Annotated in this window: 224 protein-coding genes, 1 tRNA gene, 2 pseudogenes and 2 other annotated features (2 of these 229 cut by a window edge); of the genes and pseudogenes, 95 read left to right on the forward strand and 132 right to left on the reverse strand. The window is 52.9% G+C overall.

Annotated features, from left to right (window positions below):
* Positions 1-142, reverse strand: the 5' portion of a protein-coding gene (locus ACWI0H_RS10820; RefSeq protein ID WP_133732477.1) for a Bax inhibitor-1/YccA family protein. It extends 539 nt beyond the left edge of the window; the window shows 142 of its 681 coding nt (coding positions 1-142); the start codon lies at positions 140-142; the stop codon falls past the left edge of the window.
* 175 nt (positions 143-317) lie between these two features.
* Between ACWI0H_RS10820 and ACWI0H_RS10825 the strand changes: the two genes are divergently transcribed.
* On the forward strand, positions 318-1,076 hold the full coding sequence (locus tag ACWI0H_RS10825) for a dienelactone hydrolase family protein (RefSeq protein WP_485873451.1): 759 nt from the start codon (positions 318-320) through the stop codon (positions 1,074-1,076).
* 95 nt (positions 1,077-1,171) lie between these two features.
* On the opposite strand, the gene ACWI0H_RS10830 is transcribed toward ACWI0H_RS10825, so the two are convergent.
* The gene (locus ACWI0H_RS10830; RefSeq protein WP_166650408.1) at positions 1,172-1,342 is read right to left on the reverse strand and encodes a hypothetical protein; all 171 of its coding nucleotides are present in this window, start codon (positions 1,340-1,342) and stop codon (positions 1,172-1,174) included.
* A gap of 142 nt (positions 1,343-1,484) precedes the next feature.
* Complete coding sequence (locus ACWI0H_RS10835) at positions 1,485-1,667, reverse strand: hypothetical protein (protein ID WP_133732475.1); 183 nt, start codon at positions 1,665-1,667, stop codon at positions 1,485-1,487.
* A 344-nt stretch (positions 1,668-2,011) separates the two neighbouring features.
* On the opposite strand from ACWI0H_RS10835, the gene ACWI0H_RS10840 reads away from it, so the two are divergent.
* The 3 genes from ACWI0H_RS10840 to ACWI0H_RS10850 all read left to right on the forward strand — a co-directional run bounded on the left by ACWI0H_RS10840 (position 2,012) and on the right by ACWI0H_RS10850 (position 3,756).
* Complete coding sequence (locus tag ACWI0H_RS10840; RefSeq protein ID WP_133732474.1) at positions 2,012-2,338, forward strand: hypothetical protein; 327 nt, start codon at positions 2,012-2,014, stop codon at positions 2,336-2,338.
* A complete protein-coding gene (locus ACWI0H_RS10845) occupies positions 2,335-2,478 on the forward strand; it encodes a hypothetical protein (RefSeq protein WP_166650407.1) in 144 nt (47 codons plus the stop codon). Before ACWI0H_RS10840 ends, ACWI0H_RS10845 begins: the two co-directional genes overlap by 4 nt.
* A gap of 216 nt (positions 2,479-2,694) precedes the next feature.
* Positions 2,695-3,756, forward strand: a complete 1,062-nt coding sequence (locus ACWI0H_RS10850) for an ion channel (protein ID WP_133732473.1) — start codon at positions 2,695-2,697, stop codon at positions 3,754-3,756.
* A 69-nt stretch (positions 3,757-3,825) separates the two neighbouring features.
* On the opposite strand, the gene ACWI0H_RS10855 is transcribed toward ACWI0H_RS10850, so the two are convergent.
* Positions 3,826-6,558 (reverse strand): HAD-IC family P-type ATPase, encoded by a 2,733-nt coding sequence (locus ACWI0H_RS10855; RefSeq protein WP_485873452.1) that lies wholly within the window; start codon positions 6,556-6,558, stop codon positions 3,826-3,828.
* Positions 6,559-6,618: 60 nt separating this feature from the next.
* Positions 6,619-9,285: a bifunctional acetate--CoA ligase family protein/GNAT family N-acetyltransferase gene (locus ACWI0H_RS10860; RefSeq protein WP_485873453.1), complete on the reverse strand. Its 2,667-nt coding sequence runs from the start codon at positions 9,283-9,285 to the stop codon at positions 6,619-6,621.
* A gap of 473 nt (positions 9,286-9,758) precedes the next feature.
* Between ACWI0H_RS10860 and ACWI0H_RS10865 the strand changes: the two genes are divergently transcribed.
* Positions 9,759-10,163 (forward strand): hypothetical protein, encoded by a 405-nt coding sequence (locus tag ACWI0H_RS10865; protein ID WP_273190551.1) that lies wholly within the window; start codon positions 9,759-9,761, stop codon positions 10,161-10,163.
* Positions 10,164-10,233: 70 nt separating this feature from the next.
* Here ACWI0H_RS10865 and ACWI0H_RS10870 read toward each other — a convergent pair whose 3' ends face one another.
* From ACWI0H_RS10870 to ACWI0H_RS10885, 4 genes are all read right to left on the reverse strand, one after another.
* Positions 10,234-11,139, reverse strand: coding sequence for an extracellular catalytic domain type 1 short-chain-length polyhydroxyalkanoate depolymerase (locus ACWI0H_RS10870; protein ID WP_133732469.1), 906 nt, complete (start codon positions 11,137-11,139; stop codon positions 10,234-10,236).
* Positions 11,140-11,441: 302 nt separating this feature from the next.
* The gene (locus ACWI0H_RS10875) at positions 11,442-13,064 is read right to left on the reverse strand and encodes a BCCT family transporter (RefSeq protein ID WP_342582640.1); all 1,623 of its coding nucleotides are present in this window, start codon (positions 13,062-13,064) and stop codon (positions 11,442-11,444) included.
* A 195-nt stretch (positions 13,065-13,259) separates the two neighbouring features.
* The gene (locus tag ACWI0H_RS10880; RefSeq protein WP_133732467.1) at positions 13,260-14,567 is read right to left on the reverse strand and encodes an ATP-grasp domain-containing protein; all 1,308 of its coding nucleotides are present in this window, start codon (positions 14,565-14,567) and stop codon (positions 13,260-13,262) included.
* A 310-nt stretch (positions 14,568-14,877) separates the two neighbouring features.
* Positions 14,878-15,999, reverse strand: a complete 1,122-nt coding sequence (locus tag ACWI0H_RS10885) for an endonuclease/exonuclease/phosphatase family protein (RefSeq protein ID WP_227405177.1) — start codon at positions 15,997-15,999, stop codon at positions 14,878-14,880.
* 369 nt (positions 16,000-16,368) lie between these two features.
* Between ACWI0H_RS10885 and ACWI0H_RS10890 the strand changes: the two genes are divergently transcribed.
* From ACWI0H_RS10890 to ACWI0H_RS10900, 3 genes are all read left to right on the forward strand, one after another.
* The gene (locus ACWI0H_RS10890) at positions 16,369-16,557 is read left to right on the forward strand and encodes a YgaP family membrane protein (RefSeq protein WP_133732465.1); all 189 of its coding nucleotides are present in this window, start codon (positions 16,369-16,371) and stop codon (positions 16,555-16,557) included.
* A 110-nt stretch (positions 16,558-16,667) separates the two neighbouring features.
* A complete protein-coding gene (locus ACWI0H_RS10895) occupies positions 16,668-17,609 on the forward strand; it encodes a cobyrinic acid a,c-diamide synthase (protein ID WP_485873454.1) in 942 nt (313 codons plus the stop codon).
* 104 nt (positions 17,610-17,713) lie between these two features.
* Positions 17,714-18,925, forward strand: coding sequence for a toxic anion resistance protein (locus ACWI0H_RS10900; protein WP_485873455.1), 1,212 nt, complete (start codon positions 17,714-17,716; stop codon positions 18,923-18,925).
* 83 nt (positions 18,926-19,008) lie between these two features.
* Here the strand turns inward: ACWI0H_RS10900 and ACWI0H_RS10905 are convergent, their stop codons facing one another.
* Both ACWI0H_RS10905 and ACWI0H_RS10910 read right to left on the reverse strand, forming a co-directional pair.
* A complete protein-coding gene (locus ACWI0H_RS10905) occupies positions 19,009-19,296 on the reverse strand; it encodes a sll1863 family stress response protein (RefSeq protein WP_027959459.1) in 288 nt (95 codons plus the stop codon).
* Positions 19,297-19,511: 215 nt separating this feature from the next.
* Positions 19,512-20,342, reverse strand: a complete 831-nt coding sequence (locus ACWI0H_RS10910; RefSeq protein ID WP_133732462.1) for a 3-oxoadipate:acetyl-CoA acetyltransferase — start codon at positions 20,340-20,342, stop codon at positions 19,512-19,514.
* A gap of 396 nt (positions 20,343-20,738) precedes the next feature.
* Between ACWI0H_RS10910 and ACWI0H_RS10915 the strand changes: the two genes are divergently transcribed.
* On the forward strand, positions 20,739-21,542 hold the full coding sequence (locus ACWI0H_RS10915; protein WP_133732461.1) for an SDR family NAD(P)-dependent oxidoreductase: 804 nt from the start codon (positions 20,739-20,741) through the stop codon (positions 21,540-21,542).
* Between the two features lie 57 nt (positions 21,543-21,599).
* Here the strand turns inward: ACWI0H_RS10915 and ACWI0H_RS10920 are convergent, their stop codons facing one another.
* Positions 21,600-23,315, reverse strand: a complete 1,716-nt coding sequence (locus ACWI0H_RS10920) for an ABC transporter substrate-binding protein (RefSeq protein WP_485873456.1) — start codon at positions 23,313-23,315, stop codon at positions 21,600-21,602.
* A 159-nt stretch (positions 23,316-23,474) separates the two neighbouring features.
* Between ACWI0H_RS10920 and ACWI0H_RS10925 the strand changes: the two genes are divergently transcribed.
* Both ACWI0H_RS10925 and ACWI0H_RS10930 read left to right on the forward strand, forming a co-directional pair.
* Positions 23,475-24,425 (forward strand): IS481 family transposase, encoded by a 951-nt coding sequence (locus tag ACWI0H_RS10925; protein WP_485873457.1) that lies wholly within the window; start codon positions 23,475-23,477, stop codon positions 24,423-24,425.
* A gap of 62 nt (positions 24,426-24,487) precedes the next feature.
* A protein-coding gene (locus ACWI0H_RS10930) for an IS5 family transposase (RefSeq protein ID WP_485873458.1) occupies positions 24,488-25,341 on the forward strand; the annotation gives its coding sequence in 2 pieces (ribosomal slippage) (positions 24,488-24,830 and positions 24,830-25,341; 855 coding nt in all).
* Between the two features lie 54 nt (positions 25,342-25,395).
* On the opposite strand, the gene ACWI0H_RS10935 is transcribed toward ACWI0H_RS10930, so the two are convergent.
* From ACWI0H_RS10935 to ACWI0H_RS10985, 11 genes are all read right to left on the reverse strand, one after another.
* Positions 25,396-26,133 (reverse strand): sulfite exporter TauE/SafE family protein, encoded by a 738-nt coding sequence (locus tag ACWI0H_RS10935; RefSeq protein ID WP_133732459.1) that lies wholly within the window; start codon positions 26,131-26,133, stop codon positions 25,396-25,398.
* A gap of 116 nt (positions 26,134-26,249) precedes the next feature.
* A complete protein-coding gene (locus tag ACWI0H_RS10940) occupies positions 26,250-26,840 on the reverse strand; it encodes a malonic semialdehyde reductase (RefSeq protein ID WP_223289214.1) in 591 nt (196 codons plus the stop codon).
* Between the two features lie 59 nt (positions 26,841-26,899).
* The gene (locus tag ACWI0H_RS10945; RefSeq protein WP_133732457.1) at positions 26,900-27,763 is read right to left on the reverse strand and encodes an intradiol ring-cleavage dioxygenase; all 864 of its coding nucleotides are present in this window, start codon (positions 27,761-27,763) and stop codon (positions 26,900-26,902) included.
* Positions 27,756-28,703, reverse strand: a complete 948-nt coding sequence (locus tag ACWI0H_RS10950) for an NAD(P)-dependent oxidoreductase (RefSeq protein WP_485873459.1) — start codon at positions 28,701-28,703, stop codon at positions 27,756-27,758. Before ACWI0H_RS10950 ends, ACWI0H_RS10945 begins: the two co-directional genes overlap by 8 nt.
* A complete protein-coding gene (locus tag ACWI0H_RS10955) occupies positions 28,700-30,085 on the reverse strand; it encodes an amidohydrolase family protein (RefSeq protein WP_223289217.1) in 1,386 nt (461 codons plus the stop codon). The genes ACWI0H_RS10950 and ACWI0H_RS10955 overlap by 4 nt, the downstream gene beginning before the upstream one ends.
* On the reverse strand, positions 30,082-31,161 hold the full coding sequence (locus ACWI0H_RS10960; RefSeq protein WP_485873460.1) for a maleylacetate reductase: 1,080 nt from the start codon (positions 31,159-31,161) through the stop codon (positions 30,082-30,084). Before ACWI0H_RS10960 ends, ACWI0H_RS10955 begins: the two co-directional genes overlap by 4 nt.
* 72 nt (positions 31,162-31,233) lie before the next feature.
* Positions 31,234-32,775 carry a sugar ABC transporter ATP-binding protein gene (locus ACWI0H_RS10965; protein WP_485873461.1) on the reverse strand — a complete coding sequence of 514 codons (1,542 nt, stop codon included), beginning with the start codon at positions 32,773-32,775 and terminating at the stop codon, positions 31,234-31,236.
* Positions 32,772-33,731, reverse strand: coding sequence for an ABC transporter permease (locus tag ACWI0H_RS10970; RefSeq protein WP_227405171.1), 960 nt, complete (start codon positions 33,729-33,731; stop codon positions 32,772-32,774). Before ACWI0H_RS10970 ends, ACWI0H_RS10965 begins: the two co-directional genes overlap by 4 nt.
* Positions 33,732-33,747: 16 nt before the next feature.
* Complete coding sequence (locus ACWI0H_RS10975) at positions 33,748-34,212, reverse strand: ABC transporter permease (protein ID WP_485876208.1); 465 nt, start codon at positions 34,210-34,212, stop codon at positions 33,748-33,750.
* A complete protein-coding gene (locus ACWI0H_RS10980; RefSeq protein ID WP_485873462.1) occupies positions 34,094-34,759 on the reverse strand; it encodes an ABC transporter permease in 666 nt (221 codons plus the stop codon). The genes ACWI0H_RS10975 and ACWI0H_RS10980 overlap by 119 nt, the downstream gene beginning before the upstream one ends.
* A 170-nt stretch (positions 34,760-34,929) precedes the next feature.
* Positions 34,930-35,868 (reverse strand): sugar ABC transporter substrate-binding protein, encoded by a 939-nt coding sequence (locus tag ACWI0H_RS10985; protein WP_280111912.1) that lies wholly within the window; start codon positions 35,866-35,868, stop codon positions 34,930-34,932.
* Positions 35,869-36,171: 303 nt separating this feature from the next.
* On the opposite strand from ACWI0H_RS10985, the gene ACWI0H_RS10990 reads away from it, so the two are divergent.
* The 6 genes from ACWI0H_RS10990 to ACWI0H_RS11015 all read left to right on the forward strand — a co-directional run bounded on the left by ACWI0H_RS10990 (position 36,172) and on the right by ACWI0H_RS11015 (position 42,308).
* On the forward strand, positions 36,172-36,342 hold the full coding sequence (locus tag ACWI0H_RS10990; RefSeq protein WP_485873463.1) for a helix-turn-helix domain-containing protein: 171 nt from the start codon (positions 36,172-36,174) through the stop codon (positions 36,340-36,342).
* 608 nt (positions 36,343-36,950) lie between these two features.
* Entirely contained in the window at positions 36,951-37,598 is a 648-nt protein-coding gene (locus tag ACWI0H_RS10995) for a peroxiredoxin (protein ID WP_273190579.1), read from the forward strand.
* Positions 37,599-37,648: 50 nt separating this feature from the next.
* Positions 37,649-38,557: an MBL fold metallo-hydrolase gene (locus tag ACWI0H_RS11000; protein WP_485873464.1), complete on the forward strand. Its 909-nt coding sequence runs from the start codon at positions 37,649-37,651 to the stop codon at positions 38,555-38,557.
* A 45-nt stretch (positions 38,558-38,602) separates the two neighbouring features.
* Positions 38,603-39,031 carry a protein tyrosine phosphatase family protein gene (locus ACWI0H_RS11005; RefSeq protein ID WP_039859863.1) on the forward strand — a complete coding sequence of 143 codons (429 nt, stop codon included), beginning with the start codon at positions 38,603-38,605 and terminating at the stop codon, positions 39,029-39,031.
* Between the two features lie 53 nt (positions 39,032-39,084).
* Complete coding sequence (locus ACWI0H_RS11010) at positions 39,085-40,866, forward strand: SulP family inorganic anion transporter (RefSeq protein WP_485873465.1); 1,782 nt, start codon at positions 39,085-39,087, stop codon at positions 40,864-40,866.
* Positions 40,842-42,308, forward strand: coding sequence for a dihydrolipoyl dehydrogenase (locus ACWI0H_RS11015; RefSeq protein ID WP_485873466.1), 1,467 nt, complete (start codon positions 40,842-40,844; stop codon positions 42,306-42,308). Before ACWI0H_RS11010 ends, ACWI0H_RS11015 begins: the two co-directional genes overlap by 25 nt.
* Before the next feature lie 105 nt (positions 42,309-42,413).
* Here ACWI0H_RS11015 and ACWI0H_RS11020 read toward each other — a convergent pair whose 3' ends face one another.
* Positions 42,414-43,025, reverse strand: a complete 612-nt coding sequence (locus ACWI0H_RS11020; protein WP_485873467.1) for a LysE family translocator — start codon at positions 43,023-43,025, stop codon at positions 42,414-42,416.
* Positions 43,026-43,167: 142 nt separating this feature from the next.
* On the opposite strand from ACWI0H_RS11020, the gene ACWI0H_RS11025 reads away from it, so the two are divergent.
* The 7 genes from ACWI0H_RS11025 to ACWI0H_RS11055 all read left to right on the forward strand — a co-directional run bounded on the left by ACWI0H_RS11025 (position 43,168) and on the right by ACWI0H_RS11055 (position 50,818).
* On the forward strand, positions 43,168-43,653 hold the full coding sequence (locus ACWI0H_RS11025; RefSeq protein WP_485873468.1) for an Lrp/AsnC family transcriptional regulator: 486 nt from the start codon (positions 43,168-43,170) through the stop codon (positions 43,651-43,653).
* Between the two features lie 435 nt (positions 43,654-44,088).
* Positions 44,089-44,679 carry a rhodanese-like domain-containing protein gene (locus tag ACWI0H_RS11030; RefSeq protein WP_485873469.1) on the forward strand — a complete coding sequence of 197 codons (591 nt, stop codon included), beginning with the start codon at positions 44,089-44,091 and terminating at the stop codon, positions 44,677-44,679.
* A gap of 73 nt (positions 44,680-44,752) precedes the next feature.
* On the forward strand, positions 44,753-45,229 hold the full coding sequence (locus ACWI0H_RS11035) for a DsrE family protein (RefSeq protein WP_485873470.1): 477 nt from the start codon (positions 44,753-44,755) through the stop codon (positions 45,227-45,229).
* Between the two features lie 29 nt (positions 45,230-45,258).
* A complete protein-coding gene (locus tag ACWI0H_RS11040) occupies positions 45,259-45,444 on the forward strand; it encodes a YgaP family membrane protein (RefSeq protein WP_008956645.1) in 186 nt (61 codons plus the stop codon).
* Positions 45,445-45,740: 296 nt separating this feature from the next.
* Entirely contained in the window at positions 45,741-46,517 is a 777-nt protein-coding gene (gene dsrO, locus ACWI0H_RS11045) for a sulfate reduction electron transfer complex DsrMKJOP subunit DsrO (RefSeq protein ID WP_485873471.1), read from the forward strand.
* Positions 46,501-47,730, forward strand: a complete 1,230-nt coding sequence (gene nrfD / locus ACWI0H_RS11050) for an NrfD/PsrC family molybdoenzyme membrane anchor subunit (RefSeq protein ID WP_485873472.1) — start codon at positions 46,501-46,503, stop codon at positions 47,728-47,730. The genes dsrO and nrfD overlap by 17 nt, the downstream gene beginning before the upstream one ends.
* Positions 47,723-50,818, forward strand: a complete 3,096-nt coding sequence (locus ACWI0H_RS11055) for a molybdopterin dinucleotide binding domain-containing protein (RefSeq protein ID WP_485873473.1) — start codon at positions 47,723-47,725, stop codon at positions 50,816-50,818. The genes nrfD and ACWI0H_RS11055 overlap by 8 nt, the downstream gene beginning before the upstream one ends.
* A 14-nt stretch (positions 50,819-50,832) precedes the next feature.
* On the opposite strand, the gene ACWI0H_RS11060 is transcribed toward ACWI0H_RS11055, so the two are convergent.
* From ACWI0H_RS11060 to ACWI0H_RS11115, 12 genes are all read right to left on the reverse strand, one after another.
* Positions 50,833-51,348 carry a nucleotidyl transferase AbiEii/AbiGii toxin family protein gene (locus ACWI0H_RS11060; protein ID WP_485873474.1) on the reverse strand — a complete coding sequence of 172 codons (516 nt, stop codon included), beginning with the start codon at positions 51,346-51,348 and terminating at the stop codon, positions 50,833-50,835.
* Positions 51,345-51,551 (reverse strand): hypothetical protein, encoded by a 207-nt coding sequence (locus ACWI0H_RS11065; protein ID WP_227405166.1) that lies wholly within the window; start codon positions 51,549-51,551, stop codon positions 51,345-51,347. Before ACWI0H_RS11065 ends, ACWI0H_RS11060 begins: the two co-directional genes overlap by 4 nt.
* Positions 51,552-51,955: 404 nt before the next feature.
* Positions 51,956-52,189 carry a hypothetical protein gene (locus ACWI0H_RS11070; RefSeq protein ID WP_485873475.1) on the reverse strand — a complete coding sequence of 78 codons (234 nt, stop codon included), beginning with the start codon at positions 52,187-52,189 and terminating at the stop codon, positions 51,956-51,958.
* A 20-nt stretch (positions 52,190-52,209) separates the two neighbouring features.
* The gene (locus ACWI0H_RS11075) at positions 52,210-52,344 is read right to left on the reverse strand and encodes a hypothetical protein (protein ID WP_485873476.1); all 135 of its coding nucleotides are present in this window, start codon (positions 52,342-52,344) and stop codon (positions 52,210-52,212) included.
* 72 nt (positions 52,345-52,416) lie between these two features.
* On the reverse strand, positions 52,417-52,656 hold the full coding sequence (locus ACWI0H_RS11080) for a hypothetical protein (protein ID WP_485873477.1): 240 nt from the start codon (positions 52,654-52,656) through the stop codon (positions 52,417-52,419).
* A gap of 132 nt (positions 52,657-52,788) precedes the next feature.
* Positions 52,789-53,232 carry a hypothetical protein gene (locus ACWI0H_RS11085; protein ID WP_485873478.1) on the reverse strand — a complete coding sequence of 148 codons (444 nt, stop codon included), beginning with the start codon at positions 53,230-53,232 and terminating at the stop codon, positions 52,789-52,791.
* Between the two features lie 295 nt (positions 53,233-53,527).
* Positions 53,528-53,935 carry a hypothetical protein gene (locus ACWI0H_RS11090; protein ID WP_485873479.1) on the reverse strand — a complete coding sequence of 136 codons (408 nt, stop codon included), beginning with the start codon at positions 53,933-53,935 and terminating at the stop codon, positions 53,528-53,530.
* A complete protein-coding gene (locus ACWI0H_RS11095; protein WP_485873480.1) occupies positions 53,922-54,401 on the reverse strand; it encodes a lysozyme in 480 nt (159 codons plus the stop codon). The genes ACWI0H_RS11090 and ACWI0H_RS11095 overlap by 14 nt, the downstream gene beginning before the upstream one ends.
* Entirely contained in the window at positions 54,391-54,669 is a 279-nt protein-coding gene (locus ACWI0H_RS11100; protein WP_485873481.1) for a hypothetical protein, read from the reverse strand. The genes ACWI0H_RS11095 and ACWI0H_RS11100 overlap by 11 nt, the downstream gene beginning before the upstream one ends.
* Before the next feature lie 107 nt (positions 54,670-54,776).
* Complete coding sequence (locus ACWI0H_RS11105) at positions 54,777-54,941, reverse strand: hypothetical protein (protein ID WP_485873482.1); 165 nt, start codon at positions 54,939-54,941, stop codon at positions 54,777-54,779.
* Positions 54,942-55,077: 136 nt separating this feature from the next.
* Positions 55,078-55,263, reverse strand: a complete 186-nt coding sequence (locus tag ACWI0H_RS11110) for a lysozyme family protein (RefSeq protein ID WP_485873483.1) — start codon at positions 55,261-55,263, stop codon at positions 55,078-55,080.
* Positions 55,264-55,272: 9 nt separating this feature from the next.
* The gene (locus ACWI0H_RS11115) at positions 55,273-55,536 is read right to left on the reverse strand and encodes a lysozyme family protein (RefSeq protein ID WP_485873484.1); all 264 of its coding nucleotides are present in this window, start codon (positions 55,534-55,536) and stop codon (positions 55,273-55,275) included.
* A 159-nt stretch (positions 55,537-55,695) separates the two neighbouring features.
* Between ACWI0H_RS11115 and ACWI0H_RS11120 the strand changes: the two genes are divergently transcribed.
* The 4 genes from ACWI0H_RS11120 to ACWI0H_RS11135 all read left to right on the forward strand — a co-directional run bounded on the left by ACWI0H_RS11120 (position 55,696) and on the right by ACWI0H_RS11135 (position 59,114).
* Positions 55,696-56,912 (forward strand): IS3 family transposase gene (locus tag ACWI0H_RS11120; RefSeq protein ID WP_230806374.1). Its coding sequence is split into 2 segments (ribosomal slippage): positions 55,696-55,981 and positions 55,981-56,912, totalling 1,218 coding nucleotides; the frame shifts between segments, so codons are not numbered across the junction.
* Positions 55,971-56,087 (forward strand) — a sequence feature (AL1L pseudoknot). (Overlaps the previous gene by 117 nt.)
* A 265-nt stretch (positions 56,913-57,177) precedes the next feature.
* Positions 57,178-57,588 carry a hypothetical protein gene (locus ACWI0H_RS11125; RefSeq protein ID WP_485873485.1) on the forward strand — a complete coding sequence of 137 codons (411 nt, stop codon included), beginning with the start codon at positions 57,178-57,180 and terminating at the stop codon, positions 57,586-57,588.
* 753 nt (positions 57,589-58,341) lie between these two features.
* Complete coding sequence (locus ACWI0H_RS11130) at positions 58,342-58,530, forward strand: helix-turn-helix transcriptional regulator (RefSeq protein WP_485873486.1); 189 nt, start codon at positions 58,342-58,344, stop codon at positions 58,528-58,530.
* Positions 58,531-58,928: 398 nt separating this feature from the next.
* Positions 58,929-59,114: a helix-turn-helix transcriptional regulator gene (locus ACWI0H_RS11135; protein WP_485873487.1), complete on the forward strand. Its 186-nt coding sequence runs from the start codon at positions 58,929-58,931 to the stop codon at positions 59,112-59,114.
* Between the two features lie 717 nt (positions 59,115-59,831).
* On the opposite strand, the gene ACWI0H_RS11140 is transcribed toward ACWI0H_RS11135, so the two are convergent.
* Both ACWI0H_RS11140 and ACWI0H_RS11145 read right to left on the reverse strand, forming a co-directional pair.
* A complete protein-coding gene (locus ACWI0H_RS11140) occupies positions 59,832-63,722 on the reverse strand; it encodes a hypothetical protein (RefSeq protein ID WP_485873488.1) in 3,891 nt (1,296 codons plus the stop codon).
* Positions 63,723-63,897: 175 nt separating this feature from the next.
* Positions 63,898-64,077, reverse strand: a complete 180-nt coding sequence (locus tag ACWI0H_RS11145) for a hypothetical protein (protein ID WP_485873489.1) — start codon at positions 64,075-64,077, stop codon at positions 63,898-63,900.
* A 104-nt stretch (positions 64,078-64,181) separates the two neighbouring features.
* Here ACWI0H_RS11145 and ACWI0H_RS11150 point away from each other — a divergent pair, with 104 nt between their 5' ends.
* The 8 genes from ACWI0H_RS11150 to ACWI0H_RS11185 all read left to right on the forward strand — a co-directional run bounded on the left by ACWI0H_RS11150 (position 64,182) and on the right by ACWI0H_RS11185 (position 70,134).
* Positions 64,182-64,583: a hypothetical protein gene (locus ACWI0H_RS11150; RefSeq protein WP_485873490.1), complete on the forward strand. Its 402-nt coding sequence runs from the start codon at positions 64,182-64,184 to the stop codon at positions 64,581-64,583.
* 65 nt (positions 64,584-64,648) lie between these two features.
* On the forward strand, positions 64,649-64,933 hold the full coding sequence (locus ACWI0H_RS11155) for a superinfection immunity protein (protein WP_485873491.1): 285 nt from the start codon (positions 64,649-64,651) through the stop codon (positions 64,931-64,933).
* Between the two features lie 168 nt (positions 64,934-65,101).
* Positions 65,102-66,646, forward strand: coding sequence for an IS21 family transposase (gene istA / locus ACWI0H_RS11160; RefSeq protein WP_289109332.1), 1,545 nt, complete (start codon positions 65,102-65,104; stop codon positions 66,644-66,646).
* Between the two features lie 14 nt (positions 66,647-66,660).
* Positions 66,661-67,416, forward strand: coding sequence for an IS21-like element helper ATPase IstB (gene istB, locus ACWI0H_RS11165; protein ID WP_022522218.1), 756 nt, complete (start codon positions 66,661-66,663; stop codon positions 67,414-67,416).
* Positions 67,417-67,878: 462 nt separating this feature from the next.
* Positions 67,879-68,088 carry a helix-turn-helix transcriptional regulator gene (locus tag ACWI0H_RS11170; protein WP_176302839.1) on the forward strand — a complete coding sequence of 70 codons (210 nt, stop codon included), beginning with the start codon at positions 67,879-67,881 and terminating at the stop codon, positions 68,086-68,088.
* 1,028 nt (positions 68,089-69,116) lie between these two features.
* Entirely contained in the window at positions 69,117-69,356 is a 240-nt protein-coding gene (locus ACWI0H_RS11175; RefSeq protein WP_485873492.1) for a phage antirepressor KilAC domain-containing protein, read from the forward strand.
* A gap of 153 nt (positions 69,357-69,509) precedes the next feature.
* The gene (locus ACWI0H_RS11180; protein ID WP_485873493.1) at positions 69,510-69,800 is read left to right on the forward strand and encodes a type II toxin-antitoxin system RelE/ParE family toxin; all 291 of its coding nucleotides are present in this window, start codon (positions 69,510-69,512) and stop codon (positions 69,798-69,800) included.
* Between the two features lie 4 nt (positions 69,801-69,804).
* Complete coding sequence (locus tag ACWI0H_RS11185; RefSeq protein WP_485873494.1) at positions 69,805-70,134, forward strand: HigA family addiction module antitoxin; 330 nt, start codon at positions 69,805-69,807, stop codon at positions 70,132-70,134.
* Between the two features lie 34 nt (positions 70,135-70,168).
* On the opposite strand, the gene ACWI0H_RS11190 is transcribed toward ACWI0H_RS11185, so the two are convergent.
* The gene (locus tag ACWI0H_RS11190; RefSeq protein ID WP_485873495.1) at positions 70,169-70,312 is read right to left on the reverse strand and encodes a hypothetical protein; all 144 of its coding nucleotides are present in this window, start codon (positions 70,310-70,312) and stop codon (positions 70,169-70,171) included.
* Positions 70,313-70,447: 135 nt separating this feature from the next.
* Here ACWI0H_RS11190 and ACWI0H_RS11195 point away from each other — a divergent pair, with 135 nt between their 5' ends.
* Complete coding sequence (locus ACWI0H_RS11195; protein ID WP_485873496.1) at positions 70,448-70,696, forward strand: hypothetical protein; 249 nt, start codon at positions 70,448-70,450, stop codon at positions 70,694-70,696.
* Positions 70,697-71,124: 428 nt separating this feature from the next.
* On the opposite strand, the gene ACWI0H_RS11200 is transcribed toward ACWI0H_RS11195, so the two are convergent.
* From ACWI0H_RS11200 to ACWI0H_RS11255, 12 genes are all read right to left on the reverse strand, one after another.
* Positions 71,125-71,451, reverse strand: coding sequence for an HGGxSTG domain-containing protein (locus ACWI0H_RS11200; RefSeq protein ID WP_485873497.1), 327 nt, complete (start codon positions 71,449-71,451; stop codon positions 71,125-71,127).
* Positions 71,452-71,529: 78 nt separating this feature from the next.
* Positions 71,530-71,706: a ribbon-helix-helix domain-containing protein gene (locus ACWI0H_RS11205; RefSeq protein WP_485873498.1), complete on the reverse strand. Its 177-nt coding sequence runs from the start codon at positions 71,704-71,706 to the stop codon at positions 71,530-71,532.
* A gap of 20 nt (positions 71,707-71,726) precedes the next feature.
* Entirely contained in the window at positions 71,727-72,197 is a 471-nt protein-coding gene (locus tag ACWI0H_RS11210) for a hypothetical protein (RefSeq protein WP_485873499.1), read from the reverse strand.
* A gap of 9 nt (positions 72,198-72,206) precedes the next feature.
* On the reverse strand, positions 72,207-72,479 hold the full coding sequence (locus ACWI0H_RS11215; RefSeq protein WP_485873500.1) for a hypothetical protein: 273 nt from the start codon (positions 72,477-72,479) through the stop codon (positions 72,207-72,209).
* Entirely contained in the window at positions 72,469-73,191 is a 723-nt protein-coding gene (locus ACWI0H_RS11220; RefSeq protein ID WP_485873501.1) for a hypothetical protein, read from the reverse strand. The genes ACWI0H_RS11215 and ACWI0H_RS11220 overlap by 11 nt, the downstream gene beginning before the upstream one ends.
* On the reverse strand, positions 73,188-75,206 hold the full coding sequence (locus ACWI0H_RS11225; RefSeq protein WP_485873502.1) for a DUF927 domain-containing protein: 2,019 nt from the start codon (positions 75,204-75,206) through the stop codon (positions 73,188-73,190). Before ACWI0H_RS11225 ends, ACWI0H_RS11220 begins: the two co-directional genes overlap by 4 nt.
* Positions 75,203-76,141 (reverse strand): toprim domain-containing protein, encoded by a 939-nt coding sequence (locus ACWI0H_RS11230; RefSeq protein WP_485873503.1) that lies wholly within the window; start codon positions 76,139-76,141, stop codon positions 75,203-75,205. The genes ACWI0H_RS11225 and ACWI0H_RS11230 overlap by 4 nt, the downstream gene beginning before the upstream one ends.
* Positions 76,126-76,353: a hypothetical protein gene (locus ACWI0H_RS11235; protein WP_485873504.1), complete on the reverse strand. Its 228-nt coding sequence runs from the start codon at positions 76,351-76,353 to the stop codon at positions 76,126-76,128. Before ACWI0H_RS11235 ends, ACWI0H_RS11230 begins: the two co-directional genes overlap by 16 nt.
* A complete protein-coding gene (locus ACWI0H_RS11240; protein ID WP_485873505.1) occupies positions 76,350-76,616 on the reverse strand; it encodes a hypothetical protein in 267 nt (88 codons plus the stop codon). Before ACWI0H_RS11240 ends, ACWI0H_RS11235 begins: the two co-directional genes overlap by 4 nt.
* On the reverse strand, positions 76,613-76,849 hold the full coding sequence (locus ACWI0H_RS11245) for a hypothetical protein (RefSeq protein ID WP_485873506.1): 237 nt from the start codon (positions 76,847-76,849) through the stop codon (positions 76,613-76,615). Before ACWI0H_RS11245 ends, ACWI0H_RS11240 begins: the two co-directional genes overlap by 4 nt.
* Positions 76,850-77,130: 281 nt before the next feature.
* Entirely contained in the window at positions 77,131-77,391 is a 261-nt protein-coding gene (locus ACWI0H_RS11250; protein WP_485873507.1) for a helix-turn-helix domain-containing protein, read from the reverse strand.
* Complete coding sequence (locus ACWI0H_RS11255) at positions 77,391-77,585, reverse strand: helix-turn-helix transcriptional regulator (protein WP_485873508.1); 195 nt, start codon at positions 77,583-77,585, stop codon at positions 77,391-77,393. The genes ACWI0H_RS11250 and ACWI0H_RS11255 overlap by 1 nt, the downstream gene beginning before the upstream one ends.
* 285 nt (positions 77,586-77,870) lie before the next feature.
* Here ACWI0H_RS11255 and ACWI0H_RS11260 point away from each other — a divergent pair.
* Positions 77,871-79,033, forward strand: a protein-coding gene (locus ACWI0H_RS11260; RefSeq protein ID WP_485873509.1) for an IS3 family transposase whose coding sequence is annotated in 2 segments (ribosomal slippage) — positions 77,871-78,126 and positions 78,126-79,033 — 1,164 coding nt in all. Because the reading frame shifts where the segments join, the coding sequence is not laid out codon by codon here.
* Here ACWI0H_RS11260 and ACWI0H_RS11265 read toward each other — a convergent pair.
* Together ACWI0H_RS11265 and ACWI0H_RS11270 are read right to left on the reverse strand one after the other, a co-directional pair.
* A complete protein-coding gene (locus tag ACWI0H_RS11265) occupies positions 78,961-79,908 on the reverse strand; it encodes a hypothetical protein (RefSeq protein ID WP_485873510.1) in 948 nt (315 codons plus the stop codon). The genes ACWI0H_RS11260 and ACWI0H_RS11265 overlap by 73 nt on opposite strands.
* Positions 79,901-81,151, reverse strand: coding sequence for a tyrosine-type recombinase/integrase (locus ACWI0H_RS11270; protein ID WP_485873511.1), 1,251 nt, complete (start codon positions 81,149-81,151; stop codon positions 79,901-79,903). The genes ACWI0H_RS11265 and ACWI0H_RS11270 overlap by 8 nt, the downstream gene beginning before the upstream one ends.
* Before the next feature lie 348 nt (positions 81,152-81,499).
* On the opposite strand from ACWI0H_RS11270, the gene ACWI0H_RS11275 reads away from it, so the two are divergent.
* On the forward strand, positions 81,500-82,702 hold the full coding sequence (locus tag ACWI0H_RS11275; RefSeq protein WP_485873512.1) for a tyrosine-type recombinase/integrase: 1,203 nt from the start codon (positions 81,500-81,502) through the stop codon (positions 82,700-82,702).
* A gap of 225 nt (positions 82,703-82,927) precedes the next feature.
* Here the strand turns inward: ACWI0H_RS11275 and ACWI0H_RS11280 are convergent.
* Positions 82,928-84,144 (reverse strand): IS3 family transposase gene (locus ACWI0H_RS11280; RefSeq protein ID WP_230806374.1). Its coding sequence is split into 2 segments (ribosomal slippage): positions 82,928-83,859 and positions 83,859-84,144, totalling 1,218 coding nucleotides; the frame shifts between segments, so codons are not numbered across the junction.
* Positions 83,753-83,869 (reverse strand) — a sequence feature (AL1L pseudoknot). It overlaps the preceding gene by 117 nt.
* A 61-nt stretch (positions 84,145-84,205) precedes the next feature.
* Between ACWI0H_RS11280 and ACWI0H_RS11285 the strand changes: the two genes are divergently transcribed.
* Together ACWI0H_RS11285 and ACWI0H_RS11290 are read left to right on the forward strand one after the other, a co-directional pair.
* Positions 84,206-84,616: a hypothetical protein gene (locus ACWI0H_RS11285; RefSeq protein WP_485873513.1), complete on the forward strand. Its 411-nt coding sequence runs from the start codon at positions 84,206-84,208 to the stop codon at positions 84,614-84,616.
* A gap of 98 nt (positions 84,617-84,714) precedes the next feature.
* On the forward strand, positions 84,715-85,152 hold the full coding sequence (locus tag ACWI0H_RS11290; protein ID WP_485873514.1) for a hypothetical protein: 438 nt from the start codon (positions 84,715-84,717) through the stop codon (positions 85,150-85,152).
* A gap of 337 nt (positions 85,153-85,489) precedes the next feature.
* Here ACWI0H_RS11290 and ACWI0H_RS11295 read toward each other — a convergent pair whose 3' ends face one another.
* The 7 genes and pseudogenes from ACWI0H_RS11295 to ACWI0H_RS11325 all read right to left on the reverse strand — a co-directional run bounded on the left by ACWI0H_RS11295 (position 85,490) and on the right by ACWI0H_RS11325 (position 91,657).
* The gene (locus tag ACWI0H_RS11295) at positions 85,490-86,731 is read right to left on the reverse strand and encodes a hypothetical protein (RefSeq protein WP_485873515.1); all 1,242 of its coding nucleotides are present in this window, start codon (positions 86,729-86,731) and stop codon (positions 85,490-85,492) included.
* 671 nt (positions 86,732-87,402) lie between these two features.
* Complete coding sequence (locus tag ACWI0H_RS11300) at positions 87,403-88,437, reverse strand: YagK/YfjJ domain-containing protein (protein WP_050713477.1); 1,035 nt, start codon at positions 88,435-88,437, stop codon at positions 87,403-87,405.
* A gap of 180 nt (positions 88,438-88,617) precedes the next feature.
* The gene (locus tag ACWI0H_RS11305; RefSeq protein WP_485876209.1) at positions 88,618-89,196 is read right to left on the reverse strand and encodes a DUF3987 domain-containing protein; all 579 of its coding nucleotides are present in this window, start codon (positions 89,194-89,196) and stop codon (positions 88,618-88,620) included.
* A 15-nt stretch (positions 89,197-89,211) separates the two neighbouring features.
* Positions 89,212-90,468 carry an ISL3 family transposase gene (locus ACWI0H_RS11310; RefSeq protein WP_289143716.1) on the reverse strand — a complete coding sequence of 419 codons (1,257 nt, stop codon included), beginning with the start codon at positions 90,466-90,468 and terminating at the stop codon, positions 89,212-89,214.
* Positions 90,469-90,550: 82 nt separating this feature from the next.
* Positions 90,551-90,805: pseudogene (locus ACWI0H_RS11315) on the reverse strand (transposase); the annotation flags it as partial.
* Positions 90,806-90,934: 129 nt separating this feature from the next.
* Positions 90,935-91,069 carry a hypothetical protein gene (locus ACWI0H_RS11320; protein ID WP_008957443.1) on the reverse strand — a complete coding sequence of 45 codons (135 nt, stop codon included), beginning with the start codon at positions 91,067-91,069 and terminating at the stop codon, positions 90,935-90,937.
* Between the two features lie 36 nt (positions 91,070-91,105).
* The gene (locus tag ACWI0H_RS11325) at positions 91,106-91,657 is read right to left on the reverse strand and encodes a hypothetical protein (RefSeq protein WP_044630687.1); all 552 of its coding nucleotides are present in this window, start codon (positions 91,655-91,657) and stop codon (positions 91,106-91,108) included.
* Between the two features lie 362 nt (positions 91,658-92,019).
* On the opposite strand from ACWI0H_RS11325, the gene ACWI0H_RS11330 reads away from it, so the two are divergent.
* Positions 92,020-92,391 carry a copper resistance CopC family protein gene (locus ACWI0H_RS11330; RefSeq protein WP_050713467.1) on the forward strand — a complete coding sequence of 124 codons (372 nt, stop codon included), beginning with the start codon at positions 92,020-92,022 and terminating at the stop codon, positions 92,389-92,391.
* Between the two features lie 3 nt (positions 92,392-92,394).
* Positions 92,395-93,300, forward strand: coding sequence for a copper resistance D family protein (locus tag ACWI0H_RS11335; RefSeq protein WP_050713466.1), 906 nt, complete (start codon positions 92,395-92,397; stop codon positions 93,298-93,300).
* A 149-nt stretch (positions 93,301-93,449) separates the two neighbouring features.
* Here ACWI0H_RS11335 and ACWI0H_RS11340 read toward each other — a convergent pair whose 3' ends face one another.
* Positions 93,450-93,791: a hypothetical protein gene (locus ACWI0H_RS11340; protein ID WP_231658664.1), complete on the reverse strand. Its 342-nt coding sequence runs from the start codon at positions 93,789-93,791 to the stop codon at positions 93,450-93,452.
* Positions 93,792-94,692: 901 nt separating this feature from the next.
* Positions 94,693-95,943 (reverse strand): ATP-grasp domain-containing protein, encoded by a 1,251-nt coding sequence (locus ACWI0H_RS11345; protein WP_008957448.1) that lies wholly within the window; start codon positions 95,941-95,943, stop codon positions 94,693-94,695.
* Between the two features lie 554 nt (positions 95,944-96,497).
* Here ACWI0H_RS11345 and ACWI0H_RS11350 point away from each other — a divergent pair.
* The 13 genes from ACWI0H_RS11350 to ACWI0H_RS11410 all read left to right on the forward strand — a co-directional run bounded on the left by ACWI0H_RS11350 (position 96,498) and on the right by ACWI0H_RS11410 (position 108,515).
* Entirely contained in the window at positions 96,498-97,004 is a 507-nt protein-coding gene (locus ACWI0H_RS11350; RefSeq protein WP_485873516.1) for a cupredoxin domain-containing protein, read from the forward strand.
* Between the two features lie 14 nt (positions 97,005-97,018).
* Positions 97,019-97,684, forward strand: a complete 666-nt coding sequence (locus ACWI0H_RS11355) for a response regulator transcription factor (RefSeq protein WP_009288249.1) — start codon at positions 97,019-97,021, stop codon at positions 97,682-97,684.
* Entirely contained in the window at positions 97,671-99,005 is a 1,335-nt protein-coding gene (locus tag ACWI0H_RS11360; RefSeq protein WP_485873517.1) for an ATP-binding protein, read from the forward strand. Before ACWI0H_RS11355 ends, ACWI0H_RS11360 begins: the two co-directional genes overlap by 14 nt.
* A 68-nt stretch (positions 99,006-99,073) precedes the next feature.
* Positions 99,074-100,930: a copper resistance system multicopper oxidase gene (locus ACWI0H_RS11365; RefSeq protein ID WP_350359678.1), complete on the forward strand. Its 1,857-nt coding sequence runs from the start codon at positions 99,074-99,076 to the stop codon at positions 100,928-100,930.
* Positions 100,931-100,939: 9 nt separating this feature from the next.
* On the forward strand, positions 100,940-101,710 hold the full coding sequence (locus tag ACWI0H_RS11370) for a copper resistance protein B (protein ID WP_176305132.1): 771 nt from the start codon (positions 100,940-100,942) through the stop codon (positions 101,708-101,710).
* Between the two features lie 130 nt (positions 101,711-101,840).
* Complete coding sequence (locus tag ACWI0H_RS11375) at positions 101,841-102,257, forward strand: hypothetical protein (RefSeq protein WP_045812317.1); 417 nt, start codon at positions 101,841-101,843, stop codon at positions 102,255-102,257.
* 166 nt (positions 102,258-102,423) lie between these two features.
* Positions 102,424-102,549, forward strand: coding sequence for a hypothetical protein (locus tag ACWI0H_RS11380; protein WP_269449295.1), 126 nt, complete (start codon positions 102,424-102,426; stop codon positions 102,547-102,549).
* A gap of 266 nt (positions 102,550-102,815) precedes the next feature.
* Positions 102,816-102,992: a DUF2933 domain-containing protein gene (locus tag ACWI0H_RS11385; RefSeq protein WP_008958470.1), complete on the forward strand. Its 177-nt coding sequence runs from the start codon at positions 102,816-102,818 to the stop codon at positions 102,990-102,992.
* 40 nt (positions 102,993-103,032) lie between these two features.
* The gene (locus ACWI0H_RS11390; protein WP_022522184.1) at positions 103,033-103,377 is read left to right on the forward strand and encodes a hypothetical protein; all 345 of its coding nucleotides are present in this window, start codon (positions 103,033-103,035) and stop codon (positions 103,375-103,377) included.
* A gap of 220 nt (positions 103,378-103,597) precedes the next feature.
* Positions 103,598-104,935 carry an APC family permease gene (locus ACWI0H_RS11395; protein ID WP_008958468.1) on the forward strand — a complete coding sequence of 446 codons (1,338 nt, stop codon included), beginning with the start codon at positions 103,598-103,600 and terminating at the stop codon, positions 104,933-104,935.
* A 27-nt stretch (positions 104,936-104,962) separates the two neighbouring features.
* Entirely contained in the window at positions 104,963-105,421 is a 459-nt protein-coding gene (locus ACWI0H_RS11400; RefSeq protein ID WP_008958467.1) for a hypothetical protein, read from the forward strand.
* The gene (locus ACWI0H_RS11405; protein ID WP_008958466.1) at positions 105,414-107,726 is read left to right on the forward strand and encodes a heavy metal translocating P-type ATPase; all 2,313 of its coding nucleotides are present in this window, start codon (positions 105,414-105,416) and stop codon (positions 107,724-107,726) included. The genes ACWI0H_RS11400 and ACWI0H_RS11405 overlap by 8 nt, the downstream gene beginning before the upstream one ends.
* Before the next feature lie 447 nt (positions 107,727-108,173).
* Positions 108,174-108,515 (forward strand): tyrosine-type recombinase/integrase, encoded by a 342-nt coding sequence (locus ACWI0H_RS11410; protein ID WP_269449327.1) that lies wholly within the window; start codon positions 108,174-108,176, stop codon positions 108,513-108,515.
* Between the two features lie 344 nt (positions 108,516-108,859).
* Here the strand turns inward: ACWI0H_RS11410 and ACWI0H_RS11415 are convergent, their stop codons facing one another.
* The 4 genes and pseudogenes from ACWI0H_RS11415 to ACWI0H_RS11430 all read right to left on the reverse strand — a co-directional run bounded on the left by ACWI0H_RS11415 (position 108,860) and on the right by ACWI0H_RS11430 (position 113,024).
* Positions 108,860-109,300, reverse strand: coding sequence for a hypothetical protein (locus tag ACWI0H_RS11415; RefSeq protein ID WP_485873518.1), 441 nt, complete (start codon positions 109,298-109,300; stop codon positions 108,860-108,862).
* A gap of 262 nt (positions 109,301-109,562) precedes the next feature.
* Positions 109,563-111,133, reverse strand: a pseudogene (locus tag ACWI0H_RS11420) (IS3 family transposase).
* An 846-nt stretch (positions 111,134-111,979) separates the two neighbouring features.
* Complete coding sequence (locus ACWI0H_RS11425) at positions 111,980-112,180, reverse strand: hypothetical protein (protein WP_092490835.1); 201 nt, start codon at positions 112,178-112,180, stop codon at positions 111,980-111,982.
* A 523-nt stretch (positions 112,181-112,703) separates the two neighbouring features.
* Positions 112,704-113,024 carry a hypothetical protein gene (locus ACWI0H_RS11430; protein WP_485873519.1) on the reverse strand — a complete coding sequence of 107 codons (321 nt, stop codon included), beginning with the start codon at positions 113,022-113,024 and terminating at the stop codon, positions 112,704-112,706.
* Between the two features lie 140 nt (positions 113,025-113,164).
* Here ACWI0H_RS11430 and ACWI0H_RS11435 point away from each other — a divergent pair, with 140 nt between their 5' ends.
* Complete coding sequence (locus ACWI0H_RS11435) at positions 113,165-114,466, forward strand: IS1380 family transposase (protein ID WP_035565795.1); 1,302 nt, start codon at positions 113,165-113,167, stop codon at positions 114,464-114,466.
* 114 nt (positions 114,467-114,580) lie between these two features.
* Here the strand turns inward: ACWI0H_RS11435 and ACWI0H_RS11440 are convergent, their stop codons facing one another.
* Entirely contained in the window at positions 114,581-115,159 is a 579-nt protein-coding gene (locus ACWI0H_RS11440; RefSeq protein WP_485873520.1) for a hypothetical protein, read from the reverse strand.
* Positions 115,160-115,755: 596 nt separating this feature from the next.
* On the opposite strand from ACWI0H_RS11440, the gene ltrA reads away from it, so the two are divergent.
* Complete coding sequence (ltrA, locus tag ACWI0H_RS11445) at positions 115,756-116,625, forward strand: group II intron reverse transcriptase/maturase (RefSeq protein WP_485873521.1); 870 nt, start codon at positions 115,756-115,758, stop codon at positions 116,623-116,625.
* Between the two features lie 5 nt (positions 116,626-116,630).
* Here ltrA and ACWI0H_RS11450 read toward each other — a convergent pair whose 3' ends face one another.
* Genes ACWI0H_RS11450 through tnpA form a run of 4 tightly spaced genes read right to left on the reverse strand, consistent with a single transcriptional unit; the run spans position 116,631 to position 119,187 of the window.
* Positions 116,631-116,900: a hypothetical protein gene (locus ACWI0H_RS11450; protein WP_062375866.1), complete on the reverse strand. Its 270-nt coding sequence runs from the start codon at positions 116,898-116,900 to the stop codon at positions 116,631-116,633.
* The gene (gene tnpC / locus ACWI0H_RS11455; protein ID WP_172416382.1) at positions 116,890-118,527 is read right to left on the reverse strand and encodes an IS66 family transposase; all 1,638 of its coding nucleotides are present in this window, start codon (positions 118,525-118,527) and stop codon (positions 116,890-116,892) included. Before tnpC ends, ACWI0H_RS11450 begins: the two co-directional genes overlap by 11 nt.
* Before the next feature lie 28 nt (positions 118,528-118,555).
* On the reverse strand, positions 118,556-118,900 hold the full coding sequence (gene tnpB, locus ACWI0H_RS11460) for an IS66 family insertion sequence element accessory protein TnpB (protein ID WP_004578760.1): 345 nt from the start codon (positions 118,898-118,900) through the stop codon (positions 118,556-118,558).
* Complete coding sequence (gene tnpA, locus ACWI0H_RS11465) at positions 118,897-119,187, reverse strand: IS66 family insertion sequence element accessory protein TnpA (RefSeq protein ID WP_172416383.1); 291 nt, start codon at positions 119,185-119,187, stop codon at positions 118,897-118,899. The genes tnpB and tnpA overlap by 4 nt, the downstream gene beginning before the upstream one ends.
* A 108-nt stretch (positions 119,188-119,295) precedes the next feature.
* On the opposite strand from tnpA, the gene ACWI0H_RS11470 reads away from it, so the two are divergent.
* Positions 119,296-119,763, forward strand: a complete 468-nt coding sequence (locus tag ACWI0H_RS11470; RefSeq protein WP_485873522.1) for a group II intron maturase-specific domain-containing protein — start codon at positions 119,296-119,298, stop codon at positions 119,761-119,763.
* A 72-nt stretch (positions 119,764-119,835) separates the two neighbouring features.
* Here the strand turns inward: ACWI0H_RS11470 and ACWI0H_RS11475 are convergent, their stop codons facing one another.
* Positions 119,836-122,634 carry a hypothetical protein gene (locus ACWI0H_RS11475; protein WP_050714167.1) on the reverse strand — a complete coding sequence of 933 codons (2,799 nt, stop codon included), beginning with the start codon at positions 122,632-122,634 and terminating at the stop codon, positions 119,836-119,838.
* A 189-nt stretch (positions 122,635-122,823) separates the two neighbouring features.
* On the opposite strand from ACWI0H_RS11475, the gene ACWI0H_RS11480 reads away from it, so the two are divergent.
* Positions 122,824-123,450: a tyrosine-type recombinase/integrase gene (locus tag ACWI0H_RS11480; RefSeq protein WP_050713459.1), complete on the forward strand. Its 627-nt coding sequence runs from the start codon at positions 122,824-122,826 to the stop codon at positions 123,448-123,450.
* A gap of 147 nt (positions 123,451-123,597) precedes the next feature.
* Here the strand turns inward: ACWI0H_RS11480 and ACWI0H_RS11485 are convergent, their stop codons facing one another.
* From ACWI0H_RS11485 to ACWI0H_RS11495, 3 genes are all read right to left on the reverse strand, one after another.
* Entirely contained in the window at positions 123,598-124,794 is a 1,197-nt protein-coding gene (locus ACWI0H_RS11485) for a DUF3800 domain-containing protein (protein ID WP_050713457.1), read from the reverse strand.
* Positions 124,795-125,295: 501 nt separating this feature from the next.
* Positions 125,296-125,386 (reverse strand) — tRNA-Ser (locus ACWI0H_RS11490).
* 49 nt (positions 125,387-125,435) lie between these two features.
* On the reverse strand, positions 125,436-127,142 hold the full coding sequence (locus tag ACWI0H_RS11495; protein WP_133732840.1) for a potassium/proton antiporter: 1,707 nt from the start codon (positions 127,140-127,142) through the stop codon (positions 125,436-125,438).
* A gap of 152 nt (positions 127,143-127,294) precedes the next feature.
* On the opposite strand from ACWI0H_RS11495, the gene ACWI0H_RS11500 reads away from it, so the two are divergent.
* Positions 127,295-128,431: an ABC transporter substrate-binding protein gene (locus tag ACWI0H_RS11500; protein ID WP_485873523.1), complete on the forward strand. Its 1,137-nt coding sequence runs from the start codon at positions 127,295-127,297 to the stop codon at positions 128,429-128,431.
* 40 nt (positions 128,432-128,471) lie between these two features.
* Positions 128,472-129,857 carry an exonuclease domain-containing protein gene (locus tag ACWI0H_RS11505; protein ID WP_485873524.1) on the forward strand — a complete coding sequence of 462 codons (1,386 nt, stop codon included), beginning with the start codon at positions 128,472-128,474 and terminating at the stop codon, positions 129,855-129,857.
* Positions 129,858-129,892: 35 nt separating this feature from the next.
* Here ACWI0H_RS11505 and ACWI0H_RS11510 read toward each other — a convergent pair whose 3' ends face one another.
* From ACWI0H_RS11510 to ACWI0H_RS11520, 3 genes are all read right to left on the reverse strand, one after another.
* Positions 129,893-130,696 (reverse strand): alpha/beta fold hydrolase, encoded by an 804-nt coding sequence (locus ACWI0H_RS11510; RefSeq protein ID WP_485873525.1) that lies wholly within the window; start codon positions 130,694-130,696, stop codon positions 129,893-129,895.
* Positions 130,697-130,737: 41 nt separating this feature from the next.
* Positions 130,738-131,406, reverse strand: coding sequence for a 7-cyano-7-deazaguanine/7-aminomethyl-7-deazaguanine transporter (locus tag ACWI0H_RS11515; RefSeq protein WP_133732844.1), 669 nt, complete (start codon positions 131,404-131,406; stop codon positions 130,738-130,740).
* Between the two features lie 347 nt (positions 131,407-131,753).
* Complete coding sequence (locus tag ACWI0H_RS11520; protein WP_485873526.1) at positions 131,754-133,727, reverse strand: propionyl-CoA synthetase; 1,974 nt, start codon at positions 133,725-133,727, stop codon at positions 131,754-131,756.
* Positions 133,728-134,018: 291 nt separating this feature from the next.
* Here ACWI0H_RS11520 and ACWI0H_RS11525 point away from each other — a divergent pair, with 291 nt between their 5' ends.
* Complete coding sequence (locus ACWI0H_RS11525) at positions 134,019-134,339, forward strand: ArsR/SmtB family transcription factor (RefSeq protein WP_022523354.1); 321 nt, start codon at positions 134,019-134,021, stop codon at positions 134,337-134,339.
* Between the two features lie 17 nt (positions 134,340-134,356).
* Here the strand turns inward: ACWI0H_RS11525 and sohB are convergent, their stop codons facing one another.
* Positions 134,357-135,400, reverse strand: coding sequence for a protease SohB (gene sohB, locus ACWI0H_RS11530; protein ID WP_485873527.1), 1,044 nt, complete (start codon positions 135,398-135,400; stop codon positions 134,357-134,359).
* Positions 135,401-135,581: 181 nt separating this feature from the next.
* Between sohB and ACWI0H_RS11535 the strand changes: the two genes are divergently transcribed.
* A complete protein-coding gene (locus ACWI0H_RS11535; RefSeq protein ID WP_088701392.1) occupies positions 135,582-135,893 on the forward strand; it encodes an SCP2 sterol-binding domain-containing protein in 312 nt (103 codons plus the stop codon).
* A gap of 25 nt (positions 135,894-135,918) precedes the next feature.
* Here the strand turns inward: ACWI0H_RS11535 and nudC are convergent, their stop codons facing one another.
* The 4 genes from nudC to ACWI0H_RS11555 are packed head-to-tail and all read right to left on the reverse strand — an operon-like array spanning position 135,919 to position 138,799.
* Positions 135,919-136,704: an NAD(+) diphosphatase gene (gene nudC / locus ACWI0H_RS11540; RefSeq protein WP_133732847.1), complete on the reverse strand. Its 786-nt coding sequence runs from the start codon at positions 136,702-136,704 to the stop codon at positions 135,919-135,921.
* Positions 136,697-137,434 (reverse strand): DNA polymerase III subunit epsilon, encoded by a 738-nt coding sequence (dnaQ, locus tag ACWI0H_RS11545; RefSeq protein WP_485876211.1) that lies wholly within the window; start codon positions 137,432-137,434, stop codon positions 136,697-136,699. Before dnaQ ends, nudC begins: the two co-directional genes overlap by 8 nt.
* Complete coding sequence (rnhA, locus tag ACWI0H_RS11550; RefSeq protein WP_485873528.1) at positions 137,434-137,904, reverse strand: ribonuclease HI; 471 nt, start codon at positions 137,902-137,904, stop codon at positions 137,434-137,436. The genes dnaQ and rnhA overlap by 1 nt, the downstream gene beginning before the upstream one ends.
* Positions 137,897-138,799 (reverse strand): class I SAM-dependent methyltransferase, encoded by a 903-nt coding sequence (locus ACWI0H_RS11555; protein WP_485873529.1) that lies wholly within the window; start codon positions 138,797-138,799, stop codon positions 137,897-137,899. Before ACWI0H_RS11555 ends, rnhA begins: the two co-directional genes overlap by 8 nt.
* Positions 138,800-138,910: 111 nt before the next feature.
* On the opposite strand from ACWI0H_RS11555, the gene gloB reads away from it, so the two are divergent.
* The 6 genes from gloB to ACWI0H_RS11585 all read left to right on the forward strand — a co-directional run bounded on the left by gloB (position 138,911) and on the right by ACWI0H_RS11585 (position 146,736).
* The gene (gene gloB / locus ACWI0H_RS11560) at positions 138,911-139,678 is read left to right on the forward strand and encodes a hydroxyacylglutathione hydrolase (RefSeq protein ID WP_133732851.1); all 768 of its coding nucleotides are present in this window, start codon (positions 138,911-138,913) and stop codon (positions 139,676-139,678) included.
* Positions 139,679-139,708: 30 nt separating this feature from the next.
* Positions 139,709-140,932 carry a transglycosylase SLT domain-containing protein gene (locus ACWI0H_RS11565; RefSeq protein WP_133732852.1) on the forward strand — a complete coding sequence of 408 codons (1,224 nt, stop codon included), beginning with the start codon at positions 139,709-139,711 and terminating at the stop codon, positions 140,930-140,932.
* Between the two features lie 42 nt (positions 140,933-140,974).
* Positions 140,975-142,930: an extracellular solute-binding protein gene (locus ACWI0H_RS11570; protein WP_485873530.1), complete on the forward strand. Its 1,956-nt coding sequence runs from the start codon at positions 140,975-140,977 to the stop codon at positions 142,928-142,930.
* Between the two features lie 77 nt (positions 142,931-143,007).
* A complete protein-coding gene (locus ACWI0H_RS11575; protein ID WP_133732854.1) occupies positions 143,008-144,081 on the forward strand; it encodes a microcin C ABC transporter permease YejB in 1,074 nt (357 codons plus the stop codon).
* A gap of 2 nt (positions 144,082-144,083) precedes the next feature.
* Positions 144,084-145,160 (forward strand): ABC transporter permease, encoded by a 1,077-nt coding sequence (locus tag ACWI0H_RS11580; protein ID WP_485873531.1) that lies wholly within the window; start codon positions 144,084-144,086, stop codon positions 145,158-145,160.
* A complete protein-coding gene (locus ACWI0H_RS11585) occupies positions 145,153-146,736 on the forward strand; it encodes an ABC transporter ATP-binding protein (protein WP_485873532.1) in 1,584 nt (527 codons plus the stop codon). Before ACWI0H_RS11580 ends, ACWI0H_RS11585 begins: the two co-directional genes overlap by 8 nt.
* A gap of 241 nt (positions 146,737-146,977) precedes the next feature.
* On the opposite strand, the gene ACWI0H_RS11590 is transcribed toward ACWI0H_RS11585, so the two are convergent.
* Both ACWI0H_RS11590 and ACWI0H_RS11595 read right to left on the reverse strand, forming a co-directional pair.
* A complete protein-coding gene (locus ACWI0H_RS11590; RefSeq protein ID WP_035586347.1) occupies positions 146,978-147,682 on the reverse strand; it encodes a pseudouridine synthase in 705 nt (234 codons plus the stop codon).
* 2 nt (positions 147,683-147,684) lie between these two features.
* Positions 147,685-148,497 carry an amidohydrolase gene (locus ACWI0H_RS11595; RefSeq protein WP_485873533.1) on the reverse strand — a complete coding sequence of 271 codons (813 nt, stop codon included), beginning with the start codon at positions 148,495-148,497 and terminating at the stop codon, positions 147,685-147,687.
* A gap of 72 nt (positions 148,498-148,569) precedes the next feature.
* On the opposite strand from ACWI0H_RS11595, the gene rarD reads away from it, so the two are divergent.
* A complete protein-coding gene (gene rarD / locus ACWI0H_RS11600; RefSeq protein ID WP_133732858.1) occupies positions 148,570-149,478 on the forward strand; it encodes an EamA family transporter RarD in 909 nt (302 codons plus the stop codon).
* On the opposite strand, the gene ACWI0H_RS11605 is transcribed toward rarD, so the two are convergent.
* Positions 149,449-151,116, reverse strand: coding sequence for a methyl-accepting chemotaxis protein (locus ACWI0H_RS11605; RefSeq protein WP_485873534.1), 1,668 nt, complete (start codon positions 151,114-151,116; stop codon positions 149,449-149,451). The two genes, rarD and ACWI0H_RS11605, sit on opposite strands and share 30 nt — an antisense overlap.
* A 234-nt stretch (positions 151,117-151,350) precedes the next feature.
* Between ACWI0H_RS11605 and ACWI0H_RS11610 the strand changes: the two genes are divergently transcribed.
* The 7 genes from ACWI0H_RS11610 to ACWI0H_RS11640 all read left to right on the forward strand — a co-directional run bounded on the left by ACWI0H_RS11610 (position 151,351) and on the right by ACWI0H_RS11640 (position 161,140).
* Positions 151,351-153,051, forward strand: coding sequence for a SulP family inorganic anion transporter (locus ACWI0H_RS11610; protein ID WP_133732860.1), 1,701 nt, complete (start codon positions 151,351-151,353; stop codon positions 153,049-153,051).
* A 238-nt stretch (positions 153,052-153,289) separates the two neighbouring features.
* Complete coding sequence (locus tag ACWI0H_RS11615) at positions 153,290-154,450, forward strand: TAXI family TRAP transporter solute-binding subunit (protein ID WP_485873535.1); 1,161 nt, start codon at positions 153,290-153,292, stop codon at positions 154,448-154,450.
* A gap of 51 nt (positions 154,451-154,501) precedes the next feature.
* Positions 154,502-156,511 carry a TRAP transporter permease gene (locus ACWI0H_RS11620; protein WP_485873536.1) on the forward strand — a complete coding sequence of 670 codons (2,010 nt, stop codon included), beginning with the start codon at positions 154,502-154,504 and terminating at the stop codon, positions 156,509-156,511.
* A 60-nt stretch (positions 156,512-156,571) separates the two neighbouring features.
* A complete protein-coding gene (locus ACWI0H_RS11625; RefSeq protein ID WP_485873537.1) occupies positions 156,572-158,002 on the forward strand; it encodes an enoyl-CoA hydratase/isomerase family protein in 1,431 nt (476 codons plus the stop codon).
* A 3-nt stretch (positions 158,003-158,005) separates the two neighbouring features.
* On the forward strand, positions 158,006-159,199 hold the full coding sequence (locus tag ACWI0H_RS11630; protein WP_485873538.1) for an acyl-CoA dehydrogenase family protein: 1,194 nt from the start codon (positions 158,006-158,008) through the stop codon (positions 159,197-159,199).
* A 7-nt stretch (positions 159,200-159,206) separates the two neighbouring features.
* Positions 159,207-160,325, forward strand: a complete 1,119-nt coding sequence (locus tag ACWI0H_RS11635) for an acyl-CoA dehydrogenase family protein (protein WP_485873539.1) — start codon at positions 159,207-159,209, stop codon at positions 160,323-160,325.
* Between the two features lie 35 nt (positions 160,326-160,360).
* Positions 160,361-161,140 carry an enoyl-CoA hydratase/isomerase family protein gene (locus ACWI0H_RS11640; RefSeq protein ID WP_485873540.1) on the forward strand — a complete coding sequence of 260 codons (780 nt, stop codon included), beginning with the start codon at positions 160,361-160,363 and terminating at the stop codon, positions 161,138-161,140.
* Here ACWI0H_RS11640 and ACWI0H_RS11645 read toward each other — a convergent pair.
* From ACWI0H_RS11645 to ACWI0H_RS11675, 7 genes are all read right to left on the reverse strand, one after another.
* A complete protein-coding gene (locus ACWI0H_RS11645) occupies positions 161,122-162,081 on the reverse strand; it encodes an NAD(P)H-dependent flavin oxidoreductase (RefSeq protein WP_485873541.1) in 960 nt (319 codons plus the stop codon). The genes ACWI0H_RS11640 and ACWI0H_RS11645 overlap by 19 nt on opposite strands.
* Positions 162,082-162,295: 214 nt before the next feature.
* Entirely contained in the window at positions 162,296-163,222 is a 927-nt protein-coding gene (locus ACWI0H_RS11650) for an electron transfer flavoprotein subunit alpha/FixB family protein (RefSeq protein WP_485762286.1), read from the reverse strand.
* Between the two features lie 70 nt (positions 163,223-163,292).
* Entirely contained in the window at positions 163,293-164,054 is a 762-nt protein-coding gene (locus ACWI0H_RS11655) for an electron transfer flavoprotein subunit beta/FixA family protein (protein WP_485873542.1), read from the reverse strand.
* Between the two features lie 145 nt (positions 164,055-164,199).
* Positions 164,200-165,588: a hypothetical protein gene (locus ACWI0H_RS11660; RefSeq protein WP_485873543.1), complete on the reverse strand. Its 1,389-nt coding sequence runs from the start codon at positions 165,586-165,588 to the stop codon at positions 164,200-164,202.
* A complete protein-coding gene (locus ACWI0H_RS11665) occupies positions 165,585-166,034 on the reverse strand; it encodes a PaaI family thioesterase (protein WP_485873544.1) in 450 nt (149 codons plus the stop codon). The genes ACWI0H_RS11660 and ACWI0H_RS11665 overlap by 4 nt, the downstream gene beginning before the upstream one ends.
* Positions 166,031-167,632, reverse strand: a complete 1,602-nt coding sequence (locus ACWI0H_RS11670) for a class I adenylate-forming enzyme family protein (RefSeq protein ID WP_485873545.1) — start codon at positions 167,630-167,632, stop codon at positions 166,031-166,033. Before ACWI0H_RS11670 ends, ACWI0H_RS11665 begins: the two co-directional genes overlap by 4 nt.
* Positions 167,632-168,783, reverse strand: coding sequence for an acyl-CoA dehydrogenase family protein (locus ACWI0H_RS11675; RefSeq protein ID WP_022523327.1), 1,152 nt, complete (start codon positions 168,781-168,783; stop codon positions 167,632-167,634). Before ACWI0H_RS11675 ends, ACWI0H_RS11670 begins: the two co-directional genes overlap by 1 nt.
* A gap of 218 nt (positions 168,784-169,001) precedes the next feature.
* On the opposite strand from ACWI0H_RS11675, the gene ACWI0H_RS11680 reads away from it, so the two are divergent.
* The 7 genes from ACWI0H_RS11680 (at position 169,002) to ACWI0H_RS11710 (ending at position 176,306) form a co-directional block, all read left to right on the forward strand.
* On the forward strand, positions 169,002-170,531 hold the full coding sequence (locus tag ACWI0H_RS11680) for a 3-hydroxyacyl-CoA dehydrogenase (protein WP_485873546.1): 1,530 nt from the start codon (positions 169,002-169,004) through the stop codon (positions 170,529-170,531).
* 29 nt (positions 170,532-170,560) lie between these two features.
* Entirely contained in the window at positions 170,561-171,769 is a 1,209-nt protein-coding gene (locus ACWI0H_RS11685) for a 3-oxoadipyl-CoA thiolase (RefSeq protein ID WP_485873547.1), read from the forward strand.
* A gap of 102 nt (positions 171,770-171,871) precedes the next feature.
* Positions 171,872-172,693, forward strand: a complete 822-nt coding sequence (locus tag ACWI0H_RS11690; protein ID WP_027959572.1) for an IclR family transcriptional regulator — start codon at positions 171,872-171,874, stop codon at positions 172,691-172,693.
* 93 nt (positions 172,694-172,786) lie between these two features.
* Positions 172,787-173,917, forward strand: coding sequence for an MlaE family ABC transporter permease (locus ACWI0H_RS11695; protein WP_101147013.1), 1,131 nt, complete (start codon positions 172,787-172,789; stop codon positions 173,915-173,917).
* Positions 173,917-174,741 (forward strand): ABC transporter ATP-binding protein, encoded by an 825-nt coding sequence (locus tag ACWI0H_RS11700; RefSeq protein WP_101147014.1) that lies wholly within the window; start codon positions 173,917-173,919, stop codon positions 174,739-174,741. The genes ACWI0H_RS11695 and ACWI0H_RS11700 overlap by 1 nt, the downstream gene beginning before the upstream one ends.
* A 6-nt stretch (positions 174,742-174,747) precedes the next feature.
* Positions 174,748-175,689 (forward strand): MlaD family protein, encoded by a 942-nt coding sequence (locus tag ACWI0H_RS11705; protein ID WP_227405147.1) that lies wholly within the window; start codon positions 174,748-174,750, stop codon positions 175,687-175,689.
* A complete protein-coding gene (locus tag ACWI0H_RS11710; protein WP_485873548.1) occupies positions 175,686-176,306 on the forward strand; it encodes an ABC-type transport auxiliary lipoprotein family protein in 621 nt (206 codons plus the stop codon). The genes ACWI0H_RS11705 and ACWI0H_RS11710 overlap by 4 nt, the downstream gene beginning before the upstream one ends.
* Before the next feature lie 25 nt (positions 176,307-176,331).
* On the opposite strand, the gene ACWI0H_RS11715 is transcribed toward ACWI0H_RS11710, so the two are convergent.
* From ACWI0H_RS11715 to ACWI0H_RS11760, 10 genes are all read right to left on the reverse strand, one after another.
* The gene (locus tag ACWI0H_RS11715; protein WP_101147017.1) at positions 176,332-178,194 is read right to left on the reverse strand and encodes a serine/threonine protein kinase; all 1,863 of its coding nucleotides are present in this window, start codon (positions 178,192-178,194) and stop codon (positions 176,332-176,334) included.
* 11 nt (positions 178,195-178,205) lie between these two features.
* Positions 178,206-179,474: a 2-oxo acid dehydrogenase subunit E2 gene (locus ACWI0H_RS11720; protein ID WP_101147018.1), complete on the reverse strand. Its 1,269-nt coding sequence runs from the start codon at positions 179,472-179,474 to the stop codon at positions 178,206-178,208.
* Between the two features lie 20 nt (positions 179,475-179,494).
* Positions 179,495-180,472, reverse strand: coding sequence for an alpha-ketoacid dehydrogenase subunit beta (locus ACWI0H_RS11725; protein ID WP_101147019.1), 978 nt, complete (start codon positions 180,470-180,472; stop codon positions 179,495-179,497).
* 1 nt (position 180,473) lies between these two features.
* Positions 180,474-181,676, reverse strand: coding sequence for a thiamine pyrophosphate-dependent dehydrogenase E1 component subunit alpha (locus ACWI0H_RS11730; RefSeq protein WP_008956881.1), 1,203 nt, complete (start codon positions 181,674-181,676; stop codon positions 180,474-180,476).
* Between the two features lie 135 nt (positions 181,677-181,811).
* Positions 181,812-182,585 carry an ABC transporter permease gene (locus ACWI0H_RS11735; protein WP_485873549.1) on the reverse strand — a complete coding sequence of 258 codons (774 nt, stop codon included), beginning with the start codon at positions 182,583-182,585 and terminating at the stop codon, positions 181,812-181,814.
* Positions 182,578-183,540, reverse strand: a complete 963-nt coding sequence (locus ACWI0H_RS11740; RefSeq protein ID WP_176302237.1) for an ABC transporter ATP-binding protein — start codon at positions 183,538-183,540, stop codon at positions 182,578-182,580. The genes ACWI0H_RS11735 and ACWI0H_RS11740 overlap by 8 nt, the downstream gene beginning before the upstream one ends.
* Positions 183,537-184,736, reverse strand: a complete 1,200-nt coding sequence (locus ACWI0H_RS11745; protein ID WP_101147021.1) for an ABC transporter permease — start codon at positions 184,734-184,736, stop codon at positions 183,537-183,539. The genes ACWI0H_RS11740 and ACWI0H_RS11745 overlap by 4 nt, the downstream gene beginning before the upstream one ends.
* Positions 184,737-184,763: 27 nt before the next feature.
* Entirely contained in the window at positions 184,764-185,690 is a 927-nt protein-coding gene (osmF, locus tag ACWI0H_RS11750; RefSeq protein WP_008956877.1) for a glycine betaine ABC transporter substrate-binding protein OsmF, read from the reverse strand.
* 66 nt (positions 185,691-185,756) lie between these two features.
* The gene (gene cysS, locus ACWI0H_RS11755; RefSeq protein WP_336273819.1) at positions 185,757-187,151 is read right to left on the reverse strand and encodes a cysteine--tRNA ligase; all 1,395 of its coding nucleotides are present in this window, start codon (positions 187,149-187,151) and stop codon (positions 185,757-185,759) included.
* A gap of 26 nt (positions 187,152-187,177) precedes the next feature.
* Positions 187,178-188,857, reverse strand: a complete 1,680-nt coding sequence (locus tag ACWI0H_RS11760; protein ID WP_336273820.1) for a glutamine--tRNA ligase/YqeY domain fusion protein — start codon at positions 188,855-188,857, stop codon at positions 187,178-187,180.
* Between the two features lie 61 nt (positions 188,858-188,918).
* Here ACWI0H_RS11760 and ACWI0H_RS11765 point away from each other — a divergent pair, with 61 nt between their 5' ends.
* Genes ACWI0H_RS11765 through ACWI0H_RS11775 form a run of 3 tightly spaced genes read left to right on the forward strand, consistent with a single transcriptional unit; the run spans position 188,919 to position 190,300 of the window.
* Positions 188,919-189,041 carry a hypothetical protein gene (locus ACWI0H_RS11765; protein WP_008956874.1) on the forward strand — a complete coding sequence of 41 codons (123 nt, stop codon included), beginning with the start codon at positions 188,919-188,921 and terminating at the stop codon, positions 189,039-189,041.
* The gene (locus tag ACWI0H_RS11770) at positions 189,013-189,513 is read left to right on the forward strand and encodes a peptidylprolyl isomerase (protein WP_336273821.1); all 501 of its coding nucleotides are present in this window, start codon (positions 189,013-189,015) and stop codon (positions 189,511-189,513) included. The genes ACWI0H_RS11765 and ACWI0H_RS11770 overlap by 29 nt, the downstream gene beginning before the upstream one ends.
* 13 nt (positions 189,514-189,526) lie before the next feature.
* Positions 189,527-190,300: a UDP-2,3-diacylglucosamine diphosphatase gene (locus tag ACWI0H_RS11775; RefSeq protein ID WP_336273822.1), complete on the forward strand. Its 774-nt coding sequence runs from the start codon at positions 189,527-189,529 to the stop codon at positions 190,298-190,300.
* An 88-nt stretch (positions 190,301-190,388) separates the two neighbouring features.
* Here ACWI0H_RS11775 and ACWI0H_RS11780 read toward each other — a convergent pair whose 3' ends face one another.
* From ACWI0H_RS11780 to ACWI0H_RS11815, 8 genes are all read right to left on the reverse strand, one after another.
* The gene (locus ACWI0H_RS11780; protein ID WP_336273823.1) at positions 190,389-192,209 is read right to left on the reverse strand and encodes a SurA N-terminal domain-containing protein; all 1,821 of its coding nucleotides are present in this window, start codon (positions 192,207-192,209) and stop codon (positions 190,389-190,391) included.
* 126 nt (positions 192,210-192,335) lie between these two features.
* Positions 192,336-192,608: an HU family DNA-binding protein gene (locus ACWI0H_RS11785; RefSeq protein WP_007114333.1), complete on the reverse strand. Its 273-nt coding sequence runs from the start codon at positions 192,606-192,608 to the stop codon at positions 192,336-192,338.
* 196 nt (positions 192,609-192,804) lie between these two features.
* Complete coding sequence (lon, locus tag ACWI0H_RS11790) at positions 192,805-195,216, reverse strand: endopeptidase La (RefSeq protein ID WP_336273824.1); 2,412 nt, start codon at positions 195,214-195,216, stop codon at positions 192,805-192,807.
* 247 nt (positions 195,217-195,463) lie between these two features.
* Positions 195,464-196,744: an ATP-dependent Clp protease ATP-binding subunit ClpX gene (gene clpX, locus ACWI0H_RS11795; RefSeq protein ID WP_336273825.1), complete on the reverse strand. Its 1,281-nt coding sequence runs from the start codon at positions 196,742-196,744 to the stop codon at positions 195,464-195,466.
* Between the two features lie 74 nt (positions 196,745-196,818).
* On the reverse strand, positions 196,819-197,436 hold the full coding sequence (gene clpP, locus ACWI0H_RS11800) for an ATP-dependent Clp endopeptidase proteolytic subunit ClpP (RefSeq protein ID WP_336273826.1): 618 nt from the start codon (positions 197,434-197,436) through the stop codon (positions 196,819-196,821).
* A gap of 68 nt (positions 197,437-197,504) precedes the next feature.
* On the reverse strand, positions 197,505-198,857 hold the full coding sequence (gene tig, locus ACWI0H_RS11805) for a trigger factor (protein WP_485873550.1): 1,353 nt from the start codon (positions 198,855-198,857) through the stop codon (positions 197,505-197,507).
* Positions 198,858-199,115: 258 nt separating this feature from the next.
* On the reverse strand, positions 199,116-199,493 hold the full coding sequence (locus ACWI0H_RS11810) for a hypothetical protein (protein ID WP_485873551.1): 378 nt from the start codon (positions 199,491-199,493) through the stop codon (positions 199,116-199,118).
* Between the two features lie 3 nt (positions 199,494-199,496).
* A complete protein-coding gene (locus ACWI0H_RS11815) occupies positions 199,497-199,961 on the reverse strand; it encodes a flavodoxin (RefSeq protein ID WP_101147032.1) in 465 nt (154 codons plus the stop codon).
* Positions 199,962-200,104: 143 nt separating this feature from the next.
* Here ACWI0H_RS11815 and ACWI0H_RS11820 point away from each other — a divergent pair, with 143 nt between their 5' ends.
* Positions 200,105-200,311 carry a DUF2788 domain-containing protein gene (locus ACWI0H_RS11820; protein WP_008956864.1) on the forward strand — a complete coding sequence of 69 codons (207 nt, stop codon included), beginning with the start codon at positions 200,105-200,107 and terminating at the stop codon, positions 200,309-200,311.
* A gap of 149 nt (positions 200,312-200,460) precedes the next feature.
* On the opposite strand, the gene ACWI0H_RS11825 is transcribed toward ACWI0H_RS11820, so the two are convergent.
* From ACWI0H_RS11825 to ACWI0H_RS11885, 13 genes are all read right to left on the reverse strand, one after another.
* Positions 200,461-200,760: an integration host factor subunit alpha gene (locus tag ACWI0H_RS11825; RefSeq protein WP_007114341.1), complete on the reverse strand. Its 300-nt coding sequence runs from the start codon at positions 200,758-200,760 to the stop codon at positions 200,461-200,463.
* A gap of 128 nt (positions 200,761-200,888) precedes the next feature.
* Positions 200,889-203,270, reverse strand: coding sequence for a phenylalanine--tRNA ligase subunit beta (gene pheT, locus ACWI0H_RS11830; RefSeq protein ID WP_485873552.1), 2,382 nt, complete (start codon positions 203,268-203,270; stop codon positions 200,889-200,891).
* A gap of 26 nt (positions 203,271-203,296) precedes the next feature.
* Entirely contained in the window at positions 203,297-204,316 is a 1,020-nt protein-coding gene (gene pheS / locus ACWI0H_RS11835; RefSeq protein ID WP_101147034.1) for a phenylalanine--tRNA ligase subunit alpha, read from the reverse strand.
* Between the two features lie 159 nt (positions 204,317-204,475).
* Complete coding sequence (gene rplT, locus ACWI0H_RS11840; RefSeq protein ID WP_007114344.1) at positions 204,476-204,829, reverse strand: 50S ribosomal protein L20; 354 nt, start codon at positions 204,827-204,829, stop codon at positions 204,476-204,478.
* A 64-nt stretch (positions 204,830-204,893) separates the two neighbouring features.
* Positions 204,894-205,088, reverse strand: a complete 195-nt coding sequence (gene rpmI / locus ACWI0H_RS11845) for a 50S ribosomal protein L35 (RefSeq protein WP_007114345.1) — start codon at positions 205,086-205,088, stop codon at positions 204,894-204,896.
* 82 nt (positions 205,089-205,170) lie between these two features.
* Positions 205,171-205,662, reverse strand: coding sequence for a translation initiation factor IF-3 (gene infC, locus ACWI0H_RS11850; protein ID WP_008957470.1), 492 nt, complete (start codon positions 205,660-205,662; stop codon positions 205,171-205,173).
* Between the two features lie 60 nt (positions 205,663-205,722).
* The gene (gene thrS / locus ACWI0H_RS11855) at positions 205,723-207,645 is read right to left on the reverse strand and encodes a threonine--tRNA ligase (protein WP_101147035.1); all 1,923 of its coding nucleotides are present in this window, start codon (positions 207,643-207,645) and stop codon (positions 205,723-205,725) included.
* A 218-nt stretch (positions 207,646-207,863) separates the two neighbouring features.
* Complete coding sequence (locus tag ACWI0H_RS11860; RefSeq protein WP_101147036.1) at positions 207,864-208,733, reverse strand: OmpA family protein; 870 nt, start codon at positions 208,731-208,733, stop codon at positions 207,864-207,866.
* 332 nt (positions 208,734-209,065) lie between these two features.
* Positions 209,066-209,533 carry a DUF2489 domain-containing protein gene (locus ACWI0H_RS11865; protein WP_101147037.1) on the reverse strand — a complete coding sequence of 156 codons (468 nt, stop codon included), beginning with the start codon at positions 209,531-209,533 and terminating at the stop codon, positions 209,066-209,068.
* A 123-nt stretch (positions 209,534-209,656) separates the two neighbouring features.
* Entirely contained in the window at positions 209,657-210,574 is a 918-nt protein-coding gene (gene cyoE, locus ACWI0H_RS11870; RefSeq protein WP_176302283.1) for a heme o synthase, read from the reverse strand.
* A gap of 16 nt (positions 210,575-210,590) precedes the next feature.
* Positions 210,591-211,640 (reverse strand): COX15/CtaA family protein, encoded by a 1,050-nt coding sequence (locus ACWI0H_RS11875; protein WP_336273832.1) that lies wholly within the window; start codon positions 211,638-211,640, stop codon positions 210,591-210,593.
* A gap of 32 nt (positions 211,641-211,672) precedes the next feature.
* Positions 211,673-212,182 carry a hypothetical protein gene (locus ACWI0H_RS11880; RefSeq protein WP_336273833.1) on the reverse strand — a complete coding sequence of 170 codons (510 nt, stop codon included), beginning with the start codon at positions 212,180-212,182 and terminating at the stop codon, positions 211,673-211,675.
* A gap of 2 nt (positions 212,183-212,184) precedes the next feature.
* Entirely contained in the window at positions 212,185-212,907 is a 723-nt protein-coding gene (locus ACWI0H_RS11885) for an SURF1 family protein (protein ID WP_336273834.1), read from the reverse strand.
* On the opposite strand from ACWI0H_RS11885, the gene ACWI0H_RS11890 reads away from it, so the two are divergent.
* Positions 212,906-213,097 carry a DUF2909 domain-containing protein gene (locus ACWI0H_RS11890; RefSeq protein ID WP_176302255.1) on the forward strand — a complete coding sequence of 64 codons (192 nt, stop codon included), beginning with the start codon at positions 212,906-212,908 and terminating at the stop codon, positions 213,095-213,097. The genes ACWI0H_RS11885 and ACWI0H_RS11890 overlap by 2 nt on opposite strands.
* Before the next feature lie 5 nt (positions 213,098-213,102).
* Here the strand turns inward: ACWI0H_RS11890 and ACWI0H_RS11895 are convergent, their stop codons facing one another.
* The 5 genes from ACWI0H_RS11895 to ACWI0H_RS11915 form a co-directional block, all read right to left on the reverse strand.
* Positions 213,103-213,963: a cytochrome c oxidase subunit 3 gene (locus tag ACWI0H_RS11895; protein WP_176302256.1), complete on the reverse strand. Its 861-nt coding sequence runs from the start codon at positions 213,961-213,963 to the stop codon at positions 213,103-213,105.
* Positions 213,960-214,595, reverse strand: coding sequence for a cytochrome c oxidase assembly protein (locus ACWI0H_RS11900; protein WP_485873553.1), 636 nt, complete (start codon positions 214,593-214,595; stop codon positions 213,960-213,962). The genes ACWI0H_RS11895 and ACWI0H_RS11900 overlap by 4 nt, the downstream gene beginning before the upstream one ends.
* A gap of 42 nt (positions 214,596-214,637) precedes the next feature.
* Positions 214,638-216,272, reverse strand: a complete 1,635-nt coding sequence (gene ctaD, locus ACWI0H_RS11905; RefSeq protein ID WP_101147041.1) for a cytochrome c oxidase subunit I — start codon at positions 216,270-216,272, stop codon at positions 214,638-214,640.
* Between the two features lie 48 nt (positions 216,273-216,320).
* On the reverse strand, positions 216,321-217,436 hold the full coding sequence (gene coxB / locus ACWI0H_RS11910) for a cytochrome c oxidase subunit II (RefSeq protein WP_101147042.1): 1,116 nt from the start codon (positions 217,434-217,436) through the stop codon (positions 216,321-216,323).
* A gap of 127 nt (positions 217,437-217,563) precedes the next feature.
* Complete coding sequence (locus ACWI0H_RS11915) at positions 217,564-217,803, reverse strand: DUF2970 domain-containing protein (protein WP_332870658.1); 240 nt, start codon at positions 217,801-217,803, stop codon at positions 217,564-217,566.
* A gap of 134 nt (positions 217,804-217,937) precedes the next feature.
* Here ACWI0H_RS11915 and ACWI0H_RS11920 point away from each other — a divergent pair, with 134 nt between their 5' ends.
* Positions 217,938-218,156, forward strand: a complete 219-nt coding sequence (locus tag ACWI0H_RS11920; RefSeq protein ID WP_008957484.1) for a hypothetical protein — start codon at positions 217,938-217,940, stop codon at positions 218,154-218,156.
* A gap of 24 nt (positions 218,157-218,180) precedes the next feature.
* Here ACWI0H_RS11920 and hrpB read toward each other — a convergent pair whose 3' ends face one another.
* Positions 218,181-220,625 carry an ATP-dependent helicase HrpB gene (hrpB, locus tag ACWI0H_RS11925; protein WP_485873554.1) on the reverse strand — a complete coding sequence of 815 codons (2,445 nt, stop codon included), beginning with the start codon at positions 220,623-220,625 and terminating at the stop codon, positions 218,181-218,183.
* Between the two features lie 7 nt (positions 220,626-220,632).
* Positions 220,633-221,295 carry a TetR family transcriptional regulator C-terminal domain-containing protein gene (locus ACWI0H_RS11930; RefSeq protein WP_485873555.1) on the reverse strand — a complete coding sequence of 221 codons (663 nt, stop codon included), beginning with the start codon at positions 221,293-221,295 and terminating at the stop codon, positions 220,633-220,635.
* Between the two features lie 189 nt (positions 221,296-221,484).
* On the opposite strand from ACWI0H_RS11930, the gene xdhA reads away from it, so the two are divergent.
* The 4 genes in view from xdhA to guaD are tightly spaced (at most 5 nt apart) and all read left to right on the forward strand, a layout consistent with a single transcriptional unit that may run on beyond the window.
* Positions 221,485-222,942, forward strand: a complete 1,458-nt coding sequence (gene xdhA / locus ACWI0H_RS11935) for a xanthine dehydrogenase small subunit (RefSeq protein WP_485873556.1) — start codon at positions 221,485-221,487, stop codon at positions 222,940-222,942.
* Positions 222,926-225,349, forward strand: a complete 2,424-nt coding sequence (gene xdhB / locus ACWI0H_RS11940; RefSeq protein ID WP_485873557.1) for a xanthine dehydrogenase molybdopterin binding subunit — start codon at positions 222,926-222,928, stop codon at positions 225,347-225,349. The genes xdhA and xdhB overlap by 17 nt, the downstream gene beginning before the upstream one ends.
* Before the next feature lie 5 nt (positions 225,350-225,354).
* The gene (gene xdhC, locus ACWI0H_RS11945) at positions 225,355-226,221 is read left to right on the forward strand and encodes a xanthine dehydrogenase accessory protein XdhC (RefSeq protein WP_485876214.1); all 867 of its coding nucleotides are present in this window, start codon (positions 225,355-225,357) and stop codon (positions 226,219-226,221) included.
* A 1-nt stretch (position 226,222) separates the two neighbouring features.
* On the forward strand, positions 226,223-226,937 hold the 5' portion of the coding sequence (gene guaD, locus ACWI0H_RS11950) for a guanine deaminase (protein WP_485873558.1). 599 nt of this gene lie beyond the right edge of the window; the window shows 715 of its 1,314 coding nt (coding positions 1-715); the start codon lies at positions 226,223-226,225; the stop codon falls past the right edge of the window.

Raw genomic sequence — 226,937 nt, forward strand, 5'->3', positions numbered from 1 at the left:
CAGCAGCACCCGCAGTGACTGCTGAGAACAGCAGCGTCATTGCCAGTAGCGCGTAGGTGTTACGCAACACCTTGTTAGTGCTAACACTGTTGGCAACGCCACTCGACTGAGGACGTGCCGTACGTAAATCGTTGTAAGCCATGTGTTCATGCTCCCTAAATGGTATTTCCAACAACTGACAAGCATGCCGTTACCGAGTTCCAGACGCAAGCCTTTGTCTATTTCACAAAGACCTATTCGTAAATGGTTATTCAACGTTGAATCAGCTCAGCGAGCATTGTCTATGCTTGTTGGACACTTCTTTGGACACCAAAAACATGAAAAAAATTCTACTCCCTGCCAGCGCATTAGCACTTTTTACGCTGGCACTGCCTGCAATGGCGTTCTCCCCTGCTGGAGAAAATATTGCCTATAGCGTGAATGACGAGGATTTTCAGGGCTATTTTATTTCTGCGGGTGACAATACAAAAGGCAGCGTACTAATCGTTCATGACTGGGACGGGCTGGATGATTATGAGCGCCAGCGTGCTGATATGTTGGCCGATGAAGGCTACGACGTATTTGCCGTGGATCTATATGGTGAAGGCAACCGCCCCCAAGCAGTCGAAGATAAGCGCGCCGCAACCAATCGACTCTACCAAGACAGAGAACGCATGCGGGCCCTGACCTTGGGTGGTTTAGCCCAGGCAAGAGAGCAAGGTGCTGCCGGGCAAACGGTCATCATGGGTTACTGCTTTGGTGGCGCCGTAGCGCTAGAGATCGCCCGCTCCGGTGAAGCCGACAATATAGCAGCGTACACCAGCTTTCACGGTGGTCTAACAACCCCCGATGGCCAGTCTTACTCAAGTGAAACCGCACCTATCTTTATCGCCCACGGCGGTGCCGACACTGCGGTTAGCTTAGAGGACGTTGCCACCCTGACTGAGGAGTTAGAAACCGCAGGTGTGACCTATGAAGTCGGTATCTATTCCGGCGCTCCCCACGCTTTCAGCGTGTTTGGCAGCGATGCGTATCACGAACGCGCCGACCAACGCTCTTGGGCAGCCTTTAATACTTGGCTGGATGAAATGCTTTAAAACAAATACCCCTAGCTTTGCCAGGCGCTGCTAGGGGTATTGAAAATTCAATTTAGCTAATGCGTACTTAAAACCTGTATTTAGTTGGCGACTAATCAGCTTTGCGCTTCTTCTTCGTCTTCTTTTTCATCTTTATGCGGCGTAACGGTGGTCAGCGCCGTTTGACGTGCATCTTGAGGAGAATTGTAGAGACGAGCGTCAACCAAATGCAGAACCGCCAATTGCGCAAACAACACCGCAAAACAGACGATCAAACCTTTCAACATGGCGGCATATCCAGAGAGGGAGGGGCTAACATCCGCATATTAGCCGATCGCTAGCCAAACACAATGTATTTTATGCGCTTGAAAATACCTTGTTCTAAAGCGTTGAATAGCACGCAGAGCAGCAGCTCAGACCATGCCGCGGCTAATCCTTAACGGATACCTTGCGCAAGTCCTCAATCGTTACCCCCTCGGGTAAATCTGATTCCTCCGCGGGCAACCATACGGGAGAAAGATCGCTATCTTCTCGGCCATCGTCATACTGATGGCCTGGAATGCGGTAAACGATCTGACTGTGGTGGTGATCCCATGCGAATACACGATCCATATGCTTATCCTAGAAAAAAGAAAGTCGTAACTATGACATGCGCGTATAGCATGATGTTCCGTCACATGTCTTATACCTATTAAGTTAAATGCCGAAAGGACTATTGCTGACAAGGGGTTGCCAATCAAAACCCTCGTTGCCCTTTTCCTGCTCACCTTTATACTTGCCGGGTGTAGCTCAGGTCCCACCTCAACAAGAATCGCTGACTGCCGCTAACTAGCTGAGTAGGCTAGCGACACCATGTGTCGATGGCAACTGCATACGCGGCACCCAGGTGAACAAAGCGGGAGGGGTAGTTTTAATACTTTTTTGTTGATTTTGCTGGAAAAATGACAGGTGATGGCTTGAAAGAACCTCATGGCGGTAAAGACCCACAGGAGGCCCTGCGCGCCAGGCTCAAGAAAAGCTTATTAGAACGTAGGGCTTCAGCCCACCGCCGTAAAATCGGCGCTCGAGCAACGCGTCAGCAGTTCTTAGAAGCTACTCGGAACGTGGGGGTTATTGTTGTTGCTACCTGCTTCACTGCTGGCTGGGTAGTCACCAACCCCAGCCTAAATACCGATAACGTTTGGCTTGGCGTGGGGCTAGGTATAATATTGATTTTTGTAGGGTCGTTCGGCTATGGTTATATAGAGCGCGATAAAACCTCAGATGAGGATGATAGGCTATGAATGAACTTATTCTTGCTGGAATGTTGATGAGCCTAGCGGTTGTGTCCGGGGGTATGGTGTGGAGTCAGCACCGCGAGCATCATGGTAAAAAATCGCTAACCGATAGCGTATTTTCCTGGCTCTCCAAACGCTTTGCTTGATGAATTCAGTTCATAAATATGAAAGGGTCGCGAATAGCGGCCCTTTTGTTTGTTCAGAGTACGTTGTCAGGCATGCCTTGTCCCCAGCTCATTTTTCATTTTAGCAAGGGTTATCCGGAGCGAAGGAAACCCACTCACCATTTAGTATGAACACCAAATCATCAACTTCCATGCCAAGTAAATAAGGCTGGTACACCACCACCGTAAGAGACCGCTATGCCTGTTATTCAGCGACTGCTCCGCGTCCTTAAAGCGTCGACGCTACAAATTTCGTGGACATTCCTTCTACTTATTGTGCTCGCACATATGGGCACCGCCTGGGTACTTTTTTCTCTGGTCGGCGAAGCGATGGCCGACTCCCTTACCGATTGGGTTTATTTTTACGTGGTCGTCTCCAGCACCGTAGGTTTCGGTGATTTCAGCCCGACAACCATAGCTGGCGAGTGGATCGCCTCGCTCTACCTCATTCCAGGCGGCATTTCTCTATTTGCCGCTTTAATCGGTAAAGCCACTGTCACCCTTTCAAATTTTTGGAGACTACAGATGCAAGGTAAAGGCGATTTTAGCCACCTATCCGGCCACACCCTCGTCATTGGCTGGCACGGCGAAACCACAGAACGCATTTTGGACATTCTCAAAGCTGATAAAGGCCTACCTGATGAAGTCGTGCTCTGCGTAACCAAAGAGATGAGTAACCCACGCCCGGCGGATTTGAAATTTATCAAAGGGGAGAGTTTCTCCAATGCCGAGCTTCTCAAGCGAGCCGGGGTTGAGAGCGCCAGCCGCATCATCATCTACGACACGAGTGATGACCGAGTTGCTACCGTCGCGCTGAGTGCCTACAGCCTTAAAGCAAAAAACGCCCATATCGTCGCCCACTGCGCCAATCCCGACACCGCAGCAATGTTGCGGCGCACCTTGCCAGGCATCGAATGTACCCAGGCCTTAGCGTTGGAAATGCTGGTAAGGTCAGCCTCTGATGCAGGAATTTCACGGGTCGTCAACGAACTACTCGCGGTTGATCGTGGCGCTACCCAATACCAAACCAGGTTAAACCAGCCGCCTGCCGGAGCCACCTTCGGCGACTTATTTATGCAAGCGAAAAAGGTATGCAATGCCACCGTGCTTGGTCTTGCCAACAGCAGCGATGACAGCGAAGGCAGCATGTTGAATCCAGACACCCAGCGTCCACTGCAGGATGGTGACATTATTTACTACATGGCCAATACACGCCTTTCACAGCAACAGTTGAGTGAGCTACTCACCGCAGAAAGTTAAAAAAGTGAGGTGAGCCGTTTTTCATGAATTAAACGGGCCTGCCCTCTTGGAGGGCAGGCCTTTGCTTGCTCACTGCCCCAGCCAACCCGTCCTACGCACCAGAGTCTTCTCAACTTCCAGCACTATCATCATGGCGATACCGATAGCGATGATTAACACCCCGTCCGCAATACCTAGCGGCCGAGTATCGAACAGGCGATGCATAACCGGCAGAAACGTGAATGCTAGCTGAGCAAAGACGACCATAGAGACCGCTATTAACACGGCGGGGGTTCCAAGCACTCCTCGCCAGTTAAAGGAGGTCATGTGCAGATAGCGCACGTTGAAAAGATAGAACACTTGCAGCACCACGATGGTATTAACTACCAAGGTGCGGCTCATGGCTAGCTCATCCCCTCGGCCAAGCGAATAGAAGAAAATACCCAGTACTGCCATCAGGAACAAGAATGACACCAACCCGATGCGCCAGACCAGAAAGGGCGTCAGCAAGCCCTGCCCTGCAGGCCTCGGCCGACGCTGCATAACATTCGGTTCGGCTCCCTCAAACGCCAGCGACAACCCTAGTGTGACGCCAGTGATAAGGTTGATCCACAGGATCTGAACGGCTGACATCGGCATAGCGAAATTAAACAGAATCGCGGCAATGACCGCTAATACTTGGCCCCCATTGGTCGGCAACGTCCAAGCCGTCACTTTACGAATATTGTCGTAGACCACTCGGCCTTCATTCACGGCGGCCACAATGGAGGCAAAGTTATCGTCGAGCAGAACCATCTGCGACGCCTCTTTTGCCGCATCGGTGCCTTTATGCCCCATACCAACACCGACGTTCGCCTGCTTTAACGAAGGTGCATCATTAACGCCATCGCCGGTCATCGCCACTATGGCGCCGGTCGATTGCAGCGCTCGAACAATTCGCAGTTTGTGTTCAGGGTTGGTTCGGGCAAAAACACTGGTCTCGGTAACGATGTCAGGCAGATCGCTATCGGCAATGTCATCGAGTTCACGCCCCGTTAGTACGTGCGGGTCGTCATCGAGCCCCAACTGACGAGCAATAGCCGCTGCCGTCGCGGCGTGATCGCCGGTAATCATTTTCACCATAATGCCGGCGGAGTGGCACTCTTTAATGGCGGCCATTGCCTCCTCCCGCGGCGGGTCGATAAAACCTATTAAGCCAACAAAAACCAACTTGTCATCAAGGTCAGCAAACGTTAGCTTGTGGGTACCGGACGGCAGCCGCTTAGTCGCTAAGCCGAGCACCCGTTCCCCCTGAGCAGCCGCCTCTGCGATGCGTGCCGTCCAGGCATCCCGTTCCAGCGACCTACTTCCCTCTCCATCCGCCTGAAGGGAGCATAGTTGCAACAGTTCGTCTGGGGCACCTTTGACGAAAATACGCGCCCCCTCCGATGCATGGCCGTTGAGCGTGGCCATAAAGCGATGTTTGGCATCGAAAGGAATCTCATCAAGGCGGTGCCACTCATGCCGAGTAGACTCGGGTTCCAGGCCAGCCTTAATAGCCAACGCCACCAGCGCCCCTTCCATGGGGTCGCCAATCACATGCCACTCTCCGTCGGTATTGCTCAACTGGGCATCGTTACACAGCAATCCGGCCAGGATCAGGCTGTCGATATCCGTTGGCCGTGTATCCTCCACGTTAGCCGCTGTCTCCGCTGTCAGTCGCCCTTCCGGTACATAGCCAGACCCGGATACCATCATTCGGCCGCTGGAGGCTTCCAGCCGACGCACGGTCATCTCGTTGCGCGTTAGGGTGCCGGTCTTGTCGGAGCAGATAACCGATGTAGCCCCCAGCGTCTCCACCGCAGGAAGCTGCCGAATAGCGGCGTTGCGCTGTGCCATACGCTGCACGCCGATAGCGAGCGTGATGGTAATAACGGCGGGCAGGCCTTCGGGGATCGCCGCAACGGCCAAGGCCACAACGGCAATGAGCGCCTCCGACCAGACATGGCCGCGTACCAGCACCGCAAAGGCAAACAGAACAACCGTCACGGCCAACGTGACCCAGGTAAACTGCGTTCCGAAGCGATTGATCTGCTGTAGTAGTGGCGTGGTCAGTGGTTGAACATCACGCAGCATGGTACTGATTCGTCCGATTTCAGTATCGCTACCGGTGGCCACCACCACCCCTTTCGCCTGTCCAGTGGCCACCAACGTGCCAGAGTACGCCATGGAGTGACAATCGCCCAGCGCAGCCTCTTTTGGGGCCGGTGAAACCCGCTTTTCTGCAGCCACCGACTCGCCGGTCAGGATAGCCTCCTCAATTCGCAGTGAGCTGGCACGGATAAGACGCAAATCTGCAGGTACTCGATCTCCTGCCTCCAAGGATACGATGTCGCCCAGAACGATCTCATCGACGGGCACTTCGACGTGCTTCCCTTCTCTGACTAGATGAGCGTGCGGAGCGATAAGGTTACGGATTGCATTCAGCGCTTTTTCCGCCTTGCCTTCCTGTACAAAACCGACCACTGCATTAACCAAGACCACCGCAACAATGACCGACGCATCGACAAAATGCCCTAGCAACAAGGCTGCGATGGCCGCCGCCAAAAGAAAATAGATCAGTGCATTATGAAAATGAGCGAGAAAGCGAAGCAGCGGGTGTCGGCCAGCTACTGCCGGTAACTGGTTACGCCCATACTGCTCCAAGCGCTTGGCAGCTTCATCTACTGTCAGCCCCGATAGCGAAGTCTCCAAGTCCGCAAGGACATCATCGGCATGCCTTGCGTGAACCTGCAAAGACGGGCTTTCTGATGATAAATCGGTATCGGCAGTAGGTGTGTCCATACTGTCTCCCTAGCAAGCGAAAATAGAGTTAATGAGGTACTGTCGTTGCAGGCACTGGCGTTACAGCTTGAGCACCAGCGTTACGGTATCGGTCTCATCTTTGACTGACTGAGTAACGAAGCCAAACTCGTCCGCCATTTGCCGCATAGCATGATTCTCTCGCAGAATATCGGCGTAGAGCTGCAGGATGCCACTATCACGAGCATAGTTGAGCAGTTCCTGCATAAGACGATAGCCAAGTCCCGTTCCCTTCATATCGCGACGCACCATAATCGCAAACTCAGCTTTTTCCTTGTCAGGGTCAGCAGACAGGCGAACAACTCCGACGATTTCGTGCTTACCTGGTGCCATAGCGACGAAGGCCATTTCTCGGTCGTAGTCGATCTGGGTGAGGCGAGCCGCGAAAGCATCATCAGCCCCCTGGATGGCCGCAAAGAAGCGTGGCCTCATGTCATCGGACGAAGAGTGACGGAACATTTCGACCAGCGCGTTATCATCTTCCGGGCGTATGGGGCGTAAGTCATAACGCTGGCCAGTTCGGGTTTCGATAACTTTTTCGAGCTGCTGCGGGTAGGGGCGAATAGCAAGCGGTCGACGTTGGCCGTGGACGGCCCTGACCACAATACGCGCATCCAGGGCGATCACCCCGGAAGAATCGGCCAATAAAGGATTAATATCGAGCTCGGCGACGCGATCCAGATCGCAGACCATTTGCGACAGTTTGATCAGGGTGAGCGTAATGGCTTCCACATCGGCGGCAGGCCGATCTCGATAGCCCTGCAGCAAGCGAGAGATACGCGTCGTTTGGATCATCTCCTTCGCCAGGAGGGGGTTGAGTGGCGGGAGGCCAATGACGCGGTCACCGATGACTTCAGCCGCCGTGCCGCCCTGGCCAAACAGAATGATCGGCCCAAAAACGCTGTCTTCAGCAACGCCCATAATCAACTCATGCGCACCAGGGCGGCGAATCATCGGCTGCACGTTGAATCCATCCACCCGTGCCTCCGGCGCAACACGTTGAACGCTAGCGAGCATATCCGTCGCCGCCTGAGCCACCGCCACGGGTGAGGCAAGGTTCAACTGCACTCCCCCCACATCCGACTTGTGCGAGATATCCCGCGACAATATCTTCAGCACCACCGGGAAACCCAACTTTTTGGCCGCCTCGCAGGCTTCCTCCGGCGTCTTCACTGCGATGGCCGATACGGTTGGAATGCCATAAGCCGACAGTACTGCCGCTGCCTCCGGCTCGGTCAGTACGCTACGACCATCCTTGAGTACACTGTCGATGATGGCTTCCGCGTTGACCTTGTCGATGATGATATCGTCAGCAACCGCTGACGGTGTCTCCATCAACGCTTGCTGATTACGCCAGTAGTTCGACAAGTGTGAAAAGGCCCTAATGGCCTGCTCTGGCGTTTGATACGTAGGGATGCGCTTCGCGGAAAACAGCTGGCGGGCCTCGGCAGGCGCCCCTTCACCCAGCCAGCAGGTCAACACCGCTGGACGCCGTTCGCCCAAGGTCGCAACCACGGACTGGGCAGCGTCAAGGCTATCGGCTACCGCCGCAGGGCAGTTCATGACCAAAACCGCATCCGCTCCACGCTCATCGAGTAACGCTTCGAGTGCGCCTGCATAGCGTTGACCAGGCGCGTCGCCGAGGATGTCAACCGGATTGGCATGGGACCATGCTTTGGGTAGCAAGGCATCCAAGCGCGCCAGCGTCGACTCGGAAAGTTCGGCCAGGTGACCTTGTCGATCAGCTAGCTCATCAACCGCCAGTACACCGGCTCCCCCACCGTTGGTAAGGATGGCCAGCCGGTCGCCTTTTACGCGGATGCCGGTCGCCAGCGTGCCTGCGGCTTGGAACAATTCATCGAGGGTATTGACCCGTAGCATTCCCGCACGCCGGAACGCCGCGTCGTAGACAGCATCAGAGCCGGCTAGCGCCCCGGTATGTGACAGCGCGGCTTTGGCGCCCGCATCACTGCGACCTGCCTTGACGACCACCACAGGCTTGTTACGGGAGGCCATACGGGCCGCCGACAGGAACTTGCGTGCCTCGGTCACGGCCTCCATATAGATAAGGATGGAGCGGGTATTAGGATCAAGCGCCAGATAGTCGAGCATATCCCCGAAATCAATATCGCTCATTGAGCCAAGAGAGATCACATGCGAAAAGCCGATGCCACGCGCAGATGCCCAGTCTAGAATCGAGGTCGCTACCGCACCGGACTGGGTCACGAAGGCAACGTCTCCCTTTTGCGGCATGATATGAGCAAAGCTAGCGTTGATCCCCCTGTGCGGCAGCAGAATACCCAGGCAATTAGGCCCGACAATACGCATCAAGTAAGGCTTAGCGGCCTCCAGCATTGCATGTTTGAGCGCTTTTCCATCGGCACTCTCTCCCTCACCGAAGCCCGCGGTGATCACCACGGCCGCTCGACACCCCCGTTCCCCAAGTTCACGAATAAGACCCGGCACGCTGTCAGGTGGCGTGGCGATAATGGCCAGATCTGGAGCCAACGGTAATTCACTGATGGAGTGGTAGTTGAGCGCTGAGCGGATGGCCCGCTCGTTTGGATTCACAGTCAGGATAGGCCCTGAAAAACCGGCCTCAAAAAGGTTTCGCGCCAGCACGGCACCCACTGAACCAGCGCGGTTGCTTGCACCGATCAGCGCTATCGTGTCAGGCGAAAACAGCGCGTTTAGATTGCGTATCGACATGGTAGCGGTACCTAGTGATGAAGTTTACTAGAGCTGCCCATGTATAACTTAGCATTCGTGACAGCTGCTTCACGCGCATGGATTGTTATAGCGTGAGTTCATCTATAGAAAAGCTTAGTCATATAAATAACATGGTTTGATTTGTTAAGTTATTGATGTGGCGCAACTATTCCTGGCCCCACTTGTTGTCATGCTAAAAAACACACGCCAACTTCTTATCCTATTGATATTTCATGCTAAATCAGTAAATAAGATTTCGAAAACAATGTTCACCTTACCGTAACGTAAAATGAGCACTTATTTCAGGTGGGTAAAAATTACTATCACAGCACACATGTCATTTTATTAACCATCTAATTATTAACGACTTTACACATTAAAATATTGATGTCGGTCAAAACATGAGCTATTAAATTCTTCAGCAAAGGCGATGAGTACTATACTTTTTCTACTTCACTTGAGGAGCTATGACAATGACAACATCAGCGTTTCCAAAAGCTTCCACTAATGCCGCCAATAATAGCGTAGAGAGTAGCAGTGTAGACAATAACAACGTAATTAATAACAAATACTTGCTAGCTTTTTGGTATCAGCCTTGGGCTGAAACGTCCAATTCGGCGGCCAAGCTACAATGCATTTGGCTAGAAACACTTAACGACGCATTTCGCCACGAGGTCGATTTCCTGGCGACTATGGCGCCGGTCTATAGCAAGCTCACACACTGCATGCTGGGCTTCAACGGGCCACTGACGCCGGAGTTGATAGCATCCTGTTACCGTCAGATCGCCGGAGACATGACTGAGGCCACTTTTAACCGCATGCGCAACGTATCCGAACTCAACGAAGACTTTAAAGAGCGGATTTGGTGTGAACTATAGGAGGTAACGCTCAAACACAGTGGGAATCTTATAAAGCGGTGGTAGTGGTACATGCACGACCACCGCTTCTTTACTCTGTTAGGCCCCAAAATTGCGCTATATGCCGGGTCGAAGAAATACCTACTTCCAGCATATATTTATCTGCTTCCCCGAGACCTTCTTCTCCGCCGGCCATGATTGGCGTGCCGTGCCCCATTCCTTCGATGATGTACTCCTCAATCACCTCCTGACCACCCGCGTTGCACCAGATCTGGCGGGGAAAACCATCAAGCTCCTCTACACGTGTCGGTGGCCCTTCAACCTTATGGATCTGCTGCCACTGCCGAACAATGGAATCGGCGTTGGCATTATCGACGGTCGAATCGCTACCGCCATGCCAAACCGATATTGTTGGCCAAGGACCGTCAAAGGTTGAGGCTTCGCGTACAAGTTTGTTGAGCCTGTGATCCGATGGGCCACCATATCCCTTCATACGAACCATCGCCTCTATCAGGTTGTCGGCGCTGCGATAGGGTAATCCAGCGATGATCGCCCCGCCTGCAAACACCTCAGGATAGGTGGCCAGCATCACAGATGTCATGGCGCCCCCCGAAGACATCCCAGTGACGAAGATGCGTGAGGGGTCGATGTCATGATCATCAACGACCTGCTCGATCATCTGACGAATAGAGAGTGGTTCACCATCGCCTCGGCGGCTGTCGCCCGACTTGAACCAGTTGAAGCTACTAAGCGGGTTATTGGTTTTTCTCTGCTCCGGATATAGGAGTGCTATCCCACATTCGTCAGCTAGGGAAGACCAGCCTGATCCGCGGTTATAGCCTTCCGCCGATTGGGTGCTGCCGTGTAGCACAACGACTAGCGGCCCGTTCTTTGGGAAATTCTTCGGTATATAGGTGTCCGCATGCAACGACCCAGGGTCAGTACCGAATTGTTGCATATCGGTCAGACGATCGTGGCTGACTGAAGATGTCGGCATAGGTCCTCCTTTGCCAGTTTACTTCTGCCCAACCGAGGATAGAAACCACTCGTTGAGAACAGCGCCAGGTAACGATCCCTGATGCCAAGGACAAAGCGCGGTACGAAGAATGAGATACTATCGAACAATCGGTTTACTATGAGAAAGGGCGCTGCGTCCCCTGCAGCGCATAGCGCAACGTCCTTGTTTAGGCATATCCTTTGCCTCGCTCACCTGTAGGATGGCCCTTAAAGCAAACACTCACCGTGCGCTATCGAACATAGCAAAGGAAATTTTCAAGTATTCAGGCTAGAAGCACTCACCTATTCATCTGGCGCTAACTCCTCCCGTGTGGGCGGGCGCCCCACCTGCACTTCGCTAAGGTCTTCTTGAGACAGACCGCGGTATAGCGCGAACATCATTGCAAACACCAAAATGAACATCGGAAGGCCAACAACGGTAATCACCTCCTGCAAGGCGGTAAGCCCGGCATCACCAGCAAGCACAATGAGCATCGCTGCCAGCATACCCTCAGAGACGCCCCAGAAAACCCGTTGATGCCATGGGCCAGGGTCTGCGCTGCCGGTACACAGCATATCGACTACCAAGGACGCAGAGTCCGATGATGTGGCAAAAAAGATAGCGACAATCACAACGGCCAAGCCCTGGATTAATGTGGCAGCCGGGAAGTTCTCGAAGAAGGCGAACATGGCGAGGGGAATGCTTTCACCTACAGCGGCGGATAAAAGACCGGCCTGCTCCCCCAGCGCTTCTCGAGCATCGGGCCCAATCCCGTCAATCTCCATTGCCGACCAGCCAAAGATTGCAAACCAGACCAGCGTAAAAATGGAGGGGGCAAAAAGCACACCAAGGACGAACTCGCGGATGGTGCGCCCGCGCGAAATTCGCGCTACAAAGATCCCGATAAAGGGCGACCACGTGACTGTCCAGGCCCAATAAAATACCGTCCAGCTACCCTGCCAGCCCCATGTACCGCCATCTCTGGAATAGCTTGCCAGCGTGTCATTCCAGAAAGCCATGGGCAGCAGATTCGTTATGTAGAGGCCAAAGGTTTCGACCACCGCGCGTAAAAGGAAAACGGTCGATCCGGTAAAGAGTACAAATAGCAACAGGCCGACGGCCATGGCGATATTGATATTGGAAAGCCGTTTAACGCCGGAATCCAGCCCCGCCACGATCGACCCTACGGCGACAGCCGTCAGTATGGCAATGATGAACACCTTGGTGATGACCGAATCCGGAACACCAAACAGTTCCGTAAGACCCGCGTTGATCTGCTGAGTGCCCAAGCCGATAGAGACGGCTACACCAAACAGGGTGCCAAGTATCGCGAAGACATCAAGCGATTTACCGAGGGGGCCATAAATGCGGTCGCCTAACAGCGGATAGAATACTGAACTAAAGCGCATCGGCAGATTGTAGCGGTAGATAAAGTACGCAAAAGCCAGCCCGGGCATAGCGAAAATCGCCCAGGTGTGTAGACCCAGATGATAGATTGAAAAACTCATAGCATCGTCGGCGGCTTCCACAGAGAAAGGGACGACATCAGGCCTGGGTGGATTAGAAAAGTGGGAAATAGGCTCAGCAACGCCCCAGAACATCAATACCGTGCCGATGCCGCCTGCGAACAGCATGGTGAACCAGGAGATATTATCGTAGGCAGGCTTTGCATTATTGCCGCCCAAGCGAATCGCCCCGTAACGGCTAATTGCCAGCCAGAGCAGAAATGCTACCCAACTTGTTACCCCTAAAATAAAGAACCAGCCAAGGTTGGTAACGATCCATTCCCTACCGGCACCAAAAGCTGCCCCTATGGGTTCTGGCGCAATCAGCAGCACCACAAGAAAAAGGATCATAATCCCTGCGGACGTGAAAAAAATAATCGGATCCGTCTTGAGGCCCAATTTTCTCGCTAGTGCATCCATTATTATTCCTCCCGTGTCGTTCCAACAACATAGGAGTCATTGATCGATAACGCCAAGGCGCTATCGAACCTTGAAGTTTTCCCAGGAGAAAGCCGCACAGGCAAAAACAAAGGGCGCCTGTACCAGCTTCAGGTTTTGGAGTACTCCTGATACTGATACAAGCGCCCAAAGAACCGCTTACTGCATTAACAAACGCTAGACGTAGAAATCCAGATCCTCTTGAGCTTTGAGCAGATCGCGCATCTTGATGGGATCGTCACCAAAGAAGAAAACTAGCCCCCAATGAGTCCCGAAGGCTGATCGGTCGGGCACGGTCTCTTCTGCCGGTGCGACCAGTTCGTGTGACTCGAAATACGGGTGATTAATCGTCTCTTCGGGCATTTCCAGCTTGCTGACAACACGACGGCGTGGATAGACACCGAAACAGCCTGCATAGCCTTTCGCATCGACCACTTCACGGGGGAAGAATGCCGCCACTTCCTCTTTCGTGCTTTTCGGGTCGAATACCAACATTGACGCTTGATAGGCGTTGAAACCGTAGGCTTTTTCGATCAGTTCGAATGCTTTAAAGCCGGGTGGGCGATAAGCAACTTCGCCAAAGTACATCTCGCCGTCCGCCGTGACGAAGTACTCGGGGTGAATCAGGCCGAACTGGATATCGAAGGTTTTTATCAACAGCTCAATCTGCTTGGTGATCGCATTGCGCCAGCTCTCAAGCTCCTGAGTAGCAGGCACGAATACCGAATAGCCCAATGTCACGTATTCCGAAATATTCAGAAACTGAATTTTGCCATCATGTATCCAGGCTTCAACGGCAAACTCCCAACCGCTCAAGTGACTTTCCATCAGCAGCGGATATTCTTCATCCGGGATGTTGTCAATTTCTTCTATCGTGCGGATCATGCGGTGGCCGAGACAACCGGCTTTATCGAAGGCCTTGACGTGAATCGGGTCATCTGGATCGCCGTCAAGTTTCAGCAGCGTCTGGTTGACGCGCTTCATAAAGCGAACAATGTCTTCTTTCTCGTGCGCCTCTTCAAAAATCCCGACACGAATGCCACCAAGCTGAGCACGGCGTTTCATGAGCGCCTTGTCACGGAACAGAATGGACTGACCGTACATGCGCGGGCTGTCGAGAAGAACGGAGTTGATGGCACCAGACCACTCAACGGTTTCTTCGAACAGGGGGATAGCGACGTCTACACCTTCTTCCTTGAGCTTTACGGCTATCTCCATGGAGCGATCATTCAAGCGAATAAAGTCCCATGGGATAAAAGGTATATTGTTCGCGGTACAGAAATCGGCGGCCCACTCTGGAGCGACGACGATATAGCGGCGGTCGAATTTCTGCGCAGCCTTGATCGCGTTGACACTCCAGCCAAGTAGAGCGATATAACCTTTGTTCGGATCTTTAGGGGTCTCGGTGCCTTTAACCGAGTCCATTTCCGGATCACGCCAGGCCGCTACTGCTTCGGGCATTTGCTTTTCTGATGATATCGACATTCGATGTCCTCCTTGCTGGTTGACCCAAATTGACTGGGCTTAGATTGGAGCGCACCAAGTGAGCTGAGCCGCAGTCATTTGTGTTCAGGAGCGATTGAGCAAGCCAGCATTAGGAAAGTTTTTAGCGCACCCGTGTAACTAAGTTAGTCGATCCAGTTACATATGGCAATTAATCTGTAGAGTTTCTGTTGAATAACTGTAGAAGTTATCTCACTGATAGATGGGCATAATTTCTAAAGCGCTGTTGAACAACAGAACCACACACATCGAAGAAATTCAGAAGATCGAGCCTTTATTACCGCGTCTTCGACTAACCGCCATCATGCTCAGCGGCGTCTTCAGCCCCCTCCTCGACCATCTCTTCGGCCTCCTGCTCTTCTTCTGCGGAAGCCTCCGGCTTGCCATGATCTTTGCGGCCAACGGTTAGCGTGGTAGCGAGGCCGAAGTGGTCAGAACCTTGCACCTTCACTCTGTCGATATCAATAAGATGGAAACCGTCAGAAACGAACAGATGGTCTATCGGGTATCGCCACCATGGGTACTCCGCATGGTAGGTACTCAGCAATCGCCGGCCACGGCGAGGATCTTTGAGATCACTCAAGTCAGCGAAAAGCTTGGTGGTGTCAGACCACGCAACGTCGTTAAAATCACCGGTGACGATCCAGCGGTTGTCCGGGTCTTCTTCCACATGCCGAGCAATGAGCATCAGCTCTGCATCGCGTTCTCGACTGTCTCGTCGTTCATCCTCGTTGCTAACGGTTCGTTCCTGCAGCCCTGGCGGAACCGGATGGGCGCCAACGAAGCGCACTGGCCCGATGCCTGGTACGTCAATCGTTGCAAAAATGGAGGGTCTACGGTCTGAGACTAAATATTCTACTCCCTGCTCCAGCAGCGGAATCCGCGACCAAAGCACTATTCCAAGCCCCTCATCGCGAACCTCCCCTACTCGGTGGGCGTACTCCTCGTCAAGTGGCGCCAAGCCTTCGGCCCAGGCGTTATTGACTTCGATTAGCAGCAGTAAATCAGGCTCCTCCTGCTGAACCATTGCCACTACCTCAGCATACCGATCATTTTTGTAATCAACATTTGCCGTCAGCACTTTTAACGTTATCTGGCCTTCTTTTGGCTCTACCTCAGCGGTGGGCACCTCAGTCGACCAAACGGATGTAAACGGCAGGATGTGTGTTAAGTGCCATCCTGCTATCACAAGAATGACCACTCCCCATACGGCGTGCTCTTTTCGTGGGCGCTTAAGCCAAGCGTGAACGCCCAGAAGGAGCGCTGGCAAGACCAACGCGCTCGTTAGCTGCAGGCGTGGAAAATCCCACAGCCTGATCCACCACTGACCGCTGGGTATTAATGGCAGCAAGGCCACCACTACCATCAAGAGCACCAATAACCGGATAAACCAGAGAAGGAGTTTTAACAACATGAAACCTCTCAAATGCGGCAACGGTAACCAGGAGGATCCCGGTTATGCCGGCCTAGATTGCCGCAGATATTGTGACGATTTAAGCATACCCCTCTCTGGATAGCTGCATGCCCATTTATCTGAGAGACACCGTCATAGCACTGACCCACTAAATCGACGTAATCCAGCTCTCTCCCGCTGTAAATCAGTTCGCAACCACTAACACCCTATTGGCTTGATATGGATCAAGCTACGACCACTTGCGTCGTGCTCTTAGCCAAAATGACGGCTATGCTCGTCAAGCGAATAATAGGTTATTACGTTATTCCAAATGGTTAATACAAAGGCTTTATTACAATTGCACACCAAACTGAGTTCGAGGAGTCCGTTATGAACAGTAATGTCGGTGGTATCGATAAAATTTTACGCATCCTGGTGGGGATTGTACTGATTGTACTGGCCCTGACAGGCACTATCGGGCTTTGGGGGTGGATTGGCGTGCTGCCGCTTGCCACAGGGCTATTTAACTTCTGCCCAGCCTACAAGCTACTAGGTGTTAATACCTGCAAGGTTAAATAGTAGCTTTCAGCCAGCCAATGGCCTGTAGCTGCCCAACTGGTGCTTAGCGACCTATCTCAGTTATTCTACGCGCAGTGTTTGCGCTCCATGACTGAAGGATAGCCATATCTATGTTGGGATTCCTGCAGGGTTTTTCCTATGGCCTGTTTATGACCTGCCTGCCCTGGCTACTGGTCGGCCTGTTCAATCCTGGTTTGGCGGTTCCGCTGGCGACGCCCAGTCGACTACAGGTGATCGCCCGCTATTGCTTGGTAGTTCCTACCATCAGCATGCTGCTGTGGCTGACCTCCCTATGGGGTGGTTTCAGCCCCAGCCTGTTTGGCTGGCTGACGGGCCTCGTCGCCATTCCAGTGGCACTCCCTGTCGAGCGAACGCTACGCGGCTGGCTGGCCCGCCGCCGCTTGCGTCGCCTCGAGGTTCAAAGAGAGGCCGAAGCACAGCGACGGCGGGCTGAAGAGGAGCGCAACGCCTATGAAGCAGGTGTCTCGGTGCTCGATCCCGCAAGCCCCCCCGTGGGAGCCAACGACCTCGTACTAGCCATGTGTCGGGCCAAGCAGAACCTGCTCGACGTGCACCGTCCCGATCTGGCTATCCTCACAGACCGCCTCTATAGCCGCTACCACCATGTAATGGACGTGCTGGGCGACCGATTCCACACTGGCGAACTGGCCTTCGAGCGCTCAAAAGGCTTGGTCACTCAAGTTTGTTTTGGGGCGGTGGATACGTTGACGACCATGGCCTCCCAGGCAAGGGGTGTGGTTAGCGTGGATGGTAATTACGTCCGAGGTCGATTGGAACGGGAGGGCAAACGATTAAGCGATGAAGAGCGCACGGCCCTGGTGCGTCGCCTCGATCTGCTAGTGGAAACCGAACATCGACTGAACAAGCTCTCTGCCCGTATCGAATCCGCCTTGACCGTACTCGACGATACCGCCGTTGCCATGGCGCGCATCGAGACGGCTCGCCCACAGGCGTCGGTTACCACCGAAAAAGCACTGGAGGATCTACGCCTCTTTGTCGAAGGTGCAGATCGTTATGCCCGCAAAGATTAAGATTGCATTCAGTGCTACCGTGCAGTTTTTACTATGTTTTTATAAACGGTTTTATTTAACCGATTTATCTAATCGAGCTTTTTTTAACAGCTCAGGAGATGTCTATGGCTCAGCAATCCGATGACAAACGTCGCCTCTCCCTGCCCCCGGTGGACGAGATCGCTGACCAGTTGGGAGCTAGTCGATTGGGGGCAAGTCAGGCTGAGTCGGTAACCCCCGATGAGCGTGATATCGATCCTGAGCTTGAGGCGATGGCCGACCGCTTTGTCGAAGACATTCTTGCCGAAGGGGACGAAGAATCCGTGGTTCGCCAGCGCCGTGCCGTGGACGAGATGGGCCTTGAACTGCAGCAGCAGGCTGCCCATCGCAGTGCCATGCTGCAAACACCGCTGCGCAAGCTGGCCCACCAGGGCGACGAAGGCGGGCCGGTCGCCAAGGCACTGACCGATCTGCGCGGGCGTATGGAGGGGCTCGACCCTGCACGCCATCGCCTGGCACCAACTACATTGGATCGCGTTCTAGCGGTCATTCCTGGCCTGGATAGCCGCCTGCAGCGCTACTTTCGCAAGTTTGAGAATACCCAGCAGGCCTTGGATGCGATCATCGAGGATCTGGAAAGCGGTCGCGACATGCTGCATCGTGACAACCTCACGCTGAACGATGACCAGCAGGCGTTAACTAAAATTCTTGGCGAGTTGAACCGCCAAATTGCGCTGGGGCGCATGATCGATCGGCGCCTGCAGGAGGAGATCGCCGCTCGCGATGGCGATGATCCGCGGCGCCAATTTCTTGAGGAAGAACTACTCTTCCCCCTCCGTCAGCGCATTGTCGACCTCCAGCAACAACTGGCGGTGAGTCAGCAGGGCGTGCTGGCACTAGAGGTGATTATCCGCAACAACCGTGAATTAATGCGCGGCGTGGACAGAGCCATTAACGTCACCGTCTCGGCGCTCACCGTCGCGGTCACGGTGGCCATGGCGATGGCTAATCAGCGCCTGGTGCTGGATCGCATCGAAGCCCTCAATACGACCACCTCGCAGATGATTGGTGGCACTGCCAAGGCGCTGCGGCAGCAAGGCGTGAACATTCAAAAGCGGGCCTCCTCCGCAATGCTCGACATGCAAGTGCTTGAGGAGGCTTTCAGCGAGGTGATGGGCGCCATCGACGATCTATCCAGCTATCGGCAAGAGGCCCTGCCCCGGCTGGATGAGCAAATCAACAGATTAGCGACTTTGGCTAAACAGGGAAATGCGTCCATCGAACGCCTTCAAGAAGGCAGCGAATCGCAACCAAAAGATGGTCGCGACCCCAGCTGATTGTTCAGGCTTTTCAAAGTGAAGCGCACTGTTAGTAGAATAAGCTAGTTGAATAAGCTGGCTGTTTAGGTTCGCTGAATCAACTACTTGAAACGGGAAGAGGCGTCCCGGAAGGCTTTGCGCATCAGCTCCCAAGAGTCTTCCATACCTTGGCGGACAGTCTCCCAGGCAGCTTCGCTGGCATGCTGAAGCTCATCGAGCCTTTGCTGAGTCTCTGCTTGACGCTTCTTTAGTCGCTCGATGTCCTCTTGGTACTTGACCCTCGCCTCGTCGCTCGCCTGACGCGCCTTGGCAGTCAGCTTATCGATATCAGCATTCCACTCATCGAGCCTGGCTTTCATTTCTTCAACGAATTCATCGCGCTGTCTCATGGTGATACCTCCCCTTGCGGTAACGGGTATGACGGATTCGATGTGAATCTCTGTCTACCAGATTAGCTGGAAATCTCAACTTGTTAATCCGAGGCTTGCACTTGAAAGGCTGACAGCTACAACGCGAACACATGCTAAAAGTATCGTTGAAGGCGTTTCTTTTTCTAGTTTAATGGCAATGACGAGTGCCTTGCTTGGTATCCCGGTGACAACCTTTAAGTAATTTTAAGCCCCAATATTTCACGCGCTTTCTTCCAAGTCGCCACTGGACGCTGATATTTACTACATAATGCAACAGTTCGCGCTACCAACTCAGCATTGGAAGAAGCCAGTGTATTTCGATCAAGACGCACGTTATCTTCAAGACCAGTGCGTGTATGGCCGCCCGCAGCGATCGACCACTCGTTAAGCAAATACTGATTTGCTCCAATACCTGCACCGCACCATTGGGCGTCCGGCGCCAGTCGCTTGAGCGTCTCAATATAAAAATCAAACGTTGGCTTGTCTGCTGGCATTGAATTTTTTACGCCCATTACGAACTGGACGTAAAGCGGTGATTTGAGTTTTCCTTGGTTAGAAAGCGAGACCGCCTGATGAATGTGCGATAGATCAAATGCCTCAATTTCGGGTTTAATATCGTACTTGAGCATCTCAGCGGCAAGCCATTCCACCAACTGAGGTGGGTTTTCATAAACGCGGTTTGGAAAGTTATTAGAGCCTACCGAAAGGCTGGCCATATCGGGTTTAAGCGACAACATACCACCGCGAGCCTCACCTGCACCAGAGCGCCCGCCGGTGGAAAACTGAATAATCATGCCTGGGCAATGCTTCTTAAGACCTTCCATAAGACGTTCAAACTTCTCTGGATCGGACGAGGGCGTTTGATCATCGTTACGCACATGACAATGGGCAATACTGGCACCGGCTTCAAACGCCGCTTGAGTGCTTTCAACCTGTTCATCAATAGTGATGGGTACTGCAGCGTTATTCTCTTTGCGTGGCAGACTGCCAGTGATGGCTACACAGATAATACAGGGCTTAGACATGGACGCCTCTCCTTGTTTTTATTGAGTATAAATAGGTTAAACCGTTTAGCATCGGATCCATTTATAGGAACTTGCTACGAGCCTGCATCATTTAGCAATCCAAAACGTTATTGTTTGAACTACAACTAAGAAGACATTAAATCCCAAAAAACCTCCCTTCTCATAACGCAGCGCCATTAGAAAAGTCCAATCTGGTCATATTAACGACTGACCAAACTTTCATTGCCGGTATCACATCCCGAGAATATGCCCACACAAGGTAACAAAATCTGCCAATCGCGATACCTAGTAAATGACAGATTTCCTTGTTAACGCGGACTTCAGCCACCCCACAAGGATGACTATTTATCTAGGGTGACGTGGAGATACTCACAACAAGACTTCCAAGGTAACCTCATGGACAACACTCGACTCAAAGGTAAAAATTGCTTAATCACAGGTGCCGCACGTGGCATGGGCGCCGCCGTTGCCGAACATTATGCTGCTCAAGGGGCGAAGGTTTGCGTGGCGGATATCAATATTGAAGGGTGCGAAGAAGTCGCTTCGCGTATCAAAGCAAACGGAGGCGATGCTATTGCAGTCAAACTTAACGTTACCGATCGTGCTGAAGTGCAGGCTGCAGTTAAAGCAACGGTTGATGCCTTTGGTAGCCTGAACGTAATGGTCAATAATGCGGGCATCAATAAGCCACTGATGTTCCTTGATATCACTGAGGAAAACTGGCATCAGATAATGGATGTTAACGCGCTGGGCTGCCTGCTCGGCATGCAGGAAGCAGCCAAGCAAATGATTGACCAGGGCAAAGAAAACGGCCCTTATAAAATCATTAACGTTGGCTCAATTCTGTCTCGACAGGCCTTTGATGACGTTGTGCCCTACTCATGCAGCAAACACGCTGTGCTGGCGATGATTAACGGCGGCGCCAAAGCACTGGTCGACCACAATATTACGGTCAATGGTTATGGCCCCGGCGTAGTGCGCACTGAACTGTGGGAGCAGCTCGATAAAGACTTAGTCAGTATCGGCAAATTCGATAAGCAAGGCCAGTCTATGGACGAGCTTGCTGAGAAAATGATCTTAATGAAGCGCTACTCCTACCCGGAAGATGTGGTCGGCACCGCCTCATTCCTGGCCAGCGCTGAATCTGATTACATGACCGGTCAGCTGTTGATGATTGATGGCGGTATGATTATGCAGTAAGTGAGCACAACGCCCCCATGCCTGTCTCTTAGGCATGGGGCTAAGCCTCACTCCTGACTAATAATGTCCCTTTTCGCGCATCACCTTATCGGCACGCTCTTGAGCAATAGAGAGTGCTTTTTTGATAGAGCGCCGTCCATCCAGCACTTCAAATATCTCGTTTCCTGCAATGCTGATGACCTCCGTAACCCCAGGCACGGGCGGGCGTGGCCATGCCTGTAAAATATCCTTTTTTGCCATATCATCGACAATCTTAATTAGCGGCGATAATGCGGACACTTCTGGATCCTTACTAACACTGAAACGAGGCGTTACCAGGCTACCGTTCATAATGTAAAGTTTGGACATATTGGCTGAGGTCAGGTGTCTAAGTGCTGTCCATACTGCCTCAACACGCTCTGGTGCTAAGTTAGCGGGAATAGCGAGGGCATAACCACCGATCGGAGTTATGGCGCGACCATGATTTCCAACTGGATGGGGAAGATAGCCAGTATTGCCATATGCAGGAGAGTGCCGATCCAACTCAAACAGCGGTGCGAGCAGTGTATAGCAGTAGGCCATACAGGCCTCTCCTGATGCGTACGACTGGGCACGTTCATACCAGGACATACTGAGAATATTCGGCGGCGAATATTTCAAAATATCCAGCATATATTCGCAGGCCCTATAAGCGGCATCTGACTGAAACATCGGGCGCAACTGCTCGCCCGCGGCTAGCTGAAAATCATAACCGCCCTGGCCGCTAGGTAGATTAAGCAGCGGTTGACCGAACTTTGCCATTAAAAAACTAAAGGTATGCCCAAGGGGCGTGCCTCTTGCCGCATTCCAGGCAATGCCGTAGCGTCCTTTGGCTGGGTCATGCAACTGCCTAGCGACTTTAACCAGTGCTTCCGTGGTGGTGGGCGGCGTTAACTGCGCCGCATCGAAAACATCCTGACGATAACAGAGTAATTCCGGTGTGGTTTGAACAGGTATACCGTACTGACTACCTGCATACCCTGAACTCTGAATAGCCATGGGATGGAAATCAGAAAGATCGTAATTATCGCGTTTAATTAGCGTATCGAGAGGCATGAGAATACCGCTGGCCGCTAATTCACCAAACCAGGGCAGATCACAGGCCACCACGTCATAGCGCGACTTCGCCAAACGGGCATTATCGAGGATCTCATCTAGAAGATTATCGATTGACCTTGCTTTATTGCGTATTTCTAGACCGAAGATCGACTCTAATTGTCGTTTAAGATTATGCATGGCCATAAACGTTGGGTCAGCATGCGCTAACACACGTAATCCACCCTTCAATTGAAGCCGTGCCGACAGCACTGCTGGCGTCGATATCACCCGATCTGTTGACGACATTCCCAAAAAGATTTTACTGGCAGTGTCTGAACCTGGGGCTATACCGAACAACGGCCCGAGAAGTCCTTTAATTCGCTCAGCGTAGCTCTCCCACTCTTGAATCATTTGAGGGGAAGGATGCAACGAAACCGTCTTACCCGACTTAGTTCGTGGGCGTGAGATAAGTAAGCCACGCTGCATAATACTATCGATACCGCGTTTTGCCGTACCGTAAGTCAAACCAGACGCATCTGCCAGCGACGTTGGAGTGGTTAATCTACCCGCAAGATGGTTGCGCATGACGTGCAGCAGCATGCGCATTTCACGATAGCCGAGGGCCATGGAGAGCGTGCCTTCAGTTTCATCTTCGAATTTTTCAATGAAATCGATAAAACGAGCAAACTCTGTATTAGAAATTTTTGAAGGGGGCATTTGCGACAGCTTATCGTACGGTCCTTCTGGCTTAGCTTCATTTATCTCAGCGTGACCGTCTCTCATGACAACCCCCTAGACATCATAAAGCCATAAGACTAGGTGTTTGGTCCCGAAGAGTAATGGTCTATCTTACGAACCATTATCGGAGTATGACCCATGGCTCAGATTCTTCATAAACGCGCCACGACCACGCACGCCATCCGAGCAGAAATACAGCGATCGACGGATTCGATCGCGACGCTGAGCCGCCGCTACGGCATCAACCCCAAGACGGTGCGCAAGTGGCGCAACCGGGATACTGTCGAAGATACCCGGATGGGGCCCAGCGCCCCACGTTCCGCGTCATTGACGCCTCTAGAGGAGGCAGCTGCCGTCACCTTCCGGCAGAAGACCCTGTTACCACTCGATGACTGCCTTCATGCGCTTCAGCGAGAGATCCCTTCGCTCACCCGGTCAAGTCTGCACCGGCTTTACCAGCGACATGGCATCAATCGGTTACCCAGGGCTGGCGACCAGAAGCGCGAGAAGAAGCCGTTCAAGCGTTACCCAATCGGCTACCTGCACATCGATATTAGCGAAGTCCGCACCGGTGAGGGCAAGGCCTACCTGTTCGTCGCTGTAGATCGCACATCCAAGTTCGTCCATGCACAGCTATACCGGAAGATGACGAGGCAGATCGCCGCTGATTTCCTCGAAGAGACGCTGAAAATGCTACCTTACCGTGCCCACACTGTGCTGACAGATAACGGGGTGCAGTTTACGAAGAAGGCTGGGACAGAGGCCTATAAGCCGCATATCTTCGATGTGGTCTGCTACCGACACGGAATAGAGCACCGGCTGACGAAGCCCTTCCATCCTTGGACAAACGGGCAGGTGGAGCGGATGAATCGCACCATCAAGGAGGCGACGACTCGGGCGTTCCATTACACCTCGCTGGAGCAGTTGCAGTCCCATCTAAAAGACTATCTATGGGCTTATAACAGTGCCCGACCACTCAGAGCGCTCAAGGGCAAGACACCGATTGGATTTATCCTTGAGCAATGGCAAAAAGAGCCTGAGAGATTTTATAATGACCCGAACCACTTCTTTACGGGACCAAACAACTAGGCTTTGTACGAAAAGTCTTATCTGCTAACTTTTCCTATGCAATAGCAGCATAGGGGAAAACGATGGTCGGACGTTACGAGATATCTGATGACGGTTGGGCACAGATTGAAGATATCGTCTCGCCTCCTCAAACCATGGGCAGGCCCAGACGCGATGACCGGCAAGTGCTCAATGGTATTTTCTGGATATTATGCTCGGGTGCCAAGTGGCGCGATTTACCTGAACGATATGGCCCCTGGTCTACCGCCTATGAACGTTTTCGCCAGTGGCGCGATGATGGCACTTTCGAGGCCATCTTGGCCCGCCTGCAGCTTCGGTTGCGTGAAGATGGGCTTATGGACTTGGATACATGGATGATTGATGCCACCTCAGTTCGAGCGACACGTGCTGCCGCGGGTGGCACTAAAAAGGGGGCTCGAAAGAACCGGTAGATCATGCGCTTGGCCGTAGCCGCGGCGGCTTTACCACCAAAATTCACTTGGTATGTGACCGGCACGGCTGGCCTTTGAGCTTCACTTTGTCACCCGGCCAACAAGCAGATTCTCGACACTTCATCTCTACCTTAGAAAGGATTCATCTGCCAGGTAGAACGGGGCGGCCCCGTAAGCGTAGTCGCTACATCGTGGCGGATAAAGGCTATGACAGCGATGAGCTACGCCACTATTGTGACAGGCACGGTATGAAGCCCGTGATAGCTCAACGTGATATGCATCGAAGAGCCCGTCCTGGATTACCAAGACGGTTTGATAAACATAAATATCGGCAACGCAATGCAGTAGAGCGCTGCTTTGGTTGGCTGAAAGAGTTACGCCGAATCGCCACACGATATGAAAAGTTAGCCAGTAGCTTTAGAGCGATGGTATGCGTCGCGTGCATCGACCGTTGCTTGCGAGCCAACTTTTCGTACAAAACCTAACAAAATAGTGATAAGCGCTTTTAACGATCGGCCGCTATTTAATGTATTCAAGCGTCAGATGATACCGTCCATGATTAACCGGATACCTAGCAAGATCAGTAGGCAAAGGATCACCCTGAAAAATAGCTCACCATCGATGCGTTTCTGAATAACCAATCCCAACTTAACCCCCAACCACGCAACCGGCATCAGTAGTAGCGCTGTCGTCAGGTTATCGATATTCACCAAGCCCAGCAGGGTATAGGGAACCAGCTTGACCAAATTTGTAATCGCCAGAAACACCACTGCTGTACCCAGAAACTGCTGTTTCGTCAGTTGGCATTGCAACAAGTAAAAGTTAAGCGGCGGACCACCCGCGTGGGCAATAAAGCTGGTAAACCCTGCCATCCCACCACTCAGGCGACCAACCCAAGCAGGCAGCCGCTTTCCACGTAGCGGTTTAAATAGCCCCCATAGACCAAACAGCACTGAAAAAATACCCAACAGTAGCTTCAGGAGTGCTTCGTCAAACCAGCCATAGGTGAAATAACCTACTCCAACACCCAATATCGCAGGTGGAAACATCAACCACAATAAACGATCAACCCGCTGTCGCCACCACGCTTTTAGGCTAAAGATATCCATCACAATTAGCAGGGGTAGCATCACCGCCACCGCAAATGTTGGGCTCGCTTTTAACGAGATCAACGGCACGGCTACAACACCCACCCCACCAGCAAATCCTGACTTGGAAATACCGGTGAGCAGCACTGCAATAATCATTAGCGCCACAAATACCCAGTCGACAACCATTCGAAAGCCTCAGTAATAGTGAGCCGCGGCTCCTCTCGTAAAGAGCGAAAAAGGGGGCCATGACAGTCACGGCCCCCTTTCGTTGGGTCAGCAAGAAAGCGTTCGCTATGTGTTTTTTATATGACGTTGCACACTTCATCGAAGGAGAAGCGATCACCACGGGGAAACAATGCGCTGGCATCGCCATAGCCTAAGTTACACAGGAAGTTGCTCTTCACTTTACCGTCAGGGAAGAACTCTTCATCCACGGCCGCATTGTTGAATCCAGACATGGGGCCTGCATCCAGGCCAAGTGCACGCGCCGCTAAAATGAGATAGCCGCCCTGAATGGAGCTATTGCGGAACGCTGTGGAGTGAATAAAGTCCGGCTTACCTTCGAATAATGACTTGGCATCCTTGTTATGGGCAAACATACGCGGCAAGTGCTCATAAAACTCGGTATCAAAACCAATCACAGCCACCACCGGGGCTTTCATGGTCTTCTCCTGGTTGCCCGGTAACAGCGCTGGCTTCAGGCGCTCTTTTGCAGCATCGGTGGTCAGAAAAATAATCCGCGACGGCTGGCAATTCATGGACGTGGGGCCGAAATGCATTAGGTTATACAGTTCGCGCAGGGTGTCTTCACTTACCTCACGATCCTGCCAAACGTTATGAGTACGTGCTTCAGTAAACAGAGTTGCAATAGCTTTTTGATCAATCGTCGTCATGTCATTTCCTCTTTCGGTTTAACCAGCTCAGTTCGAGCCGGACGTTCAGGGTAAGACGCTCAGGCCGTCTTTAAGCCGAAGTCGTAATGAAAGTAGCGGTAAGGTGTTTCCATCTGCCGGCCATCGGGTGCCTGCCCCGTTGGCTGCTGAGTAAACTCCTTGACCAGTGAATCTTTCACGCCAAATACCGCATCGGAATCGAGATAAGGGTCATCCTCAGCGAAGATTTGAGTGACCAAGGTTTCGTACCCCGGTGCCATCAACATGAAATGCACATGGGCGGGTCGATAAGGATGACGCCCAGTAATTTCGAGCATTTTGCCGACCGGCCCGTCAGTCGGAATTGGATAAGGCGAAGGCGTCACCGTCCAGAAGGCGTAATGCCCCTGGCTGTCCGTGTGAAAACGAGCGCGTAGCGAGGCACTTTCAAGCTCAGGCTTTTGGACGTCATAAAAACCTTCACTGTCTGACTGCCAGACATCAATAGTGACATTCGCCAAGGGCTTGCCCAGGGCATCGTGCACGTTACCCTCGATGAATAACGGCTCACCTTCCACGCCCCAGTTAATGGCGTCGCCTTGGTTGGCTTGGGGAGGGTTTTCAACATAAAAAGGGCCCAACACCGTGCTTTCGGTAATCTTGGGATCACTGCTTGCGTGGTTGATCGCATCCACGAGCATGGTCACCCCAAGGGTGTCAGACAACAGGATGAACTCCTGGCGTTCGTCGTCACACATTTGCCCCGCTCGGGTGAGAAACTCAATCGCCTGGATCCACTCTTTCTCGGTGGGCTTCACCTCGCGCAAATAGGCATGCAGGTGTTTTACCAGGCCATTAAGCAGCGTTTTAAGCCGTTCATCTTCACAGCTGGAAAATTCATCAATTACCGCCGCGGTAATGTTGTCGGTGGTTAAGTTACGCATGCGTTTGCCCTCCCTGCTGTGCTGACACAGGTTCACCTAGTCCTGAAAGGCGCTCGGTATGATGTACAGTGGCGATGTAGTCATCATCGCCATGCCCCGTGGCGATGAGCGCGGTATAGGCTTCGCGCATTTGCGCTGCCAGCGGCGTAGACACCCCAGAGCCGTGGGCACAATCGAGTATCAAATCAAGATCTTTGGCCATCTGGGCAGCCGAAAACGTCGAGGTAAAATCGCGCTCTAAAAGTGGTGGTACCTTGTACTTCACCATCGGCGAACCCACCGCGCTGTCAGAGATAAGCTCTAACATGGCGTCCCATTCAATGTTGCCTTTGCGCGCCAGGGTCAGGGCTTCACTCATCATCCCGGCACTTACGGCAATCATCAGGTTGATCGCCAGTTTAGCCACTCGGGCCTGCTCTTCATCACCCAGCCAGTACTGCGCCTTGGTAAAGGCGTCAAACACAGGCTTAGCCGTAGCCAACGCATCCCGCGGGCCAGACACCATCGCAGACAGCGTGCCAGCCTCTGCTGCCACCGGATTACCTGAGACGGGGCTGCGTAGATATTCAATACCCCGGGCCTTTGCCGCTTCAGCGACGCGGGTCGAGGCTTCAACACTCACCGTACTCGTCTCAATCAAGATACTGCCAGGTATCATGTGGCGAACTAGTTCGCCGGATTCTAGACACAGATTGATCAACGCACGGTCATCAGGGATAGAGACAAACACCATGCCGCAGTCAGCCACCGCACTGGCAAGCTGTTGATGGGGCGTAACCCCTATTTTTTCAGCGAGGGCGAGGCGTTCAGCCGAAAGGTCAAACCCATGAACGGCAGTTCCTGATTGAATAATCCTGGCGGCCATAGGTAAGCCCAACTTACCCAAACCTACCCAAGCCACTTTTGAGGGCGAATGGTTCGTCGTAGAAATGGTTGTCATGAGGTTGCCTCCTGTGTCGATTGCGTTTCACGCGCCAGCAACTCGGCGTGAATTCGGTGGCCAGACTTGGCAAGCTCAGCAATTCCCTTTTCGGTCTCTATCAACAGACGGCCGCCACGTTTTTTGAACTGCCCCGCCACCATGACGCTGTCGACGTTAGCAAGGCTCGTTTGCATAACGACCGTCGAAACGGGGTCGTTAACCGGCTGCATATTGAGCTGGTTGCTATCCAGCAGCACCAAGTCAGCCTGTTTGCCTGGGGTCAAGCTGCCAATGCGGTCGTCAAGCCCGAGGGCTTTTGCCCCATCCAGTGTGATCCAGCCCAGCGCTTCACGGGTGGTAATGGTCGAAGTGTCAGGGATCTTGCCCTGCTCACGGCGCGAGGCATCGTTATCCAGGGCACGCTGCATCCCCAGGGCGGCACGGGCTACGCTGAACATGTCACCAGAAAGCACGGACTCAAGGTCTACCCCGAGTGAGACCAGGCCGCCGTGTTGACGCACCAGCCCGGTCACTGGAAAGCCATGGCCTTGGGTCATCTCATTTTCCGGTGCCACTGAAAACGTCACGCCACTGGCGCAGAACCGAGACATCTGGCCCTCATCCAGGCTCTGGCCATGAACAATGTTAATGTCGGGGCCCAGCAGACCGCGTGCTTCCACCTCGTCCCAAGCGCCGGGTGCCACGGCTTCGCCGCCGCCCTGATGCATCGAGGCAACCAGGCCAAACTCTTTGGCCAGGGCGAAGTCTTGCAGAGTGACGTCCAGGGTTGAGTAATGAGGCCCCAGAATCGCCATCCCCAGGGTGACCAAACCATCAGGATCAGACAGCTCGCCACCCAGCAGCCGCTCAATCTCATGGCGCGGATGTGGGATTTCACTAAAGTGCGGCTGTCCTGGCTTGGGGTCGGGCTTGGGCGAGCCGTGCATAAACAGCGCGCGAATGCCTGACTCCTTTAATCCCCAAATGGCAGCGTCTGTATGTTCGGGGGTGGGGTTGTTATGGCACCAGTCGCCCAGCGTGGTGGTACCGCAGTTAAGCTGATTAATCGCCCCCATGCGGGTGGCAATGTAAATATCATTTGGCGTGAATAGTGCTGCCAATCCACGGTGTACATGACGAAAATACTCAAGCAGCGTCCAGTTAGCGGCAACGCCACGTAGGCCTGTCTGCCAGGTATGCATATGGGCATTCACCAGCCCAGGAATAAGGATGCCGCCGCCACAGTCAATGACCTCGGCCCCCTGCGCGTTGGGGTCTGTTTTCAGCTCATGACCCACTGCAACAATCCTGTCATCCTCGATCAGTATCTGCCCGTTGCTTAACTCGCCCAGCTGCGGATCCATGGTTACCACGGAAGCATTGATAAACAGGGTCTTCATTGAGCCTCCCCACTATCAGCGTTAGGCCGACGACCTGCCTGGGCATTGCTCAGTAACTGGTGAATTCCCGTGGCTTCTATCTCGCGTGGGTTCCAGTATGGGTTCTGGATGGCAATATCAGTGGCACGTTCAACATCTGCTTCCGTAAAACCAAGCTCAGCAAGCCCACTAGGGGCTCCTACCGCGCGGCCTAAATCAAACAAGCCAGCCGCCGCATCGTCGCAGCCCAGTGCACGACGAATACGAGCCATCGCACCGGGCACCGCAGGCGCGTTATAAGCCAGCGCATGAGGCAGCACAATGGTGTGCGTCTCTGCATGGGGCAAGTTGAAGGAGCCACCCAAGGTATGGCAAAGCTTGTGGTGCAACGACATGCCCACTGACCCAAGGCAAGTGCCACACAGCCAAGCGCCATACAGCGCATCAGAACGAGCCTCAGCATGGGTAGGGTCGCTGGCAATCACGGGTAAACTTCTCGCTAACGCTGCGATGCCTTCCTCTGCCATTAGCGCGATCACCGGGTTGCAGTCGCGGGCATAAAGCGCTTCTACCGCATGGGCAATCGCGTTAATGCCACTAGTCCCCGACATCACAGCGGGAAGTGTTAAGGTAAGATCAACGTCGTAAATCACCGTTTCCGGCAATACTTCAAGGGTGCGCTGAGTGGCCTTGATACCATCGCGGGTCTCCCCCAGGATCGGCGTCATTTCGGAGCCGGCATAGGTGGTGGGAATAGCGATCTGAGGTAAGCCAGTGCGCAATGCAATGGCTTTACCCAACCCAATGGTCGAGCCTCCGCCAATGGCAACCGTGCAATCCACGTTAAGCTCTTTCACCACCTGCAAGGCGTGCTCGGTCACCTCGACCGGCGTATGCATGACGGCGTCAGCGTAAAGGCCAGCCCCCTTCTTACCCAACTGCTCTAGTACGCGGCTTGCCTGCTCGTGCTGCTGGGGCGTTGCCAACACCAGAGCGCGCGAGCAGCCGAGATGCTCAATCTCTTCACTTAGTTGCGAGAGAGTGCCCCGCCCAAACACCACGCGAGATGGACGGCCATCATAAACAAAAGGTTGCATGGAACATTCCTTATACGTTTGAAGTGGTCTGTATGCGCACTTTGCAGAGCGCACCAGTCGCTACGCGGCGAACTAGCTCGCCTGCGCCGGCTTACCCATCCCAGTAATCGCTTGCACTAGCTCGTCCTCGCTAACGTTGTCACCATCAAACTCAGCGGTAACGCGGCCGTCATACATAGCGATAATCCGGTTACTCAGGCCAAGCACTTCAGGCATCTCCGAAGAAATCACCAACACGGCGTAGCCAGATTTGGCTAAGTCTTTAACCAAGGTGTGAATTTCCGATTTGGATCCAACATCAATACCCCGGGTAGGCTCATCCAGAATGAGTAATTTAGGATGCGTATGCAGCCACTTGCCGATGACGATCTTCTGCTGATTCCCGCCACTTAAATTGCCTACCTTCTGGCGCCAGCTGGGCGTTTTTATTTTCATTGCTTGGTGATATTTGTCGTAAACTTCGCGCTCTTTCGAACTCGTCATAAAACCCAGTGACGACACGCTAGACAGACTTGCCAGCGTCATGTTGTCACGACAGTTCATCCCCAAAATCAGCCCTTGATCCTTGCGATCTTCTGGAACTAGAGCAACACCATTGACGACTGCATCATGGGAATTACGAAAACGCACCACCTCGCCATGCAGCACGACCTCGCCAGCAGAAGGCGTTCGTAATCCGAAGATTGTTTCTGCCACTTCAGAGCGTCCCGCGCCTACCAGGCCATACATGCCGACGATCTCACCCTTGCGAACGTTAAAGCTGACATTCTCAAATACTCGCTTCACTGAGAGGTTGCGCACTTCCAGCAGGTTGTCGCCGAAATCACTGGGTTTACTGGCATGATCAAGCTCCAAACTGCGGCCGATCATCATGCGGGTAATCTCGTCTTCGTTAGTATCCGCTGTATTGACGGTGCCCGTGTACTCGCCGTCTCGTAGTACGGAAATACGATGAGAGAGGTGGAAAATCTCATCCATGCGGTGGGAGATATAAACAATCCCCACGCCTTGCTCGCAAAGCGAATTAATCACGTCGTAAAGCACTGGTTTTTCGTGGTCAGTGAGCGATGCCGTAGGCTCATCAAACACCACAACTCGCGGGGTAAACGCTAGCGCACGACCAATCTCCACCATCTGTTTTTTAGCAATCGACAGCGATCCCACTATGTCATCGTGTTGAAAACCGCACTTGAGCGTCTCAAGAATCTTATTGGTATCCTCGCGCAGCTTGCGCCAGTCCACACGGTTGAACGGCTTTCTTGGCAGACTGCCCAGAAAGATGTTTTCGGCCACCGTCATTTCAGATACCAACGACTGCTCCTGATGGATAAGAACTACCCCTGCACGCTTGGCATGTTTAGGATTTTCGAAGGCCATCTCTTCACCACCGAGGGTGATCTTGCCCTCACTCGCTTGGTGCTTACCGGCCAGTACTTTCATCAAGGTCGATTTACCCGCGCCGTTCTCCCCCAGCAAGGCATGCACCTCGCCGGGGCGAACGTCGAAATCCACGTTGTTGAGTGCCACCACACCGGGGAATCGCTTGGTAATGCCTGTGAGCTCAAGTATCGGCTCGGCATCAACCGGACGACGTGACTGAATGGGAGAATTCATATCCGCACCTCCTTGGTTGAGGGCGCATTGAGTTTCTTGTCGATAATCAATACCGATATGAGAATCGCGCCTAGAATCACCAGCACATAAAAAGCGGGCACCTGCATTAAGTTCATACCGTTACGCAGGATGCCGATGGCAAGTACACCGCCTAGGGTGCCGACAATGCTGCCGTAGCCACCGGTCAGCTTGGTTCCACCTAAAACAACAGCGGTAATCACCCAAAGCTCGTAGTCACGTCCCAAATTCGGTGTCGCGGCCCCCATTTGACTGGCTAGCATCACGCCCGCCAGGGCAGCAAAGAAGCCAACAATAATGAAATTGATCATCATATGGCGCCCCAACCGAATACCTGCATCAATCGAGGCTTCTGGGTTTCCGCCTACTGCAAAGGTGTTACGTCCATGACCGGTTCGCGTTAGCACTAGATGCATGATCAAAGTGCAAGTCAGGAAGATGACTGCCAATACTGGAAAAGGCCCGATAGTGCTGGTACCAAAATCTGAGAAGGCAAAATTCAGCGCATAAAACGACTGCTCACCGGTGTATAGGAAGATCAGCCCCCTTATGCCCAGCATGGCCCCTAGCGTCACGATGAAAGCATTTACACCAGTTTTCCATACAATTAGGCCATTGATCGCGCCCAGCAATATCCCCGACCCAAGTGCCGCGAGAATCGCCAGTGTCATACTGATCTCTTGCAAACCTACCGCAAGCGAAGCGGCGAGCCCCAATATCGCTCCCACCGATAAATCGATGTTGCCGTTGATCATCACTAGCGTCATGCCCAATGCGATCAAGCCGATGGTGGAGGTCTGTACCAAAATGTTGGTGACGTTGCCGAACGAGAGGAAGTACTCCGACATCAAGCTGAAGAAAATAAAGAGAGCGATGACAAACACCCAGATTGGCTGGATACTTGTTCTGCCACGGAAGAACCCTTTAATTGAAGTCATGTTGCATTCCTCCGCGTTATGAGTGGGTCGTGAACAAGCTCTTACGCTTGTTAGCGAGATCCAGCCATACGGCCAGAATGATAATTACCCAGGTCACGATCCACTGGATGTAATAGGGGTAGCCCATCAACAGCAGCCCATTCTGGATAAAGCCCAAGATCAGCACGCCCACCACGGTTTTCCAGATACTGCCAGCGCCGCCCAGTAAGCTAGTGCCACCGAGGATGATGCCGGCCAGTACCAGCAGCTCATAACCTTGGCCAACATTGTTTTGCGAGCCCATCACCCGGGAACCAAGTACAAGTGCCGCACATGCCACACAGAACGCTGAAATGAGATAGGTACTGAACACGCACCAGTTCTTACGAATACCGGAGTAAACAGCGGCCATCGGATTGCCACCTACAGCGAAGATGCGTCGTCCGTATCCGGTATAGCTCATCACCACTTGCACCAAAATGGCCAGCAAACCAAACAGCAGGATAGGAACTGCAATCCCCCCCCAAATAGCCGCGTCCAAAGAAGGCGAACCACGTTCCCTCTTGGTCGGCGATGTCCACGTTTTGACCACCGCTATAAATCAGCACAAACCCCTGAATCGCTGACAACATAGCCAACGTCACAATGAGCGAATTAAGACGTAGAAAGCCGATCAAAATGCCATTCACAGCACCGATCATCAGCGTTAATGCAAACATCATGAGAATCGCATTGGTGGGGCCAATCTTGTCGTGTAAATCCACCACCAGCACTGTAGAGAACGACAGCATCGACCCCACGGAAAGATCCAGATTGCCGCCAATGATCACCACCGTGACACCGACTGCGATGATGCCAATAATCGAAGCTTGGCGAACCACGGTCATAATGTTCGACTGGGAGAGGAACTGCTCAGAAAATAACGAAAAAACGAACATACCGAGCAGGAAAAAAATGAGAATTCCCTGAGCCGATAGAAAACTCATTACACCTGCCTTGCTAAGCTTTCCTTTCGGCAGACTGGATTTGGATTGTTCTGCGGAAGCCATGCTAATCACCTGTATAAAATCACTTGGAAAGACCGGTTAGCGCAATGGGCAAACAAATTGCCATTGACGCTTTCCGCGCACTCCATGCGCAGGAACCCCTGCTTTCAGGCGCATGCTGTATCCCGGAAACTGCACACTAAAGGCAGTAATTCCGGGCAGCATGCCTTACCTCAGAAAACGGGGCGGTCGAACTCGCTGAGATTTTCAGCAGTGATTTTGGGGGTATCGAAGAAATTCATCTTCGGCAGGTCTTCTCCCGCCAGAACATCCAGTGCTGTCTGCAGAGCAGCTTCAGCATCATCTACGGGAGACTGATAAATAGAACCGTAATACTCACCACGCTCAATCGCATCGTAGCCAACGGCGAAGTTAGTGGCGCCGATAAAAATAATTTCATCAGCTCGGTCAGCGCCTTTAGCCGCATTCAGAGCGCCAACACCCATGTTGTCGTCGCCAGAATAAACGCCGTCAATGCGGTCATATTTGGTCAAAAAATCTTCCATAACCCGCTGGGCACGTTCACGGTTCCAGTTGCCTGGTTGCGTTTCCATCAGCTCAACACCGGGGCACGCTTCGGCTAGACGATCTTCAAATCCCTTTGCACGCTCCATAGCAGTGGTATAGCCAGGCTGGCCAGCAATTTGCACGATCTGCCCTTCTCCACCTAGGGCGTCGCACATCATCTCGGCAGAGGAAATGCCTTGCTGTACGTTATCAGGCCCAGAGAAGGCAGCGATGTACTCTAGCCCCGCTTCAGCAATTTTAGAGTTAGTGACGACCACCGGAATGCCGGCATTATGTGCTTGGCGTATAGCGGGAATAACCGCCTGTCCGTTGGTCGGCCAAATAATGATGGCATCAACTCGTTGCTGAATGAGATCCTGCATCTGCCCGATCTGACGAGCGACATCACCACCGGCATCTAGCACCACGATATCGACGTTGCCTGCCTCTTCAGCGGCAGCTTCAAACGCGCTTTCATAGGTTGTTTGATAGCTATCAACCCCCACATTGTTCTGAGTAATACCAATGCGATAAGTATCTTCGGCCTGGGCCGTAGTGATCGACGTCATAATGACCGAAGCGGCAATAGCGGTTTTCTTGAACATTGCGTTTCTCCTAACGTTTTTTAGTAATTGTTCTTCAGCCTGCGGGCTATGCAAGCCTGGATTTGGAGCTTACTGCTACGCTTAGATTCGGCACAACGCGGCCGAAGTAGAGAAATGACCAAATTGGTTTTTTTATGTGTTTCGTTCATAACAAAGATGGAGATTGTATGGTCAGTAATCTCTTCAGAAATCCTGAATGGCTATGAGTACAAAGCTCCAATAAGTTGATTACATGAAGTTTTTATACGTGTAAATCATGTATCCCCTATCACACTCTCAAACAGATTAAAGAGGAGATTGAAAATGCAGAGTGATGACTTTATGACCGGTGAAGAGCTTGGCAATACGCTGCTGGGTGTAAGCCCTGGTACGCTTCACGGCTGGGAACAAGGCCGTCATATGCCTACCGGCACTGGACGTACACTCCTACGAGTAGCTGAAAAACATCCTGAAGCGCTGACTGACCTCTCTTGATGAAGCAGAAAAGCCTTACACCTAAGCCTGATTTATCTATATAAACAGTTGAAATTTAGCTGCTGTTAAAATATCCAAAAAATCACCCTCACGCCCAATGAGGCTCGCCCTAATTGTTGCTTAGTTACTGGCAGATGGCCTCTGTTAACGTCTGATGATTTATCCCCTCCATGCCGACGCCTATCCGATTCCTGTTCAGCTAGGCCCTCGTTGAGTCAGCGTTTTGCCTCAGGCTGACTTTAGATATCCCTCGCGAGAGACTCCGCGCAATACTGAATTTCGCCACCTAGGGGCAGGAATATAATCGTAAAATCCATACCAAAGCGTTTATCAAACTAGTAGCGCCCTTTCAGGCGGATCAAATCCAGCGGCTCATTAGTCAACGACCCACCACGGCCCAGGAATGGTTCAGCGGTAAATGCGGTTCTGCCATGCAAGTACCCCCAAGCTGACTTCGACAATCGGCGCGACTCACTTTCTCAGCGGCGATTAACGTAAATATGAGTATCACTCACCCTATCAACGCCATAATGCTGTACTATTACCCATTAATAACAAAATAATCTATCCTTATTCCTGAAATAAAATTCATTTCTCAGGCGCTCGACATGTACAACGAAACTTCCCAACCAGTAATGCCACAAATTAACCGTCCAGCACCGGCTTTTACCGCCAAAACCACTCATGGTGAAAAGTCGCTCACTGACTATTTAGGTAAATGGTTGGTTTTATTCGCCCACCCGTCGGACTTTACCCCAGTATGCACCACGGAATTTTCGGCATTTGCGAATTACGCAGAGCAGTTCAAAGAGGTCAACACGGAGTTGCTGGGCCTTTCCATCGATAGCATCCACTCACACATCGCCTGGACACGCAGCATTAAAGATAACTTCGGGGTTGAAATTACCTTCCCGATTATTGCTGATCTCAACATGAAAGTGGCAAATGCCTACGGAATGATTCAGCCAGGTGCCAGCGACACCGCTGCGGTTCGCGCTACTTTTGTGATTGACCCAGAGGGTGTACTGCGTGCCATGTTGTACTACCCGATGACCAACGGCCGCTCGGTGGAAGAAGTGCTTCGCCTGGTTAAGTCCTTACAAACAAGCGATGAGCATGGGGTGGCGACACCAGAAGCTTGGTTGCCCGGCCAGCCGGTCATCGTTCCACCGCCCCACACCTCGCAAGATGCGGAAGCTCGTCAATCAGAAGGCTATGAATACACCGACTGGTACTTCTGCAAAAAGACACTTTAATGCTGAAAGCTCCTCATCCTGATATCCCTCAATTCTTAGGAGGACTACGCATGAATACCTTTAAGCTTTCAAAGCACACTGGAACAGGCACGCCCGATGTCGCCGGTTTTTTTGACCCACGTACCTTTAGCATCCAGTACGTGGTGAGCGACCCCGATACCAAGCAATGTGCGATTATCGACCCCGTATTGGATTTTGACGAAAAGTCCGGCGCAACCGCGACCCACTGCGCCGATGAACTGCTGACCTATATCGAAAAAGAGGGGCTGTCAGTGGTGTGGATACTCGATACCCACCCCCATGCCGACCACTTCTCTGCAGCACACTATTTGAAAGAAAAAACAGGTGCTCCCACGGCTATTGGGCAGCATGTCACCAAAGTGCAGACACTTTGGAAGGAGATCTATCACTGGCCAGAAATGCCTACCGATGGTCGCCAGTGGGACACACTGTTTAGTGAAGGCGCCACCTTTAACATCGGTGAACTTAATGCTCGCGTACTTTACTCGCCCGGCCATACGCTGGCCTCGATTACCTATGTGATTGGCGATACGGCCTTCGTGCACGACACTCTATTCCAGCCAGACTTTGGTACCGCACGGGCGGATTTCCCCGGTGGAGATGCCAAAGAACTGTGGCACTCCATTCAACAGATTCTATCGCTGCCCGCTAACACCCGGCTGTTTACCGGCCACGACTATATGCCCGATGACCGTGAGCCCCAGTGGGAAAGCTCGGTCGCTGAGCAGCGTAAACATAACCCACACTTAGTCAACATGAGTGAAACGGATTACCTCTCTCTACGCCACAAGCGCGATAGTGAATTGCCCATGCCCAAACTGATTTTGCACGCCCTACAGGTCAACACGCGTGGTGGAAGACTGCCGGAGCCTGAAGCTAATGGTAAGCGCTACCTCAAAATTCCGCTGGATGCCCTGGAAGGCGCCGCTTGGGATTAATAAGCCACTAATTTTCAGAACCTCTACGATAGAAGGAGCATGACCATGCAAACGCAGCCTTTAGAGACCGATGTCGAGATTACCTCGGCGCTCACGGTAGAAGAGCTTGAGCAAGTAAAAGCAAAAGGCTTCAAGACGGTTATTTGTAACTGCAAGCCTGGAGAAAGCGCTGAGTTTACGGGTGAAGACGCCTACCGTCGAAAAGCAGCAGACATTGGCCTTCAGTGGGTGCACATTCCTGTCACACCCGGTGACTATAGCCAAGCGGATATTGCCGCCTTTGCTGAGGCGTTACAGCAACTTCCCCGGCCTATTTTGGCTTTCTGCCGCACCGGTAAGCGGGCTACCCATCTATGGGCCTACGCTAAGCGTCAAACGGAGCAGTGCGACCTGGCTGAACTATTTGACGCTGCAAAAGCAGCAGGCTTCGATTTGGAAGAGCACCGACAAGGGCTCGAAGATCAACAAACCTAACAGTGCGACGACATTAGTCGTGATTACGCTATATCAGCAGGCGAGTACGTCACATGAGCATTGAGCGTTGGGTGCCACTGTTCGGCTGGCTACGCAGCTATAACCGTAAGCTACTCTCTCGGGATGCTCTGGCTGCGATAATTGTTACGCTAATGCTGGTGCCGCAGGCGCTGGCCTACGCTCTTTTGGCGGGGCTACCGCCGGAAATGGGCCTCTATGCCAGCATGGTGCCACTGGTTCTGTATGCCATTTTTGGTACCAGCGCTAGCTTAGCGGTGGGGCCTGTCGCCGTAGCGGCACTAATGACCGCTTCGGCGCTGAGTAATTTTGCTTCCCCTGGCAGCCCGGAATACATTGGGGCAGCGTTGGTGTTGGCGGCGCTTTCAGGTCTGATATTGATCGCCATGGGTGTGCTGCGGCTGGGGTTTTTAGTTAATTTCTTGAGCCATCCGGTAATTTCGGGATTTATAACGGCTTCGGGCATACTGATTGCGATTAGCCAGCTTAGACATATACTCGGCGTAGAAGCATCTGGCCATAACGTCATTGACCTTATAGGGGCGCTACTGAGCCAGTGGCAGCAGGTCAATATAACGACACTGCTGATCGGACTAGGAGTGTGGAGCTTTCTGCTAATGTGCCGCAAGCGGTTAAATACGTGGCTGACGGCTATCGGCGTTTCTGCCAGCATTGCCGGGCTCATCGTGAAAGCCGCTCCGATCTCGGCGGTGATTGTCACCACATTTCTGGCCTGGGGGCTAAACCTAGAGCAGCGTGGAGTAGCACTAGTTGGTGCGGTTCCCAGCGGTCTACCTGCCCTTGCACTGCCCAACCTGGATCAATCGCTGTGGCTTAGCCTATTACCCGCAGCACTGCTGATTAGCCTGGTGGGCTTTGTGGAATCGGTATCGGTGGCGCAAACACTGGCTGCCAAGCGCCGCCAGCGTATAGATCCTAATCAAGAGTTAATGGCACTAGGCATGGCTAATCTGGGCGCTGGTATCAGCGGCGGTTCGCCGGTGTCTGGCGGTTTTTCCCGCTCGGTAGTCAACTTTGAAGCAGGCGCGGCAACACCGCTGGCCGGAGCATTCACGGCGCTGGGCATTATGCTTTCCACACTAATGCTAACCGACCTACTGGCATTCTTACCCACAGCGACCCTGGCAGCGACTATTATTGTGGCGGTCGGCACGCTGATTGACCTACCGGCGGTGAAACGTACTTGGCAATACTCCCGTAGCGATGGCTTGGCCATGGTGGCCACCCTACTGCTCACTCTGCTGCACAGCGTGGAGCTAGGCATTATAAGCGGCGTAGTGCTCTCGCTTGGGCTGCATCTATACCGTACCAGCCAGCCCCACAGCGCGGTGATTGGCCGCGTGCCGGGCACCGAGCACTTTCGTAACGTCAAGCGCCATCAGGTCGAAACCGATGAGTACGTTGCGATGCTACGCATCGATGAAAGTCTATACTTCGCCAATGCCCGTTATTTGGAAGACACCGTCATGGCGTTGGCCGCCCGTTCACCTTCGCTTAAGCACATTGTGCTGACTTGCCAGGCAGTTAACGTGATTGATGCGTCTGCGCTCGAAAGCTTAGAGGCGATCAACGCGCGACTAAACGATTCAGGCGCCAAGCTGCACCTAGCGGAAGTAAAAGGGCCAGTGATGGATCGGTTACAACACACTGACTTCTGCCGCGAGCTAACCGGACAGGTGTTTTTTACGACTTTTGATGCTTGGCAGACACTGGCCCATCCCGCCGAAGCCAACTCACCACTCTTGCCAACACAACGAGAGGAGACAACGTCATGCAACAGCGACACGCCAAGATAGCCATTATTGGTGCAGGTAGCGCTGGCCTTAGCGCGTGGCACGCCGCACGCAAGCATACCGACGAGGTAGTATTAATAGAAGCAGGAACCTATGGCACGACCTGCGCCCGAGTGGGTTGCATGCCCTCTAAGCTACTCATCGCCGCTGCCAATGCAGCACACAACGCGCGCAAAGCGGAGATGTTTGGTGTCACTGCCAATCAGGTAGTAATTGATGGCGAAGCTGTTATGGCAAGAGTCAAACATGAGCGCGATCGCTTCGTCAGTAATGTACTGAAATCGATGAAAACGATTCCTGAATCCAACCTGCTGAGTGGCCATGCGCGTTTTATTGACCCACATACACTGGTCATAGATGAGCATACCCGGCTCACTGCTGATGCCATAATCATTGCCACGGGTTCGCGGCCCACATGGCCAAAGCTGCTGGAAGGCGCTGGCGACCGGTTAATCATTAATGATGACGTGTTCAACTGGGAAACGTTGCCGGCATCAGTTGCTGTGATCGGACCTGGCGTTATTGGCATGGAGCTTGGTCAAGCGCTTAGCCGATTAGGTGTGAGAACTCGTACGTTTGGCGTGGGGGGTGCGGTTGGACCTTTTCAATCTAAAAAACTCCGCCAACTGGCGGACGAAACATTCAATCGCGAGCTGTATCTGGATCCTGATGCCCATCTCGACAAGATTGAACATACCGATAACGCCGTTGCCATTACGTTTTTCGAACGTGACCGGGGGCAAAAACTCACCGAAACATTCGAGTATGTCCTGGCCGCAACAGGGCGTCGGCCCAACGTGGATCAGCTAGCCATCGAGCAGGCCGGACTCAAGCTGAATAAACACGGCGTACCTGAATTTAATCGCTTTACTTTGCAATGCCTAAGTACACAAAACACACCAAGTCATATTTTTATCGCAGGTGATGCAAATCAGTCGGTACCGCTACTGCACGAAGCCATCACAGAAGGCAAAATCGCAGGACGAAATGCCGCTCATTTGGATGATGTACAAGTGGGTCAGCGTAACGTCCCCCTGGCGATTGTATTTACCGAACCCCAGATGGCAATTGTGGGTGAGAGTCGCACTACGTTAGACACTCGTTATGGCGGCTGTGGCTGCATAGCTGAAGGCGGAGTTTCCTTTGCTGATCAAGGCCGTGCACTGGTCATGGGGGAACATAAAGGTTATTTCGAGCTATATGCGGAGCACGGCAGCGGACAGTTTTTAGGCGCGGAGCTATTCGGGCCCCAGGTTGAGCACATAGCCCATTTGCTTGCCTGGGCACTGGAGCAAAAGCTAACCGTCAGCCAGATGCTCGCTATGCCCTTTTACCATCCGGTACTTGAAGAGGGTTTAAGGTCTGGGTTGCGCGATTTACAGGCAAATCTTCAACAAGGGCCTGCCATTACTGAGCACTGTATGGAGTGTGGCCCAGGCGATTAAGGTAATGACTAAAATAACTAACCTCCCTCCCTAATCAGCCTCATTCATCTTGGCGGCCAAGTCCTGCGTCTGCTTGCGGGGCTTTATTACACTAGGATAGCAATTTTAAGCGGCTAACCGCAGCGCAAAGCCAATAAGCAGCGTTCCAAACACCCATCGCTGAAATATTTGCCGTTTCTGCTGGCTGGCAAACCAGCGTTGCATCTGCGCTCCCAGGCAAGCATATAGCACATCATAGAGCAGCCCCACCCCCACTAGCACCGCCCCCAGTAAAGTGAACTGAAGTGCGACGGCACCTTGCTGGGTATGTATAAATTGGGGCAGTAACACCGAACAAAAAAGCAGCGATTTCGGGTTCAGCAAATTAGTTAGAAGCCCTCGACGCCAAGCTAGATAATAGCTGCCTTTGAGTGATACTTGGTAATGATTACTATCAGAGCTATGCCGACTACGGATAAGTTGCACACCTACCCAAACCAGGTAAGCTGCGCCCAAGTAACGAACCACATCAAATAGCCAAGGGGCTGCGGTAAATAGCGCCGCTAGACCCAACCCTGCTAATGCCACATGCAGCCCTCGGGCTATGCCTAGCCCTAGCGCTGTGGCTAGCCCATGACCACGCCCCTGAGAGCTACTGGTATGCAACACAAGTAACATATCGGGACCAGGAATAAGGTAAACAATGGCTAATGCACTAATAAAAAGACCAATTTCCATCGCTGCTTCCTTAAGATCACAAATAGTGTCTTCGCAAGCGCTATGGTACCTTTAAAGAGATGAGCGTTTTCTTGCCATTTTGACTTTAAAAATGATATTTATTGGTATTTTGTGTCAATTTTTAATAGGAAAATAATCACTCATGCCAATTGGTCAGTTAGACGCTATCGACCGCCGCATTCTTGCATTGCTCCAAGGTGATGCCCGTTTAACGAATGTGGAGCTCGCGGAGAAAGTAAACTTGTCGCCATCTCCCTGTTTACGCCGAGTGCGACGCTTGGAAGCTAGCGGTATTATCCGTGGTTACCATGCTGAGCTTGATCGGCGAGGGGTCGGGCTTGAGCTAACGGTGTTTGTGGGTATCAAGGTTGAACGTCACCATGAAGAGCAGGCTAATGCCTTCCGTGAGGCAGTAGTCAATCTGTCAGAAGTCGTCACTGCGCACTTAGTCTCTGGGGAGTCTGATTTTTTACTGCAGGTGGTGGTACCTAGTTTGGCGGCTTATGAGGCGTTTCTAACGGGGACACTGCTTCGCCTACCTGGGGTGAGTGATATTCGCAGTAACTTTGCTATCCAGCCCGTGAAAGAGTATGGCACCTTACCATTAGCTAACAACAATAAGACCTAGTTGTGAAACTTATTGATAGTGGCGCGCTCGTTTGATGCAATTTAACGCTAAACCCACGAATACCTATATGAAAAAGGTGATTAGCCAAAGCCTGGCTATTCCCCACCAGTAGCCGCATAAAGTCAGCCTACAGCGGCGCTTGATTTGGGTACTGTGAGCCCACCTTAAGATATCCAAGCTGTCTTTCTCTCTTTTTGTTTTAAGCCTCTTCCTACTGAATCAACCAGGCCTAATTGTTTCCTCTAGACAATGGGGCAATGCTGATGCTGGGCGTTGAGAAAAAAGACTCCCTCATCGTTACGTCATTTCACGGCCACGAAAATTCATATGGGCTTGATATGGATCAAGCTGCGGCCATATGCCTCGTGTTTTTAAGCAGAAAGAGGGCTATTCTCGAACGATGATATTTAAGTTATTACGTTAGAGGAAATAGTTATGAAAAGTTCTTTAGTGCCAATGGTTACCGTCATCGGAATCACGATGGCCTTAGGAGCCACACCCTCTATTGCAGACGAAGTCGAGGCCTACCGGGAAACAACATTAGGTCTCTATGTCACGGCCATTGAGGCTCATGACCTCATGCAAGATAACGATCGTGCTGTACTCATCGACGTACGCGACTCCATTGAGATCAAGTTTACTGGCTTCGCCGAGCCCACCGATATCCATGTGCCCTGGGTGCTAGCCGAGCGCGATAACTTCGATGAAGAAACGAAGACTTGGCCAATGGTCAAAAACGCTGACTTCGAAGAGCAATTAAGAGCAAAAATAGACGCTCTAGGCGTAAACGAAGAAGATCCGATCATTGTCATGTGTCGCTCCGGAGCCACCCGCAGCGCTCCCGCTGCCGATGTGATCGCCGAGATGGGATACAGCGAAGTCTATTCCATGACCGACGGTTTCGAGGGTGAAAAACTCAAGGAGGGTAATTCCCAGGGCGTAAGAGCGCAGAATGGTTGGCGCAATTCGGGCCTTCCATGGAGCTATGACATTAACCCTGATGTGGCATGGCGCCCTGCCCACTAAGATTCAGATAAATGGGCCACTGCTTGATAACCAGCAGGGCCAAGATATTGATCAAACCCAACGAGGTGGCCGCATGACTACAACACATAAGACCAGCAATACGATCTTGGCACTGGCAGTTGCTACTGCTGCTATCGGTTTCTCTAGTTTCTCAATGGCTGACAACAGAGCTGAAGATCAGGCCTTAGTTATCCTTACTAGCGATTCACTGCAGACCCAAGGCATGGCCATGATTCTATCCAACGCCATGCAGCAGCAAGGTACCCACCTTCATATACTGCTTTGTGATGCTGCTGGTGATTTGGCCGTCGGGGGATACGCAAGTGCGGAAGCTATCAACACGCCACCGAGCAACCCGGCGGGCCAAGTCAAACCGGAAGGCATGCTTAATATGCTATTAGAGAATGGCGCAACGGTGGATGTATGTGCCATTTACCTGCCCAACAGCAAAAACGAAGAAGACGACCTTCTTGAAGGCGTGGGGGTGGCGGCACCTGGCCCCATAGCGGAAATGATGCGCGATCCGTCCATTCCTGTTTACAGTTTTTGAGCACCCAAACTGAGCTTAAGGAGTCAATTATGAGTCGCAACGTCGGTGGTATCGATAAAATCTTACGCATCCTGATTGGGATTGCACTGATCGTACTGGCCCTGACAGGTACTATCGGGGTGTGGGGCTGGGTCGGCGTATTGCCGCTAGCCACCGGGCTATTTAACTTCTGCCCAGCTTATAAATTAATAGGCATTAATACATGTAAAATTTAATAGTGCCTATATAAGCAAACAAAACCATAGAAAAAGCGCTTGCCATGTTTATTAGGGCAAGCGCTTTTTTACATATGCGCGCTAAAAAATTTCCCGTGTAGCAAGCCAATTAATTAATACCAAATAAAATTCCATATACAGAACAGCCACTTAGTCATTTAACATTAAGAGAGCATTAAGCGATATATCCTAACACATTGACACGAATCAATTTTTTCCTTTAACAAAAGGCGTAACCTAAGCGTATTCCGACCATTCGCCCATGCGAATGCCGTTTAATTCGCCAAGGAGGCGCTATGGACGCAATACGCCGTTCGCTCTTGGGTCAAATGGCACGTTTAAGCGCCGGCGCTGCGCTGATACCGTTTTCAAGCCTTGCCCAAGCTGGCATCAATCAGCAACCTGCCCGCCGTGAAGGCGATCCCACTAAACGCTACGGCATGCTTGTCGATTTACGCCAGTGCATCGGCTGCCAAGCCTGTACGGTGTCGTGTCATATCGAAAACGCTGCACCGCTGGGCCAATTCCGCACCACGGTTTCCCAATATGAAGTACAGCACCAGGAAAGCGGCGAATTAGCAACCTTTATGCTGCCCCGGCTGTGTAACCACTGTGAAAACCCGCCCTGCGTCCCGGTGTGCCCCGTAGAAGCCACTTACCAGCAGCAGGATGGCATCGTGGTGGTCGATAGTGACCGCTGCGTGGGATGTGCCTATTGTGTTAACGCCTGCCCCTACGATGCTCGCTTTATTAACCAACGCACTCAAACCGCCGACAAGTGCACATTCTGTGCCCATCGTCTAGAAGCCGGACTATTGCCCGCTTGCGTTGAGAGCTGCGTAGGCGGTGCCCGCGTGATTGGAGATATGCGCGATCCTCAAAGCCAAATCAGCCGCATGATTCACGAACATCGCGATGCATTGATGGTGCTACAACCAGAAAAAAATACCCTTCCTCAGGTGTTCTACCTAGGCATGGATGAGCGCTTCACCACGCGTCCTAAGGCCGAGCCCGTTGCGCTCGAAGTACTCGACCCCCAAGGTCAGGAGATGGGCTATGAATTCCACCATTGAGCTACTGGCACCGCGCTATGATATCGCCTGGTACCCGTGGGCGGTTCAGTACTTTTTTATGATTGCGGTTTCCTACGCCAGCCTGTGGCTAGCCGCCCCAGCACTGGTATTCGGCAAAAAAAACTGGCTGCCTACCGCGCGTCTGGCGCTAATCGCCTGCGTTAGCACTACGCTGGTAGCGCCCGTTGCGCTACTCGCTGATTTGCACCAGCCGCTGCGGTTTTGGCACTTCTACGCTTACGCTAATAGCCACTCGTGGATGTCGATTGGCAGCGTTGTTCTGCCGCTTTATTTGGTTAGCGTACTTGGCCTTGCTTGGCTGGCATGGCGACCCGCGCTGCAGGCACAGCGCAGCACACCAGGACTCAGCGGCATGCTAGCTACCTGGCTTTCAATGGGCACTGGCGCAACGCCCAGAGCGCTGATCACCGTGGTAGGTTTGGCTGCGCTGGGGCTTTCCAGCGGCATTATGCTTTACACCGGTGCGGAGCTTGCAATCGTAAAAGCCCGCCCGCTTTGGAACACCGCATGGCTGCCGCCTATGCTGGCGACTACTGGGTTTATCGCTGCCTCCGGGCTGGTATTAGTGCTGAACCGGGTTAGTGGGCTTTGTTCGCAAACCGCTATACGACAGATGCTGTATGCGCTGCTAGTGACCTGTGCGCTAGCAGGCTTGATTGCGATTAGCTGGCTTTTGGATGGCGTGAATGCACACGTAGGCTCAGTTGCCGCCGCATTGGAATCCGTGCGCCATAGCGACTCGTGGCGCAATACCGCCCTATGGGGAGGGATTACCGGCTTAGCGCTATTTGCCGCCGTGTTGTTGTTATTGACTCGCCCTACCCTGCGCCAGCCAGGGGTACGCGGCGCCCCAACCTCTAGCCAGCCAGCACTGTTTGCCTGGACATGGCTGCTAGGCCTCGTGGCCATACACATGGGCTGGATGTTTCGCTGGGTGGTGCTGATGGATGTTCAGCATGTGGCCCGCAACAGCGCAGGCTTTCACCACTACGGCATTCCCGCAGGCTCTTCCGGTATTTTAGGCATTGTTGGCATCTTCGGCCTCTGGCTCGCCGCTATTCTACTGATTGAACTTTTTATTCCCTGGAGGCAGGCCCAGCAGGGCGGCCTTATAGCAACGCCAACTCACGCTGCCCAAGATGCTTCTATTCATTCTCTCACCGCGAAAAAAGGAGCGTCTAGTCATGTCTAAGTCTGCTCAAGACCCGTCACGCCGCCGTTTTCTAAAAGGCGCTGCCGTCGCCGGTGGTGCAGCCACTTTTGCTGTGGGCTATGCCGACCCACTGGCAAAAATGGCCAAGGGTATTACCGGTAGCGCGGGTGAAAAACCCAGGCACAATATTCATGGCAACTCGCTGACCCCAGAATACCGAGTCGATTTAGATACTGGCGAGCTTACGCTCACCCCCGACCAGCGAGTCGCCTTCACTATTTGCTACGGCTGCACCACACAGTGCGGCGTGCGAGTCAGGGTCGATGACACCCACGGAGAAGTACTACGGGTATCAGGCAATCCCTACCATCCGCTGTCCGCTGACAACCATTTACCTATGCGTACACCGGTGGCGGATGCGCTACGCGGTGTTAGCGCCTATGGCGAACAGGGTCAGATAAACCGCTCCACCGCCTGCGCCCGTGGCAACGCCATGATGAGCCAAATCACCAACCCCTTCCGTGTCGACCACTGTTTAAAACGAGTAGGCGAACGTGGCAGCCGTGAATGGCAGAAAATCTCCTTTGAGCAGTTAATTGAAGAAATCTGTGAAGGCGGCGACTTGTTTAGCGAAGGCCATGTTGATGGACTGCGCGATATTCGTGACCACGAGACCCTTATCGATCCCGACAATCCAGAATATGGCCCCAAGGCTAACCAACTAATGGTGATGGAAGCCACTGACTACGGACGTTCAGACCTACTCAAGCGCTTTACCCTCAACGCCTTTGCTACCCGCAATTATGGTCACCATGGCGCTTACTGCGGGTTGGCTTTCCGCATGGGTTCTGGGGCGGTGATGAACAATATTGTCACCAACGCCCACGTTAAACCGGATATCCAAAACGCGCGTTTTATCATGTATATCGGCTGTGCGCCCAGCCAAGCAGGCAACCCGTTTAAACGCCAAGGCCGCTTGATTGCCCAAGCCCGTGCAGCCGGTACGCTTGAGTACGTGGTGGTCGACCCAGCACTCAACGCCGCCACCTCCCACGCTGCCGATAACAACCACTGGGTGCCTATTCGCCCTGGGACAGACAGCGCTTTTGCCATGGCCATCATCCAGTGGTTACTCGACAACCAGGGCTATGCCAGCGACTTCCTGGCCTTGCCCGGCCAAGCCGCCGCCGATGCAGCGGGCGAAACCACCCACTCCAACGCCACTCATTTGGTGATTGACACCTATGAACACCCGCGCAGAGGTTATTTTCTTCGCGCCAGCGACCTGGGTCTAGTGGAAGCGGGTAGCGATGCTGACTCGCCGATGGTAGTAGCCAATGACGAACTCGCGCTAAGCGAAGAGGTGATGACCGCCGAGCTCTTTGCCGAACGTCCGGTTGAGCTTGCCGATGGCACCACCGTGACCGTCAAAAGCAGCCTGACGTTGCTAAGCGAATCTGCCCACGAGTACGACCTAGACACCTACGCAGAACATTGTGGCATTCCCAAGGCGACGATTATTGAATTGGCCAGCCGCTATGCCAGCCATGGCAGAAAAGCCGCTGTTAACTGTCACGGCGGCATGATGTCGGGCAACGGTTTCTACGCAGCGTTCAGCGTGCAAATGCTGAACCTACTGGCGGGCAACTACAACATGAAGGGTGGCAGCGCCGTGGGCGGCGGCACTTACAGCGGTACCGGCGAGGGCCCACGCTACGATTTAGCCAACTTTCCTGGTAAGCGCGCGCCGCAGGGGGTATTTCTATCCCGCTCGCGCTTCCCCTACGAAAAGTCTTCCGAGTATCGGCGCAAAGTCGCCGCAGGCGAAAACCCTTACCCGGCTAGAGCGCCGTGGCGCTCGTTGGCGCCGCCGACGCTCACAGAGCACCTACCCTCGGCACTAGATGGCTATCCTTACCCCATCAAAGCGGTGATTGGCTGTATGGCTAACCCGATTTATGGTCAGGCTGGCCTAAAAGGCGTCATTGTCGATAAGCTGAAAGACCCCAAACGGCTGGGACTCTTTGTTGCCGTGGATGGCTTTATCAATGAAACCAACCGCTACGCCGACTACATCGTCCCTGATTCTGTGATGTATGAGGTGTGGGGCTTTACGGGCGCGTGGAAAGGCACCCTGGGCAAGCTGACCACCGCCTGCTGGCCCGTGGTGGAGCCGCGCCAGCAAAAAACCGCTGAGGGCGAACCGGTGTCTATGGACAGCTTTTTTATCGCTGTGGCCAAACGGCTTGGCCTGCCCGGCTTTGGCGACAACGCAATTCCCGATGCCCAGGGCAATCTGCACCCGCTCAATCGCGCAGAGGATTATTATCTGCGGGCCGCGGCTAATATCGCTTTTCAAGAAGAACCCTTGCCAGAAGCCGACGATGCTGATGTTGCCCATGGAGGCATTGCCCCACTGGTGCCTAAAATCGCACGAACGCTAAAAACTGATGAACGCGCTCGAGTAGCCTATCTGTATGCCCGGGGTGGACGCTTTGAAGATGCCAGCGAGCACTTCATAGGTGAAAAATTGAAATACCAGTGGAAGCAAACGCTATGTGTTTACAACGAATCAGTCGGCACCAGCATTGATACCACTAATGGCCTGCCCAATAGCGGCGTCCCCTGCCATAAGCTGCCTCAGATGGCGAACAAGCAACCCATGCGCGAGGTGTTTTCGGAGCAAGAGTGGCCGCTGTTGGCGTTCTCGTTCAAATCCAACCTGATGAACTCTTACGCTATCGGCAGTGAGCGGCTGCGTATGATCAAGCCTTACAACCCGATACAGATGCACCGCCAAGACGCAGAGCGCTTTGGTATCCAGCACGGCGATACCATTCGCATAGAAAGCCCTGGCGGAAGCGTGGTCGGGTTGGCGCTAGTCAGTGAAAGCGTAATACCTGGTGCCTTGGGCATTGAGCATGGCTATGGCCACCGGGATTTAGGCGCAACGCCACATATTATCGACGGTGAATCTCAACCGGATATGCCTTGGATGCGCGCGGGTATCAATATCAACGATCTAGGCTTTAAAGACCCCACGAGGAGTGTGGATGGCACTTGGCTTGAGCCCATCAGCGGGGCCAGCGTGCGCCAGGGCTTGCCGGTAAGGGTTAGTCGAATTTAGCTGATAATCGTTTTTCAGAGCTGATGGATCAACTCTCTACGCATCATACAAAGGTTTAAAATATCTTTGATATGGTCGTTGTATCTATCGGCATTGGCAGTCAGCTTGGTAGCAAAACACCCAACTCTACTCACACAGGCGATAGGAAAAAGAGTATTCACTTCTCCAGGTAGCAGGTGTTGATTGCTAAAATTCACGATTTCAAGCTTGATGGGCTGATCGGAACCAACAAGTAACGTCCTTATTGCGTCTCGATCAGCACGAATTTCTCGTCCTGCAAATCTCTCGATTTCGCAGCCCTCTTTTACCAGCTCACCAAAACTAACATTGGTAATGGTGGAGCGGGCGGCACGGTAAGCATCTGTCCCTATACAAAATAAATCTATGTCTACTGATTCGCGGAATTCATTAAGCTCAAGCGCTATACGCGTGCCTCCACCAAAAAGGATATTATTTTGGTAGAGGAAGTCGGGGTTAAATTGCGAAAGCAGGTGATTGATTCTTTGATGGTGAGGACGTGTAAATGTCATGCTACAAGCATTTGCCCGTGGCCATACTCATGTGCTAACGCTTTAATTAGAGCGCACTCATTGGCGTTCAGCCTACGCTGATCAACGAAACGCCACCTTTGCTCATAAATACGAAAGGCAAATTTAGGATCAACCAAGCGCTCGGCTCGATCCCATAAGATGAGATCCAGTTCTGGATAGTCTTTTCTATTAAGCTTTTTCATTCAAGAAACCCTCCTTATCGGAGAAGTTTGTATGAGGCCTGTTGGCCTATTTCAATGCTTTCACATTGGGTATCATTATTACTCACTCATTATCATAAGCGATCAATTTTGATCACACAAGGCTAGTAAGGCCACCGTCATACCACACCTTGGTGACCAGCAGCAATGCCAGTTGAGCCAACCATACTATTTATTCTTCCGCTGCTCGAAATACATACCCCAAAGATCACACTCCAGCTCTGTCAGCATCGCCAGGGGGAACAGGTCGGGCCGCACTCGGAATAGAAATTCGCCCTTCAGGTCGCAGAGCTGGAGGGCGATTTGGATATCGGGCTGCCTGAAGAGCGCTTCGGCTTTCCCGGCTCGCTGCCCAGGCCGGTAAGCTGAGTAATTTTGGTGGTCAGCTACCAAAACTCGATGGGAAAGGCTTCCGCCAGCTTCACCGCTAGCTGGTTGCTGCACTCAGGTGCCACGCTGCCAATAACCAGCATTTCAATCCTCCGCGCCAGGTCATCCGGCACGCTGTCGCCGGAGCCAATCAGTTCACGCGCAGCATAGGTCACCTTGGCGTCTTTCTGGGATAGCAGCCCTTCCGCGATGGCATTGCGATTTCGGTTGCGGGTCCGGGCTTCTTTCACGCTGGCCAATTCCGCGCCGCTCAGGCCGCGCACGCGCCAAGTAGGCGTCTCACCTTCTTAACGCCTTTGAACCAATCCCGCAGGTCGGGTATTGGCACATCTTCTTCACGGCGCTTAAAGCTGGCCCCGGTGAAGCGGCTTACATCAAATTCCATGGCATCACCTTAAAGAAGTGCAGTTTTGAAAAGCTATGAAAGCCCGCCGTGGCAGGCTTAATGGCAAAAAAATCAGCCTTCAAAATCGACGGTGGCTTGTTCAGCCGATACGGTGCAGCTGATATTCACATGGTCACCCGCCGGATACGTGCGCCCGATGCCGAGAATGCCTTGAGTCAGCGAGAACGGTGCCCGGTAGCGGTTCTGGTACCAGCTAAACCGCAGCCGATTGTTTTTAAATCGAACCAGCGGATCTGTGGCATCCTCTCCGCCGTAGTAGGTGAAGCTCGCCTGCACAAGCGTTTGTGACACGTTGCCCAGCGTGCCGTTGTAGATCTGCGTCGAGTTGGTGGAATGGGAGGTTTCGCGGGGACCGAGTTACTCGCCCGGGGAATTTCGGCAAAGATCGGCGTATAGCCCCGCACACTGACCCGCTTGGGCAAGCTACCCGTATGGGTCTTGGGCAGTTCCGCCGCAAAGTGAACTTCCCCACTGGCGGGATCGGTTTGCCATACCGGGCCGTCGTAACGCTCCTGGTGGTTGCCGACGACCTGATAAATATCCGTATCGTTCACGGGGGCAGCGCTGCTGCTGGCCAATACGGCGCTCCTTGGTCAGCAGGTACTCCTCCTGTTCGCGCTTATGCTCGAGCATTGGGTTAAAGCCCATATCGTCATCGCCAGGTTGCGATGATTGTTGTTTCGTCTCTAGCTCAGCCAGCTTCAAATCCAGCACCGAACGGCAGTCGAAATAGACGCTTCTACCGATCTTCGCCACCGGTTTAACGCCCCATTTATCAAAGGCTTGCACGCTGATACCCAGACTTGCCGCCATCTGGCTTTTGTTCAGCCAGTAAGGCTCCGGAGATTGCTGTCTTTTGTTCGACATCGAAACAACAACCTCGCCTTAGAAAATTCTCATAAATAGCGCGAAATCGAGGCTCTGCGCCCCCGTACAGCAGAGGCACCCACTCAGGAGGAACCGTGGTTTTTTTGTACAGAGATGCAGCTAGTTAACCGCATGGTTGGCGCGCCAATGGCCTCACTCAGCACCTAAATCATTCTCCAAAATCTCCACCACTGCCGCCCGGTCTGCATTGAACCGGCGGCGTAGCGCCTCATATTCAGCGAGCAATAACAGCAGCCCCTTATTGCTCTGCAAGATCCGAGTAGGCGCTGGCAGCTCATTGGTTAGATGTGCCGGTACCAGGGGGCTGTTGCACTGCATTGGCAGCGCCTGATCGCTGAAGCTCGCGCACCCAGTCAACAACCCCATCAGGCAGATCGCTATCAAGCCAGTCACCTGCTTTCGCATCTTGTTCTCCCAATGGTTCGAGGGCCCCAGTGCTGGCGCCTATATCGTCATCAATGGTTTCTAACGTGCGTTCACGCGCAGCCAGTACGTTGCTCAGTGTCTCGATGCGCTGGCGCTGAAACTGTTGGTGCTCGATCAATATCTCGGCGCGTTCACGCTGGTGCTCAGCCTGTGCTTGGTAAGCGTCCCGTTGGGTGATGATGTGCTGCAAGTAGAGATAAGCGCTGACCAGAGCTAGACAGCCAATGAACAGTCCAGCCAGTTTACTTTTCAGCATTGCTAACTCCCTCTAAACACACTTCTCTCTCATGAGCGCGGCGGTTAACTAGCCCTCGCAGGCGTTGACCTCCTGCGTATACCCATCTGGAAAGCTCTTCGCATGCGCCTACCAGATCACCCGCGTTTGCTAACCGGGCAAGCGTTGAACTCTTCAAATTGCCCTCACCCACGTTGTAGGTAAACGACACAAATGCGGCCCGAGTCTTGTTTGAAAGCGGCGTGGTAATGATACTGTCAACCGCCTGCAGCGCCGTTAGCATGTCGCGCTCTAGCAGCTCATCGCACTCTTCAGGTGTCCGCTTCTGGTCTGGGCCTGCAGAGGAAGTGTGTCCAGTGCATACCGTCCAGGTGCCCACTGCATCGCGGTAGCTTTCCAGCTTGGTGCCTTCCCACGGCACAATCATCCCCGCCGCAATAGTCAACACCGCAGCGCTAACGGCGCCAATAAGTCGTTTATTTGCCATTGCGCCCACCCCGCCGATTATCGAAATATTTCCAAATATCGAATGCCAAGCGCAGTCCCACGAAAACTAGCCCGCCAATGCTCACCAAGTCAGCGGTCACCACGTGAACGCCTCCAATCTCAATCAGTGGCATATTCAGCAGTGACACCACATCATTCGGAGTGGGCGAAATATCTAGGTCAGCCGGGCTAGCCTTCGATGCCAGAGACGTAACGGAAACGCTGCTGCCACCGCCGTAAGCGATTACACGGCCAGCATCAAATTTCATAAGCAGCTCTGAATTTTGGTATAGGGATGAATGTGATTGGCAAAAAAAAACCTCACTGCATATGCAGCGAGGTCTATTTTTACCAAGTGTGATTTAGGTGTTGGACGTTACCCTTTTGTACCTACGATGCGGGTTATGGGTTCAGGCGCGTACATTACAAACGCCACGAATAAAAACCACCCCCATCCTTCAGTACCATTAAAAGCCAGCACCCCTGAAATAATTAATGCAACGATGCTTGCCATTTGGACAAGAAGTAATTTGGTTAGCATATCTGCACTCCCTTTTGAAAACCCGATAATATCGCATATGTTGTATCTATGCGAATATAAACCACCATATATGGATTTTTATGCATACCGGCTACGCTTCCTTTTCCGCAACGTCCGCAGGTAGGAAACTGGCTTATTAGCACCATCTCAAGCCGCTCGCCCAAATTGTGCGGCAAGCATGGATGGCATCACGAATACGGCCGTCATGGATCAATGCAAGCGCCTTGCACTGACGGATAAGGTGAATGGCACCTAAGTCTTGGCTGGCAGGCGTGAAGTCAGGAAGATGGAACCGCTCGACCAGGTCATCCCACGTACGCATCAGGAACTACTAGCGCCCTGCGGCGCTGGAGTTGATTTGATAAGCAGGCAGCAATACAAGCTGGCGCGGGTGATCGTCGTAACTGCTGAACGTCTTGCCGCCGACAATCACATTGAAACCGTCCTGATCGCCAAAGCGAGGCGTGCCCTCGGCAAAGGCAAATGTATCGAGGAAAGCGGCCACGTTGCCAGCGCGTGTAACTCTTGGCGGTGCTGGCTCAACGCGCAGCAGTTCCGCCTCCTCAAGCCAATGAGCAGGAGAATGAGCGGACATGGCCCAACCTCGAGATTAGAAATTCAGAAAAGCAAAAGCCCCACCGGGCAACCGGCAGGGCTTCAAGAAGTGGTGGCTAATCGCACAACTATCGCAGCCTATATATAATTGAACCGCCCCGTCTTTACCGGAGACTCCATATCTTGAGAGGATGGAGTTATGAACTCACCAAAACGATATTCCCCAGAAGTCCGGGAGCGAGCTGTTCGATTAGTCCTTGAACAGCAAGGCGAATACCCGTCCAAGTGGGCGGCGATCTGCTCCATTGCCAGCAAGTTCGGCTGTACACCAGAGACTTTGAGAGCCTGGTGCAAACGCACAGAACTCACGCAGGAAAACAGCTCGGTTAACCTGTCTGAACATGAACGGCTCAAGCAGCTAGAGCGTGAAAACACCGAATTGAAGCGTGCCAATGAAATTCTCCGTAAGGCGGCTGCTTTTTTCGCCCAGGCGGAGCTCGACCGCAAACCCAATTGATGGTGTCATTTATCGACGAGCATCGTGCTCAGTTCGGGGTCGAGTCGATTTGTAGTCAACTGCCAATCGCCCCATCGACGTATTACCACCACAAGGCACTTGAAGCTGATCCTGAACGGCGGGCAGACCGGTATCGGCAGGATGCGTTTCTTACCGCTGAGATTCAGCGCGTGTGGGAAGAAAACTTCTGCGTCTACGGTGCCCGTAAGGTCTGGCGGCAACTCCGCCGTGAAGGCGTTAATGTTGCTCGTTGCACTGTAGAACGGCTCATGCGCCGCCTAGGAATTCGCGGCGTGGTGCGAGGCCAACGCCCCTTCACGACCATCAGTGATCCCGGCCAGAAACGGGCACCTGATTTAGTGAAACGTGACTTTACGGCCATGCGTCCTAATCAGCTTTGGGTGGCCGATTTTACCTATGTCGCTACCTGGTCTGGCTTCGTTTACGTTGCGTTCGTTATCGATGTTTATGCACGCTGTATCGTGGGTTGGCGTGTAGCGACGTCGATGAGAACGGCGCTGGTGCTGGACGCTCTGGAGCAAGCTCTGTGGGCACGAAAACACAGACAAGGGTTGATCCATCATAGTGATAGGGGAAGCCAATATCTCTCGATCCGCTACACCGAGCGTATGGCTGACGAGGGTATCAATGCCTCAGTCGGCACCACCGGCGACTCCTACGACAATGCGCTGGCTGAAACCATCATCGGCTTGTTCAAAACGGAGGTGATCCATCATCGTGGCCCATGGAGGGGACTGGATGCCGTTGAGTATGCCACGCTGGAGTGGGTTGACTGGTTCAACAACCGCCGACTGCTGGAACCCATCGGAAACGTTCCACCAGCAGAACGAGAAAGGACGTATTATCGTCAATTGGAGGAGTCGGGTGAAGCTGCCTGACTCAAACAAACCGGTCTCCGGAATAACCGGGGCGGTTCAACGCTTATTGAAGCTGATCACTTAGGGATTGATTTAAAAAGAACATTACCCTCCATCTCTTGGGGAGCATTGCATTACTTCCCAGGTGATATTGGTGAATAGGCGGAGCCTTTTTCATAGCAATTCCCTGAAATAGAAAGCCCAGTCTCACGCCAAAGAAGAATTGAGCGAAGCCACCCAACATCGTTATATTGGTGGCTTCTAAACTAGGGATAAGGGGAAAGCGTTGGACAAGGCCGCCTACCACAAGCGTTGGGATCAGCTCGAGCAAATGCAGCGGGAATACAGCAACCTGCCAGAGTCGGGCGTCAAAAACGTCGAAGCACTGCACAAAATGCTGATTAACACCTTCCGGGAGTTTGTCGTTGCTTGTTATTGCGACCACTGGCGTGACGCCTACCGAGGTGCTGCGTTCCCCCTCGACGCTGATCGAGACGTACTGGTAGCCCGCGCCATCAAAGCCCACCACTGGACAGCGGGCATTGCCACCAGCCTCTCCAGTCACGACCTTGCCTTTTCGCTCATTGACGAGCTGGCGACATTTACGCTGTCAGAAATGGCCGTTCACGTTTCGTATATGAACCTGCAGGCACTGCCCAAGGCAGATTATCAAGCAATCATTCAACCCCATGAATGACGGTTGATTTGCCTCAGGTAATCGGCTGCAAGTACGGGAATAGAAAGCCACGCCGAATCCCGCTGAGGTGGTAGCTGCCCCCCAGACGAAGAAGGAAAGCGAATGGTTGTTCGCGAAGGCTTATGGTGAACGACTTGGAAATCTGCGGGAAGGATTTAAGAGCTCGTGCACCAGTGCGCACATTACGAACTTCCGGATACACGACTTGCGCCACACGTGCGCTAGTTGGATGGTCAGCTAAGGCGTACCGCTACTGGACGTGAAAGAAGTGCTCGGGCACTCCACTGTACAGATGACAGAGAAGTACGCGCACCTAGCGCCGCACCGCGCAAGAGATGCAATGAACCAGCTAGGAAATCGCACATTAGGCAGTACACCAGCGGAGACTGTGCAGGAACCTCCAACACAATCCCAGCACAATGAAAGACCGATGCATTCAATAGAAAGCATGCTAGGCAGAAAACGCAGAGCCTAGAAACGGAAAAACCCCTGACGAATCAGGGGCTTTAGTATCGAAGTGGCGGAGGGACAGTCCGCTTTATAAGTATAACAATCAATAACTTAATTAAATTAAATAATGATACCCAACAATATAGTCCACATAAATAAAATTATTGGGTGATATACCTTGATACTAAATAACGCACCGTTTAAGCCCTAATTTTTGTAATTTGGCATAGCTTTGCTTCTACCCTGCTATCGGAAAGTAGTCTACCTTTTTAGAGCGACTTTTTAGTGTAGGGAGCCTCCTCTATGCAAGAGCTATATGTAAGCACCAGTGAGCTATGTAAGCGCTATGGCCGTTCATCGCGCACTATCTACCAGTGGCAAAAAACAATGGGGTTTCCAAACCCTCTTATTCCTGGAGGCAATGGCTCTGAGTCGCGTTGGCGTGAGAGTGATATCCGAGCATGGGAGGATAAGCGGATGGGTGATAAATAGCGGTATTCCACTGTCGGTGTATGACCTATAACGCCACGACCATCAAGGCGGTTTATAGTCTGCTTTACGCTCAACACAATGACTTGTTAAAGGAGCAAGCATGGCGAGCCTACTTACTGCCAAAGATCTAGCTGAAAAGCTATCAATAAGCCAGCGTAAAGCTTACTCACTGAAGAGAGTTATTGGCTATGTCCAAATCGAGGGCAATATCCGTTTCGAAGTTGAAGCTGTTGACGCATATATTGCAAGTTGTAAAAGGAGCCCACTACCAGACCAGCACAGCAAGTGGGAAGCACGAGTAGGGGCTTCAGCGGGCTCAACATCCCGTAAGCGTGTCACTGCGGCAGATATCAAAGCGCTCCTAGACCAAAAGAGGAAAGAGAAACAGGAGTCAGGGCATGCAAGAACGTTACGTGTCGTCTAGTGAGCTTTGCAAGCGTTACGGGCGCAGCCGGGATACGTTGCTACGCTGGCAGAAAACCAAGAGTTTTCCACGGCCGGTTATCCAGGGTGGCCACGGCGTTGAATCCCGCTGGCGCGAAAGTGACCTCAAAGCTTGGGAAGATAAGCAGGTATATGGTTAGCCAAATATTATAGGGCTTCTGGCTAGCTGCGTTGCGTCTAATGTCCTAGAACTCTAGGAGATTAAACCGAGCAACCCCCTCCGCTCATTCAATCGGCTTGGAGCCTATCCCATTACATTCCGCGTTTGAATCGCGGAATTCAAGCGCGTACCCGCTTAGGTACCCTTTCCGGCTTTTGGAACAGCTCCGAATTGGCCATGTGTGTTTTGAAAACGCGGATGGTAAGCGTAAAAAGGGTGGCGTTTGAAACGCGACCATGACCATCTAGCCAATATCACGGTTGGAGTGGCCAGGCTAACCACTGCTAGAAGTGACTCAGGCTCACAAATAAAATATGAGGATTCCCACATTTTCCGGTTTCAAGCCTACAAACTCCCGCGCTTTAGGCTCTAGCCACAAGAGGAGCCCTTGAAACCAAGGAAACGTGCCCCGGCCCCATCACGCTTAAAGGGGCCAATATTACTTTCCTGGCTTTCAAGGAGAGTACTACGAAACTTTCGTAATACCCGGAATCAGGGGGAAATTCACTGCTAACATTTAATGGAAGAAGCCCCAGCGTAAGCCGGGACTGTATGGCTTTTCGGTCAGTGTGACCGTGCAGGGGTACCCAGACCGGGTACGCCTTAAAGCGACTTAATCTCACAGTTCAAAGGTTCAGATCCACCACTTTTGGCCCTCCGCGTTTGAAACATAAATCTGCTCATTACCTTTTGCGGTTTACCATAACCCCTCTCCTTCTTGACGTAGCTCTTCGCGCTCCAGTATTCGGGCTGACTGGCGTGTGTACTCGGCAATCGACCGCTGCGAGTCGCGTAGCTCGCTTCGTAGCTGCGACACCTCGCGCACCAACGCCTGGATACCGGGTACGTTAAGCGGCACATTGCCGCCCTTGAGCGGAATGATCGCCTCTGGACCGTGCAGCTCTACCGGGTACCCAGACATAGGCCCGGAGGCAATGCCGCCATTTTTAAACCCAGGCATGCCAGTCTCGGCGTAGCGCTTAGCCTCTGGCGAATCTGCTAGACGTTTGCGGATTTCCTCGGCGCTAAAGCCCGAGCTGCTGTAGTAATCCAGTCCACTGTCATCAGGATCGCGCCCCAAGATGTCGCGGTATGCGTCTGCTACTGAACCGCTAGCATCGCTGACCAACGGGTCGCCTTCGCGATCTCGCCCCTGGGCGACATTGATAGCCCCCTGTGATCCACCGGCTGCCGCAACTTGAATACCCGCAATGGCTTGCGCCATGCTTAGCACCGAGTCGTTTACCGTCGATAGCCAATCCTGCGTCCCAAATTCAGCCTCTAGAATGTCGGTCTGACGCTCTAGCTGACTATCAAGCGCGGACATTGCGCGGTCAAACTGCCTGTCGGCTTGGTCAATCTGCCGCTCCAGCGCACGAAGGCTGCGATCCTCAGTTGTTAGCTGCTCGTCGGCGCGGTCATTTAGCTGATCAATGATGTTGGCGGTTGATAGAAAGTCGCGCTGGTAATCTTGCAGCGTTGTGTACATGCCCTCGGATGGCTGCGAAACCACCGACAGTGCGCGCTCTAGCTGATCAGGATCATCCAGCCCGCCGCTTGCTAGTGTCTGACGCAGATATCCACTAGCCGCATCAAAGCGCCCGCGCTGGTCGATAACTCTATTGCCCATCATCTGATCGAGCGTTGATTGCAGGCTGCCAGCGACGCGTTCAGTCGTGCGCATGGCATCCTGCACCCGGCCCATGTTGTCGCGGATGCTGGCCGTAGTCTGATCGTGCGCACTGCGCAGAATGTCTTGCTCTGAGCTGATAGCCTCCTGCAAGCTTTCGTAAGCAGAACGCACCGGGGAGAGGTCTACCTCTTGGACTGCCTCGTCAAGCGAGCCTACCTCTTGCCGCAGTTGATCGAAGCCGCCTGAAAGCTCAAGCAGCGCTAGGTAGTTATCGCGCCCTGCTGCCGTGGCAATGTCTTGCGCTTCCACAAGGTCGCGGAAACCGGACCTCGTCTTAGGCATTGCCATGTTCAGAGCTGCAAACTGGTCGGTAAGCTGCTGCTGAAGATGTAGCTGGCGCTCTTCCTCGCTGAAGAAGTTCTGGTAGTAACTTGAATGCAGCGCCTGGAGGTTTTCCATGCCGCCAGCAGCGTCGTGGAGCGCATTGGTTACGCCTACAGCACCGTTAGCCAGGCGGTCAAAGGTCGGTGCAAGTTGTTCAAGCGCGCCGCCCAGCTGCTCCCACTGCTGGATTTGGATCATTAGCGAGCTGGCAGCATCGCCTACAGCCGCATCAGTCGATGCCATCCATCCATCAACGTGCGCAATGACGTTTTCAGGCACGCTGGTTAGCGCCGACTCAAGTGCCGCGATGTTAAGCGCCGCTTCATAGCGCTGCGAGGCATCCGCTCCCTGTAGCTCGTCGCGCATGCGGTCGTAGAGCTCGCCTTGCATGCCGGCAGCATTCAGCAGCACATCAAGCCGATCGGCTAGAAGGTCAGCGTTAGAAAGCCCGGAATACGTGAAGGCATCCAGTGCGGCGCTAGCGTCGCGTATTTGCCCATCGGTCATGTACTGAGCAAGGGCGTTATCCGCTGCTTGTAGCGAGCTGGAAAACGCATCCAGGGAGGCGCGGCCCTCTTCGCCTAAGCGCTGCTGTTCGAAACCAAAGGTGCCGAATGCCGATTCACGACCGCCGAAGTCGTAAGTGGCCGGGTCACGGCCGTCTTGCTGGTAGGTGAATTCTGGCCGCGTTCCGCTGCTGCCGAAAAACGAATCAAGCGCACCGCCGATAGCGCCCCCAATAGCCGCACCAACCGGCCCGCCAAAGTAGGTGCCCGCTAGGGCGCCGCCGGTTGCACCGATAGAGCTATTGGCCTCCTTTCCAAACAGAGAGCTACCCAGCTCGGTGCCGACATAGCCGCCAGCCATTCCCGCGCCTGCACCGGCCAAGCCTTGCATGCCTGAGAAGTTGGCAGTTGATCCACCAAGGAAACCTGTAGCGCCTGTGCCTTGGGTAGCAGCATTCGCCCAGTCGGTGCCGCTGTATGAGCTGCCTGCACCGGTCCATGCGATGTTGCCTACGCCGTTTTGCACCGCGCCCCAGGCGTTTTTGGCACTACCCATGGAGCCGAGGTTGAAGCCGCCGCCTGCCTGTTGCTCTCCGCCACCCATGCCCATCATGCCCTGCATTTGCACAACAATCGGGCGGGTGATGGCCATGTGGGCCATTTCAGCGAGCGTCTGATCCAGCGCCCGCTTCATGATGTCGGTAGCGTTTAGGCTGCCGTCGATAGCGCCTTGCCATAGGTCGGCAAAGCCATCATCCAGGCGGCGTAGGCCATTAAGGCGCAGCTCGTCAAAAGACTCCTCCATTGAGAAAGCGGCGTCTTGGGTTTTGTCGGCAAGATCTTCAGTATCCCGCTGCGCCGCCTGAAACGACTCTTGCAGCAGCCCCATGGCCTGCATGTACTGCGTGGTGGTCATGCGGCCAGAGGCTAGGGCGAGGTTCAGTACGCCCAAGTCTTGCGCATACTGGCGGGCTTCTCTCCTGTTCGGCGTGATGCGGTCTAGGAGGGATTCGTGGGCGTCGGCTAGGTCGGTTACCTCTTTCGCCGAGCCCTTAGCGGCTTCAGCTTGCTTGTCTATTTCAGTGGAAGCCCTATCTAACTGCACTATTTCAGGCTCGGTTACTGGCAAGCCGGCTTGTTGAAGCTCTTTTTTGCGGTCGATCAGGGCCGTGTATTCACCCCTTAACTCGCCGAGGGCTGCAATGGTGTCTTGCGCCTGGGGTGAGTCTGCTCCAAACATATCAATGCGCTGTTCAAGCCGCGCCTTGGTATCAAAAAGGGCGTTTAGCTCAGCGTCGATACCTGCAATGGAGCGTTTAGCCTCTCCGTCGCGGAACGAATCCATAAAGACATTGAAGCCCCGAGCCACGTTGTTAATGCCGTAGCTAATACCTTCTAGAGACGATTTCATAAGGTCATCGAATTGCGAGACGGCGCGCATTGTTTCTGTACTTAGCTGCTGCCCTAGCTGGCCGAACTCGCCGCGAATATCCTTAAGGCGCTGGATCTCCATCTGGCTAAGTATTGCATTCAGGTCGTCTGCCTCTTGCCCAAGCCGGTCCATCTCGGCGCCGCCATCACGTAACAGCGGGATCAGGGCTGTTGCTTCATCGGCAACGCTTTCCATGTAGAACGTCATTTCTGCTTGGCTGAGGTTCGCCGCCTGCAAGCCGTCATAATATTTTTGCAGCGCCTGGGGCCCGGAAAGGTTGCGGAATTCCTCAGCGGTCACGCCTATCTGAGGCGCGATCTGTTCGAAAAAGTCCTTCATCTCACCGCCGCCGGTGCTCAGGAAGTCACCAACACGATCATTGGTATCCTTAAGGATGTCGGCTAGCTTGTCTTGCTCCACTCCGTAGGCACGCGAGGCGAAGGATAGGCGCTGAAAATCCTCGACGTTGGTGTTAGCCAGGCGTGATAAGTTGTCGATCTCTGCGGCTGATTGTGACGCCGATCTCGCGATAGCGGTGAACACACCGGCCCCGGCACTCAGACCAAGGAACGCACCACTTGCTGACCTGGCGAACCTCTCTACCCCCGCCAGTCGACGCTCAACCGTAGTCATTGATTTAGAGATGCTTTCACCGGCGCGGTCGGCGCTGTTCAGCCTCCCTTCTAGCCGTCTAAGGCTTCGCTCCGCCTCGCTAGTGCTAATTATAAGTTCAAGCCTTGAGCTGCTTGTCATAGGTAAGCCCTCAGTTAGCCCAGCGGGAGCGCCGTAGAGTCGATAGCCCGCTCAATCATGCGCGCATCTCCTGACGTCCATGGCTGGCGCTAAGCATGTAGTCCAGCTCAATCAGCTTGGCAGCGGCAATCACGTCACCGCTGTCAGCAGCCTTGCGTAGTATGAGCCAACATTGATCAATAGCGCCTTTGCCTGGGCGTCGATTCAGCCCCCTCTTACCCTTTATTCTTTCCATTTGAATAACCTCGCAATTAAATTCAACAAATTAACGCTTATAAGCAATATAATAGCGCATATACTGGTTTTATATCAGGGTGCATTTAAATACAGGTGATAAACATGGCGTTTAATGTTGATAGGTATGAGCATGAGAAATTCGCTACTGGGAAGTGGGTATCTATTGAGGGCGATAGCCACTTGAAGGTGGCGTACATGCGTAACTGTGAATATCTCGACCAGCAGCGCAGTGTGGAAAAGAGATACCGCTATAAATACGGAGATGAGATGACAGCGGACCAGCGGCTGAGCATGCATTGCGAGGCAATTGCTCTAGGGTTGCTCAAAGATTGGGATAACGTTGGAGTGAACGGTGAGACTCCAGCCTATACGCCGGAGATCGGGACAGAGGCGCTCAAGCAAAACCCAATGCTGTTGGATTTTGTGCAGATGCAAGCTAATAACTTAGAACGATTTGGACGCGAGATTATGGACAGCAAAAGCTCTGCTAATAAGCATGATTAGCTGATACGCTAACCCGCTGATCTGGAGAACCTAGGGGCTTATATCATGAAATCAAGGGTAATCTAATGGATATGAACATGGCTTATGACCTGCCCATCCATCCTATGCTTCTGCTGGCCATCATGATCGGGCTATATTTCTTGCCAATCATTATTGCGGCCATCCGAAATATGCGTCACGCCGCAGCTATCAGTGTTTTGACCGTAGTAGCCGGTTGGACATTCGTAGGCTGGGTAGTTGCTTTGGTTTGGGCGTGCTTGGACAAACCTGAACCCAAGAAGGAAGAGTTGCGTATTCCGCCCTATCGTGACCGCCCATTCCGTTTGAACGTGACCGTCTGTTCTGGATGATGGTGACCGCGCATTCCGTTTTATCGTGACCGATTTTGGGCAGTTTTCCGGAATCGCCGGTCACGTTGCCGGAATCATCGGTCACGTTCCCCCGGAATCACATCCAACACGCTGGAATTCTTCAACTTTATTCGGCATACCCTTCTTTTTCATCACGAGGAAGTGCGGATGCCGGCTGCGAGGATTTCCATGCGACAGATCATCGAGGTCTTGCGCCTCAAGCACGAAGTAGGCCTGAGCCACGACCGCATTGCCCGCGCCTGTGGTCTCTCCAAAGGCGTGGTCGGCAAGTACGTCAGCCAGGCCCAGGCGAAGGGCATCACTTGGCCGTTGCCCGAGGATGCTGATGAGGCCTGGCTGGAAGTACGGCTGTTCCCCGTCAAGGCACCGCCCTCACGCTTTGCCGAGCCGGATTACTTCCAGGTCCACCAGGAACTCAAGACCAAGGGCGTTACCTTGCAACTGCTCTGGGCCGAGTACACGGAACGCCACGGCGACAAGGCCTACCGCTACAGCCAATTCTGCCACCACTACCGGCTCTGGCGGGGGCGGCAACGGCGCAGCATGCGCCAGGTTCACCGGGCCGGCGAGAAGGTCTTTATCGATTACTGCGGACCGACCGTGCCGGTGGTGGACCGGAGCACCGGAGAGATGCGTCAGGCCCAGGTCTTTGTCGCCGTGCTTGGCGCCTCCAGCTACACCTTCGCCGAGGCCACCGGGAGCCAGAGCCTGCCGGACTGGATCGCCTCCCACCAACGGATGCTGACGTTCTTCGGCGGGGTGCCGGCACTGCTGGTTCCGGACAACCTCAAGGCAGCGGTCACCAAGGCGGACCGTTACACCCCGAAGATCAACGAGACTTACGCTGAACTGGCTGCTCACTATCAGACGGCGGTGCTGCCCGCGCGTCCCTACAAGCCCAAGGACAAGGCAAAGGCTGAAGCCGCCGTGCTGTTGGTCGAGCGCTGGATCCTGGCCCGGTTACGGCACCAGACGTTCTTCTCTCTGGCCGAGTTGAACGCCGCCATCGCCGCGTTGTTACCAGCGCTGAACCAACGCCCGTTCCAAGGACGGACAGAGAGTCGTCAAAGCCTGTTCGATGCCCTCGACCGACCGGCACTACGACCACTCCCCGCCACGCCCTACACCTACGCCGAGTGGCGTAAGGCACGGCCGGGTATCGACTATCACATCGAGATCGAGAAGCGGCTATACAGCGTGCCCCACGCCCTGGTGGGGGTGAAGCTGGACGTTCGGGTGACCGACACCTCCGTGGAGGTCATGCACAAAGGGCAGCGAGTGGCGCTACATCCTCGTCATGGTAAGGGCCGCTTCGCCACCCTGACTGAACACATGCCTAAATCGCACCAGGCCCATCAGAACTGGTCACCGGGACGGTTCCTGAACTGGGCCAATGACATCGGCCCCGGCACGCTGGGCGTGGTGCAGAAGCAGCTCAAGGATCGGCCTCATCCGGAACATGGTTACCGCGCCTGCCTGGGACTTCTGAACCTTAGTCGGCGCTACAGTCGTGATCGCCTGGAGCAGGCCTGTGCCCGGGCGCTGGCCATCCACTCCGCCAGTTACCAGAGCATCACCTCGATCCTGAAGCAGGGGCTGGATCAGTTACCGCTGCCGTTGGTCGAGGAGCCACCGGAACTGACCGAGCTGCCGGTTCACACCAACGTTCGCGGCCCCCACTACTACCACTGATCCCGGAGAAACGTATGCTAACGCACAACACCCTCGATACCTTGCGCCACCTCAAGCTGACGGGCATGGGCGATGCCCTGGAACAACAACGCGCCCAACCGGAAACCCACGACCTGGCGTTCGAGGAACGCCTTGCCCTGTTAGTGGATCGGGAGGTGCTGCACCGGGAAAACCGTCGGCTGGACCGGCTGCTCAAGGCCGCCCGCCTGCGCGTGCCGGCGTGCATCGAAGACATCGATTACCGTCATCCCCGGGGACTGGAACGCTCGCGTATGGCGGCCCTGGCGAGCAGCGACTGGATCCGCCAGTCCCTGAACCTGTGCATCACCGGGCCTACCGGTTGCGGCAAGACCTGGCTGGCCTGTGCCCTGGGCAATCAGGCCTGCCGGCAAGGCCTCTCGGTGCGCTACCTGCGAGTGCCGCGCCTGTTCGAGCAGGTGCGCATCGCGCACGGTGATGGTAGCTACGGTCGGCTGATGAACCAGTTGCTGAAGACCAACCTGCTGATCCTGGATGACTGGGGCATGCAGAAGATCACGGCGCAGCAGCGGCAGGACCTGATGGAAGTAATCGAAGACCGACACGGGCGGGGCTCCACCCTCATCGCCAGCCAGTTACCCACGGAGCACTGGCATGACTACATCGGCTCCGCCACGCTGGCAGACGCCATCATGGATCGGCTCCTGCACGGCGCTCACCGACTCAATCTGAAAGGGGAATCACTGAGAAAAACCAACGCACAAAAAACGGAATCGGTTGACCCATCGTGACCGCTCAGCGTACAAAACTCTCTCCAGCGTGAAGGCCGTGTGCAAATCGGTCACGATCACCGGAATGACCGGTCACGTTCGCCGGAATACGCAAGAGTGAAGCATTCATATCCATCCATGTCTCAAGCGCGAAAGATGGGGCCGGAATTCCGGCCTTTCTTTATGCATTACCTTAGCCGTCCTTAGCCCCTCATGGGGTTTAAGAGTTATGCCACAGCAGCCTTTAGTTTTAACCTGCATGACCGCACAAGACCTTGATAAAGCCGCGTGCTGGCGCCAGCCGCCCCAAGGCTAGCAAATACTCCCGCCATCCCCCTTTCATAATCGCCACCAGAGCATTCTTTAAGCCGTTTCTCGGTCTTATCAGGTCCTGGCCTAGCGCTGTCTATAACTGCCCTATACGCTCTAAACAATAATATCAGCCTGACTCATTCCTATCTCAACCAAGAAATGAGGCCTGCCATGCAAGACAATATTCTGAGCGTAGGTGAAGCCGCCAAGATGCTAGGCGTAGACCGCACAACGCTTTGGCGGATGCACGCTAAATACAAGATGATTGCGCCGCCCGCACGGTTCAGCATTGGCCGCACAGGCTACTTGCGGTCATACCTTGAAAACTGGATGCAGGAGCGCATGAATGAAGCCATTGAAGAGCTTAACCAATCAAAGTGATGCTAAGGAGATAGCATCGCCACGGGCGCAGCTTTTCGACGATTACTGTTTTAGACGCTTAGCGCAGAGTGTGAACCTCAGAGCAGCGCCTTACCAGCGCCTATTGATTTTGACCGGGAACATCGGGAACAGTGGGAACAATGTTGATTGATATGATGTTTTCTGTTCCCACTACATATTATTCACCGGGAACAGGCGGGAACAAACTGGAGGGCGCAGCTTCGCGTCTATCAGGTTCAGAGATTTTAAACCGCATAACCACTTTTGAGATAGAACTAGCTGGCGCTTTCATGCGCTCTTGAACCACAGCCTAAACCTGAGCATTCCTGAGCAAACGCGCTGCGTGAAGACAGTGCGTGAAAAGCTGCGTGATGCGCTTTCCATACGTAAGGCTCAAATTGGACATAATGCGCATTATCTTCAATTTAAATATGGCTTCAAATGCTCGCCTTGAGTTGGATCATACTGACGAATGCGAACTTTTGCTGCGAACCACGATGCGAACTTACCACCAGTGCGCGCTTCTGACTGCGCACCTATCGTGCGTACCAACTACGTACCGATTCGTACCAATCGCTCGTACCGTCATTCGTACTTTCATTTGGTCACCATCTTAAAGAGGTTACCTTTGCTGGTTACTAAACTGGTTACCACGGCTGGCTGTTCACCTTTTATGTGAACTAGCCATTTGGTGGATACCGTTCTGGATACCAGCAAGTGGATACTAGCGATCTGATGGAAACCTAGGTGGAAACCATTGCTTGGAAACCAGCACCTGTGCAGCCGAGAACGCCAGGTTGGTAGTTTAACAAACTCTAACAGCCGCTCATCAGGGGTATTGCTTAAAACCGCCATAATGCCGCGGTTATACCTTGCGCCAGCTATTGCGTTTTGTTGCCTTTGCTACTGCGCTGCCAGGGTACTGAGCCGAGAACCCGGCTGCTTGAAAAACATTGATAAAAAATCAAAGAAGCACCCATATAGATGCGGTGATTGGCACGTGAGAATAGCGTTTTAAATGTCGACATTTGTCAACAGGTGGCGCGCCAGCTAATGAGCGCGAACTGCACGCCTTCCTGGCTGACCACAAAGTCATGTACCGCCTGGGCGGTGAATGGATGCGCTATCAACCTCACATCGACGCTGGCCGTTCTGTTGTGAATGCTGGAGTAGCCAACGAACACGCTTTTAATACCGCTAAATTCACACCCAAGGGCTTTAACTGGCTCGCTAATCTATGGAACGGCAGTCAGGAGATTGCCGCATGAAATTCTCAATCTTATATGCATCACCTATCTGCTCAACTTCTACTTCAACCGCCGCTTCAGCGGTTTTTTTTGCGTTCTTCATAAATCAAAAATCATATAAAGGCTTGCGCTTATACCACTAGGCGGTATAATGGGTTGGTAAGGGGAGCGCATATGATCAAATCATTCAGAGACCAATGGCTAGAAACGTTTTACCAGACTGAACAAATAACCGGGCCGATTCCAGCAACAATAGCCAGCGCATTGAAGCGCAAACTGGACTTAATTGATGCGTCTGTATCGGAGGCTGACTTAAGAGTACCGCCCGGCAACCGTTTCAAGCATTTGGACGGGAAACTCTCCCATTTATGCGCGATTCGAGTAAACAAGCAATATCGCCTGATCTTCGAGTGGTCCAACGGTCAGGCTAGTGATATCTATCTAGACCCGCACACCTATAGGTGACGTCATGATGATGACAGAGCGTAAGCCCACCACGGTTGGTGAGATGCTAACACATGAATTCCTTGAGCCCCTGGAACTAAGCCAGTCTGCCCTTGCGCGCCAGATGGGCACGGTTCCTCGCTTGGTCAATGAAATCTGTAATAACAAGCGAGCATTGACGGCTGAGACAGCAATCATGCTAGCGACAGTCTTCGGCAATACACCTGACTTCTGGCTCAACTTGCAGCAAAAAAACGACCTTTGGAAGGCTTACCACAGCAAGAAGAGTCAAGAAAGAATCCGGAAAGCGCATCCGATCGAAATCGAGGAAGATGCTGATCTCGCCTTAGCCTGAAACGCTACAGCCCCACTAAAGTGGGGCTTTTCATTCAGTTGTCTTCTAAACAGTCCTCGCATATGGCTTGCCCACCTACGTATTGCACAGGCGGGTATTCTCCGCAGTAATCGCATTTGTTCTCTTCGGGCGCCTCAAGCTCATCGTTCGGCAAGCTGTTGTCTTCGTGTTTGCGCATAATACTTTCCCCTTAGTTTCCCTAATCGTAGCGCAGCGGTAGGCTAAGGGGTAGGGCTGTATGTATGCCCAGATGCACGTAGATCAAAAAAGGCTTAGCCTTTCGGTTTCACTCATAGTTACGGAGAAAAGCGACATGAGCAGAGACGTACCTGACAATGATATCGGCGTTCGCACCACGGCTTGCGAGTTTGCCATCATGGCGCTGGTTGACGCCCTGAACCGCAACGGGCAATCGGATATTGCAAATGCAGCGCTTAAGTCAGCCACGAGTTATTCAATACAGCTCGCTGATATGGAGGGTGGCGATTCTGAGCAGAGAGTCGCCGGCCATATGCAATATCTGTTTCGGAGCCTAGACCCAGATATTCCTCGTCACAATTAAGCTATGCTTGCAGCGGGGCGAGGGACGACCATTTTGCCTCGCTGCATATTGCCTGACCGGATTGCCCCTTCGGCTAGGCTTGCCAACTCCTGGCTCCGCTAGCTTTCAATCTGCACCTGCAGAAGCTCACGAATCTGCTTCATCTCTTGCTCTACTTCACTCATAAATCCTCCTGGCCGCTCTTAGGCGGCTTGGTTTTTCACGCGCGCGTACTGGTCCGAAAATCATCAGACTTGGTGCTGCTTTGCTCGTTCAACAGTCCTAGAGCAGAGCCTCATTAAGAGAGTCTGTTGGCTGATATTCCATACTCCACACGCATCATCAGCCTTAATGACCCTGCTCGCGTAGTGACGTCAGAAAAATCTTCATCGTCACTCCAGAAATCACGCTCAAAAACCAACTTTTATCACCCTCTCAAGGGGTTTAACTCAATTTATCCTAATTCCTACCCGTTTTAGGTGCCTATTCATGACCTCTCTCATCTCGGAATCTTTGGCAGGATCATAAGGCTCCTCTGGTACTACCGGCTCTGGTTTCTTTGCCCTTGGCCCTGACTTGGGGCCGGTAGACATGCCTCCATGTAGCTTGCAGCGCCCGCTATCCCACAAATCACGACGCTTGCAGGGCGTGCCAGTCCGCGTCTTAGCGCCACAGCGCAAGTCTTGGAATTCTGGGTCGATCGGTGGCCGCTTGCCCTCCCTTTGTGCCTTGCTCCAAGCTTTGTAGCGCTTTCTTAACTCTGTCTGCTCGTCCACCGCTTCACCTATAAAAAAAGAGGCCTCTTTTGAGACCCCGGAATTATCAACGCCCCTTTTTAGGGGCTGTAGAAATCATCATTGTTGGCACCTCGCCAGCTCTCGTTCGATAGCCTGGCGCACAAACTCGGCTCGGTTGCGGTGCTGGTGGTGCTGGCGCCCTTCCATCAAGTCGTCGATCCGCCTCACCGTCTCCTGCTCTACGCTAACGATTAACCGCACCGGCTGTGTGAATAGACGAGGATTCTTGCTCATGATCGTTCTCCACGAGTGGGTCAGTGCAGGGTATGAATCGGCTTGGTTTGAATCTGGCTCTCCATGCCCTTCTCTTTAGCCAGCGTTAGCAGCTCTTCCTCGCTAGCCCCTAGTGCCTTGGCAATATGATCCAGCCGGTATACCGAGCGACCCTCATCATCCACCGCCGTTGCTTTGAGGTCAGGAAAGAATTTTTCCATGCCTTCCTGTAGCGTTTCGAGGATGGGCCCGCGCAGGAACATAGGGTGCTGATCGTCATAAGCACGATAAATCATCTCATCTGTGTCACCGTGCTCTACGCCACCAAAGAATGCCTGCCGTGCTTTCTGCTCCACGCTCGCCAGTAGCAATATCATGGAGTGCCGCATCGGCTGTCGCAGGTGTTTGGGCTTAACGCTGGCCTCATAAGCTGCCCACACTTGCCCGGGCGTGAGGTGATCCAGGCCAGTGCCACGTTCAGCGGCTTGTTTAATCGTATCGTGGTTAATCATCGTGTTCTCCTAGGCCGCTGGCGGGGTGGTATCGGTATCGATCAGCGCATTCACTATCCCTTGTAGGCGGGCCAGACGAATGCGTATAAGCCCGGCCAGTGTTCCAGCAGGGAGTGAGTCGCTTATAGCTTCCAGGGTGGCAGCACAGGCCAGCAATGCGTTGTCATCAGGCGATGATTGCAGCGTATCTCGTACCGCCTCAGCGCTGTGGCTGCCGCTCTGATCTATTGAGCGCAAACTGGATGCTAGACGTGTGGCTTCCTGAATGGCGTTATCCAGCATGACGACCTCCCCTTAACTGCTGGTTAGCGGCACGGCGGCCAGCGTTATCTCGCTTGTGGCTTACAGGCTCCTGCTCAGCAGCGTGACGCCAAGTATTAACGTACCCGGTGGCTGCTTTCATTGCCTCTGTTGATGTCATGCGGCCAATCACCTGACTTAAAAGCCGTTCGTCTTCGGGTAGCACTGGGCAATTCTCACGGACAGTGCGTAGCCAACGCGGTGCATGCTCAACGACTGGAGCACTCTGAGGCTCCTCTAGGGGTGGCGCATGGGCTAGGTTAGGCCATACATCTTTAGCGGCTGATAACGCCTCAGAATCGCTCATCAGACGACGACATTGCTTTAGGGCTGTGTAGGTATCTGGCGCCACTTCAAAGGCGTCATCTAGCACAACAGCTAGCTCAGCAGCCGCTTGCCGTGTGAGTGTTGCCATTGCCCCACGCACATCAGCTTCAATAAGCGCCAGCGGCCTACCGACGGCGTACAGGTTGCCAATGATGGTGTTAATGTCGTGAGTAGTGGCCTGTGTTGATTCCTCTTGCACCGTCTCTTGTTTCACCGCGTCACTAGTATTGGCGCGGGAACAGTGGGAACGGTGGGAACTCCTTTGTTCTTCAAGATTTTTTTCTGTTCCCACAGGCTGCTTATCCGCGGGAACAGCGGGAACACTCGCCGCTAAGCGTCGTTGCCGTAGAAGATCGCGATAACTCATTGGTCACCCTCCTTTGGTAAGACGGCATAAAGGCGTTGAAGTCCGTTTGGCGTGCGCTTGTTGACCGCGAATCTTCCCGACTCCTTTTCATAGAGCCAGCCAGCCTTATCCAGTACGCTGGCAATCATTTTGGGATCGTATCCGCTGGCCGCTTCTTCTAGTGCAGCCCGATGGAAGTAAAAGACACGCCCTTCCGCCATGTCTGCCCAATAGCCAGCGCGGTCTCTGACTCCGGGCTTGCTCTCCCCATATGGAGCGCCCATCTCGCTAAATCGGCTATCACCGTGGCGCTGAATGAAGTTTGCTATGCCTTCCATGATGGCTTGGTCTTCCGGCGGCAGATTCCCCCTTTCGGACTGCCATAGCTGAAAGCAAGTGCCTATCGCCTCGATAGACGAGCCGGGTGCCCATCCTGTTAAACCGGCATCGGTAGCCAGCTCTCCAGCCATTGCCAACAATCCGAAAGCGCCAGCCGCACGACTGGAAACGCCATCCTGTGCGACTGTAAAGACAGGATCTTCCATGGTGTCGCGGTAGAGAGCAGGTAAGTCAGTTTGCTTTATCAAATGCTGGATAAAGGCGCTCCCGGCATGACCGTAATGCTCCGCTGTTGCCGTCTTGATAGCGTTGGCAAAATCGCTGGGGGTCATATCCTGGATGTCGTCGAACGCGCCATAACGGCGGCCTGTGGCAGGTATATCCAACAGGCGGGCATCTTGCCCGGCCTTGGCCTTCTTACCGGCTTCACTCATATGCGAGGCTAGGCTGCGCTCACCACTAGACAGCAGCATTAGGCGCCAGCGCTGAGCTTCACGTATACCGCCGGTTCTAGACGCTCGCTGCTTGCCTACACCATTGGCCACCAGATAGACCATATTTCCCGCTTCATACGGGCTCGCCTGACTGATCTCATCCAGCACCATGCAGGTATCGTTCTGGGATGCGGCTAAGGCTTCGATGCCATTGCCGGTACCAGACCATTGGCGCATGAATTGAGGGCTGCCCCAGACGCTGCTAGCCATTTGCAAGCAAGTGGTTTTGCCCTTACTGGAGCCACCCCGCAAGTTGAAGCCCAATCCCCCAGATGGCTGCTGTTTGGCTGGCCATATCAAAGGGCCTGCTAAAGCAATACAGATACCCAGCATTAAGATAGGGTTGTTAACCGCGCGCCCGGCAACCTGCTGGCGCCACCCATCAAGAGTGCCGCGAGCATTAAAGTAGCTGGATCGTGCAGAATCGGCGCTAAAGCAGTAGTCCTGATTGCCTATGGTGCGCTCAGGAAGAACAAAGGCTCGTGAGTTGTCGTGCCAGCCGGTCGTAGTGGCCGCAACCAGCCGGGCCTCTGGCCGACTTTCCATAATGTAGTCAGCAAGGCGGTGGCGCTGCTTGATAACGTGCGTGTGCCCCATATCCAGTAATTCACGGCGCAACTCTGAACCACCTTCATTGAGCAAGCGCATTGGCAATACTCGACGGCACCACTTGCCCTCGCTATTCATAAAGCGAACCTGACGACCGAAGTTACCGCCATGTTCGTCGCAGCTAATGGCAATCACTTCAATGGGGTCAGCAATGTACACATCCTCATTGGTGGAGCCGTTCTGGCCGTTACGTATACCGTGCCACCACAATCCAGGAGGACGCCGCTTATCACCGATATGGAACCAATTCGCATGGCTAGTGAAGCCCGGACGCTTAATGCTGCCGTCTAGCGGTTCACTCTCCCCGGGCGATACTTCTTGACCCAAAGGAGCTGCATCAGCAAGCGCCGCTAACTCCTCCGCACCTAAGGTCGCCCGTTTGCCCTGATCATTCGCGCCTGTTCCCACTGTTCCCGCACTGTTCCCACTGGCGGGAACGCCGCTTTCATTCCCTAAGCGACTGTTTTCCGGCTCTTTATCACCTCCTGCTCCCACTGTTCCCGCTGTTCCCACTGCTTTTGTAGTCAGGCGGGCTTGATCCTCGTCTGCCGGATTATCAAAGAGGCTCAGATTATCGTCTGCCTTCCAACTCATACGCCCCCCTTGCGGCACAGCGCCACGTCCGCAAAGTCGGTGCATGACTCGCAGCGATCACAAAAGGTGGGTGTGAGCAATTTGCCCCCAATGGCCAACGCTGCAATACGCGCCTTGGACATGCCAGGGTTGCCATCAGTAAAGCGATCATCATCCGCAGCCATAGTGATCGTCACTTCTTCGGGCAATCGCTGGCGCAGGCGTCGAGCAACCGGTTCAAGGTTGGCGGCGTTACGCGCAATCACTACAGGGCAGCCAGTAGACGCATAGAGCGCAGCACCCGTTGCCCAGCCTTCGGCTACCAGTACCCGTTTGGCACCAGCGATACGGCCAATGAGGCTGGCGGCACCTTTAACCCGCCCACCGGGCAGCGGACGTTTAGCGCCATCGGGAAAGATGCGCTCCAGATTGATCAGTTCCCCTTCGACATACAGCGGTACCAGCAGGGCATTACCCCGCTGACGCAATCCATAAGGGCGAAGCTGCTTTTTAATCAGGTAGGGGTGAGAGGTATCGGCAGGTGTAGCAGATGCCCACCATTGGCGGCCCTGTTGAGCTGTCTCAGCCTGTTTGGCAAGGCGTTCAGCTTCCCATCTGTCACGCTGACGCTGAGCTTCCATGCGCGCCTGTTGGCGCTTCCCTGAGCGAGTAATGTCGTCATCGTCACTATCGACTAGCACAACAAGGCGCTGTGTCTCGCGCCAATCACCGACTACAGCAGTAGAATCGCCCAGCAGGCCAATATAACCACTCTGACTACTGGCGCCTTCTGGCGTGAATCGCCGCCACTGGCCTTTACCGGTGTAGCGAGAGGCGCCATACAACTCGCGTGCAGCCTGTTCAGCAGCCGCCTCTATGCTAAAGTGGCTTGGCATCTCGATAATGCTTTCGTACTCCGCCTGGCTTCGGTTGGGTGTATTTATTGTGCTGTGCATAGCCCCTCCTGACTCAACCAAGCGGCGCGTTCATCCAATACCTCAGCGGTTAGGCGTAGGGTTTCAATCAGTGCTTCACGGCGGATGCCGTCAATAGATGGATCTATTAAAAGCTCGGCCACGCCATCAAGGATGGTCGCGCACCGGGTCATCTGGCGGGCATCACCAGACAGTGCAGCGCGGGCAAGGTAGTTTTGATCGGTAGGAGTCATGACCGCTTACCTCCTTTTACCTCAGAGGTTTCGTAAGCGTGCTTAGCTAGCTCGGTGACAATATGAAGCTGAGTCTCAACGTTCCACAAAACACCAGCCAATATGCCTGGATTGAAGTCTGTTCCTTCCCCATTGGCGGCTTCGCAGAGAGCGATCTCTACCATCTTCACGGCGTCTTTGGCCTTTTCGAGCGCTGCATCAATGTCGTCAATCAGAACGCCGTGGGGAGCCTCAGGGGATAGTTTGAAATGTTCCATGCTCATTTGCTCACCTCCGCGTTTTCAGCGCGCAGGGTGTCGTAAGCCTTCATAAGGCGGCTACGACGAATATGGGCTTGCTCGGCCTCTAGGGCTCGGGCTTTCTCAATATGGTGGTTGTAACGCTTAAGGCGGGCGCTGGCGCTGGCATTAGCAAACAAGGCAGCTTTAGCCATTGCTCGATGGGCAGCAGCACGTTTAGAAGGGATTAGGGTAAGGAATAGGCGTGACTTAGCCATGGGTCTGACTCCGCGTATTGAAGATGGAGCCGTCAACCACTGTCGCCAAACAGATTGGAGGACGGACTGAGCAGGGTTGGCGAACCGGCATACACGGAAACCGGCAGACACGAAGGTCTCCCCACACAGCCCGTCCATAACATACCGTAAGGACGCAAAAAAAGCGCCTATTCGGTATCGGAGGGCGCCTGTGCGCCGCGTATTATTCAGGTCGCCAAACCTGGCTGGCGATTTTGCGCCAGCAAGATCAGCATAGTCGTTAGTCATCAGAGTGGTCAACATCAAACACCACCCTTAGCGACATTGCCGCCAGTAGGCAGGTAATAGAGCGCCACACGGCTATGCTTGCGGCCCCATGGGTCAATCACATCCTGGAGGTGGGTTCGTATATCATGCCCCTTCTCACGGAGTTCACAGATACGGGCCCCGGGACGTAGGATGTTATCGTCTTGTATTAGCTCAAGGGTGGTAACTGGGCCCTGCTTTAAGCGGGCCAGAATGCGATTGCGCTGACTAGTGGAGTCGTTGGCTTGATTGGACATTAAGCCACCTCCTTGCAGCGAGCCTCGAACGCTTCAATATCTTCTATGCGCCAGCGCGTGCAGTTAGGACCTAGCTTAACGGGCTGCGGGAACGGATGTTTGGGGTTAGCTGCCCAGCGCCAGATAGTGGCCGGGCCAACGTCATAGCGCTTTGCCAGGGTGGCAACGGTAGCGTATTCACTGGATTGACTCATCCTGTAGTACCTCATGCTTGTTAGTGGCATGAGGTATCGTGGAGAATCGGTTTAAATCAGTGGTGCAAATGCAAAATGAAAAATGCAAATTATGAGCGTTTCTTTCTCTCCCATTCTTTATGTGCGCTACTCAGCACACCTTGTATTTTTCTATCCCTAAAACCATAAACATCCTCGTCAACGTAGCTCCCTAGATATTCAGCTAAAGCGGAAAAGTTTGTAGTGGTTCAATAAAACCGGACACCAACGTAGGTGGTAATATTGCCACCATAAGCGAGGTGTCTGATGACCAAGAAACGACGTACTTTTTCGCCTGAATTTAAGCAAGAAGCTGCCAGCCTAGTACTAGACCAAGGGTACAGCTATCCCCAAGCTTGTACCTCGTTGGGTGTCGGTGAAAGCGCCCTCCGGCGCTGGGTTCACCAGCTTGCGGACGAGCGTCAGGGAGTAACGCCTAAGGGCAAAGCGTTAACCCCAGAACAGCAGCGTATTCAGGAGCTTGAGGCTCGCTGCAAACGCCTTGAGATGGAAAAAACCATCCTAAAAAAGGCTACTGCTCTCTTGATGTCGGACGACATGAATCGTACGCGCTGATAGACCAGTTGAGTGAGCAAATGCCTGTTGAAATGGTCTGTAACGCGTTTGATATTAGCCGCTCCAGTTACTACGAGTACCGGCAGCGGCGGCACCGCGTGGATGTTGAGCGTCTGGCCTTAAAAGCTCAGGTAAACCGCCTTTTCAAAAAGAGTCGCAGCTCAGCTGGCAGCCGCTCGATCAAAGGTTTGCTCAGCGAAGAAGGCGTCACCATTGGTCGTTTCAAGGTTCGGCGTTTGATGAGCGAAATGGGGTTGATCTGTAAGCAGCCGGGCCCTCATGCTTACAAGCAGGCGACCGTTGAGCGACCTGATATTGCGAACCATCTTGACCGCAAATTTACACCAGACCTGCCCGATCAGGTCTGGTGTGGTGACATCACTTATATCTGGAGTGGCCAGCGTTGGAACTATCTGGCCGTTGTGTTGGATCTTTATGCTCGTCGTGTCGTTGGCTGGGCCATGTCGTCCAGCCCGGATGCAGATCTTGTTGTGAAAGCGCTGGATCACGCCTGGGAACAACGTGGTCAGCCAAAGAGCGTCATGTTCCATTCCGATCAGGGTAGTCAGTATGCAAGCCGCAAGTTCCGCCAAAGACTTTGGCGCTATCGAATTAAACAAAGCATGAGCCGACGTGGCAACTGCTGGGACAACTCGCCGATGGAAAGACTGTTCCGGAGCCTGAAATCGGAGTGGATACCGGCTTTGGGATATCGAAATCTACCTGAGGCCAAGAAAGACGTTAGTGGCTATCTGATGGGTTACTACAACCAGCAGCGCCCTCACTCGTTTAACGATGGCATGCCTCCCGTTGTCGCTGAGGAAAATCTTAAATTACTGTCCGGGATTAGTTGACCACTACAGTTGGGGCTTTCACCGCTCCTGAAGCGGCCTCCCTTTTCTTTCGAGAAAGCTTCCATAAAGAGCCCAAGCACTTCTAACGCCTTTGTTTCACTGCTTTGTTCAACCTCGACTTTTTCCTTGATGTGCAAAACGTTACGCAGGAAGTGGCTAAAGTCTTCGTTCATAAATGCAATTTGCAGACTGCTTGCTTTCATATACGATTTTCTGTAGTGAAAGCCGCCTTTGCTCCCCCAGTCAGCGCTAAGCCTGATGGAAAGTTGGTTCTGCCCCCTCTCCTCAACAGGACAAAGTACCCTCCCTTTGTCAACCAGGATCATAAGGCTAAAAAGCTTATCCTGATCCTCGCGATCCTTGTCGCACAAGGCCTTCCATAAATATTTTAGCCAACTTCGACCATCTAAATCGTCAAATAGACGACTTGGTACCGGGTTTAACTCAATAGGTCGAGAATCCCTGATGCCTCGCTTAGACTCCCCTAGCTCCTCATTCCATACCGGCCTTGTCTTGTAAGCACCTTCTTCTATGGCTGCATGTAAGTTTGGATTTTCATCGGCTATTTGCAATAGAGTCTTTACCCCACTTACGAGCTTTGCCTGATCATCCAGAGCATCCCAAGAAGGATTATCATGAAAAAAATGCGTTCCTGGTTTGCTGATCTCAACAGGAACGTCCTTTTCATCTACTTCTCTTAATAAAACACCCTTCACTCTGCCTGTAAATTTCACACTTGCCGTTAGTTTTCCATTCAAGCAAAAACCTAGGATCTCAGGCTCTTCAACAGTTACTCCCAAAGCCTTTGAGACGATCTCAACGGCCTCATCAAGATACAAGTAACCTCGAATAGGGAGATGAATTTTATCAGCCATTACTTAGCCTCTCTTTGTTACCTTGGCCTCTGATACTTGCTACTCGTGAGTTAACTTGTGCTTGATCAATGAAGTCAGCCCACTGCTCCATTAGACGTGCACGCTTCGCCAACAGGTCACCACGGCGGTAAGCGCCCTCTACGCCTTTGACGGTGTGGGCTAGCGCCATTTCTGCTATCTGGTTAGGTGTTGATGTGCGCTCAGCCGTCCAATCCCTGAAAGTCGAGCGGAAGCCATGAACGGTGGCCTTGACGCCCATACGCTTTAGAAGTGCACTCATAGCCGCATCTGATAGCTTCCCACCCCTTGGGGCTGGGAAGACTAGCTTTTTGTCTCGGGGCTGAGCTTCTAGCAGCTGGATAGCTTGATCAGATAGCGGTACCCGGTGCTCTTGCCCAGCCTTCATGCGCGTAGCCGGTATAATCCAAACTCTGGCAGCCAGGTCGATTTCATCCCACGTTGCGCCTCTCGACTCTCCAGACCGCGCGGCTGTAAGGATCGTAAACTCTAGGCAGCGAGCTGCGTTGCCAGTCCTATCTCGCAGGCTAAGCATGAAGGCGTGCATACCATCAATTGCCAGCGCGGTGTGGTGTTCTACTTTTGCGATCTTTGCTGGCGCAGGCAGAACGGTGTCCAAGTTACCCTTCCAAACCGCTACATTGGCCGTATCACGATAGCCATGGGTAATCGCATAGGCTAAGACAGCTTCAATGCGCTGGCGCACACGGGTCATGGTTTCTGTCTTGGTTGCCCAGTGAGGCTCAAGCACTTCGATAATATGTGCCAACTCAATGTCGCCAATAGCCATCTTTCCAATCGTGGGATAAGCATATCGCTCAAGTGTCGACTCCCACTGTTTGGCATGTTTGATATTGCCTGCTTCAGCCTGTTTCTTAGTGATTACACGACGAGCGCAGTCTTCAAAGGTAACAGCCTTGGCCTGAGCAGCAATTAGTGAGGCTCGTTTGCGCTTCTTCTCAAGAACAGGATCGATACCTTCCTGCTTGATACGCTGCTTAAGCTCAATCGCTCGCTCTCGAGCTTCTTTAAGCGATACCTCAGCAGCACCTCCAAGCCCAATATCTCGGCGTTTGCTACCTACTAATGTGCGGAGAATCCAAGATCGACCACCTTCGCTGGTAACCTGGAGGTGTAGACCAGAAACACCACCCACTGCATAGAAGCCTTTATCAGTAAGTCGCTTTATCTCGAGGGGGGTTAGTTCTTTAGCTACTTTTGGCATGGCTCGATCCTGTCAACAACCTACCCAACATAAAAAAGCACTATTGCATGATAGGTGGTGATACAGGGTGATTCAAGGAAATGTAGCAACGGCGGGGGTTAGAAACGAAAAAGCCGCCTCAAGGGCGGCTTTTTCAGGGTGTTGTGGCGGAGGGACAGTCCGCATACAGCACATCCAATAGCTTCCATTTCAATATTTAAATTATTGTTTTTAAACAAATTAATAACCTTACATATCCATACTCTTCCATAGCCATCCCATCAAAGACAGAACAAAGGTGTGGGTCAAAATGTGGGTCAGCTATGCTATCCTCTGTTTGACCAATCGCTTTACCAAGGACGAATCACCATGGGTAAGCTCACTAGCAAGGCCGTTCAGAAGCTCGCAAAAGAAGGACAAAAAGGCTCCACTGGCGACGGCCAAGGTTTATATCTTCAAATAACCGCCGGTGGGTCAGTAAGTTGGATCTATCGCTTTAAGCTAAATGGCAAGCAACGCTATATGGGCTTGGGAGCATACCCAAACGTAGCGCTATCAGAAGCTCGGGAAATAGCCGCCGATCATCGAAAACTCGTCAAGCAAGGCATCGATCCGTTAGCAGCTCGTGAACAGAAGAATGAAAAAAAAGCGGAGCCTGTAACATTTACCAACTGCGCGGCGCGATATATCCAATCACACCGCCGCAGCTGGAGAAATGCTAAGCATGCACGTCAATGGGTAAGCACGCTTAAAACCTATGTGCGGCCGGTTATTGGCAATCAGTCGATTGAAGATGTAACTACCCAAGATATTTTGAAAATATTAACGCCGATCTGGAGTGTCAAAAACGAGACAGCTAAGCGAGTGCAGGGGCGTATCGAAAACATATTGGACTATGCAGCGGCGCATGAGTATCGCGACCCGGTTAACCCCGCCCGCTGGCGAGGTCATCTCGATAAACTACTAGCTAAGCCATCGCGTATACAAAAGGTGAATCACCACCCTGCTATGCCTTACGATCAAGTAGCGGCATTTATAAGCTCGATTCAGCTTTACGGCAGCATGTCCTCAAAAGCACTACAGTTTCTAATACTGACTGCTACGCGTACATCAGAGGTGCTCAACGCTGAATGGCATGAAATCGACATTGGAAAAGCTACATGGCAAATTCCAGCAGAGCGCATGAAAGCTAATCGTGAACATCGAGTGCCACTTTCCAAGCAGGCAATGGATCTGTTGCTGTGCCTACCCCGCATCAAAGGCAATAGCTTTATTTTTCCGGGGATGAAACCCGCCCGGCCGTTATCAAATATGTCGCTTCTTCAGTTTATGCGTGGGCTTGGCTATGGGCCTAGTGGTGAAAAAGGCAATTATGTACCTCATGGCTTTCGCTCAAGCTTTCGAGATTGGACGGGAGAAGTGACTAGCTATCCACGGGATGTCGCAGAAATGGCTTTAGCTCATGCCATTGAGAATAAGGTGGAAGCAGCCTACCGTCGCGGTGATCTTTTTGATAAACGCAGACGCATGATGCAGGATTGGTCTGACTATATTTGTACTGATTTAAATTGAAAACTAAAGCAGCTAGGTTCGATATGACTTCAGAAGAGTTTTTCCTTTTTAGAGATGCAGCTGATGTGGCTGATGTCAGTATTAAGCAGTTGCTTAGCAAAGCTGTGATACACAACACACCCTTATTCTACAAACCTAGCAACAAGCTTCACCTCTATTGTTTGTCTATTGATCACACTTTCACCCTGAACCGCCCCGGTTATTCCGGAGACCGGTTTGTTTGAGTCAGGCAGCTTCACCCGACTCCTCCAATTGACGATAATACGTCCTTTCTCGTTCTGCTGGTGGAACGTTTCCGATGGGTTCCAGCAGTCGGCGGTTGTTGAACCAGTCAACCCACTCCAGCGTGGCATACTCAACGGCATCCAGTCCCCTCCATGGGCCACGATGATGGATCACCTCCGTTTTGAACAAGCCGATGATGGTTTCAGCCAGCGCATTGTCGTAGGAGTCGCCGGTGGTGCCGACTGAGGCATTGATACCCTCGTCAGCCATACGCTCGGTGTAGCGGATCGAGAGATATTGGCTTCCCCTATCACTATGATGGATCAACCCTTGTCTGTGTTTTCGTGCCCACAGAGCTTGCTCCAGAGCGTCCAGCACCAGCGCCGTTCTCATCGACGTCGCTACACGCCAACCCACGATACAGCGTGCATAAACATCGATAACGAACGCAACGTAAACGAAGCCAGACCAGGTAGCGACATAGGTAAAATCGGCCACCCAAAGCTGATTAGGACGCATGGCCGTAAAGTCACGTTTCACTAAATCAGGTGCCCGTTTCTGGCCGGGATCACTGATGGTCGTGAAGGGGCGTTGGCCTCGCACCACGCCGCGAATTCCTAGGCGGCGCATGAGCCGTTCTACAGTGCAACGAGCAACATTAACGCCTTCACGGCGGAGTTGCCGCCAGACCTTACGGGCACCGTAGACGCAGAAGTTTTCTTCCCACACGCGCTGAATCTCAGCGGTAAGAAACGCATCCTGCCGATACCGGTCTGCCCGCCGTTCAGGATCAGCTTCAAGTGCCTTGTGGTGGTAATACGTCGATGGGGCGATTGGCAGTTGACTACAAATCGACTCGACCCCGAACTGAGCACGATGCTCGTCGATAAATGACACCATCAATTGGGTTTGCGGTCGAGCTCCGCCTGGGCGAAAAAAGCAGCCGCCTTACGGAGAATTTCATTGGCACGCTTCAATTCGGTGTTTTCACGCTCTAGCTGCTTGAGCCGTTCATGTTCAGACAGGTTAACCGAGCTGTTTTCCTGCGTGAGTTCTGTGCGTTTGCACCAGGCTCTCAAAGTCTCTGGTGTACAGCCGAACTTGCTGGCAATGGAGCAGATCGCCGCCCACTTGGACGGGTATTCGCCTTGCTGTTCAAGGACTAATCGAACAGCTCGCTCCCGGACTTCTGGGGAATATCGTTTTGGTGAGTTCATAACTCCATCCTCTCAAGATATGGAGTCTCCGGTAAAGACGGGGCGGTTCACCCCGCCATTTATGGCGCATTCTGACATTCTCAATAACAACGCTACTTCATATAAAGAAGTACAAGATTATGACTATATAGTTATAGATAGCATGGCCTATCAGCACATATTAGTCACAAAAATCTGTCACTTAGAAAATTTTGATAAATTTGCAAAACTAAATACCGATGGTTCTATCCGCTTGGTTAGCGCAAAATATTTTATCATCAATAATGACGATAAAAAGAAATTATCTGCTATCAAACAATTGAATTTAAAAGCAAGTTTCTATTTTTTCAGACAAAAAGTTCAATACCAAGTCAGAAAATTAGAGGGAAAACAATTCAGTTCCCTCCTACAGAACAAAGCAATATCTCTTTCACGATTGATGAGTTATGGATTAGCTCATCTAACCTTTGTACACTTTATCCAGATGCTTTAATTAAAAAAGATAAAGCTGAAAAAGAAGAAAAATTAAAAGCATTTGAAAAAGAAGAAAAAATCGAGTCTCTCAGAAGTGTAAATATTACATACGAATGGATGGGAGAGGATCTAAAATTACTTAATCGTGCTTGCTTGGAGAGATATATTTTACTTAAAAAAGGTCGTGCTGCCAATACCACTGAATTTAACAATATAATTAAGAAATATATCTTTGAAGAATATATAAAAATTCACAACAAAGAGATTGCAAAGACACCTTTACAATTTTGCTTAAAGGCTGTCCTTGAAACTTCAGCATTTCAGAATATGCGGCTCCCCTCCCCCAATATCCAACAAAATTATCATGAATCACTATCACCATCTATTATAAATATCAATGAACTGGCCTACAATCTCTACACAAATCACCTAAAAGAATCTAAAAAAACATTAAAACCAAGCAAAACCTTTATAAAAGAGAAAGCAATCCAAGCGCAGGTCATGCCAAAGGGTATGATCAATCACTTGGTTCCATTTATGCTACCGAATTTCTAAAAAGTAACGTTAAATGGTGCCGCTAAATAATCCGCCCTATCTGACCGCTTTTATGCTGCTATTAATCAAAATCGCATTAAGCGATCCATGAAGAAGGTGTGCATCTGTCTGCATAAGTTGTAATCGCAGGACCAAATCAAATCTATCATTAGCCGCTGAATTCGTTACTAAAACTAAGAACGGTAACATCAGTTCCTTGGCTACGTGGTACACAAGCACACATTGCATTTCCTGTGTAAAGTGCACACAAACCAAAGGACCATTATATCCAGTCTGAGCCAGCGTGGAACAAGTGGGATAAGAGCGTGTTAAAGAAGATTAGGAACCACCTGCTTTCCTATTCTGGCCATCGGTACAGTGCTGGCTCCAGTGCCTCGTCTTCCCAGTCATCGCTCCACAGGCTGTTGCGGTACGTAAGGCCGCCGAGCAGAATCAAGCTGAGATCGCTGAGGATTTGCTGGTCAGGCTGCCAGACGGCGCTCGTGGTGGCGTTGGCTTCCAGGTAAGGACCGCCTCTACCGTATAGAATCAGTTCCAGACGTGGTTTGAAGGCGAAGCTTGCATTGAGCCTGGTATCCAGCTCCAGTGAGGGCAGCTGAGGGTCTTGATGTTGAGATGGGCGCTGCTGTAGTTGCCACTCGCCGTTTTGAAGCAGCAAGCCACCAGCACTGTCATGGTGTAGGTGAATCGGGTCGCTTATCGTAAGGCGTCCACTAGTGGTCAGTATTGCATTGAGCCGGGCATTCACGGAGAACATAATAGGTATCCAGCCCACCATGCGGTAGAAGGGCCCTTGGTGGCGTGTCCAGACCGGTTCGTCTATCTGGAGTTGCTGTTCGAAACGTGGGGTGATTTCAGTGCCCTGACACAGGCGGCCTTCCAGTTGAGCTTCTTTCAAACGACCGCCTTGAAACGTCATCTGCCGTTTCAAGGCGAGCGTGGCCTGTAAGCGAATCGTGGCGCTAGCTTGGGGCGTGAAGTACAGCGTTGTCTCATGCTCGAAGGCGGTGCTTTCGGGTGGACACGGCTCCCAGCCATGCTCATGAAAGGTGGCCGGCAGCCAGCGACCTTTAGCAAGGGGAGCATTACCAAGTAAGCTTTCTACCGGAAAATCATCCGCTTCGGAGGTGACCCGCTCCACGACGATGATGGTCAGTGTGCCGTCTTCAACCACGTCCTCCAGTTCGGCGGGTTCAAGCGATAGCCTCAAGGTGCCCTTTTCATCGGTATCAAGCGCTGTCAGATGCCCGAGCAGGCCTGAGTTCACAAGCTGCTGTTCTGCTCGTCCCAGAGGATAAATCGGCGCGTCGGTAGCGGCAACTAGCCGCCAGCCGGCTGCTAGAGGCTCGAGAAAACTCGGCGGCGATTCGATGACCAGCTCGAAGGCATCGTCGCCCAGTGAGTCGATGTTGACGACTGCATCGAACAGCTTGGCCGAATCATGGGTATCGAGAGCGAGCACTCGGGATTGGTGGGTTAAGTTACCGTCAACGAATATCTCGCTGGCCAGGCCAGGGATGGCCAGCCCAACCATTACCGGCGCTGTCAGCCAGCGCATGCTTGAACGGAAGGTAGACATGATGAGGGCTCGGTTGTGGGGTGACTTCATCAAAGTATAGATGATGGTATCGCGTTTGGTACCCTTCTCTCCCGTTTGGTAAGCAAGCGTATCTCTCAACTACTGATTCAAGTCGGTAGAGTTTATTTCAAGCGTCAGAACAGCAGCGCCGTCTGTAGCAGCCCCTGCTCTTCGACATAATCACTCAACGCCAATTGCAGAAACGAGATAAGAAATAGATGATCCAATCGTTAGCCCTGCGTCGATGCCAGTTCGTTCATGGCATTTCCCAATGATCAGAAGTCATTAGAGTGGCTAGTGCCAGTCACTCCAAAAGATGAAATTGTGGACGCTTACAGACATATCTCATCTGCAGCAGGCGGGTCGCTTAGTCGCTGTAGCCCCCCCTACATCGACAATTTTGGAAGCTGTTAACTTACACCTAAGCTGTACGATGTTAAAGGGGCGGCTTTTCCATATCACTTACGCTTCTATATACCTTTTACGGCGGTACTAACGAGTACATTCCTTCGTTCATCACACTACCATTAAGGTGTGAGGAATGAAAAGAGCACACTACTGAATATATTTACAGAGCTAATAATAAAATAGATAGAGTCCTTTTTAGCTCATCCAGACGCTTAATAATGAGCATCATGACACTGCCATGTATAGAAAAAAAAGAACGTTTATTACAGTTTCTTTCTTGGCCTTCCTTTTGCTAAAAGCCTGGGCTTTTTCGTTACACCTTTAAAGAAAACTCTTTCATTAGGTGTTATAAAACTCATAACATCATCGGGTTTCACTAAGTAGTCTACAACAATGTTTTTTAATACATCATATTTTTCATCTTCGTAATAATTTATCGTACCAACCCCCAGTTTTCGATACCTGTTTTTTGAGCCATTACAATTAAAGTATCTTCCATCACCGTTGGGAACGATACTATTAACCCAGTGTTCTCCTAACATCTTTCCTATTACGATGTCCTGCTGCCGCAGCGAGCCGTTATAAATTATCAACGCATGGTAATGAAAACCTTTTAGAAAGCTATACTCAAGTCTTAATATATACCCAACCATATCCGGGACTAAGATCCCTTGAGTAAGGGCAGTACGCATTTGCTTCCACTGCGACTTAACATTTTCCACATGACTATTAAATCTATCGCTTTCTAAAAACATACCTTTGCGATAAGAAAAATCTATTCTAATACACATAATTCTTGAGTAACTTGCTCGTATCAAATCAATATACTCATGCGCACTATTAACTCGATATTGCTGTGCCTTCCTTTGTTTGTATTTAAACAAACGATATTCTAAAGAATTTATTGCATTCTGCATAAATTCGGAGCATCTGTTAACTAGATCCAACTTACTTTCTAACTCTTGACATTGACTTATATTTTTATTGGCAACTATCCTTATGAATTCAGAAAAGCACTTTAAGTAGGGATGCGTGCTCATTATGTGTTGTTCATCAATTCTAGCTTTCATGCCTAGAGTAATTAATCCGCTAAACTCTTTTGCGGTCAGACTAGTCCAACACGAACTTCTTTTAGATTCTGCTCTATTGAACTTAGGCCACTCTAGATCCTCCAGTCTTTTTATTATCGCAACAACTTGTATGCAATATCCATGTATTTCTTCTTTGCTAATTTCAAGGGAATGGCTTTTATTTAAATCAAATCTTTTCAATGCATTACCTGAGCTAAATGTATTCATTTAATAACCTCCTATCAATAATTAATACGCACCTATATAAGTTGATAAAGCCAGAACAAATCCATTACCAAGAACCAGTAGAAGGTAATAACATATATACCAAATTACTAAATCGAAATAACCTCAGCGCGTTCCCACAGCCTTCACTTCAACAGTGACAATAACCATTTAAAGTTATTATCAATACTTCTGGTTAAAAATTGATTTTGTACCAAAAATCTCACGGTTTGCAGCAATTGGATCATATGCGTACAAAGGCTCTGTATCTACACACTGAACATTCCCAAGTAATATTGTGCAAAGCACACCTTTAGACTCCAATCGCTGAATGCTAGGCTCTAACCTTTCGTTGCTTCTTAAGCTAGGGTTAACATGCCGTCTAATATAGTTCTTTTTAAAGTAACGATAGCCGAGCTTCTTTTTTGAATTTAGCCAATTAGTCAAGGTATTATCGTCTATTTCTTCTTTGGTCGGCACATAAAAAACACGTATAAAATCGTCTGCGCAATTCATCACTATTTGAATGGCACGGTTTATAGAATTTACTGAAATTGGCTGTTTTATGCCCTCATCAAACGCACTCATGATGGCTGCCAACCTAATAATATTTTCGGGCATCTTGGAAGCTAAATCAGCAAAACTTGAATACCTCATTCCCAGAACGGAATTCGACTCTATATATACACATATACGTTCAAACACCGGCTTGGCTTCATTAGAAAGGCTCATGACATAACGTTCGCTTTCTCCCTTAAGAATTGGTTCTTCGTCACTTCACGTGGATTTGGCCTGATCGAATAGGCGGCCCACCGGGCTCCCAATCAGGTAGATCATGGCGATAAAGTTGGCCTCGTTCCGGTAGCCACGTGCCCGTGACCGAGCCGCTTGGAACAGACCATTCATTCCTTCCAGTCTTGCGTTCGTCAGTCCCGAGAGCCAGCGTCTGACCACCGCGTCGGCGTGCCGCTCAAGCGTCGCCAGGGCTTTCCCCATCGGCTCCAGCAGTGACTTTTCAGACACCGCCGCCTGCATGACCTTGAGGTAGTTCGTGATGCGCCACCGAGCCGCTCTGGGCGTTGGAGCCTTCTGGATCCAGCGTAGCTTCTCCTTGATCACCCAGGCATCGGCCGTGGCGCTCTGATCGGCTACCAACTCCTGGAGCGCCGAAAGCTGTTTGGGTGTCAGGTTCTTGTTATCCAGGTTCTTCAGCAGGGCCCAGCGCAGCGACTTGGGGTGCCCCTGCTCCCGGCGCTCTTTCTTGCGTACCTCGTCCAGCCGCTTGGTGAAGGTCTGTACGATATGGAACCAGTCGACCGTTACCTCGGCCTTGGGAAGGTGCTCGGTCACGCCACTAAGGAAGGCTGGCGACATATCGCAGACGACCTCGACCACATTATTCGGGTCGCCGCCATGGGCCGCCAGGAAGGCGCTGAAAGCCTGGATGGCATCCTTGCCGCAGCCTGGGACGGCAAAGATAACCGGTTCCCGCTTGCGCTGCATGTCGAGGAACACCGTGACATAGCGATGACCGCGCCGGGAGGCGGTTTCGTCCACGCCGACCGTCACCACCTTGGACAGATCCAGTTCCCCCAACATGCGGCCAACGTAGTGGTGCACGATGCGCCATAGTCGTTTGTCGGAAATCTCCAACTGGCGGGAGACGGCCAGTACCGGCATCTCCTTGACCAGTGACATGGCCGCTTGCTCGAACAGCAGGGTAAAGTCGCTGCCCGGCCGGGCCCAGGGCACCTCTATGCGCTTGACGCCATGGTCAGGACACTTCGTGCGCGGCACGCGAGCATGCAGGTAACAGTGATGCTGAAAGAAGTTCAGATGCCGCCAGGTTTTGTCGGCAAAGTCATGAGCTTGGCAGGCCTTACCACATTCTGGGCAGGGATAGAGACTGCCTCGCTCCGCCTCGACATAGAGGTCCAGGCGGTGGGGCGACACGGCGGTATCCAGGTACTGGTTCTTGAGGATCCAGGGCGCTTCCAAGCCCAGGCCGAGTGTTAGAATCTGGGTGCCGTCCATGTCATACCTCCTGCCGCTGTGGAGGTCATATTCTGGCCCAGCTCAGGGGGCGAATTCCACACCCAACGTCGAAGAGCCCCATCAGTTGATCAGTGACCCATCGAATTAGGCTGGGCAGTCGCTTCGTCACTTTCCAGGCGCTGCGTCGACGCTGATCACTTCTCAATTGAGCCTGCTCAGGCGCATAGCCAGCAGTAAGCCCATTGCGCTTTATCTCCCGGCTAATGGTGCTGCTGTGAACCCCAATAGCCTTGGCTATCTGTCGCTGGCTGATGCCAGTCTCAAGGTAAGCGAAAATTTGGTATCGTTGGGCCTGGGTCAGTTGTCGGTATCCCATTCTCTGCTTCACTTTGGTCGGTAAAGTCGAGAGGGTACCGGCGCTGGCCCTCCTTCCTCTACTGTGTGATCCAAAGTGCTGCGGTTATTCTATGAATCCAGACTCATATGTTGCATTATTTTCAACTCCTTAGCGTGAACGACTGAAGAGGTACTTGGCCAGCGAAGCGATCGCCAAGCCAATTAATAACAGCATGGCCAGGGGCATCAACCAGCCTAGCCACCCCATTGACCCCATAAAAGCAAAACATTCCGCGTTCATCATGCCATCACTCCTAAAAAAAGAGGCAATCGCCAAGGCTTATTGCGGGCCATGGTGGCTGGGCATGCTTCCTCTCATCTGTTCACGCTGCTCATCGGTCAGTAAGTCCTGCATCTGATTATGCATGCGCACGTTATCAGCCATCATATCGCCATGAAGGTTGGCCATTTGAGCATGCAGCGCCTTTATTTCCTCTGGTTCAGGGCGTTCAGTCTGCATGGTTTGCATCATGTCGTCGCGCAGGTTCATCAATTCGCCCATCCGCTCAAGCTGGGCCGCGCGGTGTTCTTGGCGCATCTCACGCATGGTACTCATCTGCTGCTCGTCGAGCATACCGCCAATGCCGGACATACTCCCCATGCCTTCCATCATTGGACAAGGCATCATCCCGCTTTGCCCTCCCATCATCATTCCTGGGTACATGCCTTCTTGACTGCCCATCATCATGCCCGAACCCATACCGACTTGGCCGTCCATCATATTGCCCTGACCTTGGGCGCCTTGGCTCATACCTTGAGCGAAGATGGCGCTGCTGGGGACACTGAGGCTTGCAGCCAGACCAATGACAAAGATCATCTTGTGTTTAACCATGATATTTCCTCTTATCATGTTGCTGGTCGAGACATCGCCTTATCCATTAAAAATGGAAGAAGGCGGAGTTAGCTTTCGTTATAAGCCTACAACCTATAGGTGGCCCAAAGGTAAAGGAGAAACCGATCCCAATACCTAAGTGTTGTCACAGATCATTTTTTCCGCCATTTTCAGCCCTGTTTCAGGTAGGTTGGCACGTTATAACACCGACTCATTTCCATGAAGAAAAGCACGACGCCATGCGCCTTGTTCGCCAAACAGGGCAGATGAACGATGTAAGAAGGCTCAGCCGAATCAGTTTTAGCGCCTCCGCGATGAAGTAACGGCATCCATTCAACCCTAAAAATATATAAGGATACGGTATGCAAAAGAAGACGAGTTCGCTCCCTATCATTCACGCTACCTTAGCAACGCTGTTGCTGTCGCTAGCAATCCCAGTGCTGGCCCATGAAGGGGGCGCAAGCACTTCGCCTAAGGATGGCGTCACCATTCAGGATTCCCCAGCAGAGATTGGCATCGAGTTTGGTGGCATGATGCGCATCACCCAGTTTGAAGTGACAGGCCCAAACGGCCCCGTTCCTCTTGATGGTCAGCCAGGCAGTGAACAGGTCGAACGCTACGTCGTGAAGCCCGGTGAAATTCTTTCGGCTGGGGACTACCAGGTGCACTGGCGCGGCCTATTGGATGACGGACACATGATGTCCGACGGTTTTAACTTCTCGGTCGAGCCCTGACCCGTGGCTTGGTGGTTCTCCGAAAATAGCCTCGATGTCTGGACCGTCGCGATGATTCTCGTGGCGGCCGGGATTTACCTTAGCGCCCTAGTCGCGACGGGGGCCGTGTTGTTTCGTCTAGCGTTTCCCCGGCTCCCTGATCACGACCGGAGGCGCGTCGCCCGCATGGGTGTCCTTTCTGCCTGGGCGGGGGTCATCCTGATTCTGTTCCAGTGGTCTTTAGAAGCTGGTTACCTTGGAGGCGGCAATATAGCGGCTGCAACCAACCCAATGTTGCTCGGGATCGTGTTCGATGGCGCGTCCGGGGGTCGACTAATACTGGTGGTAGCTGGTTTGCTGCTGGTCCAGGCGATTCAGCTTAATAACTTAGCGTTCTCGAAAACAGCCAACAGCTTGAGCCTAGTAGGCGTTTTATTGGTGATGCTGGCATTCGTGCAGGTGGGGCATACAGTAAACACCCCACGCCTCGTTCTGGCTGTCTTGCTGATCGTTCACCTGATGGCGGCAGCATTCTGGGTAGCCTCGCTGTGGCCGCTGTTCCACTTAGTGGGGCAACATTACAACCACGGCAATACCGCCCGCATTCTGACCCGTTTCGGGCAACTCGCCATGGGCGGAGTTGGCGTGTTGGTACTGGCGGGCGTCACTTTGGCCACGCTGCTAACAGGCGGTCTCACACCCCTGCTCACCACGGCATATGGACAGTTCTTGATCGGCAAAGTATTGATTGTCGCGGTGCTGCTGTTATTTGCTGCCGCGAACAAGTGGCGGCTTGTACCTGCCTTTGAGAGCGGCGATGCAACAGCCCCACGACGTTTGCAGCGCAGTATTGCGCTGGAGGTGGTGCTGGTCGTGGTTATCCTGCTGATCACGGCGGTGCTGACAAGGGTGACATCACCGAATGGGTGACCGTCAGGACAACCACCTTAGGTAGTTAAGAACCTAGCTTAATAGCTATAAGCAACGCTATCCGGAAGGCAAGGCCGATGCCATCCGCGCGCGACAAGAGATGCACACCCGCCACGTGGCCGTGGTGGTTCGTGGCATCTTGATGTGGTTCAGAAATTGTAGCCCAGACCAATCGTATAAGCCCAGATACCGTCCTCCTGAAACGCATCGGTGGCATCGTCGGTATCGCTGAACAGGAACTGATACTCAGCGCGAGCGAGGAAATAGGCCTTGGGCAGAACATAGTATTTCATACCCGTTTCCCGTCCCGCGAAGGCGCTGTCTTTGACGCCGTCTCCATAGATACCACCGAGGCTAGCACCGACGAAGGGCCGCGCACGACCATCAAGGAACTGATGGGTTAGGTAACCACGGGTTGAGCCGTTCCAGAAACCATCTGTGACGCCCGCCTTCGCCTTCGACATCGGCGTAATTGACGCTTTGCCGAACACCGGCAACCATGTTATCCCTCAGATACCAACCAAGATCAACAGTCTCACGCCGAAGTTTCCGCTATTAAAATTCCGATCGTTACTGCCAGTTCCAGAGATCGAAAACTCACGGACACCCCCTTGTGGGCCGTACTCTGAGTTTTGGGCGGATGCTGCCCTAGGCAGAACAGCGAGAAGACAAAAAGCCATTGCTGCAGTGTTGACTCTATTCATGAGGAGACCCTTCCTGACATTATTAGGATTGTATTTCCATAATGCACTATTCGTTATCTAGCGCGGATAGTAACGCGACCGATACCTTGGCGATCAAACGACACGGACCCGCACCATCATGTTCAGGGTCTGACATCACACGATCTGTGCGTTAGCACACACGTATATGATGGAATCTGAAAAACTGGCTACCGGATTGAGGATATGTGCTTCACCACAGCCGATCGACTCACCATCGGCATTATGCTCGGCTACATCGTATCCGGACTGATCATTCTTAGGCATCAGTTCCCGGCTGCCTTGCTAGCAACGGTTCTTTACTGATCATTTATTAGTTCTGGTCGACCGGTCGATTCCACCGCCTCGACTGGGTCAGCGACGCGACATGGTTTCTATATGAAGGCCATCGCTCGGCTAGGTGGCTATCTATATCGCTCCAGAGATACCCCTTTAAGGGCAGCCTTCATTGACGAGGTTTCATCCGCGTAGCTGATAATATTGTAAGTTTCCAGGCTTTAAATCCAAATGCAGGAAAAACTTGCGCGCAATTGAAAGGTTGCTGGGAGCAATTTCCGAATAACTAATCGCGGGCCGAAGTGAGGCGATCGCCTTGCAAGATGAGTTCCACGCCCTATCACGATAATCGCATAAGTTGTGGGACAAACTCTTTAGATCATATTTTTGATAACTAATCTTTCATGAGAAGCACAGGTGCGAATCCCCCACCTGGCGTACGGAAATTGGTCGTCTGTCCTCGATAAAGTCTCGCTGCGGCCATTAACAGTGTGCCGCGATAGGTATACAGTCTAACGTCGACCTTGAGATTTTTACGCTGTCCATCGACCAGAACGAGGCGTTCGGAGGGAGGCACATGGGCCTGGGCAATATAGTCGCTTTCCAAGATTTGGCTGAATGTTTTTTTGGTGAGTTTACTTCCCCGGTACACTCCCTTACTTCCGTGGCCTGCGACAGGTTTGAAGAACCACTGCCGTCGCTGTTGCCAAAGGGTATCAGCATTATCAGCGCTGACCTGTAAGGTACGGGGAATACAAGAGCGAAGTAATTCGGCATTTTGAGCGCTCAACCCCCAAGCCATAAGCGTCGCGGGATCTGATAACACAGCCAAGTTGCGTTTGTCCGCGAACAATGCGTGTGCATGGGGATTTGGGGTTATGACTGCGCCTCCGTCCAACCAGGCAGAGTGTAAGGCGGAGTTTCCGGGTGCTTCGAGCCCAAAATCCACTAAGCGATTGTAAACCATATCTACTCGCTTACCGCCGCTGTATAGCATGCCTGACTCATACCGAAGGTCGCCAGGCGAGAGGATGAGAGCATCAATGCCATGACGCCGTAATAACTGCTGGGCAAGTTTGAATTCAGGATAGAGGTATTGCCCCATAGGCTGATCATCAACGATAGCTATCCTCTCCAGACGTCCATTGCCACGCTGGGCACGCCATTCGCTCTCGAACTGGGCTATCACTTTAGCCTCGAAGTCGGCAGACCCGGCCGCACTTTTAGCATCACCACAACACTGCAGTTGGGCCCGTACCAGGATCGCGTTAAGAAATGCACCTCCGGCATTGGTATTGATTTCGATGAGGCGAGGCCCGTCCTCGCCGAGATGGAAATCATAGCCCATGAAGACACCTACTGGGCCGGGGTTTAACTGTGCACTTTGCGGGGCCCAAGACAGTACTTGTCGCTGATAGTCGGGAAGAGCGGCGGCGTTTTCTATGGCCTGAACAGTGGCCCTCATCTGCTCCAGAACCTGAGATGGGACAAAGACAGCGACATTCGAGAAAAGTTGATGCCAGGTCGAACGGATAAAGGCCTCATCGGCATCGTCGCCCAACTGGTCGATAAGACTTTGGGTGGCTGCTCGTCGGTCTAGAGTGATACAGGTGCAGTGCTGGTTCAGCCTTTCTGCTTCTGTCATCCCTGGGGAGCCACTGGTCTTTTGCAAGAGCTGTCCTCTGGTTTTTTCACGCTGATCTAGATCAAACTGGCCAGCATCGGCTGGTCATTGAGTTCATGAGGGCGATATTTAACGAGCTACACCTTCTGCTGATAGATCAACGTCGATGATGAGCGCTCATGGTGCTTGTACGCTCGCATTAACATCTTGTGGCAAAACTTTCAGGAAATGTAGACACAAGGGTTAATATAGATGAAGTGGAAAGCCGACGTCCGGTCATAGCGATAAAAGTAACTAGCGCTACCATCATCATCAACAAGGGGCAACTATTTTCTGCCGACAATGATGCGCAGTGATGACCAAGAGCATCCCTGCTGCCGACATCGGCAACTGAACAAATTTCACTATTAAGCGGAAGATGCTGTATTGAATTAAAAAAGGTCCCGAAATAAGGCCTTGCGCTTGCAAGTTTTCGTGATAGCTACTTATCCGGCAAGTCATATTTTTACTGTAGGTTCAGGCTCGTTTCAGGTTAACACCGTATAAAGAACGGGTGACAATAACCTCTGAGGTAAATGACCATGCGCTACACTCTTTTAACAACGTCTTTGTTTGCCCTTTCATTAAGTCTGATCACGGGCGCGGCGCTGGCTGCACCCGGCCACGGCGGTGGTGGCAATAACCTAACCGAGGCTGACGTTGACCGCACGATCACTCTTGATGCTGGCGATATGTGGTTCGACCCTGAAACGCTAGAAATGGCGGCGGGTGAAATTGTTAAATTTGAAATCACCAACACCGGCAATTTAGAACATGAGTTTGTGATTGGTAGCAAAGAAGCCCAAGAAGAACATCGTCAAATGATGCTAAACATGGCCAACAGCGGAGGCCACGATATGTCGAATATGTCACACGGCGGCGGTCACGATATGGCCAGCATGGACATGGCAGGTGTCACCATTGCGCCTGGTGAAACCGGGACTTTATTATGGAGTGTCCCTGACAATGTTAACGAGCTAGAGTATGCCTGTAACATTCCTGGTCATTATGAATCCGGCATGTACGGTAATTTTTCTCTCTAATCTGACGCAGACCCATGAAACTGTTGCTACTCGAAGATGATGATTTGTTAGCAGAAAGCTTGGCAGAGAGTCTCAAGGACAACGGTTACCTGGTTGATTTGGCCGCTTCATTGAAAGCGGCCAAGTCGCTGATGGCAACCGAGGATTATGAGCTGGCTATTTTAGATGTCGGTTTGCCCGATGGGTCGGGGTTAGATCTTCTCGCTCATTGGCGCAAGCAGAAGCGCAGTACGCCTATTTTGATTTTGACGGCGCGCGATACCTGGGAAGATAAAGTTATCGGACTTGAAACCGGAGCCGATGACTATCTCACCAAGCCTTTCCACGAAGCCGAACTTATGGCTCGCCTGAAGGCCTTGTTGCGTAGGCAGTCTGGCCAGTTATCTCATGTGATTACGCTTAACGGTGTCTCGTTGGATGAGGCGGGTCAACGCGTGTGCTTAGAAGGAGAAACGTGGCGTTCGCTAACAGCAACGGAGTTTCGATTACTGCGCTACTTAATGCTTCATCCAGACCGTATTCACTCGAAAGATCAGCTACTAGAGCAGCTCTACGCCTTGGATCAGGACGCTGCCGCACCTAACTTGGTGGAAGTCTACATCGCTCGTCTGCGCCGTTATCTCGGTAAATCAGTCATTCAAACGCGACGTGGTCAGGGGTATTTCTTTGCTTCACATTGATAGACGCAGTTTACGCATTCGGCTACTCGCATGGTTAGGCGGCGTCGCGCTACTGGTGGTGGTCACCACGTGGCTATTGCACGGGATCTTTTTACAGAGCCTGGCAAGGGATTTTTTAGGTGAACGCTTACAACGTGAAGCAAACCACGCGGTCGCGCAGCTAGAGCAAGACCAAACGGCTGTACCGACTGCGCTCGACTCGGTTAGCCAAGGCTATCAAGTCTTTCATCATCTCTACGTACTCCGTTTCAATGGCTCGGTCAGCGCTTCTGACCCGCAATGGCAGCAACAGCTGGCTCCGTTGCTAGATGAGAGCGGCGATGCCCTAATAGATGTGAATCGCGGAACACAGCACATGCTCGTCTATCGCCGCCATTTTGAGTGGCAGGGCACGCAGGGTGTGCTATTGGTGGGCGAGGATTTTTCCCAAGTAGAATCAGGGCTTGCAACTTTACACTGGTGGGTCGGTGGGATCGCCGCCGTGCTTTTAGGGATGCTCATCATACTCAACATGCTAGCGGTTAACCGTGGACTCATACCACTCTGGCAACTGCGCCAACAACTTGAAGCATTGCGATCAGGCAAACGTGATCGCTTGTCATTAGTAGCCCCTTCGGAGCTAGATGAATTAGTCGACCAGTTGAACTGGTTCATGGACGACATTGATCTTCGTCTGAAGCGCTCGCGAGAATCGGTCGCCAACCTATCACACGCATTAAAAACACCGCTGGCAGCCGTTACTCAAGTACTGCGTGGCAACCGGCCTATTGATGACAACCGGCGCCATAAACTACTCAGCCGTATTGAAGACATTAACGCCCAGTTGGATGCGGAGCTGCGTCGTTCACGTATTGCAGGCCCTAATGCGGGACGAATGGCCAACGTTACTCGTGATAGCTTACGGCTGATTGAGATGTTCCGTAGCCTCTATCCTGAGCGTATGTTCGACCTGACTCACTCAGCACGTGAGGAAGAACAAGTTCCCATTGAATCTCACGATTTTTCAGAAATATTAGGCATCGTGCTTGATAACGCAGGAAAATGGTCGAGCAGGCGCGTTCTTTGCGATATTGCAGTCACTGTAACTGCACTTACGCTAACTATTGATGATGATGGTCAGGGCGTTGCAGAAGAGGAACTTTCACGCCTGGGAGAGCGTGGTACACGACTGGATGAGCGCCGTCCCGGCTACGGTTTAGGCCTGTCGATTCTTGCGCAGTTAGTTGAACGTTACTTGGGGCACTCACATTTTGAGCGTAGTCCACTGGGGGGCTTGCGCGTTACGATTACCCTGCCTCTAGCGGGTGAAGTAGCTAATTAATCATTATTCAGCTTTGTTTCAGGTTCTTCCATCAAGATGGTGCCATTCATCATTGATGGGAGTTACACATGGCACGCTCAAGCATTATTTCTCACCCGCTTTCTCGCCGGCAAGTCCTAAAAGGCGGTGCTGCCTTAGGGTTAGGTTCCGCTGCCGCAATGGGACTAACTCCCGCCTGGGCAAGCCCCTGGGGCCGTACGAATGTCTATGCACAGGGCGTCGAAGAAGGGCCCGAGATATCACTCGCTATCCGCCGTGAATCCATTCCGATTGACGGACAAGAAGCCCACCCAATTACCATTAACGGTACCAGTCCTGGCCCGCTGATTCGTTTGAAAGAAGGTCAAGACGCCGTACTGCGTGTCACCAACCTGCTGGACGAGTCCACCTCCATCCACTGGCATGGTCTTATTCTACCGCCGGAAATGGATGGTGTGCCTGGTGTCAGTTTTGCCGGTATCGCCCCTGGTGAAACTTTTACCTATCGTTTCCCTGTCAGGCAGAACGGCACCTACTGGTACCACAGCCACTCAGGTCTGCAGGAACAGCTAGGCCATGCGGGGCCGCTGATTATCGACGCCGCCGAGCGCGAGCCTATCCGTTACGACCGTGAGCATGTGTTACTGCTCACCGACTGGACCTTTGAAGAACCGATGTCGGTGTTCCGTAATCTGAAAACCATGGAAGGCTATTACAACTTCCAAGAGCGCACGATTGCTGATTTTTTCGCCGATGTACGCGAAAAGGGTTTCTCACAAACCGCCGAGATGCGCGGTATGTGGGCCCAAATGCGTATGAGCTCGCGGGATATCGCCGATGTCACCGGCAGCACTTATACCTACCTGCTCAACGGCCACTCCCCCCAGGAAAACTGGAACGCGCTGTTCAAGGCCGGTGAGCGGGTACGGCTACGCGTGATTAACGGTTCGGCCATGTCATACTTCGATGTCCGTATACCTGGCCTGAAGATGACCGTGGTGGCCGCCGATGGCCAGCCAGTGCAACCCGTGCCTGTTGATGAGTTCCGTATTGGCGTGGCGGAAACGTACGATGTGCTTGTTTCACCAGAAGATGATCGAGCCTATACCATCTTCGCCGAAGCCATGGATCGGAGTGGCTACGCTCGCGCCACGCTAGCCCCGCGTGAAGGCATGCAGGCGGAGATTCCCAAGCGCCGCCAAATTGCCGACCGCGGCATGGAAGCCATGGGTGCCCACGGTATGGGCGGTATGGATCACTCCAACATGGCGGGGATGGATCACTCTGGCATGTCCAACATGTCGGGGATGGATCACTCTGGCATGTCCAACATGTCGGGGATGGATCATTCCAGCATGGCTGGGATGGATCACTCCGGTATGTCCAACATGCAAGGCATGGATCACTCTACTATGGGGGGGATGGCAGCCGAGCAGGCCAAAATAGGCGCAAATGGTTTGCTTCTCGCCGGTGAAGCTCAGCCGGGCTCTCGCTATAACCAGGCGGGAATCGGCATTGATCCTGACGAACGACGCGTATTGGTTTACCGGGATCTCAAAGCGTTCACACCATGGCCTGATCGCCGTGAGCCAGGCCGTGAGCTTGAGCTGCACCTGACCGGCAATATGGAGCGTTATATGTGGTCGTTCGACGGTAAGAAGTTTAGCGAAGTGACCGGCCCTATTCATTTTGAGAAAGATGAGCGGCTGCGCCTAATTCTGATTAACGACACCATGATGGAGCATCCTATCCACCTCCACGGCATGTGGATGGAGCTGGAAAACGGCCAGGGTGAATTGATTCCGCGCAAACACACCTTGAACGTGAAGCCCGGCGAGCGCGTGTCTGCGCTGATCACTGCAGACGCCGAGGGCAGTTGGGCGTTCCACTGCCACCTTCTCTATCACATGGATGCCGGCATGTTCCGCGTTGTTCAGGTTTCTTAAGGAGGCAGTATGAAAACCAAGCACTACTTAACCCTCGCCAGCGCCGCCCTCGGCATGGCCGCCGCCACGACTGCTCAAGCCGAAGACGGCTATGACGCCCCGGCCGGCTGGCCGTCACCGGTCGTGGAGCACCCGATGACCACGGTACGGGTCGATCGCTTGGAATATGCTTCGCCCGACAAGGGGGGGGATGCCTTGGTCTGGGATTTCCAGGCCTGGTATGGCGGTGATTTCAATCGCCTATACGTGGAAGGCGAAGGCGAAAACGTCCAGGGCGATGGCGAAGATGCAGAATTCGAGTCCCTCAACCTGCTTTATAGTCGTTTGATTGCCGACTTCTGGGAACTTCAGGGCGGCATCGGTTATCAGGGCGGTATCGCTACGAATGACTATCCCGAACGCTATTTCGGCGTCATCAGCCTATTGGGGCTCGCCCCCTATCGCTTCGAGACCGATCTCGACTTGATGATAAGCGATGAAGGCGATATCTCCGCCAGCCTGGAAAGCGAGTACGATCTGCGCCTGACTCAGCGGCTCTACCTACAGCCGCGTACCGAAATTGCCGTAGCTGCCAGCGAAGTTAAGGAGTTTGGTGTGGGTGAGGGCCTTAACTCAGTGCGTGTCGGCATGCGCCTGGGCTACGAAGTGACCAGACGCTTTGCGCCTTACGTGGGCGCTTACTGGGTAAAAGAGTATGGCGATACCGCTGACCTTTCTCGTGCTGGCGGGAATAATACCGAAGATACCGGCGTGGTGGCAGGTGTCAGGTTAATATTTTAAATCGTTAAGCACTCTATAACTTGCGCCACCGGAAGGTGGCGTTTTTTTTGCTAAAAAACCACTAAATTCAGCTTCAATTCATACTCTAAGGTTATTATTAAATTGTAAATAACCAACGGAGTAAACCACCATGAAATTTAAAGCAATTATTTTTGGCGCAACGGTAGCAACTATACTATCTACACCTGTCTTGGCTAGCTTAGGTAACACCTCTCAAGGCGCTCCGACGCTTGAAAGAGGCGTATCTTCTACGCTGATTCTTGCACAAGGGCACTCGAAGCGTTTCAATATTAATATTGAACAAGCGACTACCCTCCAAGTGACAAGTGAACATTTTCCGGGCATTACAAGCACTGGCAACCGCATTTCAGCTGTTCTTTATAATGAGGCGGGACAGCAGGTAGCAGAAGCTTCCAGCCCACGGGGGCACTTCGAACTTATTCGTCAGCTGCAACCTGGAAATTATCAGCTTGAGGTGAGTGGTAGCTCATTGGGAGGTAATAACCAAAGTGACAGTAACCGTTATGAACTACATGTCGCCTATTGATATCCTTTAGTCTTGACATGAATTAAGAAGGTCAGCCATGAGCTGACCTTTTTTATGAAAAACTAGTATCTCGGCAAACAAATTCAGCTTTAATTCAGGAATTTTCGCTAACCTTATAGTGCCGCAATCGGCGTAAAAACAAACCAATTCATAAAAAGGTGTCATCATGTGGAATAACAAGAAGATTCCCTTGGTCAGCATGACGGTTATGGCCTTGGCAATCGGCTCGACGTATGTTTCGGCCCTGGAAACCCAAGTGGGAGAGACCACCGTGGGGCTTTATACCCATTAAGCTTTGTATCGCTCACCGAAAACCTAATGATGATGGGAATGAGGCTATGGATACCGCTTGGGTAATTATCGCCTACTTTTTGCGAGGCGCTTGATCAGGATCATATTTCCCTCCGATGCTGTTCAGGTTGCGTTCAGACAAATCATCCATGCTGTTATTGGGGTTATTTATTTGATTTTTCCCAAACCAACGGCCTTAACTGCTGTTGGCTCTTTGGGCGAGTTACTGAGGTGATTATGAGTAACAGTACAAGTAGTCGTTTGCTGATGTTGTGGGTGCCACTTGCTGGGTTTGTCATTTGGGCGGGATACCTGATTGGAACCGAGCACCGTCTCCACCTATTTCAGTTCTTACCTTTCCTCTTTTTGGCAGCATGCCCACTGATGCATATTTTCATGCATAAACACCACGGCGGTCATAAGGACAAAATAGACAAGGACTGAACCACTCTATATATACATGTACGCGCCTGGGAGAAAGACCATGAAAACGACACAACAAGAGCACCGCTTGGGTGTTTCCAAAAACACACTGGTGACTCGGAATTTAAAAATCAAGCCTAGTAAATCCAAACGCATTGAAGAAGCGCTGTCAGATATCGACCGACTCTATGGAATGGATAAGGTGGTCTACAACGAGAAAAACCGAAATATCAGCCTTGCTTACGATGCGCTGAGGCTCTGCATCGATGACGTTGAAAAAATTCTCAAGCTCCATGACATACAGGTCAGCGCTGATCGGTGGAACCGCTTTAAGAAGGAGTATTACCGTTTCGTCGATCAGAACGTTAAAGACAACGCTAAACAGGAACCTTGGAGCTGTCATTAATAGTCATAACGGCTACATGACACAACCAGGAGCAAGACTAGCTAGTTTAGGGTAAGAGCTGCTTGCCTGTGGCCTCGCAAAATCAGACATTCCGTTAGTCATTTGCCATGTGGCTGCACATAGGTTCTATTTTTAATTTATATAGCATCAAAAAACACCGCACAGGAGTCCTCGGCAGTTATTGCTGCTGTGGTTGCCGTTAATACAAGGAGTCGCTTTCATGGTTGGGCAGGATAGAACGCCACAATATAAAGAAAACAGTCTTTCGTTGGTCGGTGCCGTTGCATTAGGCACCGGCGTGATGATTGGGGCCGGTATTTTTGCGCTAACCGGCCAAATGGCCGAAATGACTGGTCGGCTATTTCCTCTAGCCTTTCTGGCCGCTGCCGTCATTGTCTCTTTCAGCGCTTATTCTTACGTTAAAATGTCCAATACCTTCCCATCAGCAGGTGGGATTGGCATGTATTTACAGAAAGCGTATGGCCCGACGCTTCCCACCGCCTTTCATGCCCTCCTGATGTATTTTTCCATGGTGATCGCACAGAGTTTTTTGGCGAGAACGTTTGGTTCCTACACGCTTGAGTTGTTTGACCTGGGGGATCGTTCACTATTTGTGCCCCTACTCGGGGTTGGTTTACTGCTAATAGCCTTTTTGATCAATTTATCCGCCAACCGCTTGATCGAGACCGTCGCCTCGGTGCTCGGATTTATCAAAATAGGTGGCATTATAGTGTTTGGTATTGTCGGCGTGTTTATTGCCGACTCCATCGAAATGGGTGCTGGCAACGATGCACCTACGCCTACGATAACGGGCTTTTTAGGTGCTACGGCGCTCGGCATACTGGCATTTAAAGGCTTCACGACGATTACCAATAGTGGTTCGGAGCTTAAAGATCCTAAGCGGAATCTTGGCAAAGCTATCACGATCTCGATTGCGCTATGCGTGGTGATCTATGCCCTTGTCGGTTTTGCCGTTGCCAGCAACCTATCTTTGCCTGAAATTATCGAAACCCAAGACTACTCCCTGGCCGCCGCTGCCCGTCCCGCACTGGGTGAAGCGGCAGTTGCGTTTACCGTCATTCTCGCCATGTTGGCAACGGCGGGCGGTATCATCGCCAGCGTCTTTGCCGTTTCACGCATGCTCGCCATGCTGACAGAAATGAAGCTGGTTCCTCACCGCCATTTCCACATGCCCGGCAGTGTACAAAAGCATACACTGGTGTACACTATCGTATTTGGCTTAGTGCTCACCGCTTTTTTTGACCTGAGCCGCATCGCAGCATTAGGCATCATTTTCTACCTGATCATGGATATGGCCATCCACTGGGGTGTGCTTCGTCATCTCAAGGACAGAGTGGGGGCTAATCCTGTTATTCCTAGCATTGCCATACTACTAGATGCTGTCGTGTTAATCGGCTTTTTATGGGTAAAAGCCATCTCGGACCCCATGGTGCTCATCGTTGCTGGCGTAGTAATGGCTACTCTTTTACTCGGCGAATGGATTTTCCTATCCAAACGCGACGCTTCAAACGATAGCGAGCACTCTCACACTCATTAACGTTAATAGCGTTATAGGAGGTACCAAATGGACGTTAGAACCTTTGGTGAATTGATCGATTGGACCCGTCAGTTACACGAGCATCTTGCAGCTTGCCTTGCTCATTGCGCCGATATACACGAAGAAGAGCGCGCTCGCATGTTGCTCAATTACTTAGCTGCACAGGAAGCGGAAATGCAGCGCGTTGTGGCGCGCTTTGAACAGACTGCTGACGCGAAAGCATTAAAAACCTACGTTTATGACTATTTGGAGCATAAACCTATCCGTACGCATCGTACCTGCGATGCGCCCTATTCCACGCTAAGTGTTGACGACATTTGCCGAGAGGTTTTTGATTTCCATGAACAAACGATAAACCTTTATCGAACCCTCGTTGGCAAAGCGGAAATTCCTGAGGCTAAAGAGCTCTTAGATTCCCTTTTAGCACTTGAAGAGCACGAAGCCATGCGCCTTGTTCGCCAAACGGGGAGAATGAACGATGTCTGAAGACCATAACGAGACAAAGGTGAAAGACCCTGTTTGTGGCATGGACGTTGATCCCCATACCTCCCGCCACCGTGCCGATCACGCGGGTAAGACTTGGTACTTCTGCTCAGAAAAGTGTCAGGAAAAGTTTATTGCCAAGCCTGATGCGTATCTTGAGCCAAGCAAACAGTCACAAGCGTCAGTACCCTCGGGGTCTATTTATACTTGCCCGATGCACCCAGAAGTTCGACGAGAAGGCCCAGGCGACTGTCCAATCTGTGGCATGGCGCTGGAACCTGAGACCGTCTCTGCTGACACCGGCCCTTCGGACGAACTCAAGGACATGACCAGGCGTTTCTGGATCGGCCTAGTACTGACCCTCCCCGTGTTTGCCCTAGAAATGGGTGGCCACGTGTTTGGCCTTATGCATTTTATTTCCCAGCAAACCTCTAACTGGATTCAACTGCTGCTGGCAACGCCGGTAGTCGTCTGGGCAGGTTGGCCATTCTTTGTACGCGGATGGCGTTCGCTAGTGCATCGCAGCCTTAATATGTTCACGCTAATCGCGATCGGTACCGGCACCGCGTTGCTCTACAGTTTGCTGGCCACCCTCACACCGGGCATCTTTCCCGACGCCTTCCGTCAAGCCGATGGTTCGGTGGCCGTTTATTTCGAAGCAGCGGCAGTGATTGTCGTTTTAGTTTTACTGGGACAAGTATTAGAGCTACGCGCTCGTGAAAAAACCTCTGGCGCTATTCGTGCTCTGCTCGACTTGGCGCCTGCTACCGCTCGACGCCTTGATGATCAGGGCAATGAGGAAGATATCTCTCTTGACCAGGTTCAGGTAGGGGATCGTCTCCGGGTGCGCCCCGGCGATAAGGTGCCATTAGATGGCGAAGTGATGGAAGGTCGCTCCAACGTTGACGAATCCATGGTTACCGGCGAACCACTAGCGGTGAAAAAGGAAGTCGGCGATGGCGTCATTGGCGGCAGCATCAATGGTCAAGGATCCTTTGTCATGCGCGCTGACAAGGTGGGCCAGGACACGATGCTGTCGCAGATTGTGCAAATGGTCGCCAGCGCCCAGCGCAGCCGCGCACCCATTCAAGGGCTTGCCGACAAAGTCGCCAGCATCTTTGTACCCGTCGTTATTCTCATTGCTGTTGTGGCTTTCATCGCCTGGTCATTGTGGGGCCCTACCCCGCCGATGGCGTTTGGCCTTATTGCGGCGGTTAGTGTTCTGATCATTGCCTGCCCGTGCGCGCTAGGTCTTGCTACCCCCATGTCAATTATGGTCGGTGTAGGGCGCGGTGCCCAGTTAGGCGTGTTGATTCGCGATGCCGAAGCTCTTGAACGTCTAGAGAAGGTCGACACCGTCGTCGTCGACAAAACCGGCACGCTTACCGAAGGCAAACCACGAGTGACCGAGTTGATTCTCACTGAAGGCATTGCTGAATCGGAGCTTTTGCGCTTGGCAGCTAGTCTTGAGCGAGGCAGCGAGCACCCCTTGGCCCATGCAATAGTCGAAAAGGCTAAAGAGGCAGAGGTAAAATTAACAGAAGCGTTGGACTTCGAGGCTCCCAATGGCATGGGCGTTATAGGCCAGATAGATGGCAAGCGTATTGCCCTGGGCAACCGGCTATTGATGGAAAGCGAGGGCGTTAACACCCAGTCTCAAGACACACATGCCGATCAATTGCGCAGCGACGGTGCTACTGTCATCTTTGCGAGCATCGACGGGAATTTAGCTGGGCTGCTCGCCATTGCCGATCCGGTCAAGGAAACCACCGAAGAAGCCATTCGTTCACTCCAGGCTGACGGCATTCGAGTGGTGATGCTGACAGGCGATAATCGCACCTCCGCCAACGCTGTGGCACGTCGGCTAGGCATTGATGAGGTCGAAGCTGAAGTGCTTCCAGAGGATAAAGGCCGAGTGATTCAGCGTCTCCGTGATGAAGGGCGCATTGTTGTCATGGCCGGCGACGGCGTGAACGATGCACCTGCGCTGGCTACAGCGGATGTCGGCATTGCCATGGGAACCGGCACCGATGTGGCGATAGAAAGCGCTGGGGTTACTCTACTGCGAGGAGATCTTACCGGTATTGCCACGGCGCATAAGCTCTCAAAAGCCACCATGCGTAATATTCGCCAAAATCTCTTTTTTGCCTTTGCTTACAACGCGGCAGGCATCCCCATTGCCGCAGGGATTTTGTACCCCTTCACAGGTATGCTGTTATCACCGATTATCGCGGCGGCGGCGATGTCACTCTCTTCAGTGAGCGTGATTGGCAATGCTTTACGACTTAGGATGATTGCTATTAAGTAACAATATCTACTCGAAGATAAATCACTCAGTTGTTCATGTTCACTATGGATATTATCCTCACGTGCATTAGCCCGAACATTTTGATCTCAACTTTTTCCTTTATGGGTTGTTTGCCATGACATCTGAGGCAACCCATTCTTTGACCTCCACCCGATGGAGGATCATGCCATGAACGTTCCAACTGAAATCTCATTTACACCTTGGAATAAAGGCAAGTTGGTTGGGCAGAAGGCGCCTCTGCGCCTTCGAGATATCTGGGACATACGTGTGCGCCTACAGCTTGCCAAAAAGACGAGAGACCTTGCCCTCTTCAATTTAGCCATCGATAGCAAATTACGAGGCTGCGACCTTGTCAATTTACGAGTATGAGATATAGCCCATGGTACGTCCATATCACCACGAGCCATGGTGATGCAGCAAAAAACGCATTGACCTGTCCAGTTCGAAATAACCGAGCAAACCCGCATTGCTATTATGGATTGGATACAGCTTGCTCAACTCAGAAACGAAGATTTCTTGTTTCCCAGCCGCATCAATAGCGCAAAGCATCTTTCAACACGCCAGTATGTCCGTATCGTGAAAGCATGGGTCACTGAAATAGGTCTGGAGGCGTCAGTATGTGGTACGCATACGATGCGACGCACCAAAGCGTCGCTGATATACCGTCGAACGAAAAATTTAAGGGCAGTGCAACTGCTCCTGGGTCACACAAAGCTGGAAAGCACCGTCAGGTATCTAGGGATAGAGGTCGATGATGCGTTGGAAATGGCAGAACAGACTGAAGTTTAATAAGGACAAACGACGACCTATCCTGGGCCGTCGTTGTTCGGCCAAAAGCAGAACCTGTCAGCAACATATAGCTCTTTGCAGTATCGGCTAAGCTCAGCAAGCTTGGCCAGTTTATCCATGTACGATCTCTTCGACCTCTTTGCGGGCCGCAAATATGACACTTTGAGCATCGTTCGCTAATAAATTTTGTGGCTTAAGGCCGCCTAACCAACTGTTACTAGATTGGAACCAAAAGGCCATTTCCCAGCTACCTTTTGTACTTTTGAAAATATCGATAATTTCCTTCACTGCTTTTAATGGTCGGTAGCCTGCAGTCGAGTCGAGTGCAAAGCCTGGATAGTAATTTACACCATTATGCTTGATGGCAAAGATCTGACCTTTTTTTTCCACCTGTTGGGCTGTGCACTGGGGTCACTAGCACTAGGGTCAGCTAACTCCGTTATCTGTGCTGCAGAGAGCCATTCCCCACTGTTAATAACCGCTTTGCGAGCGCTGATGCTCATACTGACCTCCTGAAGCAGGTGTGGCTTTGCTACCGGTACATTTGTAAGGATTTCCACTATTTGAAATAGTGCTTTTTGTTCGATTTTTTCAGCAAAAACACCTCGCATGGCCAAAACGATTTTGCTGATATTATCCCCGAATTGCTTAAATTCACTGGCTTTAAAATGGTCTGCCTGAATGGCCAAGAGTTTTTCAGAGTGAATTTTTTGAAGCTCATGAAGAACGTAGCTCCGACTGCCATGAAGTATTTTGACTTCGCTTTTTTTCGTTTGAGTGCTCATGATACTCGCCCATATGATAGCCATTATGTAATGCTAGCTTAGCATCATCAAAATCATGGAATTTTTAATCTATTAATTATTAAGTTATTTTTTAGATTTTTTGTGTTACTGGAACCATGTTGCAGCGTTTCGCTGCGCTCCTCACTGACGCTGTCTCTCTCTAATGAACATGGTAGTAGCCTGCTCTACGCTGCCGCTCACATGCCATCTTGTTTAGCCATCAAGGCGGTAATTTTCAACCCAGTTGTCCAAATGGCTGCCTCTAAGCAGCCCGTTTATTACGCTCAACTTCCTGCAGCTTGCCAGGGTTGAGCGCTACCGAACCAGGTACTTCCCAGTTTCGGGTGTTGCCTGACCAGCGCTGTGGATGTCGGCGCTTGGCGCTTTCATACACCGCTTTGCGATGTTCAAGGCGTTCTCGGTCGACACCTCGATGCCGATCAGCGGGCGTCACGTAGCGAAGGCCACTGTGCAGGTGCTTTTCGTTGTAAGCACGTTCGAACGTCAGCATCCAGTCACGTACCGCGTTTAGCGATGCAAAGCCCTTTGTAGGCCATGCGGGGCAATATTTGACGGTGCGGAACAACGCTTCTGAGTAAGGGTTGTCATTGCTCACTCTCGGTCGGCTGTAAGACATCAACATCCCAAGCTCTGTTAACCTCGCTTTCAGCGTATAAGACGTCATCGGCGCACCGTTATCCGAGTGCAGCACTGGAGGCTGGTGCCAGCAACCTTCGCGCAATAAGGCGCGTTCCAGCAGGTGTTTCGCTAACTCGCCTGATTCCGCATCGTGGACTTCCCAGGCGATGATTTTGCGACTGTAGATATCCATGATCAGGTAAAGATACCAGTGCTGGCCACGCACAACGGAAGAGCAGTAGCTGATGTCCCAGCACCAGACTTGGTTAGGCCCAGTGGCCGTAAAGCTCGTCGGCTCAGGCACTGGGCGACGTGGCTTCATGCGCCCGCGGTGGTGCTGCTGTTGGTGCTTTTTCAGTACCCGATAGAACGACGACTCGGAGGCCAAGTAGACCCCTTGATCAGCCAGTGACGGCACGATCTGAGACGGCGGTAGGCTTCGATACTCGGGGCGATTGCAGGCGTTTAAAATGGCCTGTTCCTCCTCATGAGTCAGCTGATGCGGCTGACTGCCTTGTACCGCGTGTAGACGCTGATCCTCAGCCACAGCGCCCTCCCCAGAACGCCAGCGTTTCAGCGTGCGCTCACTCACGTCGATAATCGCCGCTGCTTGATAACGGGAAGCGCCCCCGGTGACCGCTTCATCAAACAACGCAATGAGCCTTGCACGTTCCTCAAGCGGTGTCAGTCGTCCCCGCCGCTGTTCGGGTCTTCGCCGTACAAGGCGTCGAGCTTTTTTGAGAGCACCAGTAACGAGGTGGTTTCCGCTAAGGCTCTATCTTTGCGGCGCACTTCCGCTTTGAGCTGTTTGATCGTCTTACGGTCTTCTTTACGCTGCTTTTGTGCCGTTTTTTGCTGATCGTCTTGTTGACCAGCGCCCTGGAGACAAGCGGCTTTCCACTGCTGGATCTGCTCGGGATAAAGACCTTTTTCGCGGCAGTAAGCCCCAAGCTCTGTTTCTGACAGGGTGGCAGTTTCGATGACCACCGCGAGCTTGGCGTCTGGCGACCATTCGCTGTCGCTTTGGGTGTAACCCGGCACAGGTACTCCTTTTTCTCGACACTGTTTTAACCAACTATACAGCGTCGCGTCAGAGATGCCTTCTTCAGTGGCAACTGACACCACACTACGATTGTGGGGCGGCAGTAACTTTTTCAAGACAGCCGCTTTACGCTCTTTAGAATAACGTGGCACACGTGCTCCATGCCGCTCCCTCTGGATGTGATTTAGGCGATATTGCCAACTGGACAACTAGGCTGACAGAGGGGGAAGGTCATAGAACCACATTAGAGAGATACCGGAGCTTCGCAGCAATGCCTCATCACTATGGCTCAAGCAATGGGAAGCGTCAGGCCTTGATTAATTGATTGACAAGCTTTGCCTTGGTCTCACGCCTGTCTTGGACGATCGTGATCATCAGCAACTGCAGGACAACATAGCCTCATCAGACTCGATCCCGGCAGACTTGTTTTGAAGAAGAAGCCGCCAGCAGGATGAACCTTCGCCGAGCGTTGAAAAAATGACTTAGTCGATACCCTGCGCGTGGAGTCTCACCGGGCATACAATGTAACCGCTTACTTATGTAGCCGCAGGCTGAACGTATTGAGGGGCTCAGAGCTGCTAGAAAATGATCTGCCATACCACAACGAGGTCAGTGACAGCTAAGACGGTGATCAAAGCGTTTGACGAGTTTTAAGTGCGCAAAAAACTGTATTCTCACTTTGTAGTGCTCGATAACGCCAGGATACACCTTTCAGGCAAAAAGTCGTTGAGTGAATGCACACCGTTTGCATATGTTCGACCTACTCGCCAGAGTTGAATCCTGAGTGAGATATTGAGTCGTCAGATGAGGTATGTAAAGCCACTGTTAAGCGCTTTCCTCTCATGTGATCGCATCTGTGATGAGATACACCGGCCATTGAGTAGCTATGGAACTGATCATGCAATTAACGTTGAATGAGCGCTTGCTAGGACAGTATTTATTTTGGGGGCAAGCGATTCAAAAGCCAGTGAAACGCCAAGGAATGAAGTGGCGGTTTATCAAGGTCCTCTCGAAACTGGTTCCAGATCATGACTAACGAAACAATTATTAAACTCATTAGCATAGCTATAAGCCCCCATTTGTTCATCACTTATTTCTCCGTCTTGCGCTGCCTTTATATAATTTCGAGAAACCTGCAGGCCATTTTTTTCGGCAGCGCTCATATCAAGCGCCTCGATATCGTCATCCCATTCGTGCATGCTTAAGACCTCTCAGGTAATTTAACAAACTTTTTCATGCGCATGCGAGTTTTATCTGGGAAGCCCTACCTTGCCAAAAATCATCTAATCCACTGATATAAATGGGGTAAATACCATTTCCTGCTAGTAAGGCTCGTTAGAAAAATGCGCATGCACTTCAACATTATCACCCGTCTCTGAAAATTGCGCATAAGCATAAAAACTCTGATCATAAGCAATTTTTTATATGTATTTGCAAGATTATCCTCTGGCAATACAAGCCTTCACGTTACAGCCCTCCCCTCTGCTTTACCGATCAAGTGAAGCAGAGGGAGTTTTTCTTCACGAAAATAGACCTTTACTCAGCTCTGAAAGGGATGGCTTGATCAGCCAGCAAACTTCCCTTTAGAAGGCAAGAATCGGCCAGGAGCTGCCTTTTAGTCGTCTCTGATATAACGCGAAGCTTTGCGGCAGTTTATGAGCTGCAAAGCAGAGGAAAAACTGTCCGGCAACAGCGACTGGTTAGGTTTCGATCTCATTAACTTCAGTTGATATCTAAAGCGAAAGAGAGCTCTTCCTGTATATTTTCATTCTGACCAGACGTACCAACACGGGGGTTCACTCCCCACTGAGTTGTATGAACCAGCAAGTTGCGCTCTTCTGATACAGACATAAACGCAAAACGCGCGATTGTTCCAATTACTTTACGATCCCGTCTCTCATAAACCTTTTGCCAAACTGGAGAAAAGCGTTCAATTAGATCGTTCATTAAGCGGTCGACAGATTGAAGCAAATGCGCGTCGCTTTCACGGACGAAGATGCGATCCCCCGGGTTAAAGATTTTCGATACATCAAGGGCGACCATTCCTCTGTTCCTCGCCCCCATCTTCTTATGTAACACCTCTTCTAACCCGGATTTCTCACAGGGTATAAAAGAAAGCGGCTGAAAGTGCTATGATTTCAAGAACCTAACCAATCCATCAAGCACCAACAGCCGCTTCCAAAATGGTACCTGAAAAGCTGACCTTCTCGCCACTCTCACGCCGCCAAATTGAAGCCGACTTCTCCGGGGGCCACATTACGTCGGACGCCGGATTACTCCTGCTTCGTGAAGTCGATAAACAGCATCGCCTGACACGCCGCTTGGCCGCCGTGCTTCATGATCCCCGCGCACCGGAACAGGTTCGTCATAAGCTCGACACTTTGGTTCGTCAGCGGGTGTTCGGTGTCGCCGCTGGCTATGAAGATTTCAACGACCATGAGGCCCTGCGCTATGATCAGGCCCTTCAGACAGCGCTCGGTGAAGAGGATACGCTGGCAGGCAAGTCGACGCTGTGCCGGGTGGAGCAGAACGCCGATCGGCAAGCAATAGTGAAGGCCCATGAGTTGCTGTGGCATCACTTCATTGAACAGCATGACGAACCACCAAAGGAGATCGTGCTGGACTTTGATGGCACCGACATCCCCGTGCATGGCGAGCAACCCGGCAAGTTCTTTAACCGTTATTACGATCACCACTGCTACTTCCCACTGTATGTCTTCTGTGGGCGCCACTTACTGGTGAGCTATCTGCGCACCAGTGACCGCAGCGACAGCCGCCATAGCTGGGCGATCCTCGCCTTACTGGTACGCTTTATCCGTCAATACTGGCCCGATACGCGCATCGTGTTACGAGGTGATAGCCACTTTTGTCGTCCCCGGATGCTGAACTGGTGTGATCGGCATCACGTCGACTACATCGTGGGAATCGCCAAGAACAGCCGGCTGCTCAAGGAAGTGGACGTCCCCATGATGCTGGTGCGCAAGACCCAATGGCAGGTGGGAGGGAAAGTAGCGGGGACGTTCCGCTTCCAGTATCAAGCCCACTCCTGGAAATACTCACGCTGGGTGGTGGCCCGCCTAGAAGAAGGCGAGTTAGGCTCTAATCCCCGGTTTATCATCAGTTCCCGTTACGATGATGGCTTCAAGCTTTACTACGAGCAGTACTGTGCCCGGGGTGACATGGAGAACCGGATCAAGGATCAACAACTGAGCCTGTTTGCTGACCGGACCTCCAGCACGCACTGGTGGGCCAATCAGTGGCGGCTGATCTTGTCGGGCTTCGCTTATACGCTGTTCGAGCGGTTACGGACTTATCTGAAGCACACGCCCTTCGCGCGCATGAGTCCGAGCAACCTGAGGCTCAAGCTCATCAAAGTAGGCGCGGTCATCATCCGCAATACGCGTCGAATCCGAGTACTCATGAGTGACAGCTACCCCTATAAAACGGCGCTATCCGATCTCGTCAGGCGGTTGGTTCCTAACTGACTGCTCGGGCGCCCCCGGCCCGAAGCAATGGGGGAAAGGGGGAAGTGTGTCTGAACGCCGGAAAGTGGTTAAAAAGTAGCCGATGTAAGTCGAGCCAGTAGGTGTTTAGCGGTGTTACAGCCTGAGTGCGGTACTGGCTGAGGTACTATGAGAAATCCAGGCTAACTGGCGTGAGGCTTTTCTGACGTTCTTCTCAATCTTTCTCTCAGATGTTACACGCTTGCATTCGACCCAAATTTTGTTGCCGCCAAATAGCACCCCGGTATCTGACGGCGCATCGAGAATTGCAGATGCGCCTCGAACTGGAGCATGGAGTCTTGCCGCAACCAACGCCTCAAACAGAAAGTTCCTAGCTGTTGTGGAAGCTGGAGTTTCCTCCTCTAAAGTTATTGGCCCATTCACTGCTTTATTGAGCTTTGCGCCAATGCCTCCAAGCTTTGCGGCAGGAATATCTTTAAAGGCTTTGTAGACGCTCACAAAATCGTGAATTTCCAGCATCGAATTCACAAAGCTCGGAAAGATCCTTTTTCCCTCTTCAATCGAAGCTGTTCTATATGATTCAGCCCAATAGCTGACAAGGCTCTCGTAATGCGATGTCCGTCCAGCACCAAGATTGACACCAATTTTCTGCATCCATTCGAGGGCAGATTCATAGCTTTTTAATGTATCTTCATATGACTCGGAGTCGATCATAATATCGAAAACCTAACGCCGCGCTCTGCGGCAAGTTTGGAGCGCAGCGGAAAACTTGTCCGACAGCAGCGCTTTGTGTACGCCCAGCATGGGCATGAACTAATGAGGTGGAAGTCCTCTGTAGGAAGATCACCGCCTCACCCTGATATTCAGGATAGTAGGCGACAACTACTAGCGAATGGCAAGGGCAAGACCGCGAGGTCTTGTCTGGAGGAAGCCGGACGCAAAACTGCGAGCTGATGAACAAGAACATCATACGAGGCGTAGGCTGGAGGCGAGTTGGCACAAGACAACGAAGCCAGGTGATCTAACGGCCACCGTAAATGATGCAGCAGTGCAGTGAAAGTTCATGCGCTTATCTGGGGAGATCTGCTTAACCAGCGATCGGTCAGCTAACCAGTCAGGCTCTGGTCTATAAGTGCCTGGGCTTTTCAGCCTCATCAACTGAAAAGAGCAAACCGATGAAAACCGATAGCGCGAACTGGGGCAACCCTGTGCGTGATTAAGCAGAGGTCAGCAGAAGGCATAGTAGCCAAATGCCTGCCGTAATGGGCAGGACAGGGTGAAGGCCTGAACATTCAGTAAAAGGAGGAGCCTTGTCACACTTGAATACGCGAATGCCGAACGGCAATGACACGACTCAGCGTGCTGACTCGAAGCCAGCCTTTAGCAGCGATCTGTTCGAGCAATTTCTTTCGCCTGCCAATTTACAGCAGGCATGGAAACAGGTTCGAGCCAACAAAGGGGCCGCCGGGGTGGATGGGATGACGATTGAGGCCTTCCCAGCCTGGGTGAAATCCGGTGAGTGGGACGAGGTAAAAGACCTGCTTCTTAGTGGTCGCTACTACCCACAACCGGTTAGGCGTGTGGAGATCGACAAACCCGATGGCGGCAAGCGATTGCTGGGTATTCCAACGGTGATTGATCGAGTTATACAACAAGCCATTGCTCAGGTGCTCACCCCGATCTTCGACCCGACCTTCTCACCCAATAGCTTTGGGTTCAGGCCGGGTAGAAATGGACACCAAGCGGTCGAGCAGGTGCAACAGATCATCAAGCAGAAACGGCGTATTGCTGTAGATGTCGATCTGTCCAAGTTCTTTGACCGAGTGAATCACGACCTGCTGATGTCGCTACTGAGCCGACGGGTTCATGATAAGCGATTGAAGCAGCTGATCGCTCGGTATCTACGAGCTGGGTTTATCGATAACCAGCTCTTCCAGGAGACGCGAGAAGGTGTTCCGCAAGGGGGGCCTCTGTCCCCTCTGCTGGCCAACATCATGCTCGACCCTCTGGATAAAGAACTGGAAAAGCGTGGCCACCTCTTTGCACGCTATGCCGACGACTTCATCATTCTGGTCAAAAGCCAGCGTGCCGGAGAAAGGGTGCTGAAAAGCATCACCCGCTTTATAGAAGACCGCTTGTCACTGGTGATCAGCACCGTAAGCGTTCATCCTACGACGTAGTTGACCTACTTCACGTCACGCAGAGGCCTAAGTAACTCCGGCGAGACCTTGTACTGTTTCCTGCCTTCCTCGCCCAGCACGATCACACTCTTGCGGTTGATCTTGGTGACGATCCCCAACACCGGTCCTTCTCGGCCTTCGAAGGTCACTTTCAGACCAACCCGCAACCGACTCAAGGCTTGCAGGGTTTCCTGTTCTTGCAGTTCATCAATGCGCTGGCAGATGTACTGGTTCAGTTCCAGCAACTCGTCGATGCTCATGTCCTCAATGCGCATGGACGACCTCCACCGGTGTGAGTTGCGTGGCTTGTCGGTCCGGATGACGGGGATCGATCAGAGCCCGTAGCGGATTCTCGGCGAACCGGATTTTCCAGCGCCGTGGAGTCAGGTTCGCCACTTCACTGGCGGGATGCTGACTGACGCGTTGCAGCACGTCCACCAGGTAAGTGTAGGGGTTAATATCGTGCAGCTTGCAGGTGCTGATCAGGCTCTGGATGATGCCCAGGTGTTCCGCGCCCAGTTCGGTCCAGCAGAACATCCAGTTTTTCTTGCCCATTGGAATGGGGCGTAGCGCCCGTTCCAGGTGGTTGGTGTCTGGCTGCACGTCCGGGTTTTCCAGGAACACGGTCAGGCTCGCTTCGCGACCGAGCACGTAGTTCAGGGCCTTGGTCAGCGGGTCGCTGGGCACGAGGCCGCCTTGTGCCAACTGATCCCGGCACCACTGGAAGAAGTCGCTGACCACCGGTTTCGAGTGATCCAACCGGTACTGGCGTTTCTTCTCGCCAGTCAGCCCCTGGGTTTTGATGGCCTCTTCATTCCGGTACACCTTGGCGATCTGTTGCAGCGCGTTGGTGACTGTCTCCGGGTGATCTTTCTGTGCCTCGATAAAATAACGGCGACCATGCACCCAACATTGGGCATGGGTGACGCTCTCCTGAGCGGCAGCGTAGCGGGCATAGGCCGCGTAGCCGTCACTGATCAGGGTGCCGCTGAACGATTCGCTGAGTACTTCTTCGATATGGGCACGCCCACGGCTGTTCGAGTAGGTGAACACCACCTCGTCGGCATCGCCGTATAACGGCCAGAACCAGCCGGTTTTCATCTTGCCCTTTTGCGGGCCGGCCCGGCCCTGATGACCGGCTTTGATGGGCGTTTCATCCATGGCCAGCACCCGACTGCGCAGCACATTGTCGGTCTGGGCATCCACGATGGGTCGCAACAGGTCGATGGCACGCTTGACCAGGTTCGTCAGGGTGCTGCGACTGACGGTGATACCGGCCTGCTGGATGCGCTGGTGTTGACGATACAGCGGCAGGTGGAACTGGAACTTGTCCACCAGCAGCCCGGCCAGCAGGCTGACGTCGGCCAGGCTGTTGTCCAGCACGTTGAACGGAGCCAGAGTCGTCACCGGCTTCTCGGCCCCCTTTCGCCGGAACACCGGGCGTTCGCACTTAAGCACCACATAACTGGAGGCACGCTGGGCCAGCCGGTAGGTGGTCTTGCTACCGATCACTTCGTACTGGTCAGCCTCCGGCCCGGTCAGTTCCGGTGGCAGGTGCTCAATGACCTCCATCGGCACATCGGCGGTAAAGCGCAGACCGGAGTCATTCAAGCAGTCGTCGTCCCGCTGCTTTTTGCCGGTGCCGCGCTGATAGGCCTTGATGGTGCGTTTTTCTTCGCCAGCAGGCTGCTCCGGCAGCGGTGCTTCATCGGGCTGGAACAGGCTGTTCTGGCCCGGCAGATCAAACACCTGCTTCTCGGACTTGGGGCCGAACAGCTGCTTCTTGAACCAGTCCAGCTGGCGCTGCAGGATCTGGACCTGCTCACGCAGCAGTGCATTCTCATCGGCCAGAGCCGAGGAGGACGATGCATTGGGACAAGGATCAGAAGCCGTTGAATTCATGACCGATATTATACCGGAAGTCCGTCTTCTATACCCCTCGAAAACGCTTGAACTGGCGGTATTTCTGCACCTCAATGCCATCGATCAGCAGTTGCAGATCCGTCAGGGTCAGGGCTCGCTGCCCCGAGGCAGATAATGGCACCCGGAACTGCCCCTGCTCCAGGCGCTTGGCCCACAGGCAGTAACCGGTGGTCGTAAAATACAGCATCTTCATCTGAGTCTTGCGGCGATTGACGAAGACGAAATACTGGCCGCTGAGAGGGTCGTGCTTCAACTGATTCCGGACCAGGGCACTCAGGCCCCGGAACGATTTGCGCATATCGGTGGGCTCGGTGCACAGCCAGATCCGGGCCTGACTATCGAGCCCGATCACCCGTTCTGGCTCAGCCGCAGTTCAACGCCATTGCCCAGGCTGAGCACAATGTTCCAGCCTGGGCCGGAGGATTGCGATGTGTCCATCAGTGACGACAAATCCAGAAAGCTGGCTTCACCGGATCCAGCCGAATCATCGGCCGACGGATCAGACAGGCGCTTGCGCCAGTTGCAGAAACTCGCGTAACCAATGTTCTCTTGTTCGCAGAACTGCCGAGCTGACAGACCACTGTCACGCTGCTGATTGACCAAAGCCTGCCACTGGTCGGGTGTGCGGTGCTTTCTCATGGCGATAACCTCGTGTTGGAAACTGTGAGGTTACTTTAGGGCGAATTTTAGCGGGGTGGCAGAACGTCGCGGAATGGACGCTTACTCAGCACCGACAAAAGTCAGGTAGTGAGTGTCAATGAAAGCAAGTTCTTGGGCTTTACCTTCAAGAACGGGCGAATCAAATGGCACCCGAAAGCCCTGCTGAAATTCAAGCAGAGAATTCGGCAGCTCACTAACCGAAACTGGGGCGTCAGCATGAGATACCAGCTCTTTAAGACCAGCCAGTACATTGCGGGCTGGATCAATTACTTTGGCATCGCCAACTGTTATCAAGAGTGTTACGAGCTTGATCACTGGATACGCCGACGAATCCGTATGGCCTATTGGCGGCAATGGCGGAAACCCCGCACCAAGGTAAGAAACTTAATCAGGCTGGGTGTTCGAGTGCAGGCTGCCGTTGCCTGTGGCATCACCAGCAAAGGCCCGTGGCGCAGCTCCAAAACGCCGGGTATTAACCAAGCATTATCGGATGAATACCTGAAGAAAGCCGGTTTGGTATCACTGCGCGATGGATGGATCAAGCTTCACTACTGAGTGAAACGCCCTGTGCGGTTCCGCATGCAGGGTGTTGTGGGGGCTGGGGGCTAGACACCCCCGGCTACCCGATTAGCATTCGGAGAGTTCTTTCAACCGAAGCTCCAGGTCGGCCCTATATTTTTCATTGGAGCAATTTTCAATTGCTTCCCGAAGTTCTCGAGTTGCATTTTTATGATCATCGAGTTTTATATAGCAACTACTAAGCAGGTCATGATAGATAGATATTCTTGCAGATGCTTTATCATCGCTTTTTGCTGAAGAAAAACACTCTTTAGCACTGGATAACGCTTCTTCATAGTTACCTTCCCCTAGCTCTAAGTGTGCTTTTGCTTTCTCATATAATAACCAATGATTTACTTCTTCCTCGGGAACTTTCATTATTGCTATTATTGATTTTTCTGGTTCCAAACCTATGTTATATGTTTTTGCCACGCATCTTCCATCATATGAGCGGAGCTGTTCACTGCCGCTAATTTCATTTGCAAATGATAAAGCCGAATCAATCAATAACTTGGCAAGCCTCACGTTATTTTCTCTTCCGGCTGCCACTGATGAATTGGTAAGTGCTTCACATGCGCTTACCCATTGCCTTTTTTCAACTTGATTTGGCGGGATAGCTATTAACTCCGGTATGGATTCTGCGATTCTGACGCACGCAATGCTATGCTTATATCCAAACATTGATGTAAAAGAGACGAATGCCTCATAAAATTGACCTAGGCCTTCTAAGGCCGACAGAGATATCACATCAGCCAGCTTCTTTACTAAATCTTTTTTTTCATTAATCTCTCGAACAATTTTTCCATATGATCTTAATCTAGCAAGAGCAGCTAATGAGACACGGAGGGGGACTGAAAACAGTTCATCTTGGATAAATCCTAGTAGAGTTCGCATAGCTTTTTCACCAGCGTCCTTTACATCTTTCTCTACTCCATTTTGAGTTCCTAAGTGAGCAATCTGTCCATAAGTTGCATGCCATTCAGGCTTTAACACTAGCAGTTGGTTGAATGATTCTAAGGCTTCAGTATACATTCCTGAACGTCTAAGAGACTTACCTTTATGATGAAGGAGCTCCAGTTGTATCTCTTCAGATATATTTTTATTTAGGAGATCGTCATATAAATTGGCGCAGTCACTATAATAGCTTTTCCTCTCCTCGTTATCATCAATCGTATACGAATGAATTTCCTTAGCGTCTATAACGCTCTTAATCTTTTGTAAACTATCGTTCTCGGTAAGAGCGATTTCATGTATCTCACTATGAAGCTCTACTTTTATATCTCCTTCTAACTGCAGTAGGGAGTAATGTAGCCAGTCAATATCTCTAGATCCACGTCGCTGATGCTCTTTGAGTATAATATCGGAACACAAATGTATCTGTCGAAGAAAACTTGGAGTCATATCACCGGCATTTGATGATATATAATCCTCAACCGAAGAAACTAAAAGTGAGCTATTTAATTCGTCTTGAACAGCAATAGATATAAGCTCATGAACTCGAAGAACTCCAGGTGTATTCTCGGGAACAAGAATTGACAACTTTTGCAGAGAATTGCATCTTAGAACACCAATGTATTTCCTCAAAAATTCAATATCATGAGAATTTATTCCTGAATTAGCTATTTTTTTTAGCGCATCAAGAGAACTTTGAGGCAAGCTAGAAAGAATTTTCCTTACAATTGATGCGCCACTAGAGTCATCGACCAACTCTGGTTCGTCTAGAATTTCCCTATAGATAGTTTCTTTATCGATTCCCTGTTCATCGCCTAGCTTTTTGGTCATCGAGAGAATTAGTGGTGAAAAACGGCATCTTGATATGAATTCTCTGCATAACTCAGAGGCTGAAGAACCTGTTTCCCCTAGTAGTTCGAGGGCACTATTTATCGAGAATTGTGGAATAGAGAGGTATATTGAACTTTGCGGCACAGAAACTTGAGAAGTAACTAGAACAACCCCTCCTTTTTCAAACCCCGACCTCAATTCTTCAAAATCACTTTCTTCAAGGCCGGATCCAAAATTATCGATAACAAGGATAGATTTTTCAGAATTAAATAGCCCAGCGACATTAACTGGCGCCCCACCTCTACTTCTATGCACAGAACTAAGTGAAGTATCTCGATTCCAATCCTCACCTCCAATCCAAATATAATTAGGCAAATTTAATTCATTTCTTCTGACGAAATCGATAGCCGACTGGGTCTTCCCTGACCCGCTGATTCCATGTAGTACGCAAACACTGTTTCCAGTATTAAAGTGATTGCTAATGGCATCGTTAATCTCATCAGTGTATACATATTCATCACAAGCGTTTGGTAATTTCCCAAAGTACTCATAATTATCCATATTTTGAGAGAACGTTGGAAAATATTGTTTGTAAAAATCGGCAGCGGCCGGATTGTTTATTGACTGCTCATATACGCCTTTAGCAAGCTCTCTTGCATCGATTATTATGAGCCGTTCCGCGTGTTGCTGACCAATCTGTGTAGCATTAAACTTTGCGCGAAAAGATGAATTCTCTTCTTGATTACTAATAAGGTATATCTTTTCTGGAGCGGAGTTGCCTTTATGGCCCAAAGCATGACGTATATCTTTATTTATTTTTGAATAAACAGGTGAATCTTTTTTCCCCGAATAATCGAAGTAGCCTTTCTCGGCACTATATTCTCCGACAATCGAAGAGTCATCAGAAAATGTGTCTACTGTGTAACCCGAAGGCATGTAATCCTTATTTAGACCATGGTGAATTAGAGTCTGTTTTTCACGCTGAGAAATATAGTTATGACCAACCAGTTCAATTCCTGTTGCGTCTAAGCAGGATATCTCTTCGATTAGTCCTTTAATTATTCTCTTCTTGATATGCTCAAACAATTTTCTATAGTCCCTATTTTGGATTGGCTCAAAGTACCGCTTACATTGAGGTGCTAACACTGATGAACCAGCATGCCGCGTTGGCTGGATGGGTCGCTTTGGGTCGGGCCCAGACCGCAAATTAACCTTAGCATATAACAAGCGTGAATTGAGCCATTCTTTGACCTCCACCTGATGGAGGAACATGCTATGAACGTTGTGACTGAAATCTCCCGTACACCTACACCCTGGAATAAAGGCAAGTTAGTTGGGCAGAAGGCGCCTCTGCGACTTCGAGATATCTGGGCCATACGTGTGCGCCTACAGCTTGCCAAAAAGACGAGAGACCTTGCCCTCTTCAATTTAGCCATCGATAGCAAGTTACGAGGCTGCGACCTCGTCAATTTACGATTACGAGATATAGCCCATGGTGCGTGCATATCTCCACGAGCCATCGTGATGCAGCAAAAAACGCATCGACCTGTCCAGTTCGAAATAACCGAGCAAACCCGTATCGCTATTGTGGACTGGATAAAGCTTGCTCAACTCAGAAGCGAAGACTTCTTGTTTCCCAGCCGCATTAATAGCACAAAGCATCTGTCCACGCGCCAATATGCCCGTATCGTGAAAGCCTGGGTCACCGAAATAGGTTTAGATCCTTCAAGCTATGGCACGCACACAATGCGCCGCACCAAAGCGTCTCTGATATACCGACGTACGAAAAACTTAAGGGCAGTACAGCTGCTCTTGGGTCACACGAAGCTGGAAAGCACCCTCAGATATCTAGGGATAGAGGTAGATGACGCGCTGGAAATGGCAGAACAGACAGAGGTTTGATGAGGATAAACGACGGCCTGTTGGGCCGTCTTTGTCCGGCTATTAGCGGCCAAAAGCGGCCTTTTAGTAGGCGCTGATATAACGCCTCAATAACCGGCGCAGCTTTGCTGCGTCCGGCGCCTGAAAGGCGCGTAGTTAATTGACTTGTTAAGTGTTCGCAACATCTGGATTCGGGATGGCTTTTTCTAAAAAGAACGGCGTATAGTTTGCAGCATTCAGACCACCATCATGTACTGTGCCTAAATCCTCTGGCGTTACATCCATTGTTGGCCATATTTTATTGTGGCCGATAAATCGATCTAAATTGAGCTTGTTAAGCTCTAAAAATAAGTAATCCTCGGTCTCGCCGCGACTAACTCCTGCAGCCCAGTATGAAAATGAGCTAGCTATGATGTCTGCTACCTGAATTTGTGAATAATCTTTGGAGCTAGCGAACTTTAAAGACTTTCCTTTAAGAGGGAGGTTATATTTCCTTCGATCGTAACCAAGCTCCACCTCGTCCTGAGTCCAGTCCATAAATTGTGCAAACAAGAGTCTTTGCTTTTCTATGCTATGAGAATCATCATGAATGATATGAAAACCTTTCGGATATGCGTCTCCCCATTGAGCGCAGTGACTAAACAATGCTGGTATTGATGGATCTAAGGAAAATTTGTCAATTCCGTTAAGAGCATCGTGGATACAATTTTTCGTAGCTATAATAAAGTCAATGTCTTCTTTAAAATCCTCGCTAGACGAAGACTCTTTTACCTTTTCAAGACTGCTGTAAAAGTTGTCAATATCGTCCTGCTTTTGGTCTCGAATCATTACCACAAAGGATTTGTACATAGATTGAACCATATCCTTGTCACAAAATGATGGCAAACAGTAATAAAGCATGTTTGAAAGAGCGATATTCCTTCCGTTTAAATAGAGGTCTTCGCCCATCAGGTGTAACATGTGCTCGACAAGAAGATCGACGATCTTAGTTGTTACCATGAACTCCTTTAAAAATATGTTTATTTTCACATTTTTTGTATTTAGTAACTGGCTACTCATTAACCTAATGATGCCATCCTGACCAGATTTTCTCCGTTTCAGATTTTTGAAATGTGCTTCATGTGGAGAATTGGAATCTACAAGAGCTAGCAGTTTCTCAGATTCCTTTTCAGAAAATACACAGCTAGATAGAGTGAAAACAGGCTGGTCTGGATCAAGTAGATTCGAGCCTGTATTTCCTGATTCATCAAGAAAGATCGTTGGGATTTTTTGCTTTTCGCGCATGGCTAAATCTTGCTTTTTGTTCTGCAGATGCTTTTTCGCCTTTTTTTTGGCATCTCTCTTAGATTTACTATTCTTGCTCATAAGATCCTTGATACTTAACAGTGATTATAAACCCGTCCACATAACCTCAATAAACCCGACGGCGCGTTTATTGAGATAATACAGCCCTTTATTAACAATCTTTCTCATTGATATTAAAAAAATTGATTATAAATAGGCTGCATAGAATAGATTATCGTACCAGCCGCATAACACAGCAGAAGCAGCATGCCGCTTCTGACGGGATGTCCGCTCAGGGTCGAAATCTGTCTATGGCAAATACTCATAATTCTTAAGACTACAATAAAGATGTCTGCAGTCTGTGTCATCTTTGGAATAGCAGATTAGGACTGTCATGTGGGTGAAGCTTTGGGAAAGGATGCTCAGTGGTATGCCTGTAGACGCCTTCATGGATAGAAGAACTGTCCATAGGCGTCCCAGTCGTTTCGAAGAGAGCCAATTGCAAGGTGTGGGTCAAAGTGTGGGTCAAAAACCTTCAGGCAACAAAAAAGCCGCTGAAATCAGCGGCTTAGTCGTAATACTTGGCGGAGGGACAGGGATTCGAACCCTGGATAGGCTATTAACCTATGCCGGTTTTCAAGACCGGTGCATTCAACCGCTCTGCCATCCCTCCGGCTTATGGGTGCGTATAATAACAGCTTTCCCTTGGAAGTCAATGCCTTTTAGTACAAACGTAAACCGACGCGGGTAATCTTTCCGCCTTCCATATCGCTGACCACCCAGTGAATGCCATGCCAATCGACGTCGTCCCCGATTACCGGGTGGCCACCCACGCGCAGGGCAATAAACTCCGCCAGTGTCATCTCCTGCTCACCGGGGCTGAGCGTTAGGCCATAGGCTTGGGCGATATCCTGCATTTGTGCGGTGCCATCCAGGGTAAAGGTACCGAAGAAGGCGCGCTCCTGCTTGAGCTTGGCATCGCCATTGAATAATCGGTTGAGCGCGTACAAGTCCTCTGAGCGGCCGATCACGCAAATCACATCACCCAGCTTCAAGCGCGTGCTGCCCTTCGGGTGCAGCATGGCGTGGTCGCGGAACAGCGCTGAAATCAAAGCACCTGATGGAAAACGCAGCAGCCGAATAGGCACGTCCTCTAAATCCTGGTTCTCGACCCCGTACACAAACAGCTCAAAGTCGTTTTCCGGCAGGATGCCCAGCGGGCCGCGTCGGTTAGGCACGGTGCCTACCGGCACTTCCACCTTCAACCACTTGGCCATCAGCGTCAGCGAGCCGCCCTGAATCAGCAGCGACATCAACACCACGGCGAAGGCCACGTTAAAGTAGAGCGAGGCGTTTTCGACCCCACCGATGACCGGGAATATCGCCAGCACGATAGGCACCGCCCCTCTCAAGCCCACCCAGGCAATAAAGAAGGTTTCCCGCCAGCGAAATTTAAAGAACGGTTTGATGGTGATCAGCACCGCCAGCGGGCGGGCGATAAAGATAAGCGCCAGGGCCACCAAACCCGCGGGCAACGCCACGTCCCATAGCTCACTGGGCGTCACCAGCAGGCCAAGCACCAGGAACAGACCGATTTGACTTAACCACGCCAAGCCGTCGTGCACCGGCAGAATAAAGTTAAGGTGGCGTCCGGGCTGGTTACCAATCATCAAACCAGCAAGGTAGATCGCCAAAAAGCCGCTACCGCCAAGCACGCTGGTTAAACCAAACACGCTGAACCCCAGCGCCAGCGCCAACATGGCGTAAAGGCCCGGGGCTAAATCGAGCCAGCGCAGCAGCTTGGCACTCAGCCAGCCGCCCCCGAGCCCGACAATCAAACCAATACCAAACTGGGAAATGAAAAACAGCAGGGTTTCAGTGGGGCCGCCAATATCACCCACTAGCAGCTCAACCAGCATCAAGGTGAGGAAAATTGCCATCGGGTCGTTGGTACCCGACTCAATCTCCAGCGTCGCCCCTACCCGCTCGTTGAGATTAACACCGCGACCGCTGAGCATGGAGAAAACCGCGGCGGCATCGGTTGAACCTACGATGGCGCCCACCAGCAGGCCCTGCACTATTGTTAGGTCAAAAATCCACATCGCGATAACGCCAACAATGGCGCTGGTGATAAAGACACCGAAGGTCGCGAGGGAAAGCGCGGGTTTAAAACCCACCCGGAAGGTTTTGAGGCGGGTACGTAAGCCACCGTCTAACAAAATCATGGCCAGTGCTAGATGGCCGATGGCAAAGGCCATGGAGTAGTCATCAAACTCAACGCCCAACACGCCCTCTTCACCGGCTAGCATGCCTAGCCCAAGGAAGATCAGCAGCAGCGGCACACCCATCATCGACGATAGACGGCTGGCCAGAATGCTGAGCGCCATTAGCGAACCGCCTACCAAAAAGAACGTATAAATTGCGTCCATGACTCTCCGTCTCTACATCAATACAGCGCTATTATTGCATGTAACCGTTGAATTTACTGTCTCTTCTCAGCGTCCCCTTATACTCAAGGGGCTGGTCAGGAGCTTTCCCAGGCGGCTACACTTCGCCGTTACAACCCCTGGAGTTTCTGACTATGTTGCGTTGCCTCTCACGCTGTTGGCACCCTATTCTGTTGAGTCTCATCGTTACCTTATTGTTTTCTAATTCAGTTATTTACGCAAATGAAGAGAGTGAAGAAAGCCCTCAAGAAACGCCCCCACTGACGCTAGATACAGACGTGGAGGTGCCGGAAGCATTTTTGCGAACCGATGACAGCGAAAGCGTCGAGGAAGTGCCCACCATGGCGCAGACCCCGGCACCGCCGCTCGAACCACCGCCGGTTAAACACATTACGCTAATGCTGGATTGGTACTTGAGCCCGCAGCACGCTGCCTTGGTGATTGCTAAAGAGCGGGGTCTATACGCTGCCCAGGGCCTTGAGGTGGAGATTCAGTCACCGGCCGACCCTTCCATCGCTATCAAGCTGCTAACCGTAGGTGAAGTCGATTTGGCGCTGACCCGCCAGCCACTGCTCCATCTACATGTCCATAACGGTGCGCCGATCACCCGGATCGCGACATTGATCGAAACCTCACTAACGGCGGTCATCGTGACGGGCGAAGAGCAGGCGGAAACTGAAAATACCTTGGCAGGGTTACACTACGGTTATACCACCGGTGAAGGCCGCGACCTGAGTATTCCGCGCTTACTTCCCCGCTCGGTACAGCAAACCGATGATTTTAACCCGCCTATCAACCTGCACTTCGATCCCATTCGAGCCATGCGGGAAGGTCAGATTGATGCGGTCGCCGATGGCTTTTACCACTACCTTCCCCAGCAGTTGGCGACTGAAGGCATTAACACCCACGTCATTCGCTTCGATGAGCTAGACATTCCTCGAAATGACGGCCTGGTGGTGTTGGCTAATAGCGATACGCTTGCCCGCCGCGCTGATACTTGGTCTCGCTTCGTGCTTGCCCTTGAGCAAGCCAGCCACTGGATTATCGACAACCCTGACGCCGCCTGGAAGCTGCTGATTAGCGCGCACCCTGTGCTCGAAAATGACATTAACGCCAACGCCTGGGAAGATATCCTGCGTCGTATGGCGCTGAGCCCCGCGGCACTAGATAGCCGCCGCTACGCTGGTTTTGAAACCTTTCTAAATAAAATGGGCCTTACTGACGCAACGCTACCCGTATCGCGTTTAGCCGTAGATCCCCACGCTTTATAACCACGTATTGATCGCTTTCCATCCACTACCATGGCGGCCCATGAGCGAAACAGCTTTAATTTTTGTAGACGTTGAAACCACCGGCACCCGGGCGACGCGGGATCGAATTACCGAGATAGCCGCTCTCAAAGTCGTTAACGGTGAGCTGGTGGATCGTTGGACGAGCTTAATTTACCCAGAATGCAAAGTGCCCGGGCAAATCACTCAGTTGACCGGAATTAGCGACGACATGCTGGTTGATGCGCCACGCTTTGTACACATAGCCGAATCATTCCGGGAGTGGTTGGGCGACGGGCAGTTAGTAGCCCACAATGCGCGCTTTGACTACAGCTTTTTGCGCAACGAATTTAAGCGCGCCGGCCAGGATTACCGTGCATCTCTGATATGCACGCTGCGTTTATCAAGGCGGATAGCGCCCCAAGAGCGCCAGCACAATCTAAAAGCGCTGCTTAACCGCTACGGTATTACACCCACCCGCCATCACCGTGCCGAAGACGATGTCGATGCGCTGTGGTCGCTCTGGCAAGCGTGGCAGGTTGAGCATAGTGATGAAGCGTGGCAGCGCCTGCTGGGCGATGAGCGTCGCCACCGCACGCTGCCTGCCCACCTGGATAGCGCGCAGCTGGAAGGGTTGCCCGCCTGCCCTGGGGTTTACCTGTTTTACGGCCACAATCGGCTGCCCCTGTATGTGGGCAAAAGCATCAACCTACGTAGCCGCGTGCTGGGGCACTTTCAGCGCGACCACCAAGACGACAAAGAAATGCGCCTCGCCCAGCAGGTGCAGCATATCGAGTGGGAAGAGACCGCTGGCGATTTAGGCGCCCAGTTGCGTGAAGCGCAGCTGGTTAAAACGTTGATGCCGATTATGAACCGGCAACTGCGCAAGCAGCGCAAGTTAACTACCTGGCACTGGGCAGAAGGAGCCGACCACCCTGAGCTGCTCAGCGGTAACGCTCTAACCCAGCCTCTAGGCGGCACACTGTATGGTTTGTTTAGGAATGCGCGGGAGGCCAAGAACGCCTTGCGCGCTATTGCCGAAGAGCAGCAGCTCTGCCCTCGGGTGCTGGGGCTTGAAAAAGGTAAGGGGCGCTGTTTTGCCAATCAGGTGGGCAAGTGCCGTGGAGCGTGCAATGGTCAGGAGTCGATAGCAGCGCATACCCAGCGGGCACAGGAAGCACTCACCCAGCTTCAGGTCAACGTGTGGCCCTGGCCGGGCAGCATTGCTATTGAGGAGAAGTCGGCGGGCGCGACAGCGTCTGCATGGCATGTCGTTCGCCAATGGTGCTATCTGGGCAGCGCGACTAGTTTTAACAACGCGCAAACGCTTGCGGACACGCCCGCAAGCTTCGATGTGGATAGCTACCGAATTTTGAACCGTTTCTTGCGTTATCCAGAGCAGCACGGCTTAACGGTCACTCCGCTCTGATTAGGCTGCGCTTGTTTGTATGATTGCGCGTGCATCTACTGGGCGTCGACGAACGCCTCGACCGCCTGCTGAAAGGCTTCCGGCTGGTCGGCGTGTAGCCAGTGACCGGCATTTTTAAGCGTTACCACACGAGCGCGGGGCAACACCTCACGCAGCGCGGGGATCATATCGTCAGCCACGTAGTGGGAATCGCCACCGCGCAGCACCAGCGCCGGGCCCTCATAGGGTTGCTCGCCGTCAGGCACGCCGATGATATCGCTATAACCGCGTTTGATCTGATCTAAGCCTACCCGAAGCGCCATGACGTTATCGTCATTGCGCACCAGGTTGGTGGCCAAGAACAGCCGCGTAGGCCGGAAATCCACATGCTCGGCCAGCAGGTCATCGGCTTCACGACGATTTTTGGGCTGCCCTTCTCGTACGCTGTCCAGCGCGGCGAACACATCATCGTGACCATGCTTATAAGCCACCGGAGCAATATCTGCCACGATTAACGACGCCACCCGCTCCGGCGCCAGGCGCGCCAAGCTGATCGCGACTTTGCCACCCATGGAGTGCCCCAGCACGTGAGCGCGCTCGATCGAGAGCTTATCAAGTAGCGCGACAACGTCATCTGCCATGGTGGCGTAGCGCATTCCCTCTGCATGGGGCGAGCGGCCATGGTTACGCAGATCCAGCGCGATCACCCGGCGGCTGCGCTGCCACACTTTCAAGTGCGAACGCCAATTATCGGCACTTCCCAGCAAGCCATGAATCACCACCAGCGGGGTGGTATCTGCGGCGGCTTCTTCGGCGGGCATATCGATAAAATGGAGATCTACGGTGGCAACGTCAGTCATGCTAGCTCCTAAGCCTTGCGGTCTCTGTGATGTTTACGCGATTACGCCGTGCGGGGCTCGGCGTCCACCTGGCCGGTCCAAACCACCAAGCGGCGGGTTAGCCAGGCAAGCAGCAAGCCATACAGCGGCAGGAAAAACAGCAGGCTGATAGCGAGCTTGATCGCGTAGTCGACGGCGGCGATTTCTACCCAATTGGCGGCCATAAACGGGTCTGGGCTGTTATAGAACGCCGCTGAGAAGAATGCAAAGGTGTCGGCCAGGTTACCCAACACCGTTGAGCAAACGGGCGCCACCCACCATGCCCACTGGCGCAAGCGGTCAAACACTTGAACATCCAGCAGTTGGCCAATCACATAGGCCAGGAAGCTGGCGAGGGCGATACGGGCGACAAACAGATTCCACTCCGAAAGAGCCTCAATCCCGGCAAAGCTGCCGCGGGGAAATACCACGGATACCACATAGGAGACCAACAGCGCGGGAAGCATAACGCGCAGAATAATCGATCGAGCCGGCCCTTTACCAAACAGACGCACCGTGAGGTCGGTGGCTAGAAAGATAAACGGGAAGCTAAACGCGCCCCAGGTGGTATGAAAGCCAAAGAGCGTAAACGGTAGCTGAACGAGATAGTTACTGGCGGCAATAATGCCGATATGGAAAGCCACCATCACCATTAGGCAACGGCGGTGCTGAGTCTCACTCAATGCAAACATGCGGGTAGACCTTTTTTTAATAGAGAAGAGGGGTTAGGGAACCCTCGGGGTAGTCAGCGCATTCGGTCAGCTTGTAACAAAACCCTACGCCATTCTGGGGAGCGCATTATACGGCTTCTGCATAATATTAAAAGCTAAGCTATGCAAGCTGCCACCCCCTGGCAATCTGCATGCAATCGTGGCGAGGGCAGGTTTCCGCGAGGGCGCTGTGAACCCATCCTTGGGCGCTACTTTCGCCATCTGACCGCCATGGATGGCGGAAATGCCGGAATTGTCGGGAACACTTTCCGGCCATGGCTAAAGACCCTCGCTTCAATCTGCCCTCGCACTTGGCTAATTTAGTCGCATCAATCCAGCGGTGTGGCTTTGTCCGCAGCGCCTACCGAGCGTTCGCGCATGGCGGCGTGAACATCGGCAAGGCTGGTGGGGTCATCAATGGTCGAGGGAATACCAAACTCTTTGCCGTCGGCAATCGTACGCAGCAGTTTGCGCAGAATTTTACCCGAGCGGGTTTTGGGTAAGCGGTCAACCACTAACACCTGTTTGAAGCAGGCAATCGGGCCAATATGCTCGCGAACCCGCGCAATCAGTTCGGCCTCCAATGTGGCTTCATCACCATCAAAGCCATCTTTCGGGATCACCAAGCCGATCGGCAGCTGCCCTTTTAGATCGTCATGAATCCCAATGACCGCGCACTCAGCCACCGCAGGATGAGCACCGACCACCTCTTCCATTTCACCGGTTGAGAGTCTGTGCCCTGCCACGTTAATGACGTCATCGGTGCGGCCCATGATGAACAGATAGCCTTGCTCATCAAAATAACCGCCATCGCCGGTTAGGTAGTAGCCGGGGAATGCCGCCATATAGGCACTATGAAAGCGCTTTTCGTCGCGCCATACGCCGGTCAAGCAACCAGGTGGCATGGGCTGTTTGATCACCACACTACCCTGCTCCATGGGTTTGGCCTGCTCGCCGTCGCGGTTGAGCACTTGCACATTGAAGCCAGGAACGGGGAACGTTGCGGATCCCGCCTTGGTGGGCACAGGCTCTATACCGGGCAAGTTAGCGGCGATGGGCCAGCCGGTTTCAGTTTGCCACCAGTGATCAATCACCGGCACGTCCAAAACGTCATCCAGCCAGTGAAACGTGGGTGGATCGAGGCGTTCACCGGCCACGTAAAGATGCTTTAGGCTGCTGATATCGTAGTTCTGTAGCAGCTTGGCATCGGGATCCTCTTTCTTAATCGCGCGAAACGCCGTGGGCGCGGTGAAGAAGCTCTTCACCCGGTACTCCTCGATTAACCGCCAGAAGCTGCCCGCGTCGGGGGTTTTTACCGGCTTGCCCTCGTATACCACCGTGGTGCAACCCACTAGCAAGGGGGCGTAAACAATGTAGGAGTGCCCGACGACCCAGCCCACATCCGAAGCGGTAAAGAACACTTCACCGGGCTCCATTGCATAGATCGCCTGCATCGAATAGGCCAGCGCCACCGCGTAGCCACCCGTATCGCGCATAACGCCTTTGGGTTTTCCGGTGGTACCTGAGGTATAGAGGATATACAGCGGGTCGGTTCCCTTTACCGGCACGCACTCAGCAAATGGCGCCTTGGCAACCAACTCTTCCCAGTCGTAATCGCCCTCCTCCAATTCAGCCCGGTGCGCTTCACGCTGATAAACGACACAGGCATCCGGCTTATGGGCGCTTAATTCAACGGCTTGGTCTACCATTGGCTTATAGGGCAATACCTTGCCCAACTCGATACCACAGGAAGCGGCAACCACCACTTTAGGCTCGGCGTCTTCAATCCGCGCCGCCAGTTCGTGGGGGGCGAAGCCACCAAATACCACCGAGTGTATGGCACCAAGCCGGGCACAGGCGTACATGGCCACCATGGCTTCGGGGATCATCGGCATGTAGATCACCACACGATCGCCTTTGTTAACGCCCAACTGCGCCAGCGCCCCTGCAAAATGCGCCACTTTATCGCGCATTTCGCGGTAGCTAATGGTCTGCTTAGCCTTTGCGGCAGGCGAATCCCAGAAAATCGCCGCCTGATCACCACGCCCATTTTCGACATGATAATCCAGTGCCGCGTAGCTAAGATTCATTTCACCGTCGCTAAACCAACGGGCATGCGCTGTCCCAGCGCTCTGCTCATCGTAGCTGAGGATGGTTTGAGGCGGCGTGTACCAGGGAATACGTTTGGCCTGTTCGGCCCAGAACGATTCAGGGTGTTCGATGGAGCGTTGGAAGGTGTGTTGGTAGTGGCTCATGGTGTCCCTATCTTTTTTGTAGTAACGCTTAAGGAAGATTGTTGACACTGTATAAAGGAAACCGACACTTCGCCCTCATACTATGGGCTAAATAGCGACCAAAGCGGTAGACAGGCACCGACATTGTCGACAAGATGACGAATTACTACCATTGATTAATCGTTAAACAGCAGCTTGGACAAAACTCACTAAATTACTGATCATTGAATAAATAATCTTCGCGACGCGACGATGCCGTGACAACGAATAACACTGTTTATAAAAACATACTTATAAAACAATGTTTATAAATAATGCTTATAAAAACGCTGAAGTAACAGTGTAGGCAAGGAGATCATTATGTCTGCTTCTACAAGCGCCGCTACACGCCTGCTTGAACATAACTGTCGCGCTATTGAGGCGGGAACCAACCTGCTAAAAGCGTTGGCTAATGAAAAACGGCTGCAAATCCTCTGCCTGCTTGCCGAGAAAGAGCTGTCAGTGACGCAAATTAATCAACAACTCGCGTTAAGCCAGTCGGCACTTTCGCAACATCTGGCTATTTTGCGGCGTGATGAGCTCGTCGATACCCGACGGGAGTCACAAACCATCTATTACTCGTTAAGCAGCGAAAGTGCCAAGGCCGTGATTGATACCTTGGCACACCATTACGCCGCATAACGCTCCAAGATTTAACCTCAGCGCCGCTGCCACCCAGCGGCGTCGATTAGGCCAAGCGCTTTCAGCGCAGCTTTTTCAACGCCTTCTGAAATGGCCAATCCCAGTTTACGACTGACGGTTTTAGGGGCTTCTAGCTTCACTGTGAATACTTGCGCCTCGCTCATACGTTCAACCAGATAGGCTTCGCTGGTTCCTACGCTGTCGACAAGCTGAAGCGATAATGCCTCGCTGCCGTACCAAATTTCGCCTGTGGCGAGGGTATCGATATCCATGGCGGGACGCCGTTCTGCCACATAGCCTTTAAACAAGCGGTGCGTATTCTCTAAGTCCTCCAAGAACTTTGCTTTGCCCTCTTCGGTATTTTCACCCAGCACGGTTAAGGTACGCTTGTATTTACCGGCGGTCAGCAGTTCTACGTCAACATCGTGGCGCTTTAGCAGACGATGAATATTGGGCACTTGCGCCACCACGCCGATAGAGCCAATCACTGCAAAGGGCGCGGCCTTAATGTGCTGCGCGGTACAGGCCATCAGGTAACCACCGCTTGCCGCCACCTTGTCGATACACACGGTTGTGTTTAGCCCCGCCGTGCGCAGCCGGTCTAACTGCGCCGCCGCCAACCCATAGGCATGCACCAGTCCACCCGCGGATTCAAGCCGCACCACTACCTCGTCTTCCTTAGCAGCGACACCGATGATGGCCGACACCTCTTGAGCAAAATGCTCGGTTTGCGAGGCTTTCAGATCGCCGTAAAAGTCGAGCACCCAAACCCGCGCCGCTGAGGCGGCATCCTGCTCCGTTTTGTGCTCTTTGTGACGTTTTTTATCTTCACTACGAAATAGTTTCAGCAGTTTTTTGCGTGCACCAGGAAGCGTGGCAGCCAGCCGCAAACGCCGAACACGGCGGCGGCGTTGATCGTTAAGTGGCTCGATCGTGAGTTTCAGCTCGCTCTCTTTGTCCTGCTTGGTTCGTGCAATCAGCAGCAGGCCAAAGCCTATTAGCGCCATCACGATGGTGGTTTGCACAACAAAGGTGCCTATCTCTGCTACCCATTCACTCATTGACGTTCTCCATTAGAGGATTAATTCCTTTATAGCTCGTGCGATGTATATGCGTTTGTTGATAGTGACTAGCGCGCTTGATTGGAACGCCCGTATGAAATAACCTCGCTTGCCTTTACGATTGTTTCTTTTGGCTATGGTCGCTAGCCTTAGCCTGATCTACTTAACCGAGAGATATGTTATGTCAAACAACACCCTTGAGAAGCTAAAAGCGCGTTTTAATCCTGCAGCAGCAAAGGGCATGGATGAAGTTTTCCAGTTTCACTTTACCGATGCAGGCAGCTACTACTTAAATATCCAGGATGGCACGCTGGACGTACAAGAGGGTGAGCATGACGATCCTTCTGTCAGCTTGAGCCTTACCACTGACACGCTAAAAGGGATTATGAGCGGTGAGATCAATGGCATGACGGCCTTTATGACCGGTAAGCTAAAAGCGACCGGTAATGTCATGCTGGCCACTAAGCTGACTAGCTTATTCCCTAGCGAGTAGTCATCATATCGGCACGCGGCGCCGCTTACTCTTCGCGCCAGCGTGCCAAATGGGTTTCTATCAGCTCCCGGGATATCGAGTAAGGCGGCGGCAGAGAGGGCAACTGACGAGGCGAAAACCACGCCGCATCGCTAATCTCCACCCCATCGATGCGAATGCGCCGGGTAGTGGCTTCGGCGAAGTAACCAAACATCAGCGAGTGCGGGAATGGCCACGCCTGACTTTGGTGATAACGCAGTTGATCGATATGCACGCCCACTTCCTCAAACACCTCCCGGTGCACCGCCTCTTCCGCTGACTCTCCCGGCTCGATAAAACCCGCCAAGGTGGAGTAGCGCCCGGGTGGAAAGCGCGGACTACGGGCCAACAGCATCGCCTCCCCGCTGGTCACCAGCGTGATAATACACGGTGAGATACGCGGATAGTTGCGGTGCCCACAGGCGTGGCAGTGCATAGCGAATTCCGCAGTCAGCTTGGTGGCCGGTGCCCCACAGCGGCCGCAGAATCGGTGATTCTCTAACCATGCACCTACCTGCAGCGCCGTGGAGAGCAGGCTAAACCAAGCGGTTGAAAGCTCGCTCATCCATTGCCGACCATCAATCCAATCGTTGCCAGCCTGGGACTCCACAAGCAGCGCCACCGGCTCATCATCCCAGTAACATAGCGGCTGCATCTGCTCTGTCCAGGGTTGATAGGGCTGCAACGGGGTTAACTCTTCGCTGCCGTTTAACGGTGCGGGCGCCAATAAACTACGCGAAAGCCGAATCACCCGCCCTGCTTGTTCGTGATGGGGAATTTCTCGCCTAAGCATCGCTGGCCGCACCCTCAAACCAGTTCAATTGATGCGCCTTGCACTTGGCCTGGTGGGCCGCTCGCTCTTCGTCGGTGGGCCGCACCACGCGCAGTTGGCCCTGCGTTAAAGAAAGCCGCTGAATCGACATCCCCTCATTGGAGGTATCCGCCTGCTCCTGTTCCGCTGCGGAGGCCGCGTCTAACGTTAACGCGGTCTGCCCACCGGTCATCGCCAGATACACTTCGGCGAGGATTTCAGAGTCTAACAGTGCGCCGTGCAGCACCCGGTGGCCGTTGTCGATATCGTAGCGTTTGCACAATGCATCAAGACTGTTGCGCTGGCCGGGGTGCATCTTCCTAGCCATGGTCAGCGTATCTAATACGCCGCAATGATCCCTTACCGGCCCCAGCACAGGAGATTTACGCTGCCGATTCAACATGCCCAGCTCGTGGTCAATAAAGCCCACATCGAACGGAGCGTTATGAATCACCAGCTCTGCGCCTTCGATAAAGGCCCAAAACTCATCGGCAATGGCCGCGAATACCGGCTCGTTAGCAACTCTGGCGTCATCAATCCCGTGAACTTCGACGACTTCAGCGTCGATATGCCGCTCAGGGTTGATGTATTGATGATAAGTGCGGCCAGTGAAGCGTCGATTGACCATCTCAATGGCACCAATTTCGACTAGGCGATGGCCATCTTTGGGGTCGATACCCGTGGTTTCAGTATCCAAGATCACCTGACGCATCATGCTCTCCTTTTTTGGTGCTCATCAATCGCTTCATTGGCCAGCGCATCGGCGCGCTCGTTGCCTGGGTGCCCGCTGTGCCCTTTTACCCAGTGCCACTCGACCTGGTGACGCTTGGTCTCTTCGTGCAGGGTCTTCCACAGCTCGGCATTTTTGACCGGCTGCTTGGCAGCGGTTTTCCAGCCGCGCTTGATCCAATTATGAATCCACTGGGTGATCCCCTGGCGAACATATTGGGAGTCAGTCCAGAGCGCCACTTCACAAGGGGTATTAAGCGTACGTAGCGCCATTATCGCGGCCATTAACTCCATGCGATTATTAGTGGTATCTGCTTCATAGCCTTTCAAGGTTTTCTCATGCTCGCCACTCGCCAGCACGACACCCCATCCGCCAGGCCCTGGGTTACCCCTACAAGCCCCATCGGTATACACCGTTACCCGAGGTAGATCTCCCGCCGCCTCTTTAGTCAATCTCTTGATCCCCCGGTCTATGTAAAACAGATTTATGTAAAACAGGCTTCTGTGGGTCAACTTTATTTGAATCAGCTGTGTGCCTATCCGTTTGCCGCGTTTTGGCTTGCGATGTTCCAGCGGGAGGCGTTTGATAAGCTTGATAGTGGGCGGATGAGCCTGAGCGGGTAACACCCAGCGACGCCGGGGACGCTGGCGCCTTCAAACCAAATCTCAAACGCTGCACCGGCGCTTGGCGCTGCTGTCGGCGTGCTTGAATCATATAACTTTCGCCCAGTGGCAGGTTATGCCGCCGCCCTAACGACTCCCAATACTCACCGCACTTGGCATTCATCCGCCCCCGAAAACAGCAATAGTCTACCCGCTCAACCTCAAAGTCGACAAACGCCAACCAGTCCCGCAGGCGGCTAGCCGAGCGCCAGGTACCGCTCCAGGGAAAGCTCTGTTGGCGCTTTCGCAACTGCCGGGTAAGGCCGCTCACGCCGATAGGGTTAAAGCCAAACAGCACCAGAATGCCGTTGTCAGCAGTGACACGCGCGGCCTCCTGGAGCGTGAAGTGGGCATCGGTTAACTGCTCAAGCCAGTGGTGAATGACCATCACATCTAAACAGCGATCCGGCAGCGCAAGCTGATCCGGTGGGCATACCAAGGTGCTATCGTTTTCGGCTAACTGATGCGTAGGCGACCAGCGTATGGGGTGCGCAATGGCCGACATGGTCATCAATGCCGGCCCCATGCTCATTTCCAAGCTGTGGCCGCCCACACGGGATTCCACCACGGGCCCTAAGCAGGCACGCTGGGTTTCCCACAGCGAACGCCCCGCCTCTGTTTGCCAATAAGGCTGGCTACTTTGTAAGCGCTTAGCCAGTGTCGTGGCCGTCGTCGAATTTGACATGAACAGCGCTTCCCTCCACAGTAACGGCTTTTTAACGCCTTTTACGCACCGATTCAGCGCTAATAAGCGCAATGTTTGATGTGTTTTTTCGTAACTTAAAGGATCTCGCCGATGATGAGCGTGACACCGATCCCCGCCCTTAGCGACAACTATATTTGGCTATTAAGACAAGATACCAGCCAAAGCGTTTGTGTGGTGGATCCCGGTGAAGCTGCCCCGGTGATCGAGTTTCTTGAACGTGAGTCGCTTACCCTCAAATGCATTCTGATTACCCACCATCATCATGATCATACGGGTGGTTTAGCAGAGTTAATTAAACGCTACTCTCCACACGTTATCGGCCCCGACAATCCCAAGATTGAAGGCATCGATGAAACCGTGGGTGACGGCGACGAAGTCCGCATCATGGGGCGTTTATTTGACGTCATGGCGACCCCCGGCCATACGCTGGATCATATCAGCTACTTCACAGCCGGTATCCCTGCACTACTGTTCTGCGGTGACACCCTTTTTTGCGCGGGCTGCGGTCGTCTATTCGAAGGCACCCCTGAGCAAATGTACACCGCGCTGAAAAAATTTGCGGAACTCCCTGAAGATACACTGGTCTTTGCAGCCCATGAGTACACTCAGGCAAACCTGACGTTTGCCCGTGCTGCGGATCCTGAAAACGAAGACGTTAAACACGCCTTGCAGGAGTGTGAAAAGGCGCGGGCATTGGATCGCCCCACCTTACCCAGCACGATAGGACGCGAGCTGAAAATTAATCCCTACCTTCGCGTGGGCACTGATAGCGTGCGCCAAGCGGCAGGCACCCAGGGTGTTAATAATGATGATCTCGCTACGTTCACCACTCTGCGTGAGTGGAAGAACCGTTTTTAAGAACGCTATCGAAACCAAACGAATGCAACTATGACCTATCGAACGATTCGCCAGCGCTTGATGCTGAGCGCGGGCAGTACCGTAATAATGGGCCTAATGTTAGCCGCTGCGGCAAGCTCACAAGCCTCTGCGACAGCCTATGAAGGATCTACTGCATCAACCAGTAAATCAGTAGATGCTACAAAACCACACCCCACGCCGTTCCAAATCCATTTTTGGGAGGCGCTGGAACTGAAACCCCAAGACGCCTGGACAACGCTGCGGAAAAGCTTTCAGTGGCAAGAGAAGTCACTGCCTGCCGAGGCCCAAGCGCGGGTAGACGAATGGATTGAGTACTACCGTTCCAGCCCCGAAAACATTGCCACTATTACCGAACGAGCCACCCCCTGGCTTGCCTGGATTACCCAGCAGGTTAGCGAGCGCGGTCTACCCGGCGAAGTCGCTTTAATCCCCTTTGTCGAGAGTTCCTTTGACCCCGGCGCGCGAAGTCATCGCGGTGCTGCAGGGCTATGGCAGTTTATGCCCGGCACCGGTGATGCATTGGGCTTGGTACGTAACGGAAACTACGATGGCCGGTTAGATGTTTTGACCTCCACCGAGGCAGCGCTGGACTACTTGGAAATGCAGGCCGACCAGTGGTATGAAGGCGATCTAATGCTTTCATTAGCGGCTTATAATGCCGGCGCTGGCACCGTTAATCGCGCTCAACGTCAGGCCCAAAGCCAGGGCCTAAACGGTGAGTACTGGGATCTTTCGCTGCCCTACGAAACCATGCAGTATGTGCCCAAGCTGAAAGCCATCGCGACGATTATTAACGACCCAGAGCAGTACGGTGTCAGCTTGCCGGAAATACACGTTGATCCGGCCTTCGCTAAAGTTAAGCTAGACCACGCTGTGACGCTCTCAGAAGCTTCTCAACTGTTGGATGTTAGCCAAACTGCGTTAGCCGAATTAAATCCCGGTCTGCTCAATGGCAGCATTGACCCCCGCAGTGCACAAACGCTGCTGGTACCTGAAGAAGTGGATACCCAGGTTCTTGCGCAACTTGCGCAGGACGGCAATCAAACACAAGACAGCAACCAAGCATTTGCGCAAAACAGTAGTGGCAATACCCACCGCGTTGAAAGAGGCGACAGCCTCTCTGCGATCGCGGCCAGATATAATATTGACCAGCAAGACCTTATACGCTGGAATTCGATTGACCGCCCCGGCGCTCTGCAACCAGGCCAGCTGCTGACACTATCAGGGCGTTAAACCGGGTTAACTAGTTGGCTTTGTTCACATGGGATGTCTCCAATGCCGCGTGGTTTGTTTTTTGCGAAAACGCTTCTACTCATCAGTGGCCTGCTGTTCAACGTATCAATACTGGCTTCAGACGCCGACACGATAGCGTCAGAGTCGGCGTCTAACAGCGATTCGTCTATCACCGCGCCCAACTCCAATGTGGTGGGTGATTTGAATACAGACGCAAACAACGTGGTGCCGGTTGAAACAGTTCATGGGCTATCGCTTTACGATAGCCCCGAGCTACCAGCCGATTTCCCCTACTTCCCGCATGTAAACCCACAGGCCCCTAAAGGCGGCACCATTACCCATACCGCCGTGGGGAGCAGCTTTGACTCAACCAATCCGTTTATTATTCGCGGTACGCCGGTCACTGGCATTTCACAAATTTACGACACCCTTATGGCCAGCAACCCGAACGAGCCCTTTAGCCTCTACGGCTTGCTGGCCGAAGGCGTGCGCCTTGACCCTGAAAGGGAGTGGATTGAGTTCGACCTGCGCCCTGAAGCGCGTTTTCAAGACGGAGAGCCTGTCACCGCCTACGATGTGGTGTTCTCGCTTAACCTGCTCCGCGAAGAGGGAAATCCGTTTTACGCCAGTTACTACGCGGGGGTGGAAGAAGCCATCGCCCTCAATGAGCATCAGGTACGGTTCACCTTCAACGACACTCAATCCCGAGAGCTGCCGTTAATCGTCGCCCAACTGCCCATACTCCCCCGCCACTACTGGGAGCCCCGCGAATTCTCCTCCCCTACCCTTGCGGCACACCCAGGCTCCGGGCCCTACCGCATTAGCGAAGTAGACCCAGGTAGGCGCATTGTTTATCAGCGTGATGATGATTATTGGGGTAAAGATTTACCGGTCAACGTTGGCCGATACAACATTGATCGCATCATTTACGACTACTACCGTGATAGGGATATTGCCTGGGAAGCGTTTAAAGCGGGTCTCACCGACTTTCGTATCGATGCACGCGCCGCCACTTGGGCAATTGGCTACGACTTTCCAGCTTATGAAGAGGGCTTGGTAAAGCGGCTAACGGTACCGGACGTTAACCCTTCGATGATGCAGGCGTTTGTCTTCAACCTGCGTAAAGAAAAGTTCCAAGACCCCAGAGTGCGGGAAGCGTTGAGCCTGACCTTCGATTTCCCGTGGCTCAACACCAATATTTTTTACGGCACCTATCAGCGTACTGAGAGCTTTTTCCAAAATTCAGAGATGGAAGCCACCGGCTTACCCTCTGAGGAGGAACTGGCGCTGTTGGAGCCCTTCCGGGAGGAGTTGATGGCCTCTCATGGCTCTGACCGTCTCTTTACTCAGCCACTGCCTATCGATGAGCCCATCGAGCTGCGCGAGCGGCTTCGCAGAGCGCTCGACTTACTCCGCGAAGCGGGCTATCGCGTTGAAGACGGCGTACTGGTTAACCAGCAAACCGGGCGACCCTTAAGTCTGGAAGTGCTGCTCTACGACTCAGGGCTTGAACGGGTGGTGCAGCCCATGCTCCGTAACATGGCCCGCCTGGGTGTGCAGACGTCGCTGCGTATCGTTGATATTAATCAGTATTTAAACCGACAGCGTAATTATGACTATGACATAGTGATCAGTCATTTCCCTCAGTCGAACAACCCGGGCAATGAACAGCGCGACTTCTGGACCAGCGCCGCCGCCGAGGCACCGCAAAGCCGTAACCGGATGGCGCTGGCACATCCGGCGGTCGATGCGCTGGTGGAGGAAATCATTAGTGCCAATGGCCGTGAAGAGTTGGATACTGCCACGCGCGCGCTGGACCGGGTGCTGCGCTGGGGATTTTATGTGATTCCCCACTACCACTCTGGGGAGACCCGCATCGCCATTTGGGATAAGTTCGGCTACCCCGAGCCCTTCCCCAAATACGCCATGGATCTGGATGCGTGGTGGGTAGACACCGACCGTGAAGCAGAACTGCAGCGCCGCCAGCGCGGCCGTTAACTTTGGCCCAATTACAACTGCTTAATCGCAACGGCTTGTCTTCAACGGTTTCATCGTCATAAACCTCGGAGTGCTCTGTGGCCCGTTATACCCTACGCCGACTGCTGCTAATGATTCCGACCCTTTTCGGGATCATGCTACTCAATTTTATTATTGTTCAGGCGGCGCCGGGTGGGCCAATTGATCAGATGCTGGCGCGTTTTGAAGGCGCCGACGCCATGGCCAGCACTCGCTTGGATATGGGTGGCGCCGATGTCCAGGTCAGCGATGACTCCCGGGGCGCCCGAGGTATCGACCCACGCTTTATCGAACAGCTAGAGCAGCAGTTTGGTTTTGACAAACCCGCCCACGAACGCTTTATCGGCATGATGGCGGATTACCTCACCCTCGATTTTGGCACCAGTTTCTTCCGCGACCGCCCGGTAACAGATCTGATGATCGAGCGACTGCCGGTTTCCATATCGCTAGGGCTCTGGACGACGCTGCTGGTCTATTTAATCTCTATCCCATTAGGCATTAAAAAAGCGCTACGCCACGGCTCCCGGTTTGACGTTTGGTCGTCGGGGTTAGTGATTGTCGGCTATGCCATTCCGGGCTTCCTGTTTGCCATCCTGCTCATTGTTCTGTTTGCCGGGGGGACCTACTGGGACTTATTCCCTTTACGCGGTTTGACCTCACCCGACTTCGACCAGCTTTCAGCCTGGGGCAAAGTCAAAGACTACTTTTGGCATATCACGCTGCCGGTGATCGCCGCCTCAATTGGCAGCTTTGCCACGCTGACGATGCTAACTAAAAACAGCTTTCTCGATGAGATTCACAAGCAGTATGTGATTACCGCCCGCGCCAAGGGCGCCGACGAGCGGCGCGTGCTTTACGGTCATGTATTTCGCAATGCCATGCTGATTATTATCGCGGGCCTACCCGCCGCCATGATCGGTATTTTCTTCACCGGCGCACTGTTGATCGAAGTTATCTTCTCCCTGGATGGTCTGGGTCTGCTCGGTTTCGAAGCGGTCATGCAGCGGGATTACCCGGTGATATTCGGCACCCTGTTCCTGTATACCGTGATCGGCTTAATCCTCAAGCTGATTTCCGATTTGACCTACGTGTGGGTAGATCCGCGTATCGACTTTTCGACTCGGGAGTCGTGATAATGGCCTCTTTATCGTCACGTTTATCGCCTATTACTCGCCGTCGACTGGCCGCTTTTAAAGCCAATCGCCGTGCACGGGTGTCACTCTGGTTATTTACCACGCTGTTTATCCTCAGCCTGTTTGCCGAGCTCATTGCTAACGACAAACCGATCATCATGCAGTACGACGGCCAGTGGTACTTTCCCATGCTGGTGGACTACCCAGAAACCGAGTTTGACGGCTTTCTACCGACCCGAACGGACTATCTGGATCCCTTTGTTCAGCAACAAATTGATGATCACGGCTGGGCGCTGTGGCCCATCATTCCATTTTCATACCAGACCCTGGACATGAATATGACCCGCCCTTCTCCGGCACCGCCGGATAGCCGCCACTGGCTGGGCACCGATGACCAGGGCCGGGATGTGACCGCAAGGGTGATTTATGGTTTTCGACTCTCGGTAGCCTTCGCGCTGGTACTTACCGCAGGATCGTTAGTTGTCGGTGTCGTGGTTGGGGGTGTACAGGGCTACTTTGGCGGCAAAGTTGATTTGATCGGTCAGCGATTCACCGAAATTTGGTCCGGCTTGCCGGTGCTCTTCCTGCTGATTATTTTAGCCAGCTTTGTTCAGCCGGGGTTTTGGTGGCTGCTGGGGATTATGCTGCTCTTCTCGTGGTTGGGTCTGGTGGATATCGTACGCGCCGAGTTCCTGCGGGCGCGTAATTTGGAGTATGTACGCGCAGCCAAAGCCATGGGCTTGCCATCACGCTTGATCATGTGGCGCCACGTGCTACCCAATGCCATGGTCGCCACGCTAACGTTTATTCCATTTCTGTTTACCGGCGCTATTGGCACCTTGACCGCTCTGGATTTTCTCGGCTTCGGCCTGCCTCCAGGCGCTCCCTCGCTAGGTGAACTGGCGGCCCAGGGCAAAAACAATCTGCACGCCCCTTGGCTGGGCATCACGGCATTTATGACCCTGGCGATCATGCTTTCGCTGTTGGTATTTATCGGCGAAGGCTTGCGCGATGCCTTTGATCCCCGCCACGTACAACAGCGCCAAGCAGGCCCTGCCCAGGAGACTCAGCATGTCTAACCCCCTGCTGCGCATTGAACACCTTGATGTCGCTTTCGATAACACCCCGGTGGTGCACTCCCTCTCGCTAACCCTCAACGCGGGTGAAACCCTGGCGATTGTCGGTGAGTCCGGCTCGGGTAAATCGGTATCGGCGCTGGGCATGGTGAATCTGCTGCCCAGTAATGCCACCGTTCAAGGCGAACGCTGGCTGGGCGATACCAATCTGGCCACGTTAACGGAAACTGATTGGAACACCGTGCGCGGTAATCGCGTCGGTTTTATCTTCCAGGAGCCGATGACCTCGCTCAATCCCCTGCATCGGGTGGGTAAGCAGATCGGCGAAGCATTGCGGTTGCATCAAGGGCTGCGCGGCCAAGCGGCCCGTGAGCGCAGCAAAGAACTGCTGGAACAAGTGAAACTGCCGCGCCCAGAAGAGCTGTTAGATGCCTGGCCCCACCAACTCTCGGGTGGGCAGCGCCAGCGGGTGATGATTGCCATGGCGATTGCCAACAATCCCTCACTGCTGATTGCCGATGAGCCCACCACCGCCCTGGACGTGACGGTGCAGCAGGAGATACTTGCCCTGCTGCGTGAACTGCGCGACCACCACGCCATGGGCATGCTGTTTATCAGTCATGACTTGAACCTGGTGCGCCGTCACGCGGATCGCATCTGCGTCATGCATCAGGGGCGGATACAGGAAATCGGACCGGTTGAGCAGGTCTTTCAACACCCGCAAAGTGATTACACCAAAGCGCTGCTCGCCGCCGAGCCAGAAGGTAGACCCCAGGCCATTAAGCAAGCGCCACCGCTGTTAACGGCTCGTCAGTTGAGCGTAAGCTTTAAGCGCACCAAAACCGGCTTGTTCAAGCGCCAGCCGCCTGCGTTTGTGGCAGTTCAGCCCACCGATTTTCAGATCACGCCGGGCGAGACCCTGGGCATTGTAGGGGAGTCAGGGTCGGGCAAAACCACGCTGGCGTCGGCCGTCATGCGGCTGGTCACTAGCCAAGGCGATGTTACCCTTGGCAACGACAAACTAAGCTCCCTGTCCGGTGATGATTTGCGACGCCAGCGCCACCGTTTTCAGATGGTGTTTCAGGATCCCTATGGCGCCCTTTCGCCGCGCATGCCGGTCTTCGATATTGTCAGTGAGGGGCTGCGCTTTCATTACCCCCACCTGACTGACAAAGAAGTCACCCAGCGGGTTAACCAAACCCTTCAAGAAGTGGGTTTGCCCGAGAGTTGTGCTGCGCGCTACCCCCATGAGTTTTCCGGTGGTCAACGCCAGCGCATTGCCGTGGCCCGAGCGATCATCCTGGAGCCAGAACTGCTGGTGCTTGATGAACCCACTTCTGCATTAGACCGCACGGTACAGAAGCAGCTTGTTACCCTGCTGCGCGACCTTCAGGCCCGCAGGCAGTTGAGTTATCTGTTCATTAGTCACGATCTCGCCGTTATTCGCGCCATGGCCCATCGCATTATGGTGCTCAAAGATGGCGAAGTGGTCGAACAAGGCCCCTGTCTGGACGTGCTTTCTGCGCCACAGCATGCCTACACTCGAGCACTGATTGCGGCTGCTCACTTAGCCCCTTAAAATTCAGCTCCTTAGTACTTATCACATTAGTACTTATCACATTAGTACTTATCACCTTAGTAGTTAGCAACGGCTAACCGCTATTGGCAAGAGGTCGTTCTAGCTTGCGACCTCACTTTCTGATTGGCAAAAAAATCTGGGAATTACTGAAGCTGAATTTACAAGATAACGGTATAAATATTCAATTAAAATAAAGCCGCTCACCCTTCCAGGCAGCGGCTAAAGAATACTTACTAAGTATTCAGAACAGCGCAATTTCGTCGTCAGTCAACTCACGCCACTCGCCGGGCGCAAGGTTAGCATCCAAGGCTAAATCACCGATGGAGCTGCGGTGCAGAGAGTTCACATGATTCCCTAAGGCGGCAAACATACGCTTTACCTGGTGATAGCGCCCTTCGGTAATCGTCAGCTCCGCCTGGGTGGGCGATAGCAGCCGCAGCGTCGCGGGCTGAGTCAGCGTCTCTTCGCCATCTAGCATCAGGCCATCCGCCACCTGGCCAATCGCCCACTCTGCCGCCGCACCCTCCATGGGTTCAGCAAGCTCTGCGATATAGACCTTGGCGCAGCGATGGCGCGGCGAGGTCACACGGTGCGACCACTGGCCGTCATCGGTTAACAACAGCAGGCCCGTCGTGTCCACATCCAAGCGCCCCACCGGCTGTAAGCGTTCGGCTTTGGGCAGATCAATCAGGTCGATTGCGCGCTGGTAAAGGCCGCGGCGGGCATTACATTCAACGTCCACCGGCTTGTGCAGCATAATATAGCGTACGCCTACCAGCGCCAGCCGCTCGCCATTAAGAACAACCACATCGTTATCGGTATCGATTTGAGTAGCCGATTGCTTGATCGGCTCACCATTGAGGGTGACTTCGCCGTTCTTAAGTGCTCGCTTGGCGAGGCTACGGGTTAACGGTGAGGTTTCACTTAAAAAGCGATCAAGGCGCATCATTAACCCACTCCTGGCAGCAGCTTAAAATGGTCGGCATCTTGCCAAGCAGGAAATTTTTCACGAAAAGCATCAAGGGTAGTTTTATCCAGCGTGCCCGTCTCTATAAACGGGGTATGGGCAGGTTTATCAATTAGCGGTTCGCCTTTGAAGTCGACCAACAGGGAGTCGCCGCTGTAGGCAAGCCCTTTGGCATCTTCTCCAACGCGATTAACGCCAATTACATAGCTTAGGTTCTCTACCGCGCGGGCCTGGAGCAGCGTACGCCATGGATGACGACGCGGTGCTGGCCAGTTGGCGATACACAGCAGCGCATCATACTCGAAATGCTCACCTTCTGCTGGCTGCTGGCGCATCCACACCGGAAAACGCAGGTCGTAGCAAACGCTCAGCAGCAGCTTAAAGCCATTAAGCTCTACCACTTTACGCTCACTGCCCATACCGTAGCGCTCATGCTCCCCGGCCATACGGAATAGGTGGCGCTTGTCGTAGTGGGTTAACTCCCCCTCCGGCGTTGCCCAGATCAAGCGATTATAAAACTCACCGTTCTCTTCAATCGCCACGCTGCCAGTCATAACACAGTTACGCGCCTTCGCCTGGGCCTGTAGCCAGGCAACGCTTTGGCTCTCTGCCATCGGCTGGGCCATTTCGCGGGAGTTCATGGTAAAGCCAGTGGCAAACATTTCCGGCAATACAATAAGATCCGTATCGCGGCTATCCAACTCGCCCAGCAACTTCTCAAGATGGGTGTGGTTGGCCTGGGGGTCTTCCCAGCGCAGATCGCACTGCACTAGCGTGTTCCTAAGTTGACTCACTTAACACCTCCAATTCGTCAGTCTCAAGGCAACGTTTATGCTAGATTAGCATCTTTAAATAATGAGGCTGCTATGCTTCCTACTCCAACACGCGATCCAGCTGCCGTCAAAGGCGTCATGTTTGGGCTAACCGCCTACACCATGTGGGGCTGCTTTCCGCTATTTTTTGCCCTGTTTGACGGCGTTCCCGCCTTTGAAATTTTGATTCATCGGATCATTTGGGCGTGTCTGTTTTTGGTCGGTTTGATTACCCTATTACGCCGCTGGCCGCCCGTTGTCACTGCATTAGGCGAACCCAAGCGGCTTGGCCGGGTGTTAGCCTGCGCGCTATTGATTGGGTTTAACTGGGGTATCTATATTTATGCGGTGGAGTCAAAGCAGGTATTGCAAGCGAGCCTGGGCTACTTCTTAACGCCTTTAGTGAACGTCGCGCTCGGCATGCTGGTACTGCGGGAAGTGATGGCCAAGCTGCAGCTGGTCGCCTTGGGCTTGGCCAGCGTCGCCATTGCAGTGCAGTTCGTGATGCTTGGCGAGCTGCCCTGGATTAGTTTACTACTGGCGTTAAGCTTCGGCAGTTATGGCCTGTTTCGTAAGCAGGTACCGCTGGACGGCTTATCAGGACTGTTTGTAGAAACCCTGCTGCTATTCCCCCTCGCCCTGATCGCCTTGACCTGGTTAAGCTGGAACGGCAGTTCGCACTTTTTGCAAAATACAGCTACCACTAATCTGCTAATCGCCAGCGGTGTCTTGACCGCATTGCCGCTTATGGCTTTTGCTGGCGCGGCTCGTCGGCTACGCTTAGCGACCATTGGCTTTCTTATGTACATCAATCCCAGTATCCAATTTCTCATCGCGCTAACGGTTTTCGGCGAGCCCCTGGGCGTTATCCAGTTGGCAACGTTCGTGCTTATTTGGATCGGGCTCGCGCTTTATTCCTGGTCGGCGTGGCAGTCACGCCCGCGCTACGCTGCGGCTAGTTAGCGCCAGCGGCGATGATGCACTAGCATCGGCAGCAGCTTCAAGCATAGGCGTCGATGCAGTGTCCCGTTCAGGCTGGTAGCCAACCCGGAAGCCGCCCCAGTGCTTACCCTGCACATACACCGGCACTGAGAGGTCGTGCATGATTTCGCCGGTATCGCGCTTGTAGGTTTGTAGCAGCAGCGGCTTTTCATGAGCGCCACAGCGGCTGCCGGTTGGGTCATCGAAAATGCGCTTGTTGCGGCAGAATTTTAAATCGTGGGCGTAGTCACCGGTTGGCGCAAGGCTGACCGCTTTGTTATGGGTCGGCACATAGCCTTTACGGTCACAGGCAATGGCATAGCTTAAGCCTAACCGAGTGAGCAAAGGCTCCTGCAGATCAGGCAGATACCTATCGGTGAAACTATCAAAGCCGGTTTTATATTGCGGCGGCTGCGTACCCGGAATCTGTTCATAGTGGGGCTGGAACAGCTGGGTGCCTGAAAGCTCCCCACTGGCAATCGCCTTCTCCAGCAGCTTACCCAACTTATCGGCGGTTAATCGTGCGGCGTGAAACACCTGTTGGTGGCGGCCCTCTAAATGCTGCTGGGCCAGTTCACCATCGACCCCTTCCGCAGCCTCCATCAATGCGCGGGCCTGTTCAGCCAAATCGTGCATATTTCGGTTGCCTTCATCCACATCATCTTCCAGCTGGCTCAGGCTGTCCGCCACGGTTTGACTATGTTGACGGGTGTTTTCCATGGCATCGGCAACACGGGTGATTTCGCTCTGCACCTGGTCGAATTCCTGCGTCATCGTACCCAGACTGGTGCCGACCACTTGCAGCCCCTTGGAGCGTTCGCTGATACGGGCCATCAAGTCACCAATGGTGTCGACTACCGACTGGCCGCTCTGATGCATATCCTTAACCAGCTCATCGACACTTTGCGTCGCGGTAGAGGTCTTGAGCGCCAGGTTGCGCACTTCGCCAGCAACGACGGCAAACCCTCGACCGTGTTCGCCCGCTCGGGCCGCTTCAATTGACGCATTGAGCGACAGCAGATGGGTCTGTTCGGCGATACCCTCAATCATGGAGGTAACGTTGCGAACGCGCTCTATTTTATCGTTCAGCGCGGTCAGCATTTCCAGCGCTTGGTTGGAGCGGTCGGCGACGTCGCTCATGTCCTGGATAATATCGTCCAGCTCGGCATGGTTGTGATGACTGGCTTCCCGGGCGCTCTCTGCCAGCGCCGCCACTTGGCTGGCGCTGGCACTCACCTGCATAATGGCTGCATTAATGGCCGTCATACTCGATGAAGCTTCACGGGCCATGGTCTCTTGTTTGGTTAGACGCTGATCCATCAGGTCGGCGTAGTGCGACACTTCAGCCGAGGCAATCGCGGTACTACTAGCGCGGTTCATTAATCGGTAGGCCATGGCACGCAGCGACCGGTAATCACGCAGCGGTTTAAAGCCAAACCGACTCTGCTCCAGGTGACGTTGGTCGGCTCGGTAAACGCCTTCCAGCGCACTGAGCAGCATAGCACCACCGCCCATCGCGGCGAACAGGAGCGCCAGGTAACGCCAGTGGCCGCCCTGAGCGGCAAGCCCTATGGAAAGCGCCACGAACAGCACCGGAACTAACAATCGCAGTAAGCGCATGAGCAGTACTCTTTTTATTAACGTTATCAAGTATCGAAAATACCACTTCTGAGGAATTAACTCCCCTTCGCGGCTAAGCTTAGCGTGTAACGCTTATGAAAGAAGTAGCACTTTGGGGGAAGGAAGCGCTTGGTCATCATTGGGTTACCGCAGTGAAAATGAATATAAGCACTGCAATGAAATGGAATATCCCTTACTCTTTTGGTTCTGCCACTTCTACAACACCTGGAACCCATGCTAAAGCGCTACTTGCCAATCCTGACATGGCTCCCCCACTACCATAAACGCCTATTGGGGGCCGATCTTTTGGCGGGCTTGATCGTCACCGTGATGGTCATTCCCCAATCGCTGGCCTATGCGCTGCTGGCCGGGTTACCCGCGGTGGTGGGCCTCTACGCCAGTATACTGCCTCAACTGTTCTATACCCTGTTTGGTACCAGCAAAACCCTCGCGGTCGGGCCGGTGGCAATTATCGCGCTGATGACCGGTGCCGCGCTCTCCTCAGTAGCAGCCACGGGCACGGAGACCTATTTACAGGCAGCGCTAATCCTGTCACTACTTTCCGGTGGCATGCTGGTCGTGATGGGGCTGCTGAAAATGGGCTTTTTCAGCAATTTTCTAAGCCACCCGGTTATCTCCGGCTTCTTAACGGCGTCGGGCATTTTGATCGCGGCCAGCCAACTGGGCAGCTTACTGGGGGTAGAGAGTAGTGGCTTTACCCTGGTGGAACGTCTTATCACCCTGGTGCCCAATTTAGCCACCTTTAACTTACCCACTTTGCTGATCGGCAGTGGAACCCTGCTGTTTTTGATAGCTATGCGACGCAAAGGTAAAGCCACCCTGCACAAGATGGGCCTGCCAAACACCCTGGCGGACTTGATCGCCAAAGCGGGGCCGGTCTTTGCAGTCGTAATCACCACCCTGGTGACCTGGCACTGGCAGTTGGCCGATAGAGGCGTTGACGTAGTGGGATCCATTCCCGGTGGTTTACCCGCGTTGAGCTTTCCCTGGGCAGACTACTCGCTATGGCGGGCACTGCTAATCCCAGCGCTGCTGATTAGCCTGGTCGGCTTTGTGGAGTCGGTCTCCATGGGCCAGATGTTGGCCGCTAAACGGCGCCAGCGCATATCCCCCAATCAGGAGTTAGTAGGCCTGGGCGCCAGCAATTTAGCCGCCGGACTTTCCAGCGGCATGCCGGTAACCGGGGGGTTGTCCCGCACCGTTATTAACTACGATGCAGGGGCGCAAACACCTGCCGCCGGTGCCTTTGCGGCACTAGGTATTGCGCTGGTCACCCTGTCATTTACCGGTTGGCTCTACTATCTGCCCATCGCGACCCTGGCCGCGACGATTACCGTTTCGATTTTGACGCTGGTGGACATCCCCATGCTGCGCCAAACCTGGCGCTACTCCCGCAGCGACTTTGCCGCCATGGCGGTGACGATTCTGCTAACGCTGTGCGAAGGCGTTGAAGCTGGCATTATCAGCGGTGTGACACTCTCTATTGCGCTTTTTTTGTACCGCACCAGCCGCCCGCACAGCGCCCTGGTGGGTCGCGTGCCCGGCACCGAACACTTTAGAAACACCACCCGCCACGATGTCGAAACGGTCAATACCGTTGCCCTGCTGCGCATCGATGAGAGCCTCTATTTTGCCAATGCCCGCTATTTGGAAGACACCGTTTATAACCTAGTGGCGAGTCACCCCGAACTTGAGCACGTGGTGCTGATCTGTTCAGCGGTTAACCTGATCGATGCCTCAGCCCTAGAGAGTCTGGATGCGATCAACGCCCGTTTAAAAGACTCCGATGTAAAACTGCATTTATCCGAGGTCAAAGGCCCAGTAATGGATCAGCTAAAGAAGAGTGACTTTCTGGACGCACTGACCGGACGGGTATTTCTAAGCACCTACGCCGCTTGGCGTGAGTTTTCTTAACTGTATTGCTCTCGCTACCGCTCTGAAAAACCAGGCTTTTGCCTGGTTTTTTTATGCCTGTTGTTTACTAACGGACACCACTGATGACAACGGCATTGACAGCCACCCAGCGGCTTCTCTACTATCACTCGACCATTTAGCAAAATACAATACCGCATAGCAAAACACATTCGATCAAATAACCAGTAACTGAACGTCACCATCAACGTCACTACAACCACAATAAAGGAGCATCCCAATGCGCCCCTTCGCTCAACGCCTACTTATTGCCGCCTTACCTCTATCGCTACTCGGCGCAGCAGTCAGCCACGCCAGTGAAATTGAACTGCCCGGCACCATGGCCTGGACGGCTTATGGCACCAACTCAAGCGGCTATGCCCAAGCCGTCGCCATCGGCAATATGCTGCAGAACAAATACGATTCGTCTGTACGTATTCTGCCGGGTGATAACGATGTATCACGCATGACGCCGCTCAAGCAGGGCCGCGTTGACCTTTGCGCCTGCGGGATCGCCAGCTACTACGGCGCGGAAGGTGTAATGATGTTTGCCGACCGTGACTGGGGCCCTCAGCCACTTCGCGTGATTACCACTTCTACCGCCTCTTTTGGCCTCTCCCTTGCGGTTGCGGGCGACCTGGACGTTGAAACACCCGCTGACCTGGCGGGCAAACGCATCGCCTATATCCGCGGCGACGATGCACTCAATAAAGGCACAGAGGCGTACCTCGCCTTCGGCGGTTTAACCTGGGATGACGTAGAGCGGGTTGATTACCCCGGCTATGGCCGCTCGTTCGACGGCATTATCGCTGGCGATGTGGACGCCTCCTTTACCACAACGGTGACTCCGCCCGCCCAGCAGTTGGCCAGTAGCCCCCGCGGCATTAGCTGGCCGGTGTTAGACCCCAACGACGAAGCCGGCTGGGAGCGTATGGCGGCGGTGGCGCCTTATTTCCGCCCTCACGAAGTCACTTCTGGGGCAGGCGGCATCAGCGCCGAAAATCCGGTGCTTAGCGCTAGCTACCCTTACCCCATCGTAGTGGCCAACCAAGACCTGGACGACAATGTGGCTTATGGCCTGATCAAGGCCATGCAGGAAAATTTCGACGACTATAAAGATAACGCCCCAGGGGCGCTTGGCTACGCCTTGGAACAGCAAGACCTTCAGTGGGTAGTGCCGTTCCACGATGCGGTCGTGGAGTACTACAAAGAGATCGACGTATGGACCGATGAAATGCAGGCTCATCAGGACAAGCTCGTTGAGCGTCAGAACGTGCTGCTAACCGCCTGGGAAAGCTTTATGCAGGACGCACCCAGTGAGGACGAGGCATTTACTACCGGCTGGATGGAAGCCCGTGCCACCGCGCTGAGCGATGCCGGTTTCGAACCGATCTTCGAGTGATACACCACGGGGCGGCACTTGCCGCCCCCTGCTGATTGACGGAAGCCCCCCATGACCACAGATACCTCGCCTGCCAATAATCAGCAGGTTAAAGAAAAGATCAGCCAATTTCGTCAGCTTCCTCCTGCGCTGCGCTGGATTCCCGCCACGGTCACCGTCATTTTGATGGCGATGACCCTGGATTATCTGTTTAACGTTGGCTTACTGACTTTCGTTACGGGTCTGGAGACGCAGTTCTACTACGCCGTTGTGGCGCTGCTGCTACCGCTGGTGTTTTTGCTTTGGCCCATGCGCAGTCGCCAACAAGAGCAGCCCATTCCCTGGTATGACTACACGCTGAGCGCCATCACACTTATCGTTGGCGGCTATTTTGTTTACAACGCAGTGCCCATTTTGGAGCGCGGCTGGGCCTTTTCTGCACCCGAAATCGCCATTTATGCAAGCTACGCCTACTGGCTGCTGATTATAGAAGCAGCACGCCGGGCGGGTGGTTTACCCATTGCGATTATTGCCGGGGTATTCTCGCTCTATCCGCTGGTGGCCGATATCGTCCCCGGCCCTATCCAGGCGTTTCCTTCAACTCTTGAACAAACCGCCATGTACCACACCATGAGTACCGAAAGCATCATGGGGGTGCCGCTGCAGGCATTCGCGGGCCTGGTGATTGGCTTTTTGGTGTTTGGTGTCGTGCTGCAGAAAAGCGGCGGCGGTAAGTTTTTTATTAATTTGGCCTTTGCGCTGCTGGGCCATGTACGGGGCGGCCCTGCTAAGGTGTCGATTTTCTCCAGTGGCCTGATGGGCTCCATGAGCGGCAGCGTGATCAGTAACGTACTCACCACCGGCGTGCTGTCGATTCCCGCCATGCGTCGTATCGGCATGAGCCGCTCCTTTGCCGGCGGTGTAGAAGCCTGCGCCTCAACCGGCGGTGTATTGATGCCCCCTGTTATGGGTGCTACTGCTTTTGTCATGGCGATGTTTCTGGACATCCCCTACTCCGCTGTGGCGCTGGCCGCCGTCATTCCTTCGATTCTGTATTTCCTGGGTCTGTTTATTCAGATTGATGCCTACGCTGCGCGCCACGATATTAAAGGCCTACCCGCCGTTGAGCTGCCTTCGCTTTGGCAAACCCTAAAAGAGGGTTGGTACTTTATTTTTGTCTTCGCGTTATTAGTCTGGATGCTGCTGATTATGCAGCGCGAGGCCGTAGCGCCTTTTTACGCCACCGCGCTGCTGTTAGTGCTGAATCAGCTTTCCAAGCATAACCGCTGGGGCTGGAAAGACGTGGCCGATACGCTGTCGTCTGCCGCCAAGCTATTTGCCGAGCTGATCGCTATTTTGGCCGGCGTGGGCATGCTGGTCGGTGCGCTTTCGATGACCGGTCTTTCTGGCACCATCGCTAACGACTTTATCAATATTGCCGGCGGCAGCGTGCCGCTACTGCTGATTATGGGCGCCGTGACCAGTTTCGTGCTCGGCATTGGCATGACCGTGACTGCCGCCTATATTTTCCTCGCCGTTGCGCTAGCCCCCGCGCTGATTCAAGGCGGAGGGCTGGATCCCATGGCGGTGCATATGTTCATCCTTTACTGGGGCATGCTGAGTTTCATTACTCCGCCGGTGGCCCTGGGTGCCTTTGCCGCCGCCACCGTGGCCGGTGCCCGGCCCATGGAAACGGGTCTGCAGGCCATGCGCCTGGGTAGCGTGATCTACTTTATCCCCTTCCTATTTGTGCTTAATCCGGCGTTGATTATGCAGGGCGCACCACTGGTGATCGTGGCCGTGTTTATCCAGGCAGTGCTCGGCATCATTCTGTTTGCCTCCGCCATGCAAGGCTACTTGATGGGCGTTGGGCGACTGGGCTATGGCGCGCTGCAGGAGATCATTATTCGCGCCCTGGTACTGGTCGCGGGACTATTACTGGCACTGCCTGGCGGTGGAATGATCCCCCTTAGCCAGTGGGAACTGATCGGCCTTGCGCTTGCTGCACTAGTGCCCGGCGTGTTGATGGCACGCTTAAGCCAGCGCCACCATCGGCGTACGCAAAGCGCCTCTGCTGCGTAATAGATAGAACGCCAGGGTTATTTTTTAATTCATTATCATGCGAAATACGAGAGCCTAACTATGTCCGTTCACTACCAGCGCCACGGTGATATAGGCGTTATCCAAATTGCTAATCCGCCGGTTAATGCCCTGGGTCAGGCCGTGCGCAGCGGCTTAGTCAACGCGCTCAAAGAGGGTATTGCCGACACAGATGCGAAAGCGCTGGTCGTGCTGGCCGATGGCCGCACGTTTATTGCCGGGGCGGATATCCGTGAGTTTGGCAAGCCGCCCCAAGCTCCCCTCCTGCCCGATGTGATTACCCACCTGGAAGCCTGCCCAAAACCGCTGATCGCTGCCCTGCACGGCACGGCCCTGGGCGGCGGTTTGGAAGTAGCACTCGGTTGCCACTACCGAATCGCGCTGGCAGGAACCCGCGTAGGGCTACCAGAGGTAAAGCTTGGCCTACTGCCTGGCGCCGGTGGCACACAACGTTTGCCACGCTTAGTTGGCGTTGAGCGGGCGTTAGAGATGATTACCAGCGGTCGCTTTGTGGAGGCTGATGAAGCGCTTGAGGCGGGCATCATCGACGCCATTAGCGACGCCAAAACGCCTCTTGAAGCGGGTTTAGCCGCCGCCCAGGAAGTGCTGGCAGGCACTCAAACACCCCGCATCACCGGCCAGCTTCCTGCCCCGGCGGCGGATTCCCAGGCCATCACTAAAACGTTGGAACATCTTAACCAGCAATCTCCCGAGTTGTTTTCGCCGTTTCGCATTGTCGAAGCGATTCAGGCCTGCGGGGATGCCGAGTCACTTGAGGCCGGATTGCGCCGCGAGCGGGAGCTGTTTCTAGACTGTATGGACTCCCCCCAGCGCGCCGGGCTTATTCATCTCTTTTTTGCCGCACGTAGCCCGCACCTGGTGCCCGACGTTGAGAAAGCCAGTGCTTTTAAACACGTTGCACTGATTGGTGAGCATCCGCTCTTTGTACGCCTTCAAAAAGCCGCGCAAAAGGCGGGTATTAGCTTAACCAGCGCTCCCGACGAGGCCACCGAACTTTGCCTCCTGGCGCCCAATGCCACCAGAAATTCGGGCAAGGCGTGCCCGGTTATCGCACTGGAAGAGATTGGCGCCGGCAGCGACAGCGCCTGTTCCAAAGATAGTGCGCTAAGCCTGATCATTGCTGAAAACGGCCATATCGCTGAGATAATCAACGTAAGCGCAGAACCACTAATTCAGCAGCGAGCCGCACTGACGCTTAAAGCGTTGCGTCTAAACATCGTGGTCAGCCACCAAAAAAGCATGCTTCGTGCGATGCATGCTGCCATTCAGCAAGCCCCGACCAGTGAAGGTCAGTCAGCGCTTGAACAGCTGAGTGTCAATATGGCGAAACAGGGCTTCTGCTACCGGGAAAGTGACCTCGATTTGCTCGCGGTGGAAGCGTTTGGCTATCCACGTCACCTAGGAGGGCCACACCGCCAGGCCACGCTCTCAACTGCAGCTCAGGATGTATAGCCCATGAACCTCACCTTTAGCCCCGAAGAGCAGGCATTTCGCGAACAGGTTCGCCGCTTTCTAGCCGATGCACTGCCCAGCGATATTAGCCAGCGCGTACGCCAAGGACGCCACCTGCGTGCAGATGATCACCTGCGCTGGCAGAACATCCTCAGCGAACAGGGCTGGCTAGCCTCTAACTGGCCAAAAGAGTTTGGTGGCCCAGGCTGGGGGCCGGTACAGCGGCATATTTTCGACGAAGAGTGCGCCGCAGCCCATGCGCCTACGGTCGTTCCCTTCGGCGTTAATATGGTGGCCCCCGTCATCATGAAATTCGGCAGTGTCGAGCAGCAACAGCACTACCTGCCTCGCATTTTGAGCAATCAGGATTGGTGGTGCCAAGGCTACTCAGAGCCCGGCGCTGGGTCTGATTTAGCGGGTCTAAATACCCGCGCCGTTCGCGATGGCGACCACTATATCGTCAATGGTCAGAAAACCTGGACCACCCTGGGCCAGCACGCCAACATGCTGTTCTGTCTGGTACGCACCGACCCAGACGCCAAGAAGCAGGCGGGCATCAGCTTTCTGCTGATTGATATGCAGACACCGGGTATCACCGTACGGCCAATTATTACCCTGGATGGTGCCCACGAAGTTAACGAAATCTTTTTAGATAACGTGCGCGTCCCCGTAGAGAACCGGGTCGGTGAAGAGGGCCAGGGCTGGACATGCGCTAAGTTTCTACTCACCCATGAACGTACCGGGATTGCGGGGCTTGGTCACGCCAAGCAGGCGCTGCGCCACTTGAAGTCCCTGGCGAGCCGGATTCAACATCGCGACAAACCGCTGCTGGAGCTACCCAGCTTCCGTCAGCGGGTGGTAAAAGCGGAACTCGAACTAATGGCGCTGGAAGTCACTAACCTGCGCGTGATTGCCGCTGCCCGAGATGGCGGTGTACCCGGCGCAGAGAGCTCGCTGCTAAAAGTACGCGGCTCGGAGCTTCGCCAGGAGCTAAGCGAGCTTACCCGGCGCGCCCTGGGCCCTGCTGCGCTGCCGTTCTTCCCCGACTTCCTGCATGGCGACGACAGCCTGAATGAAGAACGCGCCCAAAACGCTTCCGCCAGCGCTCAGTACTTCAATCGTCGCAAGCTATCGATTTATGGCGGCACCAATGAAATACAAAAAAGTATCGTCGCCAAAACCATTCTAAATATGTGAGGTCACCATGGATTTTGCTTTAACCGACGAGCAGCGCATGCTCGAAGAGACGCTCACCCGTTTGGTGGCCGACCAGGTTTCCGCCGAGCAGCGCCGCGCTATGCTGGCCGCTGCTCCAAACCGCGCTTCTGCACTATGGCGCACCTTTGCCGAGCTGGGTTTGCTGCATATGCCCTTCAGCGAAGACGTGGGCGGGCTAGGGGGCGATGGCACCGACCTGATGATTATTATGCAGGCATTGGGACGAGGCTTAGTGCCCGAGCCCTATCTGGCTGGCCTAGTGCTGCCCGGCCAACTGCTGGCCGTTACCGCCAACAGCGAACAGCAAACCCGATGGCTAGAACCACTACTTGAAGGTGAGCATCAATTAGCGCTTGCCTGGCAGGAGATTGGCGCCCGTTACGACGCCTTTACGGTAGCTACCCAGGCTACCCAGCAAGACGGCCAATGGCAGCTAACCGGTAGGAAAGATGTAGTACTCAACCTTGAAGCCGCTGCGGCTACGTTGGTCAGCGCTAAATTAGATAACGGCAGGCTAGGGCTGTTCATTGTGCCTGCTAATGCACCGGGCACAGCTACCCACCTCTACCGCACTATCGACGATCAGCCCGCCGGCGATCTGACCCTGGACAGCGTCACGCTGCCATTAACCAGCTGCCTGAGTGAAGATGTTAGCGATGTACTCGCGGAGGTGCTGGCCGTTGGCCGGGCAGCGCTCTGCGCCCAAGCCATCGGCGCAATGGAGGAGGCCTGCGACCAAACGCTCGCTTATTTAAAAGAGCGCAAGCAGTTTGGCGTACCGCTTTCGACCTTTCAGGCCTTGCAGCACCGTATGGTGGATATGCACCTGCACCTGGAGCAGTCCCGCTCCATGGCGATTTTAGCCGCCACTAGTATCGCGCTACCTGCCAGTGAACGGGATTACAAAATTGCCGCGGCCAAAGCCTACTGTGGCGAGTCGGCTCGCTTTATTGCCGAGCAGGCGATCCAGCTGCATGGGGCGATGGGTATGACCGAAGAGTGCTATGTCGCGAACTACGCCAAGCATCTGGTAATGTTCGATCACTACCTGGGCGACAGCGACTATCATCTCGAAACGGTCAGCGAGCTGTTAAAGGTTGCCTGAGAACGTTGCCAGAAAAGCTAATTAGGGAGCGATACATGCCAGATTACGTCGGCGAGTTAGTGACTGTCAGCGCTATTGAAAACGGCATCGTAGAAGTGGCCATTGCACGCCCCGAAGTACGCAATGCGCTGAATGAAGCCACCGCCCTAGCACTCAATGAGGCGCTGGCGGTGGTGGCAGACAATGAGCAAGTTCGCTGTGTGATTCTGCGCGGTGAAGGTAGTGCGTTTTGCGCCGGCGCTGACCTGGCAGAGTTTGAGGAGACAACGTCTCAGCCTGCGAGCGAACGGCTGGAAACGCTCTTTCTGCCTGCCCTGCGTAGCCTAATGGCAATGAATAAGCCGGTGATTGCAGCGATTAGCGGTGCGGCTGCGGGCATCGGTGTTTCCTATGTGCTCTCCAGCGATATGGTGGTGATGGGCCACTCCGCCTACCTGAAGCTTGCCTTTATCAATATTGGGCTCATCCCTGACGGCGGTGCCTGCTGGCATCTGGTGCGCCAGCTTGGCCATGCTCAGGCGTTTGAAATGGCCGCCTTGGCAACCCCCATTTCGGGTGAGCGCTGCGTCGAACTCGGCTTGGCTAACCGCGTAGTCGAAGATAACCAAGTGCTAGTCGAAGCTTGGTCGTTGGCGCAAGCACTGGTGAGTCAATCGCCCCTGGCGTTAAGCGCTACCAAACGCGCCTTACGGGAAGCTGCCCAGCGCCCGCTAAATGACACGATGCAATTAGAGGGCGAGCTTCAAGATCAGTGCAAGGCGTCGGAAGATTTTCACACGCGGGTGGCAGCGTTTCGTCAAAGCCGCCGTAAATGATCCAACGTTTTCTGGTAATCCTGGCGCAGCGTGGCCACTTCTTCGTCCACGCTGTGCATAGAGGCAATAGCGCCTACGCCCTGCCCCGCGCCCCAGATATCCCGCCACGCTTTTGCCTTACTGCTACCCCCTGAGCCATAGCGCATAGAGGTTTTATCACCTTCAGGCAGCGCATCAGGATCTAATCCCGCCTGCTCGATACTTTGCCGTAGGTAGTTACCGTGCACACCGGTAAACAGGTTGGTATAGACAATGTCGCCTGCCGCTGCGTCCAGCACCATCTGTTTATAGTCCGCTTGGGCGTTTGCCTCTTGGGTAGCGATAAAGCGCGTGCCCATATACACCAAGTCCACACCTAGCGCCTGGGCGGCAACGATCTGTTCGCCTTTGCTAATCGCCCCTGCCAGTACTAACGGGCCGTCGTAAAAGCGGCGCACTTCGGCCACAAACGCAAAGGGATTTAACCGCCCGGCATGCCCGCCTGCGCCGTGGCAGACCAGTATCAGCCCATCAACCCCCGCATCAATCGCTTTCTTGGCGTGCCGCAACGTGGTCACATCATGAAAAACCAGCCCGCCATAGGCGTGCACCTTTTCCACCACTTGATTAGGCGCGTGCAGACTGGTAATCACCAGCGGCACCTTGAACTCGGCGCATAGCGCGACATCGTGTTCTAGGCGATCATTGGTGGGGTGCACGATTTGGTTGACCGCAAAGGGTGCTGAGGGTTGTTCGGGGTGCTGCGCATCATAGTCGGCCAGGGTTTGAGTGATCTGCTGTAACCACTCACGTAATACGTTGGCAGGTCGGGCGTTGAGCGCGGGGAAAGCACCCAGAATGCCCGCTTGGCACTGGGCAATCACCAGCTCAGGCCCGGAGACGATAAACATGGGTGAACCGATCACCGGCAGGGTTAATGAAGCGGTTAGGCGCGTTAGCATGGGAAACTCGCTGGTTGTTATTATCGAAGAGTCATACCGGATCGGGCACAACCCGCCGCGGGGGCGCTGTAAATCCCTCCCTGGACGCTAAATTCGCCATCTGACCGCCATGGATGGCGGGAATGCCGGAATTGTAAGGAATGATTTCCGGCCATGGCGAATAACCCCCGCTTTGGGCTGCACCCGACCCTCTTACTGAGCCTCTAAAACTCTCTTACAACTTGCTCTCAAGCTCCGGCAGGATCTCAAACAGATCTCCCACCAGGCCGTAATCCGCCACCTGGAAAATCGGTGCTTCGTCGTCTTTGTTGATCGCGACGATCACCTTGGAATCCTTCATGCCCGCCAGGTGCTGGATGGCACCGGAAATGCCCACGGCGATATACAGATCCGGCGCGACGATCTTGCCGGTTTGGCCGACCTGCATGTCGTTGGGCACAAAGCCTGCGTCTACCGCGGCCCGGGAAGCACCGATGGCAGCCCCCAGCTTGTCGGCAATGCCGTCGAGCAGCTTGAAGTTTTCGCCGTTGCCCATACCGCGGCCGCCGGAGATCACCACCTTGGCGCCGCCCAATTCAGGACGATCCGACTGCGCCAGCTCCTCTTTCACAAAGCTGGACTGGCTGTTGTCGACCACTACGTCGACGGCTTCAATCGTCGCGCTGCCGCTGGTGCCGACCGCATCAAAACCGGTGGAACGCACGGTGATGACCTTGAGCGCATCGTCGCTTTTGACGGTAGCGATGGCGTTACCGGCGTAGATCGGACGCTTAAAGGTATCGGCGCTGTCCACGGCGATAACGTCCGACAGCTGGCTGACGTCTTTTAGCGCCGCTAGGCGCGGCAGTACGTTTTTGCCGGTGGTGGAGGCGCTGGCCAGCACATGGGTATAGCCATCGGCCAGTTCGACCAGCAGCGCGCCCATGGGCTCGGCCAGCTGGTGGGCGTAAACGGCGTTATCGGCGACACGGACTTTGCTCACGCCGTCGAGTTTGGCGGCGGCTTCGGCAGCGGCTTGCACGCCTTCACCGGCCACCAGAACGTCAATATCGCCACCGATGGCTTGGGCGGCCGCCACGACGTGGGCGGTGGCGCCGGCCAGTTGGCCTTCGTGTAGATCCGCAAGTACCAGAATGCTCATGGCATCAACTCCTTTCAAAGCTCTTTTCTTAAAGTACGGTTTTCAAAGCACTTATCTTAAAGAGCTTATCTCAAAGAACTTTGGCTTCGTTTTTCAGCTTGTCGATCAGCTCGTCTACCGAGGCGACTTTGACGCCACCTTTGCGCTCGGCGGGCGACTCGACTTTGAGCAGGCTGACCTTGGAGGCAACCTCAACGCCGTAGTCGGCGGGGGTTTTCACATCCAGCGGCTTTTTCTTGGCCTTCATGATGTCGGGGAGCTTGGCGTAGCGCGGCTCATTCAAACGCAGGTCGGTGGTGACAATCGCCGGTAGCGTCAAGGCGATGGTTTGCAGGCCGCCGTCGATTTCACGGGTGACGTTCAGCTTTCTATCACTTCCGTCGCCGCTAATTTCCACTTCCGAGGCAAAGGTGCCCTGGGGCAGGCCGGTGAGCGCGGCGAGCATTTGGCCGGTCTGGTTGTTGTCGGTGTCGATGGCCTGTTTACCCAACACCACCAACCCCGGCTGCTCTTCTTCAACCACTTTGGCCAGCAGCTTGGCCACGGCCAGGGATTCGGCGCGCTCGTCGGTTTCGATATGGATGGCGCGATCCGCCCCCAGCGCCAGCGCGGTACGTAGCTGCTCTTGGGCGGCTTTGGGCCCTACCGTGACGGCGACGACTTCTGTCGCCACGCCCTTCTCTTTCAGGCGTACCGCCTCTTCCACGGCAATTTCGCAGAAGGGGTTCATGGCCATTTTGACGTTGGTAAGATCAACGTCAGAGTGATCCGCTTTAACGCGGATTTTGACGTTATAGTCGATGACGCGTTTCACCGCGACGAGTACTTTCATAAGGCGTGCTCCTGGCGATTAAGAATATTTAATCTTGTTTCAACCATTCTTTAATTCTGCATAGCAGAATACTATTTTACTTTATGACAAGAACATTAAAAAAACACCGCACAAAGGTCAAGCGCTTCCGCATTCTTACCCCCCTTTAAAAGGGTGCCCATACAAACCACGCTGCCAATAGCGGAATCGAGGAGACCAGAAATCTGCCGTTCCAGCGGTAGCCGATACGCGTGGCGGGTACACCGGTAAATCGGGACAAAATCAGCATTGATGCGGTCATCGGCGACGACATTAGCGCCAGCGCCCAGCCTACCATCAGCGATGCACCTATCAGCGCAGGCGTTAGCCCCTCAATGGCTAACTGCGGTAGCAGCCCCACCAGCAGCGTTACCGTCACGATAGGATTAACGCCTACCTGGGCCAGCCCCACTACCATCAGCATCGCCAGCACGGCATTGAAGGCGCCCCACGGGTTCAACACCGTTAGTAGCGGCGCCAACTGCTGAGTGTCCACCAGCCCAACGCATAAATGCCCCAAATAGCCCGCCGCCCCTAGCACCACGATCTCATTGGCACTAGGCGAAAGCAGCCACGGCAACTGACGATGCACCGCGCTAACCGCGGCAGGCAGCCCGCCGAAGCCAAGCCTGCGCCGCTGCCAGGCAAGCCAAATCAGCGCCCCCGTGGGCGCACCTAACAGCGCGGCAATGGGTAAGCGCAGTGTTAATAGCCAGGCAAGGCTAAACACCAGCGCCACAATTCCCAGCAGCAACACACTGAACTGGGCCAACGGACGTAACGAAGGAGCAGCTACCGGGGCTTTATTGGCAGGGGGATGTGGGCCGGTCAGAAAATCTACCGCCCAGCCGGCCAGAAAAATTAGCACAGCGGCACCCAAAATATACGGCGCAAGCTCCAGCCAAGTGACCTGGGGAAGGCTCGACAGCACTACCGCCACCCCAATGCCCATAGGGGAGATCAACGGCGCCAGGGAAAACCCGCGCAGCAGCGCCAACATCATGCGCCGCTGGCGAGCCTCTCGTACCCAGGCGCGCCCTTGGGCCGCGACTAGGGTGTTACTCTTTTCAATCATGGCGGCAAACAGGTTAAGCACGCCGATATTGAGAATAATGCCAAACAGCGCAGAACCAAGCGATAAAATCGGGTAGCGGCGGCTAGGCGGTTGAAGCAGCATGCTTTGCCCACAGCGGCGCACCAGGCGCGAACGGTAGGCAGGCAAACGTAGCATACTCAACGCCACCACAAAGGTAGCAAAAAACGCAAAACGCCCACTGGCTTCAAACAGCAGTTGGCCTGGGTTCGACGAGTGCCAGAGCGCTAGCAGCGACACTATCCACGCGGCTAGCAGCAACCCTTTGGCCATCCGCGTTAGCTTGCCAACAAGCGTTAATAGATAGAGCGCCAGCGCGGCAATGCCAACGGCTTGCCAAAACAGGCTTCCAACCACCAGATGAAACAGCGTTGCCAAGGTGACCAGCAGTAACAGAGAAACCCGCAGGCGGGCTGGGCTCACTCAGTTGGCTCCCGGGGTTTGCTTTCTGGAAATCCCTCTGTGGATTCACTGCCACTGCGACGCCGAAAGGAGCCTTCTCCCATGGCCACTAAGCTGCCCTGCTCATCGACTATCTCACCGCTGCTCATATAGGTTTTCTGTCCGCCGCCGCGAACCGTGCCTATTGCCTTCAACACACCTTGCCGGGCAGGGCCCACAAAGGTCGTGGTTAATGAGAGTGTCATTCCTCGGCGAATATTGCCCGGTATATCGCAGTGCAAACCGGCAAGGCTTAAAGCGCTATCCAGCATTGAAGCCAATACACCACCATGAACGTTGCCGCTGCGGTTTAGGTGTTTTGTCTCAATGGTCAGTTCAACGACTACTCGGCCCTCTTCCCACTCAACGACGTGCATGCCCAGCAGTTCGTGGTAGCCCATTAACGCTTGCTGAGGTGAATGACTCATGAGCCGCTCTCCTGCTGGGCTAAATCGCGCAATCGTCCTTTAAGAATTTTGCCGCTGGCGGTGGAAGGTAGCGTATCCATCAATACAATTTGAGTAGGCCGTTTGTAAGGCGCCAACCGCTCGGCGATAAACGCCTTGAGCTCCGCCAGATCAACGTCAACGCCCGGCTCGCACTGCACAAACGCCACGACTTCTTCGTTTCCGGCGATTTGACGCCCCACTACGGCGGTAAGCGTGACCGCCGGATGTTCGTTAATCACCGCTTCCACATCCGGCGGGTAGATATTGAAGCCGGAGCGGATAATCAGCTCTTTGCTACGCCCAACAATATAGAGTTGATCCTGGTGATCGAGCTTGGCGATATCGCCGGTATTGAGCCAACCATCGTCAGTTAGAGTGGCCCGAGTGGCTTCCGGCTGACGAAAGTAGCCTTTCATAATGTTTGGCCCGCGCACCCATAGCTCACCTACTTCATCTCCAGGCTGCTCGGTAGTTCCGCTGTCGCTAAGCGGTTCCAGGCGGTACTCAAGCAAAGGCAATACCCGGCCAACGGTGCTAGTTGCATGGCGGTCATCGATGCGGGTCTGGCTGATGGTAGGGCTCGCCTCGGTTAAGCCGTAGCCATTATGCAGCGTCAGCCCAAAGGCGGACTCTACCCGCACTTTGGTGTCGCTATCTAACGGCGAACCTCCTGCTGACATATAAATTAGCTCAGGTGCTTCCAACGGGCGCTGCTCACGTTTTAAAAACTCTAACGCCCGGGCATACATCGCCGGCACGCCCTGGAGAACGGTAATGCGCTCCTGCTTCAGCGTTGCCAGCATATGGGCGGCATCGAAGCGCGGCACGGTATACAGGCAGGCGCCGTTATAGAGCGACCCCATACATACCGAAGATAGGCCAAACACATGGGACATGGGCAGCACGCCGTAGACCCGCTGTCCTTCGCTTAAATGACGCATGCCGCCTGAAATCGAGGCGATATAGAGAATACCACGATGGGTCAGCATGACGCCTTTAGGTGTGCCAGTGGTGCCCGAGGTGTAGATCATCGCCGCCACCTGCTCGGCGCCGCTCGCGCAGACCGGCTCGGGCTCGCTGTCATACAGCGGCGAAATGGCCAGCCCACCCAACTGAGGGTGCTGGTAGCGGTCAGCCCCGTGGCGCTCGGCGTGCTGGCACGCCTCTTGGGATGCTTCACAGGTATAGAAGACTCGCCGAGGTAGGCAGTTGCCCTGAATGAGGTCAACTTCCTGTGCTGAGAGGCGCGAATTAACGATAGCCACCCAGACATCCAGCTCGCTGGCAGCCAGTAGCAGCACGACCAGAGCGCGGCAGTTTTCACTCACCGTCATAATCCGGTCGCCAGGGCGAATGCCCAATACGCTTAACCACTCACAGGCGGCGTGTATTTCTTGACCAAGCTCCGCATAACTCCAGCGCACATTGCCATCCACGATAGCCGGGTGCTCGCCAAGCAGCTTGGCATTTTCAAGCACGCGGGTACTGAGGCGTTCGGGAAGCTCGGCCACCAGCTCGCTGGCAAGGCGCCCAAAGATAGCCTCGTCCGGCGCTTGGTAGGAAACCGATAAAGCCATTAGGACGCCTCCCGCACCATGTTGCGAGCAATGACGATTTGTTGAATCTGGGTAGTCCCTTCGTAGATACGAAATAGCCGCACATCGCGGTAGAAACGCTCAACCGCGTATTCCGACATGTAGCCCGCCCCCCCGTGAACCTGCACCGCGCGGTCTGCTACCCGGCCCACCATTTCGGCGCAGAACAGTTTGCAGCAGGAAGCCAGTGTCGAAACATTTTCACCATTGTCTTTACGCCGTGCAGCGTCCATCACCATGGTTTTGCCTGCATAGGCTTCGGTTTTGCTATCCGCCAACATGGCTTGGATCAGCTGATGCTCGGCAAGCGCCGCGCCAAACTGCTTACGCTCCATGGTGTAGCGCAGCGACTCTTCCACTAAGCGCTCGGCCACACCTACACAGACCGCCGAAATATGCAGCCGCCCGCGATCTAGCACCTTCATCGCCGTTTTAAAGCCTTGCCCCTCTTTTCCACCAATAATATTTTCAGCGGGCACTCGGCAGTTATCGAAAATAATATCGCAGGTATGGGCGCCCTTCTGGCCCATCTTGTTATCCGCAGGGCCGCGAACCAGCCCTGGAGTATTACCTTCGACGATAAAGGCTGAAATACCGCCTGCGCCTTTATTCTCTGGGTCAGTACGCGCCATTACGGTAAACAGATCGGCTTCTGGGCCGTTGGTGATATAACGCTTGGTGCCGTTCAAGATATAGTCATCGCCATCACGCACCGCCGTCGTGCGCAGACTGGCGGCGTCGGAGCCGGAATCGGGCTCGGTGAGACAGAACGAGCTAAGAATCTCGCCCGTGGCCAAGCGTGGCACATACTTGGCTTTCTGCTCATCAGTACCATCAATCAAAATACCCTGGGCGCCGATGCCATTATTGGTGCCAAACACCGAGCGAAAGGCAGGCGAGGTTTTACCAATTTCCATCGCCACCAGCGCCTCCTCCTCCATGGTCAGGCCCAGGCCGCCGTACTCTTCAGGGATCGATAGCCCGAACAGGCCCATCTCTTTCATTTCCGCAAGAATTTCTGGGGGCACCGCATCCTCCTCGGCTAGGCGTGCCTCATTAGGAATTAGGCGCTCACGGACAAAACGGGCGATGGTATCAACAAGCTGGTTAATCAATTCGGGATCGCGAATCATGACGGCTCCTGGTGGCAACGGGTTTTATAGTTAGAGTTATCATTCGAAGTAGCGCTGGACGTGGACAACACACGTATTTTGCATAGCAAAACTATTGTCCACTATTCTTGTCAGGCACTTTTGCATAGCCTAGGATGGCAGTCAATAATTGGAACACTATTTTGCAATGCAGAATTACAATGATAAATATGCATTCATTTGCAGAGAGGAATTAGCGTATGGCTAGCGAATCAACATCAACACCTCCCCCCTTTACCACACTTGGCATCGTCGGCACCGGCGCCATGGGACGTGGCATCGCGCAGTTGGCTGCCCAGGCCGGTCTAGACGTTATGCTTTTCGACGTTAAAGAGGGCGCCGTACAAGAAGCGAAAGCCTTTATTAACGGCTTATGGCAGAGAAGTGTCGAAAAGCAGCGCATTAGTGCAGAACAGGCGCAGCACTATAGTGAACGGTTGATTGAAGCCAGCGAGCTTGCCGCGCTCGCCCCCTGCGATATTGTGGTGGAAGCCATTGTCGAGAAGCTGGAGGCCAAGCAGGGGCTGTTTAGCGATTTAGAAGCGATCGTCAGCCAACAGGCGGTATTGGCGACCAATACCTCTTCACTCTCTGTCACGGCCATTGCCGCCGCCTGCCAGCACCCTGAGCGGGTTATTGGCTTTCACTTCTTTAATCCCGTGCCGCTGATGAAGATTGCCGAGGTCATCCCTGGCCTGCGTACCACCGATGAGGTGACTCAGCGGGTCAATGCTCTAGGACAAGCCATGGGCCACTTTACGGCCCAAACCACCGATACACCTGGGTTTCTGGTTAACCATGCCGGTCGTGCCTTCGGTACTGAAGCGCTGCGACTGCTAGGCGAAAGCGTCGCTGACCCGGCCACCATTGATCGCATTATGGTTGACCAGGGGGGATTCCGGATGGGGCCCTTTACCCTGCTTGACCTTACCGGTCTGGACGTTTCCCACGCCGTGATGGAGTCGGTGTATCACCAGTACTATGAAGAAGCGCGTTTTCGCCCGTCACCTCTGACCCGGCAACGCTTGGCCGCAGGCTTGCTGGGGCGTAAAACCGGCGAAGGCTTTTACCGCTACGAGGAAGGCAAGCAGCAAATGCCGGATGAGCCTGCCATCGCTACTGTGTCTCCATGCCCGGTATGGATTAGCCAGGAAGACCCCGAGAGCGCCAAAGCGCTCACCGCGCTGGTGAATGCGGCGGGTTGGCCGTTAGAAACCGGCACGCAGCCCACTGAACAAGCGCTCTGCCTGCTTACCCCTTTCGGCGAAGATGCCACCAGCTGTTCGCTGCGCCAGGGGCTAGATGCCAAGCAGTGTGTGGCGGTGGATATGCTCGCAGGACTCGATAAACGCCGTAGCCTGATGGCTACGCCTATTACCCACTCCACTTTCATTCAAGCAGCGCAAAACCTGCTCAATCATGACGGTACGCCGGTAAGCACTCTGCAGGACAGCAACGGCTTCGTTCTTCAGCGCATTATTGCCTGCATCGTCAACGTCGGTGCCGATATTGCCCAGCAAGGCGTGGCAGAACCCACGACGATCGACCGAGCGGTTGAGCTGGGCTTGGGCTACCCCTTCGGCCCATTGCGCATGGGCGACCATTACGGCGCCACGCGCATCATGACGATATTGACCAACCTGCTTGAGGCCACCGGCGACCCACGCTATCGGCCAAGCCCCTGGTTGCGCCGCCGCGCTGCGCTTCAAATGTCGCTAACCGTCGCTTAATGACCCTACCAACAACAAGGAGCACCACCATGCAAGACGCCTATATTTACGACGGTTTACGCACCCCTTTTGGTCGCCACGGCGGCAGCTTAGCGGCTATTCGCCCAGATGAGCTGTTGGGGCTGACGCTTAAAACACTGGTAGCCCGCAACCCGTTCGCACTTGAAAGCTATGAAGAGGTGCTGGCAGGCTGCACCAACCAGGCGGGGGAAGACTCCCGCAATGTGGCCCGTCACGGCGCATTGTTGGCAGGCCTGCCCATCGAAGTAGCAGGACAAACCATTAACCGACTTTGCGGCAGCGGCCTGGCAGCGATGATGGATGCCGCCCGGGCGGCACGGCTAGGTGAAGGCGAGCTGTTTTTAGCGGGCGGCGTTGAGTCCATGTCTCGGGCGCCCTATGTATTGGGTAAAGCGGACTCCCCCTATGCGCGCAACCAGCCGATGTACGATACGGTGATTGGCTCTCGCTTTCCCAACCCCTGGATTGCTAAAGAGTACGGCAGCCACAGCATGCCGGAAACTGCTGACAACATTGCCCACGACCTGAATATTGGTCGCGCTGAAAGCGACGCCTTTGCCGCTCGCTCTCAGGCCCGCTACGCCCAAGCGCTGGCCTCAGGCTTTTACGACGGCGAGATGTTTGGCGTAGAGGTGCCACAAGGACGTAAACAGCCGCCACTGATGGTAGATAAAGACGAACACCCCCGCCCACAAAGCACCGAAGACAAACTGGCCCAACTGGGCGCGCTGTTTGAGGGTGGCGTTGTCACCGCCGGCAATGCCTCGGGTTTGAATGACGGCGCCGCTGCCATGATTGTGGGTACCATGGTCGCCGGTGAACGTGTGGGCCTAGCACCACGCGCGCGCATTGTCGCCAGCGCCGTTGCCGGTGTTGCACCGCGGGTTATGGGGTTGGGGCCAGTACCCGCTTCGCAAAAGGCGTTGGCGCGTGCCGGGCTTACCCTTGAGCAGATGGATGTAATTGAAATCAACGAGGCGTTTGCCGTTCAGGTGCTTGGCTGCGTGCAGCAGTTAGGGCTCTCCGTTGATGATCCACGCTTGAACGCCAACGGCGGCGCCATCGCCATTGGTCATCCTCTGGGGGCTTCAGGAGCACGCTTGGCGCTTACGGCTCTCCGACAGCTTGAGGCGACCGGTGGGCGCTACGCGTTGGTCACCATGTGCATCGGCGTCGGTCAGGGCATTGCCACAATTATCGAGCGTCTGGACGGCTGATTTAGTGTCAAACAGCCGCTATTTCGTTGATAGGCATGAACGCTGCGTCTAAGTAGATATGCGATACTGGGCGCCATAAGCCACCGAATGTTGGGATATTGAATGCACCCCACCGACACTGATGCTGACGACCCGCAGTTGCCCGGAAAAGATCGTAACTTTGTGACTGCGCTCGCGCGCGGTTTAGAGTTGCTGCGCGCCTTTGGCGCAGGTGAAGAGTATTTAGGCAATGCTGAGCTTTCCAACCGTACGAGTATCCCTCGACCGACGGTGTCACGGTTAACCTATACCCTGACCCAGTTGGGCTATCTCCAGCACAATACCCACCTGGAAAAGTACCGCCTTGGGCCAGGTGTCTTAGCCTTGGGGTATCGCTTTCTCGCTAATATGGGCATTCGCGAGATTGCTCGCCCGCATCTGCAGAAATTTGCTGATGCCACCGACTGTAATGTTAGCCTGGGCGGGGCTGACCGCAGTGATATGGTTTATTTGGAAACCTGCCACGGCCATGGCCCGCTAATCATTCGCCTGGACACGGGCTCCCGCCTGCCCATTGCTACTTCTGCGATTGGTCGTGCATGGCTATGCGGCTTGTCTGACGAACGACGCCAGCAGGTACTGCAAGAGTTGGCCAGCGAGTATGGCAGCGACTGGCCGCGTTATGAAGCGGGCATACAACAGAGCTTCAAAGACTATGCGCAGTACGGTTTTTGCCTCTCTGAGCAGGATTGGCAGCGCGATATTAGCGCGGTGGCGATGCCGCTGATTTTGGAAGATGGCGCCGAGGTCATGGCGATTAACTGCGGCGGCTCCAGCCTGCGCTTGGATCACGATCGCTTGGTTAATAACTTAGGCCCCCGTCTCAAAGAAGTCGCTAATCAGATTAAGCAGGAGCTAGCGCCAAGAAACCGCTCGGCAAGGTAAATTCAAGCTAGGGAGACTTTAACTAACGCTCGTTTGAATGCATCATAGACTTCTAAACAAGCGCATCGATACCAAGAGCGCCAAGGAGTGGGGATGCCAAGCGAGTGGATAGCGCGTCATGATCAAACAGTAACCCTTAAAGGCGAGTGGACACTTGCCAATTATCGCCATATCAAAGCGGCGCTTCAGCAAAGTGACACTCGAACTGAGCCTGGCAAGCCAACGGATGCGACGATTTCACTAGACGCAATAACCCGCCTTGATACCGCTGGTGCCATACTCATTGTGGAGCTGATTGGCGTTGAGAAAGCGCAGGCGGTAGCGGATTGGGCAGCAGAACTGCCGAAAGAGCAGCAGGCGCTGCTGGTGCGTATTGCCGAAGCCATGGAAACCCCGCTTGACGTTGATCCTCTTTCCTATTCGCGTATTAGCCAAGCGCTTGCCAGCGTGGGTCAACATATGGTGGGGCTTTGGTCTCAGCAGCGCCAGCTGCTGGCCTTTATTGGTCTCGTCGTGGCCACCCTCTTCCAGCTGGTATTGCGGCCACGCCACTGGCGCTTAACGGCCACCGTGGCCCATATCCAGCAGAGCGGTCTTAATGCCGTACCCATCGTCGCGCTACTCACCTTTATGGTGGGCGCCGTCGTGGCTTTCCTTGGCGCTACCGTTTTGCAGGATTTTGGCGCCACGATTTATACCATCGATCTTGTTGCGTTCTCATTCTTGCGAGAGTTCGGAGTTCTACTTGCTGCGATCCTACTCGCGGGACGAACCGCCAGTGCCTTTACCGCCCAAATTGGCGCCATGAAATCCAATGAAGAGATAGATGCCCTGCAGGCTCAGGGGCTTGATCCTATCGAGCTTTTGGTGCTCCCGCGGGTAATGGCGATGTTAATTAGCCTGCCCATGCTCGCCTTTGTAGGTATGCTCAGCGGCTTAGCGGGGGGCGCCATGGTCACCTCCCTATCACTGGATATTTCACTAACCCAGTTTTTGACCACGCTGCAAAAAGACGTATCGGTGACACACTTTTTGGTAGGGCTAAGCAAAGCCCCGGTGTTTGCCTTTGTGATCGCCGTTATCGGCTGCCTGGAAGGCTTTAAGGTCAGCGGCAGTGCACAGTCGGTGGGAGAACACACCACGTCAAGCGTCGTTCAATCGATTTTTATGGTGATTCTGATTGATGCCGTCGCCGCGCTATTCTTTATGGAGATGGGCTGGTGATGGATTCAGATAAACCGACAGAGCAAAACGACCAACCGGTCATTAAGGTTAGAGGCTTGGTGAACCGCTTTGGCGCTCATGTGGTTCACGAAAATTTAGATCTGACCCTTGAACGCGGAGAAATCCTCGGCGTTGTAGGCGGTTCTGGTACCGGTAAATCAGTGCTATTACGCAGCATCGTCGGTTTGAAGCGCCCCAATGACGGCACGGTTGAAGTCCTAGGCACAACCCTTAACGAGCTTAACGAGGCACAGCGCAGTCAAATAGAGCGGCGCTTTGGCGTACTGTTTCAGCGCGGTGCGCTGTTCAGCTCGCTGAACTTGCAAGAGAATATTGCCCTACCGCTAATTGAACACGCCAGGCTACCCCGTGAAGACGCCGAGCATCTTGCCAGGGTCAAGCTAGCGTTGGTCGGGCTTCCGCCACAGGCCGCGCTGCAGTTTCCTGAGTCGCTGTCTGGCGGCATGGTCAAGCGCGCCGCCCTTGCCCGTGCCTTAGCCCTTGATCCTGACATCCTGTTTCTGGATGAGCCAACCGCCGGGCTTGATCCTATTGGCGCGGCAGCCTTCGATCAGTTGCTGGTCACCCTTCGCGATGCGCTGGGGTTCAGCGTATTTCTGGTCACCCATGACCTGGATACGCTCTACGCCGCCTGCGATCGGGTCGCCGTGCTCTCGCAGAAACGCGTGTTGGTGGTGGATACCATCGACAAGGTCGCGGAGACCGACGATGAATGGATTCAAGACTACTTTCACGGGCCGCGTGGTCGAGCCGCGCAAAGTGCTCATACTGCCTCTTCAACGAATGCTTACACACAGGAGTGAGGGTAGATGGAAACCCGCGCGCATCACGTGTTAATCGGTTTATTCACGCTGGGCACCGCCGCAGCGGCGCTGCTGTTTGCGCTATGGATGAGCTATGCAGCAGGCGAACGTAGCTACCAGCCTTACCGCATTCTATTTGAGCGCAGCGTTAGCGGCTTATCGGTCGGCAGCCGAGTACAATATAACGGTATTGAGGTGGGGGACGTCACCGAGCTTAACCTCAATCCCGATGACCCTCGGCAAGTGATTGCCCATATCCGCGTTTACGATGACGCACCGGTCAAGACAGACACTCGGGCAAAACTTGCCTTTGCCAGCATCACCGGCAGCATGTCCGTGCAACTCCACGGCGGCACCCCTGAAGCCCCGCTGCTGATTGATCAAACCGATATCGAAGCGCCGTTTATACGCGCAGACCCTTCGCCCATCGCCACGCTGTTCGATGAAGGCGAAGATATGATCGAGAACATCAACTCAATCCTGAAAAACGTTAACGAGCTGTTTGACGATAACAACCGCGCTCAGGCAGGCAATATTTTAACCAACATTGCTCAGATTACCGAAATGATTGCCGCCCAGCAGGACGCCCTGGATCAGAATATGGCGCTTTTCGGCGAAGCCACTCGCCAAGCGACGACCACACTCAGCAGCATCGACGCACTTAGCCAGGAAGCGACACAGCTGCTGCGTCAAGATGGTCGTCTGGTAATGGAGAGCGCCGCTGATGCGAGTCGCGATGTGGCCCGGGCGGCTCAACGCATTGAGCAGTTAGTGGAAACTAACGCTGGTGCCATCGAAGGCAGCCTGCAGGGCGCGCAAGATATTGCCCCGGCGCTCTCTTCGCTACGCTCCACCCTTGATACACTCGATCGTATTACCCGCCAGCTAGAGGAGAGCCCAACAGACTTTTTCCTGGGCCGTGATCAGGTAGAGGAGTTCCGCCCATGACATTACGCCCCACTGCTATCGTTTTAGTTAGCGCTGCGCTGCTACTCAGCAGTGGCTGCTCAATATTTCCCGAAAGTGAGCCAGCGACCCTGTATCGTCTGCCCAGTAGCGATATACAGCCCGTCACATCAGATTCCATGGCCACCCGCCAACGCCTGGCGGTGGCTGCTCCACAAGCGGGGCATTTACTGAGTAGCAACCGCATTGTGGTTTACCCAGAGGGTAATGTGGTTAATGTGTACGAAGCTGCCCGCTGGCAGGAGAATGCCCCTGCATTACTCCAATCGCGCTTGATCACTGGGTTACAGCAGAGCCGCCTATTCGCCAGCGTGGGTAGCGATAGCCTGCCTTCTGAGCGATTGCTGCTGAGTGAGCTACGTCACTTTCAGAGCGACTACGCTACCCGTCCGCCCACGGTGAAGGTTCAGCTCGATGTTCAGCTCGTCAGCACTCAAAACCGCGCTTCAATCGCTACTCAGGGCTTTACCACCAGCGCGCAAGCTATAAGCACCGATATTCCTGATGTGGTTGATGCATTTGGTGCTGCTAGTGACGACCTTACTGAGCAGCTGGTCAACTGGCTAGCCAATCAGCAGGTAGCTAATACCCTTGATTAAGCTAGCATTAACTAAGCCAGCGTGATTAGGACGTTGTTGCCCTGCGGGCATACTCCCGCGGGTCGCGGGGGTAGTAGCGTTCCGGCTGACTTTCAAGATGAGTGAAGTATCGAGTGTCCTTGTAGGGCATTTTCATGTAGCCCGAGACGCCTAGGCCCTCGATTTGGTCTACCGAGGCGAGAATGCGCGCCAGCAGCGTACGGAACTCGCCCTCTCGAGCCGGATCCAGCAGACGATAGTAGCTATGTATTTTGAGGTGCTGTGGCAGCGCTTCAAAAATGATCATGCCGGTATGGTGAATATCATTGAGCTGCTGCAGCACATGCATAATCGTCTCGGGCAGAGCTAACAGCTCTTCTGGGTCGGGGCCATCTTCGAAATAGCTGTGCTGACGGGTGCGATCTTCAAGCTCCGGTACTGCGCTCAACTCATAACCTATCGACATGCTGGGTTCGCTGACAAATGCCTCATCGACAGAAGCACGTTCTAAATGAAGCGTCTGGCGGGCATTAAACAGGCAGCTTTTAAATACCCCTTGGCGATGAATTGCCCGCGCCAGATGCACCATATTATTAACCGCTTCAATAAAGGCAGGCTTCAGCGTCGGATCATGTAAATTTAACGACGAATCGATATACACACCTTCACGCTCCCAGCGAACCGCCAAGCCCCCCACCACCGGATATTTGCCCAGGCGGCTCACCGACACCAAAAAGGCCTTTTCGGTTTCCCCCATCCCCTGCATAAACTGTTTGTAGTAGCGATCTAACTGCACATCATTGACATCATTCAGGGTTTCTTGAGCGTGCTCTTCCTGTGAAAAGGCTTCGCGCAGGAAGGCTTTGCGAGAGCTGTAGACCACGGTATCGATCTCCTGATGCGCGGGGCGCGCCCATACCGGCACCAGCGGTACATGGAGCGATGTAGGCAGATCGATCATTACGACTCTGGCCATTCGCGGCATATGGGTTAAAAAGTAGTCGCCCGCTTTACGCCGCACCTGCGGGTCAGGGTCGAGCATGCCATCCAGGGTGCGGGCAAACTCCATCGGTAACCCCAGCGAACTGGCGGGAATCGCCCGATGGCCAAATCGACACGACTGCGCCGACGCCAGCGCATACAGGGTGCCCGCTGCACCCTGCTCATCGAACCGCGGCGATGACAGTGCGCCGTTTAACTGCTCTTCGCCAATAAAGTAGACATCGCCCAGGCGGGCATTGGTCTGCTGCAGATTATCCGACATCAGCTCCATGACATTGGCGCCCACAAACTGCAGTTGGGCGTCCAGCTGGGCAAAGACCGATGAGCCCCAGTCAATCAGGGCAATCACCTCTTGTTCAGGGTCAAAGACCAAATTGGAGGGCTTGATATCTCCGTGTACGACGGGACGCGCCTGGCGGCCAGACTCCCGGCGCAGCGCAATGAGGATATCCGCCAGCTGCGACGCGATACGCACGATTAAGCGTGGAGGGAGTCGCCCTTGCCGCAGCGACACCTGCTCGAGATTCCAGCCGGAGGCACGCCCCATCACAAGGATCGACTGCCCTCGTGAGCGCTGGTAGGCAATCAAGCCGGGGATTCGCGGGTGCGACACCTGGCCGAGCATGAACGCCTCCTCCTCAAGGCGCTCCTGCAGATGCGTCGGTAGGGTAATACGCGAGAACTTGAAGACATAATGAGCGTTAGCCCCCTGGTGGGGTGCACTACCGCCGAATACAAAGCCATAGGCCCCCTTGCCGATCAGTTCGATACCCTGGTAACCCAGCTGGGTGAGCTGCGCCTGGCACAGCGCCACCCAGTCCTTGAGCTTGCGGGCATCATGATGGCTCAACAGATAAACCGACTGCTCTTCGGGGATATAAAACTGCTGAAGCGGTGCCTGGGACATAAGTCGCCTTGCTAACCCAAGTGAAGCAACATGGTCTCGGGATCTTCCAGAAAGCCCTTCCAGCTATTACAGAAGCGCGCAATGGTGCCGCCATCGATGAAGCGATGATCCCCTGCCCAGGTAATGGTCATGATGGCACGTCGCTGAACCTCGCCCTTCGCATCGAACCTGGGCAGCCACTGTGTTTTACCTATAGCAACGATAGCGGCTTCCGGTGCGTTGATGATAGGAGCCGCGTAGGTGCCACCGAGCGCACCAATATTGGAAATACTGATGGTTCCGCCTTTAAGATCCGCTTGATCAACGCGTCCTTCCCGTGCCGCCGTAGTTAGCCGCGCCACTTCCCGGGCAATCTCAAGCAAGGATAAGCGTTCGACGCGTTTGACATTGGGCACCATGAGGCCTGCCTTGCTATCCACTGCCATGCCGATATTACACTGGGAGAAGTAGTGCAGCGCGTCACCCGCCGCATTTAACTGTGCGTTTACAATGGGTTCTTCTGAGATCGCTAACGCCATGGCTTTCATAAAGAACGGCATTAGCGTTAGCCGCTCGCCTTTTGACTCTGCCACTGGTTTCAAACGCTCACGCATTGCCAACAGCGCTGTTACGTCAATCTCTTCACCATAATGAAAATGAGGAATCGTGCTGGCCGACTCCACCATTCGTTTGGCCATTACCGCCCGCACGCCGCGTAACGGCTCCACCCTGGGCGCTTCCTCTACACTACTAGATGGAACAGCCTGCGACGATGTCATGGCTGCGCCAGCAGGCTGTTCAAGGTGCGCCAATACGTCTTCCTTAAGCACACGACCATCTTTACCACTGCCTGCGATATCGGTCAGATTGAGCTGATGCTCTCGCACCAATCTTCGCACCGCGGGGCTGGCGGGTACTTTCCCGTGGGTGGCCAACGTTGGCGCGGTTGGCGCTACGGCTGTGTGCGCTGCAGCTCTATCCGTTGCCGCATCGGTACTAGTGATTGGCGTAGACGGTAAGGCATCCGGCGTAACTTCCGGTTTGCTGGGCTCGGCTTGTACTTCTCCTTCGGCCTGATAGGCGTATAAGGGAGCATGCACCTTGGCAATCTGACCCTGAGCCACATACAGCTTGGTAACGACACCGGCTTCGTGGGCGGTAATTTCCACCAGCGCTTTGTCGGTCATGACTTCAACGATGGGCTGGTCTTCTTCAATTTGATCGCCTTCAGCGACGCGCCATTCGACGACTTCGCACTCGACAATGCCTTCGCCAATATCGGGCAGTAAAAAATCGCTCATTGTTGTTCTCCTCCTCAGCGCTAAAAGTTGACGCTTTCGCGAATCGCTTCAAAAATCTTCAGGTGATCGGGCAGATACTCTTTCTCCAGCACCAAAGGAAAAGGCGTATCCAGCCCTGTGACCCGGGCAATGGGCGATTCAAGGTAGAGGAAACAACGTTCCTGAATGGTAGCGGCAATTTCACCGGCAAAACCGCCGGTTAAGGGTGCTTCATGGCTAACAACTAGGCGACCGGTCTTGAGCACCGATTCCGCCACCGTATCCGCATCCCAGGGCAGTAGTGAACGCAGGTCGATCACTTCACAGGCGATACCCTGCTCCTCGGCCATTTCAACCGCCTTGCCGATGACTTCCATCTGTGCGCCCCAACCGACCACGGTAATATCGGTGCCCTCCTTGGTGATCTCGGCCTCACCAATTGGCAGTTGATAATCCTCTTCGGGCACTTCGCCTACCGATGCGCGGTAAAGCCGCTTGGGCTCCAGAAACAATACCGGGTCCGGATCCCGAATGGCGGCAAGCAGCAGTCCCTTGGCTTGATAGGGGTTACGCGGTACGACCACTTTCAAACCGGGGGTATGGGTGAAATAGGCTTCCGGGGATTGAGAGTGGTAGAGCCCGCCGGCGATGCCGCCGCCGTATGGGGTACGAATGGTCAGCCCACCCACATTAAACAGATCCCCCGAGCGATAGCGGAACTTGGCCGTTTCGTTAACGATTTGGTCGAACGCGGGAAAGATATAGTCAGCAAACTGGATTTCCGCGACTGGTACCGAGCCTTGGGCCGCCAAACCATTGGCAAAGCCGATAATGCCCTGTTCGACCAGCGGTGTGTTGAAGCAGCGAGCCTTGCCGTACTTCTCCTGCAAATGGCTTGTCGCTCGGAAGACGCCGCCGAAAATCCCCACGTCTTCACCAAAGCAAATGACTTTTTCATCCTCTGCCATGGCGATATCCAGGGCGTTATTGATCGCCTGAAGCATATTCATAGTGGCCATGTTACGCCTCTCCCTGCGGATCAGTGTCGGTGCCAACGTCTAAGTCCAACGACTGCGCACCTCGTGGATAAGCTTCTGGATAGCGGCGAATATGGCGCTTCAACTGGTCAAACTGACGCTGCAGCGCAGGTGTAATGTCGGCATAGACATCGCTGATCAAGCTCTCAAGCGGGGGCGATGCGCGCTTCTCGGCACGCTTTAATGTCTCGAGCACTTCCCGGCGCAGGGCTTCTTGCTGGCTACTCTCCTCTTCCTCACTCCACCACTGCTTTTTTAACAGCCATTTTTTTAGCCGCAGCACGGGGTCTTTGGCGCGCCATATCTCTTCTTCATCCTTTGAACGATAGCCGGAGGGGTCATCCGAAGAGGAGTGAGCAGCCAGACGATAACTCATGGCCTCGATCAAGACAGGCTGGTTACGCTCAACGGCAATCTTGCGCGCCTGACGAGTGGCCTCATAGACCGCCAACACGTCATTGCCGTCCACGCGTATCACGTGCATATGGTAACCAAATGCTCGTGGGGCAATACCATCAGCGGCGAACTGCTCTACGGCAGGCGTGGAAATGGCATAGCCGTTGTTACGGCAGAAGAAAATCACTGGCACCTGATGTACTGAGGCCATATTGAGTGCGGCGTGGAAATCGCCTTCGGAAGCAGCACCTTCGCCAAAGAAGGTCAGCGTACAGTGACCATCACCAGCAAGTTTTTGCCCATAGGCGTAGCCCGTGGCCTGTGGAATTTGCGTAGCCAGGGGGGAAGAGATGGTCATGTAGTGCAGCTTGCGGGATCCATAGTGGATCGGCATTTGGCGGCCTTTGCCGTAGTCCAACTCGTTGCCAAACAGCTGGTTCATAAATTCATCGATTGAGAAGCCGCGATACATCAGAGCGCCCTGCTCGCGGTACTGGGCCATGATCATGTCGGCATCATCAAGCGCGGCAGTTGCGCCCACTACGGCGGCCTCTTCCCCCGTACACTGCATATAGAAACTAAGCCGCCCCTGACGCTGGGCTGCCATCATTCGTTCGTCGAGAATACGCGTGGCCAGCATTGCCTGGTAAATGCGCCGGGCATGATCACGCTCAAGCGCCGGTTCAATGGCGCCGTCATGTAGCTCGCCTTCCGGACAAAGCAGGCTAAAGGTGGGAATCGAAAATTCGTCGCCGGTCATGAAGTCCGGCTGGTGCACGTACTCAGTCATCATTATTGTCCTTGTTTTACCCCTTTTGAGGGCAGTGTTGTTGGTATTGACCATTTTTGCCAGTGGATTTATCTGGCATGAGTCAAATACAACTACTGCGACAGTAACGCAGCACAAGAACTTTAGGGATACAACTTAAGCCGCAGAGAGACGAGAACGCAGTGGTTGTTGCAGCACTTCAAATAGGCTGTCGACCGTCAATGCCAATAGTGCAATGGTCAACGCCCCCTGAACGACATAGGCCATATTGCCGTTAACGATGCCGGAGATAATCGGGTCGCCAAGGTTACTGGCCCCAACAGTCGCCCCCAGAGCAGCCGTGGCGATATTAATGGTGACGGAGGTGCGAATGCCCGCCAGGATGACCGGGGCCGCCAGCGGCAGCTCGACATACCGCAATTCCTGAGTCGGCGTCATGCCCATGGCGTGTGCGGCGGTCTTTATGTCGATATCAACCTCCTGCAGTCCGGCAAGCGTATTACGCACGATGGGCAGCATGCCATACAGCATCAAGGCGACAATGATGGGCAAAGTACCAAATCCGAGCACAGGTACCGCCAGCGCCAGCACGGCCACCGGCGGAAAGGTTTGTCCCAGCGAGGCCAACTGGCCGACCAGCGGCAAAAAATCGCTGCCACGCTCGCGAGTCACCACAATGCCAGCTGAGACGCCTACGACAACGGTCACAAGCGCCGCTATGCCCACCACAAGGAGATGGCGGCCCAGCAGCACATAGAAATCAGCCCGGTCATAAATCACCTGCCTGGCATCAGGTTCTATCCAGCGAAACAGTGGCTCGGCAGCAGACATGGCCACAACGCTGAGCAGCAGCAGTGTTCCCCACATCAGTGGCCAAAGCCACAGCAGGGCTCTTTTACGTGGCTGCGCGATACTCAGCGAATTACTCACGCGCACTTCCTTTATCCAGTTGTGCTTCCTTGATGATCCTGCGCAGCGATAGCTCGCCAATGGGGACATCGTGCTGATCGACAACCGTAAGCCTATCGCTATGGTCGCGCAGCATCATGGAAAGCGCTTGACGCAGTGAGAAATCTGCGGGTATGCGCGACTGGGCGGGTAGAGTCGGTCCCATGGAGGTCATGTGGTCTTTAACGCGGGTTAAAGCAGCCTGTTTGAGCCCCCGTTCAAGCCCTCCCAACAGTGACTCGACAAACGAGTCGGCTGGCTGTTGCAGCAGCGCCAGCGGAGAGCCCTGCTGCACGATTCGTCCTTCGCGCATCACTACCAGGTGATCCGCGAGTTTGAGGGCTTCATCCATGTCATGGGTCACGAAGACCACCGTTTTGTGCAGCCGCGCCTGTATTTTGGCCAGCTCATCCTGCAGCTTTTCACGGGTAATCGGATCAAGGGCGCCGAAAGGTTCGTCCATCAGCAAAATATCAGGGTCGGCGGCCAATGCCCTTGCCACCCCAACTCGCTGCGCCTGCCCACCTGAAAGCTGGTGAGGATATTTATGCGCAAACTCCCCGACAGGCAAGCCTAGCAAGTCCATCAACTCTTCGACCCGTCCCTGGACATCGGCGGCTGACCACTTCAATAAACGCGGTACCAAACCAATATTGCGCGCCACGTTCCAGTGAGGGAACAAACCGGTGTGCTGAATGACATAACCAATCCGGCGACGTAGTTTTACCGGGTCATACACCTCAATGGCTTGGCCATCCAGAATAATGTCACCCTCGCTATGCTCGATTAAGCGATTGATCATGCGCAGGGTGGTGGATTTACCGCAGCCGGAGGTGCCGACCAGCGCACAAAACTTGCCCTTCGGCACACGCAGTGAAATATCATCCACCGCGGTTTCTTCACCAAATCGCTTTGAGACATGGGAAAGCTCAATCATCGTGTTCCTCCGGGGCGCAGTACTTCTGCCAGGGCGCCCAAGCCCGCATCCACGACCAGAGCCAGCATTAAAATAGGCAATGCGCCGAGCAGAACCATGTCCATGGCTGCTTGACCCAGGCCCTGAAAAATAAAGGTGCCAAGCCCACCCGCCCCGATCAAAGCGGCTACGGCAGTGAGACCAATGGCCTGAACCGTGGTAATACGCACCCCTTCAAGTAGCACCGGCAGCGCCAGCGGTAGCCGCACCTGCCAAAAACGCTGGCCAGCACGCATTCCCATCCCCTTGGCGGCTTCCAGGGTATCGGGGCTTACTTCTTCAAGAGCGATATAGGTGTTACGCACCATGGGGAGCAGGCTATAGGCAATCAGTGCGATCAAGGCAGGCGTCGTACCGATCCCGCTGACGCCAAGCCGGCCTAGCAATGGTACGTTGGCAGCAAGCCAAGCAAGCGGCGCCAGTAGCAGGCCAAACAAGGCGAGACTGGGAATGGTTTGTAGAAAATTGAGTACTGCGAAAGCGCCTTTCTGCAGCCGTGCATAGCGGCGCATCAGCATCGCTAGTACTAAGCCAACCACCACGCTAATACTGACGGCAGCCCCAACCAGCGTCACGTGCTGACCAATAGCTCTCAGAAACTGCCGATCACGCGCCTTAAACTCCTGCACCAGGGCAAGGCTATCCAGCCACAAAGTTGCACACAGCCACCACACCAACGCCACGCCACATAACAGCAGCGTAGGCCAGAGACGTGTGAGCTTTAAGCGTAAGCGTATTTCAATTAAGCACAGTAGTAATACAAACAGCACTACCCAATACGCTGCCCCCAGGCCCAAACGCGCCTGGGGCAGTTCAGGATCAATCAGTAAATAGCTGCTGGCAATTAACCCCACGGGCATGAGTGCCATCAAGGTCATTACTGCCGCTAACAGAGCGCGATAGTGCCAGTGATTCGGTTGCCACGCTAATATGCCAATGAAACTGAGCAGTAATGTGGCTAATAGCGCGCCGGGCCAGCCTAAGGCCTCAAGCGCGCCGTAGCTCGTTCCCTGAACAATCCGATTGGGAGCCATGCTAACCACGTCCAAACCCCAGAATGCGGCCAGCATGATAAGACTGAGGCTAACAAGCACAGTGTTAGGGTGCCGCCCATCCCAGCGAAGCCGAGGGGTGGGCAATGCATCCAATAACGACATTAATTAGTTATCCCAGGCATAAACACATTAATCAGCTAGCGCATCCAGATAGTCGCTGGCCACTTGGGTCGGTGACAGCCCGTTAACGGCGACATCTGCATTTAGCGTTTGGAGAGTGACCAGATCAAGGGTGGCAAAGACCTCGTTGAGCAGCGCTTCCATTTCGGGATACGTTTCCAGCACGCTTTCACGCACCACGGGGGCAGGCTGGTATACGGGCTGCACACCTTTAGTATCTTCCAGTACGACCAGACCCAGTGCACTTAAGCCACCGTCGGTGCCATAAGTCATGGCGGCGTTAACGCCACTGGTTTGCTGGGCGGCGGCACGCATGGTGGCAGCAGTATTGCCACCCGACAGCACTAGCAGTTGCTCATCGCTCAATTCAAAACCGTAGGCTTCCTGAAACGCAGGTAACGCCTGTGCGGATTCCACAAATTCAGCGCTGGCGGCGAATTTGAACTCCCCCCCTTCCGCCAGATAGGCCGCGAGGTCTTCTAAACTGACCAATTCATTTTCAGTGGCTACGTCTTCGCGGACACTCATTGCCCAGGTGTTGTTAGCGCTAGCTGGCTGCAGCCAGACCAAGTCTTGTTCCGCGTCACGCTCTTTAACGGTTTCAAACGCTTGATCCGCATCGTTCCACACTGGACTGTCGGCCATATCAAAAAAGAAGGCACCATTGCCCGTGTACTCAGGGTACACATCAATTTCGCCAGCTTCTAATGCCGACCGCACAACACTAGTACCACCAAGCTGCAAGCGGTTTTCGGTAGCAATATCGTTGCGTTCCAAGGTCTGAATGATCAGCTCACCCAACACCGACCCTTCCGTGTCGATCTTGGAGGACACCACTACCGGCTCATTGGCGCTGGCCTGGGAAAGGGAAATAACGGATACGGCGCAAGCAACGATTAGGGGCTTAGCAATGATAGGATTAGCTGAAAAGCGCATCTTGGAATTCCTTTTGAAGTGGGCTTTTTTACTGAGGCTCTTATGAAGTATAAGAGCCATCAGCGTTTAAGGTGCTTCTAACACCCAAGAAGTACCTTCGCGTGAGTCTTTAAGAATAATCCCCAGGGCTGCGAGCTCATCGCGAACCGCATCCGCCTGAGCGAAGTCCTTATTCGCTTTCGCCTCAATACGTTGAGCAATTTTCGCTTCAATCTCGCTTTCACTAAGCGGCATACCCTGTTGCTGCGTGCCTTTCAGGAAAATTTGCGGCGCCTGCTGAAGCAGCCCCAAAATAGCCCCTAGCTGCTTGAGCTCGCCCCCAAGCCTAGCGGCCTCGTCGGGCTGCTCCTGCTTGGCGCGATTGACTTCACGCGCCAGCTCAAACATGACTGCCAACGCTTCAGGCGTGTTGAAGTCATCGTCCATGACCTGAGTAAAACGCTCTCGGTAAGGGGATGCTTCACTGCTGGCAATAGCGTCAGTGTCGACGCTTTCTAGCGCTGTGTATAAACGTGTCAGCGATTTGCGTGCTTCGGTCAGTGAGTCCACCGAATAGTTGATCGGGCTACGGTAGTGACTGGCCACCAGCAGAAAGCGCACCACTTCAGGGTCGTGTTCGGCCAGTACATCGCGAATGGTGAAGAAGTTGCCCAGAGATTTGGACATCTTCTCCTTGTTCACCCGCACTGCCCCAGCGTGCATCCAGGTTTTGACGTAGGTCTTGCCGGTGGCCGCTTCGCTTTGCGCAATCTCATTTTCATGATGCGGAAAGGTTAGATCCGGCCCGCCACCGTGAATATCGAAGGTATCACCCAAGCAGCAGGTCGACATCGCCGAGCACTCGATGTGCCAGCCGGGACGCCCATTACCCCACGGCGACGACCAGTGGGCCTCACCCGGTTTTGCAGCCTTCCAAAGTACAAAGTCGAGTGGATCTTCTTTATGAACATCAACATCCACCCGAGCACCAGAGCGCATATCGTCTAGCTGGCGATTATTGAGCTTGCCGTAATTGGCAAACTTGCGTACACGGTAGTAAACATCGCCGTTATCGGCCGCATAGGCAAAGCCTTTTGCAATCAGCGTTTCAATCATTGCCACGATATCGTCGATATGACCGGTGGCGCGGGGCTCATGAGTCGGTGGCAAAACAAACAGACGCGCTTCATCTTCGTGCATGGCGGCAATCATGCGCTCGGTTAGCGCGGTGATGCTTTCACCATTTTCGTCAGCACGCTTCAGTATCTTGTCATCAATATCGGTAATGTTGCGCACATAGTTAACATCGTAGCCACGCTCACGCAGGTAGCGGGTGATGACGTCAAAGGCGACCATGACGCGGGCATGACCAAGATGGCAATAGTCATACACCGTCATGCCGCAGACATACATACTGACTTTTCCCGCTTCAAGCGGGGTGAAAAGTTCTTTGCGACGCGTCAGCGTATTGTAAATATGCATATGGCTATCCATGTTTTTCCTGGCCTTTAGCCCTTCTGCTTGATTTTTGCCCAGCTATCTTTTAATCCCACGGTGCGGTTAAACACTAAATGCTCTGGTGTGGAATCATGACGATCTGCACAGAAGTAACCAACGCGCTCGAACTGGAAGCGTGACTCGGGCGTGGCCTCCGCAAGGCTTGGCTCGCCAATTGCCTGACAAACGACCAGCGATTCCGGATTTAAGTGCTCTAGGAAGTCGACATCTTTGTCACGATCTGGCTGCTCAACGGTGAACAGGTTGTCATACAGGCGCACTTCCACCGGCACGCCGTGGGCAGCGCTTACCCAATGAATAACCCCTTTCACCTTGCGACCTTCAGGATTTTTGCCCAGCGTATCGAAATCCACTGAACAATGCAGCTCTCTGATGTCACCGGCCGCGTCCTTAATTACCTCGTCACAGCGAATCACATAGCTATTGCGTAGACGTACTTCTTTACCTGGCGCGAGGCGGAAGAACTTCTTAGGAGCATCTTCCATAAAGTCGTCTTGATCGATGTAAAGCTCCCGAGAAAAGGGCACCTTGCGCATCGTCATATCTTCACGTGCAGGATGCCCCGGCACTTCATACATCTCTTCGTGATCTTCCGGCACATTGGTGAGCACGACTTTCAGCGGCTTTAACACACACATGGCGCGCGGCGCATTGTCTTCAAGATCCGAGCGAATCGCGTGGGTCAACATGGCGATATCGACCAAGCCACCGTCGGCACGGGTGACGCCGATCATCTCGCAGAATTTGCGGATAGAGGCTGGTGTGTAGCCGCGGCGACGCATACCGGAGATCGTCGGCATCCGCGGATCATCCCATCCATCGACAATCTTTTCGTCTACCAACAGCTTCAACTTGCGCTTGGAGGTTAACGTGTAATCAAGATTGAGACGGGCAAATTCAATTTGGCGCGGCTTGGCGGGTACAGGAAGGTTGTTTAAAAACCACTCATACAGTGGGCGGTGATCTTCAAACTCCAGAGTACAGATCGAGTGGGTAACACCTTCAATGGCATCCGACTGACCATGGGTGAAGTCATACGAGGGGTAGATTTTCCACTTATCCCCCGTTTGGTGATGGCTGGCGTGGCGGATGCGGTAAAGGATAGGGTCGCGCAAGTTGATATTAGGCGACGCCATGTCAATTTTAGCGCGCACGACCTTTTCACTTTCGCCAAACTCGCCTTCGCGCATTCGCGCCAGCAGATCAAGGTTTTCTTCGGGGCTGCGCTCACGGTAAGGGCTGGGGGTACCCGGCGCCGTCAGTGTGCCGCGGTACTCGCGAATTTCATCCGGCGAAAGGTCGTCCACGTAGGCTTTTCCTTCTCGCATCAAGTGCTGCGCCCAGGCATAGAGTTGGTCGAAGTAGTCGGAAGCAAAACGCACAGGACCTGCCCATTCAAAGCCTAGCCAAGTGACATCCTCTTTGATGGCATCGATGTATGCCTGTTCTTCTTTCGCCGGATTGGTATCATCAAAACGTAGATGACATTCGCCACCCATTTGCTCCGCCAGCCCGAAATTGAGACAGATCGACTTTGCATGGCCGATGTGCAAAAAGCCGTTGGGCTCGGGGGGAAAGCGTGTCACGATTTTAGTGACCTGGCCGCCCTCGATTTCGTCGCGTACTTGGTTGCGAATGAAGTTCGGCGCTGGGGTGGTCTCGTTGGTCATGGTGGTGTTGATAACCTCGTGGTGGATGGCGTACTGAGCCGTGAGAACATAGGATACTCCTATGGCACTTCGCGGTGCAGGGCAAAACCGTTATTATAACGTGACGCCGATGCACAGCGCCAAGGCGAACGCCTTTATTGAACAGGAATTTATCAATGATCGTATTACAGACGAACCACGGTGACATCACCATCGCGCTTAACCATGAAAAAGCGCCGATTAGCGCGGCGAATTTTGAGCAGTACGTTCGCGACGGATTTTATGACGGCACCCTATTTCATCGGGTGATTGACGGATTCATGGTCCAAGGCGGCGGTTTTGATAAAGACTTCGAGCAGAAGCCAACCCGTGACCCTATCGACAACGAAGCTGACAACGGCTTAAAAAACACTCTTGGTACGCTAGCCATGGCTCGCACTCAAGACCCGCATTCTGCCACTGCGCAGTTTTTCATTAATGTGGGCGACAATAGCTTTCTGGATCACAGCGGTAAAAGTCTTCAAGGCTGGGGCTATGCGGTGTTTGGCGAAGTCGTTGGCGGTATGGAGGTGGTCAACGAGATTAAAAACGTGGCCACTACACGCCGTGGCATGCATGCCGATGTACCCGCTGAAGACGTGATCATCGAACGCGCTTACGTGAAGGAAGCGGAATGACACTGGGAGCTTTATGCGCACATTGCTTATTGCCGACCTGCATCTAAGTAGCGACACCCCTGAGATTAATCAGGGGTTTTACCGCTACCTAGAGCATACTGCCCCAGGAGCCGATGCTCTCTATATTCTGGGCGACCTTTTTGATGCTTGGATGGGTGATGACCTTCTTGATGCCACTGACCATCCGCTCAGCATTGTGGCTCAAGAGGTTATTAAGCGGTTGCACAAGCTTAGCAGTGACGGCACCACTGTTTATTTGATGCATGGCAACCGTGATTTTTTACTCGGCGAGCGCTTTGTTAACGCTTGTCAGGCGATGCTGCTATCTGACATTGAGGAAGTCGAGATTCAGGGGGTACCTGTGGTACTTCTTCATGGCGATAGCTTATGCACCCAAGATGAAGCCTACATGGCTTTCCGTCAGCAGTCGCGCAATCCAGAGTGGCAAACTCAGATATTGTCTCTACCGCTGGAACAACGTCTAGAGCTGGCCAAAAGCCTACGCATGCAGTCGGGCGAGGCTAACGCCAATAAAGCTGAGGCAATCATGGATGTGACACAGCAGGAAGTAATTTTGCTGATGGAACGGTTTGGTGTAGCCACTATGATTCATGGCCACACTCACCGTCCCCACGTACATGACCTGACAGTTGAAGAAGTACCCGCCAAACGTTATGTGTTAGGCGATTGGGATAGTCAGCGTGGCTGGGATATCGTGGTTGAGCGCTCAGATCAAACGGCACCAAAGTTGCGTCAGTTCTCTTTCACCGAATTACCTGACGCCTGACCTGAGACCGCTATTTACGGATATAAAAAAGCCGATCGTGAGATCGGCTTTTTTGCTCTTGCTGTTTTTAACTCAGGCTTAAGCGATTCTATTGCTCTATCTCTGCGTCACTGCGCAAGTCATCAATCAAACCCTGCAGGACCGATTGAGCACGCAGTTGCTCCGCCATTTGTGAGACAAACGTTTCCATCTGCTCATCAATTTCGCCGTCAGTAACGCTATCCACCGCTACCACGGCAACGCCTTGGGACAGTTCAACGGCACGATAAACGCTCTCACCTTCATCAGGCCGTGGCATGCGGAAGGCTTCTTGAACAATCGTTTGAGGTACGGTGGTATCGGCTTGACGACTAACATTATTAGCTTCGAGCCAATTGATATCCACCTGCTCACCTGCTTGCAGTTCTGAAATCAGTGATTGCGCCTCTTCACGCAATGCTTGCTGTTGCTGCTCAGCGGCTACGGATACTTCGACCTCCTCGCGGACCTCATCCAGAGGCAGTAACGTCGCATCGCGCTGTTCAGCAATACGCAGCACCATCCGACGATCTTGGTCTAACTCGATAACTTCACTGTTATAACCCTCTTCCAGCACGTCGTTACTGAACGCCGCTGACATCACACCAGGCTCGGATAAAACGCCTTCAACTTCGTCATCACGGGCAAGCCAATCGCTCTCATTAAGGGTAAGACCAATGCTTTCAGCAACGCTTTGCAGGTCATCAGCAGCGAAGCTTTCATCAATTAGCTGCTGAACTCGCTGATTAAATTCATCATCAACATCGTTCAGCGCCACTTCCCGCGCCAACTCACCGCGCTGTTCTTCAAATGTTGGGCCTTGAATATCCGTCACCTGAATAATGTGAAAAGCATTATCCAGTTCAACCGGCTGGGATACATCACCCTCTTCTAAAGAGAATGCTGCTTCATCAAAGCTATCCCCAAAGAAGCCACGGCTGATTACCCCAAGGTCTCCACCCTCTTCGGCACTGGCCGTATCATCAGAGTAGCGCAGAGCGGTATCGGCAAACGATTCACCGCTATTCAGCGCTTGCCTGGCTGTTTCAGCCCTTTCCTGAGCTTCATCACGAGTACGTTCGTCACCAAAGGTGATCATGATATGGGAGACTTGGCGGTCAGCGTCACGATTCTGTTCGCGCCATGCATCGCGTAGCGCCTCTTCATCAACATCGCGGCCTTCTGCCATTGCCTGACGATCAACTATCACATACTCAAGACGCACCTGCTCTGGACGCTCGTAGCGCTCTTGGTGGGCATCATAATAGGCTTTTAGGTCGTCTTCACTGATATGGACATCAGCCTCGACGTCGTCACCATCTAGCACCACATAGCGCAAGCTCCGCTCCTGGCGCTGCAACTCTGCCAGACGCTCTTGCTCATTGGGCAAGCTAAAATCGCTGAAGGCGAGGCCCTGCTGTAAATGCTGTCGCTGGATATCGACGCGCAATTCTTCACGAAAAGATAATGGCGTATAGCCTGCGCCCGCTAAGCGGTTACGAAAAACTTCAGCAGAAAAACGACCATCCTGATCATGGAACTCAGGCAGACTGACAATCAGTTGATCAAGTTGCTCTTCTGAAACAGCGAAACCACCCTCTTCTGCGTACTGGGATAACAGTTCCTGAGTGATGAGCTGGTCAAGCATGTCGCTGCGTAGGGCTCGCTCTTGTTCAGGCGGCACCTGTCCTGAGCGTAAAGCGCGCTGCACCCCGAGCTCAACCTGCTGACGCATGATTGGCTGCCCGTTGACACTGGCTACTTCGTCTGGATCGCTGCCAAAAAGCCCAAACAGTGATTCAATCCCGAAAAGCGCCATGGCCGCGACCATAACACCGATAATAATTTTGGCACCCCAGCTCCTGGAGCCATCTCTAATACTTTGCAGCATGCTAGCCTCAGATAGTCACAGCCAAATACATCGACCCACTAAATCCTAACAAATAGGGGGCCAGAAAATAACATGGGCGCATCGCCTATGCGATGCGCCCATTAGGTTACAGCAAACGCGGTCAAATTAGTTGACGGCGTCTTTCAGCGCTTTACCTGCTTTGAAGCTGGGTACTTTGGCAGCACTGATCTGGATTGGCTGTCCCGTTTGCGGGTTGCGGCCAGTGCGTGCAGCACGTTCTTTGATGGCGAAGGTACCAAAGCCTACTAGTGATACGCTTTCGCCCTTCTTAAGGCTATCGGTGACAGACTCCACCATGGCATCCAATGCGCGGGTTGCCGCTGCTTTCGGGATATCTGCAGACGCGGCAATGGCTTCAATCAGCTCGGACTTATTCACTCTTCACCCCTTGACTGTTTCAAAAAATGGCTCTGAACGGCATAGTCACCGATAGGTACAACGATCAAAGCATAGCTGCGTTTTATAGCAACGCCTTGAAACACCTGTCAAGCAACCATGCTGTAAGATACCCGCCACACAAAGCAGCGGGCACAAATATTAAGTAAAATTAAAGACCAAAGTGGGCTTTAACAGCTTAATGAGTACTAGCAACTACGGTATTACTATACGATGCGTCGGTGCTTTTCAACGGTGCACCTTCTTCTACCTTATCAGCTAGCGCTACGGCTAAGACATCATCTATCCAACGTACCGGACGAATATCAAGTGCACCTTTGATATTGTCAGGTACTTCCTTGAGATCACGACGGTTTTCTTCAGGAATTAGCACTGTCTTTATACCACCGCGGCGAGCTGCCAGCAATTTCTCCTTCAGACCGCCAATGGGCAACACTTCACCGCGCAGATTGACCTCACCGGTCATTGCCACGTCACAACGTACCGCCCGCTGCGTGTAAGCAGAAACGATAGCGGTCACCATGGCAATACCCGCACTGGGGCCATCCTTAGGCGTAGCTCCTTCGGGTACGTGGATATGCAGATCCTCTTTTTCGAACCGCTCAGGATCAATTCCATACGCTTGTGCTCTGGCTCTAACCACGGTATGTGCAGCGCTTACTGACTCTTTCATGACATCGCCGAGCGAGCCAGTTTTGTTAATTCGCCCCTTACCCGGCGTAACCACTGACTCAATATTAAGCAATTCGCCACCGACCGATGTCCAGGCAAGCCCAGTGACTCGACCAATTTGATCTTCTTGCTCAGCCAGACCGTAACTATAGCGACGCACCCCTGCATAGTGCTCAATCTGTTCGGCCGTTAAGCTCTGACCATCTTGATCAGAGGTAGGGTCACGCTCATTTTCAAGGCGTTCACGTAGCACTTTACGCGACACTTTGGCGATCTGACGCTCAAGCTCACGCACACCTGCTTCACGAGTGTAATAGCGAATAAGCTCTAAAAGCGCGCTATCTTCCAGCGTTAACTCATCACCCTTCAAACCGTTTGCTGCTAACTGCTTAGGCAATAAGTAGCGCTTAGCGATGGCCAGTTTTTCATCTTCGGTGTAACCCGGCAGACGAATAATCTCCATACGATCTAGAAGCGCACTAGGAATATTCATCGAATTAGCCGTACAGATGAATAGTGTTTCTGAAAGATCGTAATCGAGCTCCAGATAGTGATCGCTAAAGCTGTTATTTTGTTCAGGATCAAGCACTTCAAGCAATGCAGAGGCAGGATCGCCGCGATGATCCATGCCAAGCTTGTCGACCTCATCCAGCAAGAACAGGGGATTTTTAACCCCAGCACGGCTCATCCGCTGCATCAATTTACCCGGCAGCGACCCGATATAGGTGCGGCGATGGCCGCGAATTTCTGACTCATCGCGAACGCCACCCAGCGCCAAACGCACATACTTACGATTGGTGGCACGGGCGATAGATTGGCCGAGAGAGGTTTTACCCACTCCAGGCGGGCCCACCAAACACAATACAGGCCCTTTCATCTTGCGCACCCGCTTCTGCACGGCAAGATACTCTAGGATGCGCGCTTTTACCTCTTCGAGGCCGTAATGATCTTCATCCAGCACTTGCTGAGCTTTGACGAGATCATGCTTCACACGTGTGCGCTTCTTCCAGGGCACCGCGACTAGCCAATCCAGATAAGATCGCACAACGGTTGCTTCAGCGGAATTTGAAGCCATCATTTTGAGCTTGTTAAGCTCTTGCGTGGCTTTCTCAGATGCCTCTTTGGGCATACCGGACTCTTTAATCGCCAGCTCGTACTTTTCAGCCTCGTTGGGCACATTATCCAGCTCACCCATTTCCTTCTGGATGGCTTTCATCTGCTCATTGAGATAGTACTCGCGCTGCGTCTTCTCCATCTGCTCTTTAACCCGCGAGCGGATGCGCTTCTCCACTTGCAACAGATCGATTTCAGACTCAATCAGCGCCATCAGGTGCTCAATACGATCGCGCACACGATCCATCTCAAGCAATTCCTGCTTATCACCAATCTTCAGCGACAGATGAGCACAAATGGTGTCCACCAAGCGGCTTGGGTCTTCAATCCCTGATAACGAGTTAAGTACCTCGTTAGGGACTTTCTTAGACAGCTTGACGTACTGCTCAAACTGATTGAGTAATACGCGCACAAGCGCTTCTTGCTCACGACTAGTAAGCGGCTCACTCTCTCGTGGTGTTAAGTGTGCCTGCGTATAGCCAGCTTCATTCTCATCGACACTTAGTACATCCGCTCGAAAATTACCCTCAATGAGTACTTTAACCGTGCCATCAGGAAGCTTGAGCAGCTGCATAATGTCAGCCACGGTACCCATAGAATAAAGATCAGCGTTATCCGGCTCATCCTGAGACGCTTCACGTTGAGCCACCAGCAATACACGCTTATCAGCTTCCATCGCTGCTTCAAGCGCCTGGATAGATTTTTCACGACCAACAAAAAGGGGTATTACCATTTGCGGATAAACGACCACATCGCGCAACGGTAAAAGGGGTAGACATTGTGTCTGTTCGGCGTTCTGCTGCATCGCAGACGTTCCTCGGCAAATCGGATGAGTACTTAAAAAAGAGTACTTGGAAAAGTACTGCGCAGTCGTCAGTAAGCGATTTTTAACCACATTAGCATTGAGCTGACTAGGCAGTAACACTTCACAACAAAGCTTTTCAACGGCAAAGCTCTTCAGCGGCAGGGCTCTTCAACAACAAGGGGTCGCCTAAGCGACCCCTTGATTTTAGCGCAAGCGGTTAAAGCTGGGCCGACTGGTCAACTAGCCACTAACCATCAGTGCCGTCGACTAGCGCTTCTTCTTGCTGAGAATAGATCAAAAGAGGCTCGCTCTCACCGGCAATCACTGAACCGTCAATAACTACTTTACTGACACCTTCAAGTGATGGAATTTCGTACATGGTGTCAAGCAGCACTGACTCTAGAATAGAGCGCAGACCACGCGCGCCAGTCTTACGCTCCATCGCTTTCTCAGCCACAGCACGTAACGCTTCATCTCTGAACTCAAGCGTCACATCTTCCATTTCAAACAGCTTAGCGTACTGCTTAACCAGCGAATTCTTGGGCTCGGTCAGAATCTGCACCAGTGCATCTTCGGTGAGCTCAGTGAGTGTCGCGATGATCGGCAAACGCCCTACAAACTCAGGAATCAAGCCAAATTTCACTAGATCATCAGGCTCTACGTCAGCCAGCAGTTCACCCACCCCACGGGAGGACTCCTTGCTTTTCACCGCTGCATTGAAGCCGATACCGCCCTTCTCAGCACGGTCACGAATAACTTTCTCCAGCCCCGCAAACGCACCGCCTACGATAAAAAGAATATTGCCCGTATTAACTTGGACAAATTCCTGCTGGGGATGTTTGCGTCCACCTTGAGGTGGCACAGAAGCCGTTGTACCTTCAATCAGCTTCAGCAATGCTTGCTGGACGCCTTCACCCGAGACATCACGCGTAATTGAAGGGTTATCCGATTTGCGTGAAATCTTGTCGATTTCATCAATATAAACAATCCCGCGCTCGGCTTTCTCAACGTCGTAATCGCACTTCTGCAACAACTTCTGGATGATGTTTTCGACATCTTCACCGACATAGCCGGCTTCCGTCAGCGTGGTTGCATCCGCAATGGTAAAAGGTACATTCAGTAACCGTGCCATCGTCTCCGCTAACAGCGTTTTACCGCTACCAGTGGGACCAATCAGCAGAATGTTTGATTTACCTAATTCTACATCGCCGTCGCGCACATCTGTCTTCAGACGCTTGTAGTGGTTATACACCGCTACAGAAAGCACCATTTTGGCGCGATCTTGTCCGATGACGTAGTCATCAAGCGTATGACGTATTTCGCGAGGCGTAGGTAAACGATCCTCATCGCTCTCGGCATCGGCTTCGAGAACTTCCTCGCGAATAATGTCATTACATAAGTCGACACACTCATCGCAGATATAAACGGACGGGCCCGCAATCAGCTTACGTACTTCGTTTTGATTCTTTCCACAAAACGAGCAGTAGAGCAGTTTGCCACCTTCGTCCTTGCCTTTGCCGTCGGCCATTCGCATACCTCTATCACTGCGGCGGCTTACGCCGCCGGAAAAGCTCGTTAGAAAAGCAGAATCCTATTACGCTATCAGGATGTAGGCCGCTTATCCAGCACTGCGTCAATCAAACCATACTCTTTGGCTTGATTGGCGCTCATGAAATTATCCCGATCTGTATCACGCGAGACAGTTTCGATATCTTGACCCGTATGGTGGGCAAGGATTTGATTCAGCTTATCGCGAATACCCAGAATTTCACGGGTATGAATTTCAATGTCAGATGCCTGACCTTGGTAACCACCCAGCGGCTGATGAATCATAACCCGTGAATTAGGCAGGCAGTAACGTTTACCAGCAGCACCTGCTGTCAATAGCAGCGCACCCATGCTGGCCGCCTGACCAATACATACCGTAGACACGTCCGGCTTCACAAACTGCATAGTGTCGTAAATCGACATCCCCGCGGTGACCGAACCACCTGGCGAGTTAATATACAGGTGAATATCTTTATCTGGATTTTCTGACTCCAGAAACAGTAACTGAGCGACAACCAGATTAGCCATGTAGTCTTCTACAGGGCCTACCAAAAAGATCACACGCTCTTTCAAAAGGCGTGAGTAGATGTCGTAGGCTCTTTCCCCTTTGGCGCTCTGCTCAACCACCATGGGCACTAAACCGCCGGCGTTTTGAATATCAAACTCACTCATTCAGGTGATTCCTTGCGTCCGGGAAGGGAAAGGCGCACCGACATAAAGGTGCGCCACGTTCCAGGGTGTTAGGCGCTTGCTTGCTCGCCTTCTTCAGCACCCTCATCTTGCTCAGCCTGCTGTTGCGCAGCGGCAAGGGCTTGCTGATAAGACATTTCAACGTCTTTAATGTTCGTTTGCTCAAGTAACTTAGCCACCGCCTTCTCTTCGAGAATGGCAGATTTCACCTGGGTTTTCAGCTGTTCGTTACCCATGTAGTAGCTAACCACTTCATCAGGATCTTGATACTGCTCAGCCAGCTCGGCTACTTTTGCCTTGATAGCATCATCGTCGGCATCAAGTTCGTTTGCCTTGATGACTTCTGCCAGTAACAAACCAACCTGAACTCGGCCTTTAGCCTGCTCTTCGAAAAGTTCATTGGGCAGCTGGCTAACATCAAAATCTTCGCCTAAACCAAACTGTTGAGCCGCCTGACGCTTCATGCCATCTGTTTCTTGCTGAACCAGTGCGCTCGGCACAGGAATTTCATTCACCTTTTTAAGCGCATCAAGTACTTGCTGCTTAACCCGGTTATCAACGGCTTGTGATGCTTCACGGGTCATGTTCTTCTTGATTTCGGCGCGGAATTTTTCCTGATCGCCGCCTTCAACGCCAAAACGCTCGATAAACTCAGCGTCAACTTCGGGCAGTTTCTGGCTGCTGACTTTGTGAACCGTTACCTTGAAAGTGGCTTCTTTGCCAGCCAAGTGCTCAGCCTGGTAGTCATCAGGGAACGTGACGTTAAGGGTCTTATCTTCGCCCGCTTTAGCACCAATTAACTGCTCTTCAAAACCTGGAATAAAGCTATTGGAGCCAATGACCAGTGTGTGACCTTCGGCACTACCGCCTTCGAACGGTTCATCACCAATATAGCCCTGGAAGTCGATAGTGACTTGGTCACCATCAGCGGCGGCAGCATCAACTTCTTCCCATGCGGCATTTTGCTTACGCAGTGTATCGATCATCTCATCGACATCTGCATCGCTAACGGACACCACCGGGCGCTCTATATCAGTACCTTCAATTGAAGCCAGCTCTACCTGCGGGTAGATTTCCATTACTGCCACGAACTCAAGGTCTTTGCCTGATTCGTTAACGGAAGGTTCAATTTGCGGGAAGCCCGCCGGATTGAGGCCTTCATCAGTAATAGCGCGTACGTAACGCTCACGCATTACTTCGCTAACTACCTCGTTACGTACGTCTTGGCCGTAGCGCTGCTGAACTACTGCCATTGGCACCCGGCCCTGGCGAAAACCATTCAAGCGAACATTCTTCGCGGTGTCTTTCAAGCGAGCACTAACGGCCTCGTCAATTTCGGCAGCCGGCACTTGAATAGTAATGCGGCGTTCGATCTGGGAGGTCGTCTCGACAGAAACTTGCATGAATTGTCCTCTAACGGCTGGGCGTTGTGTTGATTGCATGTAATAAGTTCAAGGGGGTAATTTTAAGAACCCCAACGCATAGTGGCAAGCGCCATGCTCGCAACATGGGGGCAGTGATGTTAAAAACAAGGGAATAAGCGAGCAATTAACCGCTTTAAGGCGTGTTTAGCTTCATTATTAGCCCCATGCTGCGTAATTTATACCATTCTACTGCTTTGTACGTCTTGCGGCGACTTTTTCAATCGCTATACCAAAACACTAGCTAGCTTGGCGCTCGCCAGCCCACCATAGACCTACTGCGTGCATCAGTACGCCAAGCGTTGCACCATGGGAAATGAACACCTGCCAACTAATCCACTCCGTAAACAGCGCGTGCCAACCCCCCATTACGACCATTCCTAGCAGTAACATAACGGCTAACCGTTTGCATAGTTGTGGCAAGCGGCGACGCGCCTCCACCGCCAATAAGCGCCACTGAATAATAACCGCAAAAGCCACCAGTGCTAAGGCGAAGAAAATCAGCGTCTGGCGGGTTTCATGCCCGCCTGCCATGTAGCGTGGCAGGGTTGCCAGCATAACGACACATAAGCCCAGCGCAACGCTGATGCGCTCAGGCGAGGAGGGCGTTCGCTGCATCGCTCAAGCCACCTTTAACTGCTGGTTAACGATCCACTCTTCCACCCAGGGCACAGCAGCATCGTCGGCCATAAAGGTCTCCATGGCGTCGATTTCTAGGCGCTCCCCTAAGCGAGTCGCGCCATAATCCGCCAGCAACTCGTCTAGCGCGCGGCCTGCGCCGCAAAAAGTATCGCCATACGAGCTATCACCGAGTGCAATGAGCCCGTAGCGAAGCGTGGTAAGCGCGGGACTTTGATCACGCAACTGCCGGACAAAGGGCACAAAACTGCCGGGAAAATCTCCACTGCCAGTGGTCGAGACACAAAACAGCGCCAAATCGGCGTCACCACTGACAATATCATCGACAGATGGCTGCTCAACAACCTCCACAGCGTAACCGGCCTGTTCAAATAGGGGCTTCACTTGCTCTGCCACATCAAGGGCACCGCCGTACATGGTACCCACCAAAATATTAAGCTTCGGCATCGTCACTCCCCTGTCAAAGTGTCACAGTGCCAACCCGCAAGTCGACAAATACCCGATGAATTTGCTCAAATATTAACATGGCTGGTTAGAATGAAACACATTACCCGTAATGCTTGGCCCATACATAACCCCTAGGAGTAACTATGCAGCAAACCTTTGAGACGTGGATCACTCCGATAATGATCGGGGGTTTAATTATATTTATGTGTTTTATTATCTGGGACCTGGCTAAAAAATCCAACGCTGGCAAATTTGGCACCATCATGCTGTTTGTCGTGTTGGGAGCAGGTATGCTGGGGTACGTTATCAAGGTGGTGATTACGTGGTTAATAGAAGGTGGCGGCATGTAGTTGCAAGAAAACCCTCATGACTTGAGACCCGGCGCTATAACAAGAAAAGGAGCGCCCATAGGCACTCCTTTGTAAAGGACATGAGATTATCTAGTGTTATGAACCTTAAGCTTATGAATCAGATGCTCATGCGCCTATAGTCCAAAATGCTACTCATCGCCCACGTAATGCTCTACCTGCTGCTTAAGCTTCTGCCCTGGGCGAAACGTGACCACCCGCCTGGCAGAAATTGGAATTTCTTCACCGGTTTTCGGGTTTCGTCCTGGCCGCTCGCGCTTATCACGCAGGTCAAAGTTACCAAACCCCGATAACTTCACCTGTTCGTTCTCACGAAGACAGGCTCGAATCTCTTCAAAAAAAGCTTCGACCATGGCCTTCGCTTCTCGCTTGGACAGGGCTAGCTCAGCATGCAAATGCTCAGCCAGTTCTGCTTTGGTCAACGCACCCATAAGGCTTCTCCTTATCCTTGAAGCAGATACAGCAACAATCACACTGTATCAACCGTACAGTAGCAAAACGCATTGCCAAGAACGTGATAAGCATCGTGGCGAGGCCTAATTAATCTCTTCGATTTTTATTAGCCGCGCAGCTCCGCATCCAGCTTGACACGCACTTGTGTCACAATTGAATCGACCAACTGGTTGATTTCTTCGTCGTTTAGCGTGCGCGATGGATGCTGCCAGGTCAAGCCCAACGCAATACTCTTATGCCCTTCGGCTACACCTTTACCTGAATAGACATCGAATAGCTTGATATCCTGCAGATACTCCCCCGCTTGCTGCTTGGCGCAATCGAGCAATGCCTGCACAGGTGTCGACTCATTGAGTATAAACGCCAAATCACGGCGCACCTCAGGAAAGCGTGACAGCGGCTCAAACGCAGGAACTCGGCCTTGGCTAAGTGCATCTAAGCGCACCTCAAACAACACGGCATCCATTTTTAAGCCCAGCGTTGCTCGTACTTGTGGGTGCAGAGTACCAATCCAGCCTGCAGGCTCACCGTTATGCAATAGCTGGGCACTTTGACCAGGATGGAGCGCTGGGTGCTCAGCGGGCTCAAACCGCCAAGCATCGGCTTCGCCACCCAAGGCGATGACGCTTTCTAGATCACCTTTAAGATCATAAAAATCGACGCGATCCTTAGCACCACTCCACCCTTCCGCTTCACGCGGGCCACACACTAACGCACCCAGCATCGGCACCTGTGACAAAGCATCCAGCTCACCGTTAAATACTAGCCCGGTTTCAAATAAACGCACGCGGGCTTGCTGACGATTGAGGTTGTACTCCATGGCACGAACCAGGCCAGGAAACAAGCTGGCCCGCATCACCGACAAATCAGCCGAGATAGGGTTAGCAAGCACAGGCGTTATGGCGTCTGGTAACAGCGTCGCTTGCAGCTCAGGTGCTACAAAGCTGTAGGTGATCGCCTCTTGAAAGCCACGTGCGACCATCTGACGACGCAACTGCGACTGAGTCAGCGTCGCCTCGTCCGAAGAGCGAAGCGCCAAGCGTGCTGCAGGACGACGTACCGGCAAATTATTATAGCCATGGATACGTGCCACCTCTTCGATCAGATCCTCTTCAATGGCCAAATCAAAGCGCCAAGTAGGCGCGGTGACGGCCCAATCGGCACCCTGGATGCTGACATCAAGCCCCAGACGCTGAAGAATATCGGTCACATCATCGCTATCTAGCGTCTTGGATAGCGCCTGCTCTAAACGGGCACTGCGCAATAAGATTGAGCGCTCTTCGGGCATATGCTTAACGCTTAGCGCTTCAACAACAGGCCCAGCTTTGCCACCGCAAATCTCAATTAGTAGCTGTGTAGCCCGCTCGACTGCAATGGGCGTTAACTGTGGATCAACTCCACGCTCAAAACGGTGCGATGCATCAGTATGCAGACCGTAAGAGCGCGCTTGGCCAGCAATAGCAAGCGGCGTAAAGAACGCAGATTCAAGGAAAATAGTCTGAGTGTTTTCGTTAACGCCTGAGTTTTCACCACCCATGACGCCTGCCATCGCTAGCGGGCCAGAATGGTCGGCAATGACCAGCGTTTCAGGGCGTAGCGACACCTCATGACCATCAAGCAGCGTTAAACGCTCACCCGGCGTGGCCATGCGAATAACCATGCCACCCTGAAGATTATCGCGGTCAAAAGCATGTAGCGGCTGGCCCAACTCAAGCATCACGTAGTTAGTGACATCTACGACAGGATCAATAGAACGTACGCCGCTACGACGCAGCCGCTCAACCATCCATAGAGGCGTCTCAGCCTTAACATTGACACCTTTAATAATCCGGCCCATATAGCGAGGGCATTGCTCTGGCGCCTCGACACTAATCGCAAAGCTATCGTCAACCTCAGTGGACACCGACGCTATTACAGGGCCGATCACCGCCAGCCGATTAAGCACTCCCACTTCACGCGACAACCCTTTAATGCTTAAGCAATCACCACGATTGGGCGTCAGGTCGACCTCAATGGTCATGTCATTCAGGTGCATGAATTCTCTAAAATCAGCACCCACTGGAGCACTTGCTGACAACACCAGAATGCCTGGTGACGTCTCTTCTGCAAGCCCCAATTCAGATGCCGAACAAATCATACCCCGTGACTCAACGCCACGCAGTTTGGCTTTTTTGATTTTAAAGTCGCCCGGCAAGACACCGCCCACCTGGGCAAAGGGCACTTTCTGGCCAACATCGACATTAGGCGCCCCGCAGACAACCTGGACAGGCTCACCACTGCCATCATCAACGGTACACACACTGAGCTTATCTGCGTCAGGGTGCTTCTCTTTACTCAGCACCTCTGCCACCACCACTCCACTGAATTCGGCAGCAACTGCCTCAACAGCGTCAACTTCCAAGCCCGCCATGGTGATTTGGTCGGCCATGGCCTGTGTATCAAGCTGCGGCGAAACCCATTCACGCAACCACTGTTCTGAAAATTTCATCGTTGATCCTGTATTCGGCGGCGGTCTTAAGCGAATTGACGTAAAAAACGCAGATCGTTTTCAAAGAACAGGCGTAAATCGTTCACGCCGTAGCGCAGCATTGCCAAACGCTCAGCCCCCATTCCGAAGGCAAACCCGGTATAGCGCTCGGTATCAATACCCGAGTGGCGGAAGACTTCAGGATGTACCATGCCGCAACCCATCACTTCCAACCAGCCACTATGGGAACATACACGACACCCCGCACCACTACACATCACACACTGAATATCGACTTCGGCTGATGGCTCTGTGAATGGAAAGTAGGAAGGACGGAAACGGACGGATAGGTCGTCACGTTCAAAAAATGCCTGCAAAAAGTCTTCGATCGTCCCTTTTAGATCAGCAAAGCTAATACCCTCATCAACCAACAGCCCTTCCACTTGATGGAACATTGGCGTGTGGGTTAAATCCGAGTCGCTGCGATAAACACGCCCTGGACAAACAATACGGATGGGTGGCTCACTGCTTTTCATGGTGCGCACCTGCACGGGTGAGGTGTGAGTCCTCAAAAGGCGGGTGGCATCAAAATAGAAGGTATCCGCCATGCCACGGGCAGGGTGGTGGGCAGGAATATTGAGCGCTTCAAAATTGTGATAATCGTCTTCAATTTCAGGCCCTACTGCCACATCATAACCAATACGCGTGAACAGCCCCTCTATACGCTCAAGCGTACGCGTCACCGGATGTAGACCACCCTCGACCTGGCCACGCCCTGGCAACGTGACATCGATACTTTCAGCGGCCAAACGGGCATTGAGCGCAACACTTTCAAGTTGCGCTCGCTTAGTATCAATTTCGTCGGCTAGCGTTTGCTTGGCCTGATTAATACGTTCACCCGCCGCAGGGCGCTCTTCTGCTGACAGCCTCCCCAGGCCTTTCAGCAAGGCAGTTACCTCACCTTTCTTACCTAAGTAGCGTACTCGTAATTCGTCTAGTGCAGCGACACTCTGCGCAGCCTGAATGGCGTCGCGAGCCTCAGATACCAGAGTAGGAAGGTGATCCATCCGTTTCACTCCGAATTAAGCGGTGTCCACCCCTAAGGATGGCGTGGCACGTTGAAGGTGGCAAAAAAACAGGGGAAGAGCGGCTGCTCTTCCCCTGGATGGGTCACTCTGAAATGACCTCAGGCACATTGCATGGGCAATCACCCAATGCAAACTACCTTATTGGGCAGCCTTGGCTTTTTCCACGATGGCAGCAAATGCGGCCTTCTCGTGTACTGCCAAATCGGCCAATACTTTACGGTCGATTTCGATACCGGCTTTCTTGAGGCCACCAACAAAACGGCTGTAAGACATGCCGTTGACGCGTGCACCAGCGTTGATACGCTGGATCCATAGCGCACGGAACTGACGCTTACGGTTGCGACGGTCACGGTAAGCATACTGACCAGCTTTGATAACGGCTTGCTTGGCAACGCGGAAAACGCGTGAACGGGCACCGTAGTAACCTTTAGCAAGCTTTAATACTTTTTTATGGCGACGACGCGCTACTACGCCACGTTTAACTCGAGTCATAACACACTCCTGACTTTAAGGCTGAGGCGAAAAAATTTTGCACTCAGAAAAACGAAAACCCGACTTATAGATTCGGCAGCATACGCTGGATAAGCGCTTTATCAGACGCATGGATTTGCTTCATTCCACGCAGTTGACGCTTACGCTTGGTCGTTTTCTTGGTCAAGATGTGGCTACGGTGAGACTGCTTGTGCTTAAAGCCATTAGCAGTCTTTTTGAAGCGCTTGGCAGCGCCGCTGTTGCTTTTGATTTTCGGCATGAGGAAAACTCCGCTCGATATTTTTTAGAAAACCCAGGGCCGACCACCTGTTTAACGGTGGCCCGTTGACATCGCCGTTGGATCACTTCTTTTTCGGGGCAATAATCATGATCATCTGGCGCCCTTCCATTTTCGGGAAAGACTCTACCGCTCCGATCTCTTCCAGGTCTGCCGCAATCCTTTCCATCAGCTTACGACCGATGTCCTGGTGCGCCATTTCACGACCACGGAAGCGCAGTGTGACTTTGCCCTTGTCACCACCTTCCAAAAAGCGCGTCAGGTTTTTAAGCTTGACCTGATAATCGCCTTCGTCGGTGCCAGGACGGAATTTAACTTCCTTAACCTGGATTTGCTTCTGCTTCTTCTTTTGAGCCGCTTTCTGCTTCTTGGTCTCAAAAACGAACTTGCCGTAATCCATAATCTTACAGACGATGGGATCGGCATTCGAAATTTGCACGAGATCTAAGCTTTCAGATTCTGCACGCTCTAGCGCTTCGGTGGTGGGCACAACACCCAACTGCTCACCGTCGCTACCAATAAGACGTACTTCTTCTTCGACAATTCGCTCGTTCATTGGTGGGCGTTTATCTGCTGGACGCCCTCGCTGGTTGCTTCTCTTGATCGTTCCGTCTCCTTAGGCAATTGACGATGTCGCCAGGGCTGCTCTCTCGGCAGTATGGCGTTCAATAAATTCATCGACCGTCATTGTACCGAGGTTTTCGCCGCTGCGTGTTCGCACGGCCACTGAGTCAGCTTCGACTTCCTTATCTCCTACCACAAGGAGATAGGGAACTTTCTGTAACGTATGCTCACGGATTTTAAAGCCGATCTTCTCGTTCCTCAAGTCCGCTTTAACACGTAAGCCACTTTTTTGCAGACGGCTCTCCAAATCAAGCGCATATTCACGCTGTGAATCGGTGATAGTCATGACGACTGCCTGCTGTGGCGCAAGCCATAATGGCATAGCGCCTGCATAATGTTCAATCAAGATGCCAATGAAACGCTCCATAGAGCCAACGATAGCACGATGCAACATTACTGGCGGCTTCCGATGCCCCTCTTCTGTCACATATTGAGCACCAAGTCGCTCTGGCATCATAAAGTCTACCTGCATAGTACCCACTTGCCACTCGCGTCCCAGGCAATCTTTCATATGGTATTCAATCTTGGGGCCATAGAACGCGCCTTCGCCAGGAAGTTCCTGCCATTCTACATCGCAAGTTTTTAACGCACTACGCAGTGCATCTTCTGCCCGATCCCAAACCTCATCACTACCAATGCGTTTTTCGGGGCGAAGAGCAATTTTAATAGCAATATCTTCAAAGCCGAAGTCGCTATACACCTTCAACGCTTGACGATGAAAGTCAGTTACTTCTGGCTCAACTTGAGCTTCGGTACAAAAAACATGACCATCGTCTTGAGTAAATGCACGAACGCGCATGATACCGTGTAAAGCGCCTGAAGGCTCGTTCCGGTGGCAACCGCCAAACTCACCAAAACGAACGGGGAGCTCGCGATAGCTACGTAAGCCAGAATTAAATACCTGAACATGACCAGGGCAATTCATAGGCTTGAGGGCATACTCACGCTTTTCTGACTCGGTAAAGAACATGCCGTCTGCGTAGTTGTCCCAGTGCCCTGACTTTTTCCAAAGCGATACATCCATTATCTGGGGGCAGCGAATTTCTTGGTAGCCACCCTCTTTATAAACGCCTCGCATATATTGTTCGATCTGCTGCCATAGCGCCCAGCCGTTAGGGTGCCAAAATATCATTCCCGGCGCTTCTTCCTGCATGTGAAAAAGGTCCAGTCGGCGCGCCAATTTACGGTGATCGCGCTTCTCTGCCTCTTCAAGCCGTTTTACGTAAGCCTTAAGCTGTTTTTTATCGCCCCATGCGGTGCCGTAGATACGCGTCAGCATGGTGTTTGCAGCATCGCCACGCCAATAGGCCCCTGCCAACTTAGTGAGCTTGAAAGCTTTTAAGTGGCGGGTGTTAGGCACGTGCGGGCCGCGGCACATGTCGGTGTACTCTTCGTGATGATAAAGCCTGATGGTCGCATCATCAGGGATATCGCGAACAATTTCCTGCTTGTAAGGCTCATCACGATGCAAAAAGGTCAACATTGCCTTGTCGCGATCAACGTATTCGCGAACCACATCGTACTCGCGCTCAATCAATGATTGCATGCGCGTCTCTATCGCCTCCAGGTCTTCCGGCGTGACCGACTGACCGAATTCAATATCGTAATAAAAGCCATCTTCAATGACTGGCCCAATCGCCATCTTGGCATCGGGATACATTTGCTTAACCGCATGACCAATTAGGTGAGCGCAGGAGTGACGAATTATTTCCAACCCCTCAGCGTCACGCGCTGTGATAATAGCAACGCTCGCATCTTGCTCGATTAAATCAGCGGCATCTACCAGCAAACCATCAATCTTCCCAGCGATACAGGCCTTAGCCAAACCAGGGCCAATGGATTCTGCGAGCTGCATAATGGTCAGCGGTGCTTCAAATGTTTTTTGACTGCCGTCAGGCAGAGTAACAATAGGCATTCATGTTCCTTGAGCGCAGTGGTGATCCATACCAAGGATCACATTTCGCTATCAATGGTCTTGGAGGGTGCAAAAGCCCCACTAAAAACAGCGACAAGATTAGCAGAGTTACCTACCGCTTAAAATAAAAACGGGAGGCATATGCCTCCCGTTTCTGTACCTGTGGATTGCAGTTAACCGTTTATAAGTCGTCTACAAACCTCAGAAGATAAGTGAACTTAGTTCCACTCATCCAATTCAACGCGACGGTTCTGGAAGCGACCTTCTTCAGTCTCGTTAGACGCGATCGGCTGCTCTTCACCGTAACCTACTGCACGCATACGGTTAGCTTCTACGCCACGGCTTGCCAAGTAGTTAGCAACTGATTGAGCACGCTCTTGTGACAAGTTTTTGTTGTACTCGTCAGAACCGCGTGAATCAGTGTGGCCTTCGATGCTTACGCGAACATCAGGGTTACTGACCAAACGCTCAGCAACACCGTTAAGTACATTCTGAGCGTTGGAAGTTAACTGAGCAGAATCAAACTCGAAGTTAACATCTTGCAGAACGACGCTATCCGGGCAACCCAGTGCGTTAACTTCTACGCCTGCAGGGGTGTTCGGGCACTGATCACGGTAATCTGGAACACCGTCATTATCGGAATCAAGCGGGCAACCGTTAGCGTTAACTTCTACGCCAGCAGGAGTACCTGGGCACTGATCACGGTAGTCAGGCACGCCGTCACCGTCAGAATCTAGCGGGCAACCTTCGGCATCAACAGCAACACCAGCCGGCACTTCGCCATAGCTTGGGCACTGCGGTGCAACCGGCTCAGGCGTGCGGTCAGCGCATAGCAAACCGCCGATAGCAGCACCAGCAGTGGCACCTATAGCGGCACCGTTTTCTTCGTCAGAATTACTGCTGGTAGCATAGCCAATACTGCCACCGATAACGCTCCCAGCCAGACCACATACTGCCGGGTGCTGATACCAGTTGCTGTCGCTGCTAGCGCTTGATTGGCCGGAAGACTGTGAGGCCGAGCTGGCACAGCCAGAAAGACCGACTACCAGTGCGGAACCGATTAGCAATCCAGTCGTTGATTTTTTCATGCAAGACTCCTTCTTGATCCAATGCTGAAATGGTCATAAGTGACCAAATCTATCCAATGCTTCTTATTGCGAGAGCATCCATTTTTCGCCTGTTCTGTATTAAGCTGAATAACCAAGCCCTCAGTATTTATGACGACATACCCATAACTCAGTACCCAGCCACTACAGAACATTGTGCCTATCATTAACGCTTAAGCGCTAGAAGGCAACAATGCCAAGATATCAACTTCTTGCCAATACCGACATCATTTAGCATAGCAAAATTGCCACGATGGGCACTAAAAATTAGCTTGCTATGCATTTTGGCGGTTAATACCGCTCAAAATTAATAGTTAATGCAACGCACTTTTGCCTTTGGCACGCCATTTTAATACTGCTTGAGCAGCTTTCAATACGGCTTCCCGCATGTCATTTTCTGCCATCAACCGTTCTTTGTCTTCCTGCATACGCTCTCGAGCAGTCAACTGCTGCCGGGCGGAATGCGTATTCAAATGTTGAGTGCGACGATAGTGCTCGGCAAAAGCCTTAAATTCAGTTCGTTCCGTTAAACTAGGATCGATAATCTCAAGTAGAACCTTACAACGCCAAGCCCCCTCCGTGATATCGACCTGCTCCTGAACCAAAGCACTCGCGACATAATCGAGGTTTTCTAAACTGTTTTGTTGGGCACGAGCATCTTCATCGCGCCGATAAGCTTCTCGACGACTTACCTCTTTGCGCAGCGACCATGCGTAGAAACACAGCCCCACAATGACTGCAATCGCCAAGGCGAGTAATACCAGCGCTACTGTTGAGTTCATGACCCCCCTCATTAAGCGAATAAATTGCTTGACGAAAATTGTACACCCTTATACCACTACTCTGCCAATAGCATCTAGGCTTGCTTCTCCACTTACTGCATACCTGTCCAGTTCGTCTTCGAATCACCAAGCAAGCGCCGCAGCGTAGTGATCAAGTAATAGCGCACCGAAAACGCCTAATAAGTAGCGAATTGAGAACCAGAAAGCGCCGATAGGTGCGGTAGCATCATGACCGCGCCAAACCCGCCAGTTCCAAAACATAAAGCGTGCATTCAGACCTAACACAATGACTAAATAAAGCACTCCACTCATCCCGATCATTACCGGTAATAGAGTAGTTAATACCGTTAGCCAGCCATACAACCAAATTTGCAGCCGTGTAAAAGGAAGACCATGGGTAACAGGCAACATTGGGATGCCTGCCCGTGCATAATCATCACATTTGTGAATCGCCAGTGCCCAAAAGTGCGGCGGCGTCCAAGCAAAAATAATCAGCATCAGTAACAACGGCTCAGGAGATACTTGCCCCGTAATAGCAACCCAACCTAGCAATGGCGGTGCCGCGCCAGCCACGCCTCCAATAACAATATTCTGGGGCGTAGCCCGCTTTAAAAAAGCAGTATAAATCAAAGCATAACCGATCAAAGAAGCAAAGGTCAGCGCAGCCGCTAAAACGTTAACCTGCCAAGCTAATAGCGTAACACCTGCAACAGAAAGCAAGCACGCCCAAGCCAACGCGATTGTCACGGGTAGCCGTTTACTCGCCACTGGACGACGAGAAGTTCGCGTCATTACCGCATCCAAATGGCGGTCAATTACATGATTAAAAGCAGCCGCACCACAAGAGGCTAAGCCGATACCGGCCAAACCAATAATTACTTTTGTCAGTGGTGGTAGGCCTTGGGTTGCCAATGCCATCCCCACGGCAGCACATACCAACATAACAACCACTACTTTAATTTTGCAGAGCCCAAGTAATTCTCTCCACCCCCACACCATAGAAGGCAGGGCCGAAGGTAGTGTCATTGTTATATTTCGCATGCGCTCCCCTTCTTTTTTAGTCAGCAATAACATTGCAATACAACGGGTTAGAGCCCTTTAAACAAGTGCCAGCCTCGTTGTAACGCCAGCACCACCAAGCCCATACCAAACCAACAGATAGTGCAATGGCACCTGCCGTATGTAGCAACGCAAGCCATAAAGGCAGCCATAACAATACGTTAGCGATACCCAGAATAGCCTGCAGCATGTATAGAGAAACCACAATTGCTAGTGGTTTAGCGACATTCTGCCAATGCCGATATCGTAACCAAAGCGCAATCAACCCGACTCCTAACATGAGTGCGCCTAAGCGATGAACAACATGGATAGCAGTGCGTGCATCAGCATGTAGCTGCCCATGTAAATAATTAGGGCCAACAGTTTGGGTAAAATGAAAACCCTCGCTTACATCCAACTCAGGCCACCACTGAGCATTACAGGTAGGGAATCCTTGGCAAGCGATGCCCGCATAGTTGCTAGTCACCCACCCACCCAACGCTAACTGCACCACCAGCAAGCATGCCGCAATACCCCACCAGGCATTGGTTCGGCGCGGCTCAGTTATGGTTTTTTTACGAGCACGACGTAAGCGTAGGTGTACCCAAAAGAACAGTAGCAATACACTCAGCCCACCCAAAAGGTGGAGAGTGACGACTTGCGGCCAGAGTTGTAGCGTCACCGTGAAAGCACCGAAGGCACCCTGCAATATAATAACTACTAAGAGCGTCAAACTGAGCCGCCATGGGTAACCTGAGCGTTGACGCAATGGCCAACCCAGCGCGACAACACTTATTACCACCAGTCCAAGCAGGCTAGCAATGTAGCGATGGGCCATTTCCACCCACGCTTTAAACGGTTCTAACGGAGCATCAGGATGGCGCAGGGTGGCATGATCGCTATCGGGGACCAGCAGCTTTCCATAGCAACCTGGCCAATCAGGGCAGCCTAATCCAGCATCGACTAACCGTGTCCATGCACCAACCAGCATTACCACTGCAGTAAACAGGGTACCTATTAACGTTAATCGCACTAACCAGCGTAAGCGGCGCTCATAGGAATTGGACATGATGCTTCCTTAACAACAGAGATTAGTGCGCTTCATAGAGGGTTTACTTTAAAAAGATGCTGTATATCTTCAAGCACGTATTTGGTCGCGATGTTTTCATCGAATGCTAGCGCCGGACGCCCTGAAGGATCGAACAACCACACTGAGTTTTCTTTTCGCCATGAAGGAAAACGCTGCCACTCACTAGTCACTTCGCCCGGCAATGGTTCAAGCCCCCCGCCGATGCGCAAACGCGTTAATCTTGGCGCCTCGCGTCCTAAAGCACGATGTAGCCGCCACAATTCATCCTGGCGAGTTTCACACTGCAGAGTGCAGTCAAATGCCAGAATCCATTTGTCTTCTTCACTCACGGCAGACGCTGTTAATGGCCATTCATGAAGAGCGGGTAATGCCAGGTCTACATCACCATGTGCCGTATGGTGATCGGGGATGCCAATACGGAACTCGACCATTCCCCAGGCAGCAACCACGGGAGCCGCGAATATCGCAAAGATCAGCATTAATTTGAGCCGCTGGCGCCGGATATATTTAGCTTCCTGCATAGTTATTCACCCTGCTTATTTTTACTCAGTAACGACTCTTCTTGAGTTGCATCGCAACGCAATTTTCGCCCCCCAAAAAACATTACCACCAGGGCCGCCAGGGCCAGCCCCCACCACTGAAACGCATACCCTATATGCCGGCTGGGCGGCATAACACTGGCTTCCCACCAAGGAATCAGAACGCCATCGCCCTCACTAGCATGCACCCAGCCCGCATAGCTAAACGACCCTAACGAAGCGCGCCAAGGTTCAAGACTTAACTGCTGCAACCTGATACCTTCTCTGTTTTCTCCATATAGTGGCCCGCCCGCTTGTACTTCCTGCCACTCACCGGTCAACTCAACACTGCCACTTGGAGTAGTGGCTTGGGGTGGGCCACGATGAGGCCCCGTTGCTAAAAAGCCTCGCTGCACCAACCAAAGCTGACCGAAGCTATCACGCAGTGGTGTGAGTACTGCTACCCCTAACCTTCCCTCTACAATCCGATTATCTAAATAGAGAGTATGCTCTGCCAAGTACTCACCCCGTAGGGTTACCTCTGCGCCTTGGGCTGGCTGCGCGGTAGGTTGTACCAATGCAGGTGCCGTTTCGCGAACGGCCAATGCTAATCGCTTGTCATCTGCCCGCTCCCACTGCCATAGTCCTAAATAGGCGCCTAAGGCCACCACCAGACTCCAGAAAAAACACCAGCTATAAAAACGCCATTGTCGAGAGGTTTTCATCATGTGGTTACAACTACTCATTGCCGCTGTATTCGTTGCGATGGTTATAAGTCTAGCCATGGGAGCTGGCTTTTTGCTGCGTGATAACTCCTCGTCTCGCCGCTTGCTTGTGTCTCTTAAATGGCGCATCGGACTAGCTTGTTTATTAATGGTCCTCATCATATTTGGCTTTTGGTCCGGCCAGCTAGGCTAGGCAATTTATAAAACGTAAACGAAAATAAAGAGCCCAACCCATACCACATCGACGAAATGCCAATACCAACATGAGGCTTCAAAACCAAAATGATTTTCATCGCCAAAATGGCCTTTCACTATTCGTACTAACATGGTGGCAAGAATTATTGTGCCGATAATCACGTGCAACCCATGAAAGCCGGTCAATATAAAGAATGTTGCGCCAAAAATACCGGCTTCCAATGTAATACCGTAATGCGAATAAGCCTCATAATATTCAATGCCTTGAATCATTATAAAGCAGCACCCTAATAGCACGGTACCGGTTAGCCAGTTACGACATGTCCGCCGGTAACCGACTTTTAAAGCCTCATGGGCAACTGTTAGCGTGATACTTGAGGTGATCAAAATTAGCGTATTAACGAGAGGAAGTTGCCAGGGGCTAAAAACTTGTTGAGGGCCAGCAATGGAAGCATCGGGTGGGTTCAGCAGGGGCCATGTAGCAACAAAATCTGGCCAAAGTAACGCCGAAACCCCTTTCGCGCCCTCCCCGCCCAACCAAGGAATAGTGAACATCCTTACGTAAAACAGCGCCCCAAAAAAAGCGGCGAAAAACATGACTTCTGAAAAAATAAACCAGCCCATGCCCCAGCGAAACGAACGATCCATTTGAGCATCGTACAGCCCACCACGAGACTCACTGATCACATCCCGAAACCATAGCCCCATCACAGACACTATGCCCAACACGCCTATTAAAACCAGCGGCAGCCCAGTGTCGTAAACAAGCTTAATGCCGATTCCGGCCATCATTGCACCGAGTGCCACCGAACCGAGAACAGGCCACCGACTACTCGCTGGAACATAATAGCTACCACTGCTCATATCGTTTCTCCCGCCGCGTTATTGTTCTTTGCTTCGTTTTTGGGATCGTTCTTAACACCGTGATTGATTGTGTTGTTCAGTGAGGCGTTCTGTATCACACGCTCAATTGGATATAGGGTATATACCAGCGTGATGGTATTAATATCTGCTGGAAGATCTCGCGCCAACTGAAACACTAGCGGGATCGTCAAGCGTTCATTACCCTGCAACTGTTGCTCTTCAAAACAGAAACAGCTTACTTTGCGTAAATGGCGCGTTGCATTTGAAGGGGAAACGCTAGGTACTGCCTGCCCCCAACTTTCTTTATGACTATTATTAGTAAACGTAAAGTCGACTTCTGCCGTTTGCCCCGGATGCACGCTCATTTGATGCATTTCAACGCTCATCTGCCACGGTAATCCTGGGCTGCCCCGCGTTATAAATTGCACATTAATGTAACGGGACTCATCTACCTCTTCGTGCACGATACTTTGTGCCGTAGCATCAACCTTGCCATTGATGCCGGTAATTTGACAAAACACGTCATACAACGGCACCAACGCAAAAGCAAAGGCGAACATACCCACTAGCACAGCCATTGTTCTAATAACCGTTTGACGCACGCCTGCCTGGTTTTGCTCTCGACTGTCCATAACACCTCTTGGGCCTACTGGCCTGTGTGGTTTATGCCATTTTTAATGGGAAGTACGATGAAAAACCGGCGGCGTTTCAAAGGTGTGCAAGGGTGCAGGACAGGGAACTGTCCACTCTAAATCTTCCGCGCCCTCCCAAGCTTTTGCTGGCGCTTTTTTACCTCCGCGAACGCACAGGATGATGCCTAAAACAAATAGCAACTGTGAGGCGCCAAAGAAGAAAGCACCAATACTTGAAAGTAAGTTAAAGTCGGCAAACTGAAGAGCATAATCGGGAATACGGCGCGGCATACCGGCTAACCCAGCGAAATGCATGGGGAAGAAGGTTAGGTTGACACCGATAATCGAAAACCAGAAATGCCACTGGGCAAGCCGTTCATTAGGGTAATGCCCCGTCCATTTCGGCAACCAATAATAAACCCCTGCCATGATGGCAAAGATCGCCCCAGGGACTAACACATAGTGAAAGTGGGCAACGACGAAGTAAGTATCATGATATTGAAAATCCGCAGGGGCGATCGCCAACATTAGCCCTGAAAAACCACCAATAGTGAACAGCACGACAAAGGCAAGGGCAAACAGCATCGGCGATTCAAAACTGATTGAGCCACGAAACAGCGTAGTGACCCAGTTAAATACCTTCACCCCAGTAGGCACGGCGATCAGCATCGTTGTATACATAAAAAACAACTCTGCTACTAAAGGCATCCCTACCACAAACATATGATGAGCCCAGACCAAAAACGATAGAAACGCAATCGCCGCAGTGGCATAAACCATCGATGCATAACCAAACAGCGGTTTTCTTGCAAACGTAGGTATGATCGCGGAGACAATACCAAAGGCGGGCAAAATCATGATGTACACTTCAGGATGACCAAACGTCCAGAAAAGATGCTGAAACAGAACCGGGTCGCCCCCACCCGCCGCGTTAAAGAAACTTGTGCCAAAGTTAATATCCATAAGCATCATGGTGATAACTGCCGCTAAAACCGGCATTACCGCGATCAGCAGAAAGGCCGTAATTAACCAGGTCCAGACAAAGAGTGGCATATCCATTAAACGCATGCCCGGTGCACGCATATTTAAAATAGTTGCGATGATATTAATTGCCCCTAATATCGAACTGATACCCGCAAGGTGTAATGAAAGTATAAAAAAGGTCGTAGAGGGAGGCGCATAGTTGGTCGATAGCGGCGCATAAAAAGTCCAACCAAAATTTGGTCCGCCACCAGGCATAAGAAGGGTTGAAAGCAATAATGTAAAAGCAACAGGAAGCAGCCAAAAGCTGAAGTTATTCAATCGTGGTAACGCCATATCTGGCGCTCCAATTTGCAACGGTATCATCCAGTTAGCTAACCCTGTGAAGGCTGGCATTACGGCGGCAAACACCATAATCAACCCATGCATAGTGGTCATCTGGTTGAAAAACTCAGGTTCGACCAACTGGAGTCCAGGCTGGAAAAGTTCGGCCCTCACTACTAAAGCAAATATGCCGCCAACGAAAAACATAGTCAGCGAAAAAATCAGATAAAGAGAACCTATCTCTTTATGATTTGTGGTCAATAACCAGCGCAAAATACCTTTCGGCGGCGCATCATGACTTTGGCTTTGCCCATCGGCGACGGCCGTACTGCTATGCTGCAAATGAGGCTGAGGGGGTAGTTTGGGCGACATGATACTCTCCGAAATATTGTAGTTGTCTAAATAAGTGGCGCATCAGCATTATTGGGCAATTAACTCAGCTACTTCTGAAGGCTGCACCACCTCTCCCGTATCGTTACCCCAAGCATTTCGCGTATAAGTTACTACAGCGGCAATTTCTACTGGATTTAAGGTGCTACGAAAAGCTGGCATTGCAGCACCCGAAACACCGTTGATTACTTTATTGAGATGCCAATCCACATCACTAATAAGCTGTTCGTTATTTGCCAGTGCAGGAAAAGCAGGCGGCGAGCCCTGGCCTTCGGCTTGATGGCAAGAAGAGCAGATCGATTGATAAATTTCCTGGCCGCGTGCTACTAGCTCCTCCATAGCCCATTCACGATCAACGCCCATGGCCTCTTCGGCAGCCGCTTCTTTACGCTCGGCGAGCCAACTATCAAACTCATCTTCTTCCATCGCATGAACCACGACGGGCATAAACCCGTGATTGACACCACATAGCTCAGTGCACTGCCCACGGTAGATACCTGGCTCATTGATCGTTACCCAATTTTCATTGATAAAGCCGGGAATCGTGTCTTGTTTGACTGCTAAGTCGGGCACCCACCATGAGTGAATAACATCATCAGAGGTCATCAAAAAGCGCACTTTGCGATTGATGGGTAAAACAAGCGGCTCATCCACTTCTAATAAGTAATGCTCTCCCCGCGTTTCAGCCCCGCTGATCTGTGTCCGTGGAGTGCTCATATTAGAAGTAAACGCGACGTCCTCGCCTAGATACTCATAGCGCCAGCGCCACTGCTGTCCTGTAATCATAACGTCTAACTCTGCATCTGAAGAGTCGTACATATTTTTTAGCGTTGCGGTAGCAGGGACAGCCATGCCAACCAGAATCAAGACAGGGATAGCCGTCCAAAGCACTTCTACACTGGTGTGCTCATGAAAGTTGGCGGCTTTGGCGCCTTTGGAGTGGCGGTAGCGAAACAGGGAGTAAAACATAGCACCAAACACCACGAGGCCGATGACGACACATATCCAAAAAATCGTCATGTGAAGGCCAAAGATATCGGCGCTAACATCGGTTACACCAACAGGCATATTCCAATCATTGGCATTAGCCTGCGACCCGCTCGCAGAAAGGGTAATGACTAACAGCCACCGCCACGCTGATCGCATAGAAACCTCCAGACTTATTGTTGTTATCTCCTGCCTTTAGATGAGGGCAGAACTAAATGAGATATTAGCAGTATAGAAAATATGTGCCATTCGTCACGCTTTGCTTACTTAACGCTATCAACGCTTTTCAGCGGGCAGCAAACGTTGCCAAAACGATAAGCACCAAAACGAACAGCAATGTAATGACTATCCCAGTAACAATGTACGCTGCAGGCTTGCCACTACTAAAGTCTTCCTGTCGCTTTTGGTTACTCTGGACCCCAAGTAAGGCCGCTAATACTGACTTCACCACTGACCACATAAAACCTCCGATTAGGGCTGGTGTGACAACGCACATTGAGGATTCATGGTTAACATTCATTATCATAGACAGACAAAGGTATTACGTTTGGATAAACGGAAAAAATCTAAGCATTTACAGGCAGGTAAATGGCAATCTATAGTTCCGATTATGCGATACTAATTTCCCCCAGGATCAAGCGCCACCCAATGGAGTGACTAATGTTCAAGCACCTTCCAAGCCTACCAGCTAAAAGCCTATTGGCTATTTTCCCATTACTGCTGCTAACAGGTTGTACGACGTATACCTGGCCCGACGGCTCACAGGAAACCGTAATCGGTGTGGTGCCAGAAGAAGAAAATAAACGCTACGAAGAAGAACAGGTAGAAGGGGTACGCTATCGTATTCCGAACGAGATCCCAGAAAAGCGCAGCGAATAAGCATGACGGCAAAAGACGGTCAGACTATTTATCCATCTTCCGTTTGGTATGCGCAGTCGCCGTTGCGGTCAAAGGGTCTTCTGGCCAAGGATGCCGAGGGTAGCGACCGCGCATTTCTTTACGTACCTCTGGGTAGCCATTTTGCCAGAAACTCATTAAATCTTGGGTGACTTGTAGCGGCCTACGCGCGGGTGAAAGCAGATGAATCATTACGGCAACGCCGCCATTAACGACGGTAGGGGTTACCTGCCAACCAAAGGCCTCTTGCAGCTTCATAGCTAAAACGGGTGGGCATTGGGAAAGGCAAGGCACATAATCCAACATAATTACTTTCCCACTGGGTACTTTAAGCGCTTGAGGTGCCAATTGATCAAACTCACTTTTCTGCTCCCAGGTGAGTGAATCAAGCAAGTAGCGTTCTACAGGCAATGCTTCAATTTCGCTCAGTCGATTTACACCGATCAAGTAGGGAGCTAACCAGATCTCTAAGGTGGCTAGCAGTGCCTGCTCTGACCAATCGGGCCATTGCTCCCCCACGTTGGCGCGTAACAGTGCCATGCGCCCGAGCAACTGTTGAATTTTCTTGCCAAACAACTGCCTGGGCTGCTGACGTAAAGCATTCAATAGTGCATCTTTTACGGCTTCTTCCGGTAAATGCGCCAATGGCCGTTTGGCAATAATAAGGGTAGCGTGCGCCTGCACCTCTTCACCGATTAAACGGCCCTGCTCTTGCGACCATGTTACGCGCGGCTGCCAGAGGCTAATCACAGGATATAGAGAGAGCAGTGAAGCAACGGATAATTGTTCACCAGCAATAATGCGCGTTTGGTCACCTGCTGCGCTGTTTAACACGGCGGCCACTAAAAAAGATTGATGTGCCAAGGGATCATTTAACGGCAGCGTAGCGGTTTTGCCATTGGCCAGTCGAAACTTACCAGGCTCTATTAACTGTCCGATGCGCTCAGGGTATGCCAGCGCCAAAAGCGGCCCAAGCGGTTGCAACATGGCCTCATCAAGCCCGACCCCTGCTTTCCTTGCAAGCCTAAAGGCTTCGCGCTGCCACTGAGGAAAACGTTTAGGCTGACTGAGCCGGAGTGCTAACGCATCATGCAGCGAGCGCTCTGAGCTGTCACGCTCCTCCAGTAGGGCTGCTAGCCCACAAGCCAGGGGAACAGCATTGAATTCTGCAGCACGCTCCAGCATCACTGCTATTCGCGGTTCGACTGGCCATTGGGCACAGCGACTGCCCAAGGGGGTTAGCCTGTGTTGCTCGTCTAATATACCAAGCTGCACTAAAAGCGCTTGACCACTGCGCCAAGCACTTTCTGGCGGCGGCGTCACCCAACTCAGCTCATGGGGCGACGCAACCCCCCAACACGCCAGTTCAAGCACCAGCGATGAGAGTTCCGCTTGCTGAATTTCTGGTTCACCGTAAGCGGTTAACGGCTGCTCTTGAGCCCAGAGCCGAAAACAGAAGCCCTCCCGTTGCCGACCTGCGCGACCCCGCCGCTGGTCGGCGCTAGCACGGTTGATTCGTCGTGTGGTTAACCACGTTAGGCCCGTGCGCGACTGAAAAAGCGGCACTCGCTCTAAGCCACCGTCAATCACTACATTGACGCCATCCACCGTAATGCTAGATTCGGTAATCGCAGTGGAGACAATAATACGCTGTTGTGAAGTGTTTGCTGCTAATGCCGCTTGTTGCTGCGCGATACTCATCCTACCGTGCAGCGGTCGTATCTCGAGGTCTGGTAGCGCCCTTTCCAACGCTTGTACTAGCCGATTTATCTCGGCCACGCCCGGCAAGATCACTAATACATCCTGCGTATCAGGCATTAAAAGCGCTTCATTGACTACGCGCAGAGCATGGCTAACACTCTCTTTGCTATTTAAGGAAGGACGATACAGCGTTGTCACCGGATACTGACGACCATGACAATCGATGGTGGGTACCTGCTCCCCTAACACTCGCCTGAGCGCCTTGATATCCAGCGTTGCCGACATTACCAGCAGGCGTAAATCGTCACGAATACTGCTTTGCACATCCAGCGTAAGCGCCAACCCTACATCGGCGTCTAAACTTCGCTCATGGAATTCATCAAAGATGATCCCGGCCACGCCTTCCAGTAGCGGGTCATCCTGCAGCATGCGAGTAAGCACCCCTTGAGTAACGACTTCTAAACGAGTTTGCGCGCTAACACAGCTATCACCGCGCATGCGATAGCCCACTGTCTGACCGACCTTTTCGCCTAACTGCTGAGCCATATAGTTAGCCGCCAATCGCGCGGCGACCCGCCGTGGCTCTAGCAAAAGCAGCTTCTGCCCTTTTGCCCAATCGGCCGTAAGCAGAGCAAGCGGGACACGGGTAGTTTTGCCAGCGCCTGGCTGGGCAATCAGCATCAGACGGTTGCTGGTAACCAGGACGTTTTTAATATGATTAAGATGCTGATCAATCGGCAAATCGCTCATTTAGCTCTCACTTTTCCACCAAGTGAGCGTTTGTACTCGCCTGAGTGATTCCGCACCCTTTTAGGATAACGTGCTCAAGAAAGGCTGAAATTGATTCAATATCCTCTTCAGTTAATGCATCTCGGCCTAGAATACCGCTTACCTGAGCGCTATATTCAGTGTAGTGCTGGGTAGCAGACCAAATTAAGAAGATTAGCCACTTGGGGTCGACGGCGTCCATTTTACCTTGCGCAGACCACTGTTGAATGATCGCGGCACGAGAAGCCACCCACTCACGCAGTTCACCGGCCAGATAGTCACTCAAGAAGGGAGCGCCTGCTAAAATTTCCGCTGCAAATAGTTTTGAGCCTTCGGGATAGCGCTGACCAAGCACCATTTTGGCGCGGATAAAATCACTCAGCACAGTCGCCGGATCGCTCTCCGGGGTAATATCTTCAAGCACCTTGTTCCAGCGATGCATCATGCGGTTAAGCAGTCGGACATAAAGCGTCTGCTTACTTCCCATGTAGTACAAAATATTAGCTTTGGGGAGACCGGCCCGATCAGCGATCATTTGCAAGCTCGCTCCGCGGTAACCGTGCTGAGAAAACACTTCCTCAGCAGCCATCAGAATATTTGTCTCAACTTTTTCACGGCTGGGGCTTTCATGAGTGACGGATACAGCGGTCATTTACAGTGTCCCTTAATAAGCGTCGGAGGGTAGGCTTATTGCCCCAAACAGAGGCATTTCGCACAAGCTTGCCCCACTCCCGTGCAGCGATCAAATACTTGCAAGGCAGACCATTTTGTCTCAAGCTCAACTTATATTGACCGATCGGTCAGCACAATCCCGGTCTATACAACAACAGTGGAGTTTGGCATGGCAACGATTGCGTTCCTGCTCAATGGTGCCCCCCACCAGTGTGAGGTTTCACCGAATACGAGCATTTTAACCTTATTACGCGAGCATTTGGCGTTAACAGGCACCAAAGAGGGCTGCGCATCGGGTGACTGCGGTGCTTGTACCGTAGCCATTGGCGAGCAAAACGCTGACACCCACACGTTTACCAGTGCCAACGCCTGCATCACACCAGCTCATCAACTTCAGGGTAGGCATTTAGTCACCATTGAAGGGCTAGCTAAAGAAGGACGTCTGCACCCAGCCCAGGAAGCGATGATCGAATGCCATGGAAGCCAGTGTGGTTTTTGCACGCCGGGTATTGTTATGTCGCTTTTCACACTGCATAACGACCTTACCCAGCGGCCTGCTCCGCTAACCCCAGAACGCCTAGAAGCAGCCCTGGGTGGCAACTTGTGCCGTTGCACGGGCTATCGCCCTATCCGGGATGCTGCGCTGCGAATGAATGATATGCCCTATGAGCGCCCCCAATGGCAAGACGCGGCGCTGTCAACGTCAGAAAATGATGCTGAAATAACAGACCCTACAGCGAAAACACCTTTTTTTGCCCAGCCCCTCTCCTTGGCAGCCCTAACACGGCTGCGCCAAGAAGCCCCTCAAGCACGCTTGGTGGCAGGAGGCACAGACCTTTGGTTGGAAAGCACTCAGCGCTTGGCTTCGCTTGATCAGTTGATCGATGTTTCTCGCGTTGCCGAGCTGTTAACAGTAGATGCGACAACATTTGAAGGGCAACCTGGCTGGTGGATTGGCGCCGGGGTCACCTATACTCAGCTTGAGCCACTGTTTGAAGCGCACTTCCCCGCCTTTGCTCACCTGCTGCACCGATTGGGCTCTCAGCAGATCCGGAACCGGGGAACGCTAGGTGGCAATATTGCCAATGCTTCTCCTATTGGCGATACGCCCCCTGTGCTACTTGCCTTAGGGGCCCAGGTAGAACTTGCCAGCATAAAAGGTAGCCGTTGCTTAGCGCTGGAACACTTCTTTCTGGGTTATAAACAGACAGCTATGGCGGCCGATGAGGTCGTTTCACGAATTTTTATTCCCCAGGCAATTGAAAGCAGCCATCTGCGCGTCTGGAAACTTTCCAAGCGCCGGGAAGACGATATTTCCGCAGTGCTCGGCGCTTTTAGCTACCGCATTGAGCAAGGTGTCTTGCACGATGTACGAATCGCTTTTGGCGGCATGGCGGCCACTCCCAAGCGCGCGCAAGCAGCGGAAGCAACACTGGAAGGTAGCGCCATTACTGCAGACGCTTTTCGCGCCGCTCAGCTGTCACTCGATGAGGACTTCCAACCCATGAGTGATGTGCGTGGCAGTCAGCATTATCGCCAGCAAGCCGCCAAAAACCTGTTTGAACGCCTCTATCTTTCTCTTTCAGCGCCCGACCGCGAGGTGATGCTCCATGCGTACGCTCACTAAACTGGACGGCGACAGCAGCCGTGCCCGCCGTGATTTACATGATCATATCCAGGGGTCTGGCCCTTTGGCACGCCATACGATCGATAGCACTGGTCGGCGTCAAGCAGGTAGCTCAAGCTTTCACGAGAGCGCCAAAAAACACGTTACCGGCAAAGCCGCTTATATTGATGATTTGGTACTGCCTGCCGACGCCCTGCATGTTGCGCTAGGCCTATCGCCCATTGCACACGGCACCTTAACGCAGCTTGATCTCAGCAGAGTGAAAGAGGCGCCTGGTGTGGTCGACGTGATTACCTTTCATGAGGTACCGGGGCATACCGATATCGGCCCTGTTTTTCCGGGCGATCCTATTTTTGTCGACCAAGAGATTAGCTACGCAGGCCAATGCCTCTTCGCCGTTGCAGCAACCTCACTGCAAGCTGCACGCCGCGCTGTCAAGTTGGCCGCTGTCAGTATTGACGAGCAGCCCGCCAGTTTAGACCCGGTGGCTGCGACCGAGCGCGAAGAATTTGTGCGCCCTACACATGTACAGACACGTGGTAATTGGCAACAGGCGCTTGATCAAGCGGAACAGATAATAGAGGGAGAGCTATTCGTCGGTGGTCAAGAGCACTTCTATCTGGAAGGCCAGGCGTGCGTGGTTCATCCCACCGAAGATGAAGGCGTTATTGTCCATACTTCCAACCAACACCCCAGCGAAACCCAGAAGCTGGTGGCGGAGGTGCTTGATATTCCCTTTCATGCGGTGACGGTAGAAGTACGGCGAATGGGCGGTGGCTTTGGGGGCAAAGAGACGCAGGCTTCTCCCTGGGCATGCATCGCTGCCATTATTGCCCGCCGCACGGGTAAAACGGTTCGACTCCGTTTACCTCGCAGCGAAGATATGCGCGCAACAGGCAAACGCCACCCTTTTCATAATCGCTATCGGTTAGCTATTGACTCTCAGGGCGTGCTTCAAGGTGGCGAGATCACCGTGATCGGTGATTGTGGTTATTCGCCTGACCTTTCCGATGCCATCGTTGATCGCGCTATGTTTCATGCCGACAATGCCTACTCGTTAGGCGAAGCGCAGGTCACGGGTCATCGTGCAAAAACGCATACCGCGTCCAATACAGCTTTTCGGGGCTTCGGTGGCCCTCAGGGAATGATGATTATCGAAGCGGCCATGGACGATATTGCCCGCAAGATTGGTGAAGACCCGCTGACTATTCGTAAGCGCAATTTCTACCGCGATGGTCGCGAGGTTACCCACTATGGCCAGCAGGTCGATCAGCGGCAACTACTGCATACACTCGTTGAAACACTTGAAAGCGATAGTGAGTACTGGGCACGCCGCAAAGCGGTGAGCGACTTCAACGTCACTAGCCCTGTTATTAAGAAAGGGCTGGCACTTACTCCGGTTAAATTTGGCATTTCGTTTACCGCCCAGCATCTTAACCAGGCGGGCGCCCTTCTGCATGTTTACACCGACGGCAGCGTGATGATCAATCACGGCGGTACCGAGATGGGCCAAGGGCTACATACTAAAATTTGTCAGGTTGTGGCTCGCGAGTTGGGTCTGGATCTGGATAAAGTACGCATTACCGCTACGCGAACCGATAAAGTGCCCAATACCTCACCTACCGCGGCTTCTAGCGGTGCTGACTTGAATGGTATGGCGGCGCGGGATGCAGCGGGAAAGCTGCGTGAACGTTTATTCGACTTTGCTGCAGAGCATTTCACTGAGGGGTTGGATCGTGAAGGTATGCGCTTAGAGGATGGCATGCTGGTAGCAGGGATCGCCGAGAGTGAACGCCGAGTTCCTTGGGGTGAATTGGTACAAACAGCCTATCTCAATCGCGTTTCGCTATCGGAAAAAGGCTTCTACGCCACACCGCTCATTCACTATGATCGCTCAATCGGTCAAGGGCGCCCCTTTTATTACTACGCTTTTGGCGCGGCAGTGGCTGAAGTGAGCGTGGACACCTTAAGCGGCGAGTATTTAATAGACCGCGTCGACATTTTGCACGATGTGGGTGACTCACTAAATCCAGCCATTGATATTGGCCAAGTAGAAGGTGGCTTCATTCAGGGTATGGGCTGGTTAACCAGTGAAGAACTTAAATGGAACGATAAAGGCGCCCTGATCAGTGATGGTCCAGCGACCTACAAAATACCCACCTATGGTGATTTGCCCCCTACTTTCAACGTCGCACTACTTGAGGGTCACCCCAACTCCATGGCGAGCCTCTATCGCTCCAAAGCGGTCGGCGAGCCTCCGTTTATGTCAGGTATCAGCGTATGGTCGGCGCTAAGGGATGCGCTATCTAGTCTAACCAACTATACAGTCTCCCCCCACTTAGATACGCCTGCTACCCCTGAGCGGGTCATGCTGGCAGCCAATGCCATCAGGGAGAAAGCGCTGTGAATGATATGCTGGCTTCTGGCACCTGGCATGCAGCGCTGCACCGCTTACAGCGCGACGGCACGCCGCATGTTTTAGCCACACAGGTGACGAGTGCTGGCTCTACCCCCCGCGAGCCTGGTGCACGTATGGTCATCACCGCCGACGCTATCTTCGATACACTGGGAGGCGGTACATTTGAGTGGCAAACCATTGCCGCAGCACGAGCACGCTTAGCAGAGCAGCGCTATGGACTCAGCTTAGAAGCTTTCTCTTTGGGTGGACGAAGCGGGCAGTGCTGCGGCGGCTTTGTGAATATATTGCTGGAGGCTTTCCCTGGCGCGGAATCGCACCTGGCAATATTTGGTGCAGGTCATGTGGGCCAGGAAATTGTAAAGCTAAGCGCCCCGCTCCCTTGGCAGTTGCATTGGTACGATAGCCGTCGTGGTGCGTTTGCCGGACACTATCAGCAACAGCCGCGACTGAGTTGCTACCCCCATCAAGATGCACAGCAAAGTGTTGCCGCCTTGCCTGCAGATACCCATGCGCTGGTATTAACACACAACCATGACGAAGACTATGCTCTAGTCGCCGCGCTGATCGAACGCGATGATATATCGTCGATTGGACTGATTGGCTCTGACAGCAAATGGGCAAGCTTTCAAGGACGCCTTAAGCGCGATGGTTACTCTTCCGAACAAATTTTGCGCGTGCGAAGCCCCATCGGACACGTTCACGCCACTAAACTGAGTAATAAAACGCCCTACGCCATTGCGCTAACGGTGGTGACTGAACTGCTTTGGCTAACCGACACGCCCTCTTCTCAAGAAAACCGCGGTCTGGACTCCCAGGCACTTCGAACGCTAATGACCGACTCCCCGACAATCACGAGTTAATATGAACTCTTCTACCAATACGTTTATTCGTGCCGAATTGATAAGTTTTGCCCGCAACCCTGGTGATGGCGATACGCCCGAACCGGGCAGTTTAGAGCATTACGGCGACGGATTGCTTTGGTTGAAAGGCCAGCATATTCATGCCGTCGGCCATTTCTCCGAACTCTCACCTTCACTACCTAAAGGTGCTGACGTTCTCGATTATCGCGACAAACTGATTATGCCAGGGTTTATCGATACCCACGTGCACTATGTCCAGTTGGATATCATGGCTTCATACGGTCGTCAGCTGCTTGACTGGTTGAACGACTATACCTTTCCTGAAGAGTGCCGTTTTGCCAATCATGACCATGCAGAAGCGCTATCAAATGCATTTTTAGATGAAATGTTGCGAGCAGGTACCACCACAGCTCAAGTGTTTGGCTCTAGCCATCCTGGCTCCATGGATGCCTTCTTCTCTGCTTGTCATAAACGGCATTTGCGTATGCTGGCTGGCAAGGTATTGATGGATCGTAATGCACCAGAGGCGCTGCTGGATGGAGCGACGGGCATTGCCGATAGTGAACGACTTATTGAAGATTGGCACGGCAAGAGCCGACTAGGTTACAGCGTAACGCCTCGATTTGCGCCTACATCGACCAAAACGCAAATGGACGCCGCTGGCGCTCTTCTCCACAATGATCCTAGCCTTTGGCTACAGACACATTTGGCTGAAA

The organism is Halomonas sp. NYA30 (genome assembly GCF_976980765.1).

What these genes read in the sequence shown, in the direction of transcription:
- ACWI0H_RS10825 (WP_485873451.1), top strand. Translation starts at nt 318, where the DNA reads ATGAAAAAAATTCTACTCCCTGCCAGCGCATTAGCACTTTTTACGCTG.
- ACWI0H_RS10830 (WP_166650408.1), bottom strand. Translation starts at nt 1,342, where the DNA reads ATGTTGAAAGGTTTGATCGTCTGTTTTGCGGTGTTGTTTGCGCAATTG.
- ACWI0H_RS10835 (WP_133732475.1), bottom strand. Translation starts at nt 1,667, where the DNA reads ATGGATCGTGTATTCGCATGGGATCACCACCACAGTCAGATCGTTTAC.
- ACWI0H_RS10845 (WP_166650407.1), top strand. Translation starts at nt 2,335, where the DNA reads ATGAATGAACTTATTCTTGCTGGAATGTTGATGAGCCTAGCGGTTGTG.
- ACWI0H_RS10850 (WP_133732473.1), top strand. Translation starts at nt 2,695, where the DNA reads ATGCCTGTTATTCAGCGACTGCTCCGCGTCCTTAAAGCGTCGACGCTA.
- ACWI0H_RS10855 (WP_485873452.1), bottom strand. Translation starts at nt 6,558, where the DNA reads ATGGACACACCTACTGCCGATACCGATTTATCATCAGAAAGCCCGTCT.
- ACWI0H_RS10860 (WP_485873453.1), bottom strand. Translation starts at nt 9,285, where the DNA reads ATGTCGATACGCAATCTAAACGCGCTGTTTTCGCCTGACACGATAGCG.
- ACWI0H_RS10865 (WP_273190551.1), top strand. Translation starts at nt 9,759, where the DNA reads ATGACAACATCAGCGTTTCCAAAAGCTTCCACTAATGCCGCCAATAAT.
- ACWI0H_RS10870 (WP_133732469.1), bottom strand. Translation starts at nt 11,139, where the DNA reads ATGCCGACATCTTCAGTCAGCCACGATCGTCTGACCGATATGCAACAA.
- ACWI0H_RS10875 (WP_342582640.1), bottom strand. Translation starts at nt 13,064, where the DNA reads ATGGATGCACTAGCGAGAAAATTGGGCCTCAAGACGGATCCGATTATT.
- ACWI0H_RS10880 (WP_133732467.1), bottom strand. Translation starts at nt 14,567, where the DNA reads ATGTCGATATCATCAGAAAAGCAAATGCCCGAAGCAGTAGCGGCCTGG.
- ACWI0H_RS10885 (WP_227405177.1), bottom strand. Translation starts at nt 15,999, where the DNA reads ATGTTGTTAAAACTCCTTCTCTGGTTTATCCGGTTATTGGTGCTCTTG.
- ACWI0H_RS10890 (WP_133732465.1), top strand. Translation starts at nt 16,369, where the DNA reads ATGAACAGTAATGTCGGTGGTATCGATAAAATTTTACGCATCCTGGTG.
- ACWI0H_RS10895 (WP_485873454.1), top strand. Translation starts at nt 16,668, where the DNA reads ATGTTGGGATTCCTGCAGGGTTTTTCCTATGGCCTGTTTATGACCTGC.
- ACWI0H_RS10900 (WP_485873455.1), top strand. Translation starts at nt 17,714, where the DNA reads ATGGCTCAGCAATCCGATGACAAACGTCGCCTCTCCCTGCCCCCGGTG.
- ACWI0H_RS10905 (WP_027959459.1), bottom strand. Translation starts at nt 19,296, where the DNA reads ATGAGACAGCGCGATGAATTCGTTGAAGAAATGAAAGCCAGGCTCGAT.
- ACWI0H_RS10910 (WP_133732462.1), bottom strand. Translation starts at nt 20,342, where the DNA reads ATGTCTAAGCCCTGTATTATCTGTGTAGCCATCACTGGCAGTCTGCCA.
- ACWI0H_RS10915 (WP_133732461.1), top strand. Translation starts at nt 20,739, where the DNA reads ATGGACAACACTCGACTCAAAGGTAAAAATTGCTTAATCACAGGTGCC.
- ACWI0H_RS10920 (WP_485873456.1), bottom strand. Translation starts at nt 23,315, where the DNA reads ATGCCCCCTTCAAAAATTTCTAATACAGAGTTTGCTCGTTTTATCGAT.
- ACWI0H_RS10925 (WP_485873457.1), top strand. Translation starts at nt 23,475, where the DNA reads ATGGCTCAGATTCTTCATAAACGCGCCACGACCACGCACGCCATCCGA.
- ACWI0H_RS10935 (WP_133732459.1), bottom strand. Translation starts at nt 26,133, where the DNA reads ATGGTTGTCGACTGGGTATTTGTGGCGCTAATGATTATTGCAGTGCTG.
- ACWI0H_RS10940 (WP_223289214.1), bottom strand. Translation starts at nt 26,840, where the DNA reads ATGACGACGATTGATCAAAAAGCTATTGCAACTCTGTTTACTGAAGCA.
- ACWI0H_RS10945 (WP_133732457.1), bottom strand. Translation starts at nt 27,763, where the DNA reads ATGCGTAACTTAACCACCGACAACATTACCGCGGCGGTAATTGATGAA.
- ACWI0H_RS10950 (WP_485873459.1), bottom strand. Translation starts at nt 28,703, where the DNA reads ATGACAACCATTTCTACGACGAACCATTCGCCCTCAAAAGTGGCTTGG.
- ACWI0H_RS10955 (WP_223289217.1), bottom strand. Translation starts at nt 30,085, where the DNA reads ATGAAGACCCTGTTTATCAATGCTTCCGTGGTAACCATGGATCCGCAG.
- ACWI0H_RS10960 (WP_485873460.1), bottom strand. Translation starts at nt 31,161, where the DNA reads ATGCAACCTTTTGTTTATGATGGCCGTCCATCTCGCGTGGTGTTTGGG.
- ACWI0H_RS10965 (WP_485873461.1), bottom strand. Translation starts at nt 32,775, where the DNA reads ATGAATTCTCCCATTCAGTCACGTCGTCCGGTTGATGCCGAGCCGATA.
- ACWI0H_RS10970 (WP_227405171.1), bottom strand. Translation starts at nt 33,731, where the DNA reads ATGACTTCAATTAAAGGGTTCTTCCGTGGCAGAACAAGTATCCAGCCA.
- ACWI0H_RS10980 (WP_485873462.1), bottom strand. Translation starts at nt 34,759, where the DNA reads ATGGCTTCCGCAGAACAATCCAAATCCAGTCTGCCGAAAGGAAAGCTT.
- ACWI0H_RS10985 (WP_280111912.1), bottom strand. Translation starts at nt 35,868, where the DNA reads ATGTTCAAGAAAACCGCTATTGCCGCTTCGGTCATTATGACGTCGATC.
- ACWI0H_RS10990 (WP_485873463.1), top strand. Translation starts at nt 36,172, where the DNA reads ATGCAGAGTGATGACTTTATGACCGGTGAAGAGCTTGGCAATACGCTG.
- ACWI0H_RS10995 (WP_273190579.1), top strand. Translation starts at nt 36,951, where the DNA reads ATGTACAACGAAACTTCCCAACCAGTAATGCCACAAATTAACCGTCCA.
- ACWI0H_RS11000 (WP_485873464.1), top strand. Translation starts at nt 37,649, where the DNA reads ATGAATACCTTTAAGCTTTCAAAGCACACTGGAACAGGCACGCCCGAT.
- ACWI0H_RS11005 (WP_039859863.1), top strand. Translation starts at nt 38,603, where the DNA reads ATGCAAACGCAGCCTTTAGAGACCGATGTCGAGATTACCTCGGCGCTC.
- ACWI0H_RS11010 (WP_485873465.1), top strand. Translation starts at nt 39,085, where the DNA reads ATGAGCATTGAGCGTTGGGTGCCACTGTTCGGCTGGCTACGCAGCTAT.
- ACWI0H_RS11015 (WP_485873466.1), top strand. Translation starts at nt 40,842, where the DNA reads ATGCAACAGCGACACGCCAAGATAGCCATTATTGGTGCAGGTAGCGCT.
- ACWI0H_RS11020 (WP_485873467.1), bottom strand. Translation starts at nt 43,025, where the DNA reads ATGGAAATTGGTCTTTTTATTAGTGCATTAGCCATTGTTTACCTTATT.
- ACWI0H_RS11025 (WP_485873468.1), top strand. Translation starts at nt 43,168, where the DNA reads ATGCCAATTGGTCAGTTAGACGCTATCGACCGCCGCATTCTTGCATTG.
- ACWI0H_RS11030 (WP_485873469.1), top strand. Translation starts at nt 44,089, where the DNA reads ATGAAAAGTTCTTTAGTGCCAATGGTTACCGTCATCGGAATCACGATG.
- ACWI0H_RS11035 (WP_485873470.1), top strand. Translation starts at nt 44,753, where the DNA reads ATGACTACAACACATAAGACCAGCAATACGATCTTGGCACTGGCAGTT.
- ACWI0H_RS11040 (WP_008956645.1), top strand. Translation starts at nt 45,259, where the DNA reads ATGAGTCGCAACGTCGGTGGTATCGATAAAATCTTACGCATCCTGATT.
- dsrO (WP_485873471.1), top strand. Translation starts at nt 45,741, where the DNA reads ATGGACGCAATACGCCGTTCGCTCTTGGGTCAAATGGCACGTTTAAGC.
- nrfD (WP_485873472.1), top strand. Translation starts at nt 46,501, where the DNA reads ATGAATTCCACCATTGAGCTACTGGCACCGCGCTATGATATCGCCTGG.
- ACWI0H_RS11055 (WP_485873473.1), top strand. Translation starts at nt 47,723, where the DNA reads ATGTCTAAGTCTGCTCAAGACCCGTCACGCCGCCGTTTTCTAAAAGGC.
- ACWI0H_RS11060 (WP_485873474.1), bottom strand. Translation starts at nt 51,348, where the DNA reads ATGACATTTACACGTCCTCACCATCAAAGAATCAATCACCTGCTTTCG.
- ACWI0H_RS11065 (WP_227405166.1), bottom strand. Translation starts at nt 51,551, where the DNA reads ATGAAAAAGCTTAATAGAAAAGACTATCCAGAACTGGATCTCATCTTA.
- ACWI0H_RS11075 (WP_485873476.1), bottom strand. Translation starts at nt 52,344, where the DNA reads ATGGAATTTGATGTAAGCCGCTTCACCGGGGCCAGCTTTAAGCGCCGT.
- ACWI0H_RS11085 (WP_485873478.1), bottom strand. Translation starts at nt 53,232, where the DNA reads ATGTCGAACAAAAGACAGCAATCTCCGGAGCCTTACTGGCTGAACAAA.
- ACWI0H_RS11090 (WP_485873479.1), bottom strand. Translation starts at nt 53,935, where the DNA reads ATGCTGAAAAGTAAACTGGCTGGACTGTTCATTGGCTGTCTAGCTCTG.
- ACWI0H_RS11095 (WP_485873480.1), bottom strand. Translation starts at nt 54,401, where the DNA reads ATGGCAAATAAACGACTTATTGGCGCCGTTAGCGCTGCGGTGTTGACT.
- ACWI0H_RS11100 (WP_485873481.1), bottom strand. Translation starts at nt 54,669, where the DNA reads ATGAAATTTGATGCTGGCCGTGTAATCGCTTACGGCGGTGGCAGCAGC.
- ACWI0H_RS11105 (WP_485873482.1), bottom strand. Translation starts at nt 54,941, where the DNA reads ATGCTAACCAAATTACTTCTTGTCCAAATGGCAAGCATCGTTGCATTA.
- ACWI0H_RS11110 (WP_485873483.1), bottom strand. Translation starts at nt 55,263, where the DNA reads ATGCGTACGTGGGATGACCTGGTCGAGCGGTTCCATCTTCCTGACTTC.
- ACWI0H_RS11115 (WP_485873484.1), bottom strand. Translation starts at nt 55,536, where the DNA reads ATGTCCGCTCATTCTCCTGCTCATTGGCTTGAGGAGGCGGAACTGCTG.
- ACWI0H_RS11130 (WP_485873486.1), top strand. Translation starts at nt 58,342, where the DNA reads ATGCAAGAGCTATATGTAAGCACCAGTGAGCTATGTAAGCGCTATGGC.
- ACWI0H_RS11135 (WP_485873487.1), top strand. Translation starts at nt 58,929, where the DNA reads ATGCAAGAACGTTACGTGTCGTCTAGTGAGCTTTGCAAGCGTTACGGG.
- ACWI0H_RS11140 (WP_485873488.1), bottom strand. Translation starts at nt 63,722, where the DNA reads ATGACTACGGTTGAGCGTCGACTGGCGGGGGTAGAGAGGTTCGCCAGG.
- ACWI0H_RS11145 (WP_485873489.1), bottom strand. Translation starts at nt 64,077, where the DNA reads ATGGAAAGAATAAAGGGTAAGAGGGGGCTGAATCGACGCCCAGGCAAA.
- ACWI0H_RS11150 (WP_485873490.1), top strand. Translation starts at nt 64,182, where the DNA reads ATGGCGTTTAATGTTGATAGGTATGAGCATGAGAAATTCGCTACTGGG.
- ACWI0H_RS11155 (WP_485873491.1), top strand. Translation starts at nt 64,649, where the DNA reads ATGGATATGAACATGGCTTATGACCTGCCCATCCATCCTATGCTTCTG.
- istA (WP_289109332.1), top strand. Translation starts at nt 65,102, where the DNA reads ATGCCGGCTGCGAGGATTTCCATGCGACAGATCATCGAGGTCTTGCGC.
- istB (WP_022522218.1), top strand. Translation starts at nt 66,661, where the DNA reads ATGCTAACGCACAACACCCTCGATACCTTGCGCCACCTCAAGCTGACG.
- ACWI0H_RS11170 (WP_176302839.1), top strand. Translation starts at nt 67,879, where the DNA reads ATGCAAGACAATATTCTGAGCGTAGGTGAAGCCGCCAAGATGCTAGGC.
- ACWI0H_RS11180 (WP_485873493.1), top strand. Translation starts at nt 69,510, where the DNA reads ATGATCAAATCATTCAGAGACCAATGGCTAGAAACGTTTTACCAGACT.
- ACWI0H_RS11185 (WP_485873494.1), top strand. Translation starts at nt 69,805, where the DNA reads ATGATGATGACAGAGCGTAAGCCCACCACGGTTGGTGAGATGCTAACA.
- ACWI0H_RS11190 (WP_485873495.1), bottom strand. Translation starts at nt 70,312, where the DNA reads ATGCGCAAACACGAAGACAACAGCTTGCCGAACGATGAGCTTGAGGCG.
- ACWI0H_RS11195 (WP_485873496.1), top strand. Translation starts at nt 70,448, where the DNA reads ATGAGCAGAGACGTACCTGACAATGATATCGGCGTTCGCACCACGGCT.
- ACWI0H_RS11205 (WP_485873498.1), bottom strand. Translation starts at nt 71,706, where the DNA reads ATGAGCAAGAATCCTCGTCTATTCACACAGCCGGTGCGGTTAATCGTT.
- ACWI0H_RS11210 (WP_485873499.1), bottom strand. Translation starts at nt 72,197, where the DNA reads ATGATTAACCACGATACGATTAAACAAGCCGCTGAACGTGGCACTGGC.
- ACWI0H_RS11215 (WP_485873500.1), bottom strand. Translation starts at nt 72,479, where the DNA reads ATGCTGGATAACGCCATTCAGGAAGCCACACGTCTAGCATCCAGTTTG.
- ACWI0H_RS11220 (WP_485873501.1), bottom strand. Translation starts at nt 73,191, where the DNA reads ATGAGTTATCGCGATCTTCTACGGCAACGACGCTTAGCGGCGAGTGTT.
- ACWI0H_RS11225 (WP_485873502.1), bottom strand. Translation starts at nt 75,206, where the DNA reads ATGAGTTGGAAGGCAGACGATAATCTGAGCCTCTTTGATAATCCGGCA.
- ACWI0H_RS11230 (WP_485873503.1), bottom strand. Translation starts at nt 76,141, where the DNA reads ATGCACAGCACAATAAATACACCCAACCGAAGCCAGGCGGAGTACGAA.
- ACWI0H_RS11235 (WP_485873504.1), bottom strand. Translation starts at nt 76,353, where the DNA reads ATGACTCCTACCGATCAAAACTACCTTGCCCGCGCTGCACTGTCTGGT.
- ACWI0H_RS11240 (WP_485873505.1), bottom strand. Translation starts at nt 76,616, where the DNA reads ATGAGCATGGAACATTTCAAACTATCCCCTGAGGCTCCCCACGGCGTT.
- ACWI0H_RS11245 (WP_485873506.1), bottom strand. Translation starts at nt 76,849, where the DNA reads ATGGCTAAGTCACGCCTATTCCTTACCCTAATCCCTTCTAAACGTGCT.
- ACWI0H_RS11250 (WP_485873507.1), bottom strand. Translation starts at nt 77,391, where the DNA reads ATGTCCAATCAAGCCAACGACTCCACTAGTCAGCGCAATCGCATTCTG.
- ACWI0H_RS11255 (WP_485873508.1), bottom strand. Translation starts at nt 77,585, where the DNA reads ATGAGTCAATCCAGTGAATACGCTACCGTTGCCACCCTGGCAAAGCGC.
- ACWI0H_RS11265 (WP_485873510.1), bottom strand. Translation starts at nt 79,908, where the DNA reads ATGGCTGATAAAATTCATCTCCCTATTCGAGGTTACTTGTATCTTGAT.
- ACWI0H_RS11270 (WP_485873511.1), bottom strand. Translation starts at nt 81,151, where the DNA reads ATGCCAAAAGTAGCTAAAGAACTAACCCCCCTCGAGATAAAGCGACTT.
- ACWI0H_RS11275 (WP_485873512.1), top strand. Translation starts at nt 81,500, where the DNA reads ATGGGTAAGCTCACTAGCAAGGCCGTTCAGAAGCTCGCAAAAGAAGGA.
- ACWI0H_RS11285 (WP_485873513.1), top strand. Translation starts at nt 84,206, where the DNA reads ATGGCGCATTCTGACATTCTCAATAACAACGCTACTTCATATAAAGAA.
- ACWI0H_RS11290 (WP_485873514.1), top strand. Translation starts at nt 84,715, where the DNA reads ATGGGAGAGGATCTAAAATTACTTAATCGTGCTTGCTTGGAGAGATAT.
- ACWI0H_RS11295 (WP_485873515.1), bottom strand. Translation starts at nt 86,731, where the DNA reads ATGTCTACCTTCCGTTCAAGCATGCGCTGGCTGACAGCGCCGGTAATG.
- ACWI0H_RS11300 (WP_050713477.1), bottom strand. Translation starts at nt 88,437, where the DNA reads ATGAATACATTTAGCTCAGGTAATGCATTGAAAAGATTTGATTTAAAT.
- ACWI0H_RS11310 (WP_289143716.1), bottom strand. Translation starts at nt 90,468, where the DNA reads ATGGACGGCACCCAGATTCTAACACTCGGCCTGGGCTTGGAAGCGCCC.
- ACWI0H_RS11320 (WP_008957443.1), bottom strand. Translation starts at nt 91,069, where the DNA reads ATGATGAACGCGGAATGTTTTGCTTTTATGGGGTCAATGGGGTGGCTA.
- ACWI0H_RS11325 (WP_044630687.1), bottom strand. Translation starts at nt 91,657, where the DNA reads ATGGTTAAACACAAGATGATCTTTGTCATTGGTCTGGCTGCAAGCCTC.
- ACWI0H_RS11330 (WP_050713467.1), top strand. Translation starts at nt 92,020, where the DNA reads ATGCAAAAGAAGACGAGTTCGCTCCCTATCATTCACGCTACCTTAGCA.
- ACWI0H_RS11345 (WP_008957448.1), bottom strand. Translation starts at nt 95,943, where the DNA reads ATGACAGAAGCAGAAAGGCTGAACCAGCACTGCACCTGTATCACTCTA.
- ACWI0H_RS11350 (WP_485873516.1), top strand. Translation starts at nt 96,498, where the DNA reads ATGACCATGCGCTACACTCTTTTAACAACGTCTTTGTTTGCCCTTTCA.
- ACWI0H_RS11355 (WP_009288249.1), top strand. Translation starts at nt 97,019, where the DNA reads ATGAAACTGTTGCTACTCGAAGATGATGATTTGTTAGCAGAAAGCTTG.
- ACWI0H_RS11365 (WP_350359678.1), top strand. Translation starts at nt 99,074, where the DNA reads ATGGCACGCTCAAGCATTATTTCTCACCCGCTTTCTCGCCGGCAAGTC.
- ACWI0H_RS11370 (WP_176305132.1), top strand. Translation starts at nt 100,940, where the DNA reads ATGAAAACCAAGCACTACTTAACCCTCGCCAGCGCCGCCCTCGGCATG.
- ACWI0H_RS11375 (WP_045812317.1), top strand. Translation starts at nt 101,841, where the DNA reads ATGAAATTTAAAGCAATTATTTTTGGCGCAACGGTAGCAACTATACTA.
- ACWI0H_RS11380 (WP_269449295.1), top strand. Translation starts at nt 102,424, where the DNA reads ATGTGGAATAACAAGAAGATTCCCTTGGTCAGCATGACGGTTATGGCC.
- ACWI0H_RS11385 (WP_008958470.1), top strand. Translation starts at nt 102,816, where the DNA reads ATGTTGTGGGTGCCACTTGCTGGGTTTGTCATTTGGGCGGGATACCTG.
- ACWI0H_RS11390 (WP_022522184.1), top strand. Translation starts at nt 103,033, where the DNA reads ATGAAAACGACACAACAAGAGCACCGCTTGGGTGTTTCCAAAAACACA.
- ACWI0H_RS11395 (WP_008958468.1), top strand. Translation starts at nt 103,598, where the DNA reads ATGGTTGGGCAGGATAGAACGCCACAATATAAAGAAAACAGTCTTTCG.
- ACWI0H_RS11400 (WP_008958467.1), top strand. Translation starts at nt 104,963, where the DNA reads ATGGACGTTAGAACCTTTGGTGAATTGATCGATTGGACCCGTCAGTTA.
- ACWI0H_RS11405 (WP_008958466.1), top strand. Translation starts at nt 105,414, where the DNA reads ATGTCTGAAGACCATAACGAGACAAAGGTGAAAGACCCTGTTTGTGGC.
- ACWI0H_RS11415 (WP_485873518.1), bottom strand. Translation starts at nt 109,300, where the DNA reads ATGAGCACTCAAACGAAAAAAAGCGAAGTCAAAATACTTCATGGCAGT.
- ACWI0H_RS11425 (WP_092490835.1), bottom strand. Translation starts at nt 112,180, where the DNA reads ATGCACGAATGGGATGACGATATCGAGGCGCTTGATATGAGCGCTGCC.
- ACWI0H_RS11430 (WP_485873519.1), bottom strand. Translation starts at nt 113,024, where the DNA reads ATGGTCGCCCTTGATGTATCGAAAATCTTTAACCCGGGGGATCGCATC.
- ACWI0H_RS11435 (WP_035565795.1), top strand. Translation starts at nt 113,165, where the DNA reads ATGGTACCTGAAAAGCTGACCTTCTCGCCACTCTCACGCCGCCAAATT.
- ACWI0H_RS11440 (WP_485873520.1), bottom strand. Translation starts at nt 115,159, where the DNA reads ATGATCGACTCCGAGTCATATGAAGATACATTAAAAAGCTATGAATCT.
- ACWI0H_RS11450 (WP_062375866.1), bottom strand. Translation starts at nt 116,900, where the DNA reads ATGCGCATTGAGGACATGAGCATCGACGAGTTGCTGGAACTGAACCAG.
- tnpC (WP_172416382.1), bottom strand. Translation starts at nt 118,527, where the DNA reads ATGAATTCAACGGCTTCTGATCCTTGTCCCAATGCATCGTCCTCCTCG.
- tnpA (WP_172416383.1), bottom strand. Translation starts at nt 119,187, where the DNA reads ATGAGAAAGCACCGCACACCCGACCAGTGGCAGGCTTTGGTCAATCAG.
- ACWI0H_RS11480 (WP_050713459.1), top strand. Translation starts at nt 122,824, where the DNA reads ATGAACGTTGTGACTGAAATCTCCCGTACACCTACACCCTGGAATAAA.
- ACWI0H_RS11485 (WP_050713457.1), bottom strand. Translation starts at nt 124,794, where the DNA reads ATGAGCAAGAATAGTAAATCTAAGAGAGATGCCAAAAAAAAGGCGAAA.
- ACWI0H_RS11495 (WP_133732840.1), bottom strand. Translation starts at nt 127,142, where the DNA reads ATGGACGCAATTTATACGTTCTTTTTGGTAGGCGGTTCGCTAATGGCG.
- ACWI0H_RS11500 (WP_485873523.1), top strand. Translation starts at nt 127,295, where the DNA reads ATGTTGCGTTGCCTCTCACGCTGTTGGCACCCTATTCTGTTGAGTCTC.
- ACWI0H_RS11505 (WP_485873524.1), top strand. Translation starts at nt 128,472, where the DNA reads ATGAGCGAAACAGCTTTAATTTTTGTAGACGTTGAAACCACCGGCACC.
- ACWI0H_RS11510 (WP_485873525.1), bottom strand. Translation starts at nt 130,696, where the DNA reads ATGACTGACGTTGCCACCGTAGATCTCCATTTTATCGATATGCCCGCC.
- ACWI0H_RS11515 (WP_133732844.1), bottom strand. Translation starts at nt 131,406, where the DNA reads ATGTTTGCATTGAGTGAGACTCAGCACCGCCGTTGCCTAATGGTGATG.
- ACWI0H_RS11525 (WP_022523354.1), top strand. Translation starts at nt 134,019, where the DNA reads ATGTCTGCTTCTACAAGCGCCGCTACACGCCTGCTTGAACATAACTGT.
- sohB (WP_485873527.1), bottom strand. Translation starts at nt 135,400, where the DNA reads ATGAGTGAATGGGTAGCAGAGATAGGCACCTTTGTTGTGCAAACCACC.
- ACWI0H_RS11535 (WP_088701392.1), top strand. Translation starts at nt 135,582, where the DNA reads ATGTCAAACAACACCCTTGAGAAGCTAAAAGCGCGTTTTAATCCTGCA.
- nudC (WP_133732847.1), bottom strand. Translation starts at nt 136,704, where the DNA reads ATGCTTAGGCGAGAAATTCCCCATCACGAACAAGCAGGGCGGGTGATT.
- dnaQ (WP_485876211.1), bottom strand. Translation starts at nt 137,434, where the DNA reads ATGCGTCAGGTGATCTTGGATACTGAAACCACGGGTATCGACCCCAAA.
- ACWI0H_RS11555 (WP_485873529.1), bottom strand. Translation starts at nt 138,799, where the DNA reads ATGTCAAATTCGACGACGGCCACGACACTGGCTAAGCGCTTACAAAGT.
- gloB (WP_133732851.1), top strand. Translation starts at nt 138,911, where the DNA reads ATGATGAGCGTGACACCGATCCCCGCCCTTAGCGACAACTATATTTGG.
- ACWI0H_RS11565 (WP_133732852.1), top strand. Translation starts at nt 139,709, where the DNA reads ATGACCTATCGAACGATTCGCCAGCGCTTGATGCTGAGCGCGGGCAGT.
- ACWI0H_RS11570 (WP_485873530.1), top strand. Translation starts at nt 140,975, where the DNA reads ATGCCGCGTGGTTTGTTTTTTGCGAAAACGCTTCTACTCATCAGTGGC.
- ACWI0H_RS11580 (WP_485873531.1), top strand. Translation starts at nt 144,084, where the DNA reads ATGGCCTCTTTATCGTCACGTTTATCGCCTATTACTCGCCGTCGACTG.
- ACWI0H_RS11585 (WP_485873532.1), top strand. Translation starts at nt 145,153, where the DNA reads ATGTCTAACCCCCTGCTGCGCATTGAACACCTTGATGTCGCTTTCGAT.
- ACWI0H_RS11590 (WP_035586347.1), bottom strand. Translation starts at nt 147,682, where the DNA reads ATGCGCCTTGATCGCTTTTTAAGTGAAACCTCACCGTTAACCCGTAGC.
- rarD (WP_133732858.1), top strand. Translation starts at nt 148,570, where the DNA reads ATGCTTCCTACTCCAACACGCGATCCAGCTGCCGTCAAAGGCGTCATG.
- ACWI0H_RS11605 (WP_485873534.1), bottom strand. Translation starts at nt 151,116, where the DNA reads ATGCGCTTACTGCGATTGTTAGTTCCGGTGCTGTTCGTGGCGCTTTCC.
- ACWI0H_RS11610 (WP_133732860.1), top strand. Translation starts at nt 151,351, where the DNA reads ATGCTAAAGCGCTACTTGCCAATCCTGACATGGCTCCCCCACTACCAT.
- ACWI0H_RS11615 (WP_485873535.1), top strand. Translation starts at nt 153,290, where the DNA reads ATGCGCCCCTTCGCTCAACGCCTACTTATTGCCGCCTTACCTCTATCG.
- ACWI0H_RS11620 (WP_485873536.1), top strand. Translation starts at nt 154,502, where the DNA reads ATGACCACAGATACCTCGCCTGCCAATAATCAGCAGGTTAAAGAAAAG.
- ACWI0H_RS11625 (WP_485873537.1), top strand. Translation starts at nt 156,572, where the DNA reads ATGTCCGTTCACTACCAGCGCCACGGTGATATAGGCGTTATCCAAATT.
- ACWI0H_RS11630 (WP_485873538.1), top strand. Translation starts at nt 158,006, where the DNA reads ATGAACCTCACCTTTAGCCCCGAAGAGCAGGCATTTCGCGAACAGGTT.
- ACWI0H_RS11635 (WP_485873539.1), top strand. Translation starts at nt 159,207, where the DNA reads ATGGATTTTGCTTTAACCGACGAGCAGCGCATGCTCGAAGAGACGCTC.
- ACWI0H_RS11640 (WP_485873540.1), top strand. Translation starts at nt 160,361, where the DNA reads ATGCCAGATTACGTCGGCGAGTTAGTGACTGTCAGCGCTATTGAAAAC.
- ACWI0H_RS11645 (WP_485873541.1), bottom strand. Translation starts at nt 162,081, where the DNA reads ATGCTAACGCGCCTAACCGCTTCATTAACCCTGCCGGTGATCGGTTCA.
- ACWI0H_RS11650 (WP_485762286.1), bottom strand. Translation starts at nt 163,222, where the DNA reads ATGAGCATTCTGGTACTTGCGGATCTACACGAAGGCCAACTGGCCGGC.
- ACWI0H_RS11655 (WP_485873542.1), bottom strand. Translation starts at nt 164,054, where the DNA reads ATGAAAGTACTCGTCGCGGTGAAACGCGTCATCGACTATAACGTCAAA.
- ACWI0H_RS11665 (WP_485873544.1), bottom strand. Translation starts at nt 166,034, where the DNA reads ATGAGTCATTCACCTCAGCAAGCGTTAATGGGCTACCACGAACTGCTG.
- ACWI0H_RS11670 (WP_485873545.1), bottom strand. Translation starts at nt 167,632, where the DNA reads ATGGCTTTATCGGTTTCCTACCAAGCGCCGGACGAGGCTATCTTTGGG.
- ACWI0H_RS11675 (WP_022523327.1), bottom strand. Translation starts at nt 168,783, where the DNA reads ATGATTCGCGATCCCGAATTGATTAACCAGCTTGTTGATACCATCGCC.
- ACWI0H_RS11680 (WP_485873546.1), top strand. Translation starts at nt 169,002, where the DNA reads ATGGCTAGCGAATCAACATCAACACCTCCCCCCTTTACCACACTTGGC.
- ACWI0H_RS11685 (WP_485873547.1), top strand. Translation starts at nt 170,561, where the DNA reads ATGCAAGACGCCTATATTTACGACGGTTTACGCACCCCTTTTGGTCGC.
- ACWI0H_RS11690 (WP_027959572.1), top strand. Translation starts at nt 171,872, where the DNA reads ATGCACCCCACCGACACTGATGCTGACGACCCGCAGTTGCCCGGAAAA.
- ACWI0H_RS11695 (WP_101147013.1), top strand. Translation starts at nt 172,787, where the DNA reads ATGCCAAGCGAGTGGATAGCGCGTCATGATCAAACAGTAACCCTTAAA.
- ACWI0H_RS11700 (WP_101147014.1), top strand. Translation starts at nt 173,917, where the DNA reads ATGGATTCAGATAAACCGACAGAGCAAAACGACCAACCGGTCATTAAG.
- ACWI0H_RS11705 (WP_227405147.1), top strand. Translation starts at nt 174,748, where the DNA reads ATGGAAACCCGCGCGCATCACGTGTTAATCGGTTTATTCACGCTGGGC.
- ACWI0H_RS11710 (WP_485873548.1), top strand. Translation starts at nt 175,686, where the DNA reads ATGACATTACGCCCCACTGCTATCGTTTTAGTTAGCGCTGCGCTGCTA.
- ACWI0H_RS11715 (WP_101147017.1), bottom strand. Translation starts at nt 178,194, where the DNA reads ATGTCCCAGGCACCGCTTCAGCAGTTTTATATCCCCGAAGAGCAGTCG.
- ACWI0H_RS11720 (WP_101147018.1), bottom strand. Translation starts at nt 179,474, where the DNA reads ATGAGCGATTTTTTACTGCCCGATATTGGCGAAGGCATTGTCGAGTGC.
- ACWI0H_RS11725 (WP_101147019.1), bottom strand. Translation starts at nt 180,472, where the DNA reads ATGGCCACTATGAATATGCTTCAGGCGATCAATAACGCCCTGGATATC.
- ACWI0H_RS11730 (WP_008956881.1), bottom strand. Translation starts at nt 181,676, where the DNA reads ATGACTGAGTACGTGCACCAGCCGGACTTCATGACCGGCGACGAATTT.
- ACWI0H_RS11740 (WP_176302237.1), bottom strand. Translation starts at nt 183,540, where the DNA reads ATGATTGAGCTTTCCCATGTCTCAAAGCGATTTGGTGAAGAAACCGCG.
- ACWI0H_RS11745 (WP_101147021.1), bottom strand. Translation starts at nt 184,736, where the DNA reads ATGTCGTTATTGGATGCATTGCCCACCCCTCGGCTTCGCTGGGATGGG.
- osmF (WP_008956877.1), bottom strand. Translation starts at nt 185,690, where the DNA reads ATGCGCTTTTCAGCTAATCCTATCATTGCTAAGCCCCTAATCGTTGCT.
- cysS (WP_336273819.1), bottom strand. Translation starts at nt 187,151, where the DNA reads ATGCATATTTACAATACGCTGACGCGTCGCAAAGAACTTTTCACCCCG.
- ACWI0H_RS11760 (WP_336273820.1), bottom strand. Translation starts at nt 188,857, where the DNA reads ATGACCAACGAGACCACCCCAGCGCCGAACTTCATTCGCAACCAAGTA.
- ACWI0H_RS11765 (WP_008956874.1), top strand. Translation starts at nt 188,919, where the DNA reads ATGGCACTTCGCGGTGCAGGGCAAAACCGTTATTATAACGTGACGCCG.
- ACWI0H_RS11770 (WP_336273821.1), top strand. Translation starts at nt 189,013, where the DNA reads ATGATCGTATTACAGACGAACCACGGTGACATCACCATCGCGCTTAAC.
- ACWI0H_RS11775 (WP_336273822.1), top strand. Translation starts at nt 189,527, where the DNA reads ATGCGCACATTGCTTATTGCCGACCTGCATCTAAGTAGCGACACCCCT.
- ACWI0H_RS11780 (WP_336273823.1), bottom strand. Translation starts at nt 192,209, where the DNA reads ATGCTGCAAAGTATTAGAGATGGCTCCAGGAGCTGGGGTGCCAAAATT.
- lon (WP_336273824.1), bottom strand. Translation starts at nt 195,216, where the DNA reads ATGCAGCAGAACGCCGAACAGACACAATGTCTACCCCTTTTACCGTTG.
- clpX (WP_336273825.1), bottom strand. Translation starts at nt 196,744, where the DNA reads ATGGCCGACGGCAAAGGCAAGGACGAAGGTGGCAAACTGCTCTACTGC.
- clpP (WP_336273826.1), bottom strand. Translation starts at nt 197,436, where the DNA reads ATGAGTGAGTTTGATATTCAAAACGCCGGCGGTTTAGTGCCCATGGTG.
- tig (WP_485873550.1), bottom strand. Translation starts at nt 198,857, where the DNA reads ATGCAAGTTTCTGTCGAGACGACCTCCCAGATCGAACGCCGCATTACT.
- ACWI0H_RS11810 (WP_485873551.1), bottom strand. Translation starts at nt 199,493, where the DNA reads ATGCAGCGAACGCCCTCCTCGCCTGAGCGCATCAGCGTTGCGCTGGGC.
- ACWI0H_RS11815 (WP_101147032.1), bottom strand. Translation starts at nt 199,961, where the DNA reads ATGCCGAAGCTTAATATTTTGGTGGGTACCATGTACGGCGGTGCCCTT.
- ACWI0H_RS11820 (WP_008956864.1), top strand. Translation starts at nt 200,105, where the DNA reads ATGCAGCAAACCTTTGAGACGTGGATCACTCCGATAATGATCGGGGGT.
- ACWI0H_RS11825 (WP_007114341.1), bottom strand. Translation starts at nt 200,760, where the DNA reads ATGGGTGCGTTGACCAAAGCAGAACTGGCTGAGCATTTGCATGCTGAG.
- pheT (WP_485873552.1), bottom strand. Translation starts at nt 203,270, where the DNA reads ATGAAATTTTCAGAACAGTGGTTGCGTGAATGGGTTTCGCCGCAGCTT.
- pheS (WP_101147034.1), bottom strand. Translation starts at nt 204,316, where the DNA reads ATGGATCACCTTCCTACTCTGGTATCTGAGGCTCGCGACGCCATTCAG.
- rplT (WP_007114344.1), bottom strand. Translation starts at nt 204,829, where the DNA reads ATGACTCGAGTTAAACGTGGCGTAGTAGCGCGTCGTCGCCATAAAAAA.
- rpmI (WP_007114345.1), bottom strand. Translation starts at nt 205,088, where the DNA reads ATGCCGAAAATCAAAAGCAACAGCGGCGCTGCCAAGCGCTTCAAAAAG.
- infC (WP_008957470.1), bottom strand. Translation starts at nt 205,662, where the DNA reads ATGAACGAGCGAATTGTCGAAGAAGAAGTACGTCTTATTGGTAGCGAC.
- thrS (WP_101147035.1), bottom strand. Translation starts at nt 207,645, where the DNA reads ATGCCTATTGTTACTCTGCCTGACGGCAGTCAAAAAACATTTGAAGCA.
- ACWI0H_RS11860 (WP_101147036.1), bottom strand. Translation starts at nt 208,733, where the DNA reads ATGAAAAAATCAACGACTGGATTGCTAATCGGTTCCGCACTGGTAGTC.
- ACWI0H_RS11865 (WP_101147037.1), bottom strand. Translation starts at nt 209,533, where the DNA reads ATGAACTCAACAGTAGCGCTGGTATTACTCGCCTTGGCGATTGCAGTC.
- cyoE (WP_176302283.1), bottom strand. Translation starts at nt 210,574, where the DNA reads ATGCGAAATATAACAATGACACTACCTTCGGCCCTGCCTTCTATGGTG.
- ACWI0H_RS11875 (WP_336273832.1), bottom strand. Translation starts at nt 211,640, where the DNA reads ATGTCCAATTCCTATGAGCGCCGCTTACGCTGGTTAGTGCGATTAACG.
- ACWI0H_RS11880 (WP_336273833.1), bottom strand. Translation starts at nt 212,182, where the DNA reads ATGCAGGAAGCTAAATATATCCGGCGCCAGCGGCTCAAATTAATGCTG.
- ACWI0H_RS11890 (WP_176302255.1), top strand. Translation starts at nt 212,906, where the DNA reads ATGTGGTTACAACTACTCATTGCCGCTGTATTCGTTGCGATGGTTATA.
- ACWI0H_RS11885 (WP_336273834.1), bottom strand. Translation starts at nt 212,907, where the DNA reads ATGATGAAAACCTCTCGACAATGGCGTTTTTATAGCTGGTGTTTTTTC.
- ACWI0H_RS11895 (WP_176302256.1), bottom strand. Translation starts at nt 213,963, where the DNA reads ATGAGCAGTGGTAGCTATTATGTTCCAGCGAGTAGTCGGTGGCCTGTT.
- ACWI0H_RS11900 (WP_485873553.1), bottom strand. Translation starts at nt 214,595, where the DNA reads ATGGACAGTCGAGAGCAAAACCAGGCAGGCGTGCGTCAAACGGTTATT.
- ctaD (WP_101147041.1), bottom strand. Translation starts at nt 216,272, where the DNA reads ATGTCGCCCAAACTACCCCCTCAGCCTCATTTGCAGCATAGCAGTACG.
- coxB (WP_101147042.1), bottom strand. Translation starts at nt 217,436, where the DNA reads ATGCGATCAGCGTGGCGGTGGCTGTTAGTCATTACCCTTTCTGCGAGC.
- ACWI0H_RS11915 (WP_332870658.1), bottom strand. Translation starts at nt 217,803, where the DNA reads ATGATAATGAATGTTAACCATGAATCCTCAATGTGCGTTGTCACACCA.
- ACWI0H_RS11920 (WP_008957484.1), top strand. Translation starts at nt 217,938, where the DNA reads ATGTTCAAGCACCTTCCAAGCCTACCAGCTAAAAGCCTATTGGCTATT.
- hrpB (WP_485873554.1), bottom strand. Translation starts at nt 220,625, where the DNA reads ATGAGCGATTTGCCGATTGATCAGCATCTTAATCATATTAAAAACGTC.
- ACWI0H_RS11930 (WP_485873555.1), bottom strand. Translation starts at nt 221,295, where the DNA reads ATGACCGCTGTATCCGTCACTCATGAAAGCCCCAGCCGTGAAAAAGTT.
- xdhA (WP_485873556.1), top strand. Translation starts at nt 221,485, where the DNA reads ATGGCAACGATTGCGTTCCTGCTCAATGGTGCCCCCCACCAGTGTGAG.
- xdhB (WP_485873557.1), top strand. Translation starts at nt 222,926, where the DNA reads ATGCGTACGCTCACTAAACTGGACGGCGACAGCAGCCGTGCCCGCCGT.
- xdhC (WP_485876214.1), top strand. Translation starts at nt 225,355, where the DNA reads ATGCTGGCTTCTGGCACCTGGCATGCAGCGCTGCACCGCTTACAGCGC.